The organism is Micromonospora sp. CA-246542 (genome assembly GCF_050942905.1).
Lineage (GTDB): Bacteria > Actinomycetota > Actinomycetes > Mycobacteriales > Micromonosporaceae > Micromonospora.
Window position 1 is genome coordinate 2401957 of the sequence record NZ_CP192040.1, and the last position, 223935, is coordinate 2625891.

Here is a 223935-nt window from a genome sequence, read left to right on the forward strand (position 1 = left end):
CCAGATCCGCGCGAACATGCCGTGGGCGCAGATCATGGTGAACGGCAACGAGTGCCCCATCCCGGAACAGCCGGCACCCCGAGCCGTCGCGCACGACGGCCCGTTGCGGCTGGTGTTCGTCGGCCGGATCTCCCCGATGAAGAACCTGACCAGGGCGTTGGAGGCGGTCGCCGGCGCCACGCGCCCGCTGGAATTCGACATCTACGGTCCGCGGGAGGACGAGCAGTACTGGGCGTGCTGCCGACGACTCATCGACGCGATGCCCGACCATGTGCGGGTCCGCTACCTCGGGGAACTGGCGGCGGACGAGGTGATGGCGACCTTCAGCCGGTACGACGCGTTCCTCTTCCCGACACTTGGCGAAAATTACGGGCACGTCATCCTGGAGAGCCTCGCATCCGGCTGCCCGGTGGTCTGCTCCGACGCGACGCCGTTCAGCGACCTCATCGCGGCCGGCGGGGGAGCGGTGGTCCGGCCGGCCTCGGCGGCGGGCCTGAGCGAGACCCTCGACCGGCTCGCCGACTGGTCCGCCGAGGAGCGCGCCGAGGCGAAGGAGACCGCGGGTCGGCGATACCGCCTCTGGCGACAACAGCTCCGGGAACCCAACGTGCTGGACCACGCCCGACAGTTCTGCGGCTGATCCGCCCGGCCGCGCCCCTGCGGCTGATCCGCCCGGCCGCGCCCCTGCGGCTGATCCGGCTGGCCGTGACCGCGTCACCCGGGCTGGAGCTGGTTCGTTGCAGGAACGGGTCCGCGTGGGCGGGTCCGTCGTCCGCCACCCCGGCCGGCTCCGATGAGCGAGGACAGCAGGTGCCCAGTCGCGTTCGCACGATGGTCCGACGAGTCTCGGACCACCTGGCCGCCACCCGGAATCCCGAGGCCTTCGCGCGGTCCCTGGGGGTGAAGCTGAACGGACGGGTCAGGTTCTACGGGATCAGCCGGGCGATGTTCGGCTCGGAGCCGTGGCTGATCACCATCGGAGACAACGTCTACATCACCTCCGAGGTGCAGTTCGTCACCCACGACGGTGGCACGCTGATCCTGCGCAAGGACCACCCCGACCTGGACTGGACCGCCCCGATCACGATCGGCGACGACGTGTACATCGGTATGCGGTCGATGATCCTGGCCGGTGTCACCATCGGAAACCGGTGCGTCATCGGGGCCGGCTCGATCGTCACGCGCGACATCCCGGACAACACGGTGGCGGCCGGTGTCCCGGCGCGCCCGCTGCGGACGACCGACGAGTACCTCGAACGGTTGCAGGCCAAGTCGCTGGGCATCGGGCACCTCCCCGTTCCGGAGAAGCACGAGGCGATGAAGAAGATCTACGGGGTGACCACGGTCTGAGTCCCGCCGGCCCGCTCAGGCACGCCGGTACGCGACCCGCGGTGGCGGGAGTTGGTGCACCCCGGCGATGGTGATGGCCCCCAGGGCGCCGGTCGTTCCGGTCACCTCGTACCCGAACCGGTCGCCGGTCATCGCCGCCGAACTGGTGCCGAGATTGAGGCCGGTGGCCGCACCGGTGCTGCTGGCCCGCAACGTGGGCGGGGTGACACCGCTGGTCTGCCACACATGCCCGTACCAGTGCCAGCCGGCGGGCAGCACCACGGGGACACTCAGCACCGACTCCCTGACCCCGACGGAGGTGACGGCGACGCTGCCGAAGTCGGCGACCGGGCCGAGGGCGGCGGGACGACCGGTGGCCGGATCGTGGGCGTACACGCCGTGTCGCAGCACCCCCGAGCCCGCGACGGTCACCTCGACGCACACCCGGTCGACCGGGGTGGGCTCGGCCAGGTACACCGGGTGCAGCAGGAGCGACTGATAGGTGCCGGCGTAGGTGACGTCCTGGGTCGGGCCGGCGAGGGCCAGGAAGTAACTGCCGCGCGGGCAGGTCGTCCCGGGCAGCGGCCCCACCTGCGCCGGGCCGGCCTCCGCGCGCCACATGCCGTAGCCGGTGGGCACGGCCATGCCGTACGAGATGCCGGCCACCGCGACCCGGTCCGGCACGGTGAGGTTCGTCGGCCCCGCCGGGACCAGCAACCGGTGGAACAGCTGCGGCGCCGCCATCTGGGTCTGGGCGACCGCCTCGACCCGTTCGATCATCACGAAGTCGTTGGTGGAGTCCGACACGACGATCTCGGTGGCGGCCGAGGGCGGCGCCAGGTAGCGCCGATAGGCGGTACCGGTCACGGACTCGCCCGCCTCCAGGGTGCGACCCCACACCAACTGCGGATAGTTCTTCTTCAGGCTGGAGCTGATGAACCAACCCTTGACCGTGGTGTGCCGGGACCGGATCTCCGGCACGCCGTCGGCGACCGGCAGCAGACCGACGGCGATGCCCCACTGCTGGACCTGGCCGCTGTTGACCACCCACTGGGTCATGCTGCTCGCCGGCATCAGCCGGTTCGTGAGGGTCGCCGGAGTGAAGTCGGTGAGGGCCGCGAGCGTGTCGATGTTGGCCCACACCGACCAGTTCAGACCGCCGGCCGTGCCCACGTTCGGCATGAACTGCCGGCGGGTGCCGCCGGCCACCGGGGTCAACGGACCGCACTGGGTCACCCCGGCGTTCAGGGCGAAGCGATCCAACGCGGCCACCGTCTGCCCGACCAGCAGACCCCCCTGCGACCAGCGGTAGACGTTCGAGATGCGGCACAGGGACGGGATCCGCGACATGATCGTGGCGATGGGCGTGCCGATGTTCGCGCGGGCGGTGTCGATCATCCCCTGGTAGGACGGGATCAGGTAGGACTCCCGGATGGTCAGCTCCTGCCCCGTGAACCGGCCGTCCGGCACCGGTCGTCCGTCGAGCTCCACGGTCACCGCGTGGGAGTGGGTGGCCGGTCGGATCTGCACGTCGGGCGTCAGACCCGTGATCGGCACGGTCGCCGTGTGGGTCGCCCCCGAGAGGTGGGTGAGCGGGGCGGCCGGTTTGACCCGGGCGCCCTGCGCGATGCCGTCGACGATCGTGTACGGGTTGCCGAACAGCAGGCTGTCCGCGTTGGTGATGGCCAGCAGGGTGAAGGTGCGCGTCCCGTCGGTCCACTGCGAGCCCACATCGACCGTCGTCTTGCCGTGGTTGGTGACGACGATCTGGTTGCCGACGTTGTAGCCGTGGTTGCCGCCGACGTACGACCAGCCGGTGTTGATCGGGCAGTTGTCGTCGGCGGTGTCGTGGATCTTCGTCCCGACGGCGGACATCACCGGCCACACCTGGGCGTCGGTCGCGGTCGAGGGCACCAGGGTGACCTGGGGTAGACCCGAGTGCCACATGCCGACCATCGCCTCGGCGTACGCCAGGTTGGCCGGCATCACCAGGTCCCGCGTGCTGTCGAAGCGGGACCTGACGGACATCAGGGCGTTGGATCGGTAGACGATCAACTCGGACATGGTCGGCACCTCCGCCGCGAACGCATGACGATGAACTTCACTGTGCGCCGCCGCGGCGAGGCTGGCCGTTTTCGGTCAGCACCCGGACAGGGTGAAATTCCCGCTGTCGCCGTCACGTGTCCCGTGTTCACTCGATGAACAGGTGATCTGCGTAAACGGGGGTTTTCATGCGCATTCTGATCACCGGCGGAGCCGGTTTCATCGGGTCCAATCTGGCCCGCGCCGCGATGGTCGAGCCCACCATCGGCGGGGTGACCGTCCTCGACGACCTCTCGGTCGGGCTGCGGACCAACCTCGACGGTCTGGACGTCGAGCTGATCGAGGGCTCGATCCTGGACCCGGCCGCCCTGGACGCCGCGATGACGGGCCGCGACGCGGTGGTCCACCTGGCCGCGTTGCCCAGCGTCCCCCGCTCGCTGAGCGACCCGTTGGCCTCCCACCACGCGAACGCCACCGGCACCCTCATGGTGTTGGAGGCGGCCCGACGACACCGGGTCGGGCACGTCCTCGTCGCGTCGTCCTCGTCGGTGTACGGCATGAACCCGGCCCTGCCCAAGACCGAGCTGACCTGGACCCGCCCGATGAGCCCGTACGCGGCCAGCAAGCTCGCCACCGAGGCGTACGCCCTGGCCCACCAGGCGTCGTTCGGGCTGCCGACAGTGGCTTTCCGCTTCTTCAACGTGTTCGGCCCGGGGCAGCGACACGACCACGCGTACGCGGCCGTCATCCCCCGCTTCGTGCACGCCGCTCTACGCGACGAACCCGCGGTGGTGCACGGCGACGGGACGCAGTCGCGCGACTTCACGTACGTCGGTACGGTCTGCGACGTCATCCTGGACGCGGTCCGCCGCCGCGTGCACCACCCTCACCCGGTGAACCTCGCCTTTGGCGCGCGCGCCAGCCTGTTGCAGGTCCTCGACGAGCTCGAGTGGTTGTGCGGCCGGACGATCGTCCGCGAGTACGCGCCGCCACGCACCGGCGATGTCGCGCACTCCCTCGCCGACAACGCCGCGCTGCGTCACCTCTTTCCGAACGTCGCACCTGTCGCCCGTACGGAGGGCCTGCGGGCGACGGTCGAGTGGATGGCCGGTCGGTTGGACGCCGAGCGCGCCGTAGCCGCCGCGCCTCGGTGACCCGGGCAGCGAGTCGGGCCGTACCGGAGCCGCTGGCCCGTGTGCCGGCGGCCGCGCCACCGACCGGCATCACGCTCGCGCCCGGCGAGCGTCCCTCGGCGGCGTCGAAGGATCGGGACCGCTCCGTCACGGTGGGCATCGCCGCCGCGATGGTGGCGAAGGGCATCGGCCTGGCCGCCCCGCTGGTCATCACCCCGGCCTGCTTCCGGTTCCTCGGCGACCAACGGTACGGCCTCTGGATGGCGGTCACCGCCCTCACCGGGATGGCCTGGTTCGCCGATCTGGGACTGGGCAATGGGCTGCTCACCCGGCTCAGTCACCTGGCCGACGACCCGAAGCAACAGGCCCGGGAGGTCTCCAGCGCGTTCGCCACCCTGGGTGTGGTCGCGCTGGCGCTGCTGACGGGTCTCGTGCTTGTCGTACCCGTGGTCTCCTGGACCGCGCTGTTCAACGTCACCGACCCAGGTGTCGCCGCGGAGGCGCCCGCCCTGGTCCTGCTCTGCTTCGGGGCCTTCGCGGTCAACATTCCGCTCTCGCTGGTCCAGCGGGTCCAGTACGCCCGTGGCCAGGTGGTGCAGAGCAACGTCTGGCAGTCGGCCGGCGCGCTGTCGGGCATGGCGGCCGTGCTCGGCGCCATCGCCGTCGGGTGGCGACCACTGGCGGTCATCGCCTGCGCGGTACTGGCCGTGCCGGTGACCAATCTGCTCAACTGCGTGACGTACTTCTGGTTGCAGGATCGCGGACAGCGGCCGGGCCCGAAGCTCGTGCACCGGGCCACCGCGATCGGCCTGCTCCGGTTGGGTCTGCGCTTCTTCGCGCTCACCACGATGTCGGCGATCGCGCTGAACGTGGACAGCCCGCTCGTCGCGAACGTCCTCGGGGCCACCACGGCGGCGCACTACGCGGTGGTGGGAAAGCTGTTCGGCGTCCTCTCGATCTTCGTCGGGCTGGTCGGTATGACGGTCTGGCCGGTCAACGGCGCGGCTCTGGCGCGGGGCGAGGTGGCCTGGGTGCGTCGCAACACGCGCCGCATGGTGCTGCTCTACGGAGCGATCGTGGGGGCGGTCGGGGTCGTGCTGGTCGGCTACGGCCACCGGCTGATCGACCTGTGGGTGGGCGGCATCGACCGCACCGAGATCCCCGTCGCAGTCCTGGTCGGGCTGGCGAGCTGGTCCCTCCTGATCGCGGTCACCTCACCGCTGATCCTGGTGCAGAACAGCATCGGGTTGCTCCGGCCGCAGTTCGTCGGCTGGGCCGCGTTCCTGCTGTTGGCGACGGCGCTCAAGGTCTGGGCGCTGCGGCGGTTCGGGCTCGCCGGCCTGCCGGTGGCGGCCTGTGTCGCGTACGTGCTCACCATGTGGCCGGCCGTGTTCGTGGGATACCGGCGGGCGGTCACCCGGGGAGCGTCGACGTGACCGGGGAGTGCCGGGTGCTGCGGGTCGTCGGCGAGCTGAACTTCGGCGGCACCGAGATGCGTACCGCCGAACTGCTGCCCCGGCTCTGGGCCGCCGGCGTCCAGGTGCATCTCGCGACGCTCAGCGACCGCATCGGGCCCGGCCCGCTGGCCGGGGTGGTCAGCCGGCACGGCGGCACGGTCACCCCGATCCCGCTCGACGTGCGCTTCGCCGCCCGCTTCCTCGGACTGCTGCGGCGGCTACGCCCCGATGTGGTGCACGTCGACTGCGCCAACTTCTCCGGGGTGCTGCTCGCGCTCGCCGCCCTCCGCGGTGTGCCCGTCCGCGTCGCCCACTTCCGGGGCGACGACAACCAGCACCGCGATCTGCGCCGACGTGTCTACCGCTGGGCCTTCGGACGGCTGCTGCGGGTCTTCGCGACCGACATCCTCGGCGTCTCGCCCAGCTCGCTCGCCGTCGCCTACGACCCGCGTTGGCAGGACGATCCCCGCTGCCGGGTGGTGCTCAACGGACTTGACCTCGACCGGCTGCGCCGCCCCAGTCAGGACGACCTACGCGAGTTGATCGGCGCGCGCCCGGCCGACCTGGTCTGCGTGAGCGTCGGCCGGGCTTCGCCGGAGAAGCGGCGCTGGCTCCTGCCGCCGATCCTCGCCGAGTTGCGGGCACGGGGAGTGCGGGCCCACGCGGTCCTCATCGGGCCGGGCGACGACGTCGACGACGAGCGCGTCCGGGAGGCGGCGGCCGCCGCCGGTCTCGCCGAGCGGGTGCACCTGTTGGGCCCGCGCGACGACGTGGGCGGGCTGTTGAGCCAGGCCGACGTGGTCGTCCACCCGTCCTGCCTGGAAGGGCTGCCCGGGGGCGTGCTGGAGCCGGTCGCCCTGGGTATCGGCACGGTGGCCGCCGACCTGCCGGGGGTGCGCTTCATCAAGGAGCATCTGCCCGGCGTGACGATCGTCGACACCGAGGCCGCGCCGAGGCAGTGGGCGAACGCGGTGTGCGTGGCGGCGACGTACACCGAGCAGACCTCGGCCTCGACGGCGGCGGAACGGTTCGCGCGCAGCGTCTTCGCCATCGACACGGCGGTCACCACCCACCTGGCGATCTACCGCCGGTGGGTGTCGAGCCGCCCGCACCGCCCGGCGCGGCCCCAGCCGCCCGCCTTCTCGACACAGGGAGAGAGATGAACGATCAGACAACGGTGCTCAGCCGGCAACCGCGACCGGCGGAGGTGTCGGCCGCCCGGGCCGTCCGGCCGCGTCCACTGCTGGTGGGCGCGTACGCGTTCCCGTACGGGGACGCCACCTCGAACCGGCTGCTGCAACTCGCCCGTTGCGCCGCGCCCGAGGGTGCGCGCACGCTCGTCGTCAACGACTGGCCCTGCGAGGTGGCCTTCCCGGCCGGGCAGCTCGGCGCGGCCGGGATCGACCTGGTCACCCTGCGGATCCGGGGTCGGCACCACCTCACCCGCGCGTCGGCCCGGCTGGCCCGGCCGCTGCGGGTCCTGCGGGCCGTCCGCCGGGCGCGCGTGGATCGTGGTGACGTGAGCGTCGTGCTGCTGCCGATGGCCCTGCTGACCCTCGGCAACTGGGCGACCCTGCGCCTCGTGCTGCGCTGCCCGGTGGTGGTGGACGCCAGCGAGCGCCACGACCGACGGCAGTTCCGCCGCGGGTGGCTCACCCCGTACTTCGTCCGGCACCGCTGGTCGACGTTCCTGGCGACCCGGCTCGTGGATCGGGCCACGGCGGTCTCCACCACGCTGGCCGACTACCTCACGGGCCACGGCCTGGACGTGCTGGTGGTGCCGCCGCAGGTGGACTGCGACGAGTTCCGGGCGCCGCAACCACCCCCGATCAGCGCGGGCCTGCGCCTTCTCTACGCCGGCACGCCCGGGCGTAAGGACATGCTCGACGTGATCCTGCGGGGGCTCAGCCGGCTCACTCCGGAGCAGCAGCGGCGCGTCAGCCTCACGATCGCCGGGGTGAGCGCGCGGGACGCCGCCGCCCACTCCGATCTGGACCTGACGGTGCTGGACGCCGTCTCGGCCGACGTGCGGTTCCTCGGCCGCGTTCCGCGCGAGACCGTGCTGACCCTGCTGTCGGAGTCGCACTTCTCGATGCTGGTCCGCCCCACCGACGGGTACGCGGCCAACGGGTTTCCGTCCAAGGTGCCGGAGAGCCTCGCCGCCGGGTGCCCGGTGCTGCTCAACCACACGAGTGACCTGGCCGCCTACGTCCACGACGGCATCGAGGGTCTGGTGCTCGACGGCAACGGCCCGGACGACGTCCGGTCGGCCATCGAGCGGGCGTTGCGGCTGCGCGACGAGGAGTGGACGGCGATGAGCGCGGCTGCCCGTTCGCGGGCCCGGGAGTCGTTCGACCACCGTGCCTGGCGGGACCGGGTCAGCGCCTTCGTGACGGCGGGCCGGGGCGACTGAGGCGAGGCCCGCCGGCCCGATGCACGCGCCCGGGCATCCCCGGGGTGTCCATCGGCGCTGCCGGCGGGCACTCAGCGCAGCAGGACGGTGGGTCGGCGCGGCGTGGCGTCGTCGAACATGCTGGCCCGCTGCCGGCGCGCCTCCGCGTGGGGCAGGTTGGCCTGAGCGGCCTCCCGGCCGGCGGGTGCCCGATCCGTCGGCAGGTGCAGCAGCGCGGCGGCGACCACGGTCCAGAACACGTACGGATAGGTCTGGCCCGTGCCGAACATGGCCGACTCGGTGACCTGGATCAGCAGGCCGGTGACGACGAGCCAGACCAGCCCGGCGTCGGCGCGCCGCACCGGGGCCCGTACCGCGACCCGCCCGGCGGCCACCAGCAGCACCACCAGCGGTGGCACCGCGACGAGCCCCAACTCCAGCAGCAGCTGGAGGTAGCTGTTGTGCACCACGCTGACGCCGGCGGTCCCGAAGAACTCGTCGGCGCTGGCCAGCTCGAACAGGTGATTCCGCGACGCGTACCCGAAGCCCAGCGTGGGGCGGTTCTGCCACCACAGGTCGATGGTCGTCTGCCACATCTGGGTCCGCCCGTTGGACAGGTCGCCACCGGTGGGGTCGGTGAAGCGCATGACGAACTGGCGCATCCAGGATGCGGCGAAGATGGTGGGCAGCAGGTTGAGCAGGTATGCCACGAGCAGCAGGGCGGTCGTTCCCGCGACCAGCCGGACCACCCGGCCGAGCCCGTGGCGCAACACGAGCCAGAGCGCGCCGACGAGCACAGCGATCAGCGCGGTACGCGACTGGGACAACAGGAGGCTGACGGCGGCCGGCGCCATGCCGAGGAGCGTGACGGGCCGCCGGGACTGCCGGTGGACGGCCCAGCCCAGCGGGATCGTCAGGGCGCACACGATGCCGAGCATGTTCGGGTTGTTGTAGAGGCCCTGGAACCGGGTGACGCTCGAGGTCGCCGCGACGAGCGTGCCGTCGACGAACCCGATGCCGAGGCTGACCACGATGGACGCGGTGAGGACCAGGTAGACCACGCGCAGGTCGGCCATCATGACCGCACGATCGGGCCACCGACGCCGGACGAGTACGTGCACCAGGGCGGCCAGGAGCAGCAGCGCGACGCCCCGCTGGAGGGTCTCCATCGGAACCACCGACCAGGCGAAGCTCACCGTGGCGAGACCGGCCATCACCCAGAGCGCTCCGACGAACACGCTGGTCCAGGCATCGCTGCGGGCCGGCGTCCGGACCGGGAGGCAGAGGCCCCAGAGGACCAGGCCGCTGACCGCCGCGTACCGAGGGTAGAAGCTGGCCTCGACGAGCGCCGGCACGTTGGACGAGGCGCACACCAGCAGCCCGATGGTCAGGGTCAGCATCCACCGCCATCCGTCGACCCGCCGGCTGAAGGCGAGCAGCAGCACCAGCGCGACCAACCCGGCCGCGACAAGCGGGGCGGTGATGGCGGTGATGGTGGTGACCACCACCAGACACGTCGCGACGACGAGCAGGCCCAGTTGGCCCATCCGGTTTCCCACGTGATGTCCTTTGAAGTCCGGCCGCCGGCGTTGCCCGCGGTCGTTGGGTGGACCGCCCTCAGCGAGGCAGGTCCTGTAGACCCGGTTGGGCCGTTTCGTCAGCCCAGCGGGCCCTGGCGGCGTGCATCGCCCGGATCATGTCCGGCCAGTGCGGCGGCCGGTATCCGGTGGCCTTGGCGAGGGCGTCCGCGTTCATCGACCGGTCGCAGGTGAACTCGTCGTCCGCGACGATGTCACCGGGCCACCCGTACACCTCGGCGATCAGGCGGAGCAGGTCGTACTTGGAGATCGGTTCGGCGGCGACGTGGTAGAGCCCGGCCAGCTCCGTCCGGGGCAGGATCACCGTTCGGAGCAGTCGGGCGAACTCGACGGTCGTCACGCCGCTGTAGATGGCCCTCGTGAAACCGCGTACCTGACCTCGCTGGGAGAGGAACCAGTCCACGAGGGAGCGGTTCGTGACCAGCTCGTGCCCGATGATCGAGGTGCGGAGGGTGAGCGCGCAGACCCCGCGCGCCTCACCCAGCAGCTTCGACCGCCCGTACAGGTCCGGCGGGTCCGGCAGGTCGTCCTCGACGTAGCCACCCCGCCGGCCGGAGAAGACACAGTCGGTGCTGACGTGGATCAGGCGACTGCCGAGGTGCCCGCAGGCCTCGGCGAGCAGATGGGGAAAGAGCGCGTTGAGGGTGACCGTCTGCACCGCGTCCTGCAGGTCCGGGCGTTGCTTGATCACACCCACGCAGTTGACGACGACGTCCGGCCGCAGGTCGTCGACGATCTGCCGGACCTCGTCGAAGTGGGTCGCGTCGACGGCCGGGGTGATCCGGCCGAGCAGGCGCGGCGGGTACCACTCCGCGCGGTCCTCGATGCTCCGGGCGACGCCGTGGACGTCGAGGTCCGCATCGTCGCTCAGTTCCCGCAGGACAGCGTGGCCGAGCATGCCGGTCACGCCGACGACGAGGACCCGTCGCGTCGGGCGCGGCTCGTCCTCGCCCGGGCCGCTGCGGCGGCGGGGGACGAACTCCGGTCGCCGGCCACCGGTGCCGGTGTTCATGCCGTTACGACCGCCGCCGCGGCCTCGACCTGCGCCCGTACCTCGGGCAGCGTCAGCAGCAGCGCCTCGATCTCCGGTACGGACAGCCGCCGGGCGTTGTGCGAGTGGAAGTCGGCCATGTTGCCGCTCTCGACGTCGCCCTCCTCGAAGTAGAGGGAGTAGTTGAGGTCACGACTGTCCACCGGCACCCGAAGGAACTCGCCGAGATCCTCGACGTGGGCGAGTTCCTCGCGGCTGGCCAGCGTTTCGTACAGCTTCTCCCCGTGCCGGATGCCGAGCACGTTGAACTTCGCCGGGACGCGGAACAGGTTGCACAACGCGGTGGCCAGATCGCCGATGGTGCAGGCGTCGGCCTTGCGGATGAAGACGTCGCCGGGCTGGCCGTACCGGAAGGCGTGCTCCACCAGGTCGACCGACTGCGGCAGGGACATCAGGAACCGGGTCATCGACGGCTCGGTGACCGTCGGCAGGCCGCCGCGCAGGATCTGGTCGATGAACAGCGGGATCACCGATCCGCGCGAGTACATGACGTTGCCGTAGCGCACGCAGCAGACCCGGGTGCGCGCCTGGGGATTGTTGCGGGAGTGCGCCTGCGCGACCTTCTCCATGAGCGCCTTGGTCATGCCCATCGCGTTTACCGGATAGACGGCCTTGTCGGTGCTCAACAGCACCAGCGCCTCGACGCCGACGCGTTCACAGGCGTCCACCACGTTCGCGCTGCCGAGCACATTGGTGCGCACGGCCTCCAGTGGGAAGAACTCGCACGAGGGGACCTGCTTCAGGGCTGCGGCGTGAAAGACGAACTCCATTCCCCGCGCGGCCTTGAGCACACTGTCGTAGTCGCGGACGTCACCGACGTAGTAGCGGACCCGATCGTCGCCGAGGCGGTGCCGCATCGCGTCCTGCTTCGACTCGTCCCGGCTGAGTACGCGCACCTCGGCGGCCCCGGCGTCGAGCAGTCGGGAGACCATCGTCTGACCGAAGGATCCCGTGCCACCGGTAATCAGGAACCGCCGGTCCGAAAGCGAGGAAACCACATCTTCTCCTGCCTGTTTCCCGAAGGCCATCCTCGGGATTCGGATTCTCGTCGAACGCGACCCTACGCTTGCCCGGAAGGTGTCGTGACCGCTTCCGCCAAAAGCAATTCGAGTCGCATTCACCTTCAATCGAGGCGACAAATACGCGAGCAGGACTCGGCGCGCAGAAGTGGTCGTCCGGCTCCATTGTCGACGCGCCGGAGCGCCCTATCGTGAAAGTCGGAAGTGGTGCTCGAAATGGTGGTATGCGTTGTCCATGGCAAAAGTTGCTCTCCATGCGGCACACACGCGCGTCGGCACCTCCGGCCCGACGACCGGTCGGGAGACGCCTCGGGACGGCACCACGGCGCGGCGACCGTACGATCGCTGGAAGCGGCTTCTCGACGTCATCGGCGCTCTCCTCGTCCTGTCGCTCGGCGCCCCCGTACTGGCCGTGGTGGCCCTGGTGGTGCTTGTGGCGCACGGGCGGCCGGTCCTGTTCCGGCACACCCGCCCGGGGCTGCACGGCGAGCTGTTCGAGGTGGTCAAGTTCCGGACCATGCGCCACCCCGATCCGGATCGAGGGCTGGTGAGCGACGCGGATCGTCTGACCCGGGTGGGCCGCTGGCTGCGGGCCAGCAGCCTCGACGAGCTGCCGGAGTTCTGGAACGTGCTGCGGGGCGAGATGAGCGTGGTCGGTCCCCGCCCGCACCTCGTGCGCTACCTCAGCCTCTACAACCCGGAACAGGCCCGACGGCACGACGTGCGACCGGGCATCACCGGGCTGGCCCAGGTGCGTGGCCGCAACGCGCTGGACTGGGACGCGAAGTTCACCTACGACGTCGAGTACGTCGACCGCCGCTCCTTCCTGCTGGACCTGCGGATCGTCCTGGCCACGATCTGGGTGGTGCTCAGTCGGCAGGGCATCTCCGCGCCGGGCGCGGCCACCTGGCACGAGTTCACCGGTAACCCACCCGCGCAGGCGACCGTCGACCACGACTCCGCCCACCGGCGATGAACCGGGTCCTGCTCCTGGGGGCCGGTGGATTCCTCGGCCGGCACATCCGGACGGCGCTGGCCGCCCACGCCACCGTCCGGTCGATCACCCGGGCCGAGTGTGACCTGGTCCGGGTCGAACTGCGCGACCTGACCGCGCTCATCGCCCGGGAGCGACCGGACACGGTGGTGACGGCGGCCGGACGCATCGTCGGCTCCGGCCACGACTTCGTGCAGGCGCACGTGGTGGCGACCGCGAAGCTGATCGAAGCGGTGGCCGCCGCGGCCCCCGGAGCCCGCCTGATCCGGATCGGCTCGGCCGCCGAGTACGGAACCGTGCCGCACGGCCTCGCCGTCAGTGAGGAGTACCAGGGCACACCCGTCAGCGAGTACGGGCTCAGCCACCTGGCCGCCACGCGGTTGGCGGAGCTGGCCGGCGGGGCGGGCCGACTCGACACGATGGTGTTGCGCATCTTCAACCCGGTCGGGCCCGGGATGCCGGCGGGCAACGTGCTCACTCGGGTGACCGCGATGGTGAGGTCGGCGGTCGCCACCGGATCGGAGGACATCGCCGTGGGGCTGCACGACACGTACCGGGACTTCGTCGACGTCCGGGACGTCGCCTCGGCGGTCCTCGCCGCGGCGAGCTGCCGCCCGGGGCCCGCCCGGGTCTTCAACGTGGGCAGCGGTAAGGCGGTGGCGACGCGCGACGTCGTCCGATTGCTGGCAGAGGTGTCCGGCTTCACCGGTGACATCCGGGACGGCAGCTTCGCGCCGGACGCCGATCGCTCAGCCGCCGTGCCGTGGATGTGCGCCGACATCGAGCGCGCGAACCGGGTGCTCGGGTGGACGCCCGCACACGATCTCGGTGATTCGCTGGCAACACTGTGGCAGGCCGAATGCGACCAGCCCGCCCGTCCGGTCGCCGGCTCGGCAGCGAGGTGAAACCCATGCGGATCGGCATGCTCAGCCAGTGGTTCGACCCGGAGCCGGGCGCGGCCGCGCTCCCCGGGATGCTCGCCCGGGCTCTCGTCCGCCGAGGACACGAGGTTCAGGTCCTCACCGGGTTCCCCAACTACCCGACCGGCGAGTTGGCGCCCGGCTACCGGATGACCCGTCGGCTCGACGAGGTCGACGGGACGACCCGGATCCGCCGGGTGGCCCTCTATCCCAGCCATGACCGCTCGGCGCTGCGTCGGCTGGCGAACTACGGCTCCTTCGCCGCCTCGGCGCTGGTGTCCGGCACGTCGGCGCTGCGCGGCGTGGACGCCCTCTGGGTCGGTAACTCGCCGATCAGCGTCGCCCTGCCGATGTGGTTCACCCGGTACGTCCAGCGGGTGCCGGTGCTGCTGCACGTGCTGGACCTGTGGCCCGACAGCGCGGTGGCCAGCGGCTTCATCGGCACCGACCGGGTGTCCCGGGTGATCGAGCGGGGGATGACCAGCTGGTGCGGTGGGATGTACCGCAGCGCCGGCCGGGTCGCCTACGTCTCGCCCAGCGCCGCCGACCTGCTCGCCAGCCGAGGCGTGCCCCGGGAGAAGCTCGTCCACATTCCGGTGTGGGCCGACGAGACGTCGCAGACGGGCGTCGCGGACCTGCGCGCCGAGTTCGGGCTCCGCGAGGACCAGGTGGTGCTGGTGTACGCCGGCACGCTCGGTGAGGCGCAGGGGCTCGACTCGCTCATCGACGCCTGCGCCCGGATCAACGATCCGCGCCTGGTCTGCCTGATCGCCGGCTCCGGCACCACCGAGGAGCGGCTGCGCCGTCGGGCCGAGGAGCTGAACGCGACACACGTGCGGTTCCTCGGGCGGCTGCCCCGGGAGCGGATGCCCGCGTTGATGGCCACCGGTGACGCGCACTACGTGAGCCTGCGACCCGGCGGCATGTCGGCGTACACGATGCCCAGCAAGGTGCAGGCCACCCTAGCTTCCGGGCGGGCCCTGCTGGTCGCCGCGGAGGGGGACGCCGCCGCCGTCGCACACGAGAGCGGCGCGGGCATCACCGCCCGACCCGGTGACCCCGACTCGATCGCCGACGCTCTACGGGAACTCTGCGGCCTGGGCCGGGAGAAGCTCGAGCTGCTCGGTCAGGCCGGCCGGGCGCACTACGACCGGATCTTCTCCGTCGCCGCCGGGGCCGAGCGGGTCGAGCAGGCGCTGTGCGAGGCGGTGGAGAGCCACCGACGGCGCTGACCAGGTGCAGCACGTCTCAGAGTGGGCAGCTCGTCCAGACTGGTGGCGCGCGCCCACCGCCCGAGCGGGGTGAGCCGATCGCGGTCTCCGACCAGGCCGAGGCTCCCGTTGTGGCCTCGGCCTTGTGCAGCTCCCGGCCTCGACGGGGCGAGCTGTAGAGTCGCGACGGCCGGTCGGGCGAGGGAAGCACCGGCCGGACCGGCGAGGGGATGGCGCGTGCTGCACCTGAGGGTGATCACCCCGGAGAGCAGGACGACGGAGGTCGTCGACCTGCTCTCCGCAGAGGCAGGAGTGACTCACCTCGCCGTGCTGCCGGGTGCCGCCCGGCAACCGCCGGGTGATCTCATCCTCTGCGACGTGGTGCGGGAGAGCGCGGACCGCGTGCTGCGGGAGTTGCGGCGACTCGGCGTGGACACCAGCGGCGGCATCGCGGCCGAGGACATCGAGCTGACCATCTCCGCGGCGGCCGACCGGGCGGCGGACCGGGCGCCGGGCAGTGGCGCGGACGCGGTGGTCTGGGACGAGATCGCCGCGAAGACCGGTGAGCAGACGGAACTGTCCGGCACGTACCTCGTACTGATCGTGGTGGCCACCATGATCGCCGGCATCGGGGTGCTGCTGGACCAGCCGATTCTCATCGTCGGGGCGATGGTCGTCGGTCCGGAGTTCGGCCCCCTCGCCGCGCTGTGCGTGGCGTTGCTGCGCCGCCGGCTCGGGGTGATCGGCCGCTCGGTGCAGGCTCTCGTGGTCGGCTTCGTGGCGGCCATGGTGGCGACCGTGCTGAGCACCTGGGCGCTGACCGCCGCCGGCCTGGTCAGTCGGGAGATGCTGCTCGCCGAACGCCCACTCACCGACTTCATCTGGCGGCCGGACGCGCTGTCCTGGGTGGTCGGTCTCCTCGCCGGCGTGGCCGGGATGCTCTCGTTGACGTCGAAGAAGTCCGGCAGCCTGGTCGGGGTGCTGATCTCGGTGACGACGGTCCCGGCCGCGGCGAACGTGGCGGTGGCTGCCGCCTACGGAGTATGGGACGAAGCGGGCGGCTCGGCACTCCAACTGGTGATCAACCTGGGTGCGATCGTCCTGGCCGGACTGCTCACCCTCGTGGTGCAGCAGGTCTGGTGGTGGGGTCTGGCTCGCCGGTCCCGTCGTCCAGCAACCGGGTGAGCAGCGTCCGCAACGGGATCGACTCGCCGTCGCGTCCACCGGACCCGACCACCAACGGCGCCGGGCTGGGTTCCGGGTCGGCGCCGAACAGCCGGGCCCGCAGACCTCCGGGCACGGTCAGCAGGTGGAACCGGCCGGCCACGTCCACCGCCCGGGTCTCGGCCCGGTCGACGTACCAGCCGTTCAGCCTGGTCCGGTAGCGCCCGCGCCCGTCGTAGCCCCGGGCGACCAGCCGGGTGGTGCGCAGCCCTCGCCGGGTCGCCTCGGCCACGAACCAGGCCACCAGCTTCGCCGCCTCGGCCTGCTCGGCGGCCCGCCGCCGCGCGTCCGCGTCGGCATGCGCCCGCACCGCCTGCTGTTGCTGCTCCCGCCACGTCCGGCCGTCCGGCTCACTCACGACGCCGACGGTACGCACGGGGCTCAGTCGAGCGGCCCGCAGGGTGCCCCGGCCATCACCCCGTTGGTCTCGACGTAGTACGACAGCGCGTTGATCGCCTGCTATAGCCCCGCCCCGCCCGCCCCGCCCCGCCCGCCCGCCCCACCCCGTCCCGCCCTGCCTGCGTCGATCTTGCAGTTTCGGTCGTCGAAAGGCCTGGAATGCCGCCTATGCCGGCACAGAAAGTGCAAGATCGCGGCCAGGCCCGGTCGATCATGGAGTTGTGGTGCCCGGCTCGGCGTTTATGCGGGTGATTTGTCACCCACCGCAACTCCATGATCGACGGGGCGGCGCGGGGTTGAGGTGCTGAGCGGGTTAGGCCAGGCCGGCGCGGCGCAGGGCTTCGGCCATCGCGTCGTTGGCCGGCGCCGGTGCGCCCTGCCGCTGCTGCCCGCCGCGACCACCCTGCCCGCCGCCACGACCGCCCTGGCCTTCGCGACCACCCTGCCCGCCGCCACGACCGCCCTGGCCTTCGCGACCGCCCTGCCCGCCGCCACGACCGCCCTGGCCTTCGCGACCGCCCTGCCCGCCGCCACGACCGCCCTGGCCTTCGCGACCGCCCTGCCCGCCACCACGACCGCCCTGGCCTTCGCGACCACCCTGCCCGCCGCCGCGACTGCCCTGGCCGCCGCGACTGTCCTGCCCGCCGCGACCCTGCTGTCCGCCGCCGCTACCGGCCTGGCCTCCGCGACCGCCCTGCGGTCCGCGCTGCGCCGGGCCGCCACGCCCCTCCTGGCTCGTCCGACCACCGGCGGCCGGCTCGTCCTCCAGGCGCAGGGTCAGTGAGATGCGCTTTCGGGGTACGTCCACGTCGAGCACCCGAACCTTGACCACGTCGCCGGACTTCACCACCTCGCGGGGGTCCTTCACGAACGTCCGGGACATCGCCGAGACGTGCACCAGGCCGTCCTGGTGCACCCCGACGTCCACGAACGCGCCGAAGGCGGCCACGTTGGTCACGACGCCCTCCAGCACCATGCCCGGCGTCAGGTCGCCGATCTTCTCCACGCCCTCGACGAAGGTGGCGGTACGGAACTCCGGCCGGGGGTCACGGCCCGGCTTCTCCAGCTCGGCGAGGATGTCGGTGACGGTCGGCAGGCCGAAACGGTCGTCGACGAAGTCGGTGGCCCGCAGCCCGCGCAGGATCGCGCTCCGGCCGATCACCGCGCGCAGGTCCTGCCCGGTGCTGGCGAGGATGCGCCGCACCACCGGGTACGCCTCGGGGTGCACGCTGGAGGAGTCCAGCGGGTCGTCGCCGCCGGGGATCCGCAGGAAGCCCGCGCACTGCTCGAACGCCTTCGGCCCGAGGCGGGCCACCTTCTTCAGCTCGGTCCGTGACCGGAACGGCCCGTTGGCGTCCCGGTGCAGCACGATGTTCTCGGCCAGCCCGGCCCCGATCCCGGAGACCCGGGTCAGCAGCGGCGCGGACGCGGTGTTGACGTCCACCCCGACCGCGTTGACGCAGTCCTCCACGACGGCGTCCAGTGACCGGGAGAGCTTCACCTCGGACAGGTCGTGCTGGTACTGGCCGACCCCGATCGAGCGCGGGTCGATCTTGACCAGCTCGGCGAGCGGGTCCTGGAGACGACGGGCGATGGAGACCGCGCCGCGCAGCGACACGTCCATCCCGGGCAGTTCCTGCGAGGCGTACGCGGAGGCGGAGTAGACCGACGCGCCGGCCTCGGAGACCATCACCTTGGTCAGGTTGAGCTGCGGGTGCCGCTTGATCAGGTCACCGGCCAGCTTGTCGGTCTCGCGCGAGGCGGTGCCGTTGCCGATCGCGATCAGCTCCACGTCGTGCGCGCCGGCCAGCCGGGCCAGGGTCTCGATCGACGCGTCCCACTGTCGGCGTGGCTCGTGCGGATAGATCGTGTCGGTGGCGAGGACCTTGCCGGTGGCGTCGACCACGGCCACCTTCACGCCGGTCCGCAGGCCCGGGTCCAGGCCCATCGTCGGCCGGGTGCCGGCCGGCGCGGCGAGCAGCAGGTCGCGCAGGTTGGTGGCGAAGACCCGTACGGCCTCCTCCTCGGCGGCCTGCCACAGCCGCATCCGCAGGTCGGCCCCGAGGTGGATGAGGATGCGCGTACGCCAGGCCCAGCGGACCGTGTCGGTCAACCACCGGTCCGCGGGACGCCCGGCGTCGGACACGCCGAACCGGCCGGCGATCATCGCTTCGTACCGGGTCGGACCGGTCGGTACGGCGTCGGCCTCGCCGGCCTCCTCCGACTCCATGGTCAGGTCGAGCACGCCCTCCTTCTCGCCCCGGAACATCGCCAGGATGCGGTGCGAGGGCAGCTTCGGGTACGGCTCGGAGAAGTCGAAGTAGTCGGCGAACTTCGCGCCGGCCGTCTCCTGACCGTCGCGTACCCGGGAGGCCAGCCGGCCCCGCGACCACATCTGCTCGCGCAGCGTGCCGATCAGGTCGGCGTCCTCGGCGAAGGTCTCGATGAGGATCGCCCGCGCGCCCTCCAGCGCGGCGGCGGCGTCGGCGACACCCCGGTCCGCGTCGACGTACCCGGCGGCCGTCGCCCGAGGGTCCTGGCCGGGGTCGGCCAGCAGCGTCTCGGCCAGCGGCGCGAGGCCGGCCTCGCGGGCGATCTGCGCCCGGGTCCGCCGCTTCGGCTTGTACGGCAGGTAGATGTCCTCCAGCCGCGACTTCGAGTCGGCGGCCATGATCTGTGCTTCCAGCGCCTCGTCCAGCTTGCCCTGGCCGCGGATCGACTCCAGCACGGCGGCCCGCCGCTCGTCCAGCTCCCGCAGGTAGCGCAGCCGCTCCTCCAGGGTGCGCAGCTGGGTGTCGTCGAGCAGGCCGGTGGCCTCCTTGCGGTAGCGGGCGATGAACGGCACGGTGGCGCCGCCGTCGAGCAGCTCCACGGCCGCCCGCACCTGACGCTCGGCCACGCCGAGCTCGTCGGCGATCCGCTGATGAACAGACTGGGTCACGATCTCGATCCGCCTTCGACTCGATCCGCCCTCAAAGAGCGGGTACGGCCTGCATTCTGCCGGGCGGCCCCGGCCGCTGTCGCCGCGCCCGGCCCGGCCCGGCCCGGCCCGGCCCGGCGCGGCGCGGCGCGGCGCGACGGACCGTATCGCCCGGCACGGCGCGGCGCGGCGGACCGTATCGCCGCGCCCGACCGGGGCGGGGCACCGTATCGCCGCGCCCGACCGGGTGCGGCGGACCGCACCGGCTGGGTGACCGGCGGCGGTGCCGTCCGGCCTGCGCTAGCGTGGCGATCATGGAATCACCTGCGGAGCCGCGCGCCCGACGGCTCTTCGGCGGCAGCGCCCGGGCCCTCGGCGACCTCACAGCCAACCCGTTCCGCGCCGACCGGGACCGGATCGTCGGCTCGCCGTTCTTCGCCCGGCTCGGCGGGGTCACCCAGGTGATCAGCCCGGTCGGCTCCGGGTTGCTGGTGCACAACCGGCTCACCCACAGCCTCAAGGTCGCCCAGGTGGCCCGTGCCATCGCCGAGCGGTTGACGGCCGACGACAGATGGCGTGATCTGCTGGACAAACTCGGCGGCTGTGACCCTGACGTGGTGGAGGCCGCCGCGCTCGCGCACGACCTCGGCCACCCGCCGTTCGGCCACCTGGGGGAGCGGGTGCTCGACCGGCTGGCCCGCCAGCGTCTGGGCCTCGCCGACGGCTTCGAGGGCAACGCGCAGTCGTACCGGATCGTCACGAGCACCGAGATCCGGGGCGCCGCCACCACCGGGTTGGACCTGACCGCCGCTGTCCGCGCGGCGATGCTGAAGTACCCGTGGACGCGGCTGGACTACCCCGACCCCCACCCGCGCCTGCTGGACCCGTCACCGCGGGGCGCCACGCCGCCGCCGGACGACCCGGAGAGCGGCTCGTTGAAGTTCGGGGCGTACCGCACCGAGCTGGACGACCTGCGGCAGGCCCGGGAGCCGTTCGTCGGCCGCATTCCGGACTGGCAGCAGACCGTCGAGGCGTCCGTGATGGACACCGCCGACGACATCGCGTACGCCATCCACGACGTGGAGGACTTCTACCGGGTCGGGGTGCTCCAGCAGGGCGCGGTGTCCGCCGAGCTGATGGCCTGGCAGCGCGAGAGCGGGCACTTCCGGGCGATAACCGATGCGGCGCTGGCCACCTCGGCCCGGCGACCCGGCGCCGCCATCGAACGGCTGCGCCGGCAACTGCACCGCAAGGACGCCTGGGTCGCGGACGACGACGCGTTCGCCGCCGCCGTCGAGCACGTCCGCGAGGAGTTGGTGGACGGGCTGCTCGCGCTGCCGTTCGACGGCTCGATCGAGGCGGAGCAGTACGTGGCGCGGTTCTCCGCCCGCTGGTCCACCCGCTTCGTCGAGGCCGTCACCGTCACCGACCAGCCGTCGGTGCGCTCCGGGCACGTGCTGCTCGGCTGCGCGCAGTGGCACGAGGTGCAGGTGCTCAAGTTCGTCCACCACCGGTTCGTGCTGGCCCGCCCCGACCTGGCCCTGCACCAGCGTGGTCAGGCAAGACTCCTGGGCACCCTGGTGGAGGCGCTGTGGGATTGGCTGCTCGACCCGGAGGAGGAGTCCCGCCTACCCCGCCGGCTGCACGACCTGGTCGAGCTGGCCGAGGCCGAGCTGCACCCGCGTACGCCGCACCGGATCGGCCGCGCCCGGGGACGCGCGATCGTGGACTTCGTCGCGCAGCTCACCGACGGCCAGGCGGTCGCCATGCTGGACGCGCTCTCCGGTCGCTCCGGCGCGCTCTGGACCGACGCCTTCGTGCTCTAGGCGACGGACTGCCACCAGCCGTCGACCGCCGGTGGGTCGTCGACTACCACGCGCTCGCCGGGGCGGGGTACGGCGAGCCGCACGTCCCGGGCCTTCGCCTCGGCCCACAGCCGGTTCACCGGCTCCGACCAGTCGTGCAGGGCCAGGTTGAACGTCGCCCAGTGCACCGGGATGAACAGCCCGCCGCGCAGGTCGAGGTGGGCGTCGACCGCCTCCTCCGGGAACATGTGGATCGTCGGCCAGGCCCGGTCGTACGCGCCGATCTGCATCAGCGTGACGTCGAAGGGCCCGTGCTCGGCGCCGATGGCCGCGTACCCGGCGAAGTAGCCGGAGTCGCCGGTGTAGAAGACCTTGCGCCGTGCCCCGGCGACCACCCAGGAGCTCCAGAGCGTGCCGTCGCGGCGCAGGCCCCGGCCGGAGAAGTGCTGGGCGGCGGTGGCGGTGATCTCCAACCCGTCGACCCGGTGCGACTCGGACCAGTCCAGCTCGATGATCCGCTCGGCGGGCACCCCCCAGCGGTCCAGGTGGGCGCCCACTCCGAGCGGCACCACGAACGGCGCCGACTGCCCGGCGACCAGCGCCCGCACGGTGGGCATGTCCAGGTGGTCGTAGTGGTCGTGGGAGATCAGGATGGCGTCGAGCGGGGGCAGCTCGTCGATGCCGACCGGCGGCTCGTGCAGGCGGCGCGGGCCGACCGCGCCGGACGGTGAGCAGCGGTCACTCCAGACCGGGTCGAGCAGGACCCGCCGGCCCTCGATCTCGATGAGCGCCGAGGCATGGCCGTACCAGACGATGTTCAGCTCGTCGGCGGTGTCGGCGGCCGGCGACGCGCCGGGCCGCAGCAGCGGCACGGGCGCGGTGGGGCGGCGCTTCTGCTTGCCGAAGATCAGTTCCCGGACCAGGTTACGACCCGGTTCGGCGGCGACCATCGTGCGGACGTCGGCCTGGTTGTGGAACGTGCCGTCACGGAACTGCGGCGAGCGGGCCGCCCGCTCGGCCCGGGCTCCGGCGAGCCGGCCGCCGAGCGCCGCCGGCACGTCCCGGGCCACCCAGGCCAGGCCGGCCAGCGCGGCCAGTCCGGCCGGGCCGCCCATCCGTCGCGCGAGCGACCGTTGCCCGTCGGTGCGTTTCGCTGGTGCCATCGCCCGTCCCTCCGCCGTGTCCCGCACTACACGGTAGTCACCTCACGAGGTCCGTGCCCCGGCGGTCGCCCGCCCCGGGCCGGGCGCCGCCGAGGCGACCGGCCCGAGGCGCATCTCAGCCGCCGTTGCTGGGTCGCTGGACGGTCGTCCGGTACGCGGTGCCCGCGCCCCCGAGGCGGTCCACCGCGGCGAGGAACTTCGGACCCATGGCGGCCCGGGCCCGCACCGCCGGATGGGTCGCGCCGAAGTTGTCCGGGTCGGCCTGCCCATCGGCGAAGAGCGCGTAGGTGAGCACCGCCGCGCCCGACCGGTCGAAGATCACACCGGCCTCGTGCCGGGCGTCGGCGAACCAGCCGGCCTTCGTGGCGATGCGGGCCCGATCGTCGGAGGACATGGTGCGACGGATCCCGTCGGTGAAGGCCACCGGGGAGCGCAGCAGCCCGAGCAGGTGCGTTGTCGAGGCCGGCGAGAGCAGCGTGCCGCCGACCAGGGCCCGCAGCAGGTCGTGCGTCTCCCGGGGAGTGCTGGTGCCGAGGAAGAACCGGTTCGGGTTGGCGACCGGCTCGACCTGGGTGTTCGGGAAGCCCTTGGCGACCAGGATCGAGTTGATCTCGGCGGCCGGGGCGACCAGCCCGCACAGTCGTACGGCGGTGTCGTCCGAGACGGTCAGCAGGTTCGCCAGCACGTGCCCCAGCGTCACGCTGCTCGGGTACGCGCCGTCCAGGCTGAAGATGCCGTCACCACCGGGCACCACGATCGCCTCGGTCACCTCGACCCGCTGGTCCAGCGTCAGCAGTCCACGGTCGACCTTGTCCAACACTGCCGTGGCGACCGCGATCTTGTTGACGCTGTACGCCTCGATCGTCCGGTCCGCGTCCGCCGCCACCGCGACGACCGGCGTGCCCGCCGGATCGGCCACGCTGACGTACCCCTGCCAGTTGCCGCCGGCCTCGGCGCGGTGGCGGCCGAAGACGGTGGCGACCCGCCGGGCCGCCTGTGCGGGGGTGGTCGGTGTCGCCTCGGCGGCGCTGGCCGGAGTGGTCGCGGCGAGCACCGTACCGGCGGTGGCCACCGTACCCAGTCCGAGGGCGGTCCTGCGGTTCAGTCGGATGGTCAATCGTCTCTCCCGTCGTGGGGCGCCGGAGCGCCTGCCGGCCCCCCACGCTAGGCGAGTTGATCTATTCATGATGCCCCCGGAGAGAGTCCCGAACGGTCCCGAACAGTCTTACCCGGGCCGTCGGCGCAGCGCGGCGGCGATCGCGCCGGCCGCCGTCCCACGGAGCTGTGCCGCTGGCCCGGACACCGCCCGGGCGAGCTGCCGCAGGTCGGGCAGGTGACCGCCACGGACCGCCTCGCCCGCCGGGTTCGGCGCGAAGACCGAGCCGTCGTGCGCCGCGACCGGCCGTCCACTGAGGCCGGCGAGCCGCATCAACGGGCCGACGAGGACGTCGTAGACGCCGGGCAGCAGCGTGAAGCCGGCGCGCAGCAGGACGTTCAGCCGCCCCACCGACACCTCCCGACGCGGACTGTCCACACAGTCGACGATGGCCCGGGCCACCCGCTGCGGCCCCGCCACCGGCGGTGGAGGGCGGCCGACGCGACCCAGATAGTTGGCCGCCTGCTGGTAGACGGGTGTGTCCACACTGCCCGGGTTGACCAGGCACAGTCGGATTCCCGGGCTGTCCCGCAGCTCCTGCTGGAGCGTCCGGGCCAGCCCCTGCAAACCCCACTTGCTGGTCACGTACGCGCTCATGTACGGCGCGGTGATGTGCCCGAGCACCGAACCGGTGAGGATCAACGTCCCGGCGCCGGTGGCCCGGAAGTGCCGCAGCGCCACCCGGGCCGCGCCGGCGGCGGCCAGCAGGTCCGTCCGCACCACCTGGTCGAACACCCGCTCCGGCAGCTCGTCGAAGCGCCCGTAGGCCATCACCGCCGCCGTGTGCACCCAGACGTCGATGCGGCCGAACCGTTCGATCGCCGCCTCCGCCAGCGCCTCCAGCGCGCCCGCCTCGGTGACGTCGGTCGCCACGGTCAGCACCTCGACGTCCGCGCACTCCTCGCGTACCTCGGCGAGGGTCTGCGGCGCGCGGGCCGCGAGGACCAGGCGGTCGCCGCGCTCGGCGAACGCCCGGGCCGTCGCCCGACCGATCCCGCTGGTCGCGCCCGCGACCACCACCACCCGACTCACGGAGCAGCCTTGGCTCGTGACTGCGGGGCTCGCAACCCCGGCTCACTCCTCGCACTCACGGCTCGAGGACCACCTTGATGCAGCCGTCCTCCTTCTTCTGGAACATCTCGTACGCGCGCGGCGCGTCGCTCAGCGGCAGCCGGTGGGTACGCAGATCCTCCACCCCCAACGGGTCGTCGTCGCCGGAGAGCAGCGGCATGATCTCGTCGACCCAGCGGCGCACGTGGCACTGCCCCATCCGCAGTTGGACGCCCCGGTCGAACATCTCCATCATCGGCATCGAGTCGGCCTCGCCGCCGTACACCCCGGAGAGCGAGACGGTGCCGCCGCGCCGGACCCCCTTGAGCGCGGCGTGCAGGACGGCGAGCCGGTCGATGGCGACCCGGTCCGTCAGCGTCTGGGCGAGCTTGTCCGGCAGCAGTCCGACGGCCGCGTGGGCGAGCTTGCCGACCGGCGAGCCGTGCGCCTCCATGCCGACCGCGTCGATGACCGCGTCCGGACCGCGCCCGTCGACCAGGTCGATCAGCGCGCCCGGCACGTCGGACAACTCGCGTACGTCGAGCACCTCGATGCCGTGCCGGCGAGCCAGCTCCAGCCGCTCGGGCACCAGGTCCAGTCCGATCACCCGTCCGGCGCCGAGGTGGCGGCCGATGCGGGCGCAGAACTGGCCGACCGGGCCCAGCCCGAAGACGGCGAGCGTGCCGCCGGGCGGGGTGTCCGCGTACTTCACCGCCTGCCAGGCGGTGGGCAGGATGTCGGAGAGGTACAGGTAGCGCTCGTCCGCGCCGGTCTGCGGGATCTTGATCGGCCCGAAGTGGGCCTGCGGAACGCGCAGGTACTCGGCCTGGCCGCCGGGCACCGATCCGTAGAGGGACGTGTAGCCGAACAGCGCCGCGCCCTTGCCCTCGCTGGTCACCTGGGTCGTCTCGCACTGGGCGTAGAGCTGGCGTCGGCACATCCAGCAGTCGCCGCAGGAGATGTTGAACGGCACCACCACCCGGTCGCCGGGCTTCAGGCCGGTCACCTCCGGGCCGACCTCCTCGACGATCCCCATCGGCTCGTGTCCCAGGATGTCCCCGGGCTTCAGGTACGGCCCCAGCACCTCGTACAGGTGCAGATCCGAGCCGCAGATCGCCGTCGATGTGATCTTGACGATCGCGTCGGTCGGCTCCTCGATTCGAGGGTCGGGCACCTCCTCGACCCGTACGTCCCGCTTGCCCTGCCAGGTCAACGCCTTCATGTCCGGCTGCCCTCCCTCGGTCCTACCCTGACTGCTACCCGGGGAGGGGGAGTTGAACCGGCGCTCCGGCCCTTGTCGGTGGTTGCGGTTGGGGCTGGGGGCGACCGTGCCCGGCTCCGGGCGGTCAGGCTTGATCCCTGCGCCGGGCACGGCCGCCCCCAGCCCCGCGCTGGTCGCCGTCCGCGCGATCGACGTGGCGTGGCCGTTCGTGGGTCGTGCGGGGTGGCCCTGTTGATCGACTCCATTGCGCCGAGGTGGCGGTATCCCGGCGCCAGGACACCGCCACCTCGCCGATGTGGAGTGGATCTTGCCGGCGCGGGCCGGTCGCGCCAGGTCGGGCCGGTCGCGGGCCGGGGCCGGGTCAGTCGCGGGCCTGGTCGGGGCCGGGGGTAGGCCGGACTGGGCGGACCGCTGCGGGCGGTGTGGGCCCTCAACGACGGACCGCCGCGCCCGACGATCGGGGCGCGGCGGTCCGGGGGTTGCCTGGGCCGGAAGGATCAGGAGCCGGGGGTGTTGCCACCCTTGGTGGTGGCCGACAGGTAGTCGCGGTTGAGCCGGCCGATGGTGTTCAGCGGGATGCCCTTCGGGCAGGCCACCGTGCACTCACCGGCGTTGGTGCAGCCGCCGAAGCCCGCCTCGTCGTGCGCGTCGACCATGCCGATCACCCGGGTGTAGCGCTCCGGCTGGCCCTGGGGCAGCAACGAGAGCTGGGTGAGCTTGGCGGCGGTGAAGAGCATGCCGGAGCCGTTCGGGCAGGCCGCCACGCACGCGCCGCAGCCGATGCAGGCCGCCGACTCGAAGGCGGCGTCCGCGTTGGCCTTGGCGACCGGGGTGGAGTGTGCCTCGGGCGCGCTGCCGGTCGGGGCGGTGATGTAACCGCCGGCGGCGATGATCTTGTCGAAGGCGCTCCGGTTGACGACCAGGTCCTTGACGACCGGGAAGGCGCTGGCCCGCCACGGCTCGATGTCGATCGTGTCGCCGTCGGAGAACTGCCGCATGTGCAGCTGGCACGCCGTGGTGCCGCGCTGCGGTCCGTGCGCGTCACCGTTGATCATGAGGCCGCACATGCCGCAGATGCCCTCGCGGCAGTCGTGGTCGAACGCCACCGGGTCCTCGCCGGAGAGGATCAGCCGCTCATTGAGCACGTCGAGCATCTCCAGGAACGACATGTCCGGGGACACGTCGTCGACCGGGTAGGTCACCATCCGACCCTTGTCCTCAGGGCCCTTCTGGCGCCAGATGCGCAGGGTCAGGTTCACTTGTAGCTCCGCTGCGTGGGGTGGACGTATTCGAACTTCAGGTCTTCCTTGTGCAGCACCGAGGGCTCACCGGTGGCGGTGAACTCCCAGGCCGCCACGTACGCGAACTTCTCGTCGTCGCGCTGCGCCTCGCCGTCGGGGGTCTGGTGCTCGGCCCGGAAGTGACCGCCGCAGGACTCCTCGCGGTGCAGGGCGTCGATGCACATCAGCTCGGCCAGCTCGAAGAAGTCGGCCACCCGGCCGGCCTTCTCCAGCGACTGGTTCAGCTCCTCGCCGGTGCCGGACACCTTGACCCGCTGCCAGAACTGCTCGCGCAGGTCGCGGATCTCACCGATCGCCTTGCGCAGACCGGCCTCACTGCGCTCCATGCCGCAGTGCTCCCACATGATCTGGCCCAGCTCCCGGTGGAACGAGTCCACGGTCCGGTCGCCGTCGACCCCCAGCAGCCGCTGGATCCGGTCCTCGACGTCGGTACGCGCCTCGACCGCCGCCGGGTGGCTGGCGTCGACCTTCTCCAGGGGGCCCGAGGCCAGGTAGTTGGCGATGGTGGTGGGCAGGACGAAGTAACCGTCGGCGAGGCCCTGCATCAGCGCCGAGGCGCCGAGCCGGTTCGCGCCGTGGTCGGAGAAGTTCGCCTCGCCGATCACGAACAGGCCCGGGATGCTGGACTGGAGGTCGTAGTCGACCCAGAGCCCGCCCATCGTGTAGTGCACGGCGGGGTAGATCCGCATCGGCACCTCGTACGGGTCCTCGCCGGTGATCCGCTCGTACATCTCGAAGAGGTTGCCGTACTTGGCCTCGATGGCCTTGCGGCCCAGCCGGTCGATCGCGTCGGCGAAGTCGAGGTAGACGCCGAGCTTGGTCGGACCGACACCCCGGCCCTCGTCGCAGACGTTCTTGGCGGCGCGGGAGGCGATGTCGCGGGGGACCAGGTTGCCGAAGGACGGGTAGATCCGCTCCAGGTAGTAGTCCCGCTCGTCCTCGGGAATGTCCTTGGGGCTGCGGTCGTCGCCCTTGCGCTTGGGCACCCACACCCGGCCGTCGTTGCGCAGCGACTCGCTCATCAGGGTCAGCTTCGACTGGTGGTCGCCGGAGACCGGGATGCACGTCGGGTGGATCTGCGTGTAGCAGGGGTTGGCGAAGTACGCCCCCTTGCGGTGCGCCCGCCAGGTGGCGGTGACGTTGCAGCCCTTGGCGTTCGTGGAGAGGTAGAAGACGTTGCCGTAGCCGCCGGAGGCGAGCACGACCGCGTCGGCCATCTCGGTGCTGATCTCGCCGGTGACCAGGTCCCGGACGACGATGCCCCGGGCCTTGCCGTCGACGATGACCAGCTCCAGCATCTCGTGCCGGGCGTTCATCTCGACGTTGCCGAGGCCGATCTGCCGCTCCAGCGCCTGGTACGCGCCGAGCAGCAGCTGCTGGCCCGTCTGGCCCCGGGCGTAGAAGGTGCGCTGCACCTGCGCGCCGCCGAAGGAGCGGGTGTCCAGCAGGCCGCCGTACTCACGGGCGAACGGCACGCCCTGGGCGACGCACTGGTCGATGATGTTGACCGACACCTCGGCCAGGCGGTGCACGTTCGACTCCCGGGAGCGGAAGTCGCCGCCCTTGACGGTGTCGTAGAACAGCCGGTGCACGGAGTCGCCGTCGTTGCGGTAGTTCTTCGCGGCGTTGATGCCGCCCTGCGCCGCGATCGAGTGGGCCCGGCGCGGACTGTCCTGGTAGCAGTAGGACTTGACGTGGTAGCCCTGCTCGGCCAGCGTCGCGGCGGCGGAGCCGCCGGCCAGGCCGGTGCCGACCACGATCACCGTCATCTTGCGGCGGTTGGCCGGGTTGACCAGCTTGGCCTCGAAGCGTCGGGTCTCCCAGCGCTTCTCGACCGGGCCGGCGGGCGCCTTCGTGTCGGCGATCGGGTCGCCCTCGGTGAAGAGTTCCATGTCAGGACACCAATCCGGTGAGTACGGCGAACGGGACCACCAGGTATCCGGCGCAGAGCACCACGGCGAAGACCAGCGCGGCGGCGCGCGCCCGGCGCTCGCCCCGGGGCGTCTGCTGCCCGAGGCTGCGGAACGCGCTGAAGGCGCCGTGGCGCAGGTGGAAGCCGAGCGTGACGATCGCCAGGGTGTAGAAGAGCGTGACGTACCAGCGCTCCGGGGCGAAGTCGGCGACGACGTTGCCGTACGGCTTGCCCTCGGTCCCGACCGGGTTGAGCGTGCCGGTGGTCAGGTCCAGGAGGTGGTAGATCACGAACAGCAGGATGATCACGCCACCCCAGCGCATGGTGCGGGCCGCGTAGCTGCCCCGGACCTTCTTGCGGTGGGCGTACTTCACCGGGCGGGCGGCGCGGGCGCGCAGCGCCAGCACGGTGGCGGCCACGATGTGGGCGACGACGGCCACCACGAGGACGGTGCGCAGGATCCACAGGAACCAGACACCGGGCAGCAGTGGCTTGCCGATGTCGCGCAGCCAGTGCGCGTAGTGGTCGAACGAGGTCTCCCCCGTGAACACCTTCAGGTTCCCGAGCATGTGCGCGATCAGGAACAGCACCAGCACAATGCCCGTCACCGCCATGACAGCCTTGAGGCCGACGTTCGAGCGGATGGGCGACCGAGTTTTCGTCATTACCACGGATCTGACGCTAGGAGCACTTTGATCAGTCGTCCAATGCATCGAACTCGCAGCGTTGATAGCCATAAGCTATGTAGATGCAGCTCCATCAGCTCCGGTACTTCGTCGCGGTGGCCGAAGTACGACATTTCACCCAAGCCGCCGACATCGTCGGCATAACCCAGCCCTCGTTGAGTAAGCAAATTCACGCCCTCGAGACCGACCTCGGCGCCCCGCTGTTCGAGCGGGTACGGGGCAACATCGCCCTCACCGCGGCCGGCGAGGTGCTCCTGCCGTTGGCGACCCGGATCCTCGCCGACGTGGAGACCGCGACCCGGGAGGTGCAGGAGCTGGTCGGACTGCGCCGAGGGCGCGTACGACTGGGCGCGACCCCGAGCCTGGCCACCTCGCTCGCCCCGCCGGTGCTGCGCCGGTTCCGCGACGCGCACCCCACCGTCGACCTCCGCGTCGAGGAGAGCGGCTCCCAGGACCTCGTCCGGGACCTGCTGCGCGGCGACCTGGACCTGGCGCTGATCATCATGCCGTCGCAGGGCGCCGACCCGGGCCTGCGTGTCGACCCGATCCTGCGCGAGAGCCTGGTGGTGGCCTCGGTGGGCGAGGTGCCGACCGCCTCGGCGACGGGTGAGCTGCGGATCACCGACCTGCGCGACCAGCCGATGGTGATGTTCCGGGAGGGCTACGACCTGCGGGACGCCACCATCGCGGCGTGCCGGGAGGCGGGCTTCGAGCCGAGCTTCGCGGTGGACGGCGGCGAGATGGACGCCGTCCTCAGCTTCGTCGAGGCGGGACTCGGCATCGCGCTGGTGCCGGGGATCGTGCTGGCCCGCCGACCCGGGGTGCGCATCACGCCGCTGGCGACCCCCGGGGTGACGCGGACCATCGCGGTGGCCCGTCGCCGCGACGTCGTTCCGACGCACGCCGGCCGGGAACTCCGGCGGATCCTGCTCGACTACGTCCAGTCCGCGATCGACCGGGGCGAGCTGCCGCCGGGCGTGGAGCCGCTGGGCTGACCCGGCCGGGACCGCCGCCGCGAGCAGGCCGACAGCGGCCAGGCCGGCGGGCTCAGCGGCCCTCGGCGTCGTCCATCGCCCGATAGATCCGCTGCTCCGAGACGGGGTACGGGGTGCCCAGCGCCTGGGCGAACACGTTCACCCGCAACTCCTCGATCATCCAGCGGATCTGCCGGACAGCCGCCTCCTGCCGGCGGGCGGGTGGCAGGGCGGCGAGCAGGTCGTCGTACTCCTTCTGCACCACCGCGATCCGGTCCTGCTGCTGGCGGTCGCGCTGCGGGTTGCCGCCGAGCCGGTCCAGCCGACGTTCGATCGCGGTGAGGTAGCGCAGCAGGTCGGGCAGGCGGGCGTACCCGGTCTCGGTGATGAAGCCGGCGTGCACCAGCCCGGCGAGCTGCTTGCGGATGTCGGCCAGCGCCGCAACCACGGCCAGGTTGCGGGTCGCGCCGAGCCGCTGCTCGACCGCGTACGCAGCGGCGATCACCTTGCGGACCCGGTCCATCACCTCGACGACGGTGTCGACCAGGTAGGCGCGGACCTTCTCGCGCAGGGCGGCGAAGCCCTCGGCGTCCCACGCCGGGCCTCCGGCGGCGTCGATCAGCCGGTCGATGGCCGCGCCGGCCGCGTCCTCGATCAGCTCCTGCACGCCGCCGTGCGGGTTGCGACTCAACGCCAGCTTCGCCTCGTTGCTCAACCGACCCTGGAGGAACCGGGCCGGGGACGGCACGGTGAGCCGCAGCAGCCGGCGGGTGCCGGCCCAGTGCGCGGCCTCCGCCTCGGCGGGGGAGTCGAACACCTTCACCCCGACCGTCGTGCCCTCGTCGACCAGGGCCGGGTACGCGGTCACCGCGTAGCCGGCGCGGACCTGCTCGATGGTCCGGGGCAGCGTGCCGATGCTCCACTCGCGCAGGCCGGTCCGGGCGACCTCCGGCGCGGCGGCCGCCACGACCTGGCGTACCTCCTGACGCAGTTGACGTTGCAGGGCCGGCAGGTCCTTGCCCTCGGCGACCGGCTTGTCGTCGTCGCCGAGCACCCGGAACGTCACCCGCAGGTGCGCGGGGAGCTTGGCCGGCTCCCAGGCGTCGCGGGGCACGGTGACACCGGTCATCCGCCGCAGCTCACGGGTGAGCGCGTCCAGCAGTGACGTCTCGCCGGGGGTGATCGCCGCGAGAGCCGCGCGGGCGTAGTCCGGCACCGGCACGAAGTTGCGCCGGATCGCCTTGGGCAGCGAGCGGATCAGCGCGATCACCGTCTCCTCGCGCAGCCCCGGCACCTGCCAGTCGAAGCTCTCCGCCGGCACCTGGTTGAGCAGCGGCAGGGGGATGTCCACGGTGACGCCGTCGGTCGCCGTGCCCGGCTCGAACCGGTAGGTCAGCGGCAGCGTCACCCCCTGGGTCTGCCACTCGTCGGGGTAGTCGCTCTCGTCGACACCGCCGCGACCGTCGTTGACCAGCAGGTCGCGGGTGAAGGTCAGCAGGTCGGGGCGCTCGTGGCGGGTCTTCTTCCACCAGGTGTCGAAGTGCCGGCCGGAGACCACGTCGGCGGGGATCCGCTGGTCGTAGAAGCCGAAGATGGTCTCGTCGTCGACCAGGATGTCCCGGCGGCGGGCCCGGCTCTCCAGCTCCTCGATCTCGCCCAGCAGTCGCTTGTTGTCGGCCCAGAACCGGTGGTGGGTCTGCCAGTCGCCCTCGACGAGGGCGTGCCGGATGAACAGCTCCCGGCTCAGCGTCGGGTCGATCCGCCCGAAGTTGACCTTGCGGGAGGCGACCAGCGGCATGCCGTACAGGGTGACCTTCTCGTAGGCCATCACCGCGGCCTGCTTCTTCTCCCAGTGCGGCTCGCTGTAGCTGCGCTTGACCAGGTGCTGCGCCAGCGGTTCGACCCACTCCGGCTCGACCCGCCCGGCGATGCGCCCCCACAGCCGGGAGGTCTCCACCAACTCGGCGGCCATCACCCAGCGCGGCGGCTTCTTGAACAGCGCCGACCCGGGGAACAGCGCGAACTTCGCGCCCCGCGCCCCCAGGTACTCGTGCTTCTGGGCGTCCTTGAGGCCGATGTGCGACAGCAGGCCCGGCAGCAGCGACTGGTGCACCTTCGGGGTGTCGATCTCCTCCGGCAGGTCCGCGCCGCCCCGGCGGCCCGCGCCCCGGCCGGCGTCCGCCTCGGCCGGGGTGTCCCGCGCCGCCCGCCCGCCGCGTCGGTCGTTCTCGGCGGGGGTACGCAGCACCTGGCGCAACTGGCTGACGATGTCCTGCCACTCGCGGATCCGCAGGTAGTTCAGGTACTCGGCCTTGCACATCCGACGGAACGCGCTCGACGACAACTCCCGCTGCTGCTCACGCAGGTAGCGCCACAGGTTCAGGTACGCGACGAAGTCGGACTCCTTGTCGGCGAACCGGGCGTGTGCCTGGTCGGCCTGGGCCTGCTTCTCCGCCGGGCGCTCGCGGGGGTCCTGGATGGAGAGCGCGGCGGCGATCACCAGGATCTCGGTGGCGCAACCGTTGCGCTCGCCCTCGACCACCATCCGGGCCAGCCGCGGGTCGACCGGGAGCTGGGCCAGCCGACGGCCCAGCGCGGTGAGCCGCTTCGCCGGGTCGGTCTCGGTCGGGTCGAGCGCGCCCAACTCGTGCAGCAGGTTGACGCCGTCGGTGATGTTGCGCTTGTCCGGTGGGTCGATGAACGGGAACGCCGCCAGGTCGCCCAGCCCGATCGCGGTCATCTGGAGGATGACCGACGCCAGGTTGGTGCGCAGGATCTCCGGGTCGGTGAACTCGGGCCGGGACAGGAAGTCCTGCTCGTCGTAGAGGCGGATGCAGATACCGTCCGACGTACGACCGCAGCGGCCCTTGCGCTGGTTGGCCGACGCCTGCGAGACGGGCTCGATCGGCAGCCGCTGCACCTTGAGTCGGCTGGAGTAGCGGGAGATGCGGGCGGTGCCCGGGTCCACCACGTACTTGATGCCGGGCACGGTCAGCGAGGTCTCCGCGACGTTGGTGGCGAGCACCACGCGTCGCGAGGAGTGCGCGGCGAAGACGCGGTGCTGCTCGGCGGCGGAGAGCCGCGCGTACAGCGGCAGGATCTCGGTGCCCAGCAGCGACCGCTTCTTCTGCACCAGCTTGCCCAGCGCGTCGGCGGTGTCGCGGATCTCCCGTTCGCCGCTGAGGAAGACCAGGATGTCGCCCGGCCCCTCGGCGGCCAGCTCCTCGACGGCGTCGCCGATCGCCTGGATCTGGTCGCGGACGTTCTCCTCGTCGGCGTCGCCGTCCTCGTCGCCCTCGGCGACCTCGACCAGCGGCCGGTAGCGGACCTCCACGGGATAGGTGCGTCCGGAGACCTCGACGACCGGCGCCGGACTGCCCTGGGCATCGGCGAAGTGCTTGGCGAAGCGGTCGGTCTCGATCGTCGCCGAGGTGATGATCACCTTGAGGTCGGGTCGGCGGGGCAGCAGCTCGCGCAGGTAACCGAGGATGAAGTCGATGTTGAGGCTGCGCTCGTGCGCCTCGTCGATGATCAACGTGTCGTACTGGCGCAGCATCCGGTCGGTCTGCAACTCGGCCAGCAGGATGCCGTCGGTCATCAGCTTGACCAGGCTGCGCTCGCTCACCTGGTCGGTGAAGCGCACCTTGTAGCCGACCACGTCACCCAGCTCGGTGCCCAGCTCGTCGGCGATCCGGTCGGCCACCGTCCGGGCGGCCAGCCGCCGGGGCTGGGTGTGCCCGATCAGGCCGTTGATGCCGCGCCCCAGCTCCAGACAGATCTTCGGCAACTGGGTCGTCTTGCCGGAGCCGGTCTCGCCGGCCACGATCACCACCTGGTGATCGCGGATGGCGGCGGCGATGTCGTCCTTGCGCTCGCTGACCGGCAACCCCACGGGGTACGCGATCGTCGGCACCGCCGCCCGCCGGTCGGCCAGCCGCTGCTCGGCCCGCGCCAGCTCGGCGGTGATCTCGGTCAGGGCCGCCTCCCGGCGCTGCGGGTCGCGCAGCTTGCGGGCGCCGTCCAGGCGTCGCTGGAGCCGGCGCTGGTCGCGGAACATCAGGGGACTGAGGCGGCGGTGCAGGTCGCGGACGGGATCGGTCGCGGCGGAGGAGGCTGGATTCTGCATGTCGTGCCCAAGGATAGGCAGCCCGGCGGCGGACCGCCCCTGGGTTACCGCGCGTGGGTGCTTCGGCGCGCGGACGGCGGTCTACAGTTGCGGCCGACGTCGAGCGCTGGGGGGCCGGGATGGAGCTGCGGGACACCGATCGAGCGCTGGTGCAGGCCGCCACGGCGGTCGCCAAACTCCGGTGCCGCAGCCGCCACCACACCGGCGCGTCGGCCGCCCGTACCGCCGACGGGCGGGTGTTCTCCGGGGTGAACCTGCACCACGACAGCGGGGACACCTGCGCGGAGCTGGTCGTCGTCGGCACCGCCGCCACGCAGGGCGTGACCGAGCTGGAGACCATCGTCTCGGTCGCCGACCGGGGTCGTACGGTCGTCGGGCCCTGCGACAGGTGCCGGCCGGTGCTCAGCGCGTACTTCCCGGCGCTGCGGGTCATCCTGGGCGAGCCGGACGACCTGCGGGTGCTGCCGATCGCGGACCTGCCCGGCTGACCGCGTCAGTCGCCCGCCGCCGCCTCCAGCATCGACGCGGGGATCGGCACGCCCTCGTACCGCACGTTGCCCTCGGGCACCATCCAGCTCGCCACCCGCGCGACGAGCAGGCCGGCACGGACGGCCGGGTCGTCGGCGTAGAGCCCGCGTACCTCGTCCGGGGCGATGGAGAAGACGACGAAGCCCCGCATCCGGTCGTCGTCGGCGTGCAGGAGCGGGCCGGCCGCGAGCACCAGTCCCTGCTCCACGAGCCCTGCCTGGTGGGCCAGATGGGCGTCGCGTAGCCGGTCGACCGCCTCCGGTGGCAGCTCCGGCGGATCCGACGGTCGGGTCAGCAGGACGACCGTGTGCTGGTCGAATCGCATGCCCCACACCATATGGCGCTTCGTGTCCCCCTTACGGGTGTTATCCGCCATCCGCCCCACTTGCCCCCGTCCGCGAAACTCATTCTCTTATCGAGGTCGGATACGAGTGGGGGTGCGGCATGGTCAGCAGACGACAGGTGCTCGTGGCCGGTACCGCCGGAGGCGCCGCGCTTCTGGTCCCGGCGGGATCGACGGCCGCGGGACGCGCGCTCGCCGCGGCGACGGTGCTGCGCGCCGCCGACATCCCGAAGTACGTCGCGCCGCTGCGGATCCCCGCGGCCATGCCCCGGGTGGCGAACGATCCCGAGCGGGACACGTACGTCGTCGGGGTGCGGCAGTTCCGCCAGCAGATCCTGCCGCTGTCCTGGCCGCGTACGACCGTGTGGGGTTACGGCTCCACCGCCCACCCCGGCAGCTTCGGCTACCCGGCGCACAGCATCGTCGCGCGGGTGAACCGCCCGGTACGGGTGACCTGGGTCAACGAACTCGTCGACCACTGGGGCGACTACCTGCCCCACCTGCTGCCCGTCGATGAGACCCTGCACTGGGCCAACCCGGCCGGTGGCCGCAACGGCCGCGACGGGCACGGCCGCTCGGACGGCAGCCGACGTGGCTACCGGGGACCGGTGCCCCAGGTGGTCCACCTGCACGGCGGGCACAGCACGCAGGAGAGCGACGGGCACTCCGAGGCGTGGTACCTGCCGGTGGCCCGCGACCTGCCGGCCGACTACGCCGTCACGGGCAGCGCGTACGGCGAGTTCCGGTCCCGCTTCGCCGAGGGGTCCGGCCTGCGCTGGGCGGCGGGTTCGGCCACCTTCGAGTACGCCAACGACCAGCGGCCCTGCACCCTCTGGTACCACGACCACACGCTGGGCCTCACCAGGGAGAACGTCTACGCCGGGCCGGCCGGCTTCTACCTGCTGGGCGGCGACGACCTGCCCGACGGGGTGCTGCCCGGCCCGACGCCGGGTCACGACGATCCGCCGGACACCGACTACCACGACATCCCGCTGCTCATCCAGGACCGCAGTTTCAGCGCCGACGGCGAGCTGGTCTACCCCGGAGGTCACCACGACGGTCCGGCGTGGACGTCGGCGTTCTCCGGCACCACCATCGTGGTCAACGGCCGGACCTGGCCCAGCCTTACCGTGCAGCGCCGGCGCTACCGGTTCCGGTTGCTCAACGGCTGCAACAGCCGCTTCCTGATGCTCAGCGTCGCCGCCCACGCCACCGCGCGGCCGGCCCGTCCGGCACTGCCGGTCTGGCAGATCGGCAGCGACAGCGGCTTCCTGCCCGAGCCGGTGGCGCACGACCGCGTCACCCTCGGCCCCGCCCAGCGGGCCGACGTGATCGTCGACTTCACCGGCGTGCCCGCTGGCACCGAGCTGTTCTTCGTCAACGAGGGGCCCGAGTGGGCGTACCGGGGTGGCCGGCCCGGGGTGGACTTTCCGCCGTCCGACCCGCGGACCACCGGGCAGGTGATGCGGTTCGTGGTCACCGAGGCCACCGGCGCGGACCCGAGCGTGCCGCCGGAGCACCTGCAACTGCCGGCCCACCCCCGGCTCGGTGCGGCGGAGCGGGTCCGGCGGCTGTCACTCAACGAGCGGATGTCCGGCCGGTCGATGGTGATGCTGCTCGGCACCCTCGACGAGCGCGGCCGGGGCCGGCCGATGCGCTGGAGCGATCCCGCGACCGAACAGCCCCTCGTCGGCGCGACCGAGGTGTGGGAGGTCCGCAACTTCACCCGTAGCGTGCACCCCGTCCACCTGCACCAGGCCCAGTTCGAGCTGTTGGGCCGTGGACGGTCGGGCCGGGCGGAGCCGGAGCCGGGGGAGCGGGGATGGATGGACACCGTGCTCGCGTACCCGTGGGAGGTGACCCGGATCAAGGCCCGCTTCGACCTTCCGGGCCGCTTCTCCTGGCACTGCCACCTTCTGGAGCACGAGGACAACGAGATGATGCGGCCCCTCAACGTGCTGCCGCGCGGCGCGGCGGCGGCCGGGGACGGCGGCTCGGTGGCGGTGCCGCAGGCTGAGTCTGCGGCATCGACCGACGCCAGTTAGGTCACTTTCCGCAGGTCGGCTAAGGTTAGGCGAACCTAAGCTCGAACGTGCAGGAGTTTCGTGACCACCCTCGCCGCCCGGCCGACGCCGGCCCGCAACCCCTCCGGTGCCCGCACCGGTCGGCGGGTCGCCGTCACCGTCGGCGCGGCGCTGGTGCTGCTGCTCGCCGTACTGGCCAGCTTCGCGCTGGGCAGCCGGCAACTCGGATTCGGCGCGGTCTGGCACGCCCTCGTCGCGCCGGACGGCAGCGACGCGAGCACCATCGTCCGGGAACTGCGGATGCCACGTACCGCGCTCGGGCTCGCCGTCGGGCTGGCGCTCGCCGTGGCCGGCGTGCTGTTCCAGGCGCTCACCCGCAACCCGCTCGCCGAGCCGCGCATCCTCGGCATCAGCGCCGGCGCGTCCTTCGGCGTGGTGCTCGCCATCTCCGTCTTCGGCATCGGCACGCTCGCCGGGTACGTCTGGTTCGGCATCGCCGGCGCGCTCGCCGCCGGCCTGCTGGTCTTCGCCATCGCCAGCCGGGCCCGCGAGGGCGCGAGCCCGGTCACCCTCGCGCTGGTCGGCGCGGCGCTCGACGCCAGTCTCGCCTCCGGGGTGTACGCGCTGCTCAGCATCGACGCCCGCACCTTCGAGGAGTACCGGTTCTGGGTGGTGGGCGGACTCGCCGGCCGGGACCTCGGCGTCACCGCCCAGGTGCTGCCGTTCGTCCTCGTCGGGCTGCTGCTCGCCGCGCTGGTGGCCCGGGGCCTGGACGCCCTCGCCCTCGGTGACGACGTGGCCCGCGGACTGGGCCACCGCATCGGCCTGGTCCGCCTCGGCGGTGGAATCGCCGCCGTGCTGCTCACCGGCGCCGCGGTGGCCGCCGCCGGCCCGGTCGCCTTCGTCGGGCTGGCCGTGCCGCACCTCGCCCGTGCCCTGGTCGGCGCGGACCACCGCTGGACCCTCGCCGTCTCCGCCCTGCTCGGGCCGGCGCTGCTGCTCGGGGCCGACGTCGTCGGCCGACTCGTCGCCCCGCCCGGCGAGATACCCGCCGGCATCGTCACCGCCCTGATCGGCGCGCCGCTGCTGGCCGTGCTGGTCCGCCGCGCCCGGGTGGTGACCGCGTGACCGCCGGCCGTCCCGCCGAAGCGTCCGGCACCGCCGGCCCGGCCCCTGCCGCCGACCCGGTCGCTGGTCCGGCCCGCGCCGGTGCGTCCGGCGCTGCTGGTCCGGCCTGCGCCGGGGATGCGTCCGGCGCTGCTGGTCCGGCCCGCGCTGCTGCCCCGGCCGCTGGTCCGGCTCGCGCCGCCGGTGCGTCCGGCGCGGCTGGTCCGGCTCGCGCCGCCGGTGCGTCCGGCGCTGCTGGTCCGGCTCGCGCCGCCCATGCGTCCGGCGCGGCTGGGCTCGCAGCCGCGGCCGGGCGGCCCGGTGCGCCCGGCGGTACGTCCCGGCTGCCCGGACGGTCGCTGCTGCGGATCGGGCCGGTCAGCCTGCTGATCCGTCGCCGCGCGACGCTGGTCGCCGCCGTGCTGACCGCGCTGCTCCTGCTGGCCGTCGTGCTCAGCCTCTCGCTCGGCACCCCGTACGTCGCCCCGGCCGACGTGCTGCGGGCGCTCTCCGGTGCGGGCACCTCGTACGACCTCGTGGTTCTTGATCTTCGCCTGCCCCGGGTCGTGCTGGCGGCGGTGGCCGGCGCGGCCTTCGGCGTGGCCGGCACGCTGATCCAGAGCGTCGCGCGCAACCCCCTCGCGAGCCCGGACGTCATCGGCATCACCCAGGGCGCCGGCCTCGCCGCGACCGTGGCGTTGACCAGCGGCGCGGCGGCGGTCCTGGTGGCGCCCAGCGCGCTGGTCGGCGGTCTGCTGGCGGCGGTGCTGCTGTTCGCCCTCGGTGCCCGGCACGGGCTGGCCGCGCAACGGTTCGTCCTCGCCGGGGTGGCGGTCGCGTTCGCCTTCCGGGCGCTGACCGAGGTGGTCATGCTCACCGCCGACCCGATCGACGGCCTGCGGGCGCAGATCTGGCTGATCGGGACCCTCGCCGGCAAGGGCTGGACCGAGGCGGCCTGGATCGCCGGCACACTCGCGGTGCTGCTGCCGGTGCTGGCGTGGGCCGGCTGGGCCCTGAACAGCACCGCCCTCGACGACGACACCGCGCGCGGTGTCGGGCTGCGCCCGGTGGCCCGCCGGATCGGGCTCGCGGGCACCGGCGTGCTCGTCGCCGCGATGGTCACCGCCCAGGTCGGCGCCGTCGACTTCGTGGCGCTCGTCGCACCGCAACTGGCCCGCCGGCTGGTCCGCGCCGAACGGCCCCCGCTCGTCTGCGCCGCGCTGCTCGGGGCGCTCCTGCTGGTCCTCGCCGACCTGGCCGGCCGCCGACTGTTCGCGCCCACCCAGCTGCCGGCGGGCGTGCTGACCGCCGCGATCGGCGGCCCCTACCTGATCTTCCTGTTGCTTCGTGGACGGCGGCGGTCGTCGTGACGCCTGTGAGGAGTCGTGTGATGCTCTCCACCCGCGACCTGGTCGTCGGCTACGACGAGCGTACCGTGCTCGACGGGCTCACCCTGGACCTGCCCACCGACGCGTTCACCGTGATCGTCGGCCCCAACGCGTGCGGCAAGTCCACCCTGCTGCGCACGATGGCCCGACTGCTCACCCCGCGACAGGGCACCGTCCTGCTGGACGGCACCGCCATCCGTGACCTGCCCACCCGTGACGTGGCCCGCCGGCTCGGCGTCCTGCCGCAGAGCCCGCTGGTGCCCGAGGGCGTCACCGTGGCCGACCTGGTCGGACGCGGTCGGCAGCCGTACCAGCGGTGGTGGCGGCAGTGGTCGTCGTCCGATGCCGCCGCGGTCGACGAGGCGATGGCCCTGGCCGACGTGGCCGACCTGGCCGACCGGCCGGTGGACAGCCTCTCCGGTGGCCAGCGGCAACGGGTGTGGATCGCCATGACGCTCGCCCAGGACACCGAGGCGCTGTTGCTGGACGAGCCGACGACCTTCCTCGACCTGGCCCATCAGGTGGAGGTGCTCGACCTCCTGCACCGGCTCCGCGCCGAGCGTGGCCGCACCGTGGTCGCCGTCCTGCACGACCTCAACCAGGCCGCCCGCTACGCCGACCACCTGGTCGCGATGCGCGCCGGCGCGGTGGTGGCCGCCGGCCCACCCCGGGAGATCCTCACCGCCGACCTGGTCCGGGACGTCTTCGGGCTGGCCTGCGTCGTCGTGCCCTGCCCGGTGACCGGCGCACCCCTGGTGGTGCCCGCGCACACCGGCGGCCCGGCCCTTCCCGCCGCTGCCGGGCCTGCTGCGTCTGCCGCTGGCTCTGCGCCGGCCGCTGCCGCTGCCGGGTCCGCCGCGCTTGCCGCTGGCCCTGGCGACCCCGATTCGTCGACGGCGTCCGTACCGGACGCCCGATCCGCCGACGGTGACGCGGCCAACCCGCTCGCCGGCACGTACCCCTCGAAAGGACACTGATGCGTCGTCTCGTCGCCGCTCTCGCCGCGGCCGTCGCCCTCGGGGCCGGCCTCACCGCCTGCGGTGAGAGCGACCCGGTCGCCGGAACCGCCACCGGGGAGACCCGGGAGATCACCCACGCCATGGGCACCACCAAGGTCCCGGCCGAACCCAAGCGCGTCGTCGTGCTCGACACCGACAAGATCGACACGGCGCTCTCGTTGGGCATCACGCCCGTCGGCGCGGCGACCGCCGGCGAGGCCAAGAGTTGGCCCACGTACTTCGGCGCGGACAAGCTCGCCGGCATCAAGGAGGTCGGGGTGCTCACCGAGCCCGACCTGGAGGCCATCAACGCCCTCAAGCCGGACCTGATCCTCGGTAGCAAGTTCCGCCAGGAGAAGTTCTACGACGAGCTGGCCGCCATCGCGCCGACCGTGTTCACCGACAAGGTGGGCATCACGTGGAAGGAGAACTTCCTCCTGGACGGCAAGGCGCTCGGCCGCGAACAGCAGGCCAAGGACCTGCTCGGCGCGTACGAGAAGCGGGCCAAGGACTTCGGCGCGACCCTCGGCGACGCGGCCGCCCGCAAGGTGTCCATCGTGCGGTTCATCCCGGGCAACATCCGGGTGTACGGCCCGGACTCCTTCTCCGGCATCGTCATCGGCGACACCGGCCTGGGCCGCCCCGAGCGGCAGTTGCTCGCCAACAAGGAGGACAAGCGCTTCGACCTGGTCAGCCCCGAGCGGATCAACGAGGTCGACGGCGACGTCATCTTCGTGACCGCGTACGGCGACAAGGCCGCCGCCGAGCAGAGCAAGGTGGCCGGCGGCACCCTCTGGAAGGGACTCGGCGCGGTCAAGGCCGGAAAGGCGTACCCGGTCTCCGACGAGATCTGGATGACCGGCATCGGCGTCGGCGCCGCCAACAAGATCCTCGACGACCTGGCCAAGTACCTCCCCGCCACCTGACCCACCCCGCACCCTGGCCCCGGGTGCGGCTGTCGATCCTCATGATCGTGCTCGATCCATGAAGTAGTGGTCTCCCGACCAGGGGGAGGCCACTACTTCCATGTTCGGGCACGATCATGGGAGCGGGCGGCGCGGGTGCGTAGGGCGGCTTTGACTTCGGCGAGGAATCCGTCGAAGTCGTCCCGGAGGCGCTTGGCGGTCACGTGCAGCACGATCCAGTCGCCGCCGAGCAGTCGGTTGAGCCGTCGACGGTCCCGGTGGAACTGCTCCGGGTCGTCGTGCCACAGCCCGTCGTACTCCACGGCCACCTTGAACTGCGGCCAGGCCAGGTCCAGCCGGGCCACGAACCGGCCCTGATCGGCCACGACCCACTGCGTCTCCGGCCGGGGCAGGCCGGCGAGCACCAGCCGCACCCGGGTGCGCGATTCCTGCGGGGACTCCGCGCCCGCGTCGACCAGGTCGATCGACCGCAGCAGGGATCGCCAGCCGCGTCGCCCTGCTCGACTCAACGCGTACTCGCGCAGAGCCGGCACGGTGGTCAGCCGCAGGGCCAGCAGAGCGTCGATGACGACCACCGCCTCCACCATGTCGAGCCAACGGGCCACGTCCCAGCAGGTCCGCGCCGGGCTGGTCACCGTTATCCCGGCCCGGTCCAGGATGTCGCCGGGGTCGATCTGCCCGTGGTGGACGCGGATGCCGTTGGTCGGACCGATTCGGGAGTCGGTGGACACCAGGACGTCGATTGGCGCGCCCGCGCTTGTGCTCGGGCAGCCGTACAGACCCGCTGCGGCCCGTCCGGCGATGGCCGTTCCGGGCGGCACCAGCCACCGTCCGACGGCGGCGCATCTGATGGTGTGCGTGACGGTGAGCTGGGCATCGGCATAGACGTCGCGGAAGAGCGGTCGCCACGCTGAACTGCGGAGGTCGTTGCGGGTGAGCAGCCCGCGCGACACGGCGGTGGAGCCACGGAAGACCCGACCCCGCAACTGCGGCGGCCGACGAGGAGCTCTTGGCATGGTTTCAGGCTGGCCGAAGCCCGTGGCGTCACGCTGCCCCTGTGGATAACCACCGTCACCACGGCGGCGTCGGTGCGCGCGGTTGTCCCCATGATCGCGCTCGAACATGGATGTAGTGGCCTCCCGAGAAGCGGAGACCACTACATCCTGGATCGAGCGCGATCTTGCCGGGCAAGCGCGGGCGGGCGCGCGGTTGGCGGGGCGCGGCTGGGCGGGCGGTGAGGGGGTGTGGTTAGGCGGCGGTGGACCAGATGGCGCGGAAGGCGGCGGCTTCGCCGGCCAGCCAGCGTTCGATCTGTTCGGGCTTGGCGTCGGTGGGCATGCGGTGGGCCTGACCGCGCCGGACGTCGACCAGGACCGGCTCGGCGTGCGGGAGGACCGCGTCCATGTGGCGGGCCATCAGGTGCAGGGTGGCGAGCACGGATTCCTCGCTCGGCGGCGCCTCGTCGAAGTGCAGTCGGACGGCGTCGGCGTGACCGTCGGGGTGACGTACGCCGAAGTGGGGGTTGATCTTGACGGGTAGGTCGCCGAGCATGGCCAGGGCGTCGCGGGTCTGGGCCAGGTCGAGGGTGGCCGGATCGCCGAGGGAGTGCAGCCAGGCCGTGGCGCCGGGCACCAGCGCCTGGTAGAGCGGGCGCCAGCGCGGTTTGACCACGTCGACCACGCCGGCCAGGTGGGTGCCGCCGGTGTGGAAGGCGATGTCGGCCTTGAGGGCCTTGACGAACTGGCCGTGCGGGTTGAAGCCGGAACGGCTGGCACGCTGCTTGCGCAGACCGCCCACGAAGGTCGCCTTGGTGGGGCCGGTGCGGTCGACGTAGCGGGTGAAGCCGAGCAGGGTGGTGTAGGGCGTCAGGGGCGTGGAGGTGGGCGCGGTCACGGGCGTCCTCCCAGTTCAGAAGCGCTATTAGTACATACATTCTAATCGACACCCCTGACATCGCCCAGTGAAAACGGGGCGGCGGAAGACACGACAAAGGGGGCCGCCCGGCATCCCGGACGGCCCCCTTCGCGACGACCGCTAGAGTTGGCCGACGTCGGTGATCCGGACGACCGCCGCGCCGACCTCGTCCGAGGCGACGAGGTCGATCTCGGCGCTGATGCCCCAGTCGTGGTCGCCGTCCGGGTCGTCGAAGATCTGCCGGACGGTCCACTTCTCCCGGCCCTGCTCGATCATGAGCAGCGCCGGGCCGCGGGCGTCCGGGCCGACCCCGATCGAGTCGTACGCCTCGAAGTAGGGCGCCAGGGCGTCGGCCCACGCGTCGTAGTCCCAGCCGTCCTCGGCGTCCAGCTCGGCGAGCAGGTCCCAGCGGCGTAGCGCGGCCAACTCGACGCGTCGGAACAGGGCGTTGCGCACCAGCACCCGGAACGCCCGCGCGTTGCGGGTCACCGCCGGCGGCCGATCGGTCAGTGCCGCGTGCGCCTGGGCCACCTCGGCCACGTCGGACGGGTTGCGCAGCCGCTCCCACTCGTCGATGAGGCTGGAGTCGACCTGGCGGACCAGCTCGCCCAGCCACTCGATGAGGTCGATCAGCTCCTCGGTCTTGGCGTCCTCGGGCACGGTCTGGCGCAGCGTCTTGTACGCGTCGGCCAGGTAGCGCAGGACCAGGCCCTCCGAGCGGGTCAGCCCGTAGAACTGCACGTACTCGGTGAACGTCATGGCCCGCTCGTACATGTCGCGGACGACGGCCTTGGGGGAGAGCTGGTGGTCGGCGACCCACGGGTGGCCCTGCCGGTACATCTCGTACGCGGCCTCCAGCAGCTCCGCCAGGGGCTTCGGGTGGGTCACCTCGTCGAGCAGTTCGAGGCGCGCCTCGTACTCGATGCCCTCGGCCTTCATGGCGGCGACCGCCTCGCCGCGCGCCTTGAACTGCTGCGCGGACAGGATCTGGCGGGGGTCGTCGAGGATCGACTCGATCACGCTCAGCACGTCGAGCGCGTACGACGGGGATTCGGCGTCGAGCAGCTCGATGGTGGCCAGGGCGAGGGGGGAGAGCGGCTGGTTGAGGGCGAAGTCGAGCTGGAGGTCGACGGTGAGGCGGATCCGCCGGCCCGTCTCGTCCGGCTCGGGCAGCTCCTCGACCACGCCTCCGGCGCGCAGCGCCCGGTAGATGGCGATGGCGCGGCGGATGTGCCGGCGCTGGGCGGCGGGCTCCTCGTGGTTGTCGGTGAGCAGGTGCCGCATCGCGGTGAACGCGTCGCCGGGGCGGCCGATCACGTTGAGCAGCATCGAGTGGCTGACCTGGAAGCTGGACGTCAGCGGCTCCGGCTCGGCGTCGACGAGCCGGTCGAAGGTGGGCTGCCCCCAGCCGATCGAGCCCTCCGGCGGCTTCTTGCGGACCACCTTGCGCCGCTTCTTCGGGTCGTCACCGGCCTTGGCGAGCGCCTTCTCGTTGTCGATGACGTGCTCGGGGGCCTGCACGACGACCCGGCCGATGGTGTCGTACCCGGCCCGGCCGGCCCGTCCGGCGATCTGGTGGAACTCACGGTTCTTGAGCAGGCGGGTACGGACCCCGTCGTACTTGCTCAGGCCGGTGAACAGCACCGTGCGGATCGGCACGTTGATGCCGACGCCGAGCGTGTCGGTGCCGCAGATGACCTTGAGCAGGCCGGCCTGCGCGAGGGTCTCGACGAGGCGGCGGTACTTGGGCAGCATGCCGGCGTGGTGTACGCCGATGCCGTGCCGGACCAGCCGGGACAGCGTCTTGCCGAAGCCGGAGGTGAACCGGAAGCCGCCGATCGCCTGCGCGATCATGTCCTTCTCGGCGCGGGTGCAGACGTTGACGCTCATCAGCGCCTGGGCGCGTTCCAGCGCGGCGGCCTGGGTGAAGTGCACGACGTACACCGGGGCCTGCTTGGTCTCCAGCAGCTCCTCGAGCGTCTCGTGCAGCGGCGTCATCGCGTACGAGAAGATCAGCGGGACCGGCCGCTCCGCCGAGCGCACGACGGCGGTCGGCCGCCCGGTGCGCCGGGTCAGGTCGTCGACGAAGCGGGTGGTGTCGCCCAGGGTGGCGGACATCAGGATGAACTGGGCCTGTGGCAGCTCGATGATCGGCACCTGCCACGCCCAACCCCGGTCGGGCTCGGCGTAGAAGTGGAACTCGTCCATGATCACCTGGCCGACGTCGGCCCGGTCGCCCTCGCGCAGCGCCAGGTTGGCCAGGATCTCCGCCGTGCAGCAGATGATCGGGGCGTCGGCGTTGACGCTGGCGTCGCCGGTGAGCATGCCGACGTTCTCGGCGCCGAAGACCTCGCAGAGCGCGAAGAACTTCTCCGACACCAGCGCCTTGATCGGCGCGGTGTAGAACGTCGTCCGGTTGTCGGCCAGGGCCGCGAAGTGCGCGGCTACGGCCACCAGGCTCTTACCCGAGCCGGTGGGCGTGTTCATGATCAGGTTGGCGCCGGAGACGATCTCGATGACCGCCTCCTCCTGATGGGGGTAGAGGTCGAGGCCGCGCTCCTTCGCCCAACCGGCGAACGCGTCGAAGAGGGTGTCGGGGTCGGCGCTTCTCGGCAGCGCGGCGGTGAGCGTCATAGCGTGTCCATGGTGCCTGGATCATGCCCTCCGGCGCCAACCGGCTCACATTTCAGCGTCGCCGGAGCGCCGATCAGCGCCGCCGGAAGATCAGATCGGCGACCGGACGGCCCGCCGTGATGGCCCGCCGCTCGAACTTCGTCACCGGGCGGTGCGCCGGACGGGGCGCGAAGCCGCCGTACGCGTCGACCAGCTCCGGATCCGCGTCCAGGGTCTCCCGCATCGCCTCGGCGTACTCGGCCCAGTCGGTCGCGCAGTGCAGCACCCCACCGGGCGTCAGCCGGGAGCGCAGCAGGGCCACGTGCGACGGCTGGATGATCCGCCGCTTGTGATGCCGGGCCTTCGGCCACGGATCGGGAAAGAACACGTGTACGGCGTCCAGCGCGCCCTCCGGCAGGCCGCTGACCAACTCCAATGCGTCACCCCGAGCAACCCGGACATTCCCCAGGTCAGCGCGGTCGACCAGGTCGAGCAGGTTCGCGATTCCCGGCGTGTGCACCTCGACCGCCAGATAATCTCGGTCCGGGTCGGCGGCGGCCATCGCGGCCGTGCTGTCTCCCATGCCCGAGCCGATCTCCAGCACCACCGGGGCCCGGCGGCCGAAGAGGGCGGCCAGGTCGACGGGCTCGCCCGACACGTCCAGGCCGTACGAGGACCAGAGCCGGTCCAGCGCGTCGGTCTGCCGGCCGCTCATCCGCCCCCGACGGGGGTGGAAGGTGCGGATCGTCCGGCCCGTGGGCGGGACGATGGCGGGGTCAGGGTCGGTGATGGTCACAGCGCCCCGAGCGTACGCGACTTCGTCTGCGGATCGGATGTGATGTGCGACCGGGAATGAGAGGATCCAATTGGTACGGCAGGCCGGGCGGTCCGCTGCCCGGCGCGGTGCGACGGCGTCGAGAGGGGGCATCGTGACAGTGACCCGCGGCGGCGTGCTCCTGTCGGTGGCGACCATGCTCGCCATCCCCCTGCTCAGCACCGCTCCCGCGCTCGCCGCCCCGGCCACGCCGCCGGCCCTCGCCACTGCGCCCAGCGGGCCGTCCGACGCCCTGTCGACCGCCTCCGACTGGCCGCTCGATCCTCTGTCGGCCGTCGCCGCACCCGCCCGGCCGCTCGACGTCCTGCCGGTTGCCGCGCCCGCGCCGCTCGACGTCCTGCCGGTTGCCGCGCCCGCGCCGCAGCCCGGAGGCGTGCCGGGTGGCGCGCCACAGCCCACTCCCGTGGTGGACGTCTTCGTCGAGGTGAGCCCCAGCACGGTGCAGCCCGGCTACCTGGTCGGCATCCGGGCCAGTTGCCGGGACAACTCGATCGGCGCCACCGTCGTCTCGGACGCGTTCGGCGCCATCGGCGTGCAACCGCAGGGCGGCGTGCTCACCGCCGCCCCGATGGTGCGCGAGCGCACCCGCCCCGGCAACTACCGGGTCAAGCTGGAGTGCCGCGACGGTGAGACGGCCTCGACCATGCTCCAGGTGGTCAAGAAGGTCCCCTCGGGTCCCAGCCGAGGGCCGGCGACGGGCTTCGGTGGCACCGCCGGGGGAATGACCGGCAAACTGCTGCTGCCCGGCGGTGCCGCCTTCACGGTCGCTGGCCTGGTCCTCGCCGTGGTGGCCCTGCGCCGGCCCCGTAGCGTCGCGCGCCGCTGAGGCCGCCATGGAAATCTTCCGCCCCACACCGCCGCCGCCCGGATCCCGTCCGCCCACGGGTTCCCGCCCGTCCGCCGGCTCGTGGCTGCCCGGCGATGCCCGCCCACCCGGCGAGGCCCACCCACCCGCTGTCGCACGCCCGTCCGGGGATGCCCGGCAATCCGCTGCTGCCCAGCAGGCCGGCAATTCGCGCCCGTCCGTTGGCGCGAAGCCCTCGCCGGTGTCCCGCGCGTCGCGTGTCTCCGGCGAGGGGCCGGCGGTGGCCGCCCGTCCGCCGACCGCCGTCGCTCCCCGGCGCAGCCGTCCGACCGGGCGTAGCCCCTGGTCGGTGCCGCTGGCCGTGCTGCTGGTGCTGGTGGGCGTCTTCGCCACCGGCGCGGGACTGGGTCGTTCGGTCGGCCCGCTCGACCTGACCCCGGCCGGCGGCGAGCGCCCGCCCCGCAGCGAGACGGTCGGATTGTCGGCGAGCCGCCCGGTGCGCCTCACCGTCCCGGCGATCAAGGTGGAGGCGCCGGTGGCGCCGGTCGGGCAGGCGTCGGACGGCACGATCGCCGTACCGCCGCTGGAGAAGCACAACGAGACCGGCTGGTACGACCGGGGGCCGACGCCCGGCGAGCCCGGTCCGGCCGTCATCGTCGGGCACGTGGACACCAAGAGCGGCCCGTCGGTCTTCTACGACCTGGGCAAGCTGAAGCCCGGTGACCTGATCGAGGTGGCCCGGGCGGACCGGTCGACGGTGGTGTTCAAGGTCGACACGGTCGAGCGCTTCCCGAAGGACCAACTCCCCGCCGAGCGCATCTACGGGCACGAGGGCCCCGCGGGGCTCCGGCTCATCACCTGCGGCGGCCAGTTCATCGGCGGTCGCACCGGCTACGAGGACAACGTGATCGCCTTCGCCACCCTCCAGTCGTCCCGCAAGCCCTGACCGCCGGGCTTGATCCACACGACATCGGTGATGTCGGGGTGTCCAGGTGGCGCTGACACCCCGATTTCGCCGAAGTCGAGTCGATCAACCGGCCGCAGCGTCGCTCAGGGCTGGGGGACTCGCAACGCCACCTCGAACTCCAGCAGGCTCGCGCCGCTGGACACCGGCGGGCGGGGCGTCTCGCCAGGAGCGGTGGCGTGCGCGGCGCGGGCGGACCCCGAGGCCCAGGCCTGGTACGCCTCCTCGCTCTCCCACCGCGTGTAGACGAAGTAGCGGGTCTCGCCGGCCACCGGGCGCAGCAGTTCGAAGCCGAGGAAGCCGGGGGAGCCCTCCACCGCGCCGGCCCGCGCCGCGAACCGCTTCTCCAGCTCGGGGCCGGCGTTCGGGGGAACCTCGATTGCGTTGATCTTCACGACTGCCATCTGCCCACCCTAGCCAGCCCCGGCGCTCCTGCGGCGGGAGCGCCGGAGGTCAGAGCGCCTCGACCGCCGGAACGAGGTCCGCGTCGACCACGATCGGCGCGTGGTCGGAGGGGCCCTTGCCCTTGCGGGCCTCCCGGTCGACGTATGCCGAGCGGACCGCTCGGCTGAACGGCGCGGAGGCGTACACCAGGTCGATTCTCATGCCCTTGTTCTGGTGGAACATCCCCGCGCGGTAGTCCCAGTACGTGAAGGGGTGCGGCCCCTTCATCGGCGTCGGCACCACGTCGTTGAGACCGAGGTCGCGCAGCGCGGCGAGGGCGGCCCGTTCGGCCGGGGTGACGTGGGTGGAGTGGGTGAACACGGCCGGGTCCCAGACGTCGGCGTCGGTCGGGGCGACGTTGAAGTCACCGCAGACGGCCACCGGCCGGCCGCCGGCCAGCTCCGCTTCCAGCGCGTCGCGCAGCGCCGCGAACCAGGCGAGCTTGTACGCGTAGTGCGGGTCGTCGGGCGTGCGCCCGTTGGGGACGTACACCGACCAGACCCGCACCCCGTCGCAGGTGGCGGAGATGGCCCGGGCCTCCGGCTCGGGAAAGCCCGGCTCGCCCGCGAAGCCGACGCGGACGTCGTCGAGGCCGACGCGGGACAGGATCGCGACCCCGTTCCAGCGGCCGTCGCTGTGGCTGGCCACGGTGTAGCCCAGCTCGCCCACCTCGGCTACCGGGAACGCGCCGTCGGGGCACTTCGTCTCCTGCAGGCAGACGACGTCGGGCCCGGTGCCGTCCAGCCATTCCAGCAGCCGGGGGAGCCGGGCCTTCACCGAGTTCACGTTCCAGGTCGCCAGGCGCATACGTCCACCCTGCCGTATCCGCCGCCCCGACGCCGCCTCACACAGGTGCCGTGTCGCCGGCACGCCGCCGGATCAGCTCCCGGGAGTGTCGCCGGGGCGGGTCTGCTCGGCCAGGAACCGTTCCAGCTCCGCACCGAGTTCGTCGGCGGTGGGCAGCGGGCCGGCGTCCGGCGCGAGCAGGCTCCGCTCGCCGCGTCCGCGGGCGAACGCGTCGTACTGCTCCTCGAGGGCCTGGACCAGCGCGGCGGCGTCCTCGGTCTGGGCGACCTGCCGGTCGATCTCCACCCGGACCACCTCGGCGGCCGAGCGCAGGCCGTCGCCGGGCAGCAGCAGCCCGGTGCTGCGGGACACGGCGCTCAGCAGCACCTCGGCGGCGGCCGGGTACTCGGTCTGCGCCACGTAGTGCGGCACGTGGGCGGCGAAGCCGAGCGCGTCGCGGCCCTGTTCGCCGAGGCGGAACTCCAGCAGGTGGCCGACGCTGCCGGGCACCTGGACCCGTTGCAGCCACGGCTCGTACCCACTGATCAGCTCGGGACGGGTGGCGTGGGCCGTCACCCCGGTCGGCCGGGTGTGCGGGACCGCCATCGGGATCGAGTTGAGCCCCACGGTGAGCCGTACGTCGAGCCGGGCGGCGAGCCCCGCGACGGCGGCGGTGAACCGCTCCCACTGCAGGTCCGGCTCGGGGCCGGTGAGCAGCAGGAAGGGAGTCTCATCGTCGTCGTGCAGCAGGTGCAGCTCCAGCTCCGGCGCGTCGAAGCTCTCCCAGTGGTCCTCGTTGAAGGTCATCACCGGTCGCCGGGAGCGGTAGTCGAAGAGTTGGTCCACGTCGAAGGTGGCGATCGGCCGACCCTCGAGCGAGGTGAGCAGTTGCTCGCGGGCCAGCCGGCTGGCGTTGCCGGCGTCCACGAACCCGGTGAGGGCCTGAATCAGGACCGGCTGCCCGAGGTCGGGCAGATCGTCGGTGAGCTGGTAGAGCTCGTGTGGGTCGAGCACCGGTGCGGACCTCCCTGGAATGTGCCTGTTCGGGTGCCGTCGCGACGGACAGCACTCGGTTCGGGCAACGTACCCGCCATCCTGGCGCATTCCTGCGTCGGGCGATCCGTCGCCCGCCCGGTGGGCACGATCGGACGAACCACCCGATTACGCCGATCGGCCGATGGGCGGTTCGGCCCAAAGGCCGAGTTTGTCGATCATGTCGGGTCGCGCGGACCAGTGTCCGTCTCTGTCGCGGTCCGTGCCCGCCTGCACGCCGCGCCGCTTTCCTCCGGTACGCGAGGTTCGTTCCCCGGGCGGGTCGAGCCGCCCCGGTCGTCCACCGGTGATGCCTGTTTCTGTGGCGATGACCACGTGATCACCGTGCGTGATCGGGGCTTCGGTCTGCCTAGCCTCGGCTGATGCGTGACGACGGCACCCTCGACGACCCGTACGCCCCGAGTAGCCCCACTGCCGAAACAGAGGAAGGCACCTCAGCCGAACGGACAACCGCCGCGAGTCGGCTTCGGGCGTACGCCCGCGACCTGAGCGGTCGACGCCGCGCCCAGGTGGCGCTCGCCACCGGCGTGGTCTGCTGCCTCGGTCTGGCCGCCGCCGTGCAGGTCCGGGACCAGGACGCCGGCGCGCAGTCCCGCGAGAAGACCGCCGGCGTCGAGCTGGCGGAGCGCGCCGAGCAGCAGGCCGCATCCCGCGGGCTCGACCGCTCGGCGGCCCCGTCCGCCACCCCTCGGCGTCCACCACCCCCGCCGACCCGGACGCCACCCCCGCGCCCGCAAGGTCGCCCCGGCGAAGCCGACCCGCCCGGCGCCCGTCGCCGGCCTGGACAAGGCCCAGATGGAGAACGCCGAGGCGATCGTCCGCGCCGGCCGCAAGATGGGCGTCCCGCGCCGTGGCCTGGTCATCGCGGTGGCGACCGCCATGCAGGAGAGCAACCTCTACAACGTCGCCAGCGGCGTCCTGCCGGAGTCGCAGGACTACCCGCACCAGGGCGTCGGCTGGGACCACGACTCGGTCGGGCTGTTCCAGCAGCGCTCCAGCAGCGGCTGGGGTCCGGTCGGTCGGTTGATGGACCCGGAGTTCGCGACCCGGCAGTTCCTCACGGCACTCGAACAGGTGCCCGGCTGGCAGCAGATGCGCCTCACCGACGCCGCGCAGGCGGTGCAGGTCTCCGCGTACCCGGAGTACTACCAGCAGCACGAATGGCGGGCCACCCGGGTCGTCGACGCCATCGTGCCGAGCGGGCGGTAGCCTACCGACCACTATGGACGGTGAGGGTTGAGCCTGTCGCGTCCCGGGTACATCCGTTGCGGGTTCGGGGTACACATGACTGAGGGATCACCGACAGGAGGACGTTATGTCTCTGATGCAGCGGATCAGCACTTTCCTGAGATCGCCCAAGGGTCAGCAACTGGTGGACCGGGGTCGGCGCGAGCTGGCCAAGCCGGAGAACCAGCAGAAGCTCAAGGGGTTGGCCACCCGCCTGTCCAACCGCCGTCGCTGACCGCGCCACCGGCCGTCCTGCCCGTACCCACCCCTGGGGAGACCCGGTGACCGACACCCCGCCCGCCGGCGGTCAACCCGCCGCGCCCACCCCCGAGCCGTCGGCCGACCTGCCGGTCGCGCCGCCGGCCACGCCCGAAGGCCCGCCGGCGCGGCTGTGGGACCGGATGCGTGACGATCCGCAGTACGCCCCGGAGCACCTCGCGCTGGAGGCGGTGCGCCGACTCGGGCCGGAGGCCGCGCAGTGGGCCGCCCGGGCCCGCGACGAGCACCCCGGCGTCTCGTCCGACGTCCTGGCCGACCAGGCGGTCCGCAAGTTCGTCAACCTGGCCCGGCTGTCCGGGGCGGTCTCCGGCGCGGCCGGGCTGCCCGGTGCGGTCCTCGACGTCGGCGTGCTGGCCTGGACCCAGGCGCGGATGGTCCTGCACGTCGCCGCCGCGTACGACGTCGACCCGCTGCACAGCGACCGGGCCACCGATCTGCTCGTGCTTCAACGGGTGCACAAGGTCGCCGAGAGCGCCCGCCTGGCGCTCGGGGTGGCCGCCGGCCGGGAGCGCGCCGACGCGCTCTTCGGCCTGGGCGGTCAGCGTCCGCTGGGCCGGGTCATGTTGCAGCTCGGCGTCCGGCTCGCCCAAATGGCCGGTGTGCGGGCGGCCAAACGCGTCGTGGCCAAGATCATTCCGGGCGCGGCGATCGTGCTCGGCACCTGGGCCAACTCGTCCGCCACCAAGGACCTGGCCGAGCGCTCGCGGGCGCTCTACGGTCGCCGCGGCACCGCGGTTCCGGAGCCCCGCCGTCCGTGACCTGCCCCCTCGCGGGGCGGGCTCAATCGGCCATGCCGGAGGCGCGCCAGGTCACCTCGGCCAGCCGGTCCTGGCCGGTCGCGTTGGGGTGGAACCAGTCCAGCGGGTTGAGCAGGTCCAGGGTGAAGCGCACCCGGTGCGCCGCGCCGCCGTCGTGCCGGCAGCGCGAGCCGTACGCCCGGCAGGCGGCCACCAACTGCACGTTGTACGCGTCGATCCGTTCCCGGACAGCGGCCCGGCGGGCCTTGTCGGCGGCCGCGTTCGACGTCGCGTTGGCCAGGAGCGCCGGGCAGATGCCCCGCTTCCACACGCGCGTCGCCCGTCCGTCGGTGTGCCCGACCTCCCAGAGTCGGTACAGGTCGGGGATGCTCACCACCAGCACCCGCGCCTTCGGCCGGCCGGTGCGCAACGCCCGCAGGCCCCGGTCGACGTCGGTACGGAACGTGGTCACCGGCGTCATGGCGTCCACCCCGCCCCGGCAGATGTCGTTGGCGCCGATCAGCACGGTGACGTAGTCGACGCGGTCCCGTACCGCTGCCTGGGCCTGGCCTTCGAGGGCGTCGGCGCGGGCGCCGGGCCGCGCGTGGTTGTACGCCCGGCCGCGGATCGCGGAGTCCTGGTCGAGCAGTCGCCGGTAGTGGCTGTTGACCCGCAGACCGTCCCCGGTGGACCACGAGTTGCGCTCGCAGGAGGTGAGGACCAGGCAGGAGGCGAAGCCGGTGCTGATCGAGTCGCCGAGCGCGGCGATGCCGCCCGGTCCGCCGGACGACGGCGCGCTCTTCGTGGGGCGCGGTGACGCCGATGTGCCACCCTCGCAGGCCAGTGCCACCAGTGCGGCGAGACAGGCCAGGGCGGCGATCCAGCGTCGAGGCATGACATCCCCTGTCTCGCAGCACAGAGCGACAGCGCGGTAACTCTAAGCGCTGGACCCGGTTGGGCGGGAAGTTGCTGTCGGGTATGCGGCGAAGGGGCCTCGGACCTGCCGTCGGGATGCTATAAGTGCCGCCGCGCGGGGAGTCGTCGGCCACCGGTTAACACCCCCGATCGCGGGTAGATCGTGAGGTATGACGAGATCGCAGCCCCGGCGCGCCCGTGGCACGGTCGGGCACGCGTACAGCGCCCTCAACCTGCGGCTCACCCTCGCCAGCTTCGGGCTGGTGACCATGGTGATCTTCGCGGTGCTGGCGTTCTGGGCCGGGATCGCCTGGCTCGGCGTGCTCTGCGCGATCCTCGCGGTGGTCGCCGTGGTCGATCTGGTCGTGATCCAACGCCGCCGCGCCGCCCGCCGCCGCGAGGAGCCGGGCGTACGACACTCGCTGTTCGAGTGACAGGAGAAACGAAATGCCACACATCGCCACCACCAACCCCGCCACCGGTCAGGTGCTCAAGACCTACGAGGCGATGTCCACCGAACAGCTCGACGCCGCCATCGAGCGCACCGATCTCGCGTACCGGCAGCTGCGCGGCACCGGCGTCGAGGAGCGCGCCCGGTGGATGAACGCCGCGGCCGACCTCCTCGACGCCGAGCGGGACGAGATCGCCCGGATCATGACCACGGAGATGGGCAAGACATACGCCGCCGCGCAGGCCGAGGTGACCAAGTGCGCCACGGCCGCCCGCTTCTACGCCGACAAGGCCCCGACGTTCCTCGCCGACGAGCCGGCCGACGCCGCCGCCGTGAAGGCGACCAGGGCGTTCATCCGCTACCAGCCGATCGGCGTGGTGCTCGCCGTGATGCCGTGGAACTTCCCGCTCTGGCAGGTGATGCGCTTCGCCGCCCCGGCGTTGATGGCCGGCAACACCGGCCTGCTCAAGCACGCCTCGAACGTGCCGCAGACCGCGCTGCTGCTGGAGGACGTGTTCCGCCGCGCCGGCTTCCCGGAGGGCGCGTTCACCACCCTGTTGGTCGGCTCGGACGCCGTCGAGCGCATCCTCGCCGACCCGCGGGTACGCGCCGCGACGCTCACCGGCAGCGAGGCGGCCGGGCGGTCGATCGCGCAGATCGCCGGGCGGGAACTCAAGAAGACGGTGCTGGAGCTGGGCGGCAGCGACCCGTTCGTGGTGATGCCCTCGGCGGACCTGGACCGTGCCGCCGAGGTCGCCACCACCGCCCGCTGCCAGAACAACGGCCAGTCCTGCATCGCCGCCAAGCGCTTCATCGTGCACACCGACGTCTTCGACGCGTTCGCCGAGAAGTTCGCCGCGAACATGGCCGCGCTGCGCGTCGGCGACCCGATGGACGGCGACACCGACGTGGGGCCGCTGGCCAGCGAGCACGGCCGCGACGAGGTGCACGCCCAGGTGCGCGACGCGGTGGACAACGGCGCGACCGTGCTCTGCGGGGGTGAGCTGCCCAGCGGCGACGGCTGGTTCTATCCGCCGACCGTCGTCACCGACCTGACGCCGCAGATGCGGATGTGGTCCGAGGAGGTGTTCGGGCCGGTCGCCGGTCTGTACCGGGTGTCGTCCTACGACGAGGCCATCGAGGTGGCCAACGGCACGAGCTTCGGGCTCGGGTCGAACGCCTGGACCAGGGACGCGGCCGAGCAGGAGCGCTTCGCCACCGACCTGGACGCCGGCAACGTCTTCGTCAACGGCATGACCACCTCGTACCCGGAGCTGCCCTTCGGCGGCGTGAAGAACTCCGGGTACGGGCGGGAGCTGTCCGAGCTGGGCATGCGGGAGTTCTGCAACACCAAGACGGTGTGGGTGGGCGAGGGGGCGGCGTCGGCCGGCGCGGGCGCGCACGCCGAGTAGCACGCATCACCGGGCGTCGTCGTGGGTAGGAGATGCGCCCATGACGACGTTCGGGTTCCACGCCTCCCACGAGCAGATCAACCCCCGCGCCCTGCTGGAAGCGGTGATGCACGCCGAGCGGGCCGGCTTCGACGCCGCCATGTGCTCCGACCACTTCTCGCCGTGGAGCGAGCGGCAGGGCGAGTCCGGCTTCGCCTGGTCCTGGCTGGGCGCCGCCCTACAGGCCACCGGCATGCCGTTCGGCGTCGTCAACGCTCCCGGCCAGCGCTACCACCCGGCGATCATCGCGCAGGCGATCGGCACCCTCGGCGCGATGTATCCGGGCCGGTTCTGGGCGGCCCTCGGCACCGGCGAGGCCAGCAACGAGCACATCACCGGTGACGCGTGGCCGCGCAAGGACGTCCGCTCCGCCCGGCTGCGTGAGTGCGTGGACGTGATCCGGGCTCTGCTGGCCGGTGAGGAGGTCAGCCACGACGGCCTCGTCCGGGTGGACCGGGCCCGGCTGTGGACCCGTCCCGAGGAGCCGCCCGCGCTGGTGGGGGCCGCCGTCAGCGTCGCCACCGCCCGCTGGTGCGCCGAGTGGGCCGACGGCCTGATCACCGTGAACGCGCCCGTTGAGCACCTGCGGGCGATGATCGACGCGTACCGGGACGCCGGTGGCCGTGGACCGCTGCACCTCCAGGTGCACGTCTCCTGGGCGCAGGAGCAGGAGCAGGCCGAGGCGATCGCGTACGACCAGTGGCGCAGCAACGTCTTCGCCCCTCCGGTCTGCTGGGACCTGGAGACCGTGGAGCACTTCGACGAGGTGTCCGCCGACGTACCCGCCCAGCGGGTTGCCCAGGTGGTGAACGTCTCGGCGGACCTGGGCCGGCACGTCGGCTGGTTGGAGGAGTACGTGGCGCTCGGCTTCGACCAGATCGCCCTGCACCACGTCGGGCAGGAGCAGCGCGGGTTCATCGACGCGTTCGGCGCCGAGGTGCTGCCGAAGTTGCGTCCGGCTGCCTGATCGGGCGTCGACCACCCGCCCCCTAGGCTCGTACCCCATGGAAAGCCTGTTTCCGGTCGTCGTCTTCCTGGCGATCGCCACCCTGGGCGCGGCCTTGGCCCGCCGGCTCGGCCTGCTCGCGCCGATCCTGCTCGTCGTACTCGGATTGGCCCTGTCCTTCCTTCCGGGCTTCCCGCAGATCCACCTCGAACCGGAGTTGGTGCTGATCGGCATCCTGCCGCCGTTGCTGTACGTCGCGGCGCTGGAGACGTCGGTGCCGGCGTTCAAGAACAACATCCGGCCGATCCTGCTGCTCGCCGTGGGTCTGGTGCTGTTCACCGCGTTCGCGGTGGGCTTCGTGCTGCATCTGCTGCTGCCGCAGGTGCCGTTCGCGATCTGCCTGGCCCTCGGCGCGGTGGTCGCGCCGCCGGACGCGGTGGCCGCCACGGCGGTCGCGCGCCGCGTCGGGCTGCCCCGCCGGGTGGTCACCATCCTGGAGGGGGAGAGCCTCGTCAACGACGCGACCGCGCTGGTGCTACTGCGGGTCGCGACCATGGCCACCATCGGTACGACCGTCGGCACGGCGGACGTGGCCGTCGAGGTGCTGCGCGCGACCGGCGGCGGCATCCTGATCGGCGCGCTCGGGGCGGTGGTCTTCGGCTTCCTGCACCGACGGATCAGCGACCCGCTGCTGGACAACGCGCTGTCGTTGATCATCCCGTTCGCGGTGGTGTTCACGGCCGAGCACGTGCACGCCTCCGGTGTGGTCGCCGTGGTCGTCACCGGGCTGGCCCTCGGCCACAAGCTGCCGCAACTGCTGTCGGCGGCGTCGCGGTTGCAGACCGGCGCGTTCTGGCGGCTGGTGCGGTTCCTGCTCGAAGGGCTGGTCTTCCTCCTGGTCGGGCTGCAACTGCGGGACGTGCTGCGAGACCTCGACGAGCCGGCCGGCTCCCTCGTCCTGATCACCGTGGCGGTGTTGGCCACCGTCTTCCTGACCCGCTTCGTCTGGCTCTTCCCGGCCACCTACCTGGCCCGACTGGTTCCTCGGATCCGCCGCCGCGACGAGGCCCCCTCCCCGAAGATCCCGATCATCATCGGCTGGGCGGGGATGCGGGGCGTGGTGACGCTCGCCGCCGCCCTGGCCCTGCCGTTGACGCTGGCCGAGGACGAGCCGTACCCGCGGGCCCTGTTCATCTGGCTGGCCTTCGCGGTGATCGTGGTCACGTTGGTCGGCCAGGGCGCCACCCTCCCGATGGTCGCCCGCCGGCTGAAGCTGCCCCAGGACGACCCGGTGCAGGACGCGCTGTCCGCCGCCGGAGTGCAGCAGCAGGCCAGCAGGGCAGCGCGGGACCGCCTGGAGGAGTTGGCCGACAGCGCGCCCGCTGCCGTGGTGGACCGGCTGCGTCGGGTGCAGGAGGACCGCACGAACATGGCCTGGGAACGGCTCGGCGGCGGCGAGCGGGAGACCCCCTCGCAGGCGTACGGTCGGCTGCGACAAGAAATGATCGACGCCGAGCGGGACGTGTTCCGGGCTGCCCGGGACTCCGGTCGGATTCCTGAGGAGGTATTGGTGCAGGCCTACCGTGACCTGGACCTGGAAGAGTCGCTGCTGCGGCAGGAGGTGGACCAGTGAGCTGTCAGCACCTGGCCGAGGCGGGCACCGCCGAGCCGGTCACCCCGGACGAGTGCGCGGACTGTGTCGCCATCGGCAACACCTACTGGGTGCACCTGCGTACCTGCCTGAGCTGCGGGCAGGTCGGCTGCTGCGACTCGTCGCCGAACCAGCACGCGAGCAAGCACTTCGCGTCCACCGGTCACCCGGTGATCCGCTCGGCGCAGCCGGGCGAGGCGTGGCGCTGGTGCTTCGTCGACGAGGAGATCGGCTGACGCTCAGTCGAGCCGGCGCACGAGCAACTGCCCCGGCCACGGCTCACGCCCCGACCGGACCACGGTGAACGGTTCGGTCGGGGTGAAGCCGCAGCCCTCGTAGAACCGGACGAGTGCCCGGTCGTCGCCGCCGTAGCAGTCCACCCGTAACAATCCCAGCCCGCGTGCCCGGGCCACCTCGGCGGCGTGCTCCAGCAGTCGGGCCCCGATCCCCAGCCCGGCGTACGCCCGGTCGGTGACCAGCAGCCGGACGTACAGCTCCGGCTCGGTGGCCGGGGGCACGTGCTCGGTGGCGGCGCCCACCACCAGCGCGCCGACCGGACGGTCGCCCCGCATCGCCAGGTGCAGGTCGCCGCTCGCGGCCCACTCCTCGGCCCGGGCGATCTGGCCCGCATCGGTGGAGGGCTGCCGCGTGCCCCACTGCCCGGTCCGGCCGCGCTCCATCAGCCAGGCGGTGGCCACGTCGAGCAGCCGCAGCACGGCCGGGGCGTCGTCAGGGCCGCCGGGGCGGATGGTGATGGTCGACTGATCGCTCATGCCCGGCATCCTGCTACACCCGGCCCGAGGCCACTGCTGGCCGGCTGGGTCGCCGGCTTCCCAGGGCTGCGGGCTGCGTGTCGTATTCGGGCTGCTGGCTGCGTTCACGTCCGCCGGTGGTACTGGTTGCGGCGGGGGAGCTGGTCGGGGTCGAGCCAGGCCGGCGGGACGAATTCGGGGTGGCCGTCGCCGCCGAGTCGGACCGTCCACTCGCCTCGGTGGACGTGTCGGTGATGGTGGCCGCAGAGGAGCACCGAGTTGGTCAGGCTGGTGTGGCCGCCGTCGGCCCAGTGGTGGATGTGGTGGGCGTCGCACCAGCGGGGTGGTCGTTCGCAGCCGGGGAAGGCGCAGCCTCGGTCGCGCAGGACCAGCGCGCGGCGCAGGGGACCGGTGACGAGTCGGCGTTGCCGGCCGACGTCGAGTGTCTGGCCGGAGGTGCCGAGCACGGCGGGCAGGATCGCGGCGTCGCAGGCGAGACGGCGGACCGTCTCCGGGGTGAGCTGTGGGCCGGTGTCGAGGGTGCCGGCGTCGAGCTGCCGGGCCAGCGCGTCGAAGCTGGTGGTCACCACGATCTGGGCGGGCTCGCCGCCGTGCTCGGGCAGTTCGCCGGTGCGGAGCGCGAGCCGGCACAGGTCGGCGAGCGCGTCGTGCCGGCGTTGGCCGGGGCAGCGCGGGTCGTCCGGACCGGACGGCGCGGCCAGCGGGTCGAGGGCGGCGCGCAGTAGACCGGCAGCCTCGGCGTCCAGGTGACCGGAGAGCCGCAGCCGGCCGTCGCGTAGCTCGGAGAGCGTGACATGACGGTCGCGGCCGGCGCGGCGCGCCTCGGCCTCCAGCGCAGCCCTGGCGGCGGCTTCGGCAAGCTCGGGGGCGACCTGGTCGAGGACCCGGGTGCCCAGCTTGCGCAGCAGGGTCGGGTCGAACTGCCCGGCCCACCCGATGAGGACGCCGACCGCCTTGTCGGCCGTCTCGGCGCCGACGGCCGTGCGCACCGTCTGGACGGTCTCGCCGATGACCCGCGCCTGCTCGACGGTGATGTCGCCATCGACCAACGCGGCGCGCACCCCGGGCGCTCCGGCATCGAGCGCCCCGGCGAGATCGACCAGCCGACGAGCGGCGGAACCGTCGAGTCGTAGCCGGCCCCGCAACCACACCGCCGTCGACGACGCGCCCTGCGCCCGCGCGGTGCCCCGGCCGTCCACCTCCCGCACCAACGCCAGTTGCAGGGCTGCCAGGCGTTGCGCGAGCCGGTGCGCGGTGTCGAGGGCCGCGACGAGATCGTGCCCGGGGAGGGCCCACACCGCCGCGTTGAGGCAGTCGGCAACCGCCGCCTCCGCCCGCGCCAACCCTTCCACCATGGACCGAGATTAGAACAGGTGTACGACAATTCGGGGCTGGGTGGTGCGTCGAATCCGCCTATGATCATCGATGATCGCGGCGGGACGGGAGAGATGGGTTGATCAAGGCGGTCTTCTTCGATGTGGGCGGGGTGATTCTCGACGAGTCCCGCGAGTTCGCGGCCTGGGCGGACTGGTTCGGCGTCCCGCGGCACACGTTGTCCGCGGTCTTCGGCGCGGTCGTCGCGAGGGGCCTGGACTACCGGGAGACGTTCCGGACCTTCCGGCCCGACTTCGACCTGGAGGTCGAGCTTGCCCGTCGAGCCGCCGCCGGGCAGCCGGAGACGTTCGGCGCGGAGGATCTCTACTCGGACGCGCGTGGGTGCCTCGCCGCGCTGCGCGATCAGGGTCTGCTGGTGGGCCTGGCCGGCAACCAGCCGGCCCATGCCGAGGCAACCCTGCGGGCTCTCGACCTCGAGGTGGACGTGATCGGCACGTCGCACTCCTGGGGCGTGGCGAAGCCGGCACCGGCCTTCTTCGACCGGGTGGTGGTCGAAGGCGGCGGCGATCCGGCCTCGATCCTGTACGTCGGCGACCGGCCCGACAACGACGCCCGTCCGGCCCAGGAGGCCGGTATGAAGACGTGCCTGATCCGGCGCTCCCCGTGGGGGCACATCCTCGACATGCCAGCCGTGGCCGACCGGTGCCTGTTCCGCATCGACTCGCTGCACGAGCTGCCGGCCCTGATCGCCGCACACAACAGCCGAGCCGATTAGCTGAGGGTGGATCAGGCACGAGGCCCGCACCGCTGCGCCCACTCCCGCCGAAGCGCGGTCGTAGGGTTTCGCGGTGACCGTCAAGCGGATGCCCGCCGCGGAGATTCCCGTCTCTGTCGAACTGGTGCGCGGTCTGCTCGACCAGCAGCACCCCGATCTGGCGGACCTGCCGATCGAGATCCTCGCCAACGGCTGGGACAACCTCGTGTGCCGTCTCGGTGCGGAGTTGCTGGTCCGGTTGCCGCGCCGCGCCATGGCCGCCGAGCTCATCGCGCACGAGCAGCGTTGGCTGCCGGAGCTGGCCGGTCGCCTGCCGTTGCCGGTGCCAGCGCCGGTGCGCCTCGGGCAGCCGACGACCCGGTACCCCTGGTCATGGAGTGTCGTGCCGTTCTTTCCGGGCCGGATGGTGGCGCTGTCGCAGCCAGACGACCCCTGGTCGGCGGCGGTGACGCTCGGCGCCTTCCTGGACGCGCTGCACACCCCGGCTCCGCCGGAGGCTCCCGTCAACCCGATGCGCGGGATTCCCCTGCTCGGCCGCGCCCCGGGGGTCCTGAACGGGCTCGCGCATGTCGATCCGGCCGATCGTGCCGACGCGCTGCGGATCTGGGAGGTGGCCGTCGCCGCACCCGTGTGGGGTGGTCCGCCGCTGTGGCTGCACGGGGACCTGCATCCCGCCAACATCCTGGTCGACCGGGGCCGGCTCAGCGCCGTGATCGACTTCGGAGACATCACCTCGGGCGATCCCGCGACCGATCTGTCCGTGGCCTGGCTGCTGTTTCCGGCCGAGCAGCGTGCTGCTCTTCGGCGGGTGTACGGCCGTGCGGACGACGCGACCTGGGAGAGGGCGCGCGGCTGGGCGCTGGCCCTGTCCCTGGTGTTCCTGACGCACTCTTCGGACAACCCGCTGATGCGCGGCATCGGCGAGCGTGCCTTCCGCCGGGTGCTGGATTTGTGATGGCGGACGGGTGGTCCTGGTGGCCGCCCCCGGGGGAAGGGCGGCCACCAGGGGGCGTGCTCAGGACAGCGAGCAGGCGTTCCCGTTGACGGTGACCAGCCCCGGGTTGGGGTTGGCGCCGCCGTTGGTCGTCGCGTTGAAGCCGAACGTCACCGTGCCGCCGGGGACGATCTTGGCGTTGTGCGACTCGTTCTTCGCGGTGACCGTCGCGCCGGCCTGGGTGACCTTCGCCAGCCAGGCCTCCCGGACGCGCTGGTCACCGGTGAACGCGAACCGCACGCTCCAGCCGTTGACGGCGGTGGACCCGGTGTTGCGGATGGTCAACTGGGCGGTGAACCCGGTGCCGCCCTGCCAGGTGCCGTAGTTGGCGTAGTTCACCGAGCAGGTGACGGCCGGTACGGCGCCCGCCTCGCCCTGGTCGGCCAGGAAGGAGGAGATCCAGGCCAGCGCCGAGTTCCAGTTGATCGCCACCTCGTTCGTGGAGTACGAGTTGATGTCGTCGACGTAGCAGAACATCGGCTTGCAGCCGGCGAGCAACTGCGCCACGAACGGGTCCTGCAACGCCGCGTTCGCGCCACCGGCGAGGGAGCCGGCGGGCGGCCGGGGCAGGTTGGCGTCGAGCTGGTGGCCGAAGATCCGGCTGTGCTGGTTCTGCGCGGCGTGCTCGCCCCAGCCGGTGACGTACGAGATGTTCAGGGCGTTGCGGCCCAGGATGTAGTCCATCGCCTGCACGGCGCCGTCGCGGTAACGGGCGTCGCGGGTCAGGTCGAAGGCGGTGGCCAGGACGACCGCGTTGTTGATGATGCTGCTGTTCCCGCCCCAGAAGTAGCTGTCGGCGTCCCCGGGCATCGGCAGCCCGTACGCCTGCCGGCGCAGCTCGGCGAGGTACGCGTCGGCGGCGGCGGTGACCGAGGCGCGAACCCGGGTCAGGTCGGCGGCGGGCAGCCCGTTCGGCACGGTGGCCAGGTCGAGGCGACCCAGCGCGGCGACGCTCTGCCAACCGAAGCCACGCGGCTCGAACACGTTGCCGGTGTGGTGCGGCGACGCGGTCAGGTCGGTCAGGTAGGTCTGCGCCCCCGTGGTGAGGTACAGCTCGACCGCCGCCCAGTAGAACTCGTCGGTGACGTTCGAGTCGTCGTACGCGCCGCCGCCGGTGCCGTCGGTCGGGCTGGCGTACACCGCGGGGTGTGCCTTCGCGGCGGCGTAGGCCGTCGTCGCGGCGGTGCCGCAACGGGACGCGAACGCCGCGTCGTACGGGGCGAAGAGTCGCGCGCACTGGGCGGCGGTCGCGGCCATGTTGAGGGTGGCCGCGGTCGACGGCGGGTGCAGCTCGCGCGGCTGCGGGTCGTCCTGCGGGGCGAGCGGCAGGCCGGTCCAGTTCTTGTCGTGGATCTTGTGGTGGACCATGCCGGCGAGCGGCTTGCCGGCCGGCACCTGCATGCGCAGCAGGAACTCCAGCTCCCAGCGGGCCTCGTCGAGGATGTCCGGGACGCCGTTGCCGCGCTCGGGCACCCGCAGGGTGCTGTCGGCCAGTCCGGCGCCGCCGTTGGCGGTGGCCGCCGTCTTGGTCCGCTCGAAGGTGTTGAGGAGCTGGTAGGTGGCGATGCCGCCGTTGACGACGTACTTGCCGTGGTCGCCGGCGTCGTACCAGCCGCCGCGCACGTCGAGGGAGTAGTCGCAGACGCCCGGCTGGCAGGGCACGCTGGTGTCGCCCTGGTTGGGGGCGACGCCGAGGTGACCGGCCGGGCGGGCGTACTCGTCGCCGATCAGGTCACCGTCGATGGCGATGCCGCTGCGCTGGGCGTAGAAGAACTGCATCGAGTCGGAGCGCAGTTGGTTGTAGAGGGTGCCGGAGATGTCGAACGGGTGGCTGGTTTCGCCGTCGACGGTCAGCGTCAGCCCCGCGCCCGGGGTGCGGTAGCTGGAGAAGTCGACGGTCTGCACGTTCTGCCCGGAGGCGGCGTCCACGCCACGCGTGGTGGTGGTGCCGCTCGCCAGGACGGCCCCGGCGGCCGAGTGGAGCTGCCAGGGCAGCGGCGTGGTCGCCTCGGTGACCACCGTGGCGTTCTTCGGCCCGCCCGGCAGGTAGCCGACCTGGTTGACGCGTACGCGGGGCCCGGTGTCCGGCTCGTACGGCGCGGGGGGCTCGCCGCCGCGCAGCGAGACGTCGTCGAGGCAGATGGTCTGCGCCTGCGCGCTGCCACCGACCTGGAAGATGAGCTGGGCGTTCTGGTTGTCGTCCGGGACGGTGAAGGTCGACTCGACGCGCTGGACGGTGCCGGTGGCGGCGGCGTCCACGGCCGCGTACGTGGTGTACGGGGCGCTGCCGAGCTGGAGCACGGCCTTGACGGCGGTGCCGGGCGTGGCGGTGATGTCGAAGCCGAGGGTGTACTCGGCGCCGGCGGTCAGCGGCACTCCGTCCTGGCCGATGCCGGCGTCCCATGGGTTGGCGAGTCCACCGGGGACGGCGGCGCAGAGCTGGCCGTCGGTGACCCCGAGTGAGTCGGTGCCGTAGGAGAACCACGGGCTCACACCCGCGCTGAAGTCCCCGTTGTCGATCTGCTCGGGGGCGTCCGGTGGAGGGGCGGCGTAGGCCGCGCCGGCGCCCGTGGCGGTGAGTGCCAGGGCGGTCGCCGCGGCCAGGAGGAGGCGACGTTTGGATGGCGTCACGGGGTAGTCCTTCCGGGACGGGAGGTGAGGCAGGTGGCGGTGGCGACCTGGGAGCGCTCCCAGGTCGAAGCTCGATGTTTCCAGTGGCGATACGTCCTGTCAATTGATCCGACTGGATGGGTTCTGCGGTCCGACGAGGGCACGGAGCGCGTCACACCACGGAACGCGAGACGTGAGATTGGCCGCGCCACGCGCCGTCGTCCTGATCTCCTAGAGACAACTGCGCCCTTCGCCTGGCAGGCTGCCTCCCATGACCCTGAAGCTGCGTTCCGTGGGAACGAGCGACCGTGGGCTGATCCGCAGCGGAAACCAGGACGCCCTGCACGCCGGCACCTGGCTCGTCGCCGTCGCCGACGGCATGGGCGGAATGGCCGCCGGTGACCTCGCCAGCTCGCTCACCATCGACGCGGTCGCCCCGCTGGACGCGGAGACACCGGAGGACGCCCTGGTGGCCGCCCTCCAGGACGGCATCGCGCTGGCTACCGCCCGCATCCGGCAGGCGGTCGCCGACGACCCCGAGCGCCAGGGCATGGGCACCACGTTGACCGCCCTGCTCTTCGCCCGTACCGGTAGCTGCCTGGCCCTCGCCCACGTCGGCGACTCGCGGGCCTACCTGTTCCGCGAGGGTGTGCTCAAGCAGATCACCCGCGACGACACTTTCGTGCAGATGCTCGTCGACCAGGGCGTGATCACCCCGGACCAGGCCAGCAGCCATCCGCGCCGGGCCGTCGTCACCCAGGCGTTGCAGGGCGAGGACGTCTCTCCGTCGTACGCGACGATGGTGCCCCGGTCCGGCGACCGGTGGCTGCTGTGCAGTGACGGCCTCTCCAACGTCGTCCGCCCGGACACCCTGGCCGAGGTGCTCGCCGCCTACCCCGACCGGTCCGCCTGCGCCGGCAAGCTGATCGACCTGGCGCTGCACGCGGGCGCTCCGGACAACGTCACCGTCGTGGTGGCCGACGTCGTCGAGGAGTAACCCCTGTTCAGCGCCGTCGCGGCGCGGCGCGGCGGGTGGGCGTGGCCGTGTCCGGGTCCTCGGGCCATGGATGACGTGGATAGCGACCGCGCAGCTCGGCGCGGACCTGCGGATAGCCGGTACGCCAGAACGACGCGAGGTCCGCGGTGACCGCCACCGGCCGGCCGGCGGGGGAGAGCAGGTGCAGCAGCACCGGCACCCGGCCACCGGCGATGCGCGGGGCTTCCGGCCAGCCGAACGTCTCCTGGAGCTTGACCGCGAGCACCGGCGCGGCCGGGTCGGCGTAGTCGACGCGGATGCGTGAGCCGCTGGGCACCTCGATGCGCTCGGGCGCGAACTCGTCCAGGCGCGCGGCCTGCGCCCACGGCAGCAGTCGACGCAGGGCCGAGGTCACGTCGACCCGGTTCAGGTCGGCACGCCGCCGGCCGGCGGCCAGCTCCGGCCCCAGCCACGTCGGGGCGGCGGCGAGCAGCGCCTCGTCGTCGACGTCCGGCCACCCGTCGTCGAGGTGCAGCCGGCAGAACGCCATCCGCTCGCGCAGCCCTCGCGCCGCCGGCGTCCACGGCAGCAGACCCAACCCCTCCTGACGCAGGCCGGTGAGCAGCGCCGCCGCCACCTCCGCCCGGTCCGGGCGGTCCAGCCGCCGCGCCATCAGCTCGATCGCGCCCAGCCGGGTCACCTCCCGGGCCACCACGTCCCCGTCGGACCAGCCGACCTCCCGGCGCGTGGACAGCAGCGGGCCCGCCGCCTCCCGGGCGGTCGCCTCGTCCAGTGGCGTGGCGCGGCGGATCCGCGCCGAGGGCGCGCCGGGGCGGCGGTCCGCGACCGCCACCGCGAGCCAGTCGGCGCCGGCCAGGCCCGAACCGGCCGCCAGCTCCGCGGCGGTCCCGCCCGTCATGAGGTACGACGACCCGCCCGGCCGCCGCACCCGGGCCAACCGCTCGGGGTACGCCAGACCGACGACCAGCCCGGCGGCGAGATCGTCGGTCAGCCGGTGGGGAGTCGTGGGTACGTCGGTGGGCAGGGCGGCGCGTAGGCGGCGCACCTCGGCACGCCAGCGGGCGGTGGCCCCCGCGTCGACGCCGGAGCGCAACCGACGCCAACCGGCCACCAGGTCGTCGCCCGGGCCGGCCGCGCTCTCCTCGGCGAGAAGGGCGACCACCTCGGCCGCCCGGTCGCCGCCGACCCGGTCTGCGGCGTCGAGCAGCGCCCGGGCCAGCCGGGGTGCGCACCGGCGGAGGCGATCGCCCTTCCCCGCCCGGTGATCCGACCCGTCGCGTCGACCGCGCCCAGCGTTTCGAGGGTGTCCCGGGCGACGGTCATCGCCGCGGCCGGTGGCGCGTCGGGTAGCGCGAGTCCGACGCCGTCGGGGCTGCCCCAGGCGGCCAGCTCCAACGCGAACCCGGTCAGGTCGGCGGTGGCGATCTCCGGCTCCGGCCGGGCGGGCAGCCGCTCGTGGGTGGCCTCCGACCAGCAGCGGTAGACGCATCCGGGTGCCTCGCGTCCGGCCCGTCCGGCCCGCTGGGTGGCGGCGGCCCGGGAGACCGGCACGGTGACCAACGCTCCCAGTCCACGGGCCAGGTCGATGCGGGGCACGCGGGACAGCCCGGCGTCCACCACCGTCCGTACGCCCGGCACGGTGAGGCTGGTCTCGGCGAGCGCGGTGGACAGCACCACCCGACGCCGGTCGTCCGTCCGGGGTGCAGCGCCGCGTCCTGCTCGGCCCCGCGCTGACGGCCGTGCAACGGCAGCAGCGCGACGGTGTCCCGCAGGTCGGCGAGCCGCCCGGTCACCGCCGCGATCTCACCGGCCCCGGGCAGGAAGACCAGCACGTCGCCGTCCTGCTCGCCGAGCGCCCGGCGGACGGTGGCGGCCACGTGGTCGAGCAGCGCGCGGTCGACCGGGCCGGCGCCGGGCGGCGCGACGGGCCGGGGCGGCGGCGTCCAGATCCGCCGCACCGGGTGCAGCGCCGACTCGGCCCGGACCACCGGGGCCGGGGTGGCCCCGCCGAGCAGCGCGGCGAACAGGTCGGTGTCCGGCGTGGCGGACATGGCGAGGAGCCACAAATCGGGCCGCAGCGTGGCCCGGGCCTCCACCGTGAAGGCAAGTGCCAGGTCGGCGTCGAGCTGCCGCTCGTGGCACTCGTCGAGCAGCACCGCGCCCGTGCCGGGCAGCTCCGGGTCGTGGTGCAGCCGGCGGACCAGCAGGCCGGTGGTGACCACCTCGATCCGGGTGGCCGGGGAGACCCGCCGCTCGCCGCGTACGGCGTAACCGACCCGGTCGCCGACGCGCTCGCCCAGCAGGTCGGCCATCCGCCGGGCCGCGGCGCGTGCCGCCACCCGACGGGGTTCGGCGACCACCACCCGGCCGTCGACCCGGTCGGCCACCGCCAGCGGCGCGAGGGTGGTCTTGCCGGTGCCCGGCGGCGCGAGCAGAACCGCCGCGCCGGCCGCGTCGAGCGCGGTGAGCACCGCCGGCAGGGTGGGACGGACCGGCAGGTCCACTGTCACGTCGGAGAGCACGACCCAGTCTCGCACCGGGCCCTGGCGGGCTCGACGTGCCCGCCACCAACGCGAACGGCCGGGCCGCCGCCCCGAAGGGAAGCGACCCGGCCGGTGTTCACACGATCGAGGACCGGGGCGACGCTGACCCGCCCCCGATCGTGAAGTCCCTAGTAGGTGCCGTCGAGCTGGCCCCGCAGCTTGGTCAGCGCCCGAGCGAGCAGCCGGGAGACGTGCATCTGCGAGACGCCGATCTGGTCGGCGATCTGCGACTGGGTCAGGTTGCCGTAGAACCGCAGGGTCAGGATCTTCTGCTCCCGCTCGTCGAGCGTGGCGAGCGCCGGGCCGAGCGCGACCCGCAGCTCGGCCAGCTCGAACTCGTTGTCCTCGCCGCCGAGCATGTCGCCCAGCTCGGTGGCCCGGTCACCGTCGCCGGTCGGGGTCGACAGCGACACCGCGTTGTACGCGCGGGCGCCTTCCAGACCCTCCAGGACCTCTTCCTCGGTGAGCTTGAGGTGGGCGGCGATGTCGGCGACCGTCGGCGAACGGCCGAGGGTCTGCAACAGCGAGCTGTTGGCGTCGGAGATGGCGAGCCGCAGCTCCTGGAGACGACGGGGAACCCGGATGTCCCAGGTGCGGTCGCGGAAGTGGCGCTTGAGCTCGCCGATGATGGTGGGGATCGCGTAACCGGCGAAGTCGACGCCGCGCGACGGGTCGAACTTGTCGATGGCCTTGATCAGGCCGACGGCGGCGGTCTGCGCCAGGTCGTCGGTGGGCTCGCCCCGCCCGCTGTAGCGGTGGGCCAGGTGGTTGGCCAGCGGCAGCCAGGCCTCGATCGCGCGGTCCCGCAGAGCGGCACGCGACGGGTGGTTGGCGGGCAGCGCGGCCATCGCGTTGAGGAGATCGGCGGCGCTGTCGGTGAGCGCGCGCGGGTCCAGCTTGGTGGTGCTCTTCTGCTCGACTGCCGTGGTGCTCGCCTGCTCGGTGATCGTTGACGCGGTCATGGTGGTCCTCCCTGCACCTCGTCCGCGGACAAAAAGGAAGTGGCGCTTTGGTTTAGCTTCAGTTGGGCCGTTCGGGAGTCACCTTAACCTGATCGGCTCCCGGAAATCTAGCCGAAAGGTTGATGTACTTAAGGTGTGTCGAGCCATAAAACGCCCATAAGCGGCGACGATCGCGCAGGTTGTGAGGTCCCTTACCCAGTTTGGGGGCGATCCTGCGGTGTCCGGTCAACCCGGTGGGTCCGACCGGTCGGTCCAGGAGGCTCCACCGACCGGTCAACATGAAATCCGACAACCGGGCAGGTCTGTCGCCTATCCGTCGTTGTCCCGTCGGCGGGACCGGCCGTAGCGTCGCAGAGTAGACACCCGGTTCGGAGGCACCATGCTCGATCCAACCGCTCCCCAGCTCGTCGTGAACAGTCACACGCTCTACTTCAGCTGGTTGCCAGCGGATCCCGACGCGGTCGCCGCCCTGGTCCCCACCGGGCTGCACCCCCGTGCCGACCGACAGGTGTTCCTCAACCAGTACGTCGTCGAGGACGAGACGCAGACCTCCGGCTTCGGCGCGTACTCGCTGACGTACCTCGGCGTCTCGCTGGCCGGCGTGGACGCCCCCGGCGGGCTCAGCCCCGGCGGCTGGTGGACCCACTACGTGGCCTCCAGTCGGATCGTCCGCGAGTACGCCACGGCGCGCGGCGCTCCCGTGCAGGCCGGTCTGACCACGATCAAGCTCAACGGCGAGGCGCTGCAATCCGAGACCGAGGCGGACGGCGTGCCGCTGATCCGCGCCCGGTGTCGGGTCGGACAGACCGGGCACGTGATCAGCAGCGGGCACCACCGCTACTTCACCCAGCGCGACGGTCAACTGCTCAGCTCGGTCTACCCGTACGTGGCCGAGCCGGTCACGCCGTTCGAGATCGAGTCGGTGGAGTTCCTGCAACCCCGACACCCGATGTACGCGCTGCGCCCCGCCAACCCGCTGATCATCGGGTTCGGCTACTTCTCACCGCGCTCGTCGTTCGCCTACCCCGGAGGGCTCAGCGTGCACCCGGGCGGGGCCGGTCTGCCCGAGTCGACCCGGCCGGCTCACCAGGTGCCGGCCAGCCTCGCGCGCAGCGGCCTGCCGTCGGGGTCGTAGACCAGCCGGTACACCGGCAGCGCCCAGGCCCGCGTGAACCAGGGCAGCCGCTCCGGGCGGTGCGGGCGCAGCCGGCCAGGCGGACGCTCGCCGACCTGGCCGCCGTCGTACCACCGTTGCAGTTCGTCGGCCGCGGCCGTGATGGCCGCGACGGCGTCGGCCGGGTCGAGCAGATCGGTGTCGTCGGCGCCGTCCGGGTCGCGGTCCAGGTGCTCGCGCCAGAGCCGCAGCCGCAGGTCCCGGGCGTAGGCGCGGGCCCCGTCGCCGAGGCCCGCCGGGTCGGTGGGCGTCCGCTCGTCGCGCGTGTCGTCGAGGACGGCGCAGGACAGCTCGCTGTCGTGGGTCCAGGAGCGGCGGTTGAAGTTGTCGCTGCCGACGCTGGCCCACACGTCGTCGACCACGCAGACCTTCGCGTGGACGTACACCGGGGTACCGGCGTGGTTCTCCACGTCGAACACGTGCACCCGGTCGGGCGCGGCGCGCTCGCACAGCGACAGCGCCTGCTCGCGGCCGACCATGTTGGGCGGCAGGGCGAGCCGGCCGTCCACGTCCGGGTGCCGGGGCACCACGGCGACCAGGTGCAGGTCCGGGTTCTCCCGCAGCGCCTGGGCGAACAGGTTCGCCACCTCGGTCGACCAGAGGTACTGGTCCTCCAGGTAGATGAGGCGGCGGGCCCGTTGTACCGCCTTGGTGTAGCCCCGGGCCACGGTCCGCTCGCCGTCCGGTGCGAACGAGTAGCGCGGCCGTACGGCGGGGTAGGTGCGCAGCACCTGGATCTGGTGCGGCCCGCACTCGGGCGGGTCGGCGGGCTGCTCGGGCAGCGGGTCCGGCCGCAGGTCCGCGCCGCGCAGCCGGTCCCGCGCGTACGCCACCGGGTTCTCCGAGTCCAGCGGCATCGGGTCGGTCCAGCGCTCCCGGAACAGGGTGTCCAGCGCGCCGACCACCGGCCCGCGTACCGCGAGTTGCACGTCGTGCCAGGGCGGGTTCGGGCCGTACCGGGAGGACATCTGCACCGGCTGGGGATCACCCCCGTGCGCGGCGTCGTCGCGGCGGCTGTGGCACAGGTCGATGCCACCGGCGAAGGCGATGTCCCGCTCCGGGGCGTTGACGTGCCGCAACACCACCAGCTTCTGGTGGTGCGAACCGCCCCGGCGGACCCGCTGGTCGAGCAGCACCTCGCCGCCGGCCGCCGAGACCGTCTCGCTGAGGTTGCGGTTCTCGGCCTCGCTGTAGGCCAGCGCGTCCAGGTGTGAGCGCCAGATCAGGCCCTTGACCACCACGCCGCGCTGGGCGGCCTGGGCGAAGAGCTGCACCACGGTGGGGCCGTCCGGGCGCAGCCGCTGGTCCGGGTCACCCCGCCAGTCGGTGAAGAAGAGGTGGTCGCCGGCGGTCAACGCCTCCACCTCCTCGACCAGCCGGTCGAAGTACGCCGCGCCGTGAATCAACGGCTCGGCGAGGTTTCCCCTGGTCCAGACGGGTAACCCAGAGACCGGGTTGGCGCGTTCCTGCGCAGTGAGGAACCAGTCCTGTAACGGCACGTCCAGCCCCCCGGAGGTCGACAACGTCCTCACGGTAGGACCCCCGACGCGGGTCCGCATGCCAGGCCGCCCGACCGGTGACCTGGATGACGCCACGCGAGCAGCGACAACAGCCAAGGAGGCCACACCATGCCCCGCGAAACGACGAACCCCGTGAACGAGTACCGCGAGCCGGCGGTGGAGAGCGAACGGGGGGCGCTGGTAGCGGTGTTGGTGATGGTGATCCTGGGGGTCGCGGGAATCTTCGCGGTCTCGTAAGGCGGCGCTCCGGGGTCGCCGCGCCCCACTCCCCGTCGATCTTGCACTTTCAGTTGCCGAGATAAGCGTTTTTGGGCGTTTATGACCGAGCAGAAAGTGCAAGATCGACCTGGTGAATCCTCCTGGCTCAGACGTTCTTGACTCGGACGTTCCTGGGTCGTACGGTTTCGGGCGTGGTCATCTCACCTTCCTCGTACTGGACGGGCCGGCTGCCCGAGGCGACTCCGCCGGCCGACATGGCGCTGTACCGCCTGCCCACCGGCACCTATACGACGCGGGCGGTGTTCGCCGTGACCGGAGGATCCATCCGGGACAAGCGGGATTTCGCGGCCACCGCCGTGCTCGTCTCCCATCCGAAGGGCGACCTGCTCATCGACGCCGGGTTCGGCGAGCACGTGGCGGAGCACATCAAGATGTTGGCGCGCATGGAGCGTGCTCCCTACCGGCTCGGCCGGACCGCGGCGCAGCAACTCGATGCGGCCGGCTATGACCGGTCCCGGCTTCTGGGCGTGCTCGTCACGCACGTGCACTGGGATCACGTCAGCGGCCTGGACTCCCTGCGGGTGCCGGTGTGGATCAACGAGGCCGAGATCCGCTACGGCGCCGACGACTCGCACGGCAGGGTCTTCCGCGCGGTGTCGCAAGGCCTGGAGATCCGGGAGTACGCCTTCGACGGCCCGGAGTACCTCGGCTTTCCGGCGAGCTTCGACCTCTACGGAGACGGCTCGGTGATCGTGGCCCTCGCCGCGGGGCACACCTCGGGTTCCGTCGTCGTGTTCGTCACGCTGCCCGCCGGGAAGCGGTATGCGTTCATCGGCGACCTCACCTGGCAGATGGACGGCATCTCCCGTGGTGCGCAACGCCCGTGGCTGATGCGCCGCGTCGCCGATGTCGACGCCGAGACCGTCCGGGTCGGCCTGCGGCGCAGCATCGCCCTCAGCCGCGTGTTGCAGGTCGTTCCGGCCCACGATGTCGCCGCCTACGACAGCATCCCGCTCCTGCCGTCCCGGTTCCCGAGCGTCACACTGTGACCATGCCGGCCTCACCCGCCTCGAGCCGCCCCGATCCGACGATCGACGACGAGGCACCGCAGCGCCCCACCCTGGGACCGGGGCCCGACTCCGAACTCACGTGGCTGCTGCACCGGGCGGCCCAGCGGATGCACGCACTCGTCGGCGCGGAAGCAGAACGCCACGGCCTGACGCTGCGCGACCACATCGTCCTCAGCGCCCTGCACAAGACCGCCGATCTCACCCAGGTCGAACTCGGGCAGGCCCTCGGCATGGACAAGACGACCCTCACTGCGGAGATCGACCGGCTCGAACGCCTCGAACTCGTCTCACGGCGCGTCAACCCGCGAGACCGGCGGGCCCGCATCGTCGCCATCACTTCAAAGGGCGACGCGGTGCGGGAGGCTATCGCCGCCGGAGCCGAAGCTCGGGAGGCCGACGCGGTCCGGCCCATCCCGGCGGCCGAGGTCGCACAGCTGCGACGGGCCCTCTACGCCATCATCGGCTCGGCCGACGACCCGGGATCGTGCATCTGAACGCTTCCCACGACGTGGCCGCCATCGGGTGCTCTGTCAGATAGGACGCGTTCGTAGCAGACCGAGTTGTCGGAGCCCACGTACGCGCCGTACAGCGGGATCTCGCGGTAGCCCTCGCGCTCGTAGAAGCGCATCGCGTCCGGCTGGGCCACGCCGGTCTCCAGCCGGATGGTCGTCCAACCGCGCTCCTGTGCGGCGTCCTCCAGCCCCCGGAGCAGGTCGGTCGCCAGCCCCGAGCCGCGGCGTGCCGGCACCACGTACATCCGCTTGATCTCGACAGTGACCGGGTTGAGGCGGCGCAGCGCGGCGCAGCCGAGCGGTTGGCCGGTGGCGTCGTCGACCGCGACCAGGAACAGGTCGATGTCGTCGGCCGTCGGCGGCGGGCCGGGCTCGTGGTCGTCGGTACCGTAGCGCAGGTCGAGTTCGGCTCTCTGCGCCAGCCGGAGCGCCTCTCCCGCCGGGTCGGTCCAGGGCCGCTGCTTGATGATCCAGGTCATGCCGCTCCTCACCAATGCTCGGTAACAAGCGTTACGGTAACATCCGTTACGACGACAACGGAGGGTGAAAATCGTGTCGCTGCCGGCCGACCGAGCGGCCCAGGGCGAGGCACTGTCGCGCGCGGTGTGGGACGTGCTCGCGCAGCAGGGCCTGGAAAAGTTGACGGTGCGCGCGGTCGCCGCGGCGGCCGGCTGCACGACCGGCCTGGTCATGCACCGCTTCCCGAACCGTCGAGCGCTGCTGCTGCACGCCCGGCAACTGCTGCACGACATCACCCGGGAGCGGGTCGAGGCACTCGAAGCCGCGGCTCCCTCGCCACGGGCGGCACTGCGCGCGGTCCTCCGCGAGGGCATGGCGACCGATCCGGAGACGACCAACTGGAGCATCGTCTGGTTGGGCTTCCTGGCTGCGGCGGTAGCGGACGCCGAACTGATCGACATGCACCGCCGCAACAACCGGGCCTGGCGGCAACGGGCCGAGCGGCTGGTCGCCGCAGCCGCCCCGGACTGGCCGGCCGACCGGGTCGGCACGGTCGCCCTGGGGTTGATCGCAATGACCGAGGGAGTCGCAGCTCTCGCCGCCGCGGATCCCGCCGCCTACCCGGCGGATCAGCAGGAAGGCATGCTCGACGCCGCCCTGGCGGCCTATGGCCTCGGCTGAGGTAGCTGCCCTGCGGAATCAGAGCGGTCCGGCTGGCTCCGGCGCCTTGATCGTCTCCAGGTCGCCGATGTCGGGGCATCCCGTCGCGCGGGAAGCCCCGACATCGCTGAACTGGAGACGATCACCTGTGGCCCTAGGATCGGGGCCGTGGATGACAGCGGGCGGCCAACAACCACCTTGGCCGATCCGTGGTGGGACCTTCCCGAACGCTGGGCGCTCGTCCACCTCACCTGGAAAGCCGCCCCGGAGACTCCACCGTGGCCGAAGACCACGTTCTACGACACCCTCCGCACCTTTGCGAAGGGCTAACATGCGGCGGTGCGCGTGGAGAACCCCTTGCACGTCAACGGCCTGGTGCTGCCCGCCTTGATGACCGAACTCCTCAACACCGGCCGCTGGCGCCATCCAGGTGACGAGGTTCTCCGCGATCTCATGCCCTGGTTCGAATCTCCGCTGGACTTCCTGACCAGCGTCGAGTGGATGCGCCGCGAGAGTGGATCGCTCGCCGTGTTCGCCGACGACCCACCGTCGTCGCACCTCTTCCGGGAGGCGCGCGGCAGCACCGCCACCGCCAGCGTCGAGCTGCCCTGGCTCGACGCGGAGCAGGCAGTGTTGATTGCGGTCAACCGCATCCCCGGTGACGACGTCGCAATGGCCCTCGACTATCGCACCGATGCCGCCGACCCCCAGATCGTGGCCAGCGACTTCTGGACCGATCCGCAGCAGTGCTCATGGCGGATCGTCACCCCGACCTTCTCCCAACTCGTAGAGATCCTCCAGCTTGGCAACGTGGTCGAACGCCCGTCGGTCGGTGACGTGTCGTAGCGAGTTGGGGCGCGGGAGACAGCCGGCAGGGTAGATCTTGGACAAATTCCGTTAGCAGCTAACGGAATTTGTCCAAGATTGCCAGCGGTGGTAGGTGGAGCGGGCGCGGGTCGTGCCGGTACGGAAGGGCTGGTTGCTGTCGGCGGCCGGGAATAGATCGTCTACGTATCGCAGTGCGCGGTCGTAGGTTCGACGATCGGTCTGCGGAACGGTCCCCATCCGACGAACCGGTCGTACAGGGCTCGGGGGCTCGGCCCGTCGTGCGGGTTGAGGTGGTACAGGTCGCGCATCGCCTCGTATAACAGTCCGGCCAGGTAGATCGACAGGCTCGGCATCTTGCTCTCGTACTCGGCTTTCAGCATCAGGCGTGCGGTCGCGCAGGGCCACGGCTGGCCGTCGGCGCGGCAGGCCCAGTGCGGCCGTAGCGGCGTGTGCGGCGGGGCCTGGCCGTGCCGGCGCGGACGGTCCGCGACCGGCCCACGATCGGGTCCGGGAACCTGCGCGGAGATCACGCCCGACCCCCGTACGCCCGCTGTGCCCGGATCGGGTGGCCCACCATCGGGACGGGTTCGCTGCGCCAGAACGTGAAGCGCACGGTGCCTCCTTCGCGCTGTCGTCGTGGGAAGGGGCCGCCCCCGTAAGTGCTCGCCGGTCAGGGGCGGCCCCGGCACGAACGCGTCCGCCGGGTCTCGGGTGGTCCCTGCCGGCCGCGCCGTCTGGCACGAACTTGCCATCTGTAGTCAGACAGAAACAGCCCGTGTCGGTATGGTGTCCGGAAATCCACTGTGCCCGGAGGTGTCGCGGTGAATGACGCGCTACGGGTGGCGCTGCAAAGGTCCGGCCACACAACAGAGTCGCTGGCCGGACGCATCGGCGTTGACCCCAAGACGACGGACCGATGGTTACGTGAGGACCGAATCCCTCATCAGGCACACCGGACCGCCGCAGCGGGGGCACTCGGCTGCGCAGTGTCCGACATATGGCCGGACACAATTCGCCGGACACGTGATCTCGCTTGGTTCCGCCCATGGGAGGTGATCGAACGTGAGGCGCATGCGCTGCGCTCCTATCAGCCACTCGTCCTGCCTGGTCTGCTCCAGGTCGAGCAATACGCACGTGCGCTCTTCACCTCAGCCGGGCAGCTCACCTCCGACGAGGTGGAACGGCGTGTAGCTGCCCGCATGTCTCGCCAGTCGGTGCTCGCCAAGGACGGCCCGCCGTGGCTGACGTCCGTAGTGGACGAGGGGATCCTGCGGCGTTGCGTGGGCAGCCCCGAGGTGATGCGGGAGCAGCTTGAATCGCTAGCGGGAACAGGGCGCCTGCCGCACGTACGCGTCCACGTGGTGCCTCTGTCCGCCGGGGCATACGCTGGTCTCTCCGGCCCGTTCGTCATCGCCAGCACCGCGGACAATCGAACTGCGGGATATCTGGACACCCAGCTCCACGGTCAGGTGGCGTCCGAGCCTTCGGAACTGGTTGCCCTGATGGCAGCATGGGAGAACGTGCGTGGCATGGCACTGTCTCATGAGCAGTCGATTGAACTCATAAGGGAAGTGGCGGGGACATGGAGCTGACCGGCGCCATCTGGCGCAAGAGCAGCCGCAGCAGCGCCAACGGTGGCGACTGCGTCGAGGTTGCCGACAATCTGCCCGGCGTCGTTGGCGTTCGGGACTCGAAGGACCAGGCCGGCCCCGCGCTGGTCTTCAGCCCGGCGGCCTGGCGGGCGTTCGTCGACATGGCGAAGGCCCACGAGACGGCCTGACCGGTACTACGCGAAAGGCCCCCGGTTCGCACCGGGGGCCTTCGGCGTGATCTGCGTCAGGGACGCTGGCGCTTGCCGTTGGTGTGCGGGATGCGCTCGGTGGGGATGACGCCGAGTCGGCCGGCCTTGAAATCCTCGAACGCCTGGAGTAGCTCGTCGCGGGTGTTCATGACGAACGGCCCGTACTGCGCCACCGGCTCGCGGATGGGCTGACCGCCCATGATGTAGAGGTCGAGCGCCGGGGTGTTGCTGTCCTGCGTGGCGTTGGCGCTGAAGCGCAGCGCGTTGCCCGGACCGTGCACCGCGAGCTGGCCGGTGTGGACCGGTCGGCGCTCGGCGCCGACGGTGCCGCGCCCGCCGAGGACGTACACCAGGGCGTTGAAGTTGGGGTTCCAGGGCAGGTCGACCTGCGCGCCGGGCTGGACGGTGACGTGGCTGATGGTGATCGGCGTGAAGGTGGAGCCCGGCCCCTTGTGCCCGGCGATCTCACCGGCGATGACGCGGATGAGCGCGCCGCCGTCCTCGGTGGTGAGCAGCGCCGACTCCCGGCCCCGGATGTCCTGGTACTGGGGTGGGTTCATCTTGGCCTTGCGGGGCAGGTTGACCCAGAGCTGCGTGCCGTGGAAGAGGCCGCCGCTCGTCACCAGGTGCTCCGGCGGCGCCTCGATGTGCAGCAGGCCACTGCCGGCCGTCATCCACTGGGTGTCGCCGTCGGTGATGGTGCCGCCGCCGCCCTGCGAGTCCTGGTGGTCGAAGACGCCGTCGATGATGTACGTGACGGTCTCGAAGCCGCGGTGCGGGTGCCACGGGGTGCCCTTCGGCTCTCCCGGCGCGTAGTCGACCTCACCCATCTGGTCGAGGTGGATGAACGGGTCCAGCTCGGTCGTCGACACCCCGGCGAAGGCCCGGCGGACCGGGAAACCCTCGCCCTCGAAGCCGCTGGGCGCGGTGGTCACCTTGCGGACCTTGCGGACCGTGGTGGCCTTGTGCAGCTTGGGCAGGCGGGGCAGGACGAGGACGTTGTCAACGGTGATCGCGGGCATCGCGGGGCTCCTTAGCGTGTGGCGTGGGTGTCCGACGTGGTCCCGGCCGCGCGCAGGCGGCGGCCGAGCCGGTCGAAGATCCGGGTGAGGCAGGCGACCTCGGCGTCGTCGAGGTCGTCCATCAGATGGGTACGCACCGACGCCAGGTGGTGGGGTGCGGCCTCGGTCAGGGTGAGCAGCCCGGCGGCGGTCAGCACGGCCTCGCTGCCGCGCCGATCGTCCGGGCAGGGCTCCTTGCTGACCAGGCCGCGCCGCTGCATCGAGGAGATCTGGTACGTGAGGCGGCTGGGGGAGAAGACCAGACGGCCGGCCAGTTCGCCCATGCGCAGCCGTTGCCCCGGCGCTTCGGAGAGCAGGACCAGCACGTGGTAGTCGGCGAAGCTGAGGTCGCTGTCGGCCCGTAGGTCGTCTTCCATCTGGGTGAACAGGCGCTGGCTGGCCTCGATGTAGGCGCGCCAGGCGGCCGCTCGGGTGCTGTCCAGGCTCTCTGTCACGACCACGACACTAGCACTAGTTAAAAATTTAACTAGTGACGTTCGGGGTTGCCTGCGTCACGTCTGTCCGGTTGCAGGCTCGCTTCGTACAGCTTTGAAGGAGCCTCTGAGCAATCCGGCGGCGGGACCGACGCGGCGTGTGCCAGACTCCGGCCTCGTGGAACATGTGGAGCTGGCCGCCGGCGATCTGTTGCTGCGCCCCTGGCGGGACGCGGACGCCCCGGCGGTGCTCGACGCCCTGCGCGACCCGGCCATCGCCCAGTGGAACCCGCAGGGCGACGGCCCCGTCGACGAACAGGTCGCCCTGCTCTGGGTGCGTCGCCGGGCCGACTGGTCGTTCGGTGACCACGCCTCGCTGGCGGTGACCGACGCCGGTGACGGCGAACTGCTCGGCTCGGTGTCGCTGCACCACATCCGGCATGGCGACGCCTCGATCGGTTACTGGACGATGCCGGCGGCGCGCGGGCGCGGTGTCGCGACGCGGGCCGTCGCCCGGCTCACCGCGTGGGCGTTCGACAGCCTCCGGCTGCACCGGATCGAGCTGTGCCACGCCGTCGCCAACCCGGCGTCCTGCCGGGTCGCCGACCGGGCCGGCTACCCCGCCGAGGGGACGCTACGCGAGTCGTACCGGTACGGCGACGGTCGCCGCTACGACGAGCACCTGCACGCCCGCCTGTCCACCGACCGCTAACAGCCTGCTCTCGACATGGGCGGTCCGCTGAGCCTCAGCCACCTTCGAAATGCCGGATCTCGCCTGCTTCGTCCCTGTGCATGAAAGAGTGAGCATCGTGACGACGGACCATCCGACATCTGCGGCGACAGACCCGGGGTACGCCGCCGCGCTGGACACGGCTGAGCGTCTGCTGGGCTTCCGCTTGGAGCGCTTTCTTGGCGCCACGCCTGGTGAGCCAGCCAACGGCGCAGACTTCAAACGGATCGCGACGATGCACGCCTTTGGCGACGTCTGGCCGCGCACCGAGCACCTGGATACACGGACGCGGGCACTGGTGTCCGTCACCATCGCGGCGACACTCGGCGTCCTGGAGCCCCTCCGTGGTCAGCTCCGCATCGCGCTCAACGCCGGCGCCACCAAGGAAGAGATCGTCGAAGTCTTTCTTCAGGTCGCGGCCTACGCTGGCGTAGCACGCGCGTTCGACGGCTACCAGGTCGCGGCCCAGGTCTTCGCAGAGAAGCCGGAGCGCTCAGACCCTGGTAAGTGAGGGATTCAGGGACGTTCGTAGCGCGCCCAGCAAATACCGCCACCCCTGATCGCTGACTGCGTCCGAGGCCGCCCGCGGGCTCAGCGCCTGTTCCATATCGGCGTCCTTGCACGCGACGGTGCCGAGTTCCGGATGTGCGGGCCGAGGTGCTACCTCTGCTGGTTCGGCCCTGTCGAGCTGCCCCGGAAATGGGGCAGGCTACGTCGACCGCGTTATGCGAGTCGACGGTCGGCCCAGATCTGGGGCAGCTCGACAGGGCCTACACCTACATAGGGCAGCTCGACGCCGACCTAGAGACTCTTCGCAGCAACAAGCCCATAATTGACCCCATCGCCGATAGTGGATTTCGCGATATTCTGGCGGCGGCCGTTGAGGTGGTATGGGGGATATGGGGTGAACGAGGAAGAGGCTCAGAAAAGTGCTTCACCTGGCAGTTCAGATGATGTCCCCGACGAAGTCACGTCGCCACCGGCCACAGGAGACAGTGAAGGCCGGCAATCCCGCTCTCCGTCACGGCCGTGGGAAGCCGTGGCCGCAGTTTCTGCCGCTGCCGGGGTGATCGTGGCGCTCGCCGTCGGCCTACCGAGTGCTCTGTCGGAGAAGTCTGGCGAGTCCGATCGCCCCCCGACCTCTGTGTCCCCGACGTCGGCCCCGGCGCAGGCGCAGGCGCCGTCGCCCAGCCCTCCACCGCCTGTCATGATCCTCACGCCGACGTCGGCAGATGGCGCCACCGTGGAGTGTGTGAAAGACGCCTGCGCCGTTGAGGTACGCGGCAGGACGCGCGCCGCGACGGGGCTGCATTCGTACGTGCTGATCGCGCGTGAATGCTGCCCCGGAGACGTGCCGCGGTACTACGTCCAGTGGGATTCCACGAAAGAGATTCCCGGTGGAGACTGGGTTGCTCTGGCCTACGTCCAAAAGCCGCCCGTCAACGCCACGTTTCAGATCAAGGCGATTCTCACGACCTCCGCCGTCCGGCCGACGCCCGGAGCCGATGACCTCGTCGTCTGGTCTGACGACATGGCGAAGACCGTCGGGCTCGTCGCGGAGACACCAGCGGTCACCGTGAAGGTCACGGACGTCGTCCAGGTGACCGCATTCTGCGACTGCTCATAGCGCGGGGTTACGTGCTCGACCGACCGCCGGTTACTCGGTGACCCGGCGCAGGAACGCGGCCAGGTGGCCGGTGGTGCGGTCGATCTTCTCGGTCAGGGTGAGGGTCTCCTCGATCCGCCGACCGGCGTCCTTCTTCCCCCGGACGTAGAGGGAACAGGCCAGGTCGGAGCAGACGTACGCGCCCACGGAGTTGCCCTGCCGGCCCTCGCGGCCGGCCTTGCGGGCGGTCATCAGCGAGACGCCGTCGCCGCTGTGGGTGGTCAGGCACAAGGAGCACATGCTGCGCCGGACCCGCCCGGTCTGCTGCGGCGCCACCCGCAGCGCGACCCCGACGGGGCCGTCGTCGGTCTCGGCGACCAGGTACGCCCGCTGCGGCGCGGCGGGGTCCCGCCAGCCGAGGAAGTCGAGGTCGTCCCAGGGGTACGTCTCCAGATCGGTCGGTACGGCCAGCCGCTTCGCCTCGCCCTGCGTGCAGTTGACGAAGGAGGCGCGGATGGCGGGTTCGGTGATGGCTAGCATAGGTAGTAGCCTAGCTCTCCTAGGCAACCGATTAACAAGGCTAGTTTGGGGGTGTGGCGAGTGGCACGTGCCGGCGTGACGGTCGAGCGGTTGACCCAGGTGGCGGCCGACCTGGCCGACGAGGTGGGCGTCGAGAACGTGACAGTCGCCGCCCTCGCGCGGCACTTCGGGGTGAAGGACGCGAGCCTCTACTTCCACCTCAAGAACGCCCGCGATCTGCGCGTCCGGATCGCCCTGCTGGCGCTCGCCGAGCTGGCCGACCAGGTCTCCGACGCGCTCGCCGGCCGGGCCGGCAAGGACGCGCTCGTCGCGTTCGCCAACGCGTACCGGGACTACGCGACGCGGCATCCCGGCCGCTACGCCGCCATGCAGATCGACCTCGACCCCGAGACGGCCGCCGCGAGCGCGGGTATTCGGCACTCGGAGATGACCCGGGCCATCCTGCGCGGCTACCGGCTCGCCGAGCCCGACCAGACCGACGCCATCCGGATGATGCACAGCACCTTCCACGGCTTTGTGAGCCTGGAGCGGACCGGCAGCTTCCGCCACACGCCGCGTCCGACGGACGATTCCTGGATCCGTACCCTCGATGCCCTGGATGCTGTTCTCAGCAACTGGCCACGGCGGTGACGGCCGGGCGAGCATGGTGGTCCATGCTTGCCCGGCCGTTATTCACCGCAACTCCGGCCCAGGTCAGGGCCCCGGAGGTGGTGTGAGGTTCACCAGCCAGTCGGTTCCGAACCGGTCGGTGCACCTGCCGTAGCGGGCGCCCCACGGTGACGGCGCGAACGGGACGGTGACGGCACCTTCCGCGCTGAGCCGCTCCCAGTACCCGGTCATCTCCGTCTCGTCATCACCGCCCAGCGTGATCGACGACGTGCCGCCGGGTCGGTCGTCGCCCGGCGTCCGGTCCGAGCCCATGAGCACGATCCCGGACGCGCCTCGGAGCATCGCGTGCGCGACCAGGTCGTCGGCCGCCGCTCCGGTGGGGCCGTGCAGGTCGCCGAAGCTGGCGACCTGGAGATCGCCCCCGAACACCGACTGGTAGAACCGCATGGCCTCCCGCGCGTTGCCGGCGAAGCTGAGGTACGGGCTCACCCGGGCGGTCATCGGCCAGCCTCGGCGGCGATCGGACGTCGCGCTGCGGTCCGCTGTCGGAGCAGCACGAACCCGAGCCCCGCCAGGAACCAGGCGGCGAGCACCGCGAGCGGCACCAGCGTGTGCGAGCCGCCGAAGTAGCCGAAGTTGTTCACCGCGCGAACGGCCGCGCCCGGCGGGAGCTTCGCCGAGATCGCCTGCGCCCAGCTCGGCAGCAGGTCGACGCCGATCGTCGCTCCGCTCGTCGCGTTGCCGATGGTGGTGAGGGTGAGCACGGCGAGCGCGATACCGATCGGCCCGAGCCAGGCGCCGAGGGCCTTCGTGGTGAAGGCGCTGGCCGCCGAGAGCAGGATCAGCGACAGGGCGAGCAGGGGGAACGGCGCCGTCAGTGAGCCGTACACCGGGCCGGCGACGGTGGCCGCGACCACGCCGATCAGGACGGCGAATCCGCCCATCGCGTAGAGCCGGTGGCGCAGGCGCACCTTCGCGGTGGCCGCGGTGAGCCCCTGCGCGAGGACGAACGACGAGAGGGTGACCCCGAAGACGACGTAGAAGGCGGACAGCCCGCGGCTGTCGTAGCTCGCCAGCGGGACGATGTCGTTCTCCTGGACCGTCACGCCGGCCTGGCGGGCGAAACCGGCCACGAGTTGCCGGGCGGCGCCGCTCTCGCTGAATCCGCTCGCGCCGGCGTAGTCGAGCCGCACGCTGTCGGGGGCGGTCGGGCTGAGGACCGCGACGGCGTCGCCGTCGTGGACCAGGGCGGTGCCGGCATCGACGCTGGTGACCGGGGTGACGGCGACGGCGTCGCCGAGACCGGCGTGGGCGGCGGTGGCGAGCTGGTCGCCGACCACCGCGATCGGCAGGCGGCTCGGCGCGGGATCACGTTGCAGCCCGACGTAGACGGCGATGAACGCCGTGCCGATGATCAGCCCGGTGATCACCAGAGAGAGCCAGGCGGCACGCTGGGTGGTGACGGGCGTCTCCCGCCTGGTGGGTGAATCGGATGGCGACGTCATGGGTGCTTCCTCGGGTAGTGTGGTTTGAATGTCCAACCAGATGAACCGTAGCACCCCCGGTTTGAATTCCAAACCAGAGCGGGACACTCTCGCGGTGGCGCTCGACGCGGTCAACGACAGGTGGTCTCTGCACATCGTGCGAGCGCTCGCCTTCGGCGCGTCGCGCTATACCGAGATCCTGCGAGCGGTCGGCGCACCCCGGGACGTCCTCGCCGCCCGACTGCGGAAACTGGCCGAAACCGGAATCCTCCAGGCCCGTTCCTCCGAGGACGGCAAGGTCGCCGGGTACGAACTCACCCAGAAGGGTCGGGACCTCGGGCAGGTCATCCTTGTGCTCAAGCGCTGGGGCGACACCTACAGCGATGCCGACGTGCCCACAATCAACTTCATCCACGACGTCTGCGGTGAGGTGTTCGTCGCCGAGGTGCGCTGCCAGGCGTGCGGCCGGCCCCTGAAGCCCGGAGAGCTGTCCCTCGACGAGGAGTCCCCGACATGCTGACCGACCTGGAGCTGGCCGACTGGCGCGAGCGGGTCGCCCGGCTGTACCTGTCCGACGTCGACCTGGCGGGCTTCCGCGCCGGCCGCGACGACCTCTTCGCCACCCACCCGCAGAGCCCCATCCCGCCCGACGAACGGCCCGCCTTCCGCGGTGTGCGGTACTTCCCACCCAACCCGGAGGCGGTGGTCGAAGCGCCGCTGCGGCCGGCCAGCGGTGAGCTGAGCATCGACACCGGCGGCCCGGACGGGGTCGTGACGTACCGGCGGGTGGCGGTGGCCGAGACGTCGTGGGGGCCGCTCACGCTGTGGTGGATCGAGGCGTACGGGGGCGGACTGTTCGTGCCGCTGCGCGACGGCACCTGCGGACAGCAGACGTACGGCGGGGGCCGCTACCTCACCGACACGGTGAAGGGCACCTTCGGCCGGGGCGTCGAGTTGCTGCCCGGTGACCGGGTCCGCCTCGACGTGAACTACCTCTACAACCCGAGCTGCGCGTACGACGACCGCTGGGCCTGCCCCCTCGCGCCGCCCGAGAACCGGATCGACGTTCCGCTGCGCGCCGGCGAACTGGCGTACCACGACTGACCGGCGAGCGGGAGAACCGGTTACGAACACCGAGCTGACAGCTTCCTGACATGCCTGCGCCAGGGTGGGGCCGAATCGGTCACACGACGGGAAAGAGGCACAGCATGGCGAGGCAGCGCACGGCGTTCCTGGTGTTGGCGGCCGTCATCGTGGCGGCGACCGCCGCATGCGACTCCGGCGGCGCGAAGACCGGTGCAGGAGAGCCCGACGTCGCCACGCTCCAGACGGCAACCGCCGCGTCGCCGTCGCGCAGCGCGCCGCCGACCGTCGAGGCGCCGAGGTTCCGCCTCGACGACACCGACGCGGACCGGGCCGCGAAGACGAAGCCGTACGACGACTGCCTCAAGCAGCACGGGCTCGACGTCATCGCCATCCGGCAGAAGCGCAAGCCCCCGCTCGGCGACGCCGCCCGGGAGGCCGCCAACAAGGCGTGCGAACCCCTCAACCCGCTCCCACCCTGGGAGGAGGACCCGGCCAACCCGAAGGCCCGCGACTTCACGTACGCCGTGGTCAAGTGCCTGAAGGCGAAGGGTGTGGACGTCGAGCTGTCACCCGACGGGTCGAGCTACGGCTTCAAGGGGTCGGTGGACGACCCGGGCGACGTCGAGAAGGGCATGAGCCTCGCCCTGGTCTGCCGCCGCGAGGTCGCCAAGACCGGCTACTGAGCCCTCGCCCCGGCGCGCGCCGATCTTGCACTTTCGGTCATTGATATGCCCGCTCTGCACCAACTTGGTAGCGCAGAAAGTGCAAGATCGGCGGCGGGTGTCGACGGGTGTCGGCGTGCCGTGGCTCAGCGGGAGCCGCCCATCTGCATGCGGCCCAGGAGCTGCCTTGCCTGGTCGGCCAGCTGCGCGTCGACAGTCACCGCGTACTGGCCGGCGCGGAGCGAGCTGGCCGAGGTGAAGTCGCGCTGTCCGCCGGTCATGGCGTGCGCGACCGCGCCGAACACGGCGCCCCAGATCGCGCCGATGACCAGTCCGACCAGGATCACCGCCAGCCAGTTGCCGACGGTGAAGATGCCGAACAGCAGGCCGATGAAGAGCCCGAACCAGGCGCCGGTGCCGGCGCCGAGCAGGGCCGCGCGGCCCGTCGTCATCCGTCCCAGCACCGTCTCGACAAGCGTCAGGTTCGTCCCGACGATCGCGGTGTGCTCCACCGGGAAGCGGTTGTCCGCCAGGTAGTCGACCACCTTCTGCGCGGACGGATAGTCCGGATACGAGCCGATCGTTACGGTGGGTGCGCCACCTTCCGGCCCGTGCCCGTCCGCGCCGGGTGTCGACGGGCGGCCTGCGGGACCGGACGGAAGCACGTCACCACTGGTTGCGCCGGGCCGCCAGGCGGCGGTCGGCTCCGGAGCTGAGGTCATGAGCATCCTCCCTCGTCAGCCGCCCGGTTTCCCGCAAGTGCCGAGTGGTAACGCCGGGTCGGCGGGTGGGTGCCGCGGCTCGGGAGGCATGCGCGGGGACGGCCCGGGTAGGCAGACGGGTGCAGACCGCAAAGATCAGCGACCACGGCTTCCTCGCGGACGGCCGCAGCGCGGCTCTGGTGGACCAGTCGGGGTCGGTGAACTGGTGGTGCCCGGGTCGGTTCGACGCGCCGTCGGTGTTCGCGCGGCTGATCGGCGAGGACGCCGGGCACTGGTCCATCCGGCCGGAGACCGACGACTTCACCGTCGAACGCAGCTACCTCGATGACACCCTGGTCCTGCGGACCGTCTTTCACACCGCCGGGGGCGAGGTGGAGTTGACCGACGCGCTCGCCCTGGAGCCGGGCGCGCGCGAGCACGACATCGGTCACCGCTCGCCGCAGGTGCTCGTCCGCAGCGTTCGGGGCCTCTCCGGCGAGGTGCCGATGCGGGTGCACTACCGACCCCGATTCGAGTACGGCCGTACCACGGCGTTCCTCGTCGAGCGGGACGGCGCCCTGGAGGCGGTCGGCGGGGCCAGCCGGCTCACCCTGGTCGCCAGCGTGCCGCTGACCTGCGGCGACGGCGAGGCCGCCGCCACGTTCACCGTCCGCGTCGGCACGACGAACAACTTCACCCTCGGGTACGCCCCGACCTACGACTCGCCGCGACCGCAGGTGCCCGAAGCCGACCGGACCATCGCCGACACGGCCGAGGGTTGGCGCTCCTGGGTCCGGAGGCACGAGTACCACGGGATCTACGCTGATCATGTCCGACGCAGCGCGCTCATCGTGCAGGGCATGACGTACCGACCCAGCGGCGCGGTGGTCGCCGCCGTGACGACGTCGCTGCCGGAGGAACTCGGCGGGGACCGGAACTACGACTACCGGTACGTCTGGGTGCGCGACTTCAGCCTGACCCTGCGGGCGCTGTGGCGGACGGCCTGCTTCGACGAGGTGCAGCGGCAGTTCACCTGGCTCGGCCGGGCGATGGGCCGGATCGACGAGGAGCCGGTGCCCATCATGTACGGGGTGCTGGGGGAGCGGGACCTCACCGAACACCGCCTCGACCAGCTCGCCGGCTACCGGGACAGCCCGCCCGTGATGATCGGTAACGACGCGTGGCGGCAGCGCCAGACCGACGTCTTCGGCGAGGCGATGGACGCGGCCTGGCTCATGCGTGACCGGCTGGAACCCTTGGAGCCCGACGTCTACCACCTGCTGCGGTCCCTCGCCGACAAGGCGGCCCGGGACTGGCCGCTGCCGGACGCCGGGATGTGGGAGGAGCGCGGGATCGAACACCACCACGTGTCCTCGAAGGTGCACTGCTGGTCGGCGCTGGACCGGGCGGTCCGCTTCGGCGCCCGACTGGGGGAGCCGCAGGACGTGGCCCGCTGGGCGGCCGCCCGCGACAAGGTCCGTGCCGAGGTGCTGGAACGAGGATGGAGCGAGCGGGTCGGGGCGTACACCGGAAGTTACGAGTCCGACGACCTGGACGCGTCGGTGCTGGTGATGCCCCTGGTGGGGTTCCTGCCGGCCGACGACGAGCGGATGCGCTCGACGATCCGTGCCGTGGAGGACAAGCTGTCCCACGACGGCCTGCTGCGACGCTGGGACGGCGACCCGGCCGGGTTCCTCATCTGCTCGTTCTGGCTGGTCTGCTGCCTGGCGCTGGCCGGCGAACGGGACCGGGCGCGCGAGCTGTTCGAGACGCTGCTCGCGCGACTCAACGATCTGGGACTGTTCGCCGAGCAGATCGACCCGCTGACCGGGGAGCAGTTGGGCAACTTTCCCCAGGCGTTCTCGCACATCGGTCTGATCAACGCCGCCGGTGTGCTCAGCGACGTCGAAGAGGACCCGGCGCTGCGCGGCCTGGGCATGCCGCCCGCCTTCTTCACCCCGGCGTCGCGCTGAGCACGCCGCCCACGCCCGGGGGATGATGCCGGCATGAGGTTGGTGCTCACGGCGGACACGCATCTCCCCAAGCGGGCCCGGGACCTCCCGGAGCAGTTGTGGACGGCGGTCGAGGCGGCGGACGTCGTGCTGCACGCCGGCGACTGGGTCGACGAGTCGCTGCTCGACGCGATGACCGCCCGCGCGCGACAGCTCGTCGGCGTGTACGGCAACAACGACGGGCCGGCGCTGCGTGCCCGGCTGCCCGAGGTGGCCCGCGTGGACCTCGACGGGCTACGGGTCGCCGTGGTGCACGAGACGGGTCCGCGCACCGGCCGCGAACAGCGGTGCGCGGCCCGTTTCCCCGACGTCGACCTGCTGGTCTTCGGGCACTCGCACATCCCCTGGGACACCGTGGCCCCGAACGGGTTGCGCCTGCTCAACCCCGGGTCGCCCACCGACCGCCGCTCCCAGCCACACGCCACCTACCTCGAGGCCGAGACGACCCGGGGGAGCCTCACGTCCGTACGCCTGCACACCCTGCCGCGTCGCTGACCAGCGCGCCTACTGGCCCCGGCCGGTCTCGGCCTGGAGCTCGTCGATCCGCTTGGAGGCCTCGGCCTTGGTCAGGTCGTCCGGGAGCGTCGCGTCCGCCTCCCGGGCCAGCGTGGCCAGGTACGACTCCTGGGCCGCCGTGGGCGGCTCGTCGCCGGTGACCCACTCGTCCGGGTCTTTGATCGCGCCGCGCGGGTCGGCCTGCTCGTTGCTACGGTCCGTCATTCTCATCACCCTTTCTTCGAACAGGTGTGCCAGTACCCCGATCACCGCCGGTTCATGCCCCCAGGGTCTGTTTCATGAGAGCGGTCTATGGAACAGACCCTAGGATCATCGGATGAGCGTGGACTCCGCAGGCGTGCTGGTGGTCGGGGCGGGCATCGCCGGAGTGGCGTGCGCCGTGGAGCTGACCCGCGCCGGGGTGCCGGTGCGGGTCCGTGAACGGGGCCACGTCAGTGGCGGCCGGATGGCCAGCAAACGCTTCGACGGCCGTCCCGCCGACATCGGCGCCGCGTACTTCACGGCCACCGACCCGGACTTCGCCGCCGTGGTCGACGAGTGGCGTGCCGCCGGCCTGGTCCGCGAATGGACCGACACCTTCCGGGCGTACGACACGAACGGCCGGCACGACGTGCCCGGCCCGCTGCGCTACGCCGCCCCACGCGGGCTGCGCTCGCTCGTCGAACACCTCGCCCGTCCGGTGCCGGTGACCGTCGACCGGTTGGTGCTCGCCGTGGAACCCGGGCCGACGGTCGACGGTGAGGCGTACGACGCCGTCGCCCTGGCCGTGCCGGGACCACAGGCGGCCCTGCTGCTCGATCCGGCCCTGGCCGACGCCACCCGCGCCGTGCAGGCGCAGACCTGGTCGCCGACGCTCTCCGCGGTGCTGCGCTTCGGGTCCCGGCGGTGGCCGACCTTCCGTGGCGCGTTCGTCAACGACCATCCGGTGCTCAGCCTCGTCTGCGACGACGGCGACCGGCGGGGCGACGACGCGCCGGTGCTGGTCGCGCACACCGCTCCGGAGTTCGCCGCCGGGCACCTGGCCCAGCCCAGCGCCGCCGGGCCGGCGATCGAGCAGGCCGTCCGGGACCTGCTCGGTCTGCCCGAGGAGGCCGCCGACGTGCACGTGCACCGCTGGACGTACGCCAAGCCGACCGGCCAACCCACCGACGTCACCCACCACCTCGACGCGGACGGGATCGGCCTGGCCGGCGACGCGTTCGGCCCACCCCGCGTGCAGAGCGCCTGGCGCTCCGGCCGGGACCTCGGTCGCGCGCTCGTCGCCCGTCTCGGCTGAGGAGTCCCGGCGCGCTCAGGAGTGCCCGGCCGTGGCCACCGGCTGGGCCTCGGACTCGGACGGGTCCTCGGTGCGCTCGCCCTCGCGGTCCAGCAACTGCATCACCGGGGTCGCCGCCACGCCGTGCACCACCACGGACACGAGCACCACCAGCCCGACCGTGGCCCACAGCAGCTCCGTCTGCGGGAAGTCCGCCTTCGTGGTGGCGTACGCCAGGTAGTAGAACGAGCCCACCCCACGGATGCCGAACAGCGAGATCACCCAGTGCTCCGCCGGGCGACCGGGCGCGCCGCGCAGTGACAACCAGCCGACGGCCGGCCGGATCAGGAAGACCAGCGCCAACCCGACGGTCGCCGCCGGCCAGGTCAGCGGCGCGAGCAGACCGCCCACGATCGCGCCGCCGAGCAGCAGCAACAACACCAGGGTGAGCAGCCGCTCGACCTGCTCGGCGAAGTCGTGCAGCACCGAGTGGAACTCGTGGGTCCGCTCGGCGGCCCGGATGGCCCGCGCGGCCACGAACACCGCCAGGAAGCCGTACCCGCCGGCCACCTCCACCAGCCCGTACGCGAGGAACGTGGCGGCCAGCGCCAGGAAACCCTCGGCGTGCCGGGCCAGCCGCAACTCACTGGGCGCCCGGAAGAACAGCTTGCCGAGCAGCCAGCCGATGAGCAGGCCGCCGCCCACCCCGACGCCCACCTTCCACAGCACGTCCACGGTGAACCACTCGGCCATCCACGCGCGGGGAGCGAGGCTGGTCGAGGCGATGGCGATGGCCGCGTAGACGAACGGGAACGCCAGCCCGTCGTTGAGGCCGGCCTCCGAGGTCAGGGCGAAGCGGACCTCGTCCTCGGAGTCCTCCACATCGGTCGGCTCGCCGACCTGCACGTCGGCGGCGAGCACCGGGTCGGTCGGGGCCAGCGCGGCGGCCAGCAGCAGCGCCGCCGCCGGCACCAGACCGGCCCACCACCAGCCGAGCAGCGCCACCGCCGCGATGCACACCGGCATCGCGATGGCCAGCAGTCGCCAGGTGGAGGACCACCGGGCCCAGCTCAACGGTCGGTCGATCTTCAACCCGGCGCCCATCAGGGCGACGATCACCCCGATCTCGGTCAGGTGGGTGGCCAGCTCGGGATGGGCCAGCGGGTCCGGCGTGGGCAGTCCGATCGGGAGGAGGAAGACCAGCATGCCGAGTGCGAGGAACGCGATCGGCATGGACAGCGGTCGGCGCTCCAACACCCGGGGCAGGATGCCCGCGAGCAGGGCGCCCACGCCCACCAACGCGAACGCCACATCTACCGGCTCCACGGACACCACCCTCTCGCCGCACCCGCACGATGCGGGCAGGTGGCCACAGACCATGCCCCGCGAGACTGGTGGCTATGCGTGCCGACCCGGACGAACCGGAGTGGGCCTCACCTCGGTCGGGTGAGGGGGGAGTCCGCCAGCTCGGCCAGCAGCGCCGCCGGGTCGTCGTACACCGCCACCGCGCCGGCGCCGGCGAGTTCGCCGCGGCTCGTGCCGCCGCAGGTCAACCCGACGCACGGGATGTCGAGCTTGCCGGCCGCCGCGACGTCCCACACCGAGTCGCCGACGAAGACGACCCGCTCGGCGGCCAGCCCCGACTGATCGAGCGCCGCTTCGAGAATGTCCGGCGCGGGCTTGCTCTCCTTGGCGTCGGCCGACGACGTGACGGTGTCCACCACGTCGTCCGCGTTCAGCGCCCGGCGCAGCGCGCCGACCTCGTGCTCGGCGGCCGAGGTGGCGAGCACCACCCGCAACCCCCGCTCGGCGCACGCGCGCAGCAGGTCCGCCGCCCGAGGCAGCGGCGTCAGCCGTTCCCAGTACTCGGTGTAGAGGGTGTCGTGCGCCTCGCGCAGCTTCGGATCCTCGTCGCGGTCCCGCTCCGGGCCGAGCAGGTGATCCAGCAGCTTGTCCGAGCCCATGCCGATCGAGCGGTGCACGGTCGCCATCGGCACCGGCCGGTCGGCCTGGCGCAGCGCCTCCCACCAGCTCACCGTGTGCAGGTAGGTGGTGTCGACGAGGGTGCCGTCGACGTCGAAGAGCACCCCTTGGGGTTGTTCGTTGGCCATGGCCGCACTCCTACCCCTTCGGCGATCGGCTGACTCGTCCCGGCCGCGCGGGTGGTACGACTCAGTGTGTCTCGGCCGGTGGGACGAGGATCTCGAACCAGACCGTCGAGCCGCGCACCGACGGGTCGGTGCCCCAGGCGTCACTCAGCTCCTCGATGAGACCCAGTCCACGCCCGCGACTGCTCAACGTGTCGGTACGCGCCCGGGTCACGGTGCCCCGCGTGCCGGAATCGGCGACCGAGACCAGCAGGCGCTCGGGGCTGAGGTCGATCTCCACCCGGGCGGCCGTGCCGGCGTGCAGCAACGCGTTGGTCGTCAGCTCGCTGGTGCACAGCACCGCCGCGCCGATCACCGACTCGGGCACCCGCCACTCGGTGAGCTGACCGGTCATCCAGTGCCGGACCCGGCTCGGCGCGGTGGGCTCCGCCGGCACCTCCATCGCCGCCGACCGGCTCGGCTTGAGCGCGTGCTCGACCGCCAGCACCGCCACGTCGTCCTCGGTGCCGCCGGACACCGCCGCGGTCGCCACCGCGCAGAGGGCGCGGGGATCGCTGGTGCCGGCCTTGGCCACCGCGTCGCCGAGGGCGTCCATCCCGGCGCTCAGGCTCTGCCTGCGCCGCTCCACCACGCCGTCGCTGAACAGCAGCAGGGTGTCGCCGGGCGGGAACGCGACGGTGACGGTGGTCGGTCGTCCGCCCAGCCCCAGCGGGGGAGCGGCCGGCACCTGCACGTACTCGGCGTGCGTGCGGCCGTCGGGCGCACACCGGCGGATCAGGGGAGCGGGATGACCGGCGCTGGCCAGGGTCAGTTCCCGCCGCTCGGCGTCGATGACCCCGAATGCCACGGTGACGAACAGCTCATGGCTGCCGGCCTCCGCGCCGAGACTGGTCACCAACCGGTCCAGACCGGTCAGCACCGCGTCCGGCGCCGGATCGGCCAGGGCCAGCGCGCGCAGGGCCGCCCGCACCTGCCCCATCCGTGCCGCGGCCTGCACGTCGTGCCCGGCGACGTCGCCCAACACCACGCCGAGCGCGCCGGTGGGCAGCAGGAACGCGTCGTAGAAGTCGCCGCCGGCAGCGTTACCGTCCACCCCGGGGTCGTAACGGGCCGCGATCCGCAGCCGGGGCAGGTCGGGCAGGTGCTCGGGCAGCATGCTGCGTTGCAGCAACTGGGCGGTGCCGTGCTGGGTCTCGAACCGCCGCGCCCGCTCCGCGGCCTGACCGATCAGCTCCGCCGACGCGGCCAGCAGCGCCCGCTCGGCGGCCGACCAGGAGTGCGCGACCTGGTAGCCGACCGTCAGCCCGCCCCGGACCACCGACGTGCCCAGCGGGAGCGCGGCCATTGAGCGGATCTTCTGGTCATGCCGGTCCACGGCGGTCTCGCGCAGCGGCTGGCCGTCGCGGGTGAACAGGGCCTCGCCCGACCGGACCGCCAGCGCGACGGGACCCTCCCAGTCGGCCGGCGCCCGCCGCCACAGCGGAGGCAGCCGCTCGTCGGCCTCGTCCATCAACTCGCCGCGCACCCGACGCACCATCCGCCAGCCGCCGCCACCCTCGTCGACCACGAACGCCACCCGGTCGGCGTCGAACATTCCGATGGTGTGGCGCAGCGCGACCCGGGCCACGTCGTCGAGGGTGAGGGTGCCGGCGAGCGCGGCAGCCACATCGCTGAGACTCCGCAACTGCTCGGTGACGTGAGTGGTTTCGGCGGCCACCGTCAGGATTCCGACGATCTGCCCCGCGCTGTCGCGTACCGCCGAGTGACTGCGGGTGAAGACCACCTGTTCGACACCGCCACTCTCCCCGATCAGGGGGAGCGTGGACTCCTTCTCCAGGAACGGCACACCGTCGCGGTAGGCGCGCTCGATCGCGTCACCGAAGCCGGGCAGCTGCCAGACCTCGGCGTGGACCTCGGCGGCCGGCCGGCCGAGGGCGGCCGGATGCTTGTTCCCCAGCAACTCGGCGTAGCCGTCGTTGTAGAGCAGGACCAGGTCGTCGCCGTACGCCAGCGCCATCGGCATCGGCGAGGCGAGGATCAGCGCCACCACGGCCCGGACCGCCGCGTCCCACCCCGCACGCGGGCCGAGCGCGGTGGCGGACCAGTCGTGGGCGAGCACGGCTGCCGCGCCGGGCCCGGTGGATGCGCCGGGGGCCGGAATTGCTGGCGTGGGGACTCGCCCGACCGTTCCTGGCATGTTCGCAGCCTAGCCGGCCGTCGCTCAGCCGCATCCGATCATGTGCGCGGGTCGCCGACACCCCCCGCGTGGTTGCTGTTCGGGCAGGTCAGGGCCCCTGTTTGTCGACTTGTCGGAAAAATGGCAGTGAGCCGCCCGGACTGCCGCACCGGTGGCCGGGTATGCGCCCGGCGCAGTCCACGCGACAGGAGGGACATCATGCTGAAAACCCTCGCGGTGCGGCAGGCCGACATCGGCGATGCCATCGCCGACACCTGGAGGTCGGTGCTGCTCTTCATCCCGAAGGCAGTGGCCTTCATCGTCATCCTCGTGGTCGGCTGGCTTATTGCCAGAGCGGTCCTCAAGATCGTGGATGCGGTGCTGGAACGGGTGCGCTTCGACGAAGCAGTCGAACGCGGAGGCATCAAACGGGCACTTGAGAGAACGAAGTACGACGCCAGCGACATCCTGGCCAGGTTGGCGTACTACGCCGTCCTGCTGTTCACCCTGCAGTTCGCCTTCGGAGTCTGGGGGCCCAACGCGATCAGTGACCTGATCCGCGGCGTGGTGGCCTGGCTGCCGCGCGCGTTCGTCGCGATCGTCATCGTGGTGGTCGCGGCCGCTATCGCCAACGCCGTCCGGGATCTGGTCACCGGGGCGCTGGGCGGACTCTCGTACGGCAAGGTCCTGGCGGACCTGACGGCGATCTTCATCATCGCGCTCGGCGTGATCGCCGCCCTGAACCAGGTGGGTATCGCCACCACGGTCACCACTCCGGTGCTGATCGCGGTCCTCGCCACGGTCGCCGGAATCCTGATCGTCGGCGTCGGCGGTGGTCTGGTCAAACCGATGCAGAACCGCTGGGACGGCTGGCTGGACCGGGCCGCCCGGGAAGCCCAGGCGGTGCAGGAGCACCGGCGGGCCACCTCGGCGGGGCGCGGCGACATGGAGCGGCAGATGGCCGACCGTGGCGGCGACCGGACCCAGGCCATGCCCCGGGTCGACGAACAGTCGACGATGGCCGGCGGACGTGGCACGTACCAGTCCGGTGCGGCCGACGAAACCCAGCAGTACCGCCCGTAGCGGGGCGTGATCGTGCGAGGGAGGGCGTCCACGCGGCTCGCGTGGGCGCCCTTCGCGTGCTCAGGAACGGTCGAGCGAGCGGGCCAGCGCGCAGACGGCGACCAGCCGGGCGAGCGGCCACTCCGGCGCGCTCCAGTCCACCGACCCGCGCGGCGGCGCCCATCCGTGCTCCAGGGCGGCGGCGCGTACCCCTCGGCGTAGCCGGCGAGCGCCGCGGCGGTCAACGGCCGCCGGCCACCGTCCAGGCTGTCGCGGACGGCGGCGGCGTGCTGGTCGACAAGCGCCAGCAGCCCGGGACGCGCGGCGGCGGCCGCGAGGCCGGCGGTGCCCACGGAGACGGTGAGGGCGGCCAGGGTCGACCGCGCCGACTCGACGGCGGTCGGGGAGGCGACCCGGTTGAACGGCACACGCATGGTGACCGAGGCTAACCCACCGGTGATCGACCGACCTCGGCCGCTCGGCGCTTGTGGGTTGTGCCACCGGACACCTCGACGCTGGCCGCGAGGGTTGATCCGGCACAGACGGGGCACCAGGCACCCGACGACGCAGGACGGCACAGAGTGTGGGAGCGGCGATGGGGCAGCGGGCGGACGGGCCAGACGATCAGCACCGGCGGCCGGCCGGGGTGAGCGACGAAACGGTCGCCGCGCTGGGCAAGCTCAGCGAGGCTCTGGAGTGCGTCGAGCGGGCCCGCGGGCACCTGTACTCGCTGCACCAGCTCATCGGGCACGCCGACCTGATGCTCGACGACGCGATCGAGAGGTTCCGTGCCGCCGGGCACCACCGGATCGCCGAGCGGATCGACACCGAGCTGCTGGGCCGCAACGTGATCGCCGGCCGGTGGACGTTCCAGATCGTCGAGGACTTCGACGACGGCTACCACGCGCTGTTCCGGGAGCTGGAGCAACAGGCCCGCGACGAACTGGTGGGCGGGCGGCGACACCTCTACGAGGCGGAGATGAAGGAGCGCCGCCGCACGCGGGGACAGCCGGGGCACGAGGCCCGACCGGACTGACAACGGACTGGCGGCATGTGGATGATGGGGCCCGGTTCGCCGGGCCCCATCATTCGTGAGGAGCGTTCGTGGCCAAGGACAGGAAGCCGCCCTTCATGATGAGGGCGATGCTCAGACTGGAGCGCGGAACCGCGAGCACCATCGAGACGCTGCGTCGGTACGCCCCGCTCGCCGACGAGCTCGGCGCCGACGGGATGGACGTCGACATCGAGCGCGCGGACCTGCTGCTGTCGGGCTGGCGCGTCGCCGTGAACGAGGAACGCGCCATGCACGACCTGGCCTCCGGACTGGTGCGCCGCTTCGGCTGGCGGGAGCAGGACTTCGTCTACTCGCCGAATGTCCGCTACGCCGAGACCCTGGTGCCTCCGTCCGGGCCGCCGGCCACCCGCCTGGTTGTCGACCGGGCAAGCCAGGAGTTGGGCTGGGAGGGCGCAACCCACGGCACCAGCCTCACCCCCGACCGCACGCTGGAGATCGAGCCGGGCGAGACCGAGGTGGTAGCGAGGCTTTTCGTCGCCGTTCCGGCGGCCACGTTCGCCGGGACGGTGGAGGCGTTGGAGCCGTGGTTGGCCCGCGTCGAGCCGCCGGCGGTCGGGGTGGATCCGGGCCGCGCGGCTCTGGTGTTTGTCGCTCGCGGCGACCTGCGGGCCGAGGCGGAGAGGCTCGGCCTGGGGCCGGTGGAGATCGGCCGCATCGAGGCGGACGCCGACCACGTCATCGAGACCGCGACGGCCGCCGACGGCACGACCCTCCGGCTGCGCGGCGGCACCGACCCGCTCTCGCCGTACTGGCCCGGCATCCTGGAGATCCGGGAGATGGTGATCGACCCCTCCTACCCGGACTAGGGGCGGCGCCGCTGGGCAGTGTCTTCAAAGGTTCACAGCCATCGGCGGAGTAGCGCGGCCGGGGCGCTGAGCGGCGGCGGTCGTGCTGGTGAGCGTGATGCCTGTGAGTCATCTAGATGACTCACAGGCATCGCTCACCAGGGTGTTGTCGCCGTCGGTCACATGGCGTGGCGGTCGGAACGCCAGAGTTCGTCCGAGGGCCGTCGAAGGACGCGCTACATCATTCTCCACCAAGATCCTTGGAGGACACTGCCTAGCGGGCCAGGCGGTCCAGCAGTTCGCCGAGCAGCGCGTGTTCGCCCGGGGTGAGGTCGCCCGGGTCGTCGCCGACCAGCGCACGCAGCGTCAGCGCGGCGCTCGCGCGAGTCGCGGGAGCGTCGGTGGGGGCCATGCGCAGGACTCCGGCCAGCGCGGCCTCGCGCACGCGTCCGGACAGCCCGAGATCCGGCTCCGGCTGGCTGATCAGGGTGAGCGTGATGCCGACGTTGGCGGCCAACACCTGTTCGGCGGCATCGGCTGCCGGCACCTTGAGTCGGCCCCGGGCGGCGGTCAGCCGGTCACGCAACGCGGCGTGCGCCGGAGCGGTGACGGCGCAGGGCTTTCCCGGCTCCGCGCGGCCGTAGAGCAGCCCGTAGAACGACGGGTGCTCCAGCCCGAACTGCACGTGTCTGTCCCAGCCCTCGCGCAGGTCGTTGAGCGGGTCGCCAGAGTTCTCGACCGCCGTGTACTGGGTGAAGCCGTGGCTCGCCACGGCGTCGACCAGGCCCTGCTTGCTGCCGAAGTGGTGGTACAGCGTCGGGGCCTGCACCCCGGCGCGATCGCACACCGCCCTCGTGGACACCGTGCCGCCGCTCTCCAGCAACTCCGCCGCGGCGAGCAGGAGTCGATCCCGTGCGTTCTGCATGGTTGCTACATTAGCTCATGTAGCGCTACATTGCTCGCTATAGCGAAAGGAGAAGTCCATGAGGACTTGGTTCATCACGGGTGGGACTCCCGGCGGGTTCGGCCTCGTCTACGCCGAGGCTGCCCTGGAGCAGGGCGATCAGGTGGTGGTGACCGCGCGTCGGCCCGCTGAGCTGCGGGAATGGGCTGAGTCCTACGGCGACCGGGTGCTGGTTCTCCAGCTCGACGTCACCGATGCCGACCAGGTGCGTGCGGCGGTCAGGACGGCCGAGGAGCGGTTCGGCGGGATCGACGTGCTCGTCAACAGCGCGGGCCGTGGCTGGTACGGGTCGATCGAGGGTGCCCCCGACGAGACGATCCGCCGCACGTTCGACCTCAACCTGTTCGCCGTGGTCGAGGTGGTACGCGCGGTCCTGCCCGGTATGCGGGCACGCGGCGACGGCTGGATCGTGAACATGTCGTCGGTGGCGGGCCTCGTCGGCGCGCTGGGGTTCGGCTACTACGCGGCGGCGAAGTTCGCGGTCGAAGGGCTGTCGGAGACGCTGCGCCAGGAAGTTGAGCCGTTCGGTGTGCGCGTGCTCGTCGTGGAGCCGGGAGCGTTCCGCACCAAGGCTTTCGCCTACTTCCAGAACGAGGACGTCAACGAGACCGTCGACGCCTACGTGCCGATGGTCGAGGGCGTTCGGGCGGCGTTCGTGGACCACAACGGAAAGCAGGCGGGAGACCCCGTTCGTGGGGTGCAGGCCGTGATCAGCGCCTTGAACGCACCCGTCCCGCCGAAGCGGATCGTGCTCGGCAACGCCGGCTACGACGCCGTTGTGGCGATGCACGAGAACGCACTCGCGGAACTGCGCGCGAACGAGAAGCTCTCCCGTGGAGCGGACTTCTGAGCCTGTCACACACCAGGACGCGCCCGCGTCCTGGCACCCGCGAAGACTGGAGAGACGAAATGAACGACATCACTCTGCCCAAGGCCGTCGATCGCTTCATCACGGCAACCAACGCCCACGACGCGAACGAGCTGGCCGCGGTCTTCGGCGACGGGGCCACCGTGCGCGATGACGGGCAGACCTGGGCCGGCGAGGCCGAGATCCGCGAGTGGATCCAGGGGCACCTGATCAACCCCAGGGTCGTGCTCACGCCGACCTCGTTCGCCCACGACCGGCTGGTTGCCTCCGGGGACGGTGACTTCCCGGGTGGGCCCCTGTCCTTCGCCCTCGTGTTCGACATCAAGGACGACCAGGTCACCGGCCTTGAGATCGAGCCCGTCTGATTCGTCACCGGCCGGAACTGCCGGAGGGCGGCTCCGGCCGGTGGACCAGGGAACGGGCAGTCCGGGGCACCTGCGAAGCGCCCCTGGCCGGAAGTGCGGTTGGCCGCGCTACTCGCTGGGGGCGTTGGCGGGCCGGCGACGGGCGGCGTCGTCGGCGATGATCACGGTGGCCACCATCAGCGCGACGCAGACGCTGAACAGCCACGAATCGTCGGAGACGAGCCGGGCCGACACGGGCGCCTGGAGCGCGGCGAGCAGGAAGCCGAGCCAGGCGAGCCGGCGCTGACGCGTGGAGAGGATTCCGGAGCCTTGATGCATCCCGAAATTCTTACGCGAACACGCGCGTTTGCCGTCCCCCGATCGGCCGATTCTGACTGAGCTGTCCGCTTTCTCGACCGTCCGGACACCACTTCCTGTCGCAGCGGGCGGGCCGCATTCGCCGCCGGTAGGGTGCGCTGCGGCAGGATGCTGTCCCATGTCCACCTCGCCCCCGCCACCCCGCGCCGCGCTGCTCCTGCTGGCCTACCTCGCGTTCGTCAGCCTCGGCCTGCCGGACGGGCTGCTCGGCGTCGGCTGGCCGTCCATCCGGGCGGACTTCGGCGTCCCGACCGAGGCCGTCGGGTTGCTGCTCACCGCGGGCACCGTCGGCTACCTCACCTCCAGCGTGCTGGCCGGGTTCACGCTGGCCCGCATCGGCGTGGGCGCGCTGCTCGCCGGAAGCACCCTGCTCGCCAGCCTGGCGCTGACCGGATACGCCCTGAGCCCCGCGCTGGCGGTGATCGTGGGCTGCGCACTGCTGCTTGGGTTGGGCTCCGGCGCCGTCGACTCCGGCCTGAACGCGTACGCCGCCGGCGCGTTCGGTCCGCGCCACATGAACTGGCTGCACGCCTTCTTCGGGCTGGGCGTGGCGATTGGTCCACTGATCATGACAGCGGCGCTGAGCGTCGGACTGGCCTGGCGGTGGGGGTACGGCATCGTGGCCGCCGCCCAGCTCGCCCTCGCCACGGCGTTCGCGCTGACCGTACGCGCGTGGCGACGCCGCGATCCCGCTCCCGGGGCCAGCGCGGAGACGTCCGACACCGCTGCGCCGGTCCGGGTGCCGGTCCTGGCCACGCTGCGACTGCCGGTCGTCTGGTCGGGGACACTGGCCTTCGCGCTGTACGTCGCCATCGAGGTGTCCGCCGGGCTGTGGGCGTTCCTGCTGCTCACCCAGGGGCGCGGCCTGAGCGACGCGGTGGCGGGCGGCTGCGTCTCCGCGTACTGGGGGAGTCTCTTCGTCGGCCGGGTGGTGCAGGGGGTGGTGGCCGAACGGCTCGGGCCCCGGTTGGTGTTGCGGGTGAGCCTGGCCGGCATGGCCGTCGGCGCGGCGCTGATCGCCGTCCCCGGCCCGGCCGTGCTGGCCGTACTCGGCCTGGTCGTGCTCGGTTTCGCCGCCGCGCCGGTGTTCCCGCTGCTCACCCTCACCACCGCCGAGCGGGTCGGCACGGCGCACGCCGACCGCGCCATCGGGTTGCAGATCGGCGCCGCCGGTCTGGGCGCGGCGCTCGTTCCGGCGGGCCTCGGCGTGCTGATCAGCAACGTGTCGGTACAGGCGCTCGGCTCGGCTCTGGTGGTGCTCGCCCTGGCGCTGATCGTGCTCTACGAGCTGGGCGCCCGCCGGCCGTCCGGCGACGCCGGATCGACCGGGCCGCCCGGCGAGGACTATCCGTTGTCCGGCCCGGTACGGCCGGTCGTGGACGGACGGTAGGCGCGCTCCGGGTCGGTCGGCTCCCGCCCCGGCGCCTCGCCGCCCCGGTCGGCCGCCGCCGGGCCGTGCCCGAAGGCGGCCTCCTCGCCGGCGTCGTTGCCGGTCACGTCGTCGGCCTGCCCGTCGATGCTGGAACCCGCCACGGCGCGCTCCAACTCCTCCAGCGGCAGCCGCTCCTCGTCACGCCACACCCTGTCGTCCGTCATGCCATCAGCGGTACCCGGGCGCGATGATCGCAAACAGGTGCTCCGCGGCCCGGAACACGACGATGGCCGCCGGAAGTCCGGCGGCCATCGTCGATCGCGTACGCCTATCACGGCTGCGGGCGGTCCACCGTGCCACGCCAGGCGCCGGTCTCCTGACCGCGTCGCTCGATGAACGTCTTGAACCGCTCCAGGTCGCCCTTGGCACGGCGGTCGACGATGCCGAGCTTGTCGCCAGCCTGCTCGACCACACCGTGCGGCTCGAACTCGAGCTGGAGGGTGACCCGGGTCTTGCCCTCGTCCAGGCGGTGGAAGGTCACCACACCGGCCTGCTGGGTGCCGCCGGTCGAGCGCCACGCGACCCGCTCGTCGGGAAGCTGCTCGGTGATCTCGGCGTCGAACTCGCGCTTGACGCCGGCGATGTCCACCGTCCAGTGGGTCATCGTCTCGGAGAGCTGCCGGACCTCCTTGACGCCCTCCATGAACTGGGGGAACTCCTCGAACTGCGTCCACTGGTCGTACGCGGTCCGCACGGGTACGGAAACCTCGACGTGTTCGGTAACGCCACTCATCGTCAATCCTCCTTCGGCCGCTGTCTGTCGGATCGGGGGGCGATCACTACCAGCGGGTTGTCTCGTTCTTGTTGCCGAGCGCGGCCCACACCTCGGAGACCGTCTGGTACTCGGTGCCCTCGGGCAGCCGTTCCAGCGCCGCCACGATGTCGTCGGGCGCCTCGTTCTCCCGCGCGCTGGCGATGAGCACCAGCCGGTCGCCGGGCAGCGCGCTCATCGAGATGAACCGGCCGAGCCGGCTGCGCTGCTCCACGTCGGTGGAACTCATGCCCTGCGGAGTGCCGGTGCGCAGGTCGCCCGCCGGGGCCGTGGTGGCCTCCGGCTGGTCCTCGCCGGCCGGCTCGGGCACCCGAGCCTCGTCGACCCGTGAGCCGCCGGTGCCCGGCCCCTGCACGAGGCCGCTGACCTCCTGGCTCATCTGCTCGTCGATCCTCGGTCCGTGCTTGCTGTTGCCACGCTCCATGTCTTCTGCGCTACCCGGCACCCCGTCCGGTAAACCGGCACCGGGTCGCGAACCGGCCCTCGGGCCGGACATCCGGTCCCTTTCAGTCCTCGGCCGGCTTACGCGGCGGCAGCACCGGATCGCCCGCGTCCTCCTCGCCCGCCTGCAACTGCCGGCCGCGCTGCACCTCGGCGTTGATCTGCACGCCGAGCATCAGGGCGCTGTTGGACAGGTAGAGCCAGACCAGGAACGCGATGGCCGCGCCCAGGCTGCCGTAGGTCGTCTTGTAGGTGGCGAAGTTCGCGACGTAGAAGCCGAAACCGAAGGACACCACCGCCCAGGAGAGCAGGGCCACAAAGCCGCCGGGGGTGAGCCAGCGAAAGCGCGGTTGGCGCACGTTCGGGGCGATCCAGAACAGCAGGGACAGCAGCACCATCATCACCAGGGCGAGCACCGGCCACTTCGCGACGCTCCACACCGTTCGCGCCAGACCACCGGCGTTGATCAGGTCGCCGACCGCGTCGGTGACCGGGCCGCTGACGATCAGGGCGAGGGCGACCACCGCGAGCAGCACCAGCGTCACGGCGGCCAGGCCGATCTGCAACGGCCGCAGCCGCCAGACCGGCCTGCCCTCGGTCACCCCGTAGATGGCGTTGGAAGCGCGGGTGAACGCGCCGATGAAGCCCGACGCGGACCACAGCGCGCCGAGCAGGCCGAAGCTCAGCAGCACCTTGGCGTTGCTCTGCTGGACGACCACCGAGCGGATCACCCCGACCACGCCGCCGTCGTCGTCGGCCACCACCGAACCGGCGCCCACCTGTTTGGCCAGGTCGACAACCGTGTCGAGGGTCCGCTCGCCCGACGAGACCAGGCCGACCAGGGCCACCACCACGATGGCGGACGGAAAGAGCGCCAGCACCCCGTAGTAGGTGAGCGCGGCGGCCCAGTCCGAACAGTTGTCGTTCACGAAGTTCTGCACACTGCGGACCAGCACCCCACGCCACGTCCGCCAGCTGAGTTGCCGGATCCGCCGGGGAACCCCCGAACCGGTGAGTGTCGTGCCGGGATCAGTGGTCGTCATGCCCGCTCCCTGTGCCCCGGCCACCGGTATGACCGGTCGTCCGGTCTGGCCTGGACCGGCCGGTACCCAGGCCGGGAAATCGACAAACCCGCTCGGCGGCCCGCCGACGCCGCTCGGGTTTGCCGCCGCGCTCGCAGGGAACGGACACAGTGACTCTGTCGATGCTTTAGGAGGACGAGATGCCCGCGCGCGAGGACATGCCCAGCACGCTGCGACGCTCCTCGGACAAGGCGCAGCGCACCTGGGCGAAGACGCACGACTCGGCGGTGGAGACCTACGGCGAGGGCGAGCGGTCGCACCGTACCGCCTTCGCGGCGGTGAAGCACCAGTTCGAGAAGGTGGGCGACCACTGGGAGCCCAAGGGTCGTAAGGGCCCGAGCGACCGCCAGGCCGCCGGTGGAGGCCCCGAGCGGCGTGCCCCCACCGCCGGTGGGGTGGACGCCAACGCCAGCAAGGACCACCTGATGTCGGTGGCCCGCAAGCTGGACGTACCGGGCCGGTCCAGCATGACCAAGTCGGAGCTGGTCACGGCCATCGAGAAGGCCAACGACCGGGCGACCCGCAAGGCTCGCGGCGACTGACCCACGCGCGACGTGGCACGGGCCGGACGCGCCACCCCTGCGTCCGCCCCGTGCCGCTTTGACCGCTCACCACCGCCCGCCGCCGGGCGCCTCGATGTGCACGGCCTTCGTTGCGGTGAACTCGTCCAGCAGCTCCGGGCCGTACCCGAAGCCCTGCCCGCTGGCCCGGCGCGGATGCGCGGCTCCGCCCGGCGCCCCGCCGAACACCGCGTTGACCTTCACGGTGCCCACCGGCAGCTCCCGCCAGGCCCGCTGCGCGTGGCTCATCGACGCGGTCAGCACCGTGGCCGCCAGCCCGTACGGGGAGTCCGCCGCACAGGTCAGCGCCTCGTCGAACGAGTCGACCACCACCACCGGGGCGACCGGCCCGAACGTCTCCTCGCGCACCAACGCCATGTCGTGCCGGCAGTCGGCGACCACGGTGGCCGGGTAGTACGCGCCCGGTCCGTCCGGCAGTCCCCCGCCGGTGCGTACCCGCGCGCCGGCCGCCACCGCCGCCGTGACCTGTCCGTGCACGTGGTCGCGGTGCCGCCGGTCGACGAGCGGGCCCAGGTCGGTGCCCGGGTCGCGCCCCGGCCCGACCCGCAACTCGTCGGCCCGCCGCACCAGCGCCGCCACGAAGTCGTCGGCCAGGTCGCGGTGCACGTAGATCCGCTCCACCGCCACACAGATCTGCCCGGCGTTGGCGAACGCGCCGAGCGCGGCCTGTTGCGCCGCCCACTCGGGGTCCACACCCGCGTCGACGACGAGCGGGTCGCTGCCCCCGTTCTCCAGCAGCACCTTCGCGCCGGTGCCCGCAGCCGCGGCGGCGATCTTGCGTCCGGTGGCGGTCGACCCGACGTGCGCGATCACGTCCACGTCCTGCGCGGCCAACGCCGCGCCGACCTCCGGGCCGCCGGTGAGCAGGGACAGCACGCCGGCCGGCAACGCCCCGTCCAGGGCCCGGGCCAGCAGCCAACCCGTCGCGGGCGTCCGCTCGCTCGGCTTGTAGAGCACCACGTTGCCGGTGACCAGGGCCGCGCCGAGCAGCCCACAGGACACCGCCACCGGGTCGTTCCAGGGGGTGATCGCGGCGACCACGCCGCGCGGCTGCGGGGTCATGAAGTCCACCGCGTCGGTCGCGCCGTGCAACGTCCGTCCGCCGCGCAGCGGCGCGAGTTCCGCGTACTGTCGCAGGGTGCCGATGCCCGCCTCGACGCCGCCGCGGGCGTCCGCGAGTGGTTTGCCCATCTCCGCGGTGACCGCCGCCGCCAGCTCGTCGGTGAGCGCCGCGACGGCGTCCGCCGCCCGGTGCAGCGCCGCCGCCCGCTCGGCGGGCGCGGTCGCCGCCCACTCGTCGGCCGCCTCACGTGCCGCCTGGGCCGCCTTGCCGACCTCGTCGGCCGTGGCGACCGGCGCCGAGGTGACCGGTTCGCCGTCCGCCGGATCACACACGACCAGCTCGCCGCCGGACCCGCCCGCGCCCCACACCCCGCCCACCAGCTGCGCAACCGTGTACATGCGGCGCTGGATGCCCGGGTCCCGGCGAGACAAACGCGTTTCGCCCGGTTGCGCCCCGGGTAGGCGGGTCGGATGACTACCACCGGCGCGCAGGGCGCGGACGCCGTCGTCGTCGGCGCCGGCCACAACGGCCTGGTCGCGGCGAACCTGCTGGCCGACGCCGGGTGGGACGTGGTCGTGCTGGAAGCGACCGCCGTACCCGGCGGCGCCGTCCAGTCGGCCGAGGTCACCGCGCCGGGCTATCTGAGCGACCTCTACAGCTCGTTCTACCCCCTCGGGTACGCCTCGCCCGTGCTCAACGGCCTCGACCTGGGCCGCCACGGGTTGTCCTGGCGGCACGCCCCGGACGTGCTGGCGCACCTGCTGCCCGACGGTCGGGCCGCGGTGATCAACCGGGACCCGGACGCGACGGCCGCCTCGTTGGAACAGTTCGCCCCCGGGGACGGGAAGCGCTGGCTGAACGCGTACACGGACTGGCTCGAGGTTTCCGAGCCGATGTTGACCGCGATCACCACGCCGTTCCCGCCGGTACGCGGCGGACTGGGTCTGCTGCGCCGGCTGCGGGTCGCGGGAGCGCTGCGGCTGGCCCGCCGACTCGTGGTGCCGGTGCGCAAACTCGGCGACGAGCTGTTCGACGGCGAGGGGGGCCCGGCGCTGCTCGCCGGATGCGCCCTGCACACCGACCTGTCCCCCGAGGAGGCCGGCTCCGGCGTGTACGGCTGGCTGCTGGCCATGCTCGGCCAGCAGGTCGGCTGGCCGGTGCCCGACGGCGGCGCGCGGCGGATCACCGACGCGCTGGTCGACCGCCTCGCCGAACGCGGCGGCCGCATCCTGTACGGCGCGCGCGTCGACCGGGTGCTCACCGCTCGCGGCCGGGCGATGGGCGTACGCACCGAGGGCGGCACGCTGTGGCGGGCCCGGCGGGCGGTCCTCGCCGACGTGCCGGCGCCGGCGCTCTACCTCGACCTCGTCGGTGCGGCGGTCCTGCCGCCGCGGCTCGTGGAGGACCTGGCGCACTTCCGGTGGGACGGCTCGACGCTGAAGGTGGACTGGGCGCTCTCCGCCGGAGTCCCGTGGACCAACCGGGCGATCGCCGGGGCCGGCACGGTGCACCTCGGCGCGGACCTCGACGGGCTGACCCGGTACGCCGGCGAGCTGGCCCGGGGTGAGCTGCCCCGCGACCCGTTCCTACTGGTCGGCCAGATGTCCGTGGCCGACCCCAGCCACTCGCCGCCGGGCACCGAGTCGCTCTGGTCGTACACCCACCTGCCGTTCCGGCGGAACTGGCGGACCGAGGACATCGCCGAACACGTGCAGCGCATGGAGGACGTGCTCGAAGCGGCGGCCCCGGGTTTCCGGCAGCTCGTCGTGGGCCGGCACGTGGCCGGGCCGGCCGACCTGGAGAAGGGCGACCCGAGCCTGGTCGGTGGCGCGCTGGGCGGGGGCACCGCCGCCGCGTACCAACAGTTGTTCCTGCGCCCGATCCCCGGCCTGGGCCGTGCGGACACCCCGGTGGACCGGCTCTTCCTGGCCAGTTCGTCGGCGCACCCGGGCGGTGGCGTGCACGGCGCGCCGGGCGCGAACGCGGCCCGCGCGGCCCTGGCCCGCGACCGCGCCCTGACCGGCACCGCCTACAAGGCGGCCGTAACCGCGGCCCACCGAACCATCTACCCACCCCCGACCTGACGCGGTGATCAAGAGGTTTGCGTCACCGGCGAGCCGGATTCTGACGCAAACCTCTTGATCGACGCGGGGGGGTCAGGGGGTGATGTTGCGGTGCTTGCTGCGCAGGCGGAACGGCATCAGGGCGCTCTCGACCTTGGTCGCGGTGGTCATCTTGGAGACGCCGTCCCGCCGCTCCTCGAAGCGGATCGGGACCTCCAGGATGGTGTGCCCCAGCTTGGTGGCCAGGTAGTGCATCTCCACCTGGAAGCTGTAGCCGTTGGACTGCACCCGGTGCAGGCCGATGTCCTTGAGCGCGTCGGCCCGCCAGATCTTGAAGCCGGCGGTCAGGTCGCGGATGCGCACCCGCAGCAGCGTGTGCACGTAGAGGTTCGCCCAGCCGCTGAGCGCCCGGCGGTACAGCGGCCAGTTCTCGTCCAGCTCGCCGCCCGGCACGTACCGGGAACCGATCACCACGCCCGCCTGGGTGGAGAGCAGCGCGCCCAGCATCCCGGGCAGCGCCTCCGGCGGGTGCGACAGGTCGGCGTCCATCTGCGCCACGAACTCGGCCCCGCCATCGAGCGCCCGGGTCATCCCGTCCACGTACGCCCGACCCAGGCCCTCCTTGCCGGCCCGGTGCATCACCTCGATCCGCTCCGGGTACTCGATGGCCAGTTTGTCGGCCACCTCCCCGGTGCCGTCGGGGGAGTTGTCGTCGGCGACGAGGATGCGCAGCCCCGGCAGCGGCAGCGCGAGCAGCCGCTCGACCAGCGCCGGCAGGTTGCCCGCCTCGTTGTAGGTGGGCACGACGACTGTCAGGTGTACGTCTCGCCACGGCGACGGCAGCTGGACGGGCTCGATCATGTCGGACATCCTCGGTTTGCGGACACGGCTACCCCAGAGGGTAGCCAGTTGCCCGACCCGGATTGAAAAGGCTCCCCGTGGGTCCGCCCGCCCGCAGGTGGCGGCGCGCTCAGCGCGGGCGGCGGCGCACCACCGTCCGCGTCACTGCGGGCCCTTCTGCCGCGTGGCGATGTCGGAGAGCCGGGCCAACGTCTCCCGGTTGCGCAGGTGCAGCACGAGATCGTTGGCCTTGTTCCGGATCCAGCGCAGCGGACCGGCCGCGAAGTCCTCACCGATCCGGACGCGGGTGGCGCCCCCGTCGACCGGTTCCAGGGTGAACGCCACGATCGCCTCCCCGGCCGGCCACAGCCCGGCGCGCAGCACCAGCCGGTGCGGCGGCTCGCACACCAGCACCGTCGAGGCGTCCTGCAACGAGAACGGCCACGGGCCGGCCCGGTGGTGCAGTTGGCTGCCCACCCGGGGCCAGGCGTCGTCCACGTCGCGCACGTGCGCCGTACCGACCACCCAGTCGCTGTACGTCCACCCGTCGGCCAGCACGTCGAACACCTGCTGCGGGGGAGCGTCGATCACTTTCTCCACTATCGCCACTGGACTCCCATACCCGTGGGGTGACGGAGGCTAACGAGCCGGCGGGTTAGCTTCTTCCAGGCGGCGGGTAAGGCCGACCGGGGCACCGCCGGCGGCGTTGGCCCACGGCGCCGACGACGACGTTTACTCCTTCGGGCGCCGGGAACCCGCCGGCTGTGCGACAGGACCAGGAGGATCCGTATCAGCGCAGGTCAGCCCGGGTGTACGCCGGTGCTGGCCGGGTTGGTCGCGGACCTGCCGCACCCCACGGTGGCGTCCTGTACGACGCGGTGCTGCTCGACCGCGACGGCACCCTGATCGAGGACGTGCCGTACAACGGCGACCCGGAGAAGGTACGCCCGCTGCCGGGCGTCCGCGCGGCGCTGGACCGACTGCGGGCCGCCGGTCTGCGCCTCGCGGTGGTGACCAACCAGTCCGGCCTGGCCCGGGGCTACTTCGACGAGGAGCAGATGCGGGCGGTACACGCCCGCGTCGAGGAGCTGCTGGGCGGCTTCGACGCCTGGCTGGTCTGCCCGCACGACGACGCCGACGGCTGCGACTGCCGCAAGCCGTCGCCCGGACTGGTGCACGCCGCCGCCCGGGAGTTGGGCACGAGCGCGTCACGCTGCGTACTGGTGGGCGACATCGGCCGGGACGTGGGCGCGGCGCTGGCCGCCGGTGCGGCCGGCGTGCTGGTGCCGACGCCGGTCACCCGCCCGGAGGAGATCGCCGCCGCCGGCTGGGTGGCGACGGACCTGCCGTCCGCGGTCGACGAGATCCTGCGCCGCCAGCGGGCCGTGCAGCCCGCGCGAACCGCCGACGGAGTGGGCACCGCGCTGGTGGTGCGCTCGGACTCGGCCGGGGACGTGCTCGTCACCGGGCCGGCGATCCGGCCGTCGCGGCCGGCGCGCGCCGGGTGGTGCTGCTCTGCGGACCACGTGGGCGGGCCGCCGCCGAGCTGTTGCCCGGCGTCGACGAGATCATCGAGCACCCGCTGCCGTGGATCGATCCCGTGCCGACGCCCGTCGACCCGGACGACATGCGACGCCTGACCGCCCGGCTCGCCGCCGTCGCCGCGGACGAGGCGGTGGTGTTCACCTCGTTCCACCAGTCCGCCCTGCCGCTGGCGTTGCTGCTGCGGATGGCCGGGATCAACCGGATCGCCGCGATCAGCGACGACTACCCGGGCGCGTTGGTGGACATCCGCCACCGGGTGCCGGCCGGTGTCCCCGAACCCGAGCGGGCGCTCTCCCTCGCCGCCGCGGCCGGTCACCGGCTGCCGGCCGGCGACGAACCCGTGCTGCGGCTCCGCGACGACGCCGTGGCGTCCCGCCCGGCCGCCGTCGGCGACCCCGGCTACGTGGTGCTGCACCCGGGCTCGGCCGCGTCGAGCCGGGCCTGCCCGACCGAGCTGGCCGCCCGCATCGCCGGGGCGCTCAGCGCGGCCGGGCATCGCGTGCTGGTCACCGGCGGGCCCGACGAGCGGACGGTGACCGCCCGGGTCGCGGCGGCGGGCGGCACCGACCTGGGCGGTACGACCGACCTGGCCGGACTGGCCGCGGTCGTCGCCGACGCCGCCGCCGTGGTGGTCGGCAACACCGGGCCCGCGCACCTGGCCGCCGCCGCCGGCGTACCGGTGGTGAGCCTGTTCGCGCCGACCGTCCCCTTCGGGCAGTGGGGTCCCTACCGGGTGCCCACCGTCCGGCTCGGCGACGCGAGCGCGCCCTGCCGCGACACCCGGGCGGCGAGCTGCCCGGTCCCCGGCCACCCGTGCCTGAGCGGCGTCGACCCGGCCGAGGTGGTCGAGGCGGTACGGACACTGACCGTCAGCGGTGGTGGCGCCCGATGAACATCCTGCTCTGGCACGTGCACGGCTCCTGGACGACGTCCTTCGTGCACGGCAGTCACCGCTACCTGATCCCCACCACGCCCGACCGGGGTCCGTACGGCCTCGGCCGGGCGCGGACGTACCCGTGGCCGGACAGCGCCGTCGAGGTGGCCCCCGACGACCTGCCGGACGCCGACGTCGACGTGGTCGTCCTGCAACGCCCCGAGGAGATCGACCTCGCCGAGCAGTGGCTGGGCCGGCGTCCGGGTCGCGACCTACCCGCCATCTACGTGGAACACAACACGCCCAAGGGCGACGTCCCGCACACCCGCCACCCGATGGCCGACCGGGACGACCTGCTCGTCGCCCACGTCACCGGGTTCAATCAGATCTTCTGGGACACCGGCGCGACCCGCACCGGCGTCGTCGACCACGGCATCGTCGCGCCGGCCGTGTCGTACACGGGTGAACTGGACCGGCTCGCCGTCGTGATCAACGAGCCGGTGCGGCGGGGACGGGTCACCGGCACCGACCTGCTGCCCCAGTTCGCCGAGATCGCGCCCCTGGACGTGTTCGGCATGGGCGTCGCGGGCCTCGCCGACCACCTCGGACTGCCCGCCGACCGACTCACCAGCCACGACGACGTCCCGCAGGACCGGATGCACGCCGAACTGGCCCGCCGGCGGGCATACCTGCACCTGTGCCGCTGGACCAGCCTGGGGCTCAGCCTCATCGAGGCGATGGCGATCGGCATGCCGGTCGTCGCGCTCGCCACCACCGAGGCGATCACCGCCGTGCCCCCGGAGGCGGGGGCCCTCGCCACCCGGATGGACGTCCTGCTCGACGCCGCCCGCCGGTTCATCGCCGAGCCGGCGGCCGCACGTCAGGCCGGCGTGGCGGCCCAGGCCGCCGCGCGCGACAGGTACGGCCTCGACCGTTTCCTCGCTGACTGGGACCGGCTGCTGGAGGAGGAAGTATGCGGATCGCGATGATCTCGGAGCACGCCAGCCCGCTCGCCATCCTCGGAGGGGAGGACGCCGGCGGCCAGAACACGCACGTGGCCGAGTTGTCCGCCGCGCTCGTCGCCGCCGGGCACGACGTCCGGGTCTACACCCGCCGCGACGCCCTCGACCTGCCGGTGACCGTTCGCGCCCCGGACGGGTACGACGTGGTGCACGTGCCGGCCGGCCCGGCCGAGCCGCTCGCGAAGGACGCCTTGCTGCCGCACATGCGCGAGTTCAGCCGGTGGCTCGTCGAGCGGTGGCGGGGCGGCGACTGGACGCCCGAGGTGATCCACGCGCACTTCTGGATGAGCGGCCTCGCCGCGCTGACCGCCGGCCGGCAGGCCGGCGTGCCGGTGGTGCAGACGTACCACGCGCTGGGCACGGTCAAGCGCCGCCACCAGGGCGTGCAGGACACCAGCCCGGCCCGGCGCATCGCCTACGAGCGGGAGCTGGGCCGCTCGGTGGACCGGGTGGTCGCCCAGTGCCGCGACGAGGTCGGCGAGCTGGTCCGGATGGGGGTGCCCCGGAACCGTATGACGGTCGTGCCCTCCGGCGTCAACCTCGCCTCGTTCGCCCCGCTCGGGCCGGCCGCCGACCGGGAGCCGGGCCGCGCCCGCATCCTCACCGTGGGCCGGCTGGTCGAGCGCAAGGGCTTCCAGACGGTCGTCCGCGCGATGGCGCTGGTGCCCGACGCGGAGTGCGTCGTGGTCGGCGGGCCGCCCGAGGGGCTGCTGGAGACCGACCCGTACGCCCGGCGGCTGCGGGCCCTCGCCGAGTCGTGCGGGGTCGCCGACCGGGTGCACCTGGTCGGCGCGGTGCCCCGCGAGGAGATGGGCCGCTGGTACCGCTCGGCGGACCTGCTGGTCGCCGCACCCTGGTACGAGCCGTTCGGCCTGACGCCCCTGGAGGCGATGGCGTGCGGCGTGCCGGTCGTCGGCACCGCCGTGGGCGGCATCCGCGACACCGTCGTCGACGGTACGACCGGTGACCTCGTGCCGGCCCGCGACCCCAACGCCCTCGCCGCCGCGATCCGGGGCCTGCTCGACGACCGGATCCGCCGCTTCCGGTACGCCACGGCGGCCCGGGAGCGGGCCCGGTCGCGCTACTCGTGGGAGGCCACCGCCGAACGCCTCGCCGAGGTCTACAACGAGGTCGCCGCCGTACGCCGGCCGACCCGGGTGGTGGCCTGATGCCGGCGGTCAGCCCGCTCGATACGCACCTGACCAACCTCGCCGCGGCACTGGAGCCGTACCGCCGGTGTGAACCGCAGTTGGCGCGCTGGGGCGCACACCTGGCACACCGGCTGGCCGGCGGCGGACGACTGCTCGTCGCTGGCAACGGCGGCAGCGCCGCCGAGGCCCAACATCTCACCGCCGAGCTGGTGGGCAAGCTGCACGACGACCGCCAGCCCCTGTCGGCGATCGCCCTGCACGCCGAGACCAGCGCGGTGACCGCCATCGCCAACGACTACGGCTACGCCGACGTCTACGCCCGTCAGGTCCGCGCCCACGGCCGACCCGGCGACGTGCTGCTGCTGCTGAGCACCAGCGGTGTCAGCGGCAACCTGCTCAGCGCGGCGCACGCGGCGCGCGACGCCGGGCTCACCTCCTGGGCGCTCACCGGACCCGCCCCCAACCCCCTCGCGGACGCCTGCGACGAGGTGCTCGCCGTCTCGTCGGCCGACACCCAGGTCGTCCAGGAGCTGCATCTCGTCACCAGTCACCTGATCTGCGAGTACCTCGAGAAGGAACTGCCGGCGGCGCTGGCCGCCGTGGAGCTCGCGACGGCCGGTCGGCTCGCGTCCGAGCCGGTACGCACCGGGGTCGAGGTGGTGCTCGACGGCCCGACCGCACAGCAGATCGACGCGTGAGCATGAGGAGGTAGGCGTGAGGGGACCCGTGGTGGTAGTCGGGGACACCCTGCTCGACCGGGACGTGGAAGGGGTGGTGAACCGCCTCTGCCCGGACTCCCCGGTGCCGGTGCTCGACGAGACCTCGGCCGTCGACCGGCCCGGCGGCGCGGGCCTCGCGGCGGTCTTCGCCGCCGCGCAGGGCGCCGACGTGGTGCTGGTCACCGCGCTCGCCGACGACGCCGGGGGCGCGCGGCTCAGCGCGTTGCTGTCGGCCGCCGGCGTGCGGGTGTACCCGCTGGCCCTCGCCGGCGCGACGCCGGAGAAGATCCGGCTGCGGGCCCGGGGTCGGGTGCTGCTGCGCCACGACCGGGGTGGCCCCTCCGGTGAGCCGGGCCAGCCCTCCGACGAGGTGCTGCGGGTGCTCGCCGCCGCGTCGGCGGTGCTGGTCAGCGACTACGGCCGGGGCGTCGCCCGGCAGCCCGCGCTGCGTGCCGCGCTGGCCGCCACCCGCGCGCCGGTCGTCTGGGACCCGCACCCGCGCGGGCCGGCGGCCGTACCCGGCGTGCACCTGGCCACGCCGAACGAGTCGGAGGTGCGCGAACTGGTCCCGACGCTGCCCGGCGCGTCCCGGATCGCCACCGCCTCCCAGGGTGCGCAGGGGCTGCGTCGACGGTGGCGGGCGGGCGCGGTCGCGGTGACGTTGGGCGGGGACGGCGCGTTGCTCTGCCACGCCGGGTCGACGCCGCTGGTGGTGCCCACGTCGGGCAGCGCCGAGGGCGACACCTGCGGGGCGGGCGACCGGTTCGCCGCCGCCGCGAGCCTCGCGCTGGCCCAGGGCGCGCTCGTCTCCGAGGCGGTGCAGGCGGCCGTCGCCGAGGCATCCACGTACGTGGCGGGTGGGGAGTGGCCACGGCCCTGCCACCCCCGGCCGACGTGGTGAGCGTGCGCCGCCCCGCCGGCCCGGCGTCGGCGCCGAGCGGGTGGGTGTCGCGGCGGTCGCCGCGCTCCTTTCCGAGGTACGGGGCGCGGGCGGCACGGTGGTGGCCACCGGTGGCTGCTTCGACCTGTTGCACGCCGGGCACCTGGCCACCCTGCAGGCCGCCCGGCAGCTCGGCGACTGCCTGATCGTCTGCGTGAACTCCGACGCCAGCGTCGCCGGATTGAAGGGGCCGCAGCGACCCGTGCTGCCCGAGGGCGACCGCGCCCGGCTGCTGGCCGCTCTGAGCTGCGTCGACGCCGTCCTCGTCTTCGACGAGCCGACGCCCGAGGCGGTGCTGTCCTGGGTGCGCCCGGACGTCTGGGTCAAGGGCGGCGACTACGCGAGCGGGGTCGGCGACGAGGCCACGCTGCCCGAGGCGGAGGTGCTGCGTCGGTGGGGCGGGAACACGGTGGTGGTGCCGTACCTGGACGGCCGCTCCACCAGCGACCTCATCGCGCGCGCTGCCGCCGGGCCGGCCCCCGGCACGGACAGCGGACCGCCACCGCCGGTCGGCATCGCCGTCCCGGTCACGACCACAGGGGAGCGGACCCGATGACCGCCACACGACCCGACGCCGGACCCGCCGTCCTGGTCACCGGCGGTTCCAGCGGCCTCGGCGCGGCGGTGGTCGCGGCGGTGGCCGCCTCCGGTGGCCGTCCGCTCGTGCTGGACCGGCAGCCGCCGGTCGACGGCGTGGACTGGACCGAGTGCGACCTCGCCGACACCCGCGCCGCCGAGGTGGCCACCCGGCACCTCGCCGAGCAGGCCGGTGGCCTGGACGCCGTGGTGACGGCCGCCGGTATGGACGTGCCGGGCAAGCTCGCCGACGTGCCGGGGGAGACGTGGGACCGGATCGTCATGGTGGACCTGCTGGCCACGGCCGCGGTGATCCGGGCCGCGCTGCCGTTCCTGCAGACCTCCGCCGGGCGCATCGTCACGGTCGCCTCGACGCTGGGCGTGAAGGCGGTCAGTGACGCCACCGCGTACTGCGCGGCGAAGTTCGGCGTCGTCGGGTTCACCCGTGCGCTCGCCGCCGAGCTGGCCGGTCAGGTCGGGGTCACCCTGCTCATCCCCGGTGGCATGCGCACCGCGTTCTTCGACGAACGCGATCCGCAGTACAGGCCGGGTCCGGACGCCATCCTCAACGACCCCGCCGACACGGCCGCGGCGATCATGTTCGCGCTCCAACAGCCGCCCGGCTGCGCGGTGCGGGAGATGGTGGTGTGCGCCGAGCAGGAGACGTCGTACCCGTGATCCTCGTGCTGCGCGCCCTCGGCGTCGGCGACCTGGTCACCGCGGTGCCCGCGCTGCGGGCGCTGCGCGCCGCGTACCCGGATCACGAGCTGGCGCTCGCCGCGCCCGGCGGACTGGCCCCGCTGGTCGACCTGGTCGGCGGCGTCGACGAGCTGGTGGACACCACCGGGCTGGACGGGCCGCTGCGGCCGGGCCGTGCGCCGGAGGTCGCGGTGAACCTGCACGGGCGGGGGCCGCAGTCGCACCGACTGCTGGCCGCCGCCCGTCCCGGGCGGCTCGTCGCCTTCGCCAACGCCGACGCCGGGTTCGGCGACGGTCCGCGCTGGCGCGACGACGAGCACGAGGTGGACCGTTGGTGCCGGCTGCTCTCCTGGTACGACATCCCGACCGACCGCCGTGACCTGGGCCTGCGCCGGCCCGAACCGGCCGGCCTGCCGGTCGGCGCGACCCTGCTGCATCCGGGCAGCAACGTCCCGGCCAAGCGGTGGCCGGCCGAGCGGTTCGCGGCGTTGGCCCGGGCGCTGCGGGAGCGGGGGCACCGCGTGCTGGTCACCGGCTCGGCCGACGAACGCGGGTTGGCCGAGCGGGTCGCCGAGGCGGCCGGTCTGCCGCCGGCCGCCGTGCTGGCGGGCCGGACCGACCTCGGCGTGCTGGCCGCGCTGGTCGCCGACGCCCGGCTGGTGGTCAGCGGGGACACCGGTGTGGCGCATCTGGCCACCGCGTACGGGACCGCCTCGGTGGTGCTCTTCGGGCCGGTGCCCCCGGCGGCGTGGGGGCCGCCGCCGGACCGGCCCCGACACCGGGCGCTCTGGGCCGGCGAGGGGGATTGGCCCAGGTGGGACGGGGTAGGAAGCCACCCGACACTGACGGCTCTGCCGCTGGACGAGGTGCTGGCCGCCGTGGACGAGGTGGAGAGGGTGGTGCGGGTCTCCGGTGCGGTTACGGCGTAGCGACCCGGCTCGGCCCGGCTACGGGCGACGACGGCGCGGCAGGGGCTGGACCTTCGTCGATCCGAGCGGCGCCGTCGTGCGCGACCCGGCCATCCGGGCGCGGCTGAACGACCTCGTGATCCCGCCGGCCTGGCAGGACGTGTGGATCGCGCCGCACGCGAACGGACACATCCTGGCCACCGGCGTCGACGCGGCCGGGCGCAAGCAGTACCTCTACCACCCGGTCTGGCGGGAGAAGCAGGACGCGGCGAAGTTCGACCGCATGCTGGAGGTGGCCCGACGGCTACCGACGTTGCGCGAGCGGGTGGGGCAGGACCTCGTCGGGCGGGGTCTGAACCGCGATCGGGTGCTGGCCACCGTGGCCCGCCTGCTCGACATGGGGATGTTCCGGGTCGGCAGCGACCAGTACGCGGCCGGCGACGATCCGACGTTCGGGGTGTCGACCCTGCGCCCCGAGCACGCGCGACGCCGGGGCGACTGCGTGGTCTTCGAGTTCCCCGCCAAGGGCGGCATCGAGCAGGTGCGCCGGATCGACGACCCACAGCTGTGCGAGGTGCTGGTCAACCTACGTCGCCGTCGCCGCAGGGCGGAGCGGCTGTTCGGCTACTGGGACGGCCGGGAGTGGCGGGACGTGCGCAGCGACGAGGTCAACGGCTACCTGCGCGACGCCAGCGGCGGCGAGATGACCGCCAAGGACTTCCGCACCTGGCACGCCACCGTGCGCGCGGCGGCGGAGTTGGCCGCCGCCGACCCGGCCCGCTCGGTCACCGCCCGGCGCAGGGCGGTGGCCGCGGTGATGCGCGCGGTGGCGGAGCTGCTGGGCAACACCCCCACCGTGGCGCGCACGTCCTACGTGGATCCGCGGGTCGTCGACCTCTACCACGACGGGGTGGTGGTGCCGGTCGACCCGAGCGCCAGCCGCGAGGAGATCGAGCGGGTCGTGTTGGAGCTGCTGGAGAAGGCCTGACCGGCCCCGCCGACGATCCTGGGGGGGAAGCGACGGGGCCGGAGCCTCGGCCGGGGGCGACACCGGGCGGCCGCCCGCCGCGCGCCACGGCGGGCGCCTCGCCACGGCCCCCGTTCGCGGCCGATGCGGGCCCCGGGGTACGCAGGCGCCGCCTCTGCCGCGTCGGTTGTCAGTCTGCCTGGGTCGAGTTGACTCTGGACGCCAGGTCGTTGACGTCCCGTGCCGGAACCGGATCGCCGTCGCGGCACGCCTGCGGGCTCATTCCGTACGCCGCCCGGAATGCCCGGCTGAAGTGTGCCTTGTCGCCGAACCCCCAGCGTGCCGCGATGACCTGCACGGGCTGGGCCCGCAGCGCCGGGTCGGTGAGGTCGCGCCGGCACCGGGCCAGCCGAAGGTCGCGGATGTACGCCGCCACGGTGGTGTTCTCGCCCTCGAACAGGCGGTGCAGCGTCCGCAGCGAGATGTGGTGGGTGTCCGCGATGGTCTGCGGGCCCAGCGTGGCGTCGCCCAGGTGACGGTGGACGTACGCCTGCACCTGGGTGACCAGCGCCCGGCGGCGGACCTCGGTCGGCACGGCGTCCTCGGCGACCAGGTGCCGGCCGAGCAGGGTGGTGGCCAGGTCTAGCCCCACCGCGCCGAGCCGGCCGGCGTCGGCGGCGTGGTACTGCTCGGGGTGGCCGGTCACCTGGACCAGGAACTGCGCCAGCAGCGCCCCGAGCCCTTCGCTGCCGGTCATCCGGCCGCCGTAGAGCGCGGCCATCCGCTTCGGCGGCAACGGCAGCGCGGCGTGCGGAATCAGCGCGGTGATCGAGGTGGCCCGGGTCCGCCCCGGCTCGCTCGCGTAGTGGCAGACGTCGTGCGGGCGCGAGGCGTCGTAGAAGGTGAACTCACCGGCCAGGATCTCGCTGCGCCGACCGTCCTGGCTGGACATGCCGAGCCCGCTGGTGGTGAGGGCGAGGATGTACAGCTCCGGATCGGATCGTCTGATCAGCTTGCGGGTGCGGGACACGTCGAGCGAGGGGTACTCGTAGCCGACCACCTCGAACCCGCCGAGGTCGGTGAACTCGGCGCGGGCGGCGAAGTCGGCGGCGGCCGCGGACTCGACCCGCACCGGCACGGAGGTGCGCGCCAGCAGCTCCAGCCACATCCCGAACCGCTCGGCGGGCGGCAGGACGGTCGTGTCGACGGTGTTCCTGGCCAGCATCCGCGCCCCCTCACGCCGTCCGGCGGGCGATCAGGGCCTCGACGCCGTCGAGGATCCGGTCCAGGCCGAACGTGAACTCGTCGTCCGGTCCATCGTCCTGGTCGAGGACGCCGGCGTCGAGCACCCGCGTCAGCGCTGGGAAGCGGGCCGGGTCGATCAGTCGCGCCAGCATCGCGCCGTACGCCGGCATCATGTCGCCCGGCTCGACACCGGCGGCCCGGCTGCCCTCGGCGATCTGGTTGGTGAGCATCGCCTCGTTGCGCACGTATCCGGTGACCAGCAGGAGGATCGACATCTTCTCGCCCTCGGGCAGCGGGGTGCCGTCGAGACAACCCAGCCCGTCCTCCATCCAGCCGAGCTGCTGGGGTGTGACGGGCGGTCCGGCGATCGGAATGTGCAGCAGCCACGGGCGCTGTCGCAGGACGTCGTGTTCGGCCCACGCCCAGCGGGTCAGGCCGGCACGCCAGTCGTCGTCCGGCGCGGCCGGGCCCGGCCCGGGGCCGTAGCCGGCGTCCACCATGAGCGTCAGCAGGTCGTCCTTGGAGCCGACGTGGCGGTAGAGGGCCATGGTGGCGGCGCCCAACTCCTTGGCCACCCGGCCCATCGAGACGGCGGCCAGCCCGTCGGCGTCGGCGACCCGGATGGCCGCGTCGACGATGCCGGACACGGTGAGGCCCGGCCGGGGGCCCTTCGGTGCCCGCTCGCGCAGCCCCCAGGCGCTCTCGATGGCCGGCGGGAGCGCCGGGCCGCTGTCGTCTTTCGTCTCCGCCACATTTCCTCCTTGCCCCGCCATCCTAGTTCTGCGTATGGTCTACGCATTAAAGCGTACGACATACGCAGAAGGAGTTCTCATGACAGCGACGACCGCACCGGCACCCCGCGCGGGCCGGCGGGAATGGATCGGGTTCGCGGTGCTGATGCTGCCGCTGCTCCTCGTCTCGATGGACGTGTCGGTGCTCTACTTCGCCGTCCCGTTCATCAGCGAGGAGCTGCGGCCCAGCGCCACCCAGCAGCTCTGGATCTTCGACATCTACGGCTTCGTGCTGGCCGGGCTGCTGATCACCATGGGCGCCCTGGGCGACCGGATCGGCCGACGTCGGCTGCTGCTGCTGGGCGCGACCGCCTTCGGGGCGGCGTCCCTGCTGGCCGCGTACGCCGACAGCGCCGCGACCCTGATCGCCGCGCGCGCCGTGCTCGGCGTCGGCGGGGCCACCCTGATGCCGTCCACGCTCGCCCTGGTGCGCAACATGTTCCACGACGCCAAGCAGCGCGGCACCGCGATCGGCATCTGGACCGCCACGCTCACCGGCGGCATCGCCATCGGCCCGGTGCTCAGCGGCGTCCTGCTGGAGCACTTCTGGTGGGGCTCCATCTTCCTGATCAACATCCCGGCGATGCTGCTTCTGCTCCTGCTCGCCCCGGTCCTGGTGCCCGAGTTCCGCAACCCGGCGCGCGGCCGGTTCGACCTGGTCAGCGCGGCGCTGTCGCTCGGCACGCTGCTGCCGGTGATCTACGGCATCAAGGAGATGGCCCGCGACGGCGTCAGCGCGGCGCGGGTGCTGGCCGTCGTCGCCGGCCTGCTGGTAGGAGCGCTCTTCCTGCACCGGCAGCGGACCCGGGCGTACCCCATGATCGACCTGGCGCTGTTCCGCCGGCACGGCTTCGCGGGATCGCTGGCGGTCAACCTGCTCGCGATGTTCGCCCTGGTCGGCTTCGCCATCTTCACCACCCAGCACCTCCAGCTGGTGCTCGGGCTGAGTCCACTGCGGGCGGCACTGTGGAGCCTCGTACCGTCGCTCGCGGTCGGCGGCGTCGCCCCGGCCGCCGCCGCGCTCGCCCAGCGGGTCGAGCGGGCGTACCTGATCGGAGCCGGCTTCGTGATCGCCGTCGTCGGCTTCGCGGTGCTGACCCGGGTCACCCCCGAGACGCCGCTCTGGCTGCTGCTCGTCGGCGCGAGCGTGTACGCGGGCGGCCTGGTGATGGTGATGTCGCTCGTCACCGAGCTGGTGCTCGGCGCGGCGCCCCCGGAGCAGGCCGGTGTCGCGTCCGCGCTGACCGAGTCCAGCAGCGAGCTGGGTGGCGCGCTGGGAATGGCCATCCTGGGCAGTGTGGGCGCCGCCATCTACCGCCGCGAGGTTCTCGACGAGCTACCGGCCGGGCTGCCGACGGGCGTCCGCGACGCGGCCGGCGAGACCCTGGGCGGCGCGCTCGCCGTGACCCGGGGACTGCCGGCGGAGGTCGGCGACGCGGTGCTGCACGCGGCCCGGTTCGCCTTCACCGACGGGCTGCACCTCGCCGCCCTCGCCGCCATGGTGGCGATGGCCCTCGGTGCGGTGACCGCGCTGCTGACACTGCGCGGCGTCCGGCCGGCCGACCCCGCGGAGCTGGCCGCCGAGCCGACCGGACCGTCGCTGTCGGACGCCGCCCCGGTCAGTCGTTGAGCACCTGGGCGAGTCGGTCGCGGAACCGCCGCTCGGAGTCGCTGACCGACTCGCCGCCCAGGCCCAGCAGGCCGCCGCTGGACGCGGCGCCCACGACCTGGTCGGCGATGGTCACCAGCCAGTGCTTGTACGCGCCGGCCTCGCCCTCGTCGACCCGGGCGGCCAGCAGCACGGCCGCCTCACGGGCCCGCACCAGCACATCGTCGATGTACGCCTGCGGGTCGGCGGGCGCGATGACCGGCAGCTCCTCGCCGGCCTCGGGGTCGCCGACCCGGGTCACGATCTCGCCGGCCACGGCGGCGACCAGGGGGTTGGCCGACTCCCGGCCCGCCCCGATGGACTCCAGGCCGGCCGCGTTCTCCGCCATGGTCCGGCGGGTGCCGTCGGACTCGGCGGCGCTCGCCGCGGTCAGCACCGACTGCGGCAGGCCGACCAGCAGCCCCCACTCCTCGTCGGAGAAACCGAAACCGGTGTACGCCGGCTGCTCGATCACGGCAACGCCCCTTCCGCCCTGCTCTGTGTGGTCAATCGATGCTGTGCTTGGTCGATCCACCGGGCCCCGTGCCGGTGCCCGGGTCAGGCTAGTCCAGGGTCAGCAGGCCCTGCTCGGACACCACGCGCACCGACAGGGTCTTGTAGCCGACCTCGTCGAAGAGGACCGTCATCTTGTCGTCCTCGTAGCTGAGCACCAGGCCACGCCCCCACTCGCCGTGCCGCACCTGGCTGTGCACCGGGAACGGGCCGACCGCGCCCTCGTCGGCGGTGCTGGTGCCCCGGTGGCAGTTGTCGCAGTGGGCGCAGACCTCGGTCATCTGCTCGCCGAAGTAGGCCAGCAGGGTCTGCCCCCGGCAGGCGGTGGTCTCGGCGAACGCCCGCATCATGTCGGTACGCGAACGCGTCACCGTCTGCTGGCGTTCCGCCTCGGCCAGGGCCGCCGCCGCCGCGTCGACCGGCGCGGGGGAGTAGCGGGAAGCGCCGATGCGCTGGCGGGCGCGCGGTTCGGCGGCCCCCACCTGCTCCAGCAGCGCCAGGTACTGGCCCAGCTTGCGCGGCCCCAGGCCGGTGGCCTCCCGCAGTTCGGTCTTGGTAGCCGGCTTGCGGCGCAACAGCGCGGCCAGGTCCCGCAGCTCGTTCTCGTCCGGCAGGCCGCCGCTGAAGAACCGTTGCAGGCCCACGTCCTCGGCCCGCCAGAGCAGCAGCACCCGGGCCGGATGCCCGTCCCGCCCGGCCCGGCCGATCTCCTGGAAGTAGCTGTCCGGCGAGTCGGGTAGCGCCGTGTGCACCACCCAGGCGATGTTCGGCTTGTCGATGCCCATGCCGAACGCCGAGGTGGCGACCATGATGGGCACCTCGTCGGCGAGGAACGCCTCGTGCAGGTCGTTGCGCGCGCCCATCGGCATCCCACCGTGGTAGAACTGCGCCGGGAAGCCCGCCTTGGTCAACTTCTCGGCCAGCTCCTCGGCCGAGCGGCGGGTCGGCACGTAGATGATCCCGGGCCGTTCGTCGTCGCCCAGCAGGGCGATCAGGCGCCGCCACCGGTAGTCCTCGGTGGGGCAGTGCGCCACCTCGAGGAAGAGGTTGGGCCGGTCCAGCCCGGAGACCACCACCTCCGGGTCGCGCAGCCGCAGCCGGGCGATGATGTCGTCGCGTACGGGCGGGGACGCGGTGGCGGTCAGCGCGACCACCGGCGGTCGGCCGATGCCCTCGATGAGATGGCCCAGCGCCAGGTAGTCGGGACGGAAGTCGTGCCCCCAGGCGGAGATGCAGTGCGCCTCGTCGATCGCCACCAGCGCCGGCTTCAGCGCGGCGACCTCGGCCATCCGGTCCGGGTTGCTCAACTGCTCCGGGGTGATGAACAGGAACTCGGCCCGCCCGGCCTGGATCTCGACGATCGCCTCGGCCTGCTGGGCGGCCGACTCGTTCGAGCTGATCCGTACCGCCCGCAGCTCGGGACGTTGCCGCTCGTTGAGCGCCGCGATCTGGTCCTGCTGGAGGGCCAGCAGCGGAGAGATCACCACGGTCGGGCCGGGGATCAGGCTGGCCGGGATCTGGTAGATCGCCGACTTGCCGGCGCCGGTGGGCAACACCACCAGGGCGTCGTGTCGCTTCATCACCGCGCGCATGGCGGCGAGCTGGTTGGGCCGGAGCGCTTTCCAGCCGAAGAGGCTCTTCGCGGCGCGGCGCAACGTCATCGAGTGCGTGGACAGTTTCATCGAGGGCCGGAGGTACCCGAGCCCACGACCACCGAAACAACCTTCGGGCGATCATGGGCTCGGGGTGCGTCCCGTCTCACCGTAGGCGGGGCAGGACCTCGCGCTGGTAGAGGTCGAACAGGCCCTGGAAGTGTGGGCCGGTGTTGGCCACGTACAGCTCGTCGAAGCCGGCCTTGGCGTACTGGTCGATCATCTCCAGGTGCGCGTCGGCGCTGTTGCCGCAGACGAACGACTCCCGCACCATGTCCTGCGTGACCAGCTCGGAGGCCTGCTCGAAGTGGCGCGGCGAGGGCAGCACCTGCGACAGCTCGCCCGGCACGCCCGCGTTGGGCCACCGCTCGTACGCGATCCGCGCGCCCTCTTCCTCGCTGGCCGCGAACGCCGCCTTGAACCCGGCCTGGCACGGCTTGTCGCCGCCGCCGTTCTCCCGGAAGCGCCGGACCAGCTCGCCGTCGGGCATGGTGCTCACGTAGCCGTCGCCGATGCGGGCGGCCAGGTCGACGGCCTTCGGCCCGAACCCGGAGACGTAGATCGACGGCGGGGTGTCCGGCAGCGTGTAGACCCGGGCGTTCTCCACCGTGTAGTGCGTGCCCCGGTGGTTGACGAAGTCGCCCCGCCACAGCTCGCGCATGACCTCGACGGCCTCTTCGAGCATCTCCAGCCGCACGTCGGCGGACGGCCAGGCGTCGCCGAAGATGTGCTCGTTCAGCGCCTCGCCGGTGCCGACGCCGAGCACGAACCGACCGCCGTGCAGCACCGCGCTGGTGGCCGCCGCCTGCGCGATCACGGCCGGGTGGATCCGTACGGTCGGGCAGGTCACCGCCGTGGTCACCGGCAGCGCGCAGACCTGGCTGAGCGCGCCGATCATCGACCAGACGAAGGGGCTCTGCCCCTGCGCGTCGACCCAGGGGTGGTAGTGGTCGGAGATCCACAGTGCCTCGAAGCCGGCCGCCTCGGCGCCGCGGGCCTGCGCCAGCAACTCGGCCGGCGTGTACTCCTCACTGGACAGAAAATATCCGATCTTCATGGCTTCCCCTTCGGCGCGCGGTCCTGCTGTCGGGGAGAGCCGTACCCCGGTCGCGGCGGGCCACACCGGCGGGTCGGGGACCGATCGCCTCAGCGTCGGCCGAACATGGCCCGGATCGCGGCGAGCAGCAGCAGAGCGCCGACCACCAGGCCGAGCAGGCGTACGCCGGGGATGTCGGCCGGGCTCGTGGCGTCGGCCAGCGGGGCGGTGTCCATCCCCGCACTCTTCCGGGGAAGGGCCGCATCGGGCAACTGTAAGGTTTATTGACTATTGAATCGCTCGGTGTGACCATGGCAGCACCGCCTGCCGAGGACGGTGCGCCGAGGGCGCGCGAGAGATGGGGTACGGGGCCGCATGAGCGAGCGCAACCAGCGGGTCGGCGTCACCGCGCCGGCGGGGAACGTCGACCGTTCCGAGGCGACGGCGTGACCGCGCCGGCCGGGCACCTTCCGACGTTGGCAGCCGCCGTCCTGCAACCCGGTTTCGTCGGCACCACGCCGCCGCCCTGGGTGTGCCGTTGGCTCGGCGAAGGGCTCGGCTCGGTGGTGCTGTTCGCCCGCAACGTCGTCGACACCGCCCAGGTGGCGGCACTCACCGCGACGCTGCGCGCCGAGCGGCCGGACGTCATCGTGGCGATCGACGAGGAGGCCGGTGACGTCACCCGGATCGAGTCCGGCCGGGGCAGCTCCCGCCCGGGCAACTATGCCCTCGGCGCGGTCGACGACCCGGCGCTGACCGAGGCCGTCGCCCTGGACCTCGGCATCGAGCTGGCGGCGGCCGGGGTGACCCTGGACTACGCCCCGGACGCCGATGTCAACTCCAACCCGGCCAACCCGGTGATCGGTGTCCGCTCGTTCGGGGCCGACCCGGCGCTCGTCGCGCGGCACACCGCCGCCTGGATCCGCGGCCTCCAGGGCGGCGGCGTGGCCGCCTGCGCCAAGCACTTCCCCGGGCACGGGGACACCCGCGTCGACTCCCACCACGACCTGCCGCGCATCACCGCCGACCGGGCCCGCCTGGACGCCTGTGAGCTGGCCCCGTTCCGGGCCGCGGTGGCGGCCGGCGCGCAGGCGGTGATGACCGGCCACCTGCTCGTTCCCGCGCTCGACGCGGAGCTGCCGGCCACGCTGAGCCAGCGCATCCTGGGTGGCCTGCTCCGCGATGAGTTGGGCTTCTCCGGCGTGGTCGTGACCGACGCCGTGGAGATGCGCGCGGTCGCCGACCGGTACGGCTTCGCGGGCGCGGCCGTGCGGGCGCTCGCCGCCGGGGCCGACGCCATCTGCGTCGGTGGCGAGCGCAGCGACGAGGAGGCCGCCCGGGAACTGCGCGACGCCATCGTGGCCGCCGTCGTCTCCGGCGAGCTGCCCGAGGAGCGCCTCGCCGAGGCCGCCAAGCGGGTCGGTCAGCTCGCCGCCTGGACGGTGGCCGCCCGCGCCGCCCGCCCGAACGCCGCCCACCGGGCCACCGACGTCGGGCTGGTCGCCGCCCGACGTGCCGTACGGGTCACCACCGGCCCGGACGCGCCGGTCGCGCTGCCCCTGACCCGCGCCGCCCACGTGGTCGAGTTCGAGCCGCCGCGCAACATCGCCATCGGCGCGGAGACCCCGTGGGGCATCGGCGAGCCGTTGGGCGAACTGCTGCCCGGCACGACGACGGTCCGCCACGCCGAGAACGACGTGCCCGCCGATCCGGGAGCCGACGCCGGAGACCGCCCGCTGGTGCTGGTCGTGCGTGACCTGCACCGGCACGCCTGGATGCACGCGGCGGTGCGGCGGGCGCTCGCCAACCGGCCGGACGCGGTCGTGGTCGAACTGGGCGTGCCCGAGCTGGTCGTCGGGGCGGTGCACCTGGCCACCCACGGCGCCACCCGGGCCAGCGGTCGGGCCGCCGCCGAGGTGCTGACCGGCCGGACCGGCTGACGCTACGGTTGCTCGGCGACCAGGTCGGCGTACTCGGGATGCTTGTCGATGAACGCCGCCACGAACGGGCACTGCGGCACCACGCGCCCACCCCGGGCCCGCACCTGGTCGAGGGTGGCGCGGATCAGCGCGCCGCCGACGCCCTTGCCCTGGAAGCCCGGGTCCACCTCGGTGTGCGTGAAGACCAGCACGTCCTCGCCGCGCGGCAGGTAGGCGGTGAAGCCGGCCAACGCGTCGTCGACCAGGATCTCGAACCGGTTCTTGGCGGGGTTGTCCTCGACGAGGGTGCTCACCGGGCCATTGTCCCCGCTCCGGCGGCCAGCACGTCGAGTTCGGCGAGCAACCGGTCCACCTCGTCCACCGTGTTGTAGTGGTAGACGCTGGCCCGCACCGCGCCACCGCTGTCGCGCAGACCCATCGTCTGGAAGTACTCGTAGGCGTAGTAGTCGCCGGCCGACAGGCAGAACCCGGCATCGCCAAGCGCCTGCTGGGTCTGCTGCGGCGACAGCCCGGCGACCCGGAACGAGACGGTCGGGCAGCGCCGGGCCGGCGAGCCGTAGACCGTGACGGCGGGCCGCTCGGCCAGACCGGCGAGCAGCCGATCCAGCAGCGCCTCCTCGTGGGCCTGGGCGACGGCCAGCCCGGCCCGCAACCGCGCCCGGCGGTCGCCGGTCGCGTCGGGATCCAGGGTGGCGAGGTGATCCACTGCGGCGGTCACGCCGGCCAGCAGCGGGAAGCTCGGTGTGCCGTACTCGAAACGGTCCGGCGCGGCGTCGGAGGACGGCACCAGCTTCGCCGGACGCAACGCCGCCCACCGGCTCGGGTCGGCCACCATCGCGGCCAGGTGCGGCCCGGACCACTTGTACGCGCTGGTGACCAGCACGTCCGCGCCGAGCGACGTCAGGTCGGTCGGACCGTGCGGCACGGAGTGCACGCCGTCCACGCAGACCAGCGCCCCGACCGAGTGTGCGATCTTGGCGATCGCCGGCACGTCCGGCACGGTGCCGATGGCGTTGCTGCCGGCGGTCACCGCCACCAGCCGGGTCCGCTCGCCCACCAGGTCGGCGTACTGGCCGCTGGGCAGCTCACCGGTGTGCCGGTCGAACTCGGCCCAGCGCACCGTGGCGCCGGCCGCCTCGGCGGCCTGCACCCACGGGCGCACGTTGGCGTCGTGGTCGAGCCGGGACACCACCACCTGGTCGCCGGGCCGCCAGGTCGCCCCGAGGGTACGGGCCAGGGTGTACGTCAGCGCCGTCGCGCTCGGCCCGAGCACCACCCCGTCCGGCTCGGCCCCGAGCAGGTCGGCGACCGCCGAGCGGGCCTGCGCCACCATCTCCAGCGAGCGCCGACCCGGCGTGAAGGCGGCGCTGCGATTGCCGACGGCGGCGCGCATGGCGTCGGTGACCGCGTCGATCACGCCGGCCGCGGTCTGCGTGCCCCCGGCGCCGTCGAGGTGGACGAAGCCCTCGGTCAGGGCGGGATAGGCGGCCCGGGTACGGGCGATGTCGAAGGCCATGCCCGGACCCTAGCCGGGACGCCTGCCGCGCTCGCCCCCGCCCGGTCGTCGCGGACGTCTCGTACCCTTGGCGGGGTGACGAACCGACCCGCCACCATCCCCCTGCCCCCCGTCCGCCGTGCCGCCGGTCTGGTCGCCGCCGTGGCGCTCGGCCTCGCCCTGCTCGCCGGCTGTAGCTCCCAGGGCGCCTCCACCGACTGCGGGCTGGACGCCTGCACGGTCACCTTCGAGCGGGGCGTCGAGGCGAGCGCCACCATCCTCGGCGTCGAGGCGAAGCTGGTCGGCGCCGAGGGCGACCAGGTGACCGTCGAGGTCGCCGGCGAGCAGCTCACCCTCACCACCGGCCAGCAGGCCACCGAGGCCGGCGGCTTCGCGGTCACCGTCGACAGCGTCACCGACCAGCAGGTCAAGATCCGCGTTTCCCGCAACCCGGGCAACTGACCAGGCGGGCGGCGGTGGCCGACGTTTGGGAATCTTCGAAATCGGAGATTGTGACGCCATGTCACTCACCCGTAGCGCCGAAGCCACCGCCTCCCGAACGGCGGACAGCCGGTGGCTGGAATTTCTCGCCCGGGCCGGCTTCATCGGCTACGGCATCGTTCACCTTCTCTTCGCCTGGTTGGCGGTGCAGATCGCGTTCGGCACGTCGTCCGACGACGGCGACCAGTCCGGCGCGCTGCGTACTCTCTCGGAACAGCCCCTCGGCAAGTTCCTCGTCATCGCCGTCGCGGTCGGCCTGCTCGCCATGGCGATCTGGCAGGGCCTCGAGGCGGCGGTCGGGCACCGCGCCGAGCGGGGCAAGGAGCGGATCATGGAGCGGCTGGCCTCGGCCGGCCGGACCATCGTCTACCTCTACTTCGCCTGGACCGCCTTCAAGGTGTTCTCCGAGGCCGGGTCGAACAGCGCCGACAGCCAGGAGGCGCTGAGCGGCAAGCTGATGACCTCCACCGGTGGCCGCTGGCTGGTCGGCCTGGCCGGGCTGGTGGTCGCGGCGATCGGCATCGGCCTGGTCATCTACGGCATCCGCAAGACGTTCGAGAAGCACCTCAAGACCGGCGAGATGAGCCCGAAGACCCGCACACTGGCCCGCCGCCTCGGCATCGCCGGGTACGTCGCCAAGGGTGTCGCGTACGGCATCGCCGGCCTGCTGGTCATCGTGGCGGCGGTGAAGTACGACCCGGAGAAGGCCCGCGGTCTGGACGCCGCCCTGCACACGCTGCGCGAGCAGTCGTACGGCTCGTTCCTGCTGACCCTGGTCGCCCTCGGCATCGCCGCCTTCGGCGTCTACTGCTTCCTCCAGTCCCGGTACCGCAAGGTCTGAACTGGTCGATACCGAGGACGTCGGGCACTATTGGGCTTTTGCCCGAAGTTCCGCCGCTCGGTCGAAGGGAAGCGCCCCACTCGTGCAGAGCTATCTCGAAACGACCGTCGCCGCGCTCGCCGCGGCGGCGGTCGCCCTCTTCCTGGTCGAGGTCGTCCACCGGATCACCCGGCGGTTCGGCCGCCGGTCCCTCTTGTTGACCGAGTTGACCGATCACGCGCACCGTCCGTTCCAGGTCGCCGCCACGGTCCTCGCGGTGCAGTTCGCCGCCCGCTTCACCACCGGCTACGCCGTCGGCGAGAGCTGGCGGCGGCTCCTGCTGCACCTGCTGGTGCTCTGTGTGATCGCCAGCGCCGCCTGGCTGGTGGCGGCGCTGGCGATCGTCGTCGAGGACACCGCGCTCGCCCGGTTCCGGGTCGACGTGCCCAACAACCGGCACGCCCGGCGGGTGCGTACCCAGGTGGTGATGCTGCGCCGGCTGACCATCGCGGTGATCGTCATCCTGACCATCGGCGTGATGCTGATGACGTTCCCGAGCGTGCGGGGCATCGGCGCCGGCGTGCTGACCTCCGCCGGAGTCGTCGGTGTGGTGGCCGCGCTGGCCGCCCAGAGCCTGCTCGGCAACGTCTTCGCCGGGCTGCAACTCGCCTTCAGCGACGCGGTCCGCCTCGACGACGTGGTGGTCGTCGAGGGGGAGTGGGGCCGGATCGAGGAGCTGACCCTCAGCTACGTCGTGGTCCAGATCTGGGACGACCGGCGGCTGATCCTGCCCACGTCGTACTTCACCAGCAAGCCGTTCCAGAACTGGACCCGTACCGAGGCGGCGGTGCTCGGCACCGCCGAGTTCGACGTCGACTGGGCCGTGCCGGTGCAGACCATGCGGGAAGAGCTGCGCCGGCTCGTCGAGGGCACCGAGCTGTGGGACGGCCGGGTCTGCGTCCTCCAGGTCACCGACGCCACCGGCGGGATGGTGCGGCTGCGCGCGCTGGTCAGCGCCGCCGACGCGGGCAGCCTGTGGGACCTGCGCGCGCTCGTCCGCGAGCACCTGGTCGGCTGGATCCGGGACAACCGGCCCACGGCGATGCCCCGCGTCCGCACCGAGCTGGGCGACGCCAACAGCAACCTGTCCTGGCAGTGGGTGCAGCCGCGGCGGCCGGTCCGCCGCCCGTCCGACACCGAGGCGCCCGACGACGCCCGTGTCTTCGGCGGCAGCGACGACGGCGACGCCCGCAGCGAAGCCTTCGTGGGCCCCGAGGAAACCCGCCCCTGACCCCCACCCACCCCACCCCGCCCACCCCTCCCACCCCCGCCCTCACCCCGTTGATCATGAAGTTATTGCCTCTCGCTTCGGCGTGTCCTGGCAATAACTTCATGATCGACGCGAATGGGGCGGGGGTGGGACGCGAATGGGAGGGGTGGGGTCTGGGGAGGTTTGGTCGGGGTTGCGCGGGGGATGTGCTGCCTGACGTCTCGGCCGTGATCGGGGTGACCCACTCAGCTTGTCGGCGCGGCATCCGGACAACGACGTCGGTGCGCCGCACCTCGGGATTTAGGATTGGCGGGCGGCGACTCCGGGCATACAGCGCGGTGATGAGGAAAGGAGGACAGCATGGCTGACGTGGCGAATGCCCGCACATCCCGTAATGGGAGCGAGCCCTCCACCGCCGAGCTGGTGCAGCGGGCCACCGAACAGGTATCCCGTCTGGTACGGGACGAACTGGCGCTGGCCCGGGCGGAGTTGACCCAGAAGGGCAAGCACGCCGGCATCGGGATCGGCCTGTTCGGCGGCGGCGGCGCGCTGGCGTTCTACGGCCTGGGCGCGCTCGTCGTCACCGCCATCCTGCTGCTGGATCTGGTGCTGCCCGCCTGGGCCGCCGCGCTGATCGTGGCGGTGGCGCTCTTCCTGGTGGCCGGCATCCTCGCGCTGGTGGGCAAGAAGCAGGTCAGTCGTGCGGTCCCACCGGTGCCGGCGGCGACGGTCCGCAGCCTCCGTGCCGACGTGGACACCGTGGCCGCCGCCGTGAAGGACAGGGGACGGGCATGACGGGCAACGGAACGGGCGACACCGAGGCCCTGCGCGAGGAGATCCGCCGTACCCGGGTGCAGCTGGGCGAGACCATGGAGGCCTTGGCCGCCAAGGCGGACGTCAAGGCCCGCCTGAAGGAGTCCGCCGATCAGGCGAAGGAGCGGATGCGCGAGCAGGCGGCGCAGACCGTGGCCCGGGTCCGCGGGCAGGCCGCGCGCGGCGCCGGGATGGCCCGCGCCCAGGCGTACGACAAGGGCGGCCTGGTCCGCGAGAAGAGCGAGCTGGTTCGACGTAACCCGGTGCCGTGGGCGGCGATCGCCGCCAGCGCGGTGGCCACCGTGGTGGTGCTGATGATCGTGCGGGGGAGGCGTAGGTGAGCAGGAGCATCGGCAAGGTCGCGTACCGGCCGGTCGGCGTGTTGTTGGGTATCGCCGCGGGTACGGTGGCCGGCGCGATCTTCCGGCAGGTCTGGAAGGTCACGGCGGGCGACGGCGAGGCGCCGAACGCCACCGACGAGGACCGTGGTTGGGGCGAGATCCTGGCTGCCGCGGCGTTGCAGGGGGCCATCTTCGCGGTGGTCCGTGCCGCCGTGGACCGGGGCGGGGCGGTCGGCGTCCGCCGGATGACCGGCCACTGGCCGGACTGACCGACGCATAGATGTCAGGCCCCCTTCCCCATCGACGGGAAGGGGGCCTTTCGCACGAGTCGCAACGCCGCCCAGCGACCTGAGCCATCCGTCAGGTCACATGTCGGAGAAATTCGTCGGACAGGTCGTGCAGACTTTTTGCGTACGTGATTTGCTGTTCCACGCTGTTGCGAGATGGCGTGGGTTGAGAGAAGTCTCCTTCGCGGGGGCCGCCTCAGACGCCGCTGCTCGAAAACGGCCAATCGGCCGCACGGCGTGCACGGCCGCCAGTTTTAGAAGGAGATACACATGGCGCAGGGAACCGTGAAGTGGTTCAACGCTGACAAGGGCTTCGGCTTCATCACCGTCGACGGCGGGGGTGCTGACGTGTTCGTCCACTTCTCGGCCATCCAGACCAGCGGCTACCGCACGCTGGAGGAGAACCAGCGGGTGGAGTTCGAGATCGCCCAGGGTCAGAAGGGCCCGCAGGCCGAGCAGGTCCGTCCCCTCTGACACATCTGGCCGGCCCCCGCCGGTCAGGGCTCGTTGAAGTGAAGCCCCGTATCCCGTGCCGGGATGCGGGGCTTTCCACGTCCACCGCTCAGCCGCTCGCGTGAGCGACCAAGCTCAGAGGCGGCGTCGCGAACGCAGTCCCAGCCAGAGCGCCACCAGCCCGGCGGCGGCCACGATCGGGCCCACCACCACCCAGAGCGTCTCGTCGGTCATCGGGCTGCCGCTGACGTAGCCGAGGCCCTGCACCGTCCACATCGCACCGATCACCACGGCCAGCAGGCCGAGGGTGAGTGTCAGCCAACCCCTCATCGCGCACCCTCCTCGCCGGATCGGGCGGTACGCCGCCCCGGGCGTCCAGCATCGTCGTCTCGGAGGCGCGACGCGAGCACCCGGGGTCGGCGGCTCACCACCGGTCGTGCACCTGCGGGCGGATCAGCTCGTCGTAGACCTCGCGTACGCCGGCCAGCTGGGCGGCCTCCAGTGGCGGCAGGTCCGCCGCGGCGGCGTTGCGCCGCGCCTGCTCGGCGTCGCGCGCGCCCGGGATGACGACGGTGACGCCGGCCTGGTCCAGCACCCACCGCAGCGCGAACTGCGCCATGGTGCGGTCGGCGTCGACAAGCGGCGCGAGCCGGCGTACGGCGGCGAGCCCCTGCGCGTAGTCCACGCCGGAGAACGTCTCGCCCACGTCGAACGCCGCACCGTGCCGGTTGTAGTTGCGGTGGTCGTCGGCGGGGAACTCGGTGTGCTCGTCGTACCGGCCGGAGAGCAGGCCGCTGGCCAGCGGCACCCGGGCGATGATCCCGACGCCGGCCTCGGCGGCCGCCGGCAGCACCTGCTCCAGCGGCTTGTGCCGGACGGCGTTGAGGATGATCTGGACGCTGGCCACGCCGGGCCGGGCGATGGCCGTCAGCGCCTGGTCGCAGGTCTCCACGCTGACGCCGTACCCCGCGATGGCCTTCTCCGCGACGAGGGTGTCCAGGGCGTCGAAGACCGCGTCGTCGGCGAAGACGGCGGTCGGCGGGCAGTGCAGTTGGACCAGGTCCAGGGTGTCCATCCCGAGGTTGGCCCGGGACCGGTCGGTCCACTGCCGGAAGTTGGCCATGGTGTACGCCTCGGGCCGCTGCTCGACGCGCCGGCCCATCTTGGTGGCGACGGTCAGCCCGGTGTCCGGCCGGGAGCGCAGGAAGCGGCCGATCAGCTGCTCGCTGCGGCCGTCGCCGTACACGTCGGCGGTGTCCAGGAAGGTGACTCCGGCGTCCACGGCGGCGGTGAGCACGGCCATGGCGTCGGCCTCGCTGACCGTTCCCCAGTCGGCGCCGAGCTGCCAGGCGCCCAGGCCGACGACCCCGACGGTCCGGCCGAGCCGGTTGAAGCTGCGCTGTTCCATGCCCCGAGCCTAGTGATCGGGTTGCCGGGCTGCCACGCGAGTCGTACCGTCAACAAGACGGACGTACGGTTTGGAGGTTGCGATGTGGGATCCGACGACGTACCTGCGCTACTCCGACGAGCGCTCCCGCCCCTTTCACGACCTGCTCAACCGGATCCCCGCCGCCCGGCCGCGGGCGGTGGTCGACCTCGGCTGCGGTCCCGGCCACCTCACCGCCATCCTGGCCGAACGCTGGCCGGACGCCCGCGTCGTCGGCCTCGACTCGGCCCCCGAGATGATCGACCGTGCGCGGGCCCTGCCGACCCCGGTCGAGTTCGCCGTCGCCGACCTGCGCGACTGGCGTCCAACCGGTGACGAGGACGTGGTGACGACCAGCGCCGCGCTGCAGTGGGTGCCCGGCCACCAGGAGCTGCTGCGCCGCTGGGCCGTCGAGCTGCCCGCCGGCGCCTGGCTCGCCATGCAGGTCCCCGGCAACTTCGACGCCCCGTCACACCGGGCGCTGCGCGAGGTCGCCGGTCTCCCGGCCTGGCGGGCCGAGCTGGCCCCGCTCCAGCGGGCCGACCCCGTCGACGATCCGGCCGACTACGCGGACCTGCTGACCACCGCCGGCTGCGCGGTGGACGCCTGGGAGACTACCTACGTGCACCTGCTGCCGGCCGATCCCGCCGCCGACCACCCCGTACTGGCCTGGATGGAGGGCACCGCGCTGCGACCCGTCCGGGCCGCGCTGGACGCCGCCGGCTGGTCGGCCTTCCGGGCCGAGCTGGGGGTACGCCTCAGCGCCGCCTACCCGGTCCGGCACGGTCAGGTGTCCTTTCCGTTCCGCCGTGTCTTCGTCGTCGCCCGTACCGGCGCCCCCGCACAGGAGAACCCGTGACCGATCTGACCACCTTCATCGCCGGTCTGCCCAAGGCGGAGCTGCACGTGCACCACGTCGGCTCCGCCTCGCCCCGGATCGTCGCCGAGCTGGCCGCCCGCCACGAGGGCAACACCCCCGTCCCGGCCGACCCGGACGCGCTCGCCAGCTACTTCGAGTTCCGCGACTTCGCGCACTTCATCGAGGTCTACCTGAGCGTCGTCGACCTCATCCGGGACCCGGAGGACGTCTGGCTCCTCACCCACGAGGTGGCCCGGGAGCTGGCCCGCCAGCACGTCCGGTACGCCGAGCTGACCATCACCCCGTACTCGCACGTGCGGCGGGGCATTCCCGCGCCCGCGTTCTGCGAGGCGATCGAGGACGCCCGCAAGCGCGCCGCCGCCGACTTCGGCCTCGACCTGCGCTGGTGCTTCGACATCCCCGGCGAGGCCGGCCTGCCGGCCGCCGAGGAGACGCTGCGGATCGCCCTCGACGAGCGGCCGGACTCGCTGATCAGCTTCGGTCTGGGCGGCCCGGAGATCGGCGTACCCCGGCCGCAGTTCCGGCCCTACTTCGACCAGGCCCGCGCCGCCGGCCTGCGCTCGGTGCCGCACGCCGGCGAGACCACCGGCCCGCAGACCATCTGGGACGCCCTGCACGAGCTGGGCGCGGAGCGGATCGGGCACGGCATCTCCGCCGCACAGGACCCGGAACTGCTCACCTACCTCGCCGAACGGCAGATCGGGATGGAGATCTGCCCGACCTCGAACGTGCGGACCCGGGCCGTGGCCAACCTCGACGAGCACCCGCTGCCCCGGCTGGTCGAGGCCGGCCTGCTGGTCACCATCAACTCCGACGACCCGCCGATGTTCGGCACCACCCTCAACAACGAGTACGCGGTGGCGGCCCGACTGCTCGGTGCGGGCCCGGGGGAGCTGGCCGCGCTGGCCCGCAACGCGGTGACCGCGTCCTTCCTCGACCCGGCCGGCAAGCAGCGGATCATCGAGGAGATCGACGCGTACGTGGCCGACGCCGCCTGAGGTAGGGGTGAGCGGGGCGCGCGGCGGGAGCGTGGGTGTGGGGGGACCTGAAACTCCCGCCGCGCGCACGGCTCCACCGGCCGGTGGGTGCGCGGTGCGCTGGCCGGTGGAACTGGTGGGTTCGTGCACTGATCCTGTCAGCCCGCAAGCGTCTGACCGCGCTCGTTAACCTTGATCTAAGGAAGACTTGTGCCACCGCACAGCCCCGGCCCGCCCGGCCGATCGGAGCGCGCCCGTCAACCGATCGGCCGGGCGGGCCTCGGCCGTCGGTCGACAGTGCTCAGTCGTCGGTCGGGCGGTCTCCGCCCGCCGGTGGACGCTCAGTCGTCGGTGGGGCGCTGGCGGGGCCAGCGACGACCGCTGGTCTTCTGATCCCGGGCGTCGCGGGCCATCCGACCCACCAGGCCGAACCGGTTGACCTGCCGAGGCGTGGCGTCCGGGTCGGCGAGCAGCATCACCACGCTGGCGCCGCCCAGCCGGGCCCGGTCGATGCTGACCGAGCCGTTCGCCTGCAACGCCACCCGCTTGGCGATGTCCAGGCCGAGCCCGGTCGAGCCCTGGTCGCTGGCGCCCCGCCGCAGCGCCCGATCAGGGTTGGCGATACCCGGGCCGGCGTCGTCGATCCGGATCGCCACGTACCCGTCGCGGCGGGACACGGCCACCTCGAACGCCGTACCCTGCGGCGTGTAGCGGAAGACGTTGCCGATCACCGCGTCCAACGCGGCGGCCAGCTCGGCCCGCGGCACGGGCGCGGGGATGCGCAGCTGGGCGCCGGTGACCCGGTGCGGCCGGTTCTGGTCACCGGCCAGCGCCGCCCAGAACACCATCCGGTCCCGGACCACCTCGCTGACGTCGCACATGGCCGGGCCGGCCTCGTGCGCCACCGCCTTGCGGGTGGTCTTGATCAGCACGTCGATCTCGCCCTCCAGGGTGACGATCGCCTGCCGGATGCGCCGGATACCCCGCAGCCGGTCCAGCTCCGCCGGGCTGAACGAGCCCACGCTCGTGTCGTCGGACTCCAGCGCCTCCGCGTCGAGCCGGAGCACGGTCAACGGCGTGCGCAGCCGGTGCGACAGGTCGGCCACCAACTCGCGCTCGTCCGTGCGGGCCGCGTCCAGCCGCTCGGCCATCCGGTTGAAGGCGTATCCGGCCTCCGCCAGCTCGCGGGGGCCGGTCGGATCCACGCGGACGCTCAGGTCGCCGTCACCGACGGCCAGCGTGGCCTTGACCAGTCCCTGGGTGGCATCCACCGCCCGGGCGGCCACCCGGTCGACCACCAACACCGCCGCGCCGACCATCGCCGCGCCCACCGCGAACAGCAGCAACCAGGTGCCACCGGCGCCCTCGCCCAACGTCGAGTCCGGTACGAACACCTCGACCACGGCCGTCCGGTCGCCGAGAACCACCGGGTCGAGCCGGACCACCCCGCCGTCGACGTCGGTGACCAGCGAGCGGCGGTCGGCGCGGGCCCGGTCCAGGTCGGCGCCACCGGCGCGGCCCGCGGACTCGTCCAGCCCCAACCCGTACACCACCGGCCGCACCGCACTGTCGTCGCCGCTGGCCACGACGGCCCGTTCGACCACCGCGCGATCCGTGCTCACCGCCAACGCGCCGGTGACCAGCGCGCTGCGTCGGGCCGCGTCGGCGATCGCCTCGTCCTGCGTCTGCCCCCGCAGGCTCAACCCGAGCGGGATCAGGAACGCGAGCGCGACGAGGCTGCACATGCCGGCCGTGAGCAGGGCCAGCGCGGTCCTCAGTCCGGTGCCACCAGCCGGAACCCGACCCCCCGCACGGTGCGCAGGTAGCGCGGCTTCGCCGCGGACTCGCCCATCTTTCGGCGAAGCCAGTACAGGTGTACGTCGATGGTCTGATCCTCGCCGACCGATGGCTGCCGCCATACCTCCTCCAAGAGTTCCCGGCGGGACACTACCCGCCCGGGTCGCGCGGCGAGATACGCCAGCAGGTCGAATTCCTTACGGGTCAGCGCCAGTGGCTCCCCGTCGAGATGGGCGCTGCGCTCACCGACGTCAACCCGCAGCCCGCCGACGGTGTGCACCGCCGGCTGCACCGTCCGGCTGGCCCGTCCGGCGCGCCGCAGGACCGTGGTGATGCGGGCGTCCAGGTGCGCGCCCGTGAACGGCTTGACCATGTAGTCGTCGGCCCCGGCGCGCAGCAGCTTGACCACCGACTGCTCGTCGTCGCGGGCGGTGGCGATGATGATCGGGATGTCGGTGATGCCGCGCAGCATCCGCAGCGCGTCCGAGCCATCCAGATCGGGCAGGCCCAGGTCCAACACCACCAGGTCGGGCGTCTCCGCGGCGACCCGTCGCAGCGCGTCCAGGGCGGTGCCCACGGCGTGCACGGCGTGCCCACGGTCAGCGAGGGACCGCAGCATCGCGCCGCGTACGACGTGATCGTCTTCGACCAGGAGCACGGAGGCCACGACAAGACGGTACTTGGCCTGGCAAGTTGATCGCGTTGCGACGTACCCGGGAAGCGGGCAAGCTGGTACGACGATGTCCTTCACCCTGTTCGCCGACGCCCGGCTGGCGCTCGCCCGGGACAGTCTCGCCGGCCTGTCCACCGGTGACGCGCTCGGCGAGCGGTACGCCCCGCCGGCCACGGCCGTCGTTCCCGGCGACGACGTGCCCGAGGCGTGGGCCGGCCCGTCGGGCCTGGCCGCTCCCGGCGCGGGCAGCCTGCCACCGGCACCGTGGTCCTGGACCGACGACACCGAGATGGCCTGCTCGGTCGTCGCCGAACTGGCCGCGGCGGGCACCATCGACCGGGACCGGCTGGCGCTGGCGTTCGCCGAGCGCTGCGACGCGCGACGCGGCTACGGCGCGGGCGCGATGCTGATCCTGCGGTTGATCCGCAGCGGCACCCCGTGGCCGGTGGCCGCCGCGTCCGCCTTCGACGGGCAGGGCTCCTGCGGAAACGGGGCAGCCATGCGGGTGGGTCCGCTGGGCGCGTACTTCGCCGACTCCACGGCCCGCGCGGCCGCGCAGGCCCGCGCCTCGGCCGAGGTGACCCACGCGCACCCCGAGGGGATCGCCGGCGCGGTCGCCGTGGCGGTGGCCGCCGCCCTCGCCGCCCGGGCCCGCCTCGACGGCCACCGACCGGCCCCGGCCCGGCTCCTCGCCGGGGTCGCCGCCGTGGTCGACGCGGGCACCGAGGTGCACCGTGGCGTACACGCCGCCGTCGGACTGCTCGGCCGCCCGCTGTCCCGCGTGGTGGCCGCGCTCGGCAACGGCGCCCGGGTGACCGCCCAGGACACCGTCGCGTTCACGCTCTGGGTGGCCGCCACCCACCTCGACGACTACCCGGCGGCCATCCGGACCTGCGTACGCGCCGGCGGCGACGTGGACACCACGGCCGCCATCGCGGGGGCGGTGGTGGCGGCGTACACCGGGGTCGGTACCCCGGGCGGCGTCCCCGACGCGTGGCTCGCCGCCCGCGAGCCGCTACCCGCCTGGCTGCCCTGACGGCCCTGGTCCCGCCGGCCGGGCAGGCCGCGCCGTGCCGGCCGCGCCGTGCCGTGCCGGGCAGGCCGCGCCGTGCCGGGCAGGCCGCGCCGGCCGCGCCGCGCCGGCCGTGCCGCGCCAGGTCGTGCCGGCCAGGTCGTGCCGGCCAGGTCGTGCCGGCCAGGTCGTGCCGGGCTTGATCGACTCGGGCTCCCGGAAATCGGGCTGTCCGCGCGGCTCGGATGCCGTGGTTTGCAGGAAGCCGAGTGGATCAGCGGGAGGCGGACACCGGCTCGGCCGGGGTGGCGGCCTCGGCCGGCGTCGCCCGCTCGCCCGCGCGGCTGGTCGTCCCGGTCGGCTTCACCGGCTCGTTCGCGCGGTCGGTGATCTCGGCGAGGAAGGTGGCTCGTCCGCGCGGCCGGTGACCTCGGCGAGGGAAGGTGGCTCGTCGGCGCTGCCGGTCACCTCGGCGAGCGCCTCGGCCTGGTCCGGGTCGCGTCGACGCCAGCGACTGACCACCCAGCCGATCGCCGCGCCGCCGCCCAACCCGGCCAGCAGTCCGGCGGCCAGCATCCCGTCGGCGTTGCCGGATTCCTCGTCGCCCTCCCGGCCGACCGGTGCGGGATTCACACCACTGTCCCCGGCGGCGGGTCCGCCGGCCGCGGGCGCGCCGTGGCCGCCGTGCGCGGCCGGTCCGGCGGCGCCCGGGACCGCCGGCAGCAGCGTCAGCACCGGCGCACGGTGCGCCCCGGCGGCGTCGGCCCACTTGACCACGGTGCCGTCGGCGTACGTCTGGACGACCTCGAACGTGAGCCGCTCGGCCTGCGGCAACGGGCCCATGGACAGGGCCAGCTTGGCCGGGCCGGTCGCACCCTCACCGACGCGGACCCACGTCACCGCCGTGGTCACGGTGCTCACTCCGGAGGAGTGGATGCCGGCCACCGGCTTGTCCAGGGTCTTGGAGTCGATCCGGGGCGCCCAGCCGTCGACCGACATCGGGTAGACCTCGGCCACCGGCGCGTCGGCCGGCAACCGGATCTCGACCTGCTTGGTCGTCGTGCCGGCGCGCTCCTCGGGCACGCTGAACTCCAGCCGTACGGCGTCGCCCTGCCGTGCCTCCGTCGGGGTGGTCGTCACGTCCGCGGCCTGCGCCGCCGCAGCGGGCCAGAGCAGCAGCCCGGCCGCGGTCAGCGCGGTCACCGCCGCGATCCGCCCCGGGCGGCCACCGCCGTGCGTGCTCGCCATCTCGTGCCCCCATCCGTCTCGGCGCGACCGGCACCGGTTTCCGGCCACACCACCTAGTTCGGATTCGAGGCGCGAAAGGTTCAACGCCGACCGTTAGGAAGGGCACCTTGCTCTACCGGAGGCGTTACTAAAGTGCCCTTCCTTACCCGATAGCATCGGCAGGAGCCGACTGCCGGCACCGTTTCGTACTGCTTGGAGGAGTCACCGTGTCCGCACCCCGTACCCCCGCCGTGGCCGACCCCGTCGTCGTCGCCGCCGGGACGACGGCGGCCGACGCGGTGGCCGCGGCCGGACTGCCCGCGAACGGCCCCAAGGCGATCGTCGTGGTCCGCGATCCGCAGGGCCAGCTCCGCGACCTGGACTGGGCGCCGGCCGAGGACACGACCGTCGAGCCGGTCAGCCTGGACTCGCCGGACGGGCTCAACGTGCTGCGGCACTCCACCGCGCACGTGCTCGCCCAGGCCGTGCAGGACGTCTTCCCCGAGGCCAAGCTGGGCATCGGGCCGCCGATCGAGAACGGCTTCTACTACGACTTCGACGTCGACAAGCCGTTCCAGCCCGATGACCTCAGCAAGCTCGAGAAGCGCATGCAGGAGATCATCAAGTCCGGGCAGCGGTTCCGTCGCCGCCGCTTCGGCAGCCTCGACGAGGCGCGCGCCGAACTGGCCGACGAGCCGTTCAAGCTGGAGTTGATCGAGGTCAAGGGCGAGGGCCTGGACACCGACGAGGTGATGGAGGTGGGCGGCGGCGAGCTGACCATCTACGACAACCTCGACGCCAAGGAGGACAAGGTCTGCTGGTCGGACCTGTGTCGGGGCCCGCACCTGCCGACCACCCGCCTGATCGGCGCGTTCAAGCTGATGCGCTCGGCCGCCGCGTACTGGCGCGGGTCGGAGAAGAACCCCCAGCTCCAGCGGGTGTACGGCACCGCGTGGCCGACCCGCGACGAGCTGAAGGCGTACCTGAAGCTGTTGGAGGAGGCCGCCCGGCGCGACCACCGCAAGCTCGGCGCGGACCTGGACCTGTTCAGCTTCCCCGACGAGATCGGCTCGGGCCTGGCGGTCTTCCACCCCAAGGGCGGCATCATCCGTCGGGAGATGGAGCAGTACTCGCGGCGGCGGCACGAGGAGGCGGGGTACGAGTTCGTCAACACCCCGCACATCACCAAGGCGCAGCTGTTCCACACCTCCGGTCACCTGCCGTACTACGCGGACACCATGTTCCCGCCCATGCAGTTGGAGGGCGCGGACTACTACCTCAAGGCGATGAACTGCCCGATGCACAACCTGATCTTCAGGTCGCGCGGGCGGTCGTACCGGGAGCTGCCGCTGCGGATGTTCGAGTTCGGCACGGTCTACCGGTACGAGAAGTCCGGCGTCGTGCACGGCCTCACCCGGGTCCGTGGTCTGACCCAGGACGACTCGCACATCTACTGCACCCGTGAGCAGATGGCCGGCGAGCTGACCACGCTGCTGAGCTTCGTGCTCGACCTGCTGCGCGACTACGGCCTGGACGACTTCTACCTGGAGCTGTCGACCCGGGACGACTCGCCCAAGTTCATCGGCGCCGACGAGGACTGGGCGGAGGCCACCGAGGCGCTGCGGACCGCCGCCGAGACCTCCGGCCTCGACCTGGTGCCCGACCCGGGTGGCGCGGCGTTCTACGGGCCGAAGATCTCGGTGCAGGCGCGGGACGCGATCGGCCGGACGTGGCAGTTGTCCACCCTTCAGGTCGACTTCAACCAGCCGGAGCGCTTCGGGTTGGAGTACCAGGCCGCCGACGGCAGCCGGCAGCGGCCGGTGATGATCCACCGGGCGCTGTTCGGGTCGATCGAGCGGTTCTTCGGGGTGCTCACCGAGCACTACGCGGGCGCGTTCCCGGCCTGGCTGGCCCCGGTTCAGGTGGTTGGCATCCCGATCCGTGAGGACCACACCGACTACCTGCACGGCTTCGTCGCGGCGCTGCGGGCCGAGGGGATCCGGGCCCAGGTGGACGCGGGCGACGACCGGATGCAGAAGAAGATCCGTACGGCGCAGCAGCAGAAGATCCCGTTCATGGTGATCGCCGGTGACGACGACGTGGCCGCCGGCACGGTCTCCTTCCGCTACCGCGACGGCTCGCAGCGCAACGGCGTGCCGACCGCCGAGGCGGTGAACCACATCCTGGACGTGGTCACCTCCCGTACCAACATCGGCCCTTCCGCCGCTGCGCAGTAGCGCCCGCTTGTCGCGCGCTGCGCGTCATGATCGTGCTCGATCCAGGATGTAGTGGCCTCCCGCTCCAGGGAGGCCACTACTTCCATGTTCGAGCGCGATCATCGCCCCGGGCGGCGGCCCGAGCGATCGGGTCAGATGCCGCAGTTCGGCGCTGACCAACCGCCGACCGCCGCCACGTGGGTGTGGTCGTTGTGGTCCGGGTAGCCGGGGCCGAGGATCTGGCCGAAGCCGTGGTAGCGGGCCTGCTGGGCAAGCCGGCAGAACGACGGTGAGCCGACCAGGTCGACCGCGTCGCCGTACAGGTGCCGGCTGTTCGACGCCCCGCCGACCGCGCTGTTGCAGGCGTAGCTGCGGAAGCTGCTGCTGATCGCGATGGGTACGTCGCCGAGGGCGTGCCGCAGCGCCTGGAGCTTCCACATGGAGACGAGCGCGTTGGCGCGGGCGGTGCTCGCCGAGACGGCCCCGCCGGACCAGGTGCTGTTGCAGTTGTTCAGCTCGGCATAGCTGAAGTTGACGGGTGTGCAGTCGTCGTCCTGGAGCGCGTAGAGCCGGTTGAAGGTGTTCGGGCCGGCGATCCCGTCCGCGCCCAGCCCGTACGCCTGCTGGAAGCGGATCACCGCCGACCGGGTGGCCGGGCCGAACGCGCCGTCGATGGTGAGCACGGCGGCGTAACCGGGGTAGCCGGCGACGCGGATCTGCAGTTGCCGGACGTCCTCGCCGGACATCCCCTGGGACAGCGTGCGACCCCAGGTGTAGCAGCCGTCGGCGTGCGCGGCGCTGGAGGTGAGGGTGACCCCGGTCACCGTGGTGACGGCGGCCAGCGCGAGCGCCGCGAGGATCCTGCCGAGCTGACGGATCATGAAGCTCTCCATCCATCGATCTAATGAAATGAATGAATGGAAGTTTCACGGCTGAGTCTCGACTCCGTCAAGAAGTTGCAGCAGCGAGTTTCCGGTCACGGGTGTCGCGGCCCGCCGGCCCGGCTCCGTAGGATCGGCTCGTGACAGGGGCGGAACGACACACGGACAGCGGCGGCATGGCGGACGGCCTGGAACGGCTCTGGACGCCGCACCGGATGACCTACATCTCGGGTGAGGACCGCCCCGCCGAGGGCTACGAGAAGCCGACCGGCTGCCCGTTCTGTCTCGCCCCCGGGCTGCCCGCCGAGGAGAGCCTCGTGGTGGCCCGCGGCGAGCGCGTCTTCGTCGTGCTCAACCTCTACCCGTACAACCCGGGGCACCTGCTGGTCTGCCCGTACCGGCACGTCGCCGACTACACCGACCTCGACGAGGCGGAGACCGTCGAGCTTGCGTCCTACACGCAGACCGCCATGCGGGTGATCCGCAAGGTGAGCAACGCGCACGGCTTCAACCTGGGCATGAACCAGGGCGGCGTCGCCGGCGCCGGCATCGCCGCCCACCTGCACCAGCACGTGGTGCCGCGCTGGGGCGGCGACGCGAACTTCATGCCGGTGATCGGCCGCACCAAGGTGCTGCCGCAGCTGCTGCACGACACCCGCGACCTGTTCGCCCGCGCCTGGCCGTCCTGACCGTGCCGCCCGCGCGGCGTCCGCGCCGGTCCGGCTAGTCGGCGCGCAGCAGCGGCACCAGCTCCGGCCAGCTCTCCACCCGGTGTACGAGCGGCAGCAGCGCGGCGTACGCGGCGACCTGCGCCGGGCGGGGTCGGAACAGGAACCGGTGCGGCACCGAGTCGAGGTAGCCCAGCACCTCCAGCTTGTCGTCCACGAAGTGGGTCAAGCCGAGCCGCCGGGCGATCGGCGCCTTGTCCGGACGGGTCCGGCAGAAGTGCATCCGCTCGACCGGGATCCCGGTGTGGGCCGTGAAGTCGTGGTGCGCCAACCACTGGAGGGTCCGCCGCTCGATGGACTCGCCGCACTTGGAGACCAGGTGCACCTCGTCGAACGCCGGCCCGAGCGCCGCGAGCGCGTCGAACGCGCCGTCGACCATGGGCGTACGGAGGTAGTGCGCGCCGAAGAAGGAGGTGTCGGCGTCGTCGTCGGCCGGCTCGATGAGCACCCCGCCGATGTCCACGCCCAGCCGCCGCATGGCGACGATCATGCCGTACACCCTCGCCACGCGGGTACCGCGTTTCCGCGTCGGTGGTTGCTACGCCCCGGCCCGGTAGAGGTGGCACGATCGGCCGATGGCAGTCACGACACGGATGTTGGGGCGCAGCGGCATCGAGGTCAGCGCCCTCGGCATGGGGTGCTGGGCGATCGCCGGCCCCTGGGCGGAGGGCAGTCAGCCGCTGGGTTGGGGCGCGGTCGACGACGACGAGTCGGTGCGGGCCGTACGCCGCGCGCTCGAGCTGGGCGTGACCCTCTTCGACACCGCCGACACGTACGGCGCGGGGCACGGCGAGCGGTTGCTGGGCCGGGCGCTCGCCGGCCACCGGGACGACGCCGTGATCGCCACCAAGTGGGGCTACACGTTCGACGAGGCGACCCGGCAGGCCACCGGGGAGGACGCGTCACCGGCGTACCTGCGGCGGGCCGTCACCGCCTCGCTGCGCCGGTTGGGCACCGACCGGATCGACCTCTACCAGCTCCACCTGGCCGACCTGCCCGTGCACCGGGCGGAGGCCCTCTTCGCCGTCTGCGAGGACCTCGTCGCCGAGGGCCTGATCCGGGCGTACGGGTGGAGCACCGACCGCGCCGACCGGGCCGCCGCGCTCGGGCCGGCCGCCCCGGGCGCCGCCGCCGTGCAGCACGCCCTGTCGGTGCTGCGCGACGCCCCCGAGGTGCTCGCCGTCTGCGACAAGTACGACCTGGCCAGCATCGACCAGGGACCCCTCGGGATGGGACTGCTCACCGGCAAGTACACGGCCGCGTCCACGCTGCCCCGCGACGACGTACGCGGGTTGACGCCGGGCTGGCTGGAGTGGTTCCGCGGTGGCCGGCCGGCGCCGGAGTGGCTGCGCCGGGTCGGCGCGGTCCGTGCCGCGCTGACCGCCGACGGTCGTACCCTCGCCCAGGGCGCGCTGGGCTGGATCTGGGCCCGCAGCGGGCGGGCCATCCCGATCCCGGGTTGCCGTACGGTCGCCCAGGTCGAGGAGAACGCGGCGGCACTGCACCGCGGCCCGCTACCGGCGCAGCAGTTCGTCGAAGTGGAACGCCAACTAGCCGCCCTACGCACGGCGGCCCTCCGCGACGCCGACCGCCCCCACTGGCCCCGCCCCACCCACCCCCAAACCCACCCGTAACCGCAATTCGCCGCGCCCAGAGCGCACGCCTGTCCAGCCTTCGCGGCGTGCCCCCACGTGCCGTCGCCTGCGGCGTCGTGACGGCCCGCGCCAGCCTGGCCCTGTGCCGGTCTGGTCTTGTGCCGGTCTGGTCTTGTGCTGGCCTGGTCTTGTGTCGGCCCGGCCCTGTGCTGGTGTCGTCCTGTCGAGCTGCCCCAGATATGGAACAACCGAACAGCTCTCTCGTCCCGCCGCGGTCCACCCGCCATGTGCGCGCGGAAGCGCTCTTATTCGGTCGTCCTCCTCCTCTGCGGTGCCCCGAAAATGGGGCAGCTCGACAGGACGCGCACACCTAAGGTGCCCCTTCGCCCGCGCGCGACGGCTCGCCCGCCGCCGGCAGCCGGTCAGGGACGGAGCGCGGGCGACGGGGCCAGCCGGATATGCGGGGTCAGCGAGAACGGGGGTTAGGGGGTTTGTTCTTTGCGGGTCTGGTCGGCCAGGTGGGTGGGCATGGGGTCGTGGCGGACGAAGTGGCGGCGGAAGGTGCCGGTGCCAGCGGTCATCGAGCGCAGCTCCACGGCGTAGCGCAGCAGTTCCAGGGCCGGCACCTCGGCGCGGACCAGGGTGCGGCCGTCGGCGTCCGGGTCCGGCTCGGTGCCGAGCACCCGGCCGCGCCGGCCGGACAGGTCGCCCAGTACGGCGCCCACCGAGCCGTCCGGCACCCGGATGGTCACCTCGTCGATGGGCTCCAGGAGGGCCGGCTGGCCGTGCTCGGCCGCGTCACGCAGCGCCAGCGCTCCGGCGGTCTGGAAGGCCGCGTCGGAGGAGTCGACGCTGTGCGCCTTGCCGTCGACCAGGGTGACCCGCAGGTCGACCACCGGGTGGCCGGCGACCAGTCCGCGTTCCAGCTGGGCGCGGACGCCCTTCTCCACCGAGGGGATGTAGTTGTGCGGGACGGCGCCGCCGACGACCCGGTCGACGAACTCGAAGCCGGCGCCCCGGGGGAGTGGCTCGACCTCGATGTCGCAGACCGCGTACTGGCCGTGGCCGCCGGACTGCTTGACGTGCCGGCCGTGCCCCCGCGCGGGGGCGGTCAGCGTCTCGCGCAGCGACACCCGCACCGGTTCGGTGTCCAGCTCGACGCCCCCGGAGCGCAGCCGGTCCAGCAGGACGTCCGCGTGCGCCTCACCCATGCACCAGAGCACCAGTTGGTGGGTCTCCGGGTTGCGGTCCAGCCGCAGCGTGGGGTCGCCGGCGACCAGCCGGGCGAGGTTGCGGGCGAGGGCGTCCTCGTCGGCGCGGCTGCGGGCGACGATCGCCACCGGCAGCAGCGGCTCCGGCATCTCCCACGGCGCGATCAGCAGCGGGTCGTCCTTGGCCGACACCGTGTCGCCGGTCTCCGCGCTGGGCGACTTGGTGATCGCGCAGATGTCGCCGGCCACGCAGTGCGGCACCTCGCGCAGGGTGGCGCCCAGCGGCGTGTAGAGGTGCCCGACCCGCTCGTCGGCGTCGTGGTCGGGATGCCCGCGCTCGGCCATGCCGTGCCCGCAGACGTGCACCGTGTCGTCGGGACGCAGCGTGCCGGAGAAGACCCGGACCAGCGAGACGCGGCCGACGTGCCGGTCGACGGTGGTCTTGACGACCTCGGCCACGAGCGGGCCGTTCGGATCGCAGGTCAGCGGCGGGCGGGGCGAGCCGTCCACCCCGGTGACCGCCGGCAGCTCGTGCTCCAGCGGTGACGGGAACGCCGCGGTCAGCAACTCCAGCAGCGCGTCCAGGCCGACGCCGGTCTCGGCGCAGACCGGCACCGCCGGGTAGAAGTGGCCCCGGGCGACGGCCTTCTCCAGGTCGTCGACGAGCACCTCGGTGCTGATCTCCTCGCCGTCGAGGTAGCGGTCCATGAGGGTCTCGTCCTCGCTCTCGGCGATGATCCCCTCGATCAGCTCGTCGCGGGACTCGTCGATGGCCCGCTGGTGCTCCGGGTCCGGGTCGCGGACGTCGGCGGGCAGCCCGGCGGTGTAGTCGAAGACCCGGCGGGTGATCAACCCGAGCAGGCCCTCGGTGGAGATGCCGTCGTCGCCGAGCATCGGCAGGTAGAGGGGCATCACGTTGTCGCCGAAGACCCGCTGGCAGAGCGCGACCGTCTCGTCGAAGTCGGCGCGCGGCGCGTCCAGGCGGGTCACCGCGACGGCACGCGGCATGTCGACCGACGCGCACTCCTCCCACAGGGCGACGGTGGCCGCGTCCATGCCGCCCGCGGCGGAGACCACGAACAGCGCGGCGTCGGCGGCCCGCAGACCGGCACGCAGCTCGCCCACGAAGTCGGCGTACCCGGGCGTGTCCAGCAGGTTGACCTTGATGCCGTCGTGCAGCAGGGGCGCGCACGACAGGCTCACCGAGCGCTGCTGGCGTACGGCCGCGGGGTCGTGGTCGCCCACGGTCGTGCCGTCGACGACGTTGCCGGCCCGGCCGATCGTGCCGGTCGCGGCGAGCAGGGCCTCGACGAGCGTGGTCTTGCCCGCCCCGGAGTGCCCGACGAGCGCCACGTTGCGAACCCGCGCGGGTTCGGTCACCACCGGCGTGCCGCCGGCGGCCCCCTGTCCTGATGTTTCTGCGCCATGGGGCGCACCTCCCTCAGCCGGTGGTGGGTGGCGACCGCCGCGCGAGGTGGAAGCGGCCCGGGGCGAGTGCGCGGCGATATCCTCCGGTGGTCTGCTGCCCGGTGAGAAATCAACGGGCGGACGGGTGAGCTGGCTCACCTCCCGGCTCGATCTCACACCCGTTGCCGGACACGCACAAGCCTGCCCCGGGCGGGTCGTCGGGACCGGCGTTATGGCCGGAGCTGCGCGGACCGTTATCGTGGGGACCGCCATGGCGAAGATCTTCCAAGTGTCGGCCCGCGCGGGGATGACCCGCGTCGTCGAGCCGATTGCCCGCGCCCTGCTGCGCGCGGGCGTCACCCCCAATGTCGTCACCGTCGCGGGCACCGTTGGTGTGCTCGTCGGCGCGCTCGGCTTCGGTGCCCGCGGCCATCTGGTCGCGGGCGCGTTGATCGTGACTCTGTTCGCGTTGACCGACCTGCTCGACGGGACGATGGCCCGGATGAGCGGCGGCTCCACCCGGTTCGGCGCGTTCCTCGACTCAAGCATGGACCGGGTCGCCGACAGCGCCGTCTTCGGCGCGGTCGCGTACTGGCTGGCCACCCGGGGCGACCACTCGGGCGTCGCGGCCGCGCTGCTCTGCCTGGCCGCCGGCGGGCTCGTCTCGTACGTGAAGGCGCGTGCCGAGGGGCTGGGCATGACCTGCAACGTGGGCATCGCCGAGCGCACCGAGCGACTCCTGATCGTCGGTGTCGGCGGGATCCTCACCGGCGTGGGCGTGAAGCCCGCGTTGGAGATCGCGCTCTGGCTGCTGGCCGCCATCTCGATCTTCACGGTGGGGCAGCGCATGGCGCACGTCTACCGCCAGGCCCAGCAGCTCCAGCCGGACGGCCAGGCGTGAGCGCGACCGGCGGCCGGGCCGCGTGAACCTCACCGAGCTGGGCTACGTCGCGGGCTGGCGGCTGGTCCGCGCGCTGCCCCGGCCGCTGGTGGCGGCGGCGTTCGCGAAGGGCGCGGACCGCGCGCACCGCCAGGGCGGCGGGAGTACGACTCGACTGCGCGCCAACCTGCGCCGAGTCATCGGCCCGGAGGTGCCCGAGGCCGAGCTGGACGACCTCGTGCGGCGTGGCCTGCGCTCGTACGCCCGGTACTGGATGGAGGCGTTCCGCCTGCCGTCGTTGAGCCGGGCGCAGATCCTGTCCGGGTTCCGGCTCGACGGCGCGGAACTGCTGGCCGCCGACGTGGCCGCCGGCCGGGGCGCGGTGGTGGCGCTGCCGCACGCCGGCAACTGGGACGCGGCGGGCGCCTGGGTGGCGGCCACCGGCTGGCCCATCACCACCGTCATGGAGCGACTCAAGCCGGAGGGGCTCTACAAGCGTTTCGTGGCGTTCCGCGGGAAGCTGGGGATGGAGATCCTGCCCACCCACGGCGGCCCGCGTCCGGCGTTCGACGTGCTGCTGGACCGCCTGCGCTCGGGCGCGATCGTGCCGCTGCTCGCCGACCGGGACCTGTCGGCCCGTGGCGTCGAGGTGGACTTCTTCGGCGCGAAGACGCGCATGCCCGCCGGCCCCGCGCTGCTCGCGATACACACCGGTGCGCCGCTCTACGTGGCCTCGATGTGGTACGAGAAGGACCGGGCGTGCGCGTCGCTCGCCGGCCCGTTGCCGGTGCCCGGCCCGGAGGCGGGGCCGCTGGACGCGCGGGTCCGGTCGCTGACCCAGATGATCGCCGACCGTCTGGCGGCGGGTATCGCCCGGCATCCGCAAGACTGGCACATGTTGCAGCGGATGTGGCTGGACCAGCGCGGCGCGGGGGGCACGGAACTGCCGGCGTCGACCTCGGGTCGGTCCTGAAGGGGGTGGCTGACGCATGCGGATCGGTATCGTCTGCCCGTACTCCTTCGACGTGCCCGGCGGCGTGCAGAACCACGTCGTCGACCTCGCCGAGACGCTGATCACCCTCGGGCACGAGGTCAGCGTGCTCGCGCCGGCCGACGAGGACGCCGACCTGCCCGAGTACGTGGTGTCCGCCGGTCGGGCGGTGCCGCTGCCGTACAACGGATCGGTGGCCCGCATCGCGTTCGGCCCGGTCTCCACGGCCCGGGTCCGGCGTTGGCTCACCAACGGTGACTTCGACGTGCTGCACGTGCACGAGCCGCTGACGTTGAGCCTGTCGCTGCTGGCGGTGCTGTCGGCGCGCGGGCCGGTGGTGGCCACCTTCCACACGGCGATGACCCGCTCGCGGGTGCTGGCGGCCGCCCAGGGCGTGCTGCAGATCGTGTTGGAGCGGATCACCGCCCGGATCGCGGTGAGCGCGCTGGCCCGAAAGGTGCAGGTCGAGCACATGGACGGCGGCGCGGTGGAGATCCCCAACGGGGTGGCGGTGGCGAAGTTCGCCGACGCCGAGCCGCTGCCGGAGTGGCCGGGGGAGTGCGGGCCGGGCACCGGCGGCACGCTGGGTTTCCTGGGGCGGTTCACGGAGGCGCGCAAGGGCTTCCCGGTGCTGCGGGACGCCTTCGTGGCGTTGGCGGCGACCCGTCCGGGCCTGCGGCTGCTGGTCGCCGGCCCGGGTGACCCGGACGACCTCTACGACCAGTTCCCCGCCGAGCTGCGGGAGCGGGTGACGTTCCTCGGTCTGGTCTCCGAGCCGGACAAGGCGCGGATGCTGCGCAGCGTGCACCTGTACGTGGCGCCGAACACCGGCGGCGAGTCGTTCGGGATGATCCTCACCGAGGCGTTGGCCGCCGGCACCACGGTCGTGGCGAGCGACCTGGACGCGTTCCGCCGGGTGCTCGACGGTGGGCGGGCGGGACGGTTGTTCCCGACCGGCGACGCGGTGGGGCTGCGCGACGCCCTGTCCGAGTTGCTCGACGATCCGGGAGCACGGGCCGCGCTGACGGCCTGCGGTGATCAGGTGGTGGCGAATTTCGACTGGCCCATGGTTGCCCGCCGTGTTCTGGAGGTATACGCAGCGGCGATCGAGGCGACCGACGGACGGGTCATCGACCAGGAATGGGTGGGGCTGGGCTGAGCCGGAGTGACCGATGGTGCGCCTGGTGACGCCGGTGACGAGCGGCGACGTGCGCGATGGAGGAGAAACGGAGCAGCACTACGATGCCGCACATGTGGTGGGTGGTGGCCGCGAGCGTGCTCGTGGGGGTGCTTGCGGCGTACCTCATCTGGACCGCCGGCCGGGTCGAGCGGCTGCAGTCCCGCGCGGAGCTCGCGGCGCGGGCCCTCGACGCCCACCTGTTGCGCCGGGCCGCGGCCGCCGCGGTGCTGGCGGAGCGGCGGTTCGGCGTCGAGCTGTACGCGGCGGCCCGGATCGCGCTCGACGCCGCGCCGGACGAGCGGGAGGCGGCGGAGAACGACCTGACCCGGCAGCTCCGCACGGTGCGGTTGGACCCGGCCGACGCGGACTGCACGGCGGTCATCGCGGCGAGCCGCCGGCTCGCGTTGTCCCGGCAGGTGCACACCGACCTGGTCCGGGACGCCCGGTCGGCGCGTAGTCGTCCGCTGGTGCGGTTGTTGCGGATGGGGCGGGGTCGCCAGTGGCCGCGCTACTTCGACATCGACGACCCGACCCTCGTCGTGCCGGCGGACGTACCGGCGGGCTGACCAGGTCGAAAGCGGTGCCGGCGGACCGTGAGCGGGGCCACAGAGCAGGCCACCGGGGGCCTGATTGGCTGTCGAAGCGGCGTTGCGCCGTGCGTAGCATTTTCGCTGCCACCGCCCGCCGCACGTTCTAGGAGCGCCGATCCGTGTCCGACACCACCGCATCGACCACCGGTACCGCCCCCGTCGTAGGCACGGCCCGCGTGAAGCGGGGCATGGCCGAGATGCTCAAGGGCGGCGTGATCATGGACGTCGTCAACGCCGAGCAGGCCAAGATCGCCGAGGACGCCGGCGCGGTCGCGGTGATGGCGTTGGAGCGGGTGCCCGCCGACATCCGCGCGCAGGGCGGGGTGTCCCGGATGAGCGACCCCGACATGATCGACGGCATCATCTCGGCGGTCTCGATCCCGGTGATGGCCAAGGCCCGCATCGGGCACTTCGTCGAGGCGCAGATCCTCCAGTCGCTGGGCGTGGACTACGTCGACGAGTCCGAGGTGCTGACCCCGGCCGACTACGCGAACCACATCGACAAGTGGGCGTTCACGGTGCCCTTCGTCTGCGGCGCGACCAACCTGGGCGAGGCGCTGCGCCGGATCACCGAGGGCGCGGCCATGATCCGCTCCAAGGGCGAGGCGGGCACCGGTGACGTCTCGAACGCCACCACCCACATGCGCAGGATCCGCCAGGAGATCCGCCGGCTGTCGTCGCTGCCGGCCGACGAGCTGTACGTGGCGGCCAAGGAGTTGCAGGCGCCGTACGAGCTGGTCAAGGAGGTCGCCGAGAGCAGCAAGCTGCCGGTCGTGCTGTTCACCGCCGGTGGGATCGCCACGCCGGCCGACGCCGCGATGATGATGCAGCTCGGCGCGGAGGGCGTCTTCGTCGGCTCCGGCATCTTCAAGGCCGGCAACCCGGCGCAGCGGGCCGCCGCGATCGTCAAGGCCACCACCTTCCACGACGATCCGGACGTGCTGGCGAAGGTCTCCCGTGGTCTGGGTGAGGCGATGGTCGGCATCAACGTCGACGAGATTCCCCAGCCGCACCGCCTGGCCGAGCGCGGCTGGTGAGGATGCACCCACCCACCATCGGCGTTCTCGCGCTGCAGGGTGACGTCCGCGAGCACGTCGCGGCGCTGACCGCGGCGGGTGCGGACGCCCGTCCGGTCCGCCGTCCGGGCGAGCTGGACGCGGTCGACGGTCTGGTGATCCCCGGCGGCGAGTCCACCACCATCAGCAAGCTCGTCGACATCTTCGAGATGCGCGAGCCGATCGACAAGCGGATCGCCGACGGCATGCCCGTCTACGGCTCCTGCGCGGGCATGATCATGTTGGCCGCCGAGGTGCTGGACGGCCGCGCCGACCAGCGCGGTTTCACCGGCATCGACATGACGGTACGGCGCAACGCGTTCGGGCGGCAGGTCGACTCGTTCGAGGCGCCCGTGGAGATCACCGGCGTGGCGGGCGACCCGTTCCACGCCGTGTTCATCCGCGCGCCGTGGGTCGAGCGGGTCGGCCCGGCCGTCGAGGTGATCGGCACGGTGACCGGCGGCCCGGCCGCCGAGCGGATCGTGGCCGTCCGGCAGGGCAACCTGCTGGCCACCTCCTTCCACCCCGAGCTGACGGGCGATCTGCGCCTGCACGCGTACTTCGTCGAGCTGGCGCGCACCGCCTGAGCGGCCGACGCCCTCCCGCGGCGGGCATGGATCGGGCCCCGGGCCGTTGGTCTGAGCGGGCCGCGACGCCGCGCCGCTGCCCCGGGCGGGTCCCGGGTGTGACATGGCGGGGTGTGACCTCGGTAAGATTGCCGCGGTTCGGCAGGGCCGTCGCCCGGCGCGGCACTTCCCGCGGGGCCGACCGGCCGCCGATCGCCGGATGCGGCGCGGAATCGGTGCGGCAGTCGACGCAGGCGTGCAATGACAGACGGAGGTAGAAGATGTCCGGCCACTCAAAGTGGGCGACCACCAAGCACAAGAAGGCCGTCATCGACGCCAAGCGCGGCAAGATGTTCGCCAAGCTGATCAAGAACGTCGAGGTGGCCGCCCGGACCGGCGGCGGCGACCCGGCCGGTAACCCGACGCTGTTCGACGCCATCCAGAAGGCGAAGAAGAGCTCGGTTCCCAACGACAACATCGACCGCGCCGTCAAGCGCGGCTCCGGTCTGGAGGCCGGCGGCGCCGACTGGCAGACCATCATGTACGAGGGGTACGGCCCGAACGGTGTGGCCATGCTCATCGAGTGCCTCACCGACAACCGCAACCGGGCGGCCACCGAGGTGCGCACCGCGCTGACCCGCAACGGCGGCTCGCTCGCCGACGCCGGCTCGGTGTCGTACATGTTCTCCCGCAAGGGCGTGGTGATCGTGCCCAAGGAGGGCACCAGCGAGGACGATGTCATGATGGCCGTCCTCGACGCCGGCGCCGAGGAGGTCAACGACCTCGGTGAGGCGTTCGAGGTCGTCTCCGAGCCGACCGACCTGATCCCGGTGCGGACGGCGTTGCAGGACGCCGGCATCGAGTACGAGTCGGCCGAGTCCTCCCTGATCCCCAGCATGAACGTCCCGCTGGACGAAGAGGGCGCCCGCAAGATCTTCAAGCTGATCGACGTCCTGGAGGACTGCGACGACGTGCAGAACGTCTACGCCAACTTCGACGTCTCCGACGACGTGATGGCCGCCGTCGACGCCTGAGGTCCGGCCCTTGATCGACTCGACTTCATGAAAAGCGGGGTGTCCGCCGCGTGCGGACACCCCGCTTTCCGTGAAACGGAGTCGATCACCTGTGGTGGGCCCTGCGTCAGGCCGTCGGGCCGACCAGGGTCGGGAACGGGAAGTCGAAATCGAAGCGCTCGTTGGTACGGGAGTCCCGGTAGACCCACTGGCGCGGCCCGACCTGCTCCGCCGTCGACCCACGCGTATAGCCGACCAGCGAGCCGAAGACGACGGCCACGCCGCCGAAGTTGTTGCCGAACCACAGCTCCAACCGCTGCCGGCCGGATCCCACGTCGCGATGCTGGACGTCCTGCACTACCATGCCGCCCGGACCGACACCGTCGTACGCCTCGTGGAACCGCTGGTAGGGCGGGAGGTTCCCGCTCAGGCGCTCGAACTCGACGTCGGCGAACACGAACGCGGCGAACTCGCGGATGCTGCCCGGTGACTTCCGGGGGAACTCGGTGACCAGGACGAACGTCCGGCGCTCCGCATCGAACCGGTAGCTGAAGACGAGCGCCTCCATGATGTGGTCGAGCGCCTCGCGTGGGTCGTGCATGGGCTCCAAGGGTGGCCTCCCTCGTGGATCATGGATAAGGGCCTTCGTACACGATATGGGTCTTCTCGGCGAACAGTGGATCATTCCTGTCCACCACGTTGCCGTCCTGGTCGAGAAAGAGGTGCTCCGCCGGGGTGTCTCCGGACTGCGACGACTGCCAGCGCAGATAGCCGTTGGCCTGGCGGCTCCAGTCGCCGGCGCTCGCGTTCTCCCCGGTTGGGCGCATGAACCGCAGCCGGTCGACGCCGTTCTCGTCGGTCCAGACGAAACCCTCGTTGTTGCGGGTCGGGGTCTCGGTCCAGTGGCGAGGTCGCTGCCGGCGTAGTGACGAGATGGACACCCCACGCAGCGATCGGACCGGAAAGGGTGTGGCGCCCGGGTAGCGCAGCCGGTTGCCCGGCAGGTTGAGGTTCCGGAGATCCTGGCCGGGGCGCAGCAGATCCCCGAGAGGACCGAAGACGCCGCGCGCGAAGCCACCGCGCCCCTGTCGTCTCAGCCGGCGCAGCTTGCCTTTAGCCATTGAGCAGGGCTCCGACGGCGAGGTCCAGCAACTGGTCGATGATCAGCGAGGTGATCATCTTGAAGATCGGGATCTCGAGGAGAGAGGCCCCGAACGTGGCGACCGCGGTGGCGATCGCCTGTGCGATCTGCACCGCCAGGATCACCAACTGCACGATGACACTGATCTTGAGGGTCAGGACCACGCCGGCGGCGACGAAGAGCCCCACCGCGACCCCCTGCGCGGCCGTGACGCCGTTGCCCAGATTGGTGACCGGCGCCTCCGCACCACTCCACCTCGTCTGGAATGCGCTCACGGCCTGACCACTGTTGCTCGTCCAGACCGCCTGGCCGGTGCGTTGCGCCTCGTCGCCGACCGCCTGCACCGTCGCGGCGAGGCCCAGCCAGTGCTGACCCAGCTCGAACAGTTTCTCCTCGTCGGCCTCCGGCCAGCTGTATCCCAGCAGACCGAGCAGGGACGCCAGCTCTCCGGGCAGTTGCAGGCCCAACGTCTCACCCCTCGCCCAGGAGCTGACCGATCCGGCGCAGCCCGGCGTCGATCTCCTGATCGACCTCCTCGAAGGTGTCGGCCATGGTGTGCAGGCCCTGGGCGAACTGCCCGAGCACCTCACCGTTGCCCTCGAAACAGCTCATCGCCAGATCGTGGATACCCGTGTACAACTCGCCGATCAGGGTGCCGATGTCGTCGGACCCCCACGGCTCGCCGAGGGACTGCACGGTGCTCTCGAACTCGCTGAGCGCGTCGGCCAGCCGGTCCACCACCTGGTCGAGCGACTCGGCGCTGCCCCGTAACGACTCGGGATCGACCTCGAAGCCGGCCACCGCCTAGCCCCGCTCCCGCATACGTGCGAGGGTCTCGTCGATCGACCGGGTGTAGCGGGCCAGCTGCCGCGCGCTCTGCTCCTGCAACCGCTCCAACTCCTCGGACAGGGCGACCGGGTCCGTGATCGGTGGCGACTCCACTGTCGATCTCGCCTCTACCTCGGCCAGCGCCGCATTGGCAGCCGCGCGCAAACCCTCCGCGAGATCCTCGGCGGGGAGCCGCAGCGCGCGAGGGCTGATGCTCACCTCGGCCAACCGTCGACCCTCGGTGCGCACCTGCACCAGCCCCTCGCAGGCGGTGCCGGTGCCGTCGGCGGCGGGTGCGTCATGGTCGTCCTCGTCCGACCGCACCGACTGCAACGCCTGCCGTGCCTGCGCCAGAACGGCCTCGAATCCGTCCATCATCGGACCACCCTTCGACCGGTATCCATGGATGGTAGGACAGGCCGTCGCCTAGCGTGGTCCCGCCGAAGCTCTCTGTCCGGCCTCGGACTCGTCCTGGCCGATGCCGTACGGGCAGGTGGGCTCGCGCAGAACTGCGGCCCGGCGCGGATGTCCGCGCCGGGCCGCCGTCCCGGGTGCCGCTCAGGTGGTCTGGCGGCGGGTCTTCAGGGCGGTGTCGATCAGTTCCCACACCGCGATCCCGGCGGTGCTCAGCGCGATGATGATCGCGAGGATCTCGCGATTGTCCGCGACCGCCAGCCAGTCGAGCCGCTCGCCGAGGGCCGGGTTGAGCAGTCGGTCGGAGAGCGCCAGCCAGACCACCGGCACCGTGAACGCCAGGTTGAGCAGCGCCTTGGTCGCGAACAGCCGCCAGCTCCAGCGCCCGATCCGGTACTTGACGATCTCGAACACCACGTCGAGGGCCAGTACGCCGATCAGCGCCGGCAGCCAGAACGACCAGAGAGCCGGGTCGAGGAGCGGGATGTTGTCACCGTCGGTGTCGCGTACCCAGGACTGGAAGTGCTGCAAGGGCAGGTAGCCGATGAACACCACCAGCATCGTCACCGTCGCGATGGTGTCGACGAGCGAGATGTCCCGGTGCGCGGGGACGTCGGGCAGTTCGTCGACGGTCCATTCGGGCAGGTCGACGGGCGACTGGGACCGCTCGATGAGGACGAAGACCAGGGTGAGCCAGAAGCAGATGTGCACTGCCACGTGCAGGGCGACGACGAGGCCCGGGCCGATGGCGCCGAAGCCCTTGCCCTCGACGGCCGCGACGACCGCGACGACCGCGCCGGCGAGCGCCGGGATGAAGCTGAGCAGCAGCTTCAGCAGCCGCAGCCAGATCAGGTAGTAGGTCGGGCCGAGGAGCTGGAGCCGGCGGTCGGCGTAACGGGCGGCCAACCGGTCGGGGTTGCCCAGTTCGGTGAGCACCTCCCGCTCGGCGACTGTCGCGTCCGCGCCGCCCCCCGTCCGGTCCTCGATCATGTCCTCGATGGAGGCGCGCAACTCGCTGGCGATCTCCTCGCGGCGCGGGGCGGGCACCGAGCGCAGGGTGGCGGCGAGGTAGCGATCGGTCAGGGTGTTCATCGGTCGACTCCTTGGATCAGGCCGGTGATGGAGGTCTGCACGGCGGCGAGGTCGTCCAGGAGCCGGCTCAGCATCGACTCGCCCTCGTCGCTGGTCCGGTAGAACTTGCGCGGCCGGCTCTCCTCGGTGTTCCACTCGCTGGTCAGCAGGCCCTGGTCCTCCAGGCGGCGCAGCAGCGGGTAGAGCGTGTTGGCGTCCACCGGGAAGCCGTGGTCGGTGAGCCGTTGCAGCAGTGCGTAGCCGTAGTCCGGTCGCCGGAGCGCGACCAGGCTGGCCACCACGACGGTGCCTCGACGCAACTCCTGCAGATGCGTCCGTAGAACGTCCTCGCTAACCATGTGTCACACCATACTGTGTGCCACACAGTGTTGTCCACTGCGACATCATCGTGTTTGCCAACCCCAGCTCGGGGCGCTGTGACGTGCGGGGCGCCCGGTCGACACCGGACGCCCCGCCACCTGGTCACACTCAGCAGGACACGCCCTGGCGGAAGTTCCGCTCGACGAAGTTGGCCGGGCCGACCTGGAAGTAGCCCACGCCCGGCCGGATCGGGTGCCCGGTGAACAGCTCCACCCGCGACCCGACGCGAACCAGGTACGCCTCGGCGTCCCCCGCGTCGTTACGGATCAGCGACCCGCGCGGGCCGTAGATCGCCTCCAACTCCGCGAAGGACATGCCGACCCGGGCCCCGGCCGGCGACTGCGGCGGCGCGGTGGCCGTACCGACCTCCACCAGTTGTCCGTCGCGGAAAGCCAGCAGAAGGACACCGGCCCAGGAGCCGGTCGCACCGGCGTGGATCACCGTGCCGCAGCCCGGCGCGGTCCAGTCGATGCGGCCGGCCGCGGTGAGCGCCGCCAGGCTGGCACCGATCCGGTACGCGCCGGCGCCGCCGACGCTGAGTACCTGCGGGTGGGTGTGCCCGGCGGCGAGCGGGCTGTACGCCGAGGCGCCGCCGGCCGGGAGCGCTGCCGCCGCCGGGCCGGCGACGGTCATCGGGACGAGCGTGCCGAGCGCGAGCGCGGCAGTGGTGAGAAGGATCGACGGACGGTTCATGGTGGGCTCCTTCGGTAATGGGTCTCCTGCCCTGTTAGTCACCGCGCCGGCCGCAGCGGTTCGTCGGGTTTCCGACCGGACCGGTCTACTGTGAAGGGACCGTGCTGGCCGGGGGTGACACGGTGACGGCTCCGCAGCGGATCGGGCCCTACGCCATCGAGCGACTGTTGGGCGTCGGCTCGTTCGCGACGGTCTGGTTGGGCTACGACGCGGTGCTCGACACGCGGGTGGCGATCAAGGTGCTGGCCGAGAACTGGAGCCACGACCTGCGGGTCCGGGAACGCTTCCTCGACGAGGCCCGACTGTTGCGCCGTCTGGAGCACGAGCGGCTGATCCGGGTGCACACCGTCGGTGAGTTGCCCGACGGCCGGCCGTACGCGGTCCTGGCCTGGGCGGACCGGGGGAGCCTGCGGGACCGCCTCGCCCACGGTGAGATCCCCGCGCCGACCGCGCTGCGGCTGCTCGGCGAGGTCTGCGCCGGGGTCGCCGTACTGCACCGGCACGGTGTGGTGCACCGTGACCTCACCCCGGGCAACGTCCTGTTCCGCTCCGCCGGGCCCGAGGGCGCCGAGCAGGTGCTGATCGCCGACCTCGGCCTCGCCAAGGCGCTCGCCGCCGCCTCGGGGCTGACCGCCCGGGCCGGCACCCCCGGCTACATGGCCCCTGAGCAGGACCATCCGGGAGCGGTGGTCGACACCCGCGCCGACGTGTACGGGCTCGGCCGGCTCGGCGTCCGGCTGCTGGCCGCCGACCCGACGGGCGCGCATCCCCACCGACCCGATCCGCCGCGACCCGCCCCGCAGATCCGACTCCGCGACGGCGTGCCGCCGGGAGTCGCGGCGGTGCTCGCCCGGGCCACCGCGTTCCACCCGGACGACCGCTATCCCGACGCCGCCGCCCTGCACGCCGCGCTGGCCCGCGCGAGTGACCCGGCGCGCAGACCGGCCGGCCCGGTTGCCGTGAGCGCGCGGCAGGGGCCGCCACCGCGCCGTCCACGCCGGTCGCTGCTGACCGGGGTGGCTCTCGTGGTCGCCGTCGCGGTGAGCCAGGTGGCCGCCGAGCCGGTCGGCACCGGGTCGGGCCGGTCGGCCGGCGACTCGTACACGACCGGGCCGTTGACCGTGGCGTTACCGCCCGGCTGGTCCGCCACGGGAGCGACCTGGGCCGGCCAGTACGGCGCCGACGGCGAACCCGAACCAGCCCTGGTGATGTCGCCGCGACCCCGCCGCTGGGCCGCCGACCCCGACTGCCCGGCGCGTTCGTCGGCCTGTCGGCCGCCACGGCGGCACGCACCACGCCGGCCGGGTTCCTGGCCGAGCGTACGCATGGGGACTGCGCGCCCGCGCCGGCCCGCACCACCCGACAGGCGAGCGTGGAGTGGACGGTGGTGCTCTATGCCTGCGACCAGGGCCGGCCGTGGATCGTCGAGTCGGCCGGCCGGCACCCCGGCGGGTCCGCCCTGGTGTACGTGCAGATCGTCCCGCCGGTGGGCAGCGGGCCCGAGTTCGTGGACACCCTGCTCGCCGGTGTACGGGTGCGCTGACCCGCCCGTGGGCAGACCGTGTCGCCGGGCGCGGGTCAGCGGACCACCACGGTGATGGTGTGCTCCCGGCCCTCCTTGGGGATCGTCACGGCGACGGTGCCGGGGCGGACGAAGCGGACGTCCACCACGCCCGCCTCGTACTGCTGGGAGACCAGGTCCGGCCGGTCCACGGTGACGAGTCCGGGCCCGATGCCCTGGATCCGCAGCACCGCACCGGTCGCGAAGCAGAGCGATCGCAGCAGCTCGATCTCGGTCTCGGCGAGCGGCAGGTCGTAGCGGACCGCGCCCCGACAGGCCGGGGTCGCGGCGGTCGGCGGGGGAGTCGTTCGGGGCGTACCCCTTGGTGTGGGTGGTGCGGGCGGGCGCCCGCTGGTCGGCGGCGGTCGGGACGGCGATGCGCTGGGCGCGGGGGTCGCGGAGGTCGCCGGGGGCGTCGGCGTCGAACGGGTCGGGCCGGGCGGCTGGACGGGCAGCGGCGAGACGGCGTCGGCGCCGCAGGCGGCGACAGCCACGGTGGCCGCGAGGACGACGGTGAGCCGGCGGAACGATGCCGGGATCATCCGCCGCCGAGCCGTTGCCGGACCTGCCTCCGGGCCAGGTGCAACCGGGACTTCACCGTGCCCACCGGAACGTCGAGCAGGGTGGCGATCTCGGGGTAGCTCAGCCCGAGCACGTCGCGCAGGGCCACCACCTCGGCGTGGTCGGGGTGGACCGAGTCGAACGCGTCGAGCAGATCGAGGCGGGTGCCCGCGACCACGCTGGTCCGCCGGGGATCGGCCTGATCGGGCACCGGAACACCGCCGGCCTCCAGTCGGCAGCGGCGACGCAACGTGCGGTACGTGGAGCGGGCCCGATTGGCGGCCAGTCGGTGCAGCCAGGTACGGAACGAGGAGCGGCCCTCGAACCGGGTGATGCCGCCAGCCAGCGCCAGGAGCGTGTCCTGGCAGGCTTCCTCGGCGTCCTGGCGGTTGGGCAGGAATCGGGCGCACAGCCGCAGCGCCTCCGGACGCACCGCGACCAACAGGGCGTCCAGCGCCGCCGGGTCGCCCCGCGCGGCGCGGCGGGCCAGGGCGTCGAGGTCAGCGGGGTCGGGCATGCCGGGTGTCCAATGCTCGCCGGTGGCCGATCCTCAAGCGTACGGCCGTCGGTGCTGGTCTGCCCTCGTCCGGTCCGGCACCCGACCCGGGCTACTCGAAGCGGGACACGTCTCCGGCGCCCCGGCGCAGGATCTCCGGCTCCGGCCCGGACAGGTCGATCACCGTCGTCGGCTCCATGCCGCACTCGCCGGCGTCCAGCACCGCGTCGAGCTGGTGGTCGAGCTGTTCCTTGATCTCCCACCCCTGCGTCATCGGCTCGTCCTCGCCGGGCAGCGTCAGCGTGCTGGACACCAACGGTTCGCCCAGCTCGGCGAGCAGCGCCTGGGTGACGGTGTGCCGGGGGACCCGCACGCCGACGGTGCGCTTCTTCGGGTGCAGCATCCGGCGGGGCACCTCCTTGGTGGCCGGCAGGATGAACGTGTAGCTGCCCGGCGTGGAGGCCTTCACCAGCCGGAACACGGCATTGTTGATCTGGACGAACTGGCCGAGCTGCGCGAAGTCCCGGCAGACCAGGGTGAAGTGGTGCCGGTCGTCGAGGTGCCGGATCTGCCGGATCCGGTCCAGCCCGTCCTGGTTACCGAGCTGGATGCCCAACGCATAGCAGGAGTCCGTCGGATAGGCGACCAGGCCGCCGCCGCGGACCAGGTCGGCAACCTGCCGGATCACGCGGGGCTGCGGGTTCGCCGGGTGTACGTCGTAGTACCTCGCCACCCGTCGAGCCTAGGCCTGTCCGGTGCGAACAGGAGACGCGGGCCACCCTCGGCGCGGACGGTGGAGCCGCCGAGATCACCTCGGTAGGGTAGGTGCCGGTCGGCTCCGACCACCTAGATCCACACCGCCGGGGGGCGCCACGCATGGCTGATTCGTTCGCGCATCTGCACGTGCACACCGAGTACTCGATGCTCGACGGAGCGGCCCGGTTGAAGGACCTGTTCGCCGAGGCCAACCGGCTGGGCATGCCGGCGGTGGCGATCACCGACCACGGCAACATGCACGGCGCGAACGACTTCTACAACCAGGCGATGGCCGCCGGGATCACGCCGATCCTGGGCGTCGAGGCGTACGTGGCGCCGGAGTCGCGCTACCACAAGGCGCGGGTCAAGTGGGGTCGGCCGGAGCAGAAGAGCGACGACGTCTCGGGTAATGGCGCGATCACCCACAAGACCATGTGGGCGAAGAACGCGCAGGGCCTGAAGAACCTGTTCACCCTCAACTCGCGGGCGTCCATGGAGGGGCACTACGTCAAGTGGCCCCGGATGGACATGGAGCTGATCGCCGAGCACGCCGAGGGGATCATGGCGACCACCGGCTGCCCGTCGGGGGCGGTGCAGACCCGGCTGCGGCTGGGGCAGTTCGACGAGGCGCTCAAGGTCGCCGCGAGCTACCAGGACATCTTCGGCAAGGAGAACTACTTCCTGGAGATCATGGATCACGGCCTCTCCATCGAGAGCCGGGTCCGCGAGGGGCTCACCGAGATCGCCCGCAAGCTGGACATCCCGCCGGTCGTCACCAACGACTCGCACTACACGCACGAGGCGCAGGCCACCGCGCACGACGTGCTGCTGTGCGTGCAGACCGGCAGCAACATCGACGACCCCAACCGGTTCCGGTTCGAGGGCGGCGGCTACTTCGTCAAGAGCGCCGACCAGATGCGCGCGGTCGACTCGTCCGAGCTGTGGCAGCAGGGCTGCCGCAACACCCTGCTGGTCGCCGAGAAGGTCGACCCGAAGGGCATGTTCGAGTTCCACAACCTGATGCCACGCTTCCCTGTGCCCGAGGGCGAGACCGAGGAGTCCTGGTTCCGCAAGGAGACCTTCGCCGGGCTGGCCCGCCGCTACCCGAACGGCATTCCGGAGGGGCACGTCGTCCAGGCCGAGTACGAGCTGGGCGTCATCAACCAGATGGGCTTCCCGTCGTACTTCCTCGTGGTCGCCGACTTCATCCAGTGGGCCAAGAACCAGGGCATCGCGGTGGGCCCGGGCCGTGGTTCGGCCGCCGGCTCGCTCGTCGCGTACGCGTTGGGCATCACCGACCTGGACCCGATCCCGCACGGGCTGATCTTCGAGCGGTTCCTCAACCCCGAGCGTGTCTCGATGCCGGATGTCGACATCGACTTCGACGAGCGTCGGCGCGGCGAGGTGATCAAGTACGTCACCGACAAGTGGGGTGAGGACAAGGTCGCCCAGATCGCCACCTTCGGCACGATCAAGGCGAAGGCCGCGATCAAGGACTCGGCGCGGGTGCTCGGCTTCCCGTACGCGGTCGGTGACCGGATCACCAAGGCGATGCCGCCGGCCGTGATGGGCAAGGACATTCCGCTCACCGGCATCTTCGACCCGAAGCACCCCCGGTACGCCGAGGCCGGCGAGATCCGGGGTCTGTACGACTCCGACCCGGACGTGCGCAAGGTGATCGACACGGCCAAGGGCATCGAGGGGCTGATCCGGCAGACCGGTGTGCACGCCGCCGGCGTCATCATGTCCGCCGAGCCGATCATCGAGCACATCCCGCTGATGCGCCGGGACGCCGACGGGGCGATCATCACGCAGTTCGACTACCCGACCTGCGAGTCGCTCGGGCTGCTGAAGATGGACTTCCTCGGCCTGCGCAACCTGACGATCATCGACGACGCGGTCAAGAACATCGAGCTGAACCACGGCCTCAAGCTCGACCTGCTGGGTCTGCCGTTGGACGACAAGGCCGCGTACGAGCTGCTGGCCCGCGGCGACACCCTGGGCGTGTTCCAGCTCGACGGTGGGCCGATGCGCTCGCTGCTGCGGTTGATGAAGCCGGACAACTTCGAGGACATCTCCGCCGTCCTGGCGCTGTACCGGCCCGGTCCGATGGGCGTCGACTCGCACACCAACTACGCGCTACGCAAGAACAACCTCCAGGAGATCACGCCGATCCACCCAGAGCTGGAGGAGCCGCTGCGGGAGATCCTGGCGCCGACGCACGGCCTGATCGTCTACCAGGAGCAGGTGCAGCGCGCCGCGCAGATCCTCGCCGGTTACACGCTCGGCCAGGCGGATCTGCTGCGCCGGGCGATGGGTAAGAAGAAGAAGGAGATCCTCGACAAGGAGTTCATCCCGTTCCGGGACGGCTGCCGCGAGCGCGGCTACTCCGACGAGGCGATCCAGGCCGTGTGGGACGTCCTGGTGCCGTTCGCCGGGTACGCCTTCAACAAGGCGCACTCCGCCGCGTACGGCCTGGTCTCCTACTGGACGGCGTACCTCAAGGCGCACTACCCGGCCGAATACATGGCCGGGCTGCTCACGTCGGTCGGTGACGACAAGGACAAGATGGCGCTGTACCTGTCCGAGTGCCGCCGGATGCGCATCCAGGTGCTGCCGCCGGACGTGAACACCTCGGCGGGGCCGTTCACCCCGGTCGGCAAGGACATCCGCTTCGGCCTGGCGGCGGTCCGCAACGTCGGCGCAAACGTGGTCGCCTCGATCATGCGGTGCCGCGAGGAGAAGGGCGAGTACACCGACTTCTACGACTTCCTGTCCAAGGTGGACGCGGTGGTCTGCAACAAGAAGACAATCGAATCGCTGATCAAGGCGGGCGCGTTCGACTCCATGGAGCACCCCCGCAAGGGCCTGCTCGCGGTGCACGCCGACGCGATCGACGCGTACGCCGACGTCAAGCGCAAGGAGGCCGTCGGCCAGTACGACCTGTTCGGCGCCGGCTTCGGCGACGGGGACACCGGCAGCACGACGGTGATGCCGGTGATCGGCGACAGCGAGTGGGAGAAGCGCGACAAGCTGGCCTTCGAGCGCGAGATGCTCGGCCTGTACGTCTCCGACCACCCGCTGTTCGGCCTGGAACACATCCTGGGCGCGGCGGCCGACACCACCATCGCGTCCCTGGCCGAGGACGGCGCGGTGCCCGACGGGGCGGTCGTCACCCTGGCCGGCATCCTCTCCGGCGTCCAACGGCGGGTCACCAAGCAGGGCCGGGCCTGGGCCTCGGCCACGCTGGAGGACCTGGCCGGTGGTGTGGAGACGCTGTTCTTCCCGAACACCTACGAGGTGATCGGCCAGTACATCGCCGAGGACGCCATCGTGGTGGTCAAGGGCCGGGTGGACCGCCGCGACGACACCCCACGGATCATGGCGATGGACATGTCCATGCCGGACGTGAGCACCAGCGCCACCAACAAGCCGGTCACCCTGACGATCCCGGTGCACCGCTGCACGCCGCCGCTCATGGAAAAGCTCAAGGAGACCCTGGTGCTGCACCCGGGCGACACCGAGGTGCACGTGAAGCTGCTCAACGGCGGCCGTACCACCACCCTGCGGCTGGGACCGTTCCGGGTGGCGGCGACGACCGCGCTGATGGGTGACCTGAAGAGCGTCCTCGGCCCGGCCAACGTGAGCTGAGCCGGCCTCGGTCCGGCCGGCACGCGCCGGCCGGACCGTCAGGCTCAGCCCTGGTCGGGGGCCGCGATCTCGCGGAGCTGGCCGTCGGTCAGGCGCAGCCAGCGCTGCACGCCGATCTCGGCCAGGAACCGTTCGTCGTGGCTCACCACCACGAACGCCCCCTGGTACGCGGCCAGCGCGCTCTCCAACTGACCAACGCTGACCAGGTCCAGGTTGTTCGTCGGCTCGTCGAGCAGCAGCAGTTGCGGCGCCGGCTCCGCGCAGAGCACACAGGCCAGGGTGGCGCGCAGCCGCTCCCCGCCGGAGAGCACCCCGACGGGCAGGTTCACCCGGGTGCCCCGGAACAGGAACCGGGCCAGCAGGTTCATCCGCCGCGCGTCCGGCAGACCCGGCGCGTACACGGCGAAGTTCTCCGCCACCGTCCGGTCGGGGTCCAGCAGGTCGAGCCGCTGCGACAGGTACGCGATCCGCCCGTCGGCCCGGCGGATCTCGCCGCCGGCCGGTTCGAGGTCGCCGTTGACGAGGCGCAGCAGCGTCGACTTGCCCACGCCGTTCGCCCCGGTGAGCGCGATCCGCTCCGGACCCCGGATCACCAGGTCGGCGCCGTCGCCGCCGAACAGGTCCCGGCCGTCGAAGCGGGCCCGCATCCCCGTACCCGTGAAGACCGTCCGTCCGGCCGGGACGGTGGTGTCCGGCAGGTCGACGACGATCCGGTCCTCCTCGCGGACGGCCCGGCCGGCCTCGTCCAGTCGGGCCTTGGCCTGACCGAGGCGGCTGGAGTGGGTGTCCTGGGCCTTGCCCGCCGACTCCTGCGCGCTGCGCTTCAGCCCACCGGCGACGATCCGGGCCAGCCCGGCGTTCTTCAGGTTCTTCGAGGCGTTGCTGGCCCGCCGGTCGGCCCGTTCGCGGGCCTGCTGCATCTCCCGCTTCTCCCGCTTGACCTCCTGCTCGGCGTTGCGCAGGTTGCTCTCGGCCACCTCGCGGGCCGCCCGCACCGCCTCCGTGTACGCGGTGAAGTTGCCCCCGTACCAGTGGATCTCGCCGTGTTCCAGCTCGGCGATGCGGTCCATCCGGTCCAGCAGCTCCCGGTCGTGGCTGACCAGCAGCAGACACCCGGACCAGTCGGTGAGCACGTCGTAGAGCTTGTGCCGGGCCGCCAGGTCCAGGTTGTTGGTCGGCTCGTCGAGCAGCAGCACGTCCGGGCGGCGCAGCAACTGCGCCGCCAGCCCGAGGGAGACCACCTGGCCGCCGCTGAGCGTGTGCAGCGGCCGGTCGAGCGACAGGTCGCCCAGACCGAGGCGATCCAGCTCGGCGCGGGTGCGCTCCTCGATGTCCCAGTCGTCGCCGATGGTGGCGAAGTGCGTCTCGCTGGCGTCGCCGGCCTCGATGGCGTGCAGCGCCGCGATGCGTTCGGCGACGCCGAGCACCTGCGACACGGCCAGGTCGCCGGCCAGCGGCAGGGTCTGCGGCAGGTACCCGAGCAGACCGTCGACGGTGACGCTGCCGCCGGTGGGCCGCAGCTCCCCGGCGATCAGCCGCAGCAGGGTGCTCTTGCCGGCGCCGTTGGGCGCGACCAGACCGGTGCGACCGCCGGGGACGCTGAAGGACAGGTCGGAGAAGACCGGAGTGTCGTCCGGCCAGGAGAAGGACAGGTTCGAGCAGACGATGAAGGCGTCAGACATGGTGCGTGACCTCGAAGGGTGGGGTGGGCGTGCGTAAGCCGCCCGACGACGAACCGGGACCGGTGGAGCGACGAATGGCCACCCTCGGCCGCGCACACGCGCGCCGAACCGATGGCCGAACATGTCCGGTCTCACCCGGAGATGTCGTCGTCACCCGCCATGTCTGGTCTCCCTGGTCGTGTCACTGGCCCAACTCGGCCAAGTCTAACAACGGATCTTCCGTCCGCCACCGGGTTCCGACCCCACACCGCCGCACGGCGTCGCCAGTCGACGAGGTCGGACGACGGCCTTGATCACGGTCGGGTTGATGATCCAGGCCAGGGTCTGGCCGACCGGAATCACCGAGCCCGCCACGCCCCGAGCATCGCCATGACCCCCGTGGCCGCGGCAAACACCAGCCCGAGCGACATCACCACATTGCCCGCGACAGTCCCCGCGTTCTCCGATCGGAAATTCGGCGTCAGCTGGCCGGCCGCCCACCCGCCGAGGACGATCCACAATGAGATCAGCACCGAGAACACCGGTGCCCACCAGCGCGGAATGGTGAACACCACCAAGGCACCGCACACCACGATGAAGACGATCCCCGGTGGGAACGGGGGGAACTTGCCGGGATCCGCGATCCATTGGATGAGCAGTCCCAGGATGCCCACCACCAGCCCCCACAGCGACAACCTTGTGCTTCTGCGGGCCGCCGTCACTCTCGCCACGATCGCGCTCACCGTCGAGGTCCCTCCGTCTCAGTGTCCTGTCGTCTGTCTGCATCCGCTGTCCGGGCCGGCACGGAACCATGCACCCAGACGGCGGCGATCCCGAACGCCACAGCCGCGGCGAATCCGGCCATCTGAAGCCATCCCGCGTAGAACTGGACGGGTTCCGTCGGGGTACCGAGCCGACCCACGAAGGAGGCGTCGGAGAACCCGCCGAAGAGAAACAAGACGCCCGTCACCACCGCCAACAACGGCGTGAAGCGCCACCTGAAGGCCGCCACCATGGCGGCCACCCCCAGGTAGATCAGCGGCCCCGGCCCGTCGTAACCGGCGACCAGGCTGCGGGACTCGATAATCTCGGGACCAGCGTCGCCGATCGCCGCCACGACAAGCGCTACGCAGGTCGCGATGGCCCAGCGGCGCCGTTCCGCCTTCACCATGGATTGATCCGTCACGGCTCGACTATCCGCAGTCCAGCCGGGATTGGCGTCAGCCCACGGAAGGCTCTGGCTCTACGCAAATCTGCGTAGAGCGGCGCCCCGCTCACCGGGGCCGGTATTCAACCTCCGGGCGGCCGGGGGTGCCGTAGCGGGGGTGGCGGGCCGCGCGGTCGATCGTCACCAGGTACTCCAGGTAGCGGCGGGCGGTCACCCGGGAGATGCCGGTCGCCGCGCTCACCTCGGTCGCGGACAGCCCCGCCCCGGGAGTGGACCCGTCGGCCAGCGCGGCGCGTACCCGGGTGAGGGTCTGCGCGTCGAGCCCCTTGGGCAGGCTGTGCCCGGTCGCGCCGCGCAGCGTGGCGAACATCCGGTCCACGTCGTGCTGGGCGGCCACCTCGCCGTCGGCGAGCGCCTGTGCCCGGTAGTCCGCGTAGCGGTCCAGCTTGTCGCGGAACGCCGCGAACGTGAACGGCTTGAGCAGGTAGTGCGTCACCCCGAGGGAGACCGCGGTGCGCACCACCGCGAGGTCCCGCGCGGACGTCACGGCGAGGACGTCGACGCTGCTGCCGGCCGCGCGCAGCGCCCGGCAGACGTCCAGGCCGTGCAGGTCGGGCAGCCCAAAATCCAGGAGTACGAGGTCCACGTCGCCGCCGTCGTTGGCGCGCAGGGCCGCCATCGCCGCCCGTGCCGTGTGTGCCACCCCGACCACCGCGAAACCGGGCACCCGCTCGGTGTACGCGGCGTGCGCCTCGGCCAGCAGCGGCTCGTCCTCGACCACGAGCACCCGGATGTCGTTCACGACCGTGGCCCCGGGAGCCGGACGGTGAACAGGCTGCCGCCGGCGTCCGAGCGGGTCACCTCGGCGCTTCCGCCGTGACGGCGGACCACCTGCCCGATCAGCGCCAACCCGAGCCCCCGCCCGGTGCTCTTGGTGGACCAGCCGCGCCGGAAGGCGTCCGCCACCCGCTCCTTCGCCAGCCCGGGTCCGCTGTCGGCGACCCGAACCACGAGTTCGTCGTCGACGGTGCCGACGAAGACCCGCACGGTGCGCGGCGGGGGCGTGCCGGCGACGGCCTCCAGGGCGTTGTCGACCAGGTTGCCGACGACGGTGAGCAGGTCGTTGGTCGGCAGCGGGCTGTCGTCGAGGTGGCAGTCCGGTTCGATCACCAGGTCCACGCCGCGCTCTCCGGCCTGCGCGGACTTGCCGAGCAGCAGGGCGGCCAGGGCCGGCTCGGTGACCGCGTCGACCACCCGGTCGGTCAGTTGCTGGGCGAGGGCGAGGTCCCGGGTGCCGAGTCGGACCGCCTCGTCGGCGCGGCCCAGCTCCACCAGCGTGAGGACGGTGTGCAGCCGGTTGGCCGACTCGTGCGTCTGCGCCTGCAACGCCTGGGTGAGCGCGCGCACCGAGTCCAGCTCGCTGGCCAGGGTCCGTAGCTCGGTCTGGTCGCGCAGGGTCAGTACGGTGCCGAGCGCCGCCCCCTCGAAGCGGGCGGTCCGCTGGTTGGCCACCAGCACCCGGTCACCGGCCAGCAGAGGCTCGTCGAGGGCGTCGCGGCCGGCCGCGAGCAACTCGGCCACCGCCGGTGGCAGGTCGACCTCGGCCACCGGCTGGTCGGTGACCGGCTCGTCGGCGTCGAGGCCCAGCAGTCGCCGACCCTCGTCGTTGATCAACGCCACCCGCCGGTCGGTGGTCAGCACCACGAGACCCTCGCGCACCGAGTGCAGGACCGCGTCGTAGTACTCGTACATCCGGGTCATCTGCGTCGGTCCCAGGCCGTGGGTCTGGCGGCGCAGGCGGCGGCTGAGCAGCCACGAACCGGTCGCGGCGAGAGCGAGCGCCGGTAGCGCGACGCCGAGCAGCACGGGGAGCTGGCGCAGCAGCTTCCGGTTGATCGCGCGGGTGGTGATGCCGACCGAGACCAGGCCGACGATGCGCCCCTGCTGGTCGTACACCGGGACGACCGCGCGCACCGACTCGCCGAGCGTTCCGACGTTGGTGGTGGTGAACGCGTGGCCCGCCAGGGCGGGCCCGATCTCGCCGACGAACGGCTCGCCGATCTGGTCCAGCGTGGGATGGGAGAAGCGGGTGCGGTCGGGGGCCATCACGACCACGAAGTCCGTGCCCGTGGCCTTGCGGGTCGAATCGGCGTACGGCTGGAGGATGCGGGCGGGGTCGGCGGTCGTGAGGGCCGCGCGGACGTCGGGGGAGCCGGCGACGGTCTGGGCGACCGCGAGCACCTCCTCCCGCGCGGCCTGGCGGGAGTCGGCGCGGGCCAGCCAGACGGCGCCCGCCGCCCCGGCCAGCACGAGCAGGGTCACCACCACCGCCTGGAGGGCGAAGAGCTGCCCCGCGATGCTCCACTGCCGTCGGGCCACCTCCGGCACCTCCTCGGACTTCTCCGGTCAGCGGTGAACAGAATGACCGCAAGGCTGTCAATGGGTGAGACGCGCTTCACATTGTCGACATGGACACCACCGCATCCACCACCACGGCGGAACCGTCGGCCCGCCGGGACCGTACCCGTTACCTGTATCTGGCCGTCATCGTGGCCGTGCTCGCCGGCATCGTCGTCGGCCTGGTCGCCCCCGATTTCGGCAAGGAACTCAAGCCCATCGGCACGGGCTTCGTCAACCTCATCAAGATGATGATCAGCCCGGTCATCTTCTGCACCATCGTGCTCGGCGTCGGTTCGGTCCGGCAGGCCGCGAAGGTCGGCAAGGTCGGCGGCCTGGCCCTCGGCTACTTCCTGACGATGTCGACCGTGGCGCTCGCCATCGGCCTGGTCGTCGGCAACATCATCCACCCCGGCTCCGGCCTCAACCTGGGCCAAGACCTCGCGGGCGCCGGCAAGGCCGCCGCCGGAGACGAAGCCGGCGGTACGACGGAGTTCCTCCTCGGGATCATCCCGACGACGCTGCTCTCCGCGCTCACCGAGGGCGAGGTGCTCCAGACGCTGCTGGTCGCACTGCTCGTCGGCTTCGCCGTCCAGGCCATGGGACGGCGCGGTGAGCCGGTGCTCGGCGCGATCGCCGTCATCCAACGGGTCGTCTTCAAGGTCCTCGCGATGATCATGTGGCTGGCGCCGGTCGGCGCGTTCGGCGCGATGGCCGCCGTGGTCGGCGCGACCGGCGTGGACGCCCTCAAGAGCCTCGCCCAGATCATGGTCGGCTTCTACGTCACCTGCCTGATCTTCGTGCTGGTGGTGCTGGGCGCGCTGCTCTGGTTCATCGCCCGGATCTCGATCTTCTCGCTGCTGCGCTACCTGGGTCGGGAGTTCCTGCTGATCCTCTCGACGTCGTCGTCGGAGTCGGCGCTACCCCGCCTGATCGCCAAGATGGAGCACTTCGGCGTCAGCAAGCCGGTCGTCGGCATCACCGTGCCGACCGGCTACTCGTTCAACCTCGACGGCACGGCCATCTATCTGACCATGGCGTCGCTGTTCATCGCCGACGCGCTGGGCAAGCCGCTCGCGGTCGGGGAGCAGATCTCGCTGCTGCTGTTCATGGTGATCGCGTCCAAGGGCGCGGCCGGCGTCACCGGCGCCGGGCTGGCCACGCTGGCCGGTGGCCTCCAGTCGCACCGCCCGGACCTCGTCGACGGGGTCGGCCTGATCGTCGGCATCGACCGCTTCATGTCCGAGGCGCGGGCGCTGACCAACTTTGCCGGCAACGCGGTGGCGACCGTGCTGGTGGGCACCTGGACCGGCGAGTTCGACCGGGAGCGGGCGGCCGAGGTCCTGCGCGGCGACGATCCGTTCGACGAGGCGACCATGCTCGACCACCACGACGACGAGGAGTCCGAGCCGCGGCGGTCCGAAGACGACGAGGCGGTTACCGCAGGTGTGAGAACCTGATCCGGAGCTTGGGAGCCCTCTGCGGTCGCCTGCTCATCGCTGACGAGGACGTGACCGCGTTGCGAGGCGAGCGGCGCGACCGCAGGGGGTTCCACCGAAGCCGACCATCTATCGGGAGGGCCGGTCCGGGAGCGCGAACGGATCCGCCAGGCCGAGCATCCGGCGCAGGTGAGTGACCTGCTCACGGGCGGGCCCGATCGGTTCGGTAGGTACGCCGCGCTGAACAGCGCGCAGCAGTCCTTCCGCGAGCGTTGGCCCGTCATCCTCGCGCGCCGCCACCGTGGTCACGATCCGTTCGCTCTCCGTCGGGTTGCTCACGAGGTCGTCCATCCTGAGGCATCCGAAGATCTTCCTCAGGTTCGCCGCGGAGAATCCCGGAGCATCGTCGACCAGTTGCCGGATGAGCAGGCTCCGCTGCCGTGGCAGGGGCGTGAGCGCGAAGGCCCAGGCGTACTGCTCGGCCCGCATGTCGCGCCTCTGCGGATCCGGTGGCGACAGCAGTAGTTGCAGAAAGAGCGCCGCCTCGGACACCAGGAACGGCTCGCCGTCGATCTGGTGCAGACCGGGAACGCCGGCCTCTTGCCAGTACGGCATCAGGTCGTAGAGGCATTCCCGAACGTCGTGTCCGGTCTGCACGAACGCCGACCGACGCAGGGACCGCCCGATGCGGCTGTCCGCCGCGACGAACACGTCCGGCGCCATGGCAGCTACCCGACGATCAAGCGGCTGGGTGTCCGGACGGGTATCCGGTGGCCAGGGCAGCGACTCGTAGACGCTGATCTCGGCGCCGTCCTCGGGGCGTACCTCCAGGCGGGTGGGAGACACATCCAGCCGCCAGGCCACCCGAAGCGTCTGCCACATCCGCTTGCGGTCCTCGGCGTCGAGCTGGCTCTGCCACAGCAACGCCAGCCGTCGCCAGTTGTCGACGACCGGCTCCCCGACCAACTCGACCGCGTCCACGGGGCCGTCCGACAACAGCAGCACGAAGCAGGCCAGGTTCGCCGAGAACGCCGCCTGCCGCACGGCGGCCGGTGTCCGCCGAGGTTCGTATTCGCCTCTCGTCCAGGTGGGGTGGGGGTATCCGACGTCAGGCAGGAGCTCCAGGGCCAGCTCGCGGCAGATCCCACGCCGCCGTGGGTCCAGTCGCCCGAGCATTCCCCGGCAGAACTCCCACAGCGGAGTTCGCCGGGTGATGGTGACGAATGATGTCGCCCCGTACAACGGGCCGGGATCGATCACACCCTGACGCCGTCGCTGATGGACGCGTTCTTCGGCGAGATCGACAAGGGCGGAGACAATCTGTCGGGCGGCCAGAAAATCGCCGAAGGTGGCGTGCAGGAATTCGAAGCTGCGTTCCGGTCCGCTGGTGTCCCGGGTCGCTCGCGACTCGTGGATGAAGAAGAACCGACCGACCATCAGCTGGCTCATGGTGAGCGCCCGGTCGGCGGACTCGGCCGACGGCGAGCGCAGGTCTTCTTTCCACAGCAGGTGCGGGATGTCAGCATCCAGTTCGGCTTCCAGGATCACCTCACCGCTCCGGTTCAGGATGGCGATGGCGACCGCCATCAGACGGCGCCATTCCGCAGCGATCTCGTGGGCGCGTTGGTCGTCGGTGTGGCCGCGCTCCTGTTTGTCGACCTCGCGTTCGACGAAATCAGCGAAGAGTCGTTCGTAGAGTTCCACGCGGCGCATGTCGCCCTCGGCGTTCTGCAGGCCGTTGTCACCCGCGTCATAGAGCGCCAGCAGGAGAAGCAGCAGTGGCTGACTCGCCAACTCGCCATGTGCGAGGGCTGTTTCGGCGGACAACGGCCGCAACCCCCGGGCGGTGAGGCTGGCACCGTTGTGGTCGTTCCACACGTCGAGCCACGCCCGGATCTGCGGTTCTCCGAACGGTTCGAGTCGCAGCACCACGGACTTGTCCGGGAACCGCGCTCGGTCGGCGACCACGGTACGGCTGGTGACGAGCACGGCGACCGGGCGGTCAAGTTCCTCCTCGCGCTGCTGAAACAGCCGGATCTGGTCGAGGTAGTCCGCGTGGTTGATCCCGGTGGCTTGCAGCAACTCGTCGAAGCCGTCCAGGATGACGACGGGCAGCGCGTCGCCCGCGCGGCGGGCGAGGTCGGGCCAGGAGACCCGTTCGCCGAGCATCTGCACGAGCGCCTCCTCGATCTGCCCCTGGATCGAGGAGTCAGCGGGAACGTTGCGTAGTTCGACTCGGATGACCAGGAAGTCGGCCGGAGGAAGCCGGGCGGCGAGAACCCTCGTCATCGCGGACTTGCCCGAGCCGGGTTGGCCCAGTACGACGAGCGGGCTCTCGACGGCGTTCGGTCCGGTCAGGTGCGCCAGCAGGAAGGCATGGACGTCATCGAGGCGGGTGGACCGTGACCACCACGTCTCGGTGGCGGGAAGATCGTAGGGCCCGGCCACCGCGACCCGGCCGTGCGGGTTGACGTAGCCCTTGCCCAGGCTGGGAAGCACGACGTGGCGAGGCGCATGCGCGGAGGCCAGGATGGCTCGGTCCAATCCGGCCCGGTACCGCCGGCCGAGACCGGCCAGGACGGCGTCGACGGCGGTCGCAGCCGACACGGCGCGCAGATCGGCAAGCTGTCTGGACAGGTCGGCGACCGAGTCCCGTAGCAGCGCGCGGGTGGCCTCGGTGTCGACCATGCTCGCCCAGACCCCGAACTCGGGGGCCTGCGTGATGAGTGCCCGGTACGCCTGCGTATACCGGTCAATCGCGATCCGCCGTACGTCTCCTTCGATGGCCGCGATGGTCTCGGTGACCCGGTCGTCGCGTCCCTCGAAGGCGCTGAGACCGTGCAGGAAGTCCCGCAAGGCTGCCGCCGCTGATCCGAAGTAACCGCCGAGCGCGGCGATCGTCGCCTCGAAGGGTTGGTGCGGCGCGGGCATCGGAGGCGGTGTGTCGATGAGCACCCGCACCAGGTCGGCGTAGCGATCGACGACCGCCGTCGAGGTGGTGATGGCGACCTGTTCGCCGGCGGTCAGTGCGGCATCGGCCAGGTCGACCTCCGGATGGTCGGCCAGGGCGATCTCAAATGCCTCGTAGAAGGCGGTGACGACGATGATCGCGTGGGCGGCTACGAGACGTTGCGTGCGGTCGAAACGCCGTAGGCCAGCGATCCGCTCGTGCAGGCCGGCCATTGCCGAGTTGCCCCAGGTGATCAGTTCGCGGCCCAGGGAAAGGAGGTCGGCTCCGCCGAGGCCAGCCGCGGTCAGGCCGGCGGCAGCTACGCCGCTCGTCGCGCCGACGGCTCGTATCACGGGATTTTCCGGGCTGCCAAGCAGACGAGCCGCATCGGCATAGCAGAGCGGGCGGGAGCGCATGTGCCGCACCGTAGTGCAGCGACTACGGGCGGGCAACGCCTGCCTTTCCCGCTTTGGGATGTTCCAATATCTTTTGAGAGTTGGTTGAGGGGCCGAATCCTTCAGCGGCAATCGAGGCCCGATACCTCACCTCCACTCCGGCGGTAGTTGGGCGCTCGGCCTAGCTAAATTTGAATTCATGACTAATTTGCGGCACTGCCGATATACGTGTCGGTAACGTTGCTCTGGGCGACTGGGCCAGGTCAACGGCGCATATGTATCGAATGGCGGATGGTTGTCACCGGAAGCCTTATGTGAAAAAGCCAACTGCCGCTTATTGACGGTCCCGAGAAATTGGGTGTGTAAACAACGCCCGGTACCTTCCTGACGTGCCCGATGCCCCTCGACAGTTGATCGCCGATCGTTACCGGCTGGTCCGTCCCCTCGGCCAGGGCGGGATGGGCCGCGTGTGGCAGGCCCGCGACGAGATGCTTCAGCGCGACGTCGCCATCAAGGAACTGGTGGCACCGCCCGGCCTGCGCGACGACGAACGCCGCGAGCTGCGCGAACGGTCCATGCGCGAGGCGCGGGCCGTCGCCCGCCTGGGCCACCCCAACGTGGTACGCGTCTTCGATGTTCTGCACTCAGGCGGCGACCCCCTGATCGTGATGGAACTCGTCCCGTCCCGGTCGCTGCACCAGGTGCTCGAAGCCGACGGGCCGATGCCGGTGGACCGCGCCGCGCGGATCGGGCTGGGCCTCCTGGGCGCGCTGCGAGCCGCACATCGGGCCGGCGTGCTGCACCGCGACGTCAAGCCGGCCAACGTGCTGCTCGGCGACGACGGCAGGGTGGTGCTGACCGACTTCGGTCTGGCCACCCTTCCGGGCGACCCACGGATGACCCAGACCGGGATGGTGCTCGGCTCGCCGGCGTTCCTCGCGCCCGAGCGGGCCACCGACGGCGACGTGGGGCCGGCCGCCGACCTGTGGTCACTCGGCGCCACCCTCTACGCGGCCGTCGAGGGGCGCACCCCGTACCACCGCTCGTCGCCGCTCGCCACGCTGGCGGCCCTGGCCACCGAGCCGCCACCGCCGGCCCAGCGAGCCGGTCGGCTGACCCCGCTCCTGGAAGGACTGTTGCGGCGGGAGCCGGACCAACGGATCGGCGCGGACGAAGCCGAGCGACTGCTGCGTCAGGCCGCCGCCCCCGAGACGCACTCCACCCGGACAATGCCCGCCGTGGCAGCGCCTGCGGTGGTCGCGCCCGCCGTGGCCGTGCCCGCCGTGGCAGCGCCCGCGGTGGTCGCGCCCGCCGTCCCGGTGTCGGATGCCGGCGCCCCCACCGTGCCGGTGGTCAGCGCCGATGACATGGCCGGCAACGACGCCACCGACCCGGTGTCCCGTCCGGCGATCGTGCCCGAGTTCGTCACCGCCGACGGCCCGGCCGCGTCGTCGACGGTCCACCACGAGCCGTCGCCAGGGCCACCGCGCCGTCGTCGGGCTCGGTTGATCGGGTCGCTGGCCGCCGCGCTGCTGCTCGTCCTGGTGGTGACGGCGTCGCTGCGATACGGCGGAATGCTGGGCGGTGCGGGCGTCCTCGGATCGTCGGACCCGAGCGCCAACCCGAACATCGCGGAGATGCCGGTGTCCCGGGCGCTGCCGCCCGCGCCCGCCGGATGGCGCTACTACCGCGACGACCCCCGCTTCCTCGTGCCGGTTCCGGACGGTTGGCCGGCGCGGCGCGACGGCGAGCGCGTCGTCTTCCGCGAGCAGGACGGCAGCCGGGTGCTCGTCATCAACGAGCTTCGGGCCGTCCCGGCGGACCTGGTCGCCGCCCTGCGGCAGCGCGAGGACGCGGAACGCGGGCGGTACACCCAGTACCGGCCGGTCCGGCTCGCGGCGCTGCGCTACCAGGCGCGGGCCGCCGAATGGGAGTGGACGTACACCGACCGGGACGACACGCCGACCCGCATGGCGAGCCGCCTGTTCGTCGGCCACAACGGGCACGCGTACTCCATCGACTGGACCACCTCCGCCGCCGAATGGTCCGCCAGCACGCCCGTGTTCGCGCTGATCACGGATGGTTTCCAGGGCCTACCGGCGGCGACGGCTCCGTCCCGGTTCCCCGGCCCGCCACCGTCGACCAGCGTCGAGGCGCCGGCGTCCACCGGAACCGGCAGCGGCACGTCGACCGCACCGCGGAACCAGGCGCAGCAGCCGTCCGCTCCGCCGCCGTCTCCGACGAAGTCCAGCGCACCCGCCGGCAAGCAGATCTCCAGCTTCGCCAGTGATCGCTGCATCGACATCCAGGACGGCAACCCCTACGCCGGCGCGCGACCGCAGATCTGGGACTGCCGGCGCACCGCCAAACAGCTGTGGACCTTCCCGTCGGACGGCACGGTCCGTTCCATGGGCATGTGCCTGGACGTCGCGGGCCACTCCACCCAGGACGGGGCCGCCGTCATCCTGGCCGAATGCTCCGGAGCGTCGTCGCAGAAGTTCACCCTCAACAAGGCGTACGACCTGGTGAACACCAAGGCGGACAGGTGCGTCGACGTGGTCGAATCGAACCCGGACAACGGCGCCCAGTTGCAGATCTGGCAGTGCACCGGCAACGCCAACCAGAAGTGGCGGGCCACCTAGCGTCCGGATCCTGAGCACGGCGGTGAATTGTCGCGAAACCCATCGCCCCGGGCGGGTCGCGGCGGAGAATGGTGGACCGGACAGGGGCGCTGCGACGAACCGGGGGAGCGGTCGTGCTCGGAACCAGCCTCCTTGGTCGGCTTCGCCGCCGTGACCCGGGTGACGCCGTCCTGCGGCGCGCGGCCCGGCTGACCCTGGTCGCGTCCGTCCTCTTCTACGCCTGCCGCTACGGCGTGGGCAGCCCGCTGCTCGCCACGTACGCGCTGTTCGGCACGATCGCCGCCGGGGCGTTCGCGCAACTGCCCGGCCCGGCGTCACAACGGGCGCGGATCCTCGTCACGTCGCTGCCGGCGGTCTGGGCGTTGATCGCCGCCGGCACGCTCCTGGCGTGGAACACCTGGGCGGCGGCCGGCGGGATGCTGGTCATCGGGTTCGTCGTGGCGTTCGCCGGGGTCGGCAACCCGCGACTGGTTGGTCTGGCCAGCGCGTTCCAACTCTTCTACATCCTGGCGTCGTTCCCGCCGTACCAGCCGGGCAGCCTGCCGCAGCGCCTCGGCGGGGTGACCCTCGCGATCGTGCTGCTCGCCGCGGCGGAGGTGGTGCTCTGGCCCGACCCGGTGCCCGTCTCCTACCGGCACCTGCTCGCCCGAGCGGCGGACGGCGTCGCGGCCTTCGTCGACGCCACCGCCGGCGCGCTGACCGCCCCCGGCCACGGTGCTCCGGACGGGCGTCGCGAACGGGCGTACGACCTCGTGGCACTGCTCGGGCTGGGCCGCAGTCCCCGGGAGTCGGCGCCCACGGCGGCCGGAGCGCGGGACCGGGCGCTGCGGATCGCCGCGGCGGCGCTGCGGGAGGTGCTGGCCACGGCGGACCGGCTCGCGACGGACGCCCCGTCGACGCCGATCCCGGACCTGGCGGCGGCGCGGCTGCTGCGCCCGTGCGCCGACGCGATCCGGGCCGCCAGCCGTAGCCTGCTCTCCGACGCGCCCCAGGTGGACCTGCGGGGCCTGGACGCCGCGATCGGCACGGCTGAGCCGTCGGTGGGATCGGGCCCGCCGGACGTACCCCGGATGTGCCGGGACGCGACCGCGCTGGCCCTCGCCGACCAGGTACGGATCTTCGCCGTCGGCACCCGGATCGCCGCCGGGGCGCGCGTCGACGTCGACGCCTATCCCCGGCTCTTCGAGTACGCGCGACACGGCGCGTGGACGCTGTACTGGCGACAGTTCCGCGCCCACCTCGCGCCCCGCTCCGCGCACCTGCACAGCGCGCTACGACTGGCGGTGGCGCTGGCGATCGCCCGGGTGGCGGCCGGGGTGCTGCACCTCAACCACGGCTTCTGGGTGCTCCTGGCGACTCTCACCGTCCTGCGCACCTCGGCCGCCGACACCCGCACCGCGCTGCGACCCGCCGTGCTCGGCACCATCGCGGGCGTGGTCGCGAGCGGCCTGCTGGTGCTCGTCGTGCAGGAACCGGTCGTGTACGCCGTCGTACTGCCGGTCTCGTTGCTGCTGGCGTTCGGTGTCGGTCGCCTGCTCGGCCCGGTGTGGCAGCAGGCGCTGTTCACCCTGCTGCTGACCGTCGTGTTCACCCAGCTCAGCCCCGAGGGGTGGCGACTCGCCGAGGCGCGGCTGGTCGACGTCGGGCTCGGCGCGGTGATCGGCGTGCTCGCCGGTGTGGCCATGTGGCCGCGCGGCGCCGGCCACGACCTACGGCACAACGCCGCCCGCTATCTGGTGGCCAGTGGGACGGCGGTCGAGCGGACCGTCGAGGCGGTGCTCGGCGACGCGCCGCCTCCCGAGCACGACTTCGACCGGGTCGGCCGGCGGATGGTCCTGGTCGACTCGTCCTACTGCCAGTACCACTCCGAGCGCCACGACCCACGGCGCGCTCAGCTGAACTGGGACGCCGCCCTGAGCGCCGGACACCACGTGGTGCCCGGCGCCGAGTCGCTGCTGCGCCGGAACCCGCCCGGCTGCCTGGCCGCCTGGCCGGCGGCCGGGGCACTGCTGCGGGACACGGCCGGGCACCTGCGGTCGGCGTACGACGACCTGGCCGGCGAGGTGACGCAGGGGCAGCCGGCCGGGCCGATGCCAATACCGATCGACTGCGTCGACGAGGTGGACCGGCTCCGCCCACTGCTCGGCGACGCCGACCCGGCTGCGGTGCGGCACCTGGTGGAGGTCGACAGGTGGCTCGCCGGGCTCGCCGACAGCCTCACCCGGATCCACCCGGACGCCAACGTCCAAGCCACGTCCCGTCGCGGAACACGATGACGCTTTTCAGTTGGTTCGGACGGCGTACCGACCTTGCTACCTACTCGGTCTCGGCCCCTCATGGCGCAGGCCACGATTGGTCGGTCATTCCGGTTTTCTGAACGGACGCCTGCGTCGGTCTTCTTTATCCAATGGTTTCCTGGGTCCAATCGGCTGGCCTTTCGAGTGGCCGGACTGGCGAAGGTGATTGCCGCTTCAGGGGAGCGTCAATGGTCGAATCGATGTTCACTCCGACACATTCGGGCAGGCCCGTCGTCGCCCATCCGACACAACCGGGAGGGTGGGTTGGTGTGGCGACAACGATCGCTGCACCAGCTATTCACCGAGGGGGATGACCTTGACATACCCGCAGCCCGGACCTGACGACACCGCACCTCAGAGACCCGATCAGCCCGGCTCGTCGCCATCCGCGGCAATGCCCCTTGGCCCGCCGGTCACTGTCACCGGGAAGAAAAAGCCCTTCCTGTGGATCCTCGGAGGTGTTGCCCTCGCACTCGTGCTCTGCTGTGGTGCCGGTGTCGTCGGTGTGCTCAGTAGGGGCGACAACAGCCGAAATGCTGCGGGCGAAGCTGCGAGCGCAACGCGGGAAAGTGGTGCACCTGGCGGCTCTGTTGAGTCAACCGGCGCACCAGCCGTCAGTGTTGCCCCGCCTCCCACCACGCCGGCCCCACCACCGACCACGGTTGCCGCAGCGTCAGCACCGGCCGCGCCGAAGCCGAAGGTGTACACCGGGCGAGGTGACGATGTGATCAAGGTTGGCAATCTCAGCGACCTGGCCGTCGTCAAGTTCTCGTGTCCCCGTTGCACGAGCAACACGATCGTGAAGTCGGACGGCCCGGATGGCTTGCTCGTGAACACGATCGGTGCCTATACGGGCAAGCGGTGGATCAACCTCGAAGAGGACTCATTGACCACCGAGTTCGAAGTGGAAACTAATGGAAAGTGGACGCTGACGATCGGTAGCGTCGACCAGATCGCGTCGAAGGCCGCCAGCGGAAAGGCGTCGGGGCGCGGCGACGATGTGATCCTGTTGGGCGGGCACGCCGATACGGCCAAGGTCACGCACTCGAAGGGTCAGAGCAACTTCATCGTCGAGGCTTACAACTTGGAGTCTGGAGAGGGCGGCCTGCTGATTAACGAGATCGGCGGCTACTCGGGCAAGCGGCCGCTGGAAGCGCCGGCGCTGGTTCAGGTGACGGCCGATGGGAATTGGTCAATCAGTCCGGCGTGACGTTGCTTCCTCGTACCTACGCCATCGTGCTGTCCACTGGCGGATGGGCATCGACTCGCTTAGCGCGCTGTCACGGCGGTGTCATACGGCGCTGTGACAGCGTGCTAACCGCGTTCTTCGACCGAGATCCCACAGGCCGCCGATCGCCGATTGGCCATGGCTCACCGCAGGTGACCAGGCCTAACGTCGGTGGCATGGAGATCGCGCAGGCGCAGCAGTTGTGGAAGCCGGAGCCCGGCTGGTTGAACACCGCCTCGTACGGGCTGCCGCCCGAGCCGGGCTGGACGGCGTTGCAGGACTCCCTGGCCCAGTGGCGTGTCGGCAGCACCTCCTGGGAGGGCTGGGGCGACTCGGTGCAGCGGGCCCGGACGACGTTCGCCGGTCTGGTCGGGGTGCCCGACGTCGACGTGGCCGTCGGCGCGACGGTCTCCCAGATGCTCGCGCCGGTGGCGGCGTCCCTGCCGGCCGGCGCCACCGTGGTCGTTCCGGACATCGAGTTCACCTCGAACCTGTTCCCCTGGCTGGTGCAGGAGGAGCGCGGCGTCACGGTCCGCACCGTGCCGGTGGACGGGCTCGTCGACGCGATCGACGCCGACACGGACGTGGTCGCGTTCAGCCTGGTGCAGTCGTCCGACGGCGCTGTCGCCGCGTACGACGAGATCGTGGCCGCCGCCCGCGCGCACGGTGCGCTGGTGGTGGTGGACGCGACCCAGGCGTGCGGGTGGCTGCCGTTCGACGGTAGTCGCGCCGACGTGGTGGCCGTGGGCGGCTACAAGTGGTTGATGAATCCGCGCGGCACCGCGTACGCCTATCTGGCCCCCGCCCTGCGCGAGCGTCTGCGCCCGGACGCGGCCGGCTGGTTCGCCGGCCAGGACCCGCACGCCTCCTACTACGGGCCGCCGTTGCGGCTGGCGGACGATGCCCGCCGGTTCGACATCTCGCCGGCCTGGTTCAGCTGGGTGGGCGCGGCCCCCGCCATGGAACTGGTCGCCGAGATCGGCGTGCCGGCGATCCAGGCGCACAACGTGGCGCTGGCCAACCGGTTCCTGACCGGCCTGGGCCGGCCGGCGGGGGACAGCGCCATCGTCGCCGTCGACGTGCCCGACGCGGAACAGCGCCTCGCGGCGGCCGGCATCCGGGCGGCGGTCCGGGCCGGCCGGGTCCGCGCCTCGTTCCACCTCTACTCGACCGAGGCGGACGTGGACGCGGCGCTGACGGCGCTCGTCGACTGAGGCCGGAAGGCCGGCCGTGCCCCGCGGTGGGGCACGGCCGGCCTGGTGCTCAGGAGCAGACGCTGAAGCTCGCGTACGTGTACGCGAGGGGTTGCCACTCCAGATCAGGCCCGAGGCTCATGTCCCACCTGCCGTCGGCGAGGCGCCCGAAGTAGACGAAGTTGCTGCCGAGCCCGTCGTAGTAGAACCAGCCGTCACCCTCGTACGTGGTGAGGCGGGTTGCCGCCTTGGCGAAGGTCCTGGAGCCGACGATGCCGTCGCTCACGAGTCCCCGGTCGGTCTGCCACCGTTTGGTCGCGGCCGTCGTCGCCGGCCCGAACCGGCAGTCGACTCCGGAGGCGGCGAGGTAGCCGTCGGCCACCAGGATTTTCTGCCACATGGCGACGACGTTGTTGTACGAGCGGGTCGACGCGGAGATCGGGCCCTCGTCGCCCCAGTCGTCCGTCCAGGTTCCCGAGCCCATGATGTAGCCCTGACTGACGTTGGCCGACGCCGGCGCGGCCGGAACCGCGACGGCGCCGATCGTGGCGACGACCATCGCCGTCGCGACGGCCCTGATTCGTAGGCGCATGTGCATCCCCCTCTTGGCTGGCGGGCAGCTGTCATAGGGGTAGATGCTCGGCCGGGTCAGGGAGTTCACGGCGGACTGAGATTCGGGCTCAGGCCAGGTGACCGCCGATCTTCGTGTACCCGCGCAGCAGGTCCCGGGAGATGATGAGCCGCTGCATCTCGTCGGTGCCCTCGAAGATGCGGTAGAGCCGGACCTGCCGGTACCAGCGTTCGATGGGCAGCTCCCGGGTGTAGCCCATGCCGCCGTGGATCTGGAGCACCCGGTCGACGACCCGGTTGACCATCTGCGCGCCGTAGAGCTTGCCCATCGACGACGCGTGTCGGGGGTCGAGGCCCTGGTCGACGGTCCACGCCGAGCGCAGGATCAGCCAGCGGGCCGCCTCCAGCTCGGTCTCCGAGTCGGCGATCATCCACTGGATGGCCTGGTTGGTGCCGATCTTCGCGCCGAACGTCTCCCGGGTGTTGGCGTACTCGATGGCCATCTGCAGGACCCGCTCGGCGATGCCGACGGCGTGCGACGGGATGGTGTAGCGGCCCTTGCCGATCCACTCCATGCCGAGGGCGAAGCCCTGCCCGATCTCGCCGAGGATGTTGCGGTGCGGCACGCGTACGCCGTCGAAGATCAGCGATGCCGGGCCGCCCTCGCCCATGGTCTGGATGAACTCCGAGCGCCAGCCCATGGCCCGGTCCACCAGGAACGCGGTCGCGCCGCCGTTGCGGGCGCCCTTCTCCCGGTCGGTCACCGCGACCACGATCGCGAAGTCGGCGTCGTGACCGCCGGTGATGAAGGTCTTCTCGCCGTCGAGGATCCAGTCGTCGCCGTCCCGGCGGGCGGAGAGCCGGATGTTGGCGGCGTCCGAGCCGGCGCCCGGTTCGGTGATCGCGAAGCAGGACCGGCGCTCACCCTCGATCGTCGGGATGAGGAACTCCCGCTTCTGCTCCTCGGTGGCGTGGAACAGGATGTTGTCGGCCTCGCCGCCGAAGCGGAACGGCACGAACGTGTGGCCCAGCTCCGTCCAGATCAGCGACTGGAGGACGGCCGGCAGGTTCATCCCGCCGTACTCCTCGGGGGTCGCGAGACCCCAGAAGCCGAACTTGCGGGCCTTGAGTTGCAGCTCGCGGACCTCGGAATGGTCCAGACTCGGCTGGTGGGCCCGCTCCCGGCGAAGCACCTCCGCCTCCAGCGGCATCACCTCGCGTTGGATGAACGACCGGGCGGTGTCCCGCACCGCCCGCTCCTCGTCGGTGAGCGAAAAGTCCACGATGGTCCTCCTGGCGTCGGCGCGGCCGGTCACCACTAAACTAGCGGTGTAAGTTTTGTTGAGTCCAGTCCCGCGAGGAGCGTTGTGCCCCGACCCCGCCAGCCCCGGCTCACCCGGCAGCTGATCGTCGAGACAGCCACCGCGCTGATCGACGCCGAGGGCCTGCCCGCCTTCTCCACCCGCCGGCTCGCCGCCGCCCTGGGCGTCCAGGGGCCCTCGCTCTACAACCACTTCGCCACCAAGGACGAGATCCTCGACGCGGTCGCCGACGGGGTCACCGGCACCGTCGACACCAGCGGATTCGCCAGCCGCGACTGGGCCGCCGCGCTGCGCGGGTGGGCGTGGTCGTACCGGCGGGCGCTCACCGCGCACCCGAACATCGTGCCGTATCTGGCGCAGGGGCCGGGTCGGCGTCCGGCCGCGCTCGCCATGGCGGACGCGGTCTACGGCGGTCTCGTCCGCGCCGGCTGGCCGCCGGCGCGGGCCACCCACATCGGCGCGGCGCTGCGCTACTTCGTGGCCGGGTCGGCGCTCGGCTCGTTCGCCCGCGGCTTCGTCGAGGACCCCGAGCTGTACGCCGCGCACTACCCGCACCTGCGCCAGGCGCACCGGCTCGCCGAGCACCAGCAGAGCGTCGACGAGGGCGCCTTCGCACTCGGCCTGGACGCGCTGCTGCACGGGCTGGCCGCCGAGTACGACCGCGCCGTCGGCCCCCTCGGCGCGGTGGAGTCCGGCCAGTCCAGCGGGTAGCGTCCAAACTCCCAGCGCTAGTTTCATCGTCCGTCCGCCGCTGAGCCGCCCGCCGCCCACCTCCGAAGGGACGCCATGGACCTCGCCGCACCGCCGTCGCCGCTCCCCGACATCCTGCGCCTCCGACGTCACCTGCACATCGGCGGCGAGTGGACGCCTCCCGCCGGCGCCGACGTGCTCGACGTGGAGAATCCGAGCACCGGCGACACCGTCGGCCAGGTCCCCGCCGGCACGGCCGCTGATGTGGACGCCGCCGTCGCCGCCGCCCGCGCCGCCTTCCCGGGCTGGGCGGCCACCGCGCCCGCGGAACGCTCCGCGCACCTCGGCCGACTGCACACCGCGCTCTCCGCCCGTGCCGACGACCTCGCCCGCACCATCGCCGTGGAGCAGGGCTCGCCGCTCAAGCTCGCCACCCGCGTGCAGGTCGGGCTCCCACTGACGGTGCTGCGCGACCACGTCGCGCTCGCCGCCCGTCCGCCGGTCGAGGAGAGCATCGGCAACTCCCTCGTCGTCCGCGAGCCGATCGGCGTGGTCGGCGCGATCACCCCGTGGAACTACCCCCTGCACCAGGTGATGGCCAAGGTGGCGTCCGCGCTCGCCGCCGGCTGCACGGTCGTGCTCAAGCCGAGCGAGCTGACCCCGCTGACCGCGTACCTGCTCTTCGACGCGGTCACCGAGGCCGGCCTGCCGCCGGGCGTGCTCAACCTGGTCCCCGGCACCGGCGCGGTGGCGGGCGAGGCGCTCGCCGGGCACCCGGACGTCGACCTGGTGTCGTTCACCGGCAGCACCGCCACCGGCAGCCGGATCATGCGACTCGCCGCCGACCGGATCACCCGGGTCGCGCTGGAGCTGGGTGGCAAGTCCGCCAACGTGATCCTCGGCGACGCCGACCTGGCCACCGCGGTCAAGGTGGGCGTGGGCAACGCCCTGCTCAACTCCGGGCAGACCTGCACGGCGTGGACCAGGATGCTGGTGCACCGCGACCGGTACGACGAGGCGCTCGACCTGGTCGCGGCGGCGGTCTCCGGTTACCGCCTCGGCGACCCGTTCGACCCGGCCACCCGGCTCGGCCCGCTCGTCTCCGCCGCGCAGGCGCAGCGGGTACGCGGCCACGTCGACCGGGCGCTCGCCGACGGCGCGCGGCTGGTCGTCGGCGGCCCGGACGCCCCGGTCCCGGCGCGCGGGCACTTCGTCGCCCCGACCGTCTTCGCCGACGTGCACCCGGACAGCGCGCTCGCCCAGGAGGAGGTCTTCGGCCCGGTCCTCGCGGTCATCCCGTTCGACGACACCGACGAGGCCGTGGCCATCGCCAACAACTCGCGGTACGGGTTGGCCGGCGCGGTCTGGTCCGCCGACACCGACGCGGCGCTCGCGGTGGCGCGACGCCTGCGCACCGGGGCCGTCGACATCAACGGCGCGCCGTTCAACCCGCTCGCTCCCTTCGGCGGTTACAAGCAGTCCGGCCTCGGCCGGGAGTTGGGCACGCACGGGCTCGCCGAGTTCTGCGAGGTAAAGGCGATCCAGCGATGACCGGCCCCGAGCTGACGTCGTCCGCGCCGAGCGGTGCCGCCGAGCCGGCGTCCGCGCCGGTCGTCGTCCGCGCGCTGGTCGCCCGCGAACGCGGGGCCGAGCTGCGGGTCGAGCGGGTACGACTGCCCGCGCCCGGCCCCGGCGAGGTGCGGGTGACGATCCGGGCGGCGGGTGTCTGCCACTCCGACCTGTCCATGGTGAACGGCACGATCGCCGCGAGGTTCCCGCTGGTGCTCGGGCACGAGGCGACCGGGGTGGTGGCCGAGGTCGGGCCGGGCGGCGCGCTGACGGTCGGCACACCGGTGGTGCTCAACTGGGCGCCCGCCTGCCGGGCCTGCTGGTGGTGCCGACGCGGCGAGCCGTGGCTCTGCGCCGACACGACGGCACCGACCGCGCCGCGGGGCGAGACCGAGGACGGGGTTCCGCTGCACCTGACGCTCGGTCTCGGCGCGCTCGCCGAGGCGGTGGTGGTGCCGGAGAGTGCCGTCGTACCGATCCCCGTCGGCCTGCCGGTCGAGCAGGCCGCGCTGCTCGGCTGTGCGGTGCTCACCGGCCTCGGCGCGGTCCGGAACACCGCCCGGGTGGCGTCCGGCGAGTCGGTCGCCGTCGTCGGGCTCGGTGGGGTCGGGCTCGCCGTGCTCAGCGCGGCACGCCGGGCGGGTGCCACGACGATCCTCGCCGTGGACGTGGCCGAGGCGAAGCGTGACCTGGCCCTGGCCGCCGGAGCCACCGACTTCCTGCTCTCCGACGACCGGCTCTCCAAGGAGGTGCGGGCCCGCACCGAGGGGCGGGGCGTCGACCACGCCTTCGAGTGCGTGGGCCGGGCCGCCACCATCCGTGCGGCCTGGCGGCTCACCCGGCGCGGGGGCTCGGTCACCGTGGTCGGCATGGGCGCGAAGGACGACATGGTCAGCCTCGGCGCGCTCGACATCTTCCACTCCGCCCGTACGCTGCGCTCCTCGGTGTACGGCTCGTCCGACCCGGACCGTGAGGTGCCGGTGCTGGCCGCCGAGCTGGCCGACGGCACGCTGGACCTGGGGGTCCTGGTGAGCGGCACGATGTCGCTGGACGAGGCACCGGTCGCGTTCGAGAAGTTGGCGCGGGGCGAGGGTGCCCGCTGGGTGGTGACACTGGACTGAGCCGAGCAGGCTCACCCGCTGGCGATCTCCGGCCGGCGGCACCGGCCGGAGATCGGCTTCGCTCAGAAGGGTGGTGCGTCCTCGCCCATCAGCGCCAGTACGACGCCACCCCTTCCGCTCTTGAGGCTCTGGACCACGACCTTGCCGGTGCTGCCGTCGGGCAGCTCCAACGTGAAGGTCTTGCCGATCGCGTTCTTGGGACCATTTCCGGCGCTGTTGGCGGGACGGAAGTCGCCGGCCCACGGCCGGGTCCCACCTTTGCGGGCGGGCTCGGCGAAGAGGGCGGCGGTGCCAGGGGTCCTGGTGCCGTCCGAGGAGAGAAGCACTGAGGCGCTGCGATAGGTAGCCATATGCGCCAAGGCTATCCCGGAGTGCCACGGTTCGCGGCAGATGACGGCGCGGGTGGACGTCGACCGCCACCGGCCCGGACGCCATTGTCGCTGGCCGGCGGCCACCGGGGTCACGCGGCGGCGCCGAGCACCCACTGTCTGGTCTCGGCGATGAAATCGGCCGGGAAGCCGAGACTGAACCCGGTAGCCGTCTCCAGCCGCAGGGCCAGTTCCGGGGGCAGCGTGACCGCGGTGCAACCCAGGTTGTCCCGGAGTTGTTCCACGGTCCGCGCACCGATGATCGGCAGCACGCCGCTGCGGTGGCGGGTCCAGGCGAGGGCCACCTGCGCCGGGGTGACGCCCAGCTCGACGGCGACCTCCTGCACGACCCGCGCCACAGTGAGGTCGCGGTCGCCGATCGTGTCCCGGCTCAGCCGCGTCCTCTCCTGCGGCGGGCCGGCGTTGTACTTGCCGGACAGCACGCCGCCGCCGAGCGGGCTCCAGGCCGTCACGGTCATGCCGTACGCCTCGGCCATGGGCAACAGTTCCCGCTCGGCGTCGCGGTTGACGAGGCTGTACGGCACCTGGAGGCCGGCGAACGGGGTCCAGCCGCGCCATTCGGCCAACGTGTTCGCGCGGGAGACCACCCAGGCAGGAGTGTCCGACACCCCGACATAGAGGACCTTGCCGGCGGTGACCGCGTCGTCGAGTGCCCGCATGGTCTCGTCGATGGGCGTGCGCTGGTCCCAGATGTGCACCCAGTAGACGTCGACGTGGTCGGTGCGCAGCCGGCGCAGGCTGGTCTCCAGCGACAGCCTGAGGTTCTTGCGGTGGCTGCCACCACCGTTGGGGTCGGCCGAATCACGGGTCACCGTGTACTTCGTGGCCACGACGAACCTGTCGCGCCGCCCGGCGAGCAGTTCGCCGAGCATCTCTTCGCTGGCGCCACCGCGGTAGTTGATGGCGGTGTCGACGACGTTGCCGCCGGCCTCGGCGTAGGCGTCGAGGATGCGCCGGCACTCTTCGATCGGCGCACCGACGCCACCCTGTTCACCGAACGTCATCGCGCCGAGCACCAACTCGGACACTCGCAGCCCGGTCCGCCCGAACGTCGTGTACCTCATGCGAACACCGTCGCCACGAGCTCGGCAGGGACGTCGTGCAGGTGCCGGTGGGGTGCCCAGCGGTGCTCGGGCGGGTCGAGGAACTGCGCGGTGCGGTCGGTAACCTCGGTCATGGGCCCGACCATACGCCTTGTCTGGTCACAGTGTCCAGATGCTCTACCAGGTAGGCTGCGGCATGTGATGGCCCGCCGTGACGACCCGCAGCAGAGCCGCGCCGAGCTGCGCGAACGTGTCTTGAACGCACTTCGTGAACTGCTGCGCGAACGCACCTTCGACACGCTCAGCGTGGCCGACATCATCGCCGCCGCAGGCGTCTCGCGGGCCAGCTTCTACTTCTACTTCGCCAGCAAGCAGGCGGTGCTGGCCGAGCTGGTACGTCGGGCGGTCGGTGCCGGCCACGAGGCCGCCCAACCGTGGGTGCAGGCGACCGCCGACCCGCGCGAGACGCTGCGAGCGGGCATCGACGCCGGCGCCGAACTCTGGCTCGCCAATGCCGCCGTGCTGCGCGCGATCGTGGAGACCTGGGCGTCCGACCCGCAGTTGCGCGAGCTGTGGCTGGGCCAGATGGCGACGTTCACCGACGCGACGATCGCACGGATCGAGGCCGATCGTCGGGCGGACCCCGCTGTCTCGGCCCGGCTCGACGGTGTCGACGTGCGCGCGCTCGCCGCAACGCTGACCTGGGCCGGCGAGCGGCTGTACTACCTGGCCGCGTGCGGGGTGCCGCCGTTCGACGACCGGGCGGTGCTGGTCGACACGCTCACCCGCCTGTGGGTGTCGGCGCTGTACGACCAGCGCGTACCGACGGCCGGGAATCCCTCTCGTCCTGCTGGCGATCAGGTGGTTTGATCACGACGTCGATGCGGAGGGGGCACGGTGGGACGGAACGCGATCATCTTCCACGGCACCGGCGGTAACCCGGACGTCGTCTGGTACCGCTGGCTGGCCCGGCGGCTGGAGGCCCGGGGTTACGCCGTCGAGGTGCCGCACCTGCCGGGCGTCAACGTCGAGCCGATCGCGACGTTCCTGCCGACGGTGCTGGCCGGGCACGACTTCGACGAGGACACGGTCCTGGTGGGCCACTCCGGCGGCGCGGCCCTGCTCCTGGCGCTCCTCGAGCATGTCGACGTGACGGTGGCCCAGGCGATCCTGGTCGCCGGCTACTGCACCCGGCCGAACACGAGCGAGGAACCGGTCCTCCAGGAGCGCTACGACTGGGCCGCGATCCGGTCGCACGTGCGGGACATCTACTTCGTCAACTCGCGTAAGGATCCGTACGGCTGCGACGACCGGCAGGGACGCGCGATGTTCGAGCGGCTCGGCGGCACCCAGATCGTGCGCGACGACGGCCACTTCGGCGACTACGACCAGCCGTACGAGCGGTTCGAGCTGCTCGACCGCCTCATCCCCTGACGCTCGTCACATCCGCGCCCGCAAAACGTCGACCTCGCAGCCGGGCGCCGACGGGTCGAAGCCGTGCTCGGCCAGCCAACGGATCACCACCAGGCTGCGCCACGACCACCACGCCCGGATCACCTCGACGTCGACGTCGGCACCGTAGCCGGCCAGGACATCACCGAGGCGCTCCTCGTGGCCGAGCGTCAGCGTGGCGAGGTCGAACAGGGCGTCGCCCCGGGCCGCCTCGGACCAGTCGAGGACGCCGGTGACCTCGTCACCGTCGACGAACACGTGGCCCACCTGCAGGTCGCCGTGCGTGAACACCGGCGTCCACGGCCGGAGCGCCGCCTCGGCGATGTGCCGGTTGCGGGTGACCAGGTCGGTGGGGAGAGCGCCGTTCGCGACGAGCCAGGCGCACTCGCGGTCGAGCCGCGTGGCCAGCTCGTCGAGGCTCCGACCGCGCCAGGGCGGCAGCGGCGCGTCGTGCAGCCTCCGTATGGCGGCGCCGGTCGCCGCCCACGCCCGCGGCGACGAGGTCGACGGCTCGCCGAGCCGGCCGAGCGCCCGTCCGGGCAGGGCGGCGAGCGCGAGCACGGGCGGGTTGCGCCACAGGACCCGCGGGGTCGCGAGGGGCGCCAGGGCCATCGCCTCGACCTCGACGTCGGCACGCCGCTGATCAGGGTCGATCTTCAGGAACACGTCGCCGGCGCGTACGGTCGCGCGCTCGCTGTGGGCGACGACGACCTCTACCTCATGCACGTCGGTCATTCTCGCGGGACGACGGTCGGCGCTCGACTGGTTTTTCCGCTCCGGCGGTTGCGTCGCGCGCTATACCTAGCAGTACTATGCATCGTACTTCTAGGTAAGAGTGGGAGGCTCCGTGAAGGTCGCCAAGGACCTGGTCGCCGCGTCGGCGACGCCGATGGTGCTCGGCATCCTGGCCGAGGGGGAGAGCTACGGCTACGCCATCCTGCGGCGGATCAACGAGATGTCCGGCGGTGAGCTGGACTGGACCGAAGGGCTGCTCTATCCGCTGCTGCACCGGCTCGAGCGCCTGGGCCATGTGGAGGCGAGCTGGCAGTCGGTCGCCGGTGAGCGCAAACGCAAGTACTACCGGATCACCGACCGGGGCCGGGCCGAGCTGGCCGAGCAGCGCCGGCAGTGGGACACGGTCGTGGGCGCGCTCAAGGAGATCTGGCACGACCGGACGCCGCTGACGGCGCGTCCGCTGGAGGGTCTCGCGTGACGGCGTACGACGGTCCGCAGGAGTTGGAGGCGCAGGTGACGCAGTGGCGTCAGTACGTGCTGCGCCGCGGGACGCTGAGCCCGGCCGACGCCGACGAGCTGGAGGACCACCTCCGCGGTTCCGTCGACACGCTCGTCGCGGCGGGCCTCAGCGCGGACGAGGCGTTCCTGGTCGCCGTGAAAAGGATGGGCAGCCTCGACGAGTTGTCCCGGGAGTTCGCCCGGGAACACTCGGAGCGGCTCTGGAAGCAGCTCGTGCTCACCGGCGACTCCGGCGCTCCGGACGCCGGCACGCGTTCCCGACGGGACCTGTGGGTGATGCTCGGCGCGGCGGCCGGCGCGGTGGCATCGGTGAAGGTGCCGGCGCTGTTCGGGCTGACCTTCGACGACGACGGCTCGTTCTACACGCGTAACTTCACCCTGTTCGCGCTGCCCTGGCTGGCGGCGTTCCTCGCCTGGCGTCGCCGAGCCCGGCCGGCGGTGGTCGTGGCGCTGGTGGCGCTGTTCGTCCTCGGCGCGCTGGCGGCCAACGTCTACCCGCTGGCGGGCGACTCGCAGTCCATCGTCGTCACCAGCGTCCACCTACCGATCGCGCTGTGGCTCGTGGTCGGCCTGGCCTACGTCGCCGACGACTGGCGCTCGACACGTCGACGCATGGACTTCATCCGCTTCACCGGCGAGTGGTTCATCTACTTCGTGCTGATGGCGCTCGGTGGCGGGGTGCTCGCCGCCTTCCTGTTCAACACCTTCGCGGCCATCGGCATCGTCCCGGAGGCGTTCGTCTCGCAGTGGCTCCTACCCTGCGGCGCGGCGGCCGCGGTCGTCGTGGCCGGGTGGCTGGTCGAGGCCAAGCAGAGCGTCGTCGAGAACATCGCGCCGGTCCTCACCCGGCTGTTCACCCCGCTCTTCACGGCCGCGCTCCTCGCCTTCCTCGTGGCCGTCGTCTGGACCAGCCACGGCATCGACGTCGAGCGCGAGGCGCTGATCCTGTTCGACCTGCTGCTGGTCGTGGTGCTGGGGCTGCTGCTCTACTCGCTGTCGGCCCGCGACCCACTGGCCCCGCCCGGCGCGTTCGACAAGCTCCAGCTCGCGCTCGTGCTCAGCGCGTTGGCCATCGACGTGCTGGTGCTGTTCGAGATCACCGGGCGCATCACCGACGACTACGGCGGTACGCCCAACCGGGCGGCGGCCCTCGGCGAGAACGTGGTCCTGCTGGTCAACCTCGCGTGGTCGGCCTGGCTCCTGCTCAGCTTCGTGCGCCGGCGTACGCCGTTCGCGGCCCTCGAACGCTGGCAGACCGGCTACCTGCCGGTGTACGCCGCCTGGGCCTGGATCGTGGTCCTCGTCTTCCCGCCGCTGTTCCAGTACGCCTAGCGAGCTGCGGGACAGGAGACGTCCGACCAGCGCGGCGGCCAGGCCGGCGAGCCCGGCCGCCGCGAAGCCGCCGGCCGGCACGGAGAGGTCGATCGCCACGCCGACGAGAGGGGACCCCAGGGCGAACCCGGCGCTCTGCGCCGACGACTGCAGACCTGTCGCCTCCCCGCGTACTCCGGGCGGTGCCAGCCGGCTCACCGCGTCGGCCACCGTGGCAAGGGTCGGCGCGGTGAGAAGCCCGCTGCCGATGACGGCGACGCACAGCCAGGGCCAGGTGTCGGCGAGTCCGGCGGGAATCGTCACGAGTCCGAGCGCGCCGAGGAGGAGCCACGTGGGCAGCGGCCGGGCCAGCGCGCCGTAGACCAGACCACCGACGACGGAGGACACCCCGAGTACCACGACCACCATGGCGGCCCAGGACACCTGCCCGGCCTCTCGAAGCGTGGCGATGATGGCGAGGTCGACACCGCCGAGCAGCGTCGTCGTGCCGAGCGCCATCGTCAACGCGGCGATCATGTCGCCGTTCAGCCACGGTCGCCGGGCAAGCGGTCCGATGGTGGCGGCCTGCCCTTCGCCGCGGGGACGCATCGGCGGGTTGAGCAGCGCGATGCCGGACCCGCCGGCCAGGATCGCGGCGCCGACCGCCCACGCCACCACCTCGGGGGACACGGTCGCCGCACCCAGGATCACCACCGCCGGCCCCACGAGGTACGACAGCTCGCCCTGCACCGATTCCAGCGCGAACGCGGTCCGGCGCAGCTCCGCTGTCGTCATCGCGGCGATCGCCTGCCTGCTCACCGCCTGCACGGGCACCATCAGCAGACCCGCCACGACGCTGGCCGCCAGCAGCAGCTCGTACCGCAGGAGCGGCACACTCAGCCAGAACGCGACCTGCGCCAGGAGGGTGACCAGCAGTACGGCGCGCAGGCCCCGCGAGTCGATCAGGCGACCGAGCAGCGGCCCGCCCAGTGCCACCCCGGCGGTCAGGGCCGCCGCGACGCCGCCCGCCGCCACGTAACCCAGCTTCAGGCTCAGCACGACGTACAGCGTCAGAGCGGTCACGTCGGCCGTGATCGCGGTGCGGGCCAGCAGCGAGACGCCCAGCAGCGGCGCCATGCCGGGCACCCCGAGCACCTGCCGATAGCTGGTCACCCATCCGACGCTAGGCCAGTGCCAGGCCCATAAGAAGTGGTCATCTGCTTGGGTACGGCATAATGAGGTCTTATGGCGAGGGGCTTGGAAACGGGCCTGCTGCGGTCGTTCGTCACCGCCGTCCGGGCTGGCAGCATCAGTCGCGCCGCGAGCGCCCTCGGCCAGACCCAACCCGCCCTCAGTCAGCAGGTGCGCAGGCTGGAGGGCGTCGTCGGCCATCCACTGCTGCACCGGTCCCCGTCCGGCGTCTCGCCCACGCGGGCGGGTGAGCAGCTCCTGCCGTACGCCGAACGCATCCTCGCGCTCTCCGGACAGGCCCTGACCGAGACCGGGCGTGCGCTCACCGGCCACTGTGGCGTCGGGTTGCTCGAAGACCTCGCCGCGTCCCAGCTGCCGCAGGCGCTCGCCGACCTCGCCCGGCTGCACCCCCGCGCGACGCTGGAGGTCCTCAGTCTGTCCAACTCCGCGATGCGGGAGGCCTACGACGCGGGTCGCGTCCAGCTCGTGCTCGACGCCGTGCCGGACATCCCCGGTCCGCCGCGCTGGACCGTACGCCGGTCGCTGGTGTGGGCGGTCGGCCAGGGTGTGGACGTGACCGCCGATCCGCTGCCGGTCGTGCTGTTCTCGACCCCGTGCTCCTGGCGTACGGCCGTACTCGACGCGATGGGGCGTGCCGATCGGCCCTGGCGGGTGGCCTTCGAGAGCAACAGCCTGGTCGGGGTGCTCGCGGCGGTCCGGGCCGGGCTCGGCGTGGCCGCGCTCATGCCGGCGAACCTCGAACCGGGCATGTCGTCCCACCACGCCGACGCCCTACCCGCCCTGCCGGACGTCGAGTTCGGGCTGACCCGGCATCCGGCGACGGAGGGTGATCCGTTGACGGACGCCGTGGAGAACGCGCTGCGTCGGATGGTCTGAGCCCGCCCCGGGTCACTTGCCGGTGACGATGCCCGGGTTGATGCACAGGCCCGGGTTCGCGCCGTTCTTCTCGGCGATCTCCAGGCAGCGGGTCACCTTGTCGACCTTCGCGTTGGTCTCGGTGATCTGCTTGGAGATCTCGGCGTTCTTACGGTCCTGCTCCAGGTTGCGGGTCTGCGCCAGCTTGTCCTGGAACGCCTTGATGTTGCCCTCGGTCTTGTCGTCGTGGTTGACCCGGGTGATGGTCACCGACAGGATGTCGACGTCCGTGGCGAGGCGGCTCTCCGCGCTGGTCTTGATGTTCGCCGCGAACGGTTTGAGGTCGACGTTGAGGTCGCCGGTGCGCGCGTCGATCTTCTCCAGCGGGTTGTACGCGGCGAACGCGTCGTTGACCGCGCTGTCGAGCTGCACGCCCACCCGCTGTCCCCGGAAGCTGACGAAGTCTCCCTTGTAGTCCATGAACTGCTTGGGGGCGTTCTCCGGTTTGACCTGCCACTCGATGAGCACCTCGACGCAGGCGTCGGCGAGCGTTCCGGTCCGGACCCGGACGCAGTCGTTGCCGCCGATGTGGTCGTACTTCTGCCGGCCCGCGTCCCACTCACCGACCTTCTGCCAGGGGGCCACCCACTTCAGGCCCGAGCCGGTCACCTCGCCGGTCGGCTTGCCGAAGCTGGTCACGATGCCCACCGAGCGGATCGGCACCGAGTGGGCGCTGGAGGCGATGCCGACCACCAGGCTGAGGGTGAGGAAGCCGAGCGCGGCCAGGGCGGCCACCCGCTTCAACGAGCGGGCGGGTGCGACGAGCGCGGCGACGGCGCTGACGACCAGGGCGACGGCGAGGACGATCGCCATGGTGAAGCCGACGGGCATGGGGTGGGGCCTTCCGCTGGGCTGTGTGGATCTTCACGCTAGGAGGCCCGGTCAAGTCGGGCCGCGCCGGTCGGCGCCGGGCCGCCGCGGTAAATTCCGCGCCGGGCGCATCCGTCGCGCCCGGTCGCGGCGAACCCTGGATAGAGAACACCGACCCGGGGGTACGTCTGTGCTGACCGATCCGATGCCGTCTGTGCTGACCGATCCGATGCCGGCAGACGCCGTGCAGACCGCGCTCAAGCGGGTCTCGCTGGCGGCCGAGGACCTGGACGGTAACCGGGTCGCCGCGCTGATGTTGGAGTTGGCGGCCGAGTGGGGCGTACCGGCGCTCTGGGAGCAGGTCTGCCAGCCGCTGCTGGCACCTCTGTCGGGGCGCGACGCCGGCGAGATCGCCGTGGAACACGCCCTGTCCGAGGGCGTCCGCGTCGGGCTGGACGTGTATCGCCGGGATCCCGGGCGGTCCCTGCCGACCGGCGGGGTGCTGCTGGCCGGCGCCGAACGGGAGACGCACTCGCTCGGCCTGCACGCCCTCGCCGCGGCCCTGCGGGAGCGGGGGCATGGCTGCCTGCACCTGGGGCCCGCGCTGCCGTGGTCCGCGCTGGGCAGCGCCGTGCGCCGCGCTCGCCCGTACACCGTCGTGGTGTGGTCGCAGACGCCGGTCACCGGGCGGGCGTACCGTCTGGTGCGTTTCGCCCGCGATTTCCCCGGCCTGCGCGTCTACGGCGCCGGGCCGGGCTGGATCGAACCGCTCGCCGCCCCGGCGGCCCACCTGAGCGCGCTGCCGGCCGCCGTGGCCGCCTGTCTGAACGTGCCGGAGCCGGGGGAGCGGCGTCGCGCCGAGACGTGACGCGGACCACTTCCGATACGAAACAGTTCCGTATCGTTAATGGCGGTCGTAGTCTGTTCGCCGTTACGAGTCTGGCCCGTATCGTATTGCGGAACGGGTGCAACCGGGGGGAGAACCGGGCATGGAGCTGCACGACAACACAGGACACCCGAGGAGGTGGGCGATCCTGGGGGTGCTGGTGATCAGCCTCCTCGTCGTCGTCCTCGACAACACGATCCTCAACGTCGCACTACGCACCCTGGCCGACCCGGTACACGGTCTCGGCGCCAGCCAGGGCGAGCTGGAGTGGGCGATCAACTCCTACACGCTGGTCTTCGCCGGCCTGCTGTTCACCTTCGGCGTGCTCGGCGACCGCGCCGGCCGCAAGCGCTTCCTGATGATCGGACTGGCGCTGTTCGGCCTGGCGTCGCTGCTCTCGGCGTACGCCGACAGCCCCGCGCAGCTCATCGCGGCCCGCGCCCTGATGGGAGTCGGCGGCGCGGCCATCATGCCGGTGACGCTCTCGATCATCTCCAACGTCTTCGATCCCCGCGAGCGCGGCCGGGCCATCGGCGTCTGGGCCGGCGCGGTCGGCCTGGCCGTGGCGATCGGCCCGATCCTCGGCGGCACGCTGCTGGAGCACTTCTGGTGGGGCTCGGTCTTCCTGATCAACGTCCCGGTGGTCGTCGCCGGCGTGATCCTGGTGGCGGTGCTCGTCCCCGAGTCGCGTGACCCGCGCCCCGGCCGCGTCGACCTGCTCGGCGTCCTGCTCTCCGTGGTCGGCCTGGTGGCCCTCTCCTACGGCATCATCGACGGCGGCGAGCACGGCTTCGACCGTCCGGTGGCCTGGGGTTCGATCCTGGTGGGCATCGCGGTGCTGGCCTGGTTCGTGCGGCACGAGCTGCGCTCCGACCACCCGTCGCTGGACGTCCGGCTGTTCAAGGTGCCCCGTTTCGCGGCGCCGGTGGCCATCGTCGGCCTGGTGTTCTTCGCCGCGATGGGCGTGATGTTCTTCAGCTCCTTCTACCTGCAGCTGGTTCGCGACTACAGCCCGCTGCAGACCGGTCTGCTCTTCCTGCCCTTCGCCGGGGCCCAGCTGATCTTCGCGCCGCGCAGCGCCGCGATGGTCCGCCGGTACGGCGGCCGGGCGGTCGCCGCCGTCGGGCTGGGGCTGACCGTGGTGGCGTTGGCCGCGTTCGCCTTCATCGACGCCTCCACCCCGATCTGGATGGTGCTGGTCGTCTTCTTCCTCCAGGGCGTCGGAATGGCCAACATCATGCCGCCGGCGACCGAGTCCATCATGTCGGCGCTGCCGCGCGAGAAGGCCGGCGTCGGCTCCGCGGTGAGCAACACCGTCCGCCAGGTGGCCGGCGCGCTCGGCGTGGCGGTCCTCGGCTCGGTGCTCAGCGCGGTCTACCGCAGCGACGTGGGCGACGCGCTGACCGGCCTGCCCGCCCAGGCGCAGGACGCGGCCAACGAGTCGATCTCCGGGGCGTACGCGGCGGCCGGGCAGCTCGGCCCGGCGGCGCCCACGCTGATCTCGGCGGCCAACGACGCCTTCGTCACGGCCATGCACTGGGCGGCGGCGCTCTCCGCGATCGTCGCGGCTCTCGGCATGCTGGTGGTGCTGCGGTGGATGCCCGGCCGCAACGCCCTGCCGCCGGCGTCGGCGGCACCCGCCACCGAGCCCGAGTTGGCCGGCACGGTCTAGGTTCGAGGACAATGTCCGACATGACCTCCACCGCCGATGCTCCGCGGTCGCCCGGGCGACCGCGGAGCATCCGCGCCGACGAGGCGATCCTCGAGGCGACCCTCGACCTGCTCGCCGAGGGCAGCACCGTCGAGGCGCTCTCGATCGAGGCGATCGCCACCCGCGCCGGCGTCGGCAAGGCCACCATCTACCGCCGCTGGGCCGGCAAGGACGCGCTGCTGATCGACGCGCTGCGTCGGCTCAAGGGCATCATGCCGCAGCCGGCCGGCAACTCCGTCCGCGACGACCTGCTCGTGCTGGTCGGCGCGGTCGGGCAGAACGTCGACCCCCGCGCGACCAAGATCATGCCGTGCCTGGTGCCGGCGGTGAACCGCAGCCCGGACCAGTTCCAGCTCTACCAGAACATCATCGAGCCCCGGCGGCAGCTCATGCGCGAGGTGCTGCGGCGCGGCATCGACGAAGGGCTGCTCCGGCCCGACATCGACGTCGAGGTCACCATGGCGCTGCTGACCGGGCCGATGCTGATCCAACGCGTACTTCAGTGGAACCCCGAGCTGGACGACCGCGACCTGCCCACGCAGGTCGTGGACGCCGTTCTCGAAGGCATCCGCGCCCGCTGAGCCGACCGCGCGCCCTGGCCCGGGCCTTCCCGACCGAGCGTCAGGTCAGCCCGCCGGGGCGCGCAGCCGGTGCAGGCGCAGCGCCAACTGCACCTCAAGCGCCCGCTCCGGGCGCTGCCAGTCCGCGCCGAGCAACTGCCCGACCCTCTCCAGCCGCTGGGTCACCGTGTTGACGTGCACATGCAGCTGCTCGGCGGCTCGGGCCAGGCTGCCGCCCACCCCGAAGTACGCCTCCAACGTCTTCACCAGCGCCGTCCCGCGCCGGGCGTCGTAGTCGACGACCGGCCCGACCGTGGTGGTGAGGAACCTCGCCACGTCCTTGTCGCCCTGGTCACCCACCGTGCCCAGCAGCAGCCCGACGAAGCCCAACTCGGCGGTGCTCGCACCCTGACCGGCGCGGCCCAGCGCGCCGAGGGCGGTGAGGCAGCGGTCCGCCTCGTGGAACGTCCCCGCCAGCGCCCCCGGCCCGGTCGCCGGGCCACTCGCCCCGGCGGTCACCGGCCGGCCCGTCACCCGCGACAGGTCCCGGGCCACCGCGCGGGCGCTGCCGCCGGCATCCTCGCCCGGCAGCATCAGGACCACCCGACCGTCGCGCGCCGCCGCCAGGCCACCCCGAGTCGACGCGTACGTGGTGGCCCAGGAGAGCACCCGTTGCCGCGCCGAGCCGGTCGCGGCGATCGCGTCGTCGCCCACCGTCACCAGCACGTGCGGCGCGTCCAGGTCCACCCCGAGCCGACGGGCCCGGCTGCGCAGCGCGTCGGTGTCGCGCAGCGGCCGGGCGATCAGGTCGTCCAGCAACTCGCCACGGACCCGACCCTCCGCCTCGGCGACCGTCCGGCGGAACAGCAGAAGCAAGGCGGTCACCAGGGCGGCCCGCTCCAGGATGCGCTGGTCCGCGTCGACCAACTCGTCGTTGGGACGCAAGACCAGCGCGCCCAGGTTCTCCGTACCGGCGACCACCGCCGCGTACCAGAGTGGACCACGGCGGACGCTGCGCCCCTCGGTCCGGGACGCGGCCACCGCCTCGACGATGTCCGCCCGCTCCGGCTCGTCGATCTCGCCGACCCGGGCCAGCAGACGACCCTCGGCGTCCAACGCCAGCAGCGCCCCGCCCAGCACGTCGGTCACCGCCGCCGCCACGTCCTCCACGCCGCCGCCGCGCAGCACCAACGCCGTCATCCGGTCGTGCGCCGCCGCGGCCCGCTCCACCGAGCTGCTGTGCGCCCGGATGGTGGTGTTCGCCGCCGACAACTCGGCCAGCGCCGAACGGGTCTCGGCCAGCAGCCGGGCCGTGTCGATCGCCACCGCGGCGTGCGCGGCCAGGGAGACCAGCAACGCCACCTCCTCCCGGGCGAACGGCCGGGCCGAGCGGTTGGCCGAGTAGAGCACTCCGATCGAGGTGGAGCCGAGCCGCAGCGGCACCCCGAGGATCGCCACCAGGCCCTCCTCGCCCACGCCGGCGTCGATCTCGCCGGTGTGGTGGAAGCGCGCGTCCTCGCCGTAGTTGGCGGTGACGTACGGCGCGCCGGACTGGGCCACCAGACCACCCAGGCCGGCGCCCATCGGCAGCCGCAACCGCTGGAAGCGGGCCGACACGGACCCGTCGGTCACCCGCATGTACGTGTCGCCGCGCTCGTCGTCGTTCAGCGTCATGTACGCCACGTCGGCGCCCAGCAGGTTGCGCGCCCGGTGCACGATCGCCCGCAGCACGTCGTCCAGGTCGCGCAGCCCGGCCAGGTCACTGACCGTGTCGTACAGGCCGGACAGCTCGGTCTCCCGGCGACGACGGCGCTCCAGGAGCGCGCGGACCCGCAACGCCACCGTCTTGGCCTGCTCCAACTCGGCCAGCCGGGCCGGCGGCACACCCGCGGCCCGCGCGGCCACCAGCGGGCCTTCGAACTCCACCGCGGCGGCCTCGCGGGCGAGCAGCTCCAGGAACTCCACCGGCGACGACATGGTCGACATTGTGCGCGGACCCACTAGTTGGCCGTCCAGCCCCCGTCGAGCGCGATCGACGCGCCGGTGATGAAGGCCGCCGGCGGCGAGCAGAGGTACGCCAGCAACTCGGCCACCTCCTCCGGTTCGATCAGCCGTTTCACGGCCGCCCGGGCCAGCATGATCTTCTCGACGACCTCGGCCTCCTCGATACCGTGGCTGGCCGCCTGGTCGGCGATCTGGCTCTCCACCAGGGCGGTCCGCACGTACGCGGGGTTGATGCAGTTGGCGGTCACCCCGTGCACGGCGCCCTCCAGCGCCACCACCTTCGAGAGCCCTTCGAGGGCGTGCTTCGCCGAGACGTACGCCGCCTTGTACGGCGAGGCCCGCAGACCGTGCACCGACGAGATGTTGACGATCCGACCCCAGCCCCGGGCGTACATGTGCGGCAGCGCCCGGCGGATCAGCAGGAACGGCGCCTCCACCATCACCCGCTGGATGTACTCGAAACGCTCGACGGGAAAATCCTGCACCGGCGCCACGTGCTGGAGCCCCGCGTTGTTCACCACGATGTCGACGTCCACGTCGAGGGCGTCCACGGCAGCCGGGTCGGCCAGGTCCACGCCCTCAGCACGTCCGCCGGCCTGGGCGGCCACGGCCTTGGCCGCCTCCAGGTTCCGGTCCACCACGAGCACCTTCGCGCCGGCCGCGCCGAGACGCAGGGCGCACGCCCGCCCGATGCCGCTGCCGCCGCCGGTGACCAGGGCGGTCCGACCGGCGAGGTCGACCTGTACGACGTGGGGGACCGCCACGGGTTCTGCCGTCATGGCGCAAGAAGTTACGAGCTGTGTGTCCGTCGGCACATGGGCCGGAGCCACATACTCCCGGGCAAAGCTGTGTGCCCCTCCGTCCACTGCCGTCGCCCGCCCGCCCGCCCGCCGGGCTGCCGCCCTGTCCGCCCGCCGGCCCGCCGCCCTGCCCGCTGGGAGGCCGCGCCGCCCGCTGGACCGCCGCGCCGCCCGCTGGACCGCCGCGCCGCCCGCTGGACCGCCGCGTCGGCTGCTGGGCCGCCGCGTCGGCTGCTGGGCCGCCGCGTCGGCTTCTGGGCCGCCGCGTCGGCCGCAAGATCGTGCTGCATCCAGGATGTAGTGGTGTCGGCGGGGCGAGAGGCCACTACATCCTGGATTGAGCGTGACCTTGGGCCGTGCAGGCCCGCCCGCCCCCGCCCGCTCGCCCGGCCGGCTCGCCCGCCCGCGCCACTGCCCTGCTGGACCGCAGATCGGCGCCGGACGGTGATCGAGGGCGGCACTCGCCGTCAAGATTCGCTCAACTTCGGGGATGTTGCGGTATCCGGCATGGCGGAGGCAGCACCTTCCCCGATGTTGTGAGGATCTTGGGCGCGGGGTGCGGGGTGCGGGGTGCGGGGTGCGGGGTGCGGGGTGCGGGGTGCGGGGTGCGGGGTGCGGGGCGCGGGGCGCGGGGCGCGGGGCGTGGGGCGTGTCCCGTGGGGGCGGTGGGGAGGGTGGGGGTTAGGGTGTCGAACACACGTACTGGGGGAGGGGGCGGCGTGCGGGTGCTGGGGGTCGACCCGGGGTTGACGCGCTGTGGGGTGGGCGTCGTCGAGGGCGTGCCCGGCCGGCCCTGCACGCTGGTGGCCTACTACGTGGTCTACACCGATCCGGCCGACGACCTGGCGTTGCGGCTGCTGCACCTGGACCGGTCGCTGACCGAGTTGGTGGCCAAGCACGAACCGGAGAGTGTCGCCGTCGAGCGGGTGTTCAGCCAGCACAACGTCCGTACGGTGATGGGCACCGCCCAGGCCAGTGGCATCGCGGTGCTGGCCGGGGCGCGGGCCGGGTTGCCGGTGCAGACGTACACCCCGAGCGAGGTGAAGGCGGCGGTGACGGGTTCCGGTTCGGCCGACAAGGCGCAGATGACCGCGATGGTGACCCGGCTGCTGCGGTTGGCCGAGCCGCCGAAACCGGCGGACGCCGCCGACGCGCTCGCCCTGGCCATCTGTCACGTGTGGCGCGGCGGCACCCGTTCCAAGCTGGCCGCCGCGGCCGACCGGGCACGACGAGGAGGAGCACGATGATCGCCAGCGTGCGCGGCACGGTGACCGCGACGGGTCCGGATCTGGCCGTGATCGAGGTCGGCGGGGTGGGTCTGGCCGTGCACTGCGCCCCCGGGACGCTCGCCGAGCTGCGGGTGGGGCAGCCGGCGCGGCTGGCGACCAGCCTGGTGGTGCGGGAGGATTCGCTGACCCTCTACGGCTTTGCCGACGACGACGCCAAGGCGCTGTTCGAGCTGTTGCAGACCGCCAGCGGGGTGGGCCCGCGGCTGGCCCAGGCCGTGCTGGCGGTGCACACGCCGGACGCGGTGCGCAAGGCCATCGCCAACGCCGACACCGCCGCGCTGACCCGCGTGCCCGGCATCGGCAAGAAGGGCGCCGAGCGCCTGGTGCTGGAGTTGCGCGACCGGATCGGCCCGGTCTCGATCGGCGCCGACGGGGCCGGTGGCGTGACCGGTGGCGCGTGGCCCGACCAGGTCCGGCAGGCGCTTGTCGGGCTGGGCTGGACGGCCGGGCAGGCGGACCAGGCGGTGGCCGCCGTGGCGGAGACGATCGACGGACCCACCCCGCCCGTGCCGGTCCTGCTCAAGCAGGCCATCCGGCTGCTGGGCCGGACCCGATGAGCGAGACCGACGGGCTCGTCTCGGCGTACGTCAGCGATGCCGAGCGGGACGCGGAGGCGACCGTACGGCCTCGGCGGCTGGCGGAGTTCATCGCCCAGGACCGGGTGCGGGACCAGCTCGACCTGCTGTTGCAGGGCGCCATGCGGCGGGGGTCGCCGCCGGACCACATCCTGCTCTCCGGGCCACCCGGGCTGGGCAAGACGAGCCTCGCCAACATCGTCGCCGCCGAGCTGGGCGCGGGCATCCGGGTGACCAGCGGTCCGGCGATCGAACGGTCGGGTGACCTGGCGGCGATCCTGACCAGCCTCGCCGAGGGCGACGTGCTCTTCATCGACGAGATCCACCGGATCGCCCGACCGGCGGAGGAGCTGCTCTACAGCGCGATGGAGGACTTCCGGGTCGACGTGGTGGTCGGCAAGGGGCCGGGCGCGACCGCGATCCCGCTGGACGTCGAGCCGTTCACCCTGGTCGGCGCGACCACCCGCTCGGGTCTGCTGACCGGGCCCATGCGGGACCGGTTCGGCTTCGTCGCGCACCTCGACTTCTACGCCCCGGCGGATCTGGAGACGCTGCTGCACCGCTCCGCGCGCATCCTCGGGGTGCCGATCACCCCGGACGGCGCGGCCGAGATCGCCGGCCGCTCCCGGGGCACGCCCCGGATCGCGAACCGGTTGTTGCGCCGGGTCCGTGACTACGCGGAGGTCCGCGCCGACGGTGTGGTCACCCTCGGCACCGCCCGCAAGGCCCTGACGGTGTACGACGTCGACGCGCTGGGCCTGGACCGGTTGGACCGGGCGGTGCTGACCGCCCTGGTGGACTCGTTCCGGGGTGGCCCGGTCGGGTTGTCCACCCTCGCCGTCGCGGTGGGGGAGCAGCCGGACACGGTCGAGGAGGTCTGCGAGCCGTTCCTGGTGCGTGCCGGCCTGTTGGCGCGTACGCCCCGGGGACGGGTGGCCACGGAGGCCGCCTGGCTGCATCTGGGGCGCACTCCCCCGAATGGTACATTTGGGGCGGATGTCCCGCCAGCACCCGATCTGTTCTCCGTGGATACCGATCAGCCGTAATGTGAACGTGATCTGTGCCGCATTCGGTGTTCTCAGGTGCAGGGATTAGACTTCGCCGCGGTCTGTACAGGACGTGAGAATCCGCCTCCGCTCCGGCACCCCCCGTGCCGGCCAGGAGGCCAATCGGAAGGCAGTAACCGTGCAATACCTTGCAGCGGGTGGTGGGGCCGGCGGCTTCACGCCGATCCTGATGATCGCTCTGCTCTTCGGCGTCATGTACTTCATGATGATCCGTCCCCAGCAGAAGCGTCGTCGCGAAGCCGAGTCCATGCAGTCGGGGCTCGGTCCGGGCGACGAGGTCGTCACCATCGGCGGGCTCTACGGCACGGTCACCGGCGTCGAAGACGACGCGGTCCTGCTCGAGATCGCTCCGGGCGTCCAGACCCGGTACGCCCGGCCGGCGATCGCCCGGGTGGTCACCCGCGCCGAGCTGCCGAGCGAGCCGGTCACCGAGGACGCGGACACCGTCAAGGACTGACCTTTCCGCGGGGGTCTGCGGTTCCGGCGGTACGGCCGGCCGACCGACTCCCCGGGACGCCGCGCCCGACGGGGCAGCGGACGTGACGTGAAAACTGGATAGTTGGGTCGACGCCGGGCGTCGGCACGTTCCCGTGGCCGTCGGCGTCCCCGTGCCGGCGTGTCCGGCCACTGTGTCGGCAACCCCGCCGACCCAGGTCAGATCGTTGGCCGGGACCCCCGGCCCGACACTCGCCGCCGCCGCCGAGCGCAGCGGCGCGACCGTACAGGGAGACAGGACAACCGTGGCACCACCTCAGGGACAGATGCGCCCCGGCCGGCAACTCGCCGTGCTCGGGCTCATCTTCGTCGTCCTCTACCTTCTGGTGTTCTTCGCGGGCGGTGCCAGCGGCAGCTTCAAGGACCGGCTGGAGCCACGGCTCGGCCTGGACCTGATCGGCGGCACCCGGGTCACGCTGGAGGCGACCAACTCCGTCGACGGTAAGCCTCCGACGGCGGAGAACCTCGAGGAGGCCCGCCAGATCATCGAGAGCCGGGTCAACGCGTTCGGCGTGGCCGAGGCCGAGGTGGTCACCGAGGGCAACCGGAACATCGTCATCTCCCTGCCCGGCGAGAACCGGGACCTCACCGACGTGGGCAGCGCCGCCGAGCTGCGCTTCCGCAAGGTGCTCAAGGCCGCCGACGGCAGCGGGGCGGCCGTCGCGCCGCCGGCCGCCGCGCCGACCCCGAGCGCGAGCGCCGCGCCGCCGTCCGGCGCCCCGTCGGGCAGCGCCGCGCCGAAGGTGACGCCGTCGGCGACCGGCGAAGCGAAGGTGAGTCCGTCGGCCAGCGGTGGACAGGGCGGGATGGCGCCCGCGCCGTCCGCCAGCGCCACGCCGACCCCGTCGGCCTCCGCGAGCGCCGCGCCCTCGGCGAGCGCCAGCGCCGAGCCGGTGCCGGCGAGCATCGAGCAGCAGCGCAAGGCCGTCGAGCAGAAGGTCGGGGCCGCCGCCTGGCAGGCCGCGAGTGGCCTGCAGGCCCCCGCCGACCTGAGCGCCGACCCGTCGCTGGGCGACAAGCTCAAGCCGTTCAGCACGCTCACCCCGCAAGAGGTGGCCGTGCTGCCGGCGCAGATGCAGTTCAACGTGCCGACGATCGGCTGCGCGCAGCTCGACAAGCGCCCGCCGGCGTCGATCTCCGACCCGAAGCAGCAGGTCGTGTCCTGCGAGGACGGCGCGTCGAAGTACCTGCTCGACCAGGCCAAGGTACTGGGCACCGACGTGGACGACGCCGACGCGGTGCTCGACCAGGCCAACTCCTGGGTGGTCAGCCTCGACTTCACGGGCGACGGCCAGGGCAAGTGGACGGCGCTGACCCGCGAGGCGTTCGGCAACGAGGGCCAGGCCTGTGACGCCACCGCCCTTGGCCAGGACGGCAAGTGCCGGGTGGCCGTCGTGCTGGACAACGAGATCGTCTCCTCGCCGGAGATCCAGGGTGTGCTGACCGGCAACTCGCAGATCACCGGCCAGTTCACCCAGAAGGACGCCAGCACCCTCGCCGGTCAGCTCCGCTACGGCGCGCTGCCGGTGACGTTCGAGCAGCAGGAGGCGCAGAACGTCACGGCGACCCTGGGCGCCAGCCACCTGCGGGCCGGTCTGCTCGCGGCCGGCATCGGCATGCTGCTGGTCATCATCTACGCGTTCTTCTACTACCGGCTGCTCGGCTCGGTCATCTTCCTGAGCCTGATCCTCTCCGCGCTGCTGGTCTTCGGCGCGCTGGTGGTACTCGGCCGGCAGATCGGCTTCACGCTCACCCTCGCCGGCATCGCCGGCATGATCGTCTCGCTCGGTGTGGCGGCGGACTCGTTCGTCATCTACTTCGAACGGCTCAAGGACGAGATCAGAGAGGGCCGCAGCCCACGCAGCGCGGTGCCCCGCGCCTGGATCCGGGCCCGCCGGACGATCATCTCGGCCAACGCGATCACGTTGCTCTCCGCGGTGGTGCTCTACGTGGTCTCGGTCGGCACGGTCAAGGGCTTCGCGTTCGCGCTCGGCCTGGCCACGGTGCTGGACCTGGTCGTGGTCTTCCTCTTCCGGCACCCGATCATGACGATGTTCGCCCGGACCCGGGCGTTCCTGTCCCCGCGGGTCAGCGGCCTGGGCCGGGCGCTTCCGGCCCGCAGCCAGCAGACTCAGCCCCGCAACCCGCGCGCCAAGGAGGCCTGAGATGGCTCAAAACGGTTTGGCGAGCCGCCTCTACAACGGCGAGGCCGGTCTCAACATCGTCGGCCGCCGCAAGCTGTGGTTCGGTGTCGCCGGTGTCCTGATCCTGGTCGCGATCCTCAGCTTCGCGCTCCGCGGTTTCAGCCTCGGCATCGAGTTCGCCGGCGGTAACTCGTTCCAGGTGCCGGCCAGCGTCGGCACCCTGGACGACGCCGAGCGTGAGGTCAACTCGGCCCTCGCGACCGAGAACACCGGCGTCAAGGTGGCCACCACGCAGAAGGTCGGCGGCCCGGGTGGTGACTCGTACGAGCTGCGGACGCCGCAGCTCACCGTCGAGCAGGCCAACGCCGTCAAGGCCCAGATCGCCGACGACCTCAACATCAACGCCAACGAGATCAGCAGCAACCAGGTCAGCGAGGCGTGGGGCAGCCAGGTGACCGAGCGGGCCGTACTCGGCCTGGTCATCTTCATCGCGCTGGTGATGGTCTACCTGATCCTGCGCTTCGAGTGGCGGATGGCCGTCGCGGCGGTCTCGTCGCTGTTCATGAACCTGATCCTGACCGCGGGCATCTACTCGCTGGTCGGCTTCGAGGTCACCCCGTCGACGATCATCGGCTTCCTCACGATCCTGGGCTTCGCGCTCTACGACGTGGTGGTGGTCTTCGACAAGGTGCAGGAAAACACGCGGGGCATCACCGCCAACAACAACATGACGTACAGCGAGGCGGCCAACCTGGCCGTCAACCAGAGCCTCATGCGGTCGCTGAACACCTCCGTGGTGGCGCTGCTGCCCGTCGGTGGTCTGCTCTTCATCGGTGCCGGCCTGCTCGGCGCGGGCACCCTGAAGGACCTCGGCCTGGTGCTGTTCGTCGGTATGGCGGTGGCGTTCCTGACCTCCATCCTGGTGGCGACGCCGCTGCTGGCGCTGCTGAAGAACTACGACCCGCGTATCCAGGCGCACAACAAGCGGGTGCAGACCCGCCGGGGTGCGTTGGGCCGTGGTGAGGCCACCGGCAAGGTCACGCCGACGGCGGTCGACGGCGACGCGGCCGACGTGATCGATCCGGACTCGGCGGCGCTGGCCGGCGCGGCCCCCAAGGTGGGTTCGCGGCCGGCGGGCAAGCGGCCGACCGGCGCGCGGGGCGGTCGCCCCGGCGGCGGCGGTAACCGGCCCGGTGGCGCGAAGCGGCGCTGAACACCCCCGGGGCTGACCCGGGAGGAAACGCCTGAACGGCGTCCGGCATGCTGTGCGAGCAGCGTGCCGGACGCCGTCGTCGTTGGAAGGGAACGCAACAGCCGTGACGGAGACCCACAGCAGCGCCCCGCGCGGGGACAGCGGCCCGGAGGCCGCCCGACTGGTGGCCAGCCGGGTGCTGGACGTGCCGGACTTCCCCAAGCCCGGTGTCCTGTTCAAGGACCTGATGCCGCTTTTCGCCGACGGGAAGGCGTTCCGCGAGGTTGTCGACGGGATCGTCGCGTACCACGGGCGGGACGCGTTCGACGTGGTGGTCGGCATCGAGGCGCGGGGGTTCGTCGTCGCGGCGGCCGTCGCGTACGCGGCCGGGGTGGGTGTCGTGCCGGTGCGTAAGGCCGGCAAGTTGCCCCGCCCGGCGCACTCGGTCTCGTACGCCCTCGAATACGGCGAGGCCACGCTCGAGGTGCACGAGGACGCCTTCACCGCCGGCCACCGGGTGCTCGTCGTCGACGACGTGCTGGCCACCGGGGGCACCGCCGAGGCGACGCTGGACCTGGTCGAGCGCGCGGGCGGTACGGTGACGGGCTTCACCGTGCTGTTGGAGCTTGCCTTCCTGGGCGCGCGGGAGCGACTGACGCCGCGTCCGGTGCATGCCCTGTTGACCGTTTGATCCCTGTCGCGTCGGCGTCGGGACGACGGTGTGCCCACGCTGCGTGCCGACCGGCCGTGCCGACCGGCGGAGCCGGGGGCCGGTCGGGCCGGCCGCCCGGGCGTCGACCGTCCGGCGGAGCGGCAGGGGACCGTCCGTGCGGGTAGCATTGCCCATTGCTGACGCCGGCGGTACACCGTCCGGCGACGCGAGACCAGGCCGGCCGACACACGGCCGGCGTGTTTCCGGCGAGCGGTGAGGAGGCCGGTGTCCCACGATGTCGTCCCTCCGGCGGAGGGCACGGTGCACCCCACAGGCGACGCTGACGGCTCGGTGACCGACCGGAACGGCGACGCGCCGGCCCGGGTGACGGGCACCGACAACGGCTCCGGCAGGGCTCCTGCCGACAGCGTGACGGCTCCTACCGAGGTCACGGCGAGCGCCGTCGAGGCGTCGCCCGGCGCGGACGGGGTCGTGGTTCCGTTCCCGACGGACGTCGACCCGTCGCCGAGCGGCGGCTTCGGGTTCTCCAACGCGCCTACCGGCCGACGGGTGCGCGCCCGCCTGGCCCGGTTCAACGCGCCCTGGCAGACCTCGCAGGTCAGTGAGGTGCTGGAACCGCTCATCGCCAGCCACCGGGAGAACCACCCGAAGGCCGACGCGCGGTTGCTCCAGCGTGCCTTCGACACGGCCGCGCGGTGGCACTCCGGCCAGTACCGCAAGTCCGGCGACCCGTACATCACGCACCCGCTCGCCGTGGCCACCATCCTGGGCAACCTGGGGATGGACACGACCACGCTGGTCGCCGCGCTGCTGCACGACACGATCGAGGACACCGAGTACACCCTCGACGCGATGCGCGCCGACTTCGGCGGCGAGGTCGCCCTGCTGGTCGACGGCGTCACCAAGCTGGACAAGGTCAAGCTGGGCGACGCGGCCAAGGCCGAGACGATCCGCAAGATGGTCGTGGCGATGGCCAAGGACCCGCGGGTGCTGGTGATCAAGCTGGCCGACCGGCTGCACAACATGCGTACCCTGTCCTTCCTGCCGGCGCCGAAGCGCGAGCAGAAGGCCAAGGAGACCCTGGAGATCCTCGCGCCGCTGGCCCACCGCCTCGGTATGAACACGATCAAGTGGGAGCTGGAGGATCTGGCCTTCGGCACGCTGTTCCCGAAGCGGTTCGAGGAGATCAACCGGCTGATCGGTGAGCACCAGCCGCAGCGCGAGTCGCTGCTGCGGCAGGTCACCCAGAAGGTTGGCACCGACCTCAAGGCCGCCAAGATCAAGGCTGAGACGACCGGCCGACCGAAGCACCTCTACTCGATCTACCAGAAGATGATCGTGCGGGGTCGCGACTTCAACGACATCTACGACCTGGTCGGTGTGCGGATCCTGGTCGACACGGTGCGGGACTGCTACGCGGCGCTGGGGGTCATCCACGCCAACTGGCAGCCGGTGCCGGGCCGGTTCAAGGACTACATCGCCATGCCCAAGTTCAACATGTACCAGTCGTTGCACACGACGGTCATCGGGCCCACCGGCAAGCCGGTGGAGATGCAGATCCGCACGTACGCCATGCATCGCACCGCCGAGTTCGGCATCGCCGCGCACTGGAAGTACAAGGAGCACAAGGGCACGCCGGTGGTCGGCCCGCCGGCGCACATCGACGAGATGACCTGGCTGCGGCAGCTGCTGGACTGGCAGCGCGAGGCGGCCGACCCGAGCGAGTTCCTGGACGCGTTGCGCTTCGACCTGTCCAGCCAGGAGGTGTACGTCTTCACCCCCAAGGGTGACGTCATCCCGCTGCCGACCGGGTCGACGCCTGTCGACTTCGCGTACGCGGTGCACACCGAGGTCGGGCACAAGTGCATCGGCGCGCGGGTCAACGGCAAGCTCGTGCCGTTGGAGTCGACGCTGTCCAACGGCGACGTGATCGAGATCTTCACGTCGAAGTCCGAGACGGCCGGCCCCACGCAGGACTGGCTGGGCTTCGTCAAGAGCCCGCGCGCCCGCACCAAGATCCGCCAGTACTTCAACAAGGAGCGGCGCGAGGAGGCGATCGAGGCCGGCAAGGACGCGATCGTCAAGGCGATGCGCAAGCAGGGCATGCCGTTGCAGCGGATGCTCACCTCCGACGCGCTGATGTCGATCGCACGGGACCTGCACCTCGCCGACGTGGCCTCGCTCTACGCGGCGGTCGGCGACAGCCAGGTCTCCGCGCAGTCGGTGGTGCAGAAGCTGATGGCGGCGTACGGCGGCGAGGAGGGCGCGGCGGAGGACATCGCCGAGACCGCCGTCGCCACCCGGCCGCCGCGCAGCCGGCAGAGCAGCAGCGACCCGGGCGTGGTGGTCCGGGGCGTCAGCGACGTCTGGATCAAGCTGGCGCGCTGCTGTACCCCGGTGCCACCGGACTCGGTGTTCGGGTTCGTCACCCGCTCCGGCGGGGTGAGCGTGCACCGTGACGACTGCGCCAACGCCGAGGACCTGCGGGCGCAGGCCGAGCGGGTGGTCGAGGTGAGCTGGAAGCTCACGTCCGCCTCCACGTTCCTGGTGGCGATCCAGGTCGAGGCTCTGGACCGGCACAAGCTGCTCGCCGACGTCACCCGGGTGCTCTCCGACGAGCGGGTGAACATCCTGTCCGCGACCGTCACCACCACCCGCGACCGGGTCGCGGTGAGCCGGTTCAGCTTCGAGATGGCCGACCCGAAGCACTTGGGCCACCTGCTGGCCACCGTTCGCAAGGTCGACGGCGTGTTCGACGCGTACCGGGTCACCTCCGGCGCCTGACGCGTCGTACCCCACACACGAGAGCGCCCGCCGGCTCAGCCGGCGGGCGCTTCGTCATCCTGGCGGGTGTCAGCCCTGCGGCGCGCTCATCGTGAGGGTCTTGATGACGACCTCCTTCTTCGGGTGGCCGCCACCGGCCTGCTGGGCGAACGCCCCGTCGTCGCCGGCCTTGGCCACGTCCTTGACGATGTCCATGCCACCGGTGACGGTGCCCAGCACGGTGTACGCCGGGTCGAGCGGCGAGTCCCCGTACACGATGAAGAACTGGCTGCCGGTGCTGCCCGGCTGACCGGAGTTGGCCATCGCGATGACACCCTCCGGGTACGGCGGGCGCTTGTCGGTGGGCAGGTTCTCCTCGGGCAGCCGGAAGCTCGGGCCACCCGTGCCGTCGGTGTCGCGCCAACCCTTGCCGGTGGCGCTCGGGTCACCGCACTGCAGCACCTTGATGCCCTCGGTCACCAGGCGGTGGCACTTGGTGTTGTCGAAGAACTTCTTCTCGGCGAGGAGGCTGAACGCCCCCGCGGTGCAGGGCACCTGCGACCGGTCTACCTTCGCCGTGATCGGGCCCAGGTTGGTGTCGATCGTCATGGTCTGCACACCGCTGGCGGACTGCTGGTTGCTCGGTACCCCGACGTCCTTGATCTGCGGGGACCGCTGGTCGGCCGGCATCGCGTTGTAGACGCACTCGGACGCCCCGGGCGCCGACGCGGCGTTCTTGTCCTTGTCGTCGTCGCCGCCGAGGGTCGTGGCCAGCCAGACGGTGCCGGCGACCACGAGCACCAGCACGGCGGCGGCGCCGACGATCGCCTGCGTCTGGCGGCGCTTGCGGGCCTTGGCCGAGCGCTCGGCCATCTCCTTCTCGAGTCGGGCGCGTGCCGCCGCGCGCTGCCGCTCTCTGGTGGACGTCACGCCTGGATCCTCCTGGCTGTTTGCTGCGGGGTGCCGCTTAAGGTGGGTTGGGGCGACCGGTCAGCCGGCGCTCGGGCTGGTGGCCGGGGCGCCGGACGGCGGCGGTGCCGCGCCGGTGACCGGCTCGCCGACCGTGAGGCTCTGGATCACCACGTCGGTCTTGGGCTTGACCTTCGCCCCGGTCCCATTGTCCACGGTCGGCTGGGCGCCGATCTTCTCCACCACGTCCAGGCCGCCGGTGACCTTGCCGATCACCGGGTACTTCGGGTCCGCCGTGGTGAAGTCCTTGAAGAAGATCAGGAACTGGCTGCCGTTGGTGCCCGGCGGGTTGGAGATCATCGCCACGGTGCCCTTGGGGTACGTCGGCGGCTGTCCGGGCGCGGGGCTGGCCGAGGGCGACGGCGCGGTCGGCACGTCCTCGTCGTAGAACGAGTAGGTGGGCCCGCCCAGGCCGGTGCCGCTCGGGTCACCGCAGCGCAGCGCGCCGTCGGTGGTGATCTCGTGGCACTTGGTGTTGTCGTAGAACGACCGACCCGCCAGGTGGGCGATGCTCGCGGCGGCGCACGGCGAGCTGGTCAGGTTCAGCTCGGCGGTGATCGGCGCACCCTGGTTGGTGGTGACGGTCATCGGCCGGGTGCCGTCGGTGGGAAGACCCTTGGTCTCCGGCGTACCGACGTCCTTGAGGTTGGTGTTCGCCGTCGCGTCCTGCGGGGTCCAGAGGCAGGTGTCCTCGGCCGCCGCGTTCTGCTTCGGGTCGGAGTCGAACGCACCGAGCGCCCAGGCCGAGCCGGCCACGATCACCGCGAGGACCAGGAAGGCGCCCACACCGGCCTGGATCTGCCGACGACGCCGTGTGGCGGCCGCTCGGCGTGCCATCTGCCGGTCGAGCTTGGCCCGCGCCAGTTTGCGCTGCCGGTCCCTGCTGGAAGCCACAGGTGCTCCCCTTTCTTCGCCTGATCGTCACCGGCGGCCGGCTCTCCCGGCCCGTCCGGGCGTCGCGTGTGCCGCGCCACACGCCCGCCAGAGTGTACGGCTAGTGACTGGGAATGTGGTGTACGAGGTCCACCCCGCCCCGAGCAGCGCTTATCGGAAGTTGTCACTGTGCCGGTCGGGGCGTGCGGGACGGACGCGGCAAACCCGGTCGACCCGCCCGATAGGCTGCTGGGCAGGACGACAGCTCGACGGAGAGGACAGCGCCCGTGCTCGTGGCCGGCTTTCCCGCGGACGCCTTCGGCACCAACTGTTACGTGGTCGCCACCGCGCCGGGGGAGCAGTGCGTGGTGGTCGACCCCGGCATCGGGGTGCTCGACCAGCTCGACGCGCTGCTCGCCGAGCACCGCCTGCATCCGGCCGCCGTGCTGCTCACCCACGGCCACCTGGACCACACGTTCTCGGTGGCGCCGGTCTGCGACGCCCGCGGAATCACCGCGTACGTGCACCCCGGCGACCGGGAGATGCTCGCCGACCCGGCCAAGGGCCTCTCGGCCGACCTGACGTCGCTCTTCGGCGGCCGGCTGAGCTACAGCGAGCCGGAGGACGTGGCCGAGTTGACCGACGGCGCCACCCTCACGCTCGCCGGCCTGGAGATCGCCGTCGACCACGCACCGGGCCATACCGGCGGGTCGGTGCTGTTCCGGCTGCCCGGCGCCGGGTCGGGCTGGGAGGCGGACGAGATCTGCCTCTCCGGCGACGTCCTCTTCGCCGGTTCCATCGGCCGCACCGACCTGCCCGGCGGCAGCATGCCGGCCATGCTCGCCAGCCTGCGCGACAAGATCCTTCCGCTGGCCGACGACACCGTCGTGCTGCCCGGCCACGGCCCGAGCACCACCATCGGCCGCGAGCGCGCCAGCAACCCGTACCTCGTCGAGGTGGCCGGCACGTCGCCGGCCGCGCCCACCCGGGGTTTCTAGATCATTCGTCCGCGCCGCGCGCGGACCCACGACACCACCGCGCCGCGGGCGCGGAACCGCAAGGAGTACGCGATGAGCAAGCCCACGCCCATCTCCGGGTTCCCGGAGTGGACCCCCGGTCAGCGGATGATCGAGCAGTTCGTGCTCGACAAGATCCGCGACACCTTCGAGCTGTACGGGTTCGCCCCGCTGGAGACCCGCTCGGTGGAGCCGCTGGACCAGCTCCTGCGCAAGGGGGAGACCTCCAAGGAGGTCTACGTGATCCGGCGGCTGCACGCCGACGCCGAGGGCGCCGGTGGTGACGACCAGCTCGGGCTGCACTTCGACCTGACCGTGCCGTTCGCCCGCTACGTGTTGGAGAACGCCGGCAAGCTCACCTTCCCGTTCCGTCGTTACCAGATCCAGAAGGTGTGGCGGGGGGAGCGGCCGCAGGAGGGCCGCTACCGGGAGTTCGTCCAGGCCGACATCGACATCGTCGACCGGGACACCCTGGCCCCGCACCACGAGGCGGAGATGCCGCTGGTCATCGGGGACGCGCTGCGCGCCCTGCCCATCCCGCCGGTGACCATCCAGGTGAACAACCGCAAGATCTGGGAGGGCTTCTTCCGGGGCATCGGGGTGACCGACCCGGAGGCGGCGCTACGTACCGTCGACAAGCTCGACAAGATCGGCCCGGCGAAGGTGGTCGAGCTGCTGGCCGAGACCGCGGGGGCGAGCGAGGCGCAGGCCAAGGCGTGCCTCGCGTTGGCCGAGATCTCCGCGCCGGACGCCTCGTTCGCCGACGCCGTACGCGCGCTCGGGGTCACCGACCCGCTGCTGGACGAGGGCGTCGACGAGCTGGTCCGGGTGGTGGAGACCGCGGCCGGGCACTCGCCCGGCCTCTGCGTGGCGGACCTGCGCATCGCCCGCGGCCTGGACTACTACACGGGCACGGTCTACGAGACCCAGCTACGCGGCTACGAGCGGTTCGGCTCGATCTGCTCCGGCGGCCGGTACGACAACCTGGCCAGCGCGGGCGCGGTCTCGTACCCCGGTGTGGGCATCTCGATCGGGGTGACCCGACTGCTCGGGCTGCTCTTCGGCGCGGGGGAGCTGACCGTCTCCCGTTCGGTGCCCACCTGTGTCCTGGTGGCGCTCGCCGACGAGGAGCACCGTGCGGCCAGCGACAGGATCGCGGCGGAGCTGCGTCGGCGGGGGATCGCCACCGAGGTGTCCCCGAGCGCGGCCAAGTTCGGCAAGCAGATCCGGTACGCCGAGCGGCGGGGCATCCCGTACGTCTGGTTCCCGGGTGCCGACGGCGCGGCGGACGAGGTGAAGGACATCCGCTCCGGTGAGCAGATCACGGCCGACGCGCAGGCCTGGACGCCACCCGCGGGCGACCTCCGGCCGGCGGTGAACTGAGGGCTTCCACTGGCGCTATCGGTCGCGGGGACCTACGGTAGCGTAAGTTACGCCACCGTAGGGAGTTCTTCGTGACCGTGAGCACCACACTGAGCCAGACCGCCCTGCTCGTCGAGCTGGAGCCGGTAGTCGCGCGCAACCTGGACCGCCATCTCTCGCTGGCGAAGGAGTGGTTCCCGCACGAGTACGTGCCGTGGAGCGAGGGGCGCACCTTCGACGGGCCGCTCGGTGGCGAGGCGTGGTCGCCGACCGACTCGACGATCCCGGACGTGGCCCGCACCGCGCTGATCGTGAACCTGCTGACCGAGGACAACCTGCCCTCGTACCACCACGAGATCGCCACCCTGTTCGGCCGCGACGGCGCCTGGGGCACCTGGGTGCACCGCTGGACCGCGGAGGAGGGCCGGCATGGCGTCGCGATCCGCGACTACCTGACCGTCACCCGCGCCGTCGACCCGGTGGCGTTGGAGCGGGCCCGGATGACGCACATGTCGGAGGGCTACACCAACGCGCACGGCGACGAGGTGCTGCACTCGCTGGCGTACGTCTCGTTCCAGGAGTTGGCCACCCGGATCTCGCACCGCAACACCGGCAAGGCCACCGGCGACCCCGCCTGCGAGGCGCTGCTGGCCCGGGTGGCCGCCGACGAGAACCTGCACATGGTCTTCTACCGGAACCTGCTCGCCGCCGCGTTCGAGCTGGCCCCGAGCCAGGCCATGCGGGCCGTCGCCGATGTCGTCGCCGACTTCCAGATGCCCGGCAGCGGCATCGACGGCTTCGCCCGCAAGTCGGTGGCGATCGCCCTGGCCGGCATCTACGACCTGCGCCAGCACCGCGACGAGGTGTTGCAGCCGGTGCTGCGCCAGTGGGACGTCTTCAACGTCACCGGCCTCGACGCCGACGGCGAAGCCGCCCGCGAACAACTCGCCACCCAGCTCGACGCCCTGGACCGCGCGGCGTCCCGCTTCGAAGAAAAGCGCGACGCCCGAGCCGCCCGCCTAGCCCAGCGCTAACCCCCACCTCCACCCCGTCGATCTTGCACTTTCTGTTGTCACGAATCGGGGCACAGCCCGCGTTTCGGCGACAGGAACTGCAAGATCGACGGCAAAGGGGTTAGGGGAGGGGGAGGATCAGGCAGGTGCTGGTGGCGTGGGCTACCAGGCGGCTCTGCGCGTCTGTTAGGCGGGCTTCGGCCAGGGCCGTGCGGCGTCCGCGTTGCAGGACCGTGCCCTCGCAGCTCAACGTGCCGCTCGCGACGGTGACCGGCCGGAGGAACTTCACGTTCAGGTCCAGCGAGGTGTAGCCGACCCCGGCGGGCAGCGTGGTGTGTACGGCGCAGGCGGCGGCGGTGTCCAGCAGTGTCGAGAGGACGCCGCCGTGTACGGTGCCCAGCGGGTTGTAGTGGAACTCCTGGGGGGTCAGCTCGACGACGACGCGCCCCTCGTCGGCCTCCATGCGGGCCATGTCGAGCAGGTGCATCACCGGGGGTGCGGCCAGTTCCCCCGCGATCATCGCGCGAAGCATGTCGAGGCCGCTGCGCTGACCGACCTGGGCCGCGTTGGCCGCCGGGTCCGACCAGGTGAAGGTACGGCTGCGCGCCGGCTCCTGAGTCTGCGTCATGGATGCAGCCTCGCAGCATGTTGCTGAGTCTGTCAATGAGACCTAGCCTGGTCGGATGAGGCCCGCGGCACTGGACTGGTCGGTGGAGAACTGCACCATCGCCCGCGCGATGGAGATCCTCGGCGAGCGGTGGACCATGGTGGTGCTGCGCGAGGTGTTCAGCGGCGTACGGCGCTTCGACGACATGCGGGTCCGTACCGGGATCCCCAGGCAGGTTCTTACCAACCGGCTGGCCCTGCTGGTCGAGCGGGGCGTCCTTCGTCGTGAGCCGTACCGGGAGCCCGGCAGCCGGCTGCGCCACGAGTACCGGCTGACGGAGATGGGCTTCGCCCTCTGGCCCGTGCTCGTCGCCGTGCTCGGGTGGGGCGACAGGTACCTGGCCGACGCCGAGGGCGCGCCGTTGCGCGTGGAGCACCGCGACTGCGGCGCCGAAGTGCGCGCCGAGCTGCGCTGCGCCGACGGACACGCGGTGGCGGACGCCCGAGACGTACTGCCCCGCCCCGGGCCCGGCGCGCGCCGCCGCACGGTCTGACGTCGCCCGCCCGCTGTGGCGGGTCTGCGTCACATGCGTTTGCTCGTTGTGGCACCAACGGCCGCCGTCGCGCGAGGGTGTCCGAAAGAGATCCGGCGATCGTCGGGGTGTGACGGCAGGTGTCGCCGAGCGTGTCCGTGGTGTTGCGGCGGTGTGATCGATGCCAGTCGACGAATTCGGGCGAAACCAGATCTTGTTAATGATCTTAAGTATGTGAATACTTCAGTTCACTCGGCCGGTTTTCGCAGATCGGCCGGGTTGCCCTCGGGTCAGCCATCCCCGGCCAGACCCGTCTCCCCCGCCCAGGAGGTTTGTTACATGCGACCCACGAGGTCCTCCTTCCGCGTTGCGGCGACCGTTGCCGTGAGCGGAACCCTGGTCGTCGGCTCGCTCATCGGCGCACCCGCCCAGGCCGCCCCCGCCGCCTCGCCCGACGCCGGCGCGGCCCTCTCCGCTCAGCTCGGCGACCGCTCCGCCGGCTCGTACATCGACGCCAGCGGCAAGACCGTCGTCACGGTGACCGACGCGGCCGCCGCGAGCGCGGTCAGCAAGGCCGGAGCGAGCGTCCGGTACGTCACCCGTGGCGCCGCCGAGCTCAACCGGGCCACCGCCGAGCTGGAGCGCTCGGCGAAGATCCCGGGCACCGCCTGGTGGAGCGACCCGATCACCAACCAGGTGGTCGTCTCCGTCGACAGCACCGTCACCGGCGCCAAGCTGGAGCGGGTCAAGGCGGCCGCCGCGCGTGCCAACGGCGCGGTGCGGGTAGAGGCCGAGGCCGGCGTGCTGAGCACCCGGATCTCCGGTGGCCAGGCCATCTACACCGGCGGTTACCGCTGCTCGCTGGGCTTCAACGTGCGCAGCGGCAGCACCTACTACTTCCTGACCGCCGGGCACTGCACCAACCTCGGCACCAACTGGTACTCGAACTCGAGCCAGACCAGCCTGCTCGGCACCCGTACCGGCACCAGCTTCCCGGGCAACGACTACGGCATCGTGCGGCACAGCAACTCGGCGAACGCCGCCGGTAACGTCTACCTCTACAACGGCAGCTACCGGGACATCACCGGCGCCGGCAACGCGTCGGTCGGCCAGTCGGTGCAGCGCTCCGGCAGCACCACCGGCCTGCGTAGCGGCTCGGTGACGGCGACCAACGCCACGGTGAACTACGCCGAGGGCTCGGTCTCCGGCCTGATCCGCACCAACGTCTGCGCCGAGGGTGGCGACAGCGGTGGCTCGCTCTTCTCCGGTAGCACCGCGCTCGGCCTCACCTCCGGCGGCAGCGGTAACTGCCGCACCGGCGGTACCACCTTCTTCCAGCCGGTCACCGAGCCGCTGAGCGTCTACGGCGTCAGCGTCTTCTGATCGACGTACCGCACGCGGGCCGCCGGGGCACTCCGGCGGCCCGCGTCGCGCGTGCGGGTCGGCTCACGCGAGCCGGTCGGGCCCGTCCGTCGGCAGCAACGAATCCGGGGGTACGACACCGGTCGTCGGCACTGCCGGTCCGACTGGCGTGGTGCCGGTGGCGGCCCACGCCAGGTGCGCCTGGCGGGCCGACAACACCGCCAGCAGCGGCCAGAGCGAGACGCCCACCGCCGTCACCCGTTCGGCCAGACCGGTCCGGGATCCGCTGGTCACCTCGAACGCGAACCAGCCGAACAGGGCCAGCAGCACCAGCGTGGCGCTCAACGCCACGCCGCGCCGGAACGCCCAGGGCGGTTGCGGCGTGCGTGGATGCGCGGCGTCCGGGCCCGGCGACAGCCGCAGCGCCGACCCGGCCGGCCAGAGCGCCAGCGCCAGGACGGCGATGGTCGCCACGATGCCGTGGCTGAGCGAGCCGCCGACCGTCGGCCGGGGAAAGGCGACGAGCGCGATGGTGGCCACGCCGCCGACGGCGAGCAGGAAGCGACTCGGAAGGCCCGCCGCGTGCAGCACCGCGGCGGTCGCCAGGTAACAGCACCCGAGCAGCACCAGGGCACTGATCATGATCCAGGCGTCGGTGGCGTCGCGCCCGGCCAGTTCGCTGATGGTGTCCCGGATCGGGTCGTACCCGGTGGGCTGCCGGGCGCCCGCGACCGTCCAGCCGCCCACCAGCAGCACCGGCGCGGCGACCGCCGTGGCGACGCCCCAGTTCGGTACGGCGCGCATCAGGCCACGCTAACCGGCATCGGGGCCCGTCGTCCGGGGTTCGCCGGCTCGTCCACCAGCGAATCGGGCCCGGCCTGACGGGTGCCCCCCAGCGGGGCCGGCCACCCCTGACAGAATGCGGGTGAGGACTGTTCCACGATGAGGAGTTGCCAGCCGTGATCCGTACCCACAATGCCGGAAGCCTGCGCGCCGCGGACGCCGGCTCGACGGTGACGCTCGCCGGGTGGGTGGCCCGCCGGCGCGACCACGGCGGTGTCATCTTCGTCGACCTGCGCGACGGCTCCGGCGTCGTGCAGGTGGTGTTCCGCGAGGAGGACGCGCACGCGCTGCGCAACGAGTTCTGCGTGAAGGTCACCGGCGAGGTGACCCGCCGCCCCGAGGGCAACGAGAACCCCGACCTGCCCACCGGCGAGGTCGAGGTGACCGCCGCCGCGCTGGAGGTGCTCTCCGAGGCCGCGCCGCTGCCACTCCCGGTGGACGACCAGGTCGAGGCCGGTGACGACATCCGGCTCAAGTACCGCTACCTGGACCTGCGCCGCAGCGGCCCGGCGAACGCGCTGCGGCTGCGCTCGCGCGCCAGCCAGCTCGCCCGGGGCGTGCTGCACGAGCGGGACTTCCTGGAGATCGAGACGCCGACGCTGACCCGGTCGACCCCGGAGGGCGCCCGGGACTTCCTGGTGCCGGTGCGGTTGCAGCCCGGCAGCTGGTACGCGC

The 223935-nt window shown here is 72.1% G+C and carries 211 protein-coding genes and 7 pseudogenes (2 of these 218 cut by a window edge); 120 read left to right on the forward strand and 98 right to left on the reverse strand.

All coding sequences use genetic code 11. The features are described from left to right. Both ACQP0N_RS11225 and ACQP0N_RS11230 read left to right on the forward strand, forming a co-directional pair. On the forward strand, positions 1 to 640 hold the 3' portion of the coding sequence (locus ACQP0N_RS11225; protein WP_433119761.1) for a glycosyltransferase family 4 protein. Its footprint begins 581 nt before the window's first position; only the last 640 of its 1221 coding nucleotides appear in the window; its start codon lies off the left edge, out of view; the stop codon is at positions 638 to 640. 191 nt (positions 641 to 831) lie between these two features. After that, positions 832 to 1350, forward strand: coding sequence for an acyltransferase (locus ACQP0N_RS11230; RefSeq protein WP_396801862.1), 519 nt, complete (start codon positions 832 to 834; stop codon positions 1348 to 1350). A 15-nt stretch (positions 1351 to 1365) separates the two neighbouring features. Here ACQP0N_RS11230 and ACQP0N_RS11235 read toward each other — a convergent pair whose 3' ends face one another. After that, complete coding sequence (locus ACQP0N_RS11235; RefSeq protein ID WP_433119764.1) at positions 1366 to 3393, reverse strand: hypothetical protein; 2028 nt, start codon at positions 3391 to 3393, stop codon at positions 1366 to 1368. Positions 3394 to 3560: 167 nt separating this feature from the next. On the opposite strand from ACQP0N_RS11235, the gene ACQP0N_RS11240 reads away from it, so the two are divergent. The 4 genes from ACQP0N_RS11240 to ACQP0N_RS11255 are packed head-to-tail and all read left to right on the forward strand — an operon-like array spanning position 3561 to position 8375. Beyond that, positions 3561 to 4526 carry an NAD-dependent epimerase/dehydratase family protein gene (locus ACQP0N_RS11240; RefSeq protein WP_433119766.1) on the forward strand — a complete coding sequence of 322 codons (966 nt, stop codon included), beginning with the start codon at positions 3561 to 3563 and terminating at the stop codon, positions 4524 to 4526. Then, on the forward strand, positions 4523 to 5941 hold the full coding sequence (locus ACQP0N_RS11245; protein ID WP_433119768.1) for a lipopolysaccharide biosynthesis protein: 1419 nt from the start codon (positions 4523 to 4525) through the stop codon (positions 5939 to 5941). The genes ACQP0N_RS11240 and ACQP0N_RS11245 overlap by 4 nt, the downstream gene beginning before the upstream one ends. After that, positions 5938 to 7125 (forward strand): glycosyltransferase, encoded by a 1188-nt coding sequence (locus ACQP0N_RS11250; RefSeq protein WP_433119770.1) that lies wholly within the window; start codon positions 5938 to 5940, stop codon positions 7123 to 7125. The genes ACQP0N_RS11245 and ACQP0N_RS11250 overlap by 4 nt, the downstream gene beginning before the upstream one ends. Continuing rightward, positions 7122 to 8375, forward strand: coding sequence for a glycosyltransferase (locus tag ACQP0N_RS11255; protein WP_433119772.1), 1254 nt, complete (start codon positions 7122 to 7124; stop codon positions 8373 to 8375). The genes ACQP0N_RS11250 and ACQP0N_RS11255 overlap by 4 nt, the downstream gene beginning before the upstream one ends. A 71-nt stretch (positions 8376 to 8446) precedes the next feature. Here the strand turns inward: ACQP0N_RS11255 and ACQP0N_RS11260 are convergent, their stop codons facing one another. Genes ACQP0N_RS11260 through ACQP0N_RS11270 form a run of 3 tightly spaced genes read right to left on the reverse strand, consistent with a single transcriptional unit; the run spans position 8447 to position 11935 of the window. Continuing rightward, positions 8447 to 9913 (reverse strand): O-antigen ligase family protein, encoded by a 1467-nt coding sequence (locus ACQP0N_RS11260; protein WP_433119774.1) that lies wholly within the window; start codon positions 9911 to 9913, stop codon positions 8447 to 8449. Positions 9914 to 9971: 58 nt separating this feature from the next. Then, positions 9972 to 10964, reverse strand: a complete 993-nt coding sequence (locus ACQP0N_RS11265; RefSeq protein WP_433119776.1) for a dTDP-4-dehydrorhamnose reductase family protein — start codon at positions 10962 to 10964, stop codon at positions 9972 to 9974. Beyond that, positions 10961 to 11935 (reverse strand): polysaccharide biosynthesis protein, encoded by a 975-nt coding sequence (locus ACQP0N_RS11270; RefSeq protein ID WP_433119778.1) that lies wholly within the window; start codon positions 11933 to 11935, stop codon positions 10961 to 10963. The genes ACQP0N_RS11265 and ACQP0N_RS11270 overlap by 4 nt, the downstream gene beginning before the upstream one ends. A 322-nt stretch (positions 11936 to 12257) precedes the next feature. Here ACQP0N_RS11270 and ACQP0N_RS11275 point away from each other — a divergent pair, with 322 nt between their 5' ends. The 4 genes from ACQP0N_RS11275 to ACQP0N_RS11290 all read left to right on the forward strand — a co-directional run bounded on the left by ACQP0N_RS11275 (position 12258) and on the right by ACQP0N_RS11290 (position 16332). Then, positions 12258 to 12998, forward strand: a complete 741-nt coding sequence (locus ACQP0N_RS11275) for a sugar transferase (protein WP_433119780.1) — start codon at positions 12258 to 12260, stop codon at positions 12996 to 12998. After that, complete coding sequence (locus ACQP0N_RS11280) at positions 12995 to 13921, forward strand: NAD-dependent epimerase/dehydratase family protein (protein ID WP_433119782.1); 927 nt, start codon at positions 12995 to 12997, stop codon at positions 13919 to 13921. The genes ACQP0N_RS11275 and ACQP0N_RS11280 overlap by 4 nt, the downstream gene beginning before the upstream one ends. 5 nt (positions 13922 to 13926) lie before the next feature. Then, a complete protein-coding gene (locus ACQP0N_RS11285) occupies positions 13927 to 15168 on the forward strand; it encodes a glycosyltransferase family 4 protein (RefSeq protein WP_433119784.1) in 1242 nt (413 codons plus the stop codon). Positions 15169 to 15384: 216 nt separating this feature from the next. Next, a complete protein-coding gene (locus ACQP0N_RS11290) occupies positions 15385 to 16332 on the forward strand; it encodes a DUF389 domain-containing protein (protein ID WP_433119786.1) in 948 nt (315 codons plus the stop codon). Here ACQP0N_RS11290 and ACQP0N_RS11295 read toward each other — a convergent pair. Both ACQP0N_RS11295 and ACQP0N_RS11300 read right to left on the reverse strand, forming a co-directional pair. Next, positions 16262 to 16729, reverse strand: coding sequence for a hypothetical protein (locus ACQP0N_RS11295; protein ID WP_433119788.1), 468 nt, complete (start codon positions 16727 to 16729; stop codon positions 16262 to 16264). The genes ACQP0N_RS11290 and ACQP0N_RS11295 overlap by 71 nt on opposite strands. Positions 16730 to 17083: 354 nt before the next feature. Continuing rightward, positions 17084 to 19711: a Tex family protein gene (locus tag ACQP0N_RS11300; protein WP_433119790.1), complete on the reverse strand. Its 2628-nt coding sequence runs from the start codon at positions 19709 to 19711 to the stop codon at positions 17084 to 17086. A 293-nt stretch (positions 19712 to 20004) separates the two neighbouring features. Here ACQP0N_RS11300 and ACQP0N_RS11305 point away from each other — a divergent pair, with 293 nt between their 5' ends. Then, positions 20005 to 21516, forward strand: a complete 1512-nt coding sequence (locus ACQP0N_RS11305) for a deoxyguanosinetriphosphate triphosphohydrolase family protein (RefSeq protein WP_433119792.1) — start codon at positions 20005 to 20007, stop codon at positions 21514 to 21516. On the opposite strand, the gene ACQP0N_RS11310 is transcribed toward ACQP0N_RS11305, so the two are convergent. The 7 genes from ACQP0N_RS11310 to ACQP0N_RS11340 form a co-directional block, all read right to left on the reverse strand. Then, complete coding sequence (locus ACQP0N_RS11310) at positions 21513 to 22658, reverse strand: MBL fold metallo-hydrolase (protein WP_433119794.1); 1146 nt, start codon at positions 22656 to 22658, stop codon at positions 21513 to 21515. The genes ACQP0N_RS11305 and ACQP0N_RS11310 overlap by 4 nt on opposite strands. A gap of 115 nt (positions 22659 to 22773) precedes the next feature. Continuing rightward, positions 22774 to 23775 carry a serine hydrolase gene (locus ACQP0N_RS11315; RefSeq protein ID WP_433119796.1) on the reverse strand — a complete coding sequence of 334 codons (1002 nt, stop codon included), beginning with the start codon at positions 23773 to 23775 and terminating at the stop codon, positions 22774 to 22776. Positions 23776 to 23883: 108 nt separating this feature from the next. Beyond that, positions 23884 to 24846: an SDR family NAD(P)-dependent oxidoreductase gene (locus ACQP0N_RS11320; protein ID WP_433119798.1), complete on the reverse strand. Its 963-nt coding sequence runs from the start codon at positions 24844 to 24846 to the stop codon at positions 23884 to 23886. Between the two features lie 55 nt (positions 24847 to 24901). After that, on the reverse strand, positions 24902 to 26086 hold the full coding sequence (locus tag ACQP0N_RS11325; protein WP_433119800.1) for a zinc-dependent alcohol dehydrogenase: 1185 nt from the start codon (positions 26084 to 26086) through the stop codon (positions 24902 to 24904). A gap of 497 nt (positions 26087 to 26583) precedes the next feature. Beyond that, positions 26584 to 27345: a succinate dehydrogenase/fumarate reductase iron-sulfur subunit gene (locus ACQP0N_RS11330; RefSeq protein ID WP_396801834.1), complete on the reverse strand. Its 762-nt coding sequence runs from the start codon at positions 27343 to 27345 to the stop codon at positions 26584 to 26586. Further along, on the reverse strand, positions 27342 to 29279 hold the full coding sequence (locus ACQP0N_RS11335) for a fumarate reductase/succinate dehydrogenase flavoprotein subunit (protein WP_433119803.1): 1938 nt from the start codon (positions 29277 to 29279) through the stop codon (positions 27342 to 27344). The genes ACQP0N_RS11330 and ACQP0N_RS11335 overlap by 4 nt, the downstream gene beginning before the upstream one ends. A 1-nt stretch (position 29280) precedes the next feature. After that, positions 29281 to 29913 (reverse strand): succinate dehydrogenase cytochrome b subunit, encoded by a 633-nt coding sequence (locus tag ACQP0N_RS11340; protein ID WP_433121562.1) that lies wholly within the window; start codon positions 29911 to 29913, stop codon positions 29281 to 29283. Between the two features lie 134 nt (positions 29914 to 30047). Here ACQP0N_RS11340 and ACQP0N_RS11345 point away from each other — a divergent pair, with 134 nt between their 5' ends. Beyond that, positions 30048 to 30980 carry a LysR family transcriptional regulator gene (locus ACQP0N_RS11345; protein ID WP_355050271.1) on the forward strand — a complete coding sequence of 311 codons (933 nt, stop codon included), beginning with the start codon at positions 30048 to 30050 and terminating at the stop codon, positions 30978 to 30980. A 52-nt stretch (positions 30981 to 31032) separates the two neighbouring features. Here ACQP0N_RS11345 and hrpA read toward each other — a convergent pair whose 3' ends face one another. Then, complete coding sequence (gene hrpA / locus ACQP0N_RS11350) at positions 31033 to 35085, reverse strand: ATP-dependent RNA helicase HrpA (protein WP_433119805.1); 4053 nt, start codon at positions 35083 to 35085, stop codon at positions 31033 to 31035. Positions 35086 to 35204: 119 nt separating this feature from the next. On the opposite strand from hrpA, the gene ACQP0N_RS11355 reads away from it, so the two are divergent. Further along, positions 35205 to 35573 (forward strand): cytidine deaminase, encoded by a 369-nt coding sequence (locus ACQP0N_RS11355; RefSeq protein ID WP_433119807.1) that lies wholly within the window; start codon positions 35205 to 35207, stop codon positions 35571 to 35573. Between the two features lie 5 nt (positions 35574 to 35578). Here the strand turns inward: ACQP0N_RS11355 and ACQP0N_RS11360 are convergent, their stop codons facing one another. Next, positions 35579 to 35938: a YciI family protein gene (locus ACQP0N_RS11360; RefSeq protein WP_433119809.1), complete on the reverse strand. Its 360-nt coding sequence runs from the start codon at positions 35936 to 35938 to the stop codon at positions 35579 to 35581. Between the two features lie 119 nt (positions 35939 to 36057). Here ACQP0N_RS11360 and ACQP0N_RS11365 point away from each other — a divergent pair, with 119 nt between their 5' ends. Genes ACQP0N_RS11365 through ACQP0N_RS11385 form a run of 5 tightly spaced genes read left to right on the forward strand, consistent with a single transcriptional unit; the run spans position 36058 to position 42399 of the window. After that, complete coding sequence (locus ACQP0N_RS11365; RefSeq protein ID WP_433119811.1) at positions 36058 to 38001, forward strand: multicopper oxidase family protein; 1944 nt, start codon at positions 36058 to 36060, stop codon at positions 37999 to 38001. 60 nt (positions 38002 to 38061) lie between these two features. Then, positions 38062 to 39108, forward strand: coding sequence for a FecCD family ABC transporter permease (locus ACQP0N_RS11370; RefSeq protein WP_433119813.1), 1047 nt, complete (start codon positions 38062 to 38064; stop codon positions 39106 to 39108). Next, on the forward strand, positions 39105 to 40457 hold the full coding sequence (locus tag ACQP0N_RS11375; RefSeq protein ID WP_433119815.1) for a FecCD family ABC transporter permease: 1353 nt from the start codon (positions 39105 to 39107) through the stop codon (positions 40455 to 40457). Before ACQP0N_RS11370 ends, ACQP0N_RS11375 begins: the two co-directional genes overlap by 4 nt. Before the next feature lie 20 nt (positions 40458 to 40477). Continuing rightward, positions 40478 to 41452 carry an ABC transporter ATP-binding protein gene (locus ACQP0N_RS11380; RefSeq protein WP_433119817.1) on the forward strand — a complete coding sequence of 325 codons (975 nt, stop codon included), beginning with the start codon at positions 40478 to 40480 and terminating at the stop codon, positions 41450 to 41452. Next, complete coding sequence (locus tag ACQP0N_RS11385) at positions 41452 to 42399, forward strand: ABC transporter substrate-binding protein (RefSeq protein WP_433119819.1); 948 nt, start codon at positions 41452 to 41454, stop codon at positions 42397 to 42399. The genes ACQP0N_RS11380 and ACQP0N_RS11385 overlap by 1 nt, the downstream gene beginning before the upstream one ends. 92 nt (positions 42400 to 42491) lie before the next feature. On the opposite strand, the gene ACQP0N_RS11390 is transcribed toward ACQP0N_RS11385, so the two are convergent. The 4 genes from ACQP0N_RS11390 to trmB all read right to left on the reverse strand — a co-directional run bounded on the left by ACQP0N_RS11390 (position 42492) and on the right by trmB (position 47722). Further along, positions 42492 to 43415 carry a hypothetical protein gene (locus tag ACQP0N_RS11390; protein ID WP_433119821.1) on the reverse strand — a complete coding sequence of 308 codons (924 nt, stop codon included), beginning with the start codon at positions 43413 to 43415 and terminating at the stop codon, positions 42492 to 42494. Positions 43416 to 43647: 232 nt separating this feature from the next. Next, positions 43648 to 44292, reverse strand: coding sequence for a hypothetical protein (locus ACQP0N_RS11395; protein ID WP_433119824.1), 645 nt, complete (start codon positions 44290 to 44292; stop codon positions 43648 to 43650). A 141-nt stretch (positions 44293 to 44433) separates the two neighbouring features. Then, positions 44434 to 46947, reverse strand: coding sequence for a DEAD/DEAH box helicase (locus ACQP0N_RS11400; protein ID WP_433119826.1), 2514 nt, complete (start codon positions 46945 to 46947; stop codon positions 44434 to 44436). A 73-nt stretch (positions 46948 to 47020) separates the two neighbouring features. Continuing rightward, positions 47021 to 47722, reverse strand: coding sequence for a tRNA (guanosine(46)-N7)-methyltransferase TrmB (trmB, locus tag ACQP0N_RS11405; RefSeq protein ID WP_433119828.1), 702 nt, complete (start codon positions 47720 to 47722; stop codon positions 47021 to 47023). A 130-nt stretch (positions 47723 to 47852) separates the two neighbouring features. Between trmB and ACQP0N_RS11410 the strand changes: the two genes are divergently transcribed. Together ACQP0N_RS11410 and ACQP0N_RS11415 are read left to right on the forward strand one after the other, a co-directional pair. Further along, positions 47853 to 48587, forward strand: a complete 735-nt coding sequence (locus ACQP0N_RS11410) for a hypothetical protein (RefSeq protein WP_433121564.1) — start codon at positions 47853 to 47855, stop codon at positions 48585 to 48587. A 259-nt stretch (positions 48588 to 48846) separates the two neighbouring features. Further along, complete coding sequence (locus ACQP0N_RS11415; protein WP_433121566.1) at positions 48847 to 49512, forward strand: class F sortase; 666 nt, start codon at positions 48847 to 48849, stop codon at positions 49510 to 49512. Between the two features lie 104 nt (positions 49513 to 49616). On the opposite strand, the gene ACQP0N_RS11420 is transcribed toward ACQP0N_RS11415, so the two are convergent. The 4 genes from ACQP0N_RS11420 to ACQP0N_RS11435 all read right to left on the reverse strand — a co-directional run bounded on the left by ACQP0N_RS11420 (position 49617) and on the right by ACQP0N_RS11435 (position 52601). Further along, positions 49617 to 49934, reverse strand: coding sequence for an antibiotic biosynthesis monooxygenase family protein (locus ACQP0N_RS11420; RefSeq protein ID WP_433119830.1), 318 nt, complete (start codon positions 49932 to 49934; stop codon positions 49617 to 49619). A gap of 49 nt (positions 49935 to 49983) precedes the next feature. Further along, a complete protein-coding gene (locus tag ACQP0N_RS11425) occupies positions 49984 to 50781 on the reverse strand; it encodes an exodeoxyribonuclease III (protein ID WP_433119832.1) in 798 nt (265 codons plus the stop codon). Positions 50782 to 50853: 72 nt separating this feature from the next. Then, complete coding sequence (locus tag ACQP0N_RS11430; protein ID WP_355050254.1) at positions 50854 to 51774, reverse strand: proteasome assembly chaperone family protein; 921 nt, start codon at positions 51772 to 51774, stop codon at positions 50854 to 50856. A gap of 473 nt (positions 51775 to 52247) precedes the next feature. After that, a complete protein-coding gene (locus ACQP0N_RS11435; RefSeq protein WP_433119834.1) occupies positions 52248 to 52601 on the reverse strand; it encodes a hypothetical protein in 354 nt (117 codons plus the stop codon). Between the two features lie 7 nt (positions 52602 to 52608). Between ACQP0N_RS11435 and ACQP0N_RS11440 the strand changes: the two genes are divergently transcribed. From ACQP0N_RS11440 to ACQP0N_RS11450, 3 genes are all read left to right on the forward strand, one after another. Further along, complete coding sequence (locus ACQP0N_RS11440) at positions 52609 to 53022, forward strand: hypothetical protein (RefSeq protein WP_433119836.1); 414 nt, start codon at positions 52609 to 52611, stop codon at positions 53020 to 53022. A 106-nt stretch (positions 53023 to 53128) separates the two neighbouring features. Continuing rightward, complete coding sequence (locus ACQP0N_RS11445) at positions 53129 to 53275, forward strand: hypothetical protein (RefSeq protein WP_355237852.1); 147 nt, start codon at positions 53129 to 53131, stop codon at positions 53273 to 53275. A 46-nt stretch (positions 53276 to 53321) separates the two neighbouring features. Then, on the forward strand, positions 53322 to 54077 hold the full coding sequence (locus ACQP0N_RS11450; protein WP_433119838.1) for an EcsC family protein: 756 nt from the start codon (positions 53322 to 53324) through the stop codon (positions 54075 to 54077). Between the two features lie 22 nt (positions 54078 to 54099). Here the strand turns inward: ACQP0N_RS11450 and ACQP0N_RS11455 are convergent, their stop codons facing one another. Next, positions 54100 to 54951 (reverse strand): GDSL-type esterase/lipase family protein, encoded by an 852-nt coding sequence (locus ACQP0N_RS11455; RefSeq protein WP_433119840.1) that lies wholly within the window; start codon positions 54949 to 54951, stop codon positions 54100 to 54102. A 190-nt stretch (positions 54952 to 55141) separates the two neighbouring features. Here ACQP0N_RS11455 and ACQP0N_RS11460 point away from each other — a divergent pair, with 190 nt between their 5' ends. From ACQP0N_RS11460 to ACQP0N_RS11480, 5 genes are read left to right on the forward strand one after another with little or no spacing between them, the layout of a single operon-like run. Continuing rightward, positions 55142 to 55405, forward strand: coding sequence for a DUF6343 family protein (locus ACQP0N_RS11460; protein ID WP_433119843.1), 264 nt, complete (start codon positions 55142 to 55144; stop codon positions 55403 to 55405). 13 nt (positions 55406 to 55418) lie between these two features. Continuing rightward, positions 55419 to 56834 carry an NADP-dependent succinic semialdehyde dehydrogenase gene (locus ACQP0N_RS11465; protein ID WP_433119845.1) on the forward strand — a complete coding sequence of 472 codons (1416 nt, stop codon included), beginning with the start codon at positions 55419 to 55421 and terminating at the stop codon, positions 56832 to 56834. A gap of 40 nt (positions 56835 to 56874) precedes the next feature. Continuing rightward, entirely contained in the window at positions 56875 to 57840 is a 966-nt protein-coding gene (locus ACQP0N_RS11470; RefSeq protein ID WP_433119847.1) for a TIGR03885 family FMN-dependent LLM class oxidoreductase, read from the forward strand. Between the two features lie 37 nt (positions 57841 to 57877). Then, positions 57878 to 59452, forward strand: coding sequence for a Na+/H+ antiporter (locus tag ACQP0N_RS11475; RefSeq protein WP_433119849.1), 1575 nt, complete (start codon positions 57878 to 57880; stop codon positions 59450 to 59452). Continuing rightward, complete coding sequence (locus ACQP0N_RS11480) at positions 59449 to 59706, forward strand: UBP-type zinc finger domain-containing protein (RefSeq protein WP_433119851.1); 258 nt, start codon at positions 59449 to 59451, stop codon at positions 59704 to 59706. The genes ACQP0N_RS11475 and ACQP0N_RS11480 overlap by 4 nt, the downstream gene beginning before the upstream one ends. Positions 59707 to 59709: 3 nt before the next feature. On the opposite strand, the gene ACQP0N_RS11485 is transcribed toward ACQP0N_RS11480, so the two are convergent. Continuing rightward, entirely contained in the window at positions 59710 to 60243 is a 534-nt protein-coding gene (locus ACQP0N_RS11485) for a GNAT family N-acetyltransferase (RefSeq protein ID WP_433119853.1), read from the reverse strand. A 104-nt stretch (positions 60244 to 60347) separates the two neighbouring features. Next, positions 60348 to 61598, reverse strand: a complete 1251-nt coding sequence (locus ACQP0N_RS11490) for a DUF222 domain-containing protein (RefSeq protein ID WP_433119855.1) — start codon at positions 61596 to 61598, stop codon at positions 60348 to 60350. A 98-nt stretch (positions 61599 to 61696) separates the two neighbouring features. Here ACQP0N_RS11490 and ACQP0N_RS11495 point away from each other — a divergent pair, with 98 nt between their 5' ends. After that, a complete protein-coding gene (locus ACQP0N_RS11495; protein WP_433119857.1) occupies positions 61697 to 62353 on the forward strand; it encodes an HAD family hydrolase in 657 nt (218 codons plus the stop codon). A 73-nt stretch (positions 62354 to 62426) separates the two neighbouring features. Further along, complete coding sequence (locus ACQP0N_RS11500) at positions 62427 to 63308, forward strand: aminoglycoside phosphotransferase family protein (protein ID WP_433119859.1); 882 nt, start codon at positions 62427 to 62429, stop codon at positions 63306 to 63308. Between the two features lie 60 nt (positions 63309 to 63368). Here the strand turns inward: ACQP0N_RS11500 and ACQP0N_RS11505 are convergent, their stop codons facing one another. Then, complete coding sequence (locus ACQP0N_RS11505; protein ID WP_433119861.1) at positions 63369 to 65978, reverse strand: glycoside hydrolase family 9 protein; 2610 nt, start codon at positions 65976 to 65978, stop codon at positions 63369 to 63371. 250 nt (positions 65979 to 66228) lie between these two features. Between ACQP0N_RS11505 and ACQP0N_RS11510 the strand changes: the two genes are divergently transcribed. After that, complete coding sequence (locus ACQP0N_RS11510) at positions 66229 to 66954, forward strand: PP2C family protein-serine/threonine phosphatase (RefSeq protein WP_355050237.1); 726 nt, start codon at positions 66229 to 66231, stop codon at positions 66952 to 66954. 7 nt (positions 66955 to 66961) lie between these two features. Here the strand turns inward: ACQP0N_RS11510 and hrpB are convergent. Both hrpB and ACQP0N_RS11520 read right to left on the reverse strand, forming a co-directional pair. Then, positions 66962 to 69476, reverse strand: a pseudogene (gene hrpB / locus ACQP0N_RS11515) (ATP-dependent helicase HrpB). 149 nt (positions 69477 to 69625) lie between these two features. Continuing rightward, on the reverse strand, positions 69626 to 70459 hold the full coding sequence (locus tag ACQP0N_RS11520) for a SigB/SigF/SigG family RNA polymerase sigma factor (protein WP_355050235.1): 834 nt from the start codon (positions 70457 to 70459) through the stop codon (positions 69626 to 69628). Between the two features lie 379 nt (positions 70460 to 70838). Between ACQP0N_RS11520 and ACQP0N_RS11525 the strand changes: the two genes are divergently transcribed. Further along, complete coding sequence (locus tag ACQP0N_RS11525) at positions 70839 to 71594, forward strand: hypothetical protein (RefSeq protein WP_433119864.1); 756 nt, start codon at positions 70839 to 70841, stop codon at positions 71592 to 71594. Here ACQP0N_RS11525 and ACQP0N_RS11530 read toward each other — a convergent pair. Further along, positions 71543 to 73132 carry a phospholipase D family protein gene (locus ACQP0N_RS11530; protein ID WP_433121568.1) on the reverse strand — a complete coding sequence of 530 codons (1590 nt, stop codon included), beginning with the start codon at positions 73130 to 73132 and terminating at the stop codon, positions 71543 to 71545. The genes ACQP0N_RS11525 and ACQP0N_RS11530 overlap by 52 nt on opposite strands. 129 nt (positions 73133 to 73261) lie before the next feature. Between ACQP0N_RS11530 and ACQP0N_RS11535 the strand changes: the two genes are divergently transcribed. The 3 genes from ACQP0N_RS11535 to ACQP0N_RS11545 all read left to right on the forward strand — a co-directional run bounded on the left by ACQP0N_RS11535 (position 73262) and on the right by ACQP0N_RS11545 (position 74936). Further along, positions 73262 to 73390, forward strand: coding sequence for a hypothetical protein (locus ACQP0N_RS11535; RefSeq protein ID WP_355050233.1), 129 nt, complete (start codon positions 73262 to 73264; stop codon positions 73388 to 73390). Positions 73391 to 73563: 173 nt separating this feature from the next. Beyond that, entirely contained in the window at positions 73564 to 74421 is an 858-nt protein-coding gene (locus tag ACQP0N_RS11540; protein WP_433119866.1) for an MBL fold metallo-hydrolase, read from the forward strand. Positions 74422 to 74423: 2 nt separating this feature from the next. After that, a complete protein-coding gene (locus ACQP0N_RS11545; protein ID WP_433121570.1) occupies positions 74424 to 74936 on the forward strand; it encodes a MarR family winged helix-turn-helix transcriptional regulator in 513 nt (170 codons plus the stop codon). Here the strand turns inward: ACQP0N_RS11545 and ACQP0N_RS11550 are convergent. Further along, positions 74891 to 75433 (reverse strand): GNAT family N-acetyltransferase, encoded by a 543-nt coding sequence (locus tag ACQP0N_RS11550; RefSeq protein ID WP_433119868.1) that lies wholly within the window; start codon positions 75431 to 75433, stop codon positions 74891 to 74893. The genes ACQP0N_RS11545 and ACQP0N_RS11550 overlap by 46 nt on opposite strands. Positions 75434 to 75506: 73 nt before the next feature. On the opposite strand from ACQP0N_RS11550, the gene ACQP0N_RS11555 reads away from it, so the two are divergent. The 3 genes from ACQP0N_RS11555 (at position 75507) to ACQP0N_RS11565 (ending at position 76919) form a co-directional block, all read left to right on the forward strand. Next, positions 75507 to 76094, forward strand: a complete 588-nt coding sequence (locus ACQP0N_RS11555; RefSeq protein WP_433119870.1) for a TetR/AcrR family transcriptional regulator — start codon at positions 75507 to 75509, stop codon at positions 76092 to 76094. A 147-nt stretch (positions 76095 to 76241) separates the two neighbouring features. After that, positions 76242 to 76403: a hypothetical protein gene (locus tag ACQP0N_RS11560; RefSeq protein WP_433119872.1), complete on the forward strand. Its 162-nt coding sequence runs from the start codon at positions 76242 to 76244 to the stop codon at positions 76401 to 76403. Between the two features lie 9 nt (positions 76404 to 76412). After that, a complete protein-coding gene (locus ACQP0N_RS11565) occupies positions 76413 to 76919 on the forward strand; it encodes a hypothetical protein (protein ID WP_433119874.1) in 507 nt (168 codons plus the stop codon). 161 nt (positions 76920 to 77080) lie between these two features. On the opposite strand, the gene ACQP0N_RS11570 is transcribed toward ACQP0N_RS11565, so the two are convergent. Next, a complete protein-coding gene (locus tag ACQP0N_RS11570) occupies positions 77081 to 77431 on the reverse strand; it encodes a hypothetical protein (RefSeq protein ID WP_433119875.1) in 351 nt (116 codons plus the stop codon). A 291-nt stretch (positions 77432 to 77722) separates the two neighbouring features. On the opposite strand from ACQP0N_RS11570, the gene ACQP0N_RS11575 reads away from it, so the two are divergent. Next, entirely contained in the window at positions 77723 to 78493 is a 771-nt protein-coding gene (locus ACQP0N_RS11575) for a DUF5753 domain-containing protein (RefSeq protein ID WP_433119877.1), read from the forward strand. Further along, the gene (locus tag ACQP0N_RS11580; protein WP_433119879.1) at positions 78484 to 78681 is read left to right on the forward strand and encodes a DUF397 domain-containing protein; all 198 of its coding nucleotides are present in this window, start codon (positions 78484 to 78486) and stop codon (positions 78679 to 78681) included. The genes ACQP0N_RS11575 and ACQP0N_RS11580 overlap by 10 nt, the downstream gene beginning before the upstream one ends. Positions 78682 to 78737: 56 nt before the next feature. On the opposite strand, the gene ACQP0N_RS11585 is transcribed toward ACQP0N_RS11580, so the two are convergent. Beyond that, positions 78738 to 79724 (reverse strand): pirin family protein, encoded by a 987-nt coding sequence (locus tag ACQP0N_RS11585; RefSeq protein ID WP_433119881.1) that lies wholly within the window; start codon positions 79722 to 79724, stop codon positions 78738 to 78740. A gap of 11 nt (positions 79725 to 79735) precedes the next feature. Beyond that, a complete protein-coding gene (locus ACQP0N_RS11590) occupies positions 79736 to 80218 on the reverse strand; it encodes a MarR family winged helix-turn-helix transcriptional regulator (RefSeq protein WP_355053446.1) in 483 nt (160 codons plus the stop codon). A 157-nt stretch (positions 80219 to 80375) separates the two neighbouring features. On the opposite strand from ACQP0N_RS11590, the gene ACQP0N_RS11595 reads away from it, so the two are divergent. The 3 genes from ACQP0N_RS11595 to ACQP0N_RS11605 all read left to right on the forward strand — a co-directional run bounded on the left by ACQP0N_RS11595 (position 80376) and on the right by ACQP0N_RS11605 (position 82554). Beyond that, the gene (locus ACQP0N_RS11595; protein ID WP_433119883.1) at positions 80376 to 80909 is read left to right on the forward strand and encodes a GNAT family N-acetyltransferase; all 534 of its coding nucleotides are present in this window, start codon (positions 80376 to 80378) and stop codon (positions 80907 to 80909) included. 88 nt (positions 80910 to 80997) lie between these two features. Beyond that, on the forward strand, positions 80998 to 81438 hold the full coding sequence (locus tag ACQP0N_RS11600; RefSeq protein WP_433119885.1) for a carboxymuconolactone decarboxylase family protein: 441 nt from the start codon (positions 80998 to 81000) through the stop codon (positions 81436 to 81438). 696 nt (positions 81439 to 82134) lie between these two features. Further along, on the forward strand, positions 82135 to 82554 hold the full coding sequence (locus tag ACQP0N_RS11605; RefSeq protein ID WP_433119887.1) for a hypothetical protein: 420 nt from the start codon (positions 82135 to 82137) through the stop codon (positions 82552 to 82554). A 30-nt stretch (positions 82555 to 82584) separates the two neighbouring features. Here ACQP0N_RS11605 and ACQP0N_RS11610 read toward each other — a convergent pair whose 3' ends face one another. Next, positions 82585 to 83073, reverse strand: a complete 489-nt coding sequence (locus tag ACQP0N_RS11610; RefSeq protein WP_433119889.1) for an FBP domain-containing protein — start codon at positions 83071 to 83073, stop codon at positions 82585 to 82587. Positions 83074 to 83133: 60 nt separating this feature from the next. On the opposite strand from ACQP0N_RS11610, the gene ACQP0N_RS11615 reads away from it, so the two are divergent. After that, positions 83134 to 83703 (forward strand): TetR/AcrR family transcriptional regulator, encoded by a 570-nt coding sequence (locus tag ACQP0N_RS11615; RefSeq protein ID WP_433119891.1) that lies wholly within the window; start codon positions 83134 to 83136, stop codon positions 83701 to 83703. A gap of 63 nt (positions 83704 to 83766) precedes the next feature. Here ACQP0N_RS11615 and ACQP0N_RS11620 read toward each other — a convergent pair whose 3' ends face one another. Both ACQP0N_RS11620 and ACQP0N_RS11625 read right to left on the reverse strand, forming a co-directional pair. Then, complete coding sequence (locus ACQP0N_RS11620) at positions 83767 to 84183, reverse strand: VOC family protein (RefSeq protein WP_433119893.1); 417 nt, start codon at positions 84181 to 84183, stop codon at positions 83767 to 83769. Further along, a complete protein-coding gene (locus tag ACQP0N_RS11625; RefSeq protein ID WP_433119895.1) occupies positions 84180 to 85187 on the reverse strand; it encodes a hypothetical protein in 1008 nt (335 codons plus the stop codon). The genes ACQP0N_RS11620 and ACQP0N_RS11625 overlap by 4 nt, the downstream gene beginning before the upstream one ends. 61 nt (positions 85188 to 85248) lie before the next feature. On the opposite strand from ACQP0N_RS11625, the gene ACQP0N_RS11630 reads away from it, so the two are divergent. From ACQP0N_RS11630 to ACQP0N_RS11640, 3 genes are all read left to right on the forward strand, one after another. Further along, positions 85249 to 85686: a winged helix-turn-helix transcriptional regulator gene (locus ACQP0N_RS11630; protein ID WP_355053438.1), complete on the forward strand. Its 438-nt coding sequence runs from the start codon at positions 85249 to 85251 to the stop codon at positions 85684 to 85686. Continuing rightward, on the forward strand, positions 85683 to 86270 hold the full coding sequence (locus tag ACQP0N_RS11635) for a DUF1684 domain-containing protein (protein WP_433121572.1): 588 nt from the start codon (positions 85683 to 85685) through the stop codon (positions 86268 to 86270). The genes ACQP0N_RS11630 and ACQP0N_RS11635 overlap by 4 nt, the downstream gene beginning before the upstream one ends. A 104-nt stretch (positions 86271 to 86374) precedes the next feature. Next, positions 86375 to 86935, forward strand: a complete 561-nt coding sequence (locus ACQP0N_RS11640; RefSeq protein ID WP_433119897.1) for a hypothetical protein — start codon at positions 86375 to 86377, stop codon at positions 86933 to 86935. Positions 86936 to 87060: 125 nt separating this feature from the next. Here the strand turns inward: ACQP0N_RS11640 and ACQP0N_RS11645 are convergent, their stop codons facing one another. After that, on the reverse strand, positions 87061 to 87636 hold the full coding sequence (locus ACQP0N_RS11645) for a general stress protein (RefSeq protein ID WP_433119899.1): 576 nt from the start codon (positions 87634 to 87636) through the stop codon (positions 87061 to 87063). Positions 87637 to 87755: 119 nt separating this feature from the next. On the opposite strand from ACQP0N_RS11645, the gene ACQP0N_RS11650 reads away from it, so the two are divergent. Next, on the forward strand, positions 87756 to 89588 hold the full coding sequence (locus tag ACQP0N_RS11650) for a glycoside hydrolase family 15 protein (protein ID WP_433119901.1): 1833 nt from the start codon (positions 87756 to 87758) through the stop codon (positions 89586 to 89588). A gap of 33 nt (positions 89589 to 89621) precedes the next feature. After that, positions 89622 to 90122 (forward strand): metallophosphoesterase family protein, encoded by a 501-nt coding sequence (locus ACQP0N_RS11655; protein ID WP_433119903.1) that lies wholly within the window; start codon positions 89622 to 89624, stop codon positions 90120 to 90122. Positions 90123 to 90131: 9 nt separating this feature from the next. On the opposite strand, the gene ACQP0N_RS11660 is transcribed toward ACQP0N_RS11655, so the two are convergent. Next, the gene (locus ACQP0N_RS11660; protein WP_334549942.1) at positions 90132 to 90347 is read right to left on the reverse strand and encodes a DUF3072 domain-containing protein; all 216 of its coding nucleotides are present in this window, start codon (positions 90345 to 90347) and stop codon (positions 90132 to 90134) included. Positions 90348 to 90480: 133 nt separating this feature from the next. On the opposite strand from ACQP0N_RS11660, the gene ACQP0N_RS11665 reads away from it, so the two are divergent. After that, positions 90481 to 91419, forward strand: coding sequence for an NAD(P)/FAD-dependent oxidoreductase (locus tag ACQP0N_RS11665; protein WP_433121574.1), 939 nt, complete (start codon positions 90481 to 90483; stop codon positions 91417 to 91419). Between the two features lie 15 nt (positions 91420 to 91434). Here ACQP0N_RS11665 and ACQP0N_RS11670 read toward each other — a convergent pair whose 3' ends face one another. The 3 genes from ACQP0N_RS11670 to ACQP0N_RS11680 all read right to left on the reverse strand — a co-directional run bounded on the left by ACQP0N_RS11670 (position 91435) and on the right by ACQP0N_RS11680 (position 95703). Beyond that, on the reverse strand, positions 91435 to 92724 hold the full coding sequence (locus ACQP0N_RS11670) for a cation:proton antiporter domain-containing protein (RefSeq protein WP_433119905.1): 1290 nt from the start codon (positions 92722 to 92724) through the stop codon (positions 91435 to 91437). A 107-nt stretch (positions 92725 to 92831) separates the two neighbouring features. Further along, the gene (locus ACQP0N_RS11675) at positions 92832 to 93509 is read right to left on the reverse strand and encodes an HAD family hydrolase (protein ID WP_355053431.1); all 678 of its coding nucleotides are present in this window, start codon (positions 93507 to 93509) and stop codon (positions 92832 to 92834) included. Between the two features lie 61 nt (positions 93510 to 93570). After that, positions 93571 to 95703 (reverse strand): ATP-binding SpoIIE family protein phosphatase, encoded by a 2133-nt coding sequence (locus tag ACQP0N_RS11680; RefSeq protein WP_433119907.1) that lies wholly within the window; start codon positions 95701 to 95703, stop codon positions 93571 to 93573. Positions 95704 to 95901: 198 nt separating this feature from the next. Between ACQP0N_RS11680 and ACQP0N_RS11685 the strand changes: the two genes are divergently transcribed. Continuing rightward, positions 95902 to 96765 carry a mechanosensitive ion channel family protein gene (locus ACQP0N_RS11685; protein WP_433119909.1) on the forward strand — a complete coding sequence of 288 codons (864 nt, stop codon included), beginning with the start codon at positions 95902 to 95904 and terminating at the stop codon, positions 96763 to 96765. Positions 96766 to 96825: 60 nt separating this feature from the next. Here ACQP0N_RS11685 and ACQP0N_RS11690 read toward each other — a convergent pair. Next, positions 96826 to 97097, reverse strand: a pseudogene (locus tag ACQP0N_RS11690) (DUF6401 family natural product biosynthesis protein). A 242-nt stretch (positions 97098 to 97339) separates the two neighbouring features. On the opposite strand from ACQP0N_RS11690, the gene ACQP0N_RS11695 reads away from it, so the two are divergent. Together ACQP0N_RS11695 and ACQP0N_RS11700 are read left to right on the forward strand one after the other, a co-directional pair. Further along, positions 97340 to 97780 carry a hypothetical protein gene (locus ACQP0N_RS11695; RefSeq protein ID WP_433119911.1) on the forward strand — a complete coding sequence of 147 codons (441 nt, stop codon included), beginning with the start codon at positions 97340 to 97342 and terminating at the stop codon, positions 97778 to 97780. A gap of 68 nt (positions 97781 to 97848) precedes the next feature. Next, positions 97849 to 98625, forward strand: coding sequence for a hypothetical protein (locus ACQP0N_RS11700; RefSeq protein ID WP_433119913.1), 777 nt, complete (start codon positions 97849 to 97851; stop codon positions 98623 to 98625). Between the two features lie 253 nt (positions 98626 to 98878). On the opposite strand, the gene ACQP0N_RS11705 is transcribed toward ACQP0N_RS11700, so the two are convergent. Next, on the reverse strand, positions 98879 to 99529 hold the full coding sequence (locus ACQP0N_RS11705; RefSeq protein WP_433119915.1) for a TetR/AcrR family transcriptional regulator: 651 nt from the start codon (positions 99527 to 99529) through the stop codon (positions 98879 to 98881). Between the two features lie 58 nt (positions 99530 to 99587). On the opposite strand from ACQP0N_RS11705, the gene ACQP0N_RS11710 reads away from it, so the two are divergent. After that, on the forward strand, positions 99588 to 100418 hold the full coding sequence (locus ACQP0N_RS11710) for an SDR family NAD(P)-dependent oxidoreductase (protein ID WP_433119917.1): 831 nt from the start codon (positions 99588 to 99590) through the stop codon (positions 100416 to 100418). 59 nt (positions 100419 to 100477) lie between these two features. Continuing rightward, positions 100478 to 100801: a nuclear transport factor 2 family protein gene (locus ACQP0N_RS11715; RefSeq protein ID WP_433119919.1), complete on the forward strand. Its 324-nt coding sequence runs from the start codon at positions 100478 to 100480 to the stop codon at positions 100799 to 100801. A 108-nt stretch (positions 100802 to 100909) separates the two neighbouring features. Here ACQP0N_RS11715 and ACQP0N_RS11720 read toward each other — a convergent pair whose 3' ends face one another. After that, positions 100910 to 101119 carry a hypothetical protein gene (locus ACQP0N_RS11720; RefSeq protein WP_355053423.1) on the reverse strand — a complete coding sequence of 70 codons (210 nt, stop codon included), beginning with the start codon at positions 101117 to 101119 and terminating at the stop codon, positions 100910 to 100912. 157 nt (positions 101120 to 101276) lie between these two features. Between ACQP0N_RS11720 and ACQP0N_RS11725 the strand changes: the two genes are divergently transcribed. Then, entirely contained in the window at positions 101277 to 102548 is a 1272-nt protein-coding gene (locus tag ACQP0N_RS11725) for an MFS transporter (protein ID WP_433119922.1), read from the forward strand. Here ACQP0N_RS11725 and ACQP0N_RS11730 read toward each other — a convergent pair. The 4 genes from ACQP0N_RS11730 to ACQP0N_RS11745 all read right to left on the reverse strand — a co-directional run bounded on the left by ACQP0N_RS11730 (position 102503) and on the right by ACQP0N_RS11745 (position 104846). Next, on the reverse strand, positions 102503 to 102754 hold the full coding sequence (locus tag ACQP0N_RS11730; protein ID WP_355053421.1) for a hypothetical protein: 252 nt from the start codon (positions 102752 to 102754) through the stop codon (positions 102503 to 102505). The two genes, ACQP0N_RS11725 and ACQP0N_RS11730, sit on opposite strands and share 46 nt — an antisense overlap. A gap of 107 nt (positions 102755 to 102861) precedes the next feature. Beyond that, a complete protein-coding gene (locus ACQP0N_RS11735; RefSeq protein WP_433119924.1) occupies positions 102862 to 103323 on the reverse strand; it encodes an SRPBCC family protein in 462 nt (153 codons plus the stop codon). A 46-nt stretch (positions 103324 to 103369) separates the two neighbouring features. Then, a complete protein-coding gene (locus tag ACQP0N_RS11740; protein WP_355053419.1) occupies positions 103370 to 103786 on the reverse strand; it encodes a DUF2795 domain-containing protein in 417 nt (138 codons plus the stop codon). An 82-nt stretch (positions 103787 to 103868) separates the two neighbouring features. Next, positions 103869 to 104846, reverse strand: coding sequence for a YihY/virulence factor BrkB family protein (locus ACQP0N_RS11745; protein WP_433119927.1), 978 nt, complete (start codon positions 104844 to 104846; stop codon positions 103869 to 103871). Between the two features lie 179 nt (positions 104847 to 105025). On the opposite strand from ACQP0N_RS11745, the gene ACQP0N_RS11750 reads away from it, so the two are divergent. Continuing rightward, positions 105026 to 105427: a ChaB family protein gene (locus ACQP0N_RS11750; protein WP_433119929.1), complete on the forward strand. Its 402-nt coding sequence runs from the start codon at positions 105026 to 105028 to the stop codon at positions 105425 to 105427. 66 nt (positions 105428 to 105493) lie between these two features. Here ACQP0N_RS11750 and ACQP0N_RS11755 read toward each other — a convergent pair whose 3' ends face one another. Beyond that, entirely contained in the window at positions 105494 to 106927 is a 1434-nt protein-coding gene (locus ACQP0N_RS11755) for an aldehyde dehydrogenase family protein (RefSeq protein ID WP_433119931.1), read from the reverse strand. A 72-nt stretch (positions 106928 to 106999) separates the two neighbouring features. Here ACQP0N_RS11755 and ACQP0N_RS11760 point away from each other — a divergent pair, with 72 nt between their 5' ends. Continuing rightward, positions 107000 to 108613 carry a phytoene desaturase family protein gene (locus ACQP0N_RS11760; protein ID WP_433119933.1) on the forward strand — a complete coding sequence of 538 codons (1614 nt, stop codon included), beginning with the start codon at positions 107000 to 107002 and terminating at the stop codon, positions 108611 to 108613. A gap of 72 nt (positions 108614 to 108685) precedes the next feature. Here the strand turns inward: ACQP0N_RS11760 and ACQP0N_RS11765 are convergent, their stop codons facing one another. After that, positions 108686 to 109453: a polyprenol monophosphomannose synthase gene (locus tag ACQP0N_RS11765; protein ID WP_433119935.1), complete on the reverse strand. Its 768-nt coding sequence runs from the start codon at positions 109451 to 109453 to the stop codon at positions 108686 to 108688. Between the two features lie 141 nt (positions 109454 to 109594). After that, positions 109595 to 110041, reverse strand: coding sequence for an SRPBCC family protein (locus ACQP0N_RS11770; protein ID WP_433119936.1), 447 nt, complete (start codon positions 110039 to 110041; stop codon positions 109595 to 109597). A gap of 269 nt (positions 110042 to 110310) precedes the next feature. Between ACQP0N_RS11770 and ACQP0N_RS11775 the strand changes: the two are divergent. The 8 genes and pseudogenes from ACQP0N_RS11775 (at position 110311) to ACQP0N_RS11810 (ending at position 118854) form a co-directional block, all read left to right on the forward strand. After that, positions 110311 to 111869: pseudogene (locus ACQP0N_RS11775) on the forward strand (HAD-IIIA family hydrolase). Then, positions 111866 to 112840, forward strand: a complete 975-nt coding sequence (locus ACQP0N_RS11780) for a glycosyltransferase (protein WP_433119938.1) — start codon at positions 111866 to 111868, stop codon at positions 112838 to 112840. Before ACQP0N_RS11775 ends, ACQP0N_RS11780 begins: the two are co-directional and overlap by 4 nt. Then, the gene (locus ACQP0N_RS11785; protein ID WP_355053411.1) at positions 112825 to 114042 is read left to right on the forward strand and encodes a glycosyltransferase; all 1218 of its coding nucleotides are present in this window, start codon (positions 112825 to 112827) and stop codon (positions 114040 to 114042) included. The genes ACQP0N_RS11780 and ACQP0N_RS11785 overlap by 16 nt, the downstream gene beginning before the upstream one ends. Next, positions 114039 to 114722, forward strand: a complete 684-nt coding sequence (locus ACQP0N_RS11790) for a D-sedoheptulose-7-phosphate isomerase (RefSeq protein ID WP_433121576.1) — start codon at positions 114039 to 114041, stop codon at positions 114720 to 114722. Before ACQP0N_RS11785 ends, ACQP0N_RS11790 begins: the two co-directional genes overlap by 4 nt. A 16-nt stretch (positions 114723 to 114738) precedes the next feature. Continuing rightward, positions 114739 to 116239: pseudogene (locus ACQP0N_RS11795) on the forward strand (PfkB family carbohydrate kinase). Continuing rightward, entirely contained in the window at positions 116236 to 116937 is a 702-nt protein-coding gene (locus tag ACQP0N_RS11800) for an SDR family oxidoreductase (protein WP_355053409.1), read from the forward strand. Before ACQP0N_RS11795 ends, ACQP0N_RS11800 begins: the two are co-directional and overlap by 4 nt. Then, positions 116934 to 117887, forward strand: coding sequence for a glycosyltransferase family 9 protein (locus ACQP0N_RS11805; RefSeq protein ID WP_433121578.1), 954 nt, complete (start codon positions 116934 to 116936; stop codon positions 117885 to 117887). Before ACQP0N_RS11800 ends, ACQP0N_RS11805 begins: the two co-directional genes overlap by 4 nt. Continuing rightward, positions 117871 to 118854 (forward strand): DNA topoisomerase IB, encoded by a 984-nt coding sequence (locus ACQP0N_RS11810; protein ID WP_433119941.1) that lies wholly within the window; start codon positions 117871 to 117873, stop codon positions 118852 to 118854. The genes ACQP0N_RS11805 and ACQP0N_RS11810 overlap by 17 nt, the downstream gene beginning before the upstream one ends. Before the next feature lie 169 nt (positions 118855 to 119023). Here ACQP0N_RS11810 and ACQP0N_RS11815 read toward each other — a convergent pair whose 3' ends face one another. Next, positions 119024 to 120058 carry a helix-turn-helix domain-containing protein gene (locus tag ACQP0N_RS11815; protein ID WP_433119944.1) on the reverse strand — a complete coding sequence of 345 codons (1035 nt, stop codon included), beginning with the start codon at positions 120056 to 120058 and terminating at the stop codon, positions 119024 to 119026. Positions 120059 to 120068: 10 nt separating this feature from the next. Next, positions 120069 to 120830 carry a TetR/AcrR family transcriptional regulator gene (locus tag ACQP0N_RS11820; RefSeq protein WP_433119946.1) on the reverse strand — a complete coding sequence of 254 codons (762 nt, stop codon included), beginning with the start codon at positions 120828 to 120830 and terminating at the stop codon, positions 120069 to 120071. 79 nt (positions 120831 to 120909) lie between these two features. Here ACQP0N_RS11820 and ACQP0N_RS11825 point away from each other — a divergent pair. Continuing rightward, positions 120910 to 122415 (forward strand): annotated as a pseudogene (locus ACQP0N_RS11825) (MFS transporter); the annotation flags it as partial. Between the two features lie 73 nt (positions 122416 to 122488). On the opposite strand, the gene ACQP0N_RS11830 reads toward ACQP0N_RS11825, so the two are convergent. From ACQP0N_RS11830 to ACQP0N_RS11845, 4 genes are all read right to left on the reverse strand, one after another. Continuing rightward, complete coding sequence (locus ACQP0N_RS11830) at positions 122489 to 122992, reverse strand: hypothetical protein (RefSeq protein ID WP_355053404.1); 504 nt, start codon at positions 122990 to 122992, stop codon at positions 122489 to 122491. Positions 122993 to 123080: 88 nt separating this feature from the next. Next, a complete protein-coding gene (locus ACQP0N_RS11835) occupies positions 123081 to 124712 on the reverse strand; it encodes a RecQ family ATP-dependent DNA helicase (RefSeq protein WP_433119948.1) in 1632 nt (543 codons plus the stop codon). A gap of 76 nt (positions 124713 to 124788) precedes the next feature. Next, on the reverse strand, positions 124789 to 125739 hold the full coding sequence (locus tag ACQP0N_RS11840; protein WP_433119950.1) for a TIGR03557 family F420-dependent LLM class oxidoreductase: 951 nt from the start codon (positions 125737 to 125739) through the stop codon (positions 124789 to 124791). Between the two features lie 89 nt (positions 125740 to 125828). After that, positions 125829 to 125954, reverse strand: a complete 126-nt coding sequence (locus ACQP0N_RS11845) for a hypothetical protein (RefSeq protein WP_355053401.1) — start codon at positions 125952 to 125954, stop codon at positions 125829 to 125831. Between the two features lie 210 nt (positions 125955 to 126164). Between ACQP0N_RS11845 and ACQP0N_RS11850 the strand changes: the two genes are divergently transcribed. Further along, positions 126165 to 127658, forward strand: a complete 1494-nt coding sequence (locus ACQP0N_RS11850; protein WP_433119952.1) for a glycoside hydrolase family 3 protein — start codon at positions 126165 to 126167, stop codon at positions 127656 to 127658. 2 nt (positions 127659 to 127660) lie between these two features. Here the strand turns inward: ACQP0N_RS11850 and ACQP0N_RS11855 are convergent, their stop codons facing one another. Further along, complete coding sequence (locus ACQP0N_RS11855; protein WP_433119954.1) at positions 127661 to 127951, reverse strand: GNAT family N-acetyltransferase; 291 nt, start codon at positions 127949 to 127951, stop codon at positions 127661 to 127663. Beyond that, positions 127948 to 129174 carry a cysteine desulfurase-like protein gene (locus tag ACQP0N_RS11860; RefSeq protein WP_433119956.1) on the reverse strand — a complete coding sequence of 409 codons (1227 nt, stop codon included), beginning with the start codon at positions 129172 to 129174 and terminating at the stop codon, positions 127948 to 127950. The genes ACQP0N_RS11855 and ACQP0N_RS11860 overlap by 4 nt, the downstream gene beginning before the upstream one ends. Before the next feature lie 75 nt (positions 129175 to 129249). Here ACQP0N_RS11860 and ACQP0N_RS11865 point away from each other — a divergent pair, with 75 nt between their 5' ends. From ACQP0N_RS11865 to ACQP0N_RS11895, 7 genes are all read left to right on the forward strand, one after another. Further along, positions 129250 to 129615, forward strand: a complete 366-nt coding sequence (locus tag ACQP0N_RS11865; RefSeq protein ID WP_396802478.1) for a hypothetical protein — start codon at positions 129250 to 129252, stop codon at positions 129613 to 129615. Positions 129616 to 129673: 58 nt separating this feature from the next. After that, positions 129674 to 130495 carry a DUF1206 domain-containing protein gene (locus ACQP0N_RS11870; protein ID WP_433119959.1) on the forward strand — a complete coding sequence of 274 codons (822 nt, stop codon included), beginning with the start codon at positions 129674 to 129676 and terminating at the stop codon, positions 130493 to 130495. An 82-nt stretch (positions 130496 to 130577) separates the two neighbouring features. Continuing rightward, positions 130578 to 131765: a mechanosensitive ion channel family protein gene (locus ACQP0N_RS11875; RefSeq protein ID WP_433119961.1), complete on the forward strand. Its 1188-nt coding sequence runs from the start codon at positions 130578 to 130580 to the stop codon at positions 131763 to 131765. A 339-nt stretch (positions 131766 to 132104) separates the two neighbouring features. Beyond that, on the forward strand, positions 132105 to 132539 hold the full coding sequence (locus tag ACQP0N_RS11880; protein WP_355053394.1) for a phage holin family protein: 435 nt from the start codon (positions 132105 to 132107) through the stop codon (positions 132537 to 132539). Beyond that, positions 132536 to 132898 carry a DUF3618 domain-containing protein gene (locus ACQP0N_RS11885; RefSeq protein WP_433119963.1) on the forward strand — a complete coding sequence of 121 codons (363 nt, stop codon included), beginning with the start codon at positions 132536 to 132538 and terminating at the stop codon, positions 132896 to 132898. The genes ACQP0N_RS11880 and ACQP0N_RS11885 overlap by 4 nt, the downstream gene beginning before the upstream one ends. Next, entirely contained in the window at positions 132895 to 133167 is a 273-nt protein-coding gene (locus tag ACQP0N_RS11890) for a DUF4235 domain-containing protein (protein WP_007458126.1), read from the forward strand. The genes ACQP0N_RS11885 and ACQP0N_RS11890 overlap by 4 nt, the downstream gene beginning before the upstream one ends. 288 nt (positions 133168 to 133455) lie before the next feature. After that, positions 133456 to 133659 carry a cold-shock protein gene (locus ACQP0N_RS11895; protein WP_011905669.1) on the forward strand — a complete coding sequence of 68 codons (204 nt, stop codon included), beginning with the start codon at positions 133456 to 133458 and terminating at the stop codon, positions 133657 to 133659. A gap of 114 nt (positions 133660 to 133773) precedes the next feature. On the opposite strand, the gene ACQP0N_RS11900 is transcribed toward ACQP0N_RS11895, so the two are convergent. After that, positions 133774 to 133968: a hypothetical protein gene (locus tag ACQP0N_RS11900; RefSeq protein ID WP_355053391.1), complete on the reverse strand. Its 195-nt coding sequence runs from the start codon at positions 133966 to 133968 to the stop codon at positions 133774 to 133776. A gap of 94 nt (positions 133969 to 134062) precedes the next feature. Further along, a complete protein-coding gene (locus tag ACQP0N_RS11905) occupies positions 134063 to 135046 on the reverse strand; it encodes an aldo/keto reductase (RefSeq protein WP_433119966.1) in 984 nt (327 codons plus the stop codon). An 82-nt stretch (positions 135047 to 135128) separates the two neighbouring features. Between ACQP0N_RS11905 and ACQP0N_RS11910 the strand changes: the two genes are divergently transcribed. Together ACQP0N_RS11910 and ACQP0N_RS11915 are read left to right on the forward strand one after the other, a co-directional pair. Beyond that, on the forward strand, positions 135129 to 135923 hold the full coding sequence (locus ACQP0N_RS11910) for a trans-aconitate 2-methyltransferase (protein WP_433119968.1): 795 nt from the start codon (positions 135129 to 135131) through the stop codon (positions 135921 to 135923). Then, positions 135920 to 136942: an adenosine deaminase gene (locus tag ACQP0N_RS11915; RefSeq protein WP_433119970.1), complete on the forward strand. Its 1023-nt coding sequence runs from the start codon at positions 135920 to 135922 to the stop codon at positions 136940 to 136942. Before ACQP0N_RS11910 ends, ACQP0N_RS11915 begins: the two co-directional genes overlap by 4 nt. Positions 136943 to 137262: 320 nt before the next feature. On the opposite strand, the gene ACQP0N_RS11920 is transcribed toward ACQP0N_RS11915, so the two are convergent. Both ACQP0N_RS11920 and ACQP0N_RS11925 read right to left on the reverse strand, forming a co-directional pair. Further along, positions 137263 to 138666 carry an ATP-binding protein gene (locus ACQP0N_RS11920; protein ID WP_433119972.1) on the reverse strand — a complete coding sequence of 468 codons (1404 nt, stop codon included), beginning with the start codon at positions 138664 to 138666 and terminating at the stop codon, positions 137263 to 137265. Positions 138667 to 138695: 29 nt separating this feature from the next. Then, positions 138696 to 139385, reverse strand: coding sequence for a response regulator transcription factor (locus ACQP0N_RS11925; RefSeq protein WP_074318485.1), 690 nt, complete (start codon positions 139383 to 139385; stop codon positions 138696 to 138698). Between the two features lie 73 nt (positions 139386 to 139458). On the opposite strand from ACQP0N_RS11925, the gene ACQP0N_RS11930 reads away from it, so the two are divergent. Continuing rightward, positions 139459 to 140427, forward strand: coding sequence for an ADP-ribosylglycohydrolase family protein (locus tag ACQP0N_RS11930; protein ID WP_433119974.1), 969 nt, complete (start codon positions 139459 to 139461; stop codon positions 140425 to 140427). Between the two features lie 339 nt (positions 140428 to 140766). On the opposite strand, the gene ACQP0N_RS11935 is transcribed toward ACQP0N_RS11930, so the two are convergent. Continuing rightward, positions 140767 to 141651, reverse strand: a complete 885-nt coding sequence (locus ACQP0N_RS11935; RefSeq protein WP_433119976.1) for a DUF1775 domain-containing protein — start codon at positions 141649 to 141651, stop codon at positions 140767 to 140769. Positions 141652 to 141857: 206 nt separating this feature from the next. On the opposite strand from ACQP0N_RS11935, the gene thrS reads away from it, so the two are divergent. Next, on the forward strand, positions 141858 to 143867 hold the full coding sequence (gene thrS, locus ACQP0N_RS11940) for a threonine--tRNA ligase (RefSeq protein WP_433119978.1): 2010 nt from the start codon (positions 141858 to 141860) through the stop codon (positions 143865 to 143867). 131 nt (positions 143868 to 143998) lie between these two features. On the opposite strand, the gene ACQP0N_RS11945 is transcribed toward thrS, so the two are convergent. Further along, a complete protein-coding gene (locus ACQP0N_RS11945; protein ID WP_433119980.1) occupies positions 143999 to 144727 on the reverse strand; it encodes a D-Ala-D-Ala carboxypeptidase family metallohydrolase in 729 nt (242 codons plus the stop codon). A 176-nt stretch (positions 144728 to 144903) separates the two neighbouring features. On the opposite strand from ACQP0N_RS11945, the gene ACQP0N_RS11950 reads away from it, so the two are divergent. After that, positions 144904 to 145416 (forward strand): HIT family protein, encoded by a 513-nt coding sequence (locus ACQP0N_RS11950; RefSeq protein ID WP_433121580.1) that lies wholly within the window; start codon positions 144904 to 144906, stop codon positions 145414 to 145416. A 34-nt stretch (positions 145417 to 145450) separates the two neighbouring features. On the opposite strand, the gene ACQP0N_RS11955 is transcribed toward ACQP0N_RS11950, so the two are convergent. Next, the gene (locus ACQP0N_RS11955) at positions 145451 to 145945 is read right to left on the reverse strand and encodes a hypothetical protein (RefSeq protein WP_433119982.1); all 495 of its coding nucleotides are present in this window, start codon (positions 145943 to 145945) and stop codon (positions 145451 to 145453) included. A gap of 85 nt (positions 145946 to 146030) precedes the next feature. Between ACQP0N_RS11955 and ACQP0N_RS11960 the strand changes: the two genes are divergently transcribed. Beyond that, on the forward strand, positions 146031 to 147089 hold the full coding sequence (locus tag ACQP0N_RS11960) for an aldo/keto reductase (protein ID WP_433119984.1): 1059 nt from the start codon (positions 146031 to 146033) through the stop codon (positions 147087 to 147089). A gap of 443 nt (positions 147090 to 147532) precedes the next feature. On the opposite strand, the pseudogene ACQP0N_RS11965 reads toward ACQP0N_RS11960, so the two are convergent. Continuing rightward, positions 147533 to 149688, reverse strand: a pseudogene (locus ACQP0N_RS11965) (elongation factor G-like protein EF-G2). Positions 149689 to 149939: 251 nt separating this feature from the next. Between ACQP0N_RS11965 and pgsA the strand changes: the two are divergent. The 7 genes from pgsA to ACQP0N_RS12000 all read left to right on the forward strand — a co-directional run bounded on the left by pgsA (position 149940) and on the right by ACQP0N_RS12000 (position 155964). Then, entirely contained in the window at positions 149940 to 150569 is a 630-nt protein-coding gene (gene pgsA / locus ACQP0N_RS11970; RefSeq protein ID WP_355053455.1) for a phosphatidylinositol phosphate synthase, read from the forward strand. Positions 150570 to 150591: 22 nt separating this feature from the next. Beyond that, positions 150592 to 151521, forward strand: coding sequence for a phosphatidylinositol mannoside acyltransferase (locus tag ACQP0N_RS11975; RefSeq protein WP_433119987.1), 930 nt, complete (start codon positions 150592 to 150594; stop codon positions 151519 to 151521). 16 nt (positions 151522 to 151537) lie between these two features. Further along, positions 151538 to 152698, forward strand: a complete 1161-nt coding sequence (locus ACQP0N_RS11980; protein WP_355053457.1) for a glycosyltransferase family 4 protein — start codon at positions 151538 to 151540, stop codon at positions 152696 to 152698. An 83-nt stretch (positions 152699 to 152781) separates the two neighbouring features. Continuing rightward, positions 152782 to 153285, forward strand: a complete 504-nt coding sequence (locus ACQP0N_RS11985; protein ID WP_355053458.1) for a hypothetical protein — start codon at positions 152782 to 152784, stop codon at positions 153283 to 153285. A 212-nt stretch (positions 153286 to 153497) separates the two neighbouring features. Beyond that, on the forward strand, positions 153498 to 154346 hold the full coding sequence (gene pdxS, locus ACQP0N_RS11990) for a pyridoxal 5'-phosphate synthase lyase subunit PdxS (protein ID WP_433121582.1): 849 nt from the start codon (positions 153498 to 153500) through the stop codon (positions 154344 to 154346). Between the two features lie 2 nt (positions 154347 to 154348). After that, positions 154349 to 154951 carry a pyridoxal 5'-phosphate synthase glutaminase subunit PdxT gene (pdxT, locus tag ACQP0N_RS11995; protein ID WP_433119990.1) on the forward strand — a complete coding sequence of 201 codons (603 nt, stop codon included), beginning with the start codon at positions 154349 to 154351 and terminating at the stop codon, positions 154949 to 154951. Between the two features lie 260 nt (positions 154952 to 155211). Further along, the gene (locus ACQP0N_RS12000; protein WP_355053461.1) at positions 155212 to 155964 is read left to right on the forward strand and encodes a YebC/PmpR family DNA-binding transcriptional regulator; all 753 of its coding nucleotides are present in this window, start codon (positions 155212 to 155214) and stop codon (positions 155962 to 155964) included. 106 nt (positions 155965 to 156070) lie between these two features. On the opposite strand, the gene ACQP0N_RS12005 is transcribed toward ACQP0N_RS12000, so the two are convergent. From ACQP0N_RS12005 to ACQP0N_RS12040, 8 genes are all read right to left on the reverse strand, one after another. Next, positions 156071 to 156544, reverse strand: coding sequence for a hypothetical protein (locus tag ACQP0N_RS12005; RefSeq protein WP_433119992.1), 474 nt, complete (start codon positions 156542 to 156544; stop codon positions 156071 to 156073). Between the two features lie 28 nt (positions 156545 to 156572). Continuing rightward, complete coding sequence (locus ACQP0N_RS12010; protein WP_433119994.1) at positions 156573 to 157064, reverse strand: hypothetical protein; 492 nt, start codon at positions 157062 to 157064, stop codon at positions 156573 to 156575. Beyond that, positions 157057 to 157551: a hypothetical protein gene (locus ACQP0N_RS12015; RefSeq protein ID WP_433119996.1), complete on the reverse strand. Its 495-nt coding sequence runs from the start codon at positions 157549 to 157551 to the stop codon at positions 157057 to 157059. The genes ACQP0N_RS12010 and ACQP0N_RS12015 overlap by 8 nt, the downstream gene beginning before the upstream one ends. Before the next feature lie 4 nt (positions 157552 to 157555). Further along, positions 157556 to 157885: a WXG100 family type VII secretion target gene (locus tag ACQP0N_RS12020; RefSeq protein WP_433119998.1), complete on the reverse strand. Its 330-nt coding sequence runs from the start codon at positions 157883 to 157885 to the stop codon at positions 157556 to 157558. A gap of 3 nt (positions 157886 to 157888) precedes the next feature. Continuing rightward, complete coding sequence (locus tag ACQP0N_RS12025; RefSeq protein WP_433120000.1) at positions 157889 to 158290, reverse strand: hypothetical protein; 402 nt, start codon at positions 158288 to 158290, stop codon at positions 157889 to 157891. Positions 158291 to 158470: 180 nt separating this feature from the next. Further along, positions 158471 to 159418: a permease prefix domain 1-containing protein gene (locus tag ACQP0N_RS12030; RefSeq protein ID WP_433120002.1), complete on the reverse strand. Its 948-nt coding sequence runs from the start codon at positions 159416 to 159418 to the stop codon at positions 158471 to 158473. Continuing rightward, entirely contained in the window at positions 159415 to 159756 is a 342-nt protein-coding gene (locus ACQP0N_RS12035; RefSeq protein ID WP_110564981.1) for a PadR family transcriptional regulator, read from the reverse strand. The genes ACQP0N_RS12030 and ACQP0N_RS12035 overlap by 4 nt, the downstream gene beginning before the upstream one ends. A gap of 130 nt (positions 159757 to 159886) precedes the next feature. After that, positions 159887 to 160471 carry a hypothetical protein gene (locus ACQP0N_RS12040; RefSeq protein WP_433120004.1) on the reverse strand — a complete coding sequence of 195 codons (585 nt, stop codon included), beginning with the start codon at positions 160469 to 160471 and terminating at the stop codon, positions 159887 to 159889. Between the two features lie 122 nt (positions 160472 to 160593). Here ACQP0N_RS12040 and ACQP0N_RS12045 point away from each other — a divergent pair, with 122 nt between their 5' ends. Further along, entirely contained in the window at positions 160594 to 162069 is a 1476-nt protein-coding gene (locus ACQP0N_RS12045; protein ID WP_433120006.1) for a serine/threonine-protein kinase, read from the forward strand. On the opposite strand, the gene ACQP0N_RS12050 is transcribed toward ACQP0N_RS12045, so the two are convergent. From ACQP0N_RS12050 to ACQP0N_RS12060, 3 genes are all read right to left on the reverse strand, one after another. Beyond that, entirely contained in the window at positions 162050 to 162574 is a 525-nt protein-coding gene (locus tag ACQP0N_RS12050; protein ID WP_433120008.1) for a hypothetical protein, read from the reverse strand. The two genes, ACQP0N_RS12045 and ACQP0N_RS12050, sit on opposite strands and share 20 nt — an antisense overlap. After that, positions 162571 to 163110 carry an RNA polymerase sigma factor gene (locus tag ACQP0N_RS12055; RefSeq protein ID WP_355053467.1) on the reverse strand — a complete coding sequence of 180 codons (540 nt, stop codon included), beginning with the start codon at positions 163108 to 163110 and terminating at the stop codon, positions 162571 to 162573. The genes ACQP0N_RS12050 and ACQP0N_RS12055 overlap by 4 nt, the downstream gene beginning before the upstream one ends. 91 nt (positions 163111 to 163201) lie before the next feature. After that, positions 163202 to 163822, reverse strand: a complete 621-nt coding sequence (locus ACQP0N_RS12060; RefSeq protein ID WP_433120010.1) for an L-threonylcarbamoyladenylate synthase — start codon at positions 163820 to 163822, stop codon at positions 163202 to 163204. 143 nt (positions 163823 to 163965) lie between these two features. On the opposite strand from ACQP0N_RS12060, the gene dnaE reads away from it, so the two are divergent. Beyond that, positions 163966 to 167496: a DNA polymerase III subunit alpha gene (gene dnaE, locus ACQP0N_RS12065; RefSeq protein ID WP_433120012.1), complete on the forward strand. Its 3531-nt coding sequence runs from the start codon at positions 163966 to 163968 to the stop codon at positions 167494 to 167496. Between the two features lie 44 nt (positions 167497 to 167540). On the opposite strand, the gene abc-f is transcribed toward dnaE, so the two are convergent. From abc-f to ACQP0N_RS12090, 5 genes are all read right to left on the reverse strand, one after another. Next, entirely contained in the window at positions 167541 to 169178 is a 1638-nt protein-coding gene (abc-f, locus tag ACQP0N_RS12070; RefSeq protein WP_433120014.1) for a ribosomal protection-like ABC-F family protein, read from the reverse strand. Positions 169179 to 169516: 338 nt separating this feature from the next. Further along, a complete protein-coding gene (locus ACQP0N_RS12075; RefSeq protein ID WP_433120016.1) occupies positions 169517 to 169900 on the reverse strand; it encodes a hypothetical protein in 384 nt (127 codons plus the stop codon). Further along, positions 169897 to 170328 (reverse strand): hypothetical protein, encoded by a 432-nt coding sequence (locus ACQP0N_RS12080; protein WP_433120018.1) that lies wholly within the window; start codon positions 170326 to 170328, stop codon positions 169897 to 169899. The genes ACQP0N_RS12075 and ACQP0N_RS12080 overlap by 4 nt, the downstream gene beginning before the upstream one ends. 103 nt (positions 170329 to 170431) lie before the next feature. Further along, positions 170432 to 171127 carry a response regulator gene (locus tag ACQP0N_RS12085; protein ID WP_433120020.1) on the reverse strand — a complete coding sequence of 232 codons (696 nt, stop codon included), beginning with the start codon at positions 171125 to 171127 and terminating at the stop codon, positions 170432 to 170434. Further along, positions 171124 to 172704 (reverse strand): ATP-binding protein, encoded by a 1581-nt coding sequence (locus tag ACQP0N_RS12090; RefSeq protein WP_433120022.1) that lies wholly within the window; start codon positions 172702 to 172704, stop codon positions 171124 to 171126. The genes ACQP0N_RS12085 and ACQP0N_RS12090 overlap by 4 nt, the downstream gene beginning before the upstream one ends. A gap of 89 nt (positions 172705 to 172793) precedes the next feature. Here ACQP0N_RS12090 and ACQP0N_RS12095 point away from each other — a divergent pair, with 89 nt between their 5' ends. After that, positions 172794 to 174182, forward strand: a complete 1389-nt coding sequence (locus tag ACQP0N_RS12095) for a cation:dicarboxylate symporter family transporter (RefSeq protein ID WP_433120024.1) — start codon at positions 172794 to 172796, stop codon at positions 174180 to 174182. A gap of 108 nt (positions 174183 to 174290) precedes the next feature. On the opposite strand, the gene ACQP0N_RS12100 is transcribed toward ACQP0N_RS12095, so the two are convergent. Continuing rightward, positions 174291 to 177527 carry an NACHT domain-containing protein gene (locus ACQP0N_RS12100; protein WP_433120026.1) on the reverse strand — a complete coding sequence of 1079 codons (3237 nt, stop codon included), beginning with the start codon at positions 177525 to 177527 and terminating at the stop codon, positions 174291 to 174293. A 368-nt stretch (positions 177528 to 177895) separates the two neighbouring features. Here ACQP0N_RS12100 and ACQP0N_RS12105 point away from each other — a divergent pair, with 368 nt between their 5' ends. From ACQP0N_RS12105 to ACQP0N_RS12120, 4 genes are all read left to right on the forward strand, one after another. Beyond that, a complete protein-coding gene (locus ACQP0N_RS12105) occupies positions 177896 to 180148 on the forward strand; it encodes a protein kinase domain-containing protein (protein ID WP_433120028.1) in 2253 nt (750 codons plus the stop codon). Positions 180149 to 180261: 113 nt separating this feature from the next. Beyond that, positions 180262 to 182424, forward strand: a complete 2163-nt coding sequence (locus ACQP0N_RS12110; protein ID WP_433120030.1) for an FUSC family protein — start codon at positions 180262 to 180264, stop codon at positions 182422 to 182424. A gap of 745 nt (positions 182425 to 183169) precedes the next feature. Continuing rightward, positions 183170 to 183655, forward strand: a complete 486-nt coding sequence (locus tag ACQP0N_RS12115; RefSeq protein WP_433120032.1) for a hypothetical protein — start codon at positions 183170 to 183172, stop codon at positions 183653 to 183655. A gap of 194 nt (positions 183656 to 183849) precedes the next feature. Continuing rightward, positions 183850 to 184887, forward strand: coding sequence for an aminotransferase class V-fold PLP-dependent enzyme (locus ACQP0N_RS12120; RefSeq protein ID WP_433120034.1), 1038 nt, complete (start codon positions 183850 to 183852; stop codon positions 184885 to 184887). A 49-nt stretch (positions 184888 to 184936) separates the two neighbouring features. Here the strand turns inward: ACQP0N_RS12120 and ACQP0N_RS12125 are convergent, their stop codons facing one another. Continuing rightward, positions 184937 to 185458 carry a peptidoglycan-binding domain-containing protein gene (locus tag ACQP0N_RS12125; RefSeq protein WP_433120036.1) on the reverse strand — a complete coding sequence of 174 codons (522 nt, stop codon included), beginning with the start codon at positions 185456 to 185458 and terminating at the stop codon, positions 184937 to 184939. Positions 185459 to 185546: 88 nt separating this feature from the next. Continuing rightward, the gene (locus tag ACQP0N_RS12130; RefSeq protein ID WP_433120038.1) at positions 185547 to 186719 is read right to left on the reverse strand and encodes an acyl-CoA dehydrogenase family protein; all 1173 of its coding nucleotides are present in this window, start codon (positions 186717 to 186719) and stop codon (positions 185547 to 185549) included. Positions 186720 to 186803: 84 nt separating this feature from the next. On the opposite strand from ACQP0N_RS12130, the gene ACQP0N_RS12135 reads away from it, so the two are divergent. The 3 genes from ACQP0N_RS12135 (at position 186804) to ACQP0N_RS12145 (ending at position 190138) form a co-directional block, all read left to right on the forward strand. Then, positions 186804 to 187469, forward strand: coding sequence for a TetR/AcrR family transcriptional regulator (locus ACQP0N_RS12135; protein ID WP_433120040.1), 666 nt, complete (start codon positions 186804 to 186806; stop codon positions 187467 to 187469). A gap of 75 nt (positions 187470 to 187544) precedes the next feature. Next, positions 187545 to 188999, forward strand: a complete 1455-nt coding sequence (locus ACQP0N_RS12140; protein WP_433120042.1) for an aldehyde dehydrogenase family protein — start codon at positions 187545 to 187547, stop codon at positions 188997 to 188999. Further along, entirely contained in the window at positions 188996 to 190138 is a 1143-nt protein-coding gene (locus ACQP0N_RS12145; RefSeq protein WP_433120044.1) for an alcohol dehydrogenase catalytic domain-containing protein, read from the forward strand. The genes ACQP0N_RS12140 and ACQP0N_RS12145 overlap by 4 nt, the downstream gene beginning before the upstream one ends. 62 nt (positions 190139 to 190200) lie before the next feature. Here ACQP0N_RS12145 and ACQP0N_RS12150 read toward each other — a convergent pair whose 3' ends face one another. Together ACQP0N_RS12150 and ACQP0N_RS12155 are read right to left on the reverse strand one after the other, a co-directional pair. Beyond that, positions 190201 to 190488, reverse strand: coding sequence for a hypothetical protein (locus ACQP0N_RS12150; RefSeq protein ID WP_355053485.1), 288 nt, complete (start codon positions 190486 to 190488; stop codon positions 190201 to 190203). A gap of 110 nt (positions 190489 to 190598) precedes the next feature. After that, positions 190599 to 191591, reverse strand: coding sequence for an aldo/keto reductase (locus ACQP0N_RS12155; protein ID WP_433120046.1), 993 nt, complete (start codon positions 191589 to 191591; stop codon positions 190599 to 190601). 180 nt (positions 191592 to 191771) lie between these two features. Here ACQP0N_RS12155 and ACQP0N_RS12160 point away from each other — a divergent pair, with 180 nt between their 5' ends. Continuing rightward, positions 191772 to 192440, forward strand: a complete 669-nt coding sequence (locus ACQP0N_RS12160) for a TetR/AcrR family transcriptional regulator (protein WP_433120048.1) — start codon at positions 191772 to 191774, stop codon at positions 192438 to 192440. Positions 192441 to 192467: 27 nt separating this feature from the next. Next, positions 192468 to 193004 carry an RBBP9/YdeN family alpha/beta hydrolase gene (locus ACQP0N_RS12165; RefSeq protein ID WP_433120050.1) on the forward strand — a complete coding sequence of 179 codons (537 nt, stop codon included), beginning with the start codon at positions 192468 to 192470 and terminating at the stop codon, positions 193002 to 193004. A gap of 6 nt (positions 193005 to 193010) precedes the next feature. On the opposite strand, the gene ACQP0N_RS12170 is transcribed toward ACQP0N_RS12165, so the two are convergent. Beyond that, the gene (locus ACQP0N_RS12170) at positions 193011 to 193757 is read right to left on the reverse strand and encodes a phosphotransferase family protein (protein WP_433120052.1); all 747 of its coding nucleotides are present in this window, start codon (positions 193755 to 193757) and stop codon (positions 193011 to 193013) included. Positions 193758 to 193869: 112 nt separating this feature from the next. Between ACQP0N_RS12170 and ACQP0N_RS12175 the strand changes: the two genes are divergently transcribed. Next, on the forward strand, positions 193870 to 194235 hold the full coding sequence (locus tag ACQP0N_RS12175) for a PadR family transcriptional regulator (RefSeq protein WP_433120054.1): 366 nt from the start codon (positions 193870 to 193872) through the stop codon (positions 194233 to 194235). Further along, on the forward strand, positions 194232 to 195608 hold the full coding sequence (locus ACQP0N_RS12180; protein WP_433120056.1) for a permease prefix domain 1-containing protein: 1377 nt from the start codon (positions 194232 to 194234) through the stop codon (positions 195606 to 195608). The genes ACQP0N_RS12175 and ACQP0N_RS12180 overlap by 4 nt, the downstream gene beginning before the upstream one ends. Before the next feature lie 69 nt (positions 195609 to 195677). Here the strand turns inward: ACQP0N_RS12180 and ACQP0N_RS12185 are convergent. Continuing rightward, positions 195678 to 196724, reverse strand: a pseudogene (locus ACQP0N_RS12185) (MFS transporter); the annotation flags it as partial. A 120-nt stretch (positions 196725 to 196844) separates the two neighbouring features. Here ACQP0N_RS12185 and ACQP0N_RS12190 point away from each other — a divergent pair. Further along, positions 196845 to 197675 (forward strand): LysR family transcriptional regulator, encoded by an 831-nt coding sequence (locus ACQP0N_RS12190; protein WP_433120058.1) that lies wholly within the window; start codon positions 196845 to 196847, stop codon positions 197673 to 197675. A 12-nt stretch (positions 197676 to 197687) separates the two neighbouring features. Here ACQP0N_RS12190 and ACQP0N_RS12195 read toward each other — a convergent pair whose 3' ends face one another. Then, on the reverse strand, positions 197688 to 198545 hold the full coding sequence (locus tag ACQP0N_RS12195; protein ID WP_355053493.1) for an SPFH domain-containing protein: 858 nt from the start codon (positions 198543 to 198545) through the stop codon (positions 197688 to 197690). 184 nt (positions 198546 to 198729) lie between these two features. Here ACQP0N_RS12195 and ACQP0N_RS12200 point away from each other — a divergent pair, with 184 nt between their 5' ends. The 3 genes from ACQP0N_RS12200 (at position 198730) to ACQP0N_RS12210 (ending at position 201702) form a co-directional block, all read left to right on the forward strand. Then, positions 198730 to 199392 carry a transcriptional regulator gene (locus ACQP0N_RS12200; RefSeq protein ID WP_433121584.1) on the forward strand — a complete coding sequence of 221 codons (663 nt, stop codon included), beginning with the start codon at positions 198730 to 198732 and terminating at the stop codon, positions 199390 to 199392. 121 nt (positions 199393 to 199513) lie between these two features. After that, positions 199514 to 201082, forward strand: coding sequence for a DHA2 family efflux MFS transporter permease subunit (locus tag ACQP0N_RS12205; protein WP_355053494.1), 1569 nt, complete (start codon positions 199514 to 199516; stop codon positions 201080 to 201082). Positions 201083 to 201093: 11 nt separating this feature from the next. Beyond that, complete coding sequence (locus ACQP0N_RS12210) at positions 201094 to 201702, forward strand: TetR/AcrR family transcriptional regulator (protein WP_433120061.1); 609 nt, start codon at positions 201094 to 201096, stop codon at positions 201700 to 201702. 45 nt (positions 201703 to 201747) lie between these two features. On the opposite strand, the gene ACQP0N_RS12215 is transcribed toward ACQP0N_RS12210, so the two are convergent. Both ACQP0N_RS12215 and ACQP0N_RS12220 read right to left on the reverse strand, forming a co-directional pair. After that, positions 201748 to 203667 carry a helix-turn-helix domain-containing protein gene (locus tag ACQP0N_RS12215; protein WP_433120063.1) on the reverse strand — a complete coding sequence of 640 codons (1920 nt, stop codon included), beginning with the start codon at positions 203665 to 203667 and terminating at the stop codon, positions 201748 to 201750. A 14-nt stretch (positions 203668 to 203681) separates the two neighbouring features. Further along, the gene (locus ACQP0N_RS12220) at positions 203682 to 204464 is read right to left on the reverse strand and encodes a 3-hydroxybutyrate dehydrogenase (protein ID WP_433120065.1); all 783 of its coding nucleotides are present in this window, start codon (positions 204462 to 204464) and stop codon (positions 203682 to 203684) included. A 740-nt stretch (positions 204465 to 205204) separates the two neighbouring features. On the opposite strand from ACQP0N_RS12220, the gene ruvC reads away from it, so the two are divergent. From ruvC to ACQP0N_RS12260, 8 genes are all read left to right on the forward strand, one after another. Then, a complete protein-coding gene (ruvC, locus tag ACQP0N_RS12225) occupies positions 205205 to 205732 on the forward strand; it encodes a crossover junction endodeoxyribonuclease RuvC (RefSeq protein WP_396802398.1) in 528 nt (175 codons plus the stop codon). Then, positions 205729 to 206331 (forward strand): Holliday junction branch migration protein RuvA, encoded by a 603-nt coding sequence (ruvA, locus tag ACQP0N_RS12230; protein WP_433120067.1) that lies wholly within the window; start codon positions 205729 to 205731, stop codon positions 206329 to 206331. Before ruvC ends, ruvA begins: the two co-directional genes overlap by 4 nt. Next, a complete protein-coding gene (ruvB, locus tag ACQP0N_RS12235) occupies positions 206328 to 207395 on the forward strand; it encodes a Holliday junction branch migration DNA helicase RuvB (RefSeq protein ID WP_355053640.1) in 1068 nt (355 codons plus the stop codon). Before ruvA ends, ruvB begins: the two co-directional genes overlap by 4 nt. 190 nt (positions 207396 to 207585) lie before the next feature. Further along, positions 207586 to 207873, forward strand: a complete 288-nt coding sequence (gene yajC, locus ACQP0N_RS12240) for a preprotein translocase subunit YajC (protein WP_433121586.1) — start codon at positions 207586 to 207588, stop codon at positions 207871 to 207873. A 283-nt stretch (positions 207874 to 208156) separates the two neighbouring features. Then, positions 208157 to 210076 carry a protein translocase subunit SecD gene (gene secD, locus ACQP0N_RS12245; RefSeq protein WP_433120069.1) on the forward strand — a complete coding sequence of 640 codons (1920 nt, stop codon included), beginning with the start codon at positions 208157 to 208159 and terminating at the stop codon, positions 210074 to 210076. A 1-nt stretch (position 210077) separates the two neighbouring features. Then, positions 210078 to 211268 (forward strand): protein translocase subunit SecF, encoded by a 1191-nt coding sequence (gene secF / locus ACQP0N_RS12250; protein WP_433120071.1) that lies wholly within the window; start codon positions 210078 to 210080, stop codon positions 211266 to 211268. Between the two features lie 103 nt (positions 211269 to 211371). After that, a complete protein-coding gene (locus ACQP0N_RS12255; RefSeq protein ID WP_357133529.1) occupies positions 211372 to 211938 on the forward strand; it encodes an adenine phosphoribosyltransferase in 567 nt (188 codons plus the stop codon). A gap of 246 nt (positions 211939 to 212184) precedes the next feature. Beyond that, positions 212185 to 214704 carry a RelA/SpoT family protein gene (locus tag ACQP0N_RS12260; protein ID WP_355053635.1) on the forward strand — a complete coding sequence of 840 codons (2520 nt, stop codon included), beginning with the start codon at positions 212185 to 212187 and terminating at the stop codon, positions 214702 to 214704. A 69-nt stretch (positions 214705 to 214773) separates the two neighbouring features. On the opposite strand, the gene ACQP0N_RS12265 is transcribed toward ACQP0N_RS12260, so the two are convergent. Beyond that, positions 214774 to 215613, reverse strand: coding sequence for a peptidylprolyl isomerase (locus ACQP0N_RS12265; RefSeq protein WP_355053634.1), 840 nt, complete (start codon positions 215611 to 215613; stop codon positions 214774 to 214776). A gap of 60 nt (positions 215614 to 215673) precedes the next feature. Next, on the reverse strand, positions 215674 to 216546 hold the full coding sequence (locus ACQP0N_RS12270; RefSeq protein ID WP_433120074.1) for a peptidylprolyl isomerase: 873 nt from the start codon (positions 216544 to 216546) through the stop codon (positions 215674 to 215676). A 266-nt stretch (positions 216547 to 216812) separates the two neighbouring features. Here ACQP0N_RS12270 and ACQP0N_RS12275 point away from each other — a divergent pair, with 266 nt between their 5' ends. The 3 genes from ACQP0N_RS12275 (at position 216813) to ACQP0N_RS12285 (ending at position 219937) form a co-directional block, all read left to right on the forward strand. Next, on the forward strand, positions 216813 to 217523 hold the full coding sequence (locus ACQP0N_RS12275; protein WP_355053632.1) for an MBL fold metallo-hydrolase: 711 nt from the start codon (positions 216813 to 216815) through the stop codon (positions 217521 to 217523). A 72-nt stretch (positions 217524 to 217595) separates the two neighbouring features. After that, positions 217596 to 218924 (forward strand): histidine--tRNA ligase, encoded by a 1329-nt coding sequence (hisS, locus tag ACQP0N_RS12280; protein ID WP_355053631.1) that lies wholly within the window; start codon positions 217596 to 217598, stop codon positions 218922 to 218924. 71 nt (positions 218925 to 218995) lie between these two features. Continuing rightward, a complete protein-coding gene (locus ACQP0N_RS12285) occupies positions 218996 to 219937 on the forward strand; it encodes an acyl-ACP desaturase (RefSeq protein ID WP_357133509.1) in 942 nt (313 codons plus the stop codon). 100 nt (positions 219938 to 220037) lie between these two features. Here ACQP0N_RS12285 and ACQP0N_RS12290 read toward each other — a convergent pair whose 3' ends face one another. Next, complete coding sequence (locus ACQP0N_RS12290) at positions 220038 to 220544, reverse strand: PaaI family thioesterase (protein WP_433120078.1); 507 nt, start codon at positions 220542 to 220544, stop codon at positions 220038 to 220040. Between the two features lie 55 nt (positions 220545 to 220599). Here ACQP0N_RS12290 and ACQP0N_RS12295 point away from each other — a divergent pair, with 55 nt between their 5' ends. Together ACQP0N_RS12295 and ACQP0N_RS12300 are read left to right on the forward strand one after the other, a co-directional pair. After that, positions 220600 to 221076 carry a winged helix-turn-helix transcriptional regulator gene (locus tag ACQP0N_RS12295; RefSeq protein WP_355053673.1) on the forward strand — a complete coding sequence of 159 codons (477 nt, stop codon included), beginning with the start codon at positions 220600 to 220602 and terminating at the stop codon, positions 221074 to 221076. Between the two features lie 318 nt (positions 221077 to 221394). Then, the gene (locus tag ACQP0N_RS12300; RefSeq protein ID WP_433120080.1) at positions 221395 to 222438 is read left to right on the forward strand and encodes a S1 family peptidase; all 1044 of its coding nucleotides are present in this window, start codon (positions 221395 to 221397) and stop codon (positions 222436 to 222438) included. A 63-nt stretch (positions 222439 to 222501) separates the two neighbouring features. Here ACQP0N_RS12300 and ACQP0N_RS12305 read toward each other — a convergent pair whose 3' ends face one another. After that, positions 222502 to 223221, reverse strand: a complete 720-nt coding sequence (locus ACQP0N_RS12305) for a DUF998 domain-containing protein (RefSeq protein WP_433120082.1) — start codon at positions 223219 to 223221, stop codon at positions 222502 to 222504. A gap of 155 nt (positions 223222 to 223376) precedes the next feature. Between ACQP0N_RS12305 and aspS the strand changes: the two genes are divergently transcribed. Continuing rightward, positions 223377 to 223935, forward strand: partial view of an aspartate--tRNA ligase gene (aspS, locus tag ACQP0N_RS12310; RefSeq protein ID WP_433120084.1) — the 5' portion only. The gene runs 1247 nt beyond the window's last position; 559 of the gene's 1806 nt are visible here — the first part of the coding sequence; it begins with the start codon at positions 223377 to 223379; its stop codon lies off the right edge, out of view.

Bases quoted from the DNA above. Each gene is read 5' to 3' on its own strand.
- ACQP0N_RS11230 (WP_396801862.1), top strand. From the start codon at position 832: ATGGTCCGACGAGTCTCGGACCACCTGGCCGCCACCCGGAATCCCGAG.
- ACQP0N_RS11235 (WP_433119764.1), bottom strand. From the start codon at position 3,393: ATGTCCGAGTTGATCGTCTACCGATCCAACGCCCTGATGTCCGTCAGG.
- ACQP0N_RS11240 (WP_433119766.1), top strand. From the start codon at position 3,561: ATGCGCATTCTGATCACCGGCGGAGCCGGTTTCATCGGGTCCAATCTG.
- ACQP0N_RS11255 (WP_433119772.1), top strand. From the start codon at position 7,122: ATGAACGATCAGACAACGGTGCTCAGCCGGCAACCGCGACCGGCGGAG.
- ACQP0N_RS11265 (WP_433119776.1), bottom strand. From the start codon at position 10,964: ATGAACACCGGCACCGGTGGCCGGCGACCGGAGTTCGTCCCCCGCCGC.
- ACQP0N_RS11270 (WP_433119778.1), bottom strand. From the start codon at position 11,935: ATGGTCTCCCGACTGCTCGACGCCGGGGCCGCCGAGGTGCGCGTACTC.
- ACQP0N_RS11275 (WP_433119780.1), top strand. From the start codon at position 12,258: ATGGCAAAAGTTGCTCTCCATGCGGCACACACGCGCGTCGGCACCTCC.
- ACQP0N_RS11280 (WP_433119782.1), top strand. From the start codon at position 12,995: ATGAACCGGGTCCTGCTCCTGGGGGCCGGTGGATTCCTCGGCCGGCAC.
- ACQP0N_RS11285 (WP_433119784.1), top strand. From the start codon at position 13,927: ATGCGGATCGGCATGCTCAGCCAGTGGTTCGACCCGGAGCCGGGCGCG.
- ACQP0N_RS11305 (WP_433119792.1), top strand. From the start codon at position 20,005: ATGGAATCACCTGCGGAGCCGCGCGCCCGACGGCTCTTCGGCGGCAGC.
- ACQP0N_RS11310 (WP_433119794.1), bottom strand. From the start codon at position 22,658: ATGGCACCAGCGAAACGCACCGACGGGCAACGGTCGCTCGCGCGACGG.
- ACQP0N_RS11325 (WP_433119800.1), bottom strand. From the start codon at position 26,086: ATGAAGGCGTTGACCTGGCAGGGCAAGCGGGACGTACGGGTCGAGGAG.
- ACQP0N_RS11335 (WP_433119803.1), bottom strand. From the start codon at position 29,279: ATGGAACTCTTCACCGAGGGCGACCCGATCGCCGACACGAAGGCGCCC.
- ACQP0N_RS11340 (WP_433121562.1), bottom strand. From the start codon at position 29,913: ATGGCGGTGACGGGCATTGTGCTGGTGCTGTTCCTGATCGCGCACATG.
- ACQP0N_RS11345 (WP_355050271.1), top strand. From the start codon at position 30,048: ATGCAGCTCCATCAGCTCCGGTACTTCGTCGCGGTGGCCGAAGTACGA.
- hrpA (WP_433119805.1), bottom strand. From the start codon at position 35,085: ATGCAGAATCCAGCCTCCTCCGCCGCGACCGATCCCGTCCGCGACCTG.
- ACQP0N_RS11355 (WP_433119807.1), top strand. From the start codon at position 35,205: ATGGAGCTGCGGGACACCGATCGAGCGCTGGTGCAGGCCGCCACGGCG.
- ACQP0N_RS11360 (WP_433119809.1), bottom strand. From the start codon at position 35,938: ATGCGATTCGACCAGCACACGGTCGTCCTGCTGACCCGACCGTCGGAT.
- ACQP0N_RS11365 (WP_433119811.1), top strand. From the start codon at position 36,058: ATGGTCAGCAGACGACAGGTGCTCGTGGCCGGTACCGCCGGAGGCGCC.
- ACQP0N_RS11380 (WP_433119817.1), top strand. From the start codon at position 40,478: ATGCTCTCCACCCGCGACCTGGTCGTCGGCTACGACGAGCGTACCGTG.
- ACQP0N_RS11385 (WP_433119819.1), top strand. From the start codon at position 41,452: ATGCGTCGTCTCGTCGCCGCTCTCGCCGCGGCCGTCGCCCTCGGGGCC.
- ACQP0N_RS11390 (WP_433119821.1), bottom strand. From the start codon at position 43,415: ATGCCAAGAGCTCCTCGTCGGCCGCCGCAGTTGCGGGGTCGGGTCTTC.
- ACQP0N_RS11400 (WP_433119826.1), bottom strand. From the start codon at position 46,947: ATGACGCTCACCGCCGCGCTGCCGAGAAGCGCCGACCCCGACACCCTC.
- ACQP0N_RS11420 (WP_433119830.1), bottom strand. From the start codon at position 49,934: ATGGCAGTCGTGAAGATCAACGCAATCGAGGTTCCCCCGAACGCCGGC.
- ACQP0N_RS11425 (WP_433119832.1), bottom strand. From the start codon at position 50,781: ATGCGCCTGGCGACCTGGAACGTGAACTCGGTGAAGGCCCGGCTCCCC.
- ACQP0N_RS11440 (WP_433119836.1), top strand. From the start codon at position 52,609: ATGGAGAACGCCGAGGCGATCGTCCGCGCCGGCCGCAAGATGGGCGTC.
- ACQP0N_RS11445 (WP_355237852.1), top strand. From the start codon at position 53,129: ATGTCTCTGATGCAGCGGATCAGCACTTTCCTGAGATCGCCCAAGGGT.
- ACQP0N_RS11455 (WP_433119840.1), bottom strand. From the start codon at position 54,951: ATGCCTCGACGCTGGATCGCCGCCCTGGCCTGTCTCGCCGCACTGGTG.
- ACQP0N_RS11460 (WP_433119843.1), top strand. From the start codon at position 55,142: ATGACGAGATCGCAGCCCCGGCGCGCCCGTGGCACGGTCGGGCACGCG.
- ACQP0N_RS11465 (WP_433119845.1), top strand. From the start codon at position 55,419: ATGCCACACATCGCCACCACCAACCCCGCCACCGGTCAGGTGCTCAAG.
- ACQP0N_RS11470 (WP_433119847.1), top strand. From the start codon at position 56,875: ATGACGACGTTCGGGTTCCACGCCTCCCACGAGCAGATCAACCCCCGC.
- ACQP0N_RS11475 (WP_433119849.1), top strand. From the start codon at position 57,878: ATGGAAAGCCTGTTTCCGGTCGTCGTCTTCCTGGCGATCGCCACCCTG.
- ACQP0N_RS11485 (WP_433119853.1), bottom strand. From the start codon at position 60,243: ATGAGCGATCAGTCGACCATCACCATCCGCCCCGGCGGCCCTGACGAC.
- ACQP0N_RS11490 (WP_433119855.1), bottom strand. From the start codon at position 61,598: ATGGTGGAAGGGTTGGCGCGGGCGGAGGCGGCGGTTGCCGACTGCCTC.
- ACQP0N_RS11510 (WP_355050237.1), top strand. From the start codon at position 66,229: ATGACCCTGAAGCTGCGTTCCGTGGGAACGAGCGACCGTGGGCTGATC.
- ACQP0N_RS11520 (WP_355050235.1), bottom strand. From the start codon at position 70,459: ATGACCGCGTCAACGATCACCGAGCAGGCGAGCACCACGGCAGTCGAG.
- ACQP0N_RS11525 (WP_433119864.1), top strand. From the start codon at position 70,839: ATGCTCGATCCAACCGCTCCCCAGCTCGTCGTGAACAGTCACACGCTC.
- ACQP0N_RS11535 (WP_355050233.1), top strand. From the start codon at position 73,262: ATGCCCCGCGAAACGACGAACCCCGTGAACGAGTACCGCGAGCCGGCG.
- ACQP0N_RS11545 (WP_433121570.1), top strand. From the start codon at position 74,424: ATGCCGGCCTCACCCGCCTCGAGCCGCCCCGATCCGACGATCGACGAC.
- ACQP0N_RS11550 (WP_433119868.1), bottom strand. From the start codon at position 75,433: ATGACCTGGATCATCAAGCAGCGGCCCTGGACCGACCCGGCGGGAGAG.
- ACQP0N_RS11580 (WP_433119879.1), top strand. From the start codon at position 78,484: ATGGAGCTGACCGGCGCCATCTGGCGCAAGAGCAGCCGCAGCAGCGCC.
- ACQP0N_RS11585 (WP_433119881.1), bottom strand. From the start codon at position 79,724: ATGCCCGCGATCACCGTTGACAACGTCCTCGTCCTGCCCCGCCTGCCC.
- ACQP0N_RS11605 (WP_433119887.1), top strand. From the start codon at position 82,135: ATGATCCTCACGCCGACGTCGGCAGATGGCGCCACCGTGGAGTGTGTG.
- ACQP0N_RS11610 (WP_433119889.1), bottom strand. From the start codon at position 83,073: ATGCTAGCCATCACCGAACCCGCCATCCGCGCCTCCTTCGTCAACTGC.
- ACQP0N_RS11620 (WP_433119893.1), bottom strand. From the start codon at position 84,183: ATGACCGCCCGGGTGAGCCCGTACCTCAGCTTCGCCGGCAACGCGCGG.
- ACQP0N_RS11625 (WP_433119895.1), bottom strand. From the start codon at position 85,187: ATGACGTCGCCATCCGATTCACCCACCAGGCGGGAGACGCCCGTCACC.
- ACQP0N_RS11640 (WP_433119897.1), top strand. From the start codon at position 86,375: ATGGCGAGGCAGCGCACGGCGTTCCTGGTGTTGGCGGCCGTCATCGTG.
- ACQP0N_RS11645 (WP_433119899.1), bottom strand. From the start codon at position 87,636: ATGACCTCAGCTCCGGAGCCGACCGCCGCCTGGCGGCCCGGCGCAACC.
- ACQP0N_RS11655 (WP_433119903.1), top strand. From the start codon at position 89,622: ATGAGGTTGGTGCTCACGGCGGACACGCATCTCCCCAAGCGGGCCCGG.
- ACQP0N_RS11660 (WP_334549942.1), bottom strand. From the start codon at position 90,347: ATGACGGACCGTAGCAACGAGCAGGCCGACCCGCGCGGCGCGATCAAA.
- ACQP0N_RS11675 (WP_355053431.1), bottom strand. From the start codon at position 93,509: ATGGCCAACGAACAACCCCAAGGGGTGCTCTTCGACGTCGACGGCACC.
- ACQP0N_RS11680 (WP_433119907.1), bottom strand. From the start codon at position 95,703: ATGCCAGGAACGGTCGGGCGAGTCCCCACGCCAGCAATTCCGGCCCCC.
- ACQP0N_RS11685 (WP_433119909.1), top strand. From the start codon at position 95,902: ATGCTGAAAACCCTCGCGGTGCGGCAGGCCGACATCGGCGATGCCATC.
- ACQP0N_RS11695 (WP_433119911.1), top strand. From the start codon at position 97,340: ATGGGGCAGCGGGCGGACGGGCCAGACGATCAGCACCGGCGGCCGGCC.
- ACQP0N_RS11705 (WP_433119915.1), bottom strand. From the start codon at position 99,529: ATGCAGAACGCACGGGATCGACTCCTGCTCGCCGCGGCGGAGTTGCTG.
- ACQP0N_RS11710 (WP_433119917.1), top strand. From the start codon at position 99,588: ATGAGGACTTGGTTCATCACGGGTGGGACTCCCGGCGGGTTCGGCCTC.
- ACQP0N_RS11715 (WP_433119919.1), top strand. From the start codon at position 100,478: ATGAACGACATCACTCTGCCCAAGGCCGTCGATCGCTTCATCACGGCA.
- ACQP0N_RS11720 (WP_355053423.1), bottom strand. From the start codon at position 101,119: ATGCATCAAGGCTCCGGAATCCTCTCCACGCGTCAGCGCCGGCTCGCC.
- ACQP0N_RS11725 (WP_433119922.1), top strand. From the start codon at position 101,277: ATGTCCACCTCGCCCCCGCCACCCCGCGCCGCGCTGCTCCTGCTGGCC.
- ACQP0N_RS11730 (WP_355053421.1), bottom strand. From the start codon at position 102,754: ATGACGGACGACAGGGTGTGGCGTGACGAGGAGCGGCTGCCGCTGGAG.
- ACQP0N_RS11735 (WP_433119924.1), bottom strand. From the start codon at position 103,323: ATGAGTGGCGTTACCGAACACGTCGAGGTTTCCGTACCCGTGCGGACC.
- ACQP0N_RS11740 (WP_355053419.1), bottom strand. From the start codon at position 103,786: ATGGAGCGTGGCAACAGCAAGCACGGACCGAGGATCGACGAGCAGATG.
- ACQP0N_RS11745 (WP_433119927.1), bottom strand. From the start codon at position 104,846: ATGACGACCACTGATCCCGGCACGACACTCACCGGTTCGGGGGTTCCC.
- ACQP0N_RS11750 (WP_433119929.1), top strand. From the start codon at position 105,026: ATGCCCGCGCGCGAGGACATGCCCAGCACGCTGCGACGCTCCTCGGAC.
- ACQP0N_RS11755 (WP_433119931.1), bottom strand. From the start codon at position 106,927: ATGTACACGGTTGCGCAGCTGGTGGGCGGGGTGTGGGGCGCGGGCGGG.
- ACQP0N_RS11760 (WP_433119933.1), top strand. From the start codon at position 107,000: ATGACTACCACCGGCGCGCAGGGCGCGGACGCCGTCGTCGTCGGCGCC.
- ACQP0N_RS11765 (WP_433119935.1), bottom strand. From the start codon at position 109,453: ATGATCGAGCCCGTCCAGCTGCCGTCGCCGTGGCGAGACGTACACCTG.
- ACQP0N_RS11780 (WP_433119938.1), top strand. From the start codon at position 111,866: ATGAACATCCTGCTCTGGCACGTGCACGGCTCCTGGACGACGTCCTTC.
- ACQP0N_RS11785 (WP_355053411.1), top strand. From the start codon at position 112,825: ATGCGGATCGCGATGATCTCGGAGCACGCCAGCCCGCTCGCCATCCTC.
- ACQP0N_RS11800 (WP_355053409.1), top strand. From the start codon at position 116,236: ATGACCGCCACACGACCCGACGCCGGACCCGCCGTCCTGGTCACCGGC.
- ACQP0N_RS11815 (WP_433119944.1), bottom strand. From the start codon at position 120,058: ATGCTGGCCAGGAACACCGTCGACACGACCGTCCTGCCGCCCGCCGAG.
- ACQP0N_RS11835 (WP_433119948.1), bottom strand. From the start codon at position 124,712: ATGAAACTGTCCACGCACTCGATGACGTTGCGCCGCGCCGCGAAGAGC.
- ACQP0N_RS11840 (WP_433119950.1), bottom strand. From the start codon at position 125,739: ATGAAGATCGGATATTTTCTGTCCAGTGAGGAGTACACGCCGGCCGAG.
- ACQP0N_RS11845 (WP_355053401.1), bottom strand. From the start codon at position 125,954: ATGGACACCGCCCCGCTGGCCGACGCCACGAGCCCGGCCGACATCCCC.
- ACQP0N_RS11860 (WP_433119956.1), bottom strand. From the start codon at position 129,174: ATGGCCTTCGACATCGCCCGTACCCGGGCCGCCTATCCCGCCCTGACC.
- ACQP0N_RS11870 (WP_433119959.1), top strand. From the start codon at position 129,674: ATGTCACTCACCCGTAGCGCCGAAGCCACCGCCTCCCGAACGGCGGAC.
- ACQP0N_RS11880 (WP_355053394.1), top strand. From the start codon at position 132,105: ATGGCTGACGTGGCGAATGCCCGCACATCCCGTAATGGGAGCGAGCCC.
- ACQP0N_RS11885 (WP_433119963.1), top strand. From the start codon at position 132,536: ATGACGGGCAACGGAACGGGCGACACCGAGGCCCTGCGCGAGGAGATC.
- ACQP0N_RS11895 (WP_011905669.1), top strand. From the start codon at position 133,456: ATGGCGCAGGGAACCGTGAAGTGGTTCAACGCTGACAAGGGCTTCGGC.
- ACQP0N_RS11900 (WP_355053391.1), bottom strand. From the start codon at position 133,968: ATGAGGGGTTGGCTGACACTCACCCTCGGCCTGCTGGCCGTGGTGATC.
- ACQP0N_RS11905 (WP_433119966.1), bottom strand. From the start codon at position 135,046: ATGGAACAGCGCAGCTTCAACCGGCTCGGCCGGACCGTCGGGGTCGTC.
- ACQP0N_RS11910 (WP_433119968.1), top strand. From the start codon at position 135,129: ATGTGGGATCCGACGACGTACCTGCGCTACTCCGACGAGCGCTCCCGC.
- ACQP0N_RS11920 (WP_433119972.1), bottom strand. From the start codon at position 138,666: ATGTGCAGCCTCGTCGCGCTCGCGTTCCTGATCCCGCTCGGGTTGAGC.
- ACQP0N_RS11930 (WP_433119974.1), top strand. From the start codon at position 139,459: ATGTCCTTCACCCTGTTCGCCGACGCCCGGCTGGCGCTCGCCCGGGAC.
- ACQP0N_RS11935 (WP_433119976.1), bottom strand. From the start codon at position 141,651: ATGGCGAGCACGCACGGCGGTGGCCGCCCGGGGCGGATCGCGGCGGTG.
- ACQP0N_RS11945 (WP_433119980.1), bottom strand. From the start codon at position 144,727: ATGATCCGTCAGCTCGGCAGGATCCTCGCGGCGCTCGCGCTGGCCGCC.
- ACQP0N_RS11950 (WP_433121580.1), top strand. From the start codon at position 144,904: ATGGCGGACGGCCTGGAACGGCTCTGGACGCCGCACCGGATGACCTAC.
- ACQP0N_RS11955 (WP_433119982.1), bottom strand. From the start codon at position 145,945: ATGATCGTCGCCATGCGGCGGCTGGGCGTGGACATCGGCGGGGTGCTC.
- ACQP0N_RS11960 (WP_433119984.1), top strand. From the start codon at position 146,031: ATGGCAGTCACGACACGGATGTTGGGGCGCAGCGGCATCGAGGTCAGC.
- pgsA (WP_355053455.1), top strand. From the start codon at position 149,940: ATGGCGAAGATCTTCCAAGTGTCGGCCCGCGCGGGGATGACCCGCGTC.
- ACQP0N_RS11980 (WP_355053457.1), top strand. From the start codon at position 151,538: ATGCGGATCGGTATCGTCTGCCCGTACTCCTTCGACGTGCCCGGCGGC.
- ACQP0N_RS11985 (WP_355053458.1), top strand. From the start codon at position 152,782: ATGCCGCACATGTGGTGGGTGGTGGCCGCGAGCGTGCTCGTGGGGGTG.
- pdxS (WP_433121582.1), top strand. From the start codon at position 153,498: ATGGCCGAGATGCTCAAGGGCGGCGTGATCATGGACGTCGTCAACGCC.
- pdxT (WP_433119990.1), top strand. From the start codon at position 154,349: ATGCACCCACCCACCATCGGCGTTCTCGCGCTGCAGGGTGACGTCCGC.
- ACQP0N_RS12000 (WP_355053461.1), top strand. From the start codon at position 155,212: ATGTCCGGCCACTCAAAGTGGGCGACCACCAAGCACAAGAAGGCCGTC.
- ACQP0N_RS12005 (WP_433119992.1), bottom strand. From the start codon at position 156,544: ATGCACGACCCACGCGAGGCGCTCGACCACATCATGGAGGCGCTCGTC.
- ACQP0N_RS12010 (WP_433119994.1), bottom strand. From the start codon at position 157,064: ATGGCTAAAGGCAAGCTGCGCCGGCTGAGACGACAGGGGCGCGGTGGC.
- ACQP0N_RS12025 (WP_433120000.1), bottom strand. From the start codon at position 158,290: ATGATGGACGGATTCGAGGCCGTTCTGGCGCAGGCACGGCAGGCGTTG.
- ACQP0N_RS12030 (WP_433120002.1), bottom strand. From the start codon at position 159,418: ATGAACACCCTGACCGATCGCTACCTCGCCGCCACCCTGCGCTCGGTG.
- ACQP0N_RS12035 (WP_110564981.1), bottom strand. From the start codon at position 159,756: ATGGTTAGCGAGGACGTTCTACGGACGCATCTGCAGGAGTTGCGTCGA.
- ACQP0N_RS12040 (WP_433120004.1), bottom strand. From the start codon at position 160,471: ATGAACCGTCCGTCGATCCTTCTCACCACTGCCGCGCTCGCGCTCGGC.
- ACQP0N_RS12050 (WP_433120008.1), bottom strand. From the start codon at position 162,574: ATGATCCCGGCATCGTTCCGCCGGCTCACCGTCGTCCTCGCGGCCACC.
- ACQP0N_RS12055 (WP_355053467.1), bottom strand. From the start codon at position 163,110: ATGCCCGACCCCGCTGACCTCGACGCCCTGGCCCGCCGCGCCGCGCGG.
- dnaE (WP_433120012.1), top strand. From the start codon at position 163,966: ATGGCTGATTCGTTCGCGCATCTGCACGTGCACACCGAGTACTCGATG.
- abc-f (WP_433120014.1), bottom strand. From the start codon at position 169,178: ATGTCTGACGCCTTCATCGTCTGCTCGAACCTGTCCTTCTCCTGGCCG.
- ACQP0N_RS12080 (WP_433120018.1), bottom strand. From the start codon at position 170,328: ATGGTGAAGGCGGAACGGCGCCGCTGGGCCATCGCGACCTGCGTAGCG.
- ACQP0N_RS12095 (WP_433120024.1), top strand. From the start codon at position 172,794: ATGGACACCACCGCATCCACCACCACGGCGGAACCGTCGGCCCGCCGG.
- ACQP0N_RS12100 (WP_433120026.1), bottom strand. From the start codon at position 177,527: ATGCGCTCCCGCCCGCTCTGCTATGCCGATGCGGCTCGTCTGCTTGGC.
- ACQP0N_RS12120 (WP_433120034.1), top strand. From the start codon at position 183,850: ATGGAGATCGCGCAGGCGCAGCAGTTGTGGAAGCCGGAGCCCGGCTGG.
- ACQP0N_RS12125 (WP_433120036.1), bottom strand. From the start codon at position 185,458: ATGCGCCTACGAATCAGGGCCGTCGCGACGGCGATGGTCGTCGCCACG.
- ACQP0N_RS12140 (WP_433120042.1), top strand. From the start codon at position 187,545: ATGGACCTCGCCGCACCGCCGTCGCCGCTCCCCGACATCCTGCGCCTC.
- ACQP0N_RS12145 (WP_433120044.1), top strand. From the start codon at position 188,996: ATGACCGGCCCCGAGCTGACGTCGTCCGCGCCGAGCGGTGCCGCCGAG.
- ACQP0N_RS12150 (WP_355053485.1), bottom strand. From the start codon at position 190,488: ATGGCTACCTATCGCAGCGCCTCAGTGCTTCTCTCCTCGGACGGCACC.
- ACQP0N_RS12155 (WP_433120046.1), bottom strand. From the start codon at position 191,591: ATGAGGTACACGACGTTCGGGCGGACCGGGCTGCGAGTGTCCGAGTTG.
- ACQP0N_RS12160 (WP_433120048.1), top strand. From the start codon at position 191,772: ATGGCCCGCCGTGACGACCCGCAGCAGAGCCGCGCCGAGCTGCGCGAA.
- ACQP0N_RS12170 (WP_433120052.1), bottom strand. From the start codon at position 193,757: ATGACCGACGTGCATGAGGTAGAGGTCGTCGTCGCCCACAGCGAGCGC.
- ACQP0N_RS12195 (WP_355053493.1), bottom strand. From the start codon at position 198,545: ATGCCCGTCGGCTTCACCATGGCGATCGTCCTCGCCGTCGCCCTGGTC.
- ACQP0N_RS12200 (WP_433121584.1), top strand. From the start codon at position 198,730: ATGCCGTCTGTGCTGACCGATCCGATGCCGGCAGACGCCGTGCAGACC.
- ACQP0N_RS12205 (WP_355053494.1), top strand. From the start codon at position 199,514: ATGGAGCTGCACGACAACACAGGACACCCGAGGAGGTGGGCGATCCTG.
- ACQP0N_RS12210 (WP_433120061.1), top strand. From the start codon at position 201,094: ATGTCCGACATGACCTCCACCGCCGATGCTCCGCGGTCGCCCGGGCGA.
- ACQP0N_RS12215 (WP_433120063.1), bottom strand. From the start codon at position 203,667: ATGTCGACCATGTCGTCGCCGGTGGAGTTCCTGGAGCTGCTCGCCCGC.
- ACQP0N_RS12220 (WP_433120065.1), bottom strand. From the start codon at position 204,464: ATGACGGCAGAACCCGTGGCGGTCCCCCACGTCGTACAGGTCGACCTC.
- ruvA (WP_433120067.1), top strand. From the start codon at position 205,729: ATGATCGCCAGCGTGCGCGGCACGGTGACCGCGACGGGTCCGGATCTG.
- ruvB (WP_355053640.1), top strand. From the start codon at position 206,328: ATGAGCGAGACCGACGGGCTCGTCTCGGCGTACGTCAGCGATGCCGAG.
- yajC (WP_433121586.1), top strand. From the start codon at position 207,586: ATGATCGCTCTGCTCTTCGGCGTCATGTACTTCATGATGATCCGTCCC.
- secF (WP_433120071.1), top strand. From the start codon at position 210,078: ATGGCTCAAAACGGTTTGGCGAGCCGCCTCTACAACGGCGAGGCCGGT.
- hisS (WP_355053631.1), top strand. From the start codon at position 217,596: ATGAGCAAGCCCACGCCCATCTCCGGGTTCCCGGAGTGGACCCCCGGT.
- ACQP0N_RS12290 (WP_433120078.1), bottom strand. From the start codon at position 220,544: ATGACGCAGACTCAGGAGCCGGCGCGCAGCCGTACCTTCACCTGGTCG.
- ACQP0N_RS12295 (WP_355053673.1), top strand. From the start codon at position 220,600: ATGAGGCCCGCGGCACTGGACTGGTCGGTGGAGAACTGCACCATCGCC.
- ACQP0N_RS12300 (WP_433120080.1), top strand. From the start codon at position 221,395: ATGCGACCCACGAGGTCCTCCTTCCGCGTTGCGGCGACCGTTGCCGTG.
- ACQP0N_RS12305 (WP_433120082.1), bottom strand. From the start codon at position 223,221: ATGCGCGCCGTACCGAACTGGGGCGTCGCCACGGCGGTCGCCGCGCCG.